This is a genomic window from Winogradskyella ludwigii (genome assembly GCF_013403985.1).
Taxonomy (GTDB): domain Bacteria; phylum Bacteroidota; class Bacteroidia; order Flavobacteriales; family Flavobacteriaceae; genus Winogradskyella; species Winogradskyella ludwigii.
Map to the genome: position 1 here is coordinate 346,029 of NZ_JABFDF010000003.1, position 171,297 is coordinate 517,325.

Below are 171,297 nucleotides of genomic sequence, written 5' to 3' on the forward strand. Positions count from 1 at the left end.
CTTATTGTTGTATTAAGTTCTGTGGGTTTAAATCCGGCTTGGATTGCTATCATTTTTCCCGTAGATCGTATTTTAGATATGTTTAGAACCGTTGTTAATGTTACAGGAGATGCTACAGTGTGTTCTATTATTGCAGATGGTGAAAAAATGTTAGATTATAAAGAGCATGAGAATCCAAGTGAAACTTTTGATTTAGATTCGTAAATGATTTGATTTTTAAATATGATATTTTTTTTTAACTTTAGGCAATTCAAATAAAAACATAGACCAATGAAACGTAATTTAGTATGTAATGTTCAATTCAATAGATTCAATACCTAATCAATTGAAAACAATTCATATAAATTCGAACTTAGTATCTGTAGATTGGCTCAATAATCAGAGTTCAGGTACAAATTTAGTTGTATTAGACGCAACAATTAATAAAGTGATTGATACGGCTTCAATCCGAATACCAAATGCTCGTTTTTTTGATATAAAGAAAAAATTTAGTGACGTTTCTGCACCTTTCCCAAGTACATTACCTTCAAAAGAACAATTTCAAAATGAAGCAAGACTATTAGGTATTAATACCGATTCTGTTATTGTGGTTTATGATGATAAGGGTATTTATTCTAGCGCTAGAGTGTGGTGGTTGTTTAAAGTTTTTGGCTTTAAAAATGTTGCTGTTTTAGATGGAGGTTTACCTCAGTGGCAACAGCAAGGTTTTAAAGTTGAAAACTATAGTGATCAAAATTATGCTGAAGGTAATTTTGAAGCTGAATTTCATTCTGATTTAATGACTGATTTTAAAGGGGTAAATCAGTTTAATAAAGATTCTAGCTACTTAGTGATTGATGCGCGTTCTGAAGATCGGTTTCAATGTAAAGTTGATGAGCCTAAAGTAGGATTGAGACGCGGAACTATTCCAAATTCAAAAAACCTACCTTACACCATATTATTAAAAGGTTATAAATTGAAGCCTATAGACCAACTTCAAGTAATCTTTGATACTTTAGTAGACCAAAACACCAAAATTGTTATTAGTTGCGGTTCTGGTATTACAGCTTGTGTAGTAGCATTAGCGGCAACGCTGTGTAATTATAAAGAATTAATTGTCTATGATGGCTCATGGACAGAATATGGAAGTTTAACAAATTAAATACAATGAATACAATCGACTGGACACGAGATGAACTCGTAGCCTACATTTTACTTTTAGCAGCTAATTCTGATTTTAAAGAAAGTGTTGAGGAAAAAAACATGATTATCTCTAAGGTAGATAAGCAAACATTTCAAGACATTCATGCCGAATTTAATCGGGATAATGATTATCAAGGTATTAAGAAAATTATGACTAGCTTAGAACAGCATAATTATGCAAAAGATGATATTGATATCTTACTTGAAGATATTAAAGTGTTGTTTCTTTCTGATGATGAATTTGATATTACAGAACAAAACATGTACCGTTTTTTAGAACGTTTGCTAAAGAATAAATAAACCTCAAAGCGCATAGTTTTGATTACCATTTTTAATGACACTACTTAGAAGTTAGACATGCTTTTTAGTAGAATTCAACTCGTTCCTAACTAACAGAAGTTAGGGTTAAATTATCTCTATATAGCTTTGAGGTTATATAGTATTATAGGTTAACTCGTTTTTCTTTTGGATATTTTACGGTGTAGGAATTTTTAACATTTTTTGTGCCTCCAGACTTTAAATTAAGAGTCCATGTTGCGATGCCTTTTTCTTTATCATAAATAGAATTTCTTGTATCTACGTCATCTATTTTGATGGCTTTATTCTGACTTTTAGGAATGCGGTCTAAAACAGTAAGTTGAATATCAACTTGTTTGTTGTTTTTAATTTCAATTTCAAATCCTTTTTGAATAACCTTGTTGTTACCAATAAATGTACTTTTCTTAAAATCGTTGCGTTGTGTTCGTTTTACAACAATATTTGGATCTACACCAAGAGAAACCGTTAAGCTATCTGTTGTTGCACTAGGATTAATATTGGTTTTACCTGAATAGCTTCCTTCAAAATAGACATTAGCTTCTGCAGGTAATAAATTATATTGTTCCCAATTTCCGATTTTAGCGGTTAAGAACACATTTTCATTTATAATTGGTGCTGTAAAATAATTGTAGGTTGCAGGAATACTAAATTGATCTATTTCTATTACTGAAATATCACCATCTGAAGGGATACTATAGGTTTTATCAATTTTGAAACTTGTATTTGTGATTCCTGTTTCAATAATGTTTCCATTTGCAGTATAATTTTCTGTTTCATTAATTAAATCTGCATCAATTTTTTGTTGTGATCTTTTAAACAAAGATTTATTTTCACTGGTGCCATAACCAACGATAACAACTTCATCTAAAGAAGAAACATCACTATCTAGTATGACATTCATAGTACTAGAATGTATTGGTAATTCTTCCGTGTTCATGCCAACATAAGAATAGGTGAGTGTATTTCCTCTAGTTGTTTTTAATGTATAACGACCATCAAAATCAGTTTGAGTACCATTAGAAGTTCCTTTTTCTATAACATTTACTCCTGGTAAAGCTAAACCGTCATCAGAACTAGATACAACTCCAGAAACTGTCTTAATTAAAGGATTGTATTTATAATTATAACTTCTTGTAGCGCGTTGAGATTGATAATTATTATTGGCACTTATAAAGTTTAAATATTTAGGATTTACAATAGGTTTCTCATTATTAGTGTTTGGATCGTTTGTAGAAAGCACTAAATTAACGTCTGTCCAATCGCAACCAGAATTTTGAAACACATGCGCCTTGTATTCTAAACGTATTGGACTATTAATTTTCTCAGCTTTTAAATCGTAAATAGGAAACCAACCTGCATTATTAATATTGTATTTAAGTTTTAAGTGTAACGAAGTAACAATGTCGCTATTCAGTTTTAATTTAATCTCACCGGTTTGTACTTTTTTGTCAACGTTTAATTCAGCTAACTGTTGTGTGATGTTAGCTCGCATTTCTTGGTGTGTTCTTATATCAGAATTAGATTGGTTTATTGCTGTTTTTAACTCTGTAATTCGTGTTCTATAATAAGTTGCAAAACTCTTAAGCTTTTCTAAACTTACCACTTGAGTTTCATTACCTAATTGTTTATTACTTTGAATAAGACTTAATTCTTCGTTATAACCAGCTATGAGGTCGTATTGAAATTGAATTTTACCATCAAGAGATTTTAATTCATTTTGTAACGTAGAAATAGAATCACTTTGCTTTTTTTGAGATAAATAATTAATTCCAAAATTGATAGATAAAATAGATACATCCTTTAGCCCTGAAACTTGAATACTGCTTTCATCTATATAAGGTGATAAACCATTGAATGTAATTTCCGATTTCCCTGAATTTAATTTTAATGTTGCGGTTCTATTAATTTCAGCGCCATCAAGATAAACCGTTACTGTTTTAATTTTACTAGGTTGCTGAAAAGCTTGAGTTAGTTGTACTCCAAATAGAACGAGTAGGAGAATGAGTATTCTAGAGTATTTTGCTTGTGCTGTCATAATGTTTGAAGAATTATTGTTCATTCAAACTTATGTTAATCGTTCTGTTTTAATAACCAGAAATGAGTGAAGTATAGTGATTAGTAAGTTAAACCCAATAGTCAGTTAGTTTTCTTATTAACGTGCTTTTAAAAGATGGAATTTACACATTATATAATTTAATCACTTTTATGAGTTCTTACAACGGTTATATTTTATTAAAAAGCAATGTAAGCGTACATTTAAAATGACAAAAGCATATGCTGTAGGTCAATTTATTATTTACCCTCAAATAAAGGAATTGAAATTAAAGTTTTTTTGTTTTAAACATATTTAACGAAAGTAAGTTGTTAATTGAAAAAAGTCCTTATCATTGGTTATGTAAGGGCTTTTTTATTACACTTATTTTTAAGTCTACTAATCCATAAACTTGGCTTTTAATTCTGGAGTTGGTATCATGCAAGATTCTTTTTTTCCGTACCATTTATAGCGATTCTTCGCGATATAATTATAAACCAAATTTCTAATAAAGCTGGGTACAATTAAGAAAATAGCTAATAGATGAGTTGGGAATCCTAAATGCTTTGCAACGAGTAAAGCTGCTGTAGATTTATAAGTTAGGCTATCTTTTTTAGGATTATATAACAATATAGAATCTGTTTCTTCTGTGTCTATATTAAATTTTTTAATTATCGTTTTCCCAATACCACTTTCTAATGGAGCAAATAAAAATTTATCATTCTTATCGCGTTTTATGACATGTAAGACACTAGAGTTGCAGAGATTGCAAACTCCATCAAATAGAATTAATTGTTTGTCTTTAGGAACTTTATTCATTACTAAGTAAAGATAAGAGAAAACTCAATGGATTATATAATTTAAGGAAATTAAGGTTTATTTTTTCATAGCCTCAACCAATTCTAATAAATCTAAATTTACGTTTGTTGTAAACATACCATAATCTACTGTAGCTTTACCTTTTTCAATAGCATCTAGAATGCCAACAGCTCTACCATCATGCATTCTTACACGATCGCCAACTCTTATGATTGGTTTTGGTTTTTCTACAGGTTTTGCCTTTTCTTTAGCTGCTTTTTTCTTTTTACGAATGACTTCGACCTTTTTTTCAGCTTCTTGTTTAATTTGAGTTTCTTTATGTTTTACTGCACGTTTCTGTTTTGCTGAAACTTTTTTACGTTTAGAATTTTCAATTTGTACGAGCCTGAATAACTCAGCCATTAACTCTTTTTTCTTTTTGTCTTCAAAGAATTTTTCAGAAATATCGTTTACTTTTTGTCCTAAGTAAATTAAGCGTTGGTTAGAATCATAAAGTTCTTGGAAGCTTTCCAATTTCTTTTGGACCTTAGCATTCACTTCTTCTAGTTTGTCAGCTTCAGATAGTTTCTTTTTTTCGTTTTCCTTTAACGAGCGTTCTGTACGTTCTAGTTTACTTCGTTCTTTTTGAAGCTTTGCAATTGTAGCATCAAAACGTACTTTGCCACGTTCAATCTTCTTTTTAGACTTGTTGATTAAACTATATGGAATGCCATTTTTTTGTGCCACTTCAAAAGTAAACGAGCTTCCGGCTTGTCCAATAACCAATTTGTACATTGGTTCTAACGTTTTTTCGTTAAAAAGCATATTAGCATTTACAATGTGAGGTAACTCGTTTGCTAATAACTTCAAGTTAGAATAGTGCGTTGTTATAATACCAAATGCTTCACGCTCATAAAATACTTCTAAAAATGTTTCGGCTAAAGCTCCTCCCAGTTCTGGATCACTTCCTGTTCCAAATTCATCTATTAAAAACAGGGTTTTATTATTACACTTTTTAAGGAAATAATTCATCTGTTTTAAACGATAGCTATAAGTACTTAAGTGGTTTTCTATAGATTGATTATCTCCAATATCACTTAAAATTCTATCAAACAAACATACATAACTACGCTCGTGTACAGGAATTAGCATACCACTTTGTATCATGACTTGTAGCAAGCCAACCGTTTTTAGTGTAATACTTTTTCCACCAGCATTTGGTCCTGAAATTACTATGATACGACTGTCTTTCTCTAAACCTATAGTTTGAGGAAACGTGTGCTCTCCTTTTTCTTTATTGTTTAAATAGAGTAGAGGATGGTAGGCATCGCGTAAATTCATACTGCGATCCTTTGAAAATTCTGGCAGAATAGCATTCATGCTTTGCGCATATTTTGCTTTGGCAGAAATAATATCTATTTGCGTTAAAAAATCTTGGTATTTCTTAAGAAGTGGTAAAAATAAACGCACATAATCTGTGAGTTCTTTAAGAATTTTTATAACCTCTTCTTTTTCTTCGTATTCTAAATTATTGAGTTCTCTTGAATATTGTAAAGTGGTTTCAGGTTCAATATAAACGATACTTCCTGTTTTGCTTCCTCCCATAATCGCGCCTTTTACTTTTCTACGATACATGGCTTTTACAGCAAGAACACGTTTGTTTTCTACAACAGATTCTCTAATATCATCAAGATAATCAAGATTATGATAGGTGTTTAATGCCGAAGAAAAACTACTATTAATTTTACCTTTAAGTATATTTATAGTCTTGCGTAAATTAGAAAGTAGTGGAGACGCATTATCTTTAATATCTCCAAAGCGATCTACAACAGCATCTACTTGTTCTATAATTGAGGTGTTAACTTCAATATGCTGACTAAATTGTTGCAATTGAGGATAATACTCTTTAAACTTTTCTAAAAACTTTAGAATAGAATTTACTGTTAATGAAATACTGACTAACTTTTGTAAGCTAGATACTTCGAGATAAGTATTCTCAATCTTTAACAATTTTAATTCCTTAGAAATAGTATCAAAACCATGATTAGGAATTCTGTTGTCATTCTCATAGGAGGATAAATACTCATTTACGTAAACAAGTTCTCGCATTAGCTGCTCTTCATCTTCAAACGGAAGAATAGTTAATACTGCTTCTTTTCCTAAAGCAGTTATTGCATGTTCGCGAATTTGATCTAAAACCGTAGAAAACTCAAGGTCATTTAAAGTTTTTTCATGAATATTTATCATGTAATATTTTTCTTTTTTAGCTTCACAAATTTAGTGTAAATGTTGTTATATGCCTAATAGTGTGAATTGCATTTATGGGTTGAGTGTATATATTTTATTGTTTTAATAAATTCCTTAGTTTACAATTCAAATTATTGCAATGGATATTAAAACGAGGTTAAAGATGTTTCGCTATTTTTGAATTATAATATGTTTAAAAATGAATATTGATTTACACCAAAGTTGGAAGAACCCACTCAAAGCTGAGTTAGAAAAACCTTATTTTAAAGCGTTGATGACTTTTGTAAAACAGGAATATGAGACGCATACTTGTTTTCCAAAGGCATCAAATATTTTTAATGCTTTTAATCACTGTACGTTTAATGATGTTAAGGTTGTAATTATTGGGCAAGATCCATACCATGATATTGGTCAGGCAAATGGTTTGTCTTTTTCAGTGAATGATACAGTAAAACAACCTCCTTCTTTAGTTAATATATTTAAAGAGCTTGAGCAGGATTTAGGAATTACTCATCCTAAAAGTGGAAATTTAATGCCTTGGGCAAATCAAGGTGTATTGCTATTAAATGCAACGTTAACTGTTAGAGCACACCAAGCTGGTAGTCATCAAAAGAAAGGTTGGGAACAGTTTACGGATGAAATAATAAAAACGATTAGCGATCATAAATCTAATGTTGTATTTCTTCTTTGGGGCGGATTTGCCAAAAAGAAAAAGAAACTAATTGATACAACGAAACATTTTGTTTTAGAAAGTGGTCATCCATCTCCATTAAGTGCCAATAGAGGATATTGGTTCGGAAATAAACATTTTAGTACTACTAACTCCCTGTTGCAGCAAGTTGGCGACGAGATAATTGATTGGAAACTAGAGTAGGTGATGGTGCTTTTTTTATAGCATTAATCTGTTTCTCTTCTGTTTTCTTTGCAGACTTATTGCAACTAAAGATTAACATTAAAAAGTTAATTGCAACTAAGCAGGATAGAATTAAAGCGATGGTAAAAATCATTAATATAGTTGGTTGTTAGGAAGTTGGTTAAACCAAATGTAATAATTTTTTTTAAAACTTAAAAATTATCAACGCAAACAGTTTCATTCTAAATAAGAATAAGTGTTAATTACACCTCCTTAATCCTTAGTGAATTAAGTGACGCATTTAACAATTTAAATATTTTGTTCTTACTTTAGTTTATAAAACGACACTATAATTTATGAACCAATTTTGAATAGGCTACTTTTTCAGGAATTATATTTAGATTAAATAACTGATCTTGAACATTTTGAATCATGTCGTTGTCCATAACACTTTGTGACCATTCTGTTAAAGACAACCATTCTTTAACATCTTCTAACTCTTGTGCATAACGATTTGCAATAGTAATATCGATACTTGGAATAGATTTAAACTCAGAAGTGGTGGTATTAATAATATCTAAGATTGTTTTTAAATCGTCTTCATTATTGTCTATAAAATCCTGACGAACAGCAATTACAAAACAAGGCCATGGTGAGCGACAATTACCAACTCTTCTAAAGATCCCTTCGTCGACTAAAGGTTTGGTTGTGAATTTTTCCCACATAAAATAGTCGGCTTTACCATCTGTTAAACCTTCAACAGCACCATCAAGATTTTTTATAACTTCAAAGTTTAAGTCATTTTCTAAATCCCAATCATTGTTTTTAGCATTGATATATGCCATAAGGTGAGAACCTGAGCCATAACGACTTATTGCAGCTCTAGTTCCTTTGATGTCTTCAATGGTTTTAAATGATGAATTCGCAGCAACATGAATTCCCCAAATTAAAGGTGTTTCTACAAAAGTTTGAACAATTTTTGATGGATTACCTTCAATAATATCTTTAACAATACCTTCGGTTAAGATTACGGCCATATCAATTTCTCCAGAACGAAGAGCTTTGGTCATGGCACCTGTTCCTCCATAATAATCATGCCATCTTAAGTTGATGTCTTCAGCTTTATATTCGCCATTTTTAAGCGTTAAATACCACGCTAAATTAAAGTGTTCTGGTACTCCTCCTATGTTTACTTTTTTCATTTTATGCTGAACTTCTTTCAGTATCTAAGACCCAAAAAGTGGGTAAATCTTTTATTATACATTTCAATATTAAATTAAGCACGTTCCTAAATAGTGCTTGCTATCCTTAAACCTTAGATATATTTAAGGTAATGCTCTGCGTCAGATTTTAATTTAAATATTAACAATACGCTCTAATGCATATTTAATTAATTTGTCTACGGCTTGCTTTGGATCTTTACTAAAATCTCCATTGGCTCTATTGGCTATAATGGCATTAAGAGACAAAGCTTCGTGTCCTAATAACTTAGAAAGACCGTAAATTACAGACGTTTCCATTTCAAAATTTGTAATTCTAAAATCCTTGTAGCTAAAGTTATCTAGCTTAGCATTAAGACCTGCATCTTTTAATGGTAAACGTAACACACGTCCTTGAGGACCATAAAATCCACCTGCAGTTCCCGTCATTCCTTTATGGATGATGTCACTTTCAAAATATTTTTCTAAATACTTGCTATTCTCAATAATAATTGGTCGTGCTTTATTTTTATCCCAATCAGTATGCTTTATAAAAGCATCTTCTACTTCAGGATTGCTAATACCATCAATTTGATAAAAATGTAGCATGCCATTAATATCTAAAGCGTGTGAGCTAATTAAAAAAGAATCAACGGGAATATCATTTTGCAAAGAGCCTGAAGTACCTATTCTAATTATATTTAGGCTAGATAATTCTGATTTTGGTTGACGTGTTTTTAAATCAATATTTACTAAAGCGTCAAGTTCGTTTATAACGATATCAATATTATCTGGACCAATTCCTGTGGATATAACGGTTAAGCGCTTATCCTGATAATAGCCCGTCTGTGTTTTAAATTCACGCTTTTGAGTACTAAAGTCTATACTATCAAAATGTTGTGTTATTTTTTCAACACGATCTTGGTCTCCAACAAAAATGATAGTATCTGATATATTTTCTGGTTTTAAATTAAGATGATATATACTGCCATCTGGATTTAATATAAGTTCTGAATCTTTAATTGCCATGCGTTACTGTTTTAATAAGTTTGTTTTCTTCTTCGCTAAACTGATATGCTAAACGATTTACACCTCCATAGTCTAAGTTATTGTTTACTTCTGTTGCAAAGTTGTGTTGTTTCAATAAGGCTTCGTGCCCTTTTCTATTTAATGTTATACGCTCTTCTGTAACGGTATAAAAAATAGATAATTCTTTTAATTTTCGCTTTAACTGTAAATCTCCATAACCATAATAGCCTTGATAGTTTAAGCAGTATCCTAACAAATGGTTTTCAGATTTAATAGTATTTTCATTTATAATCTTTAAGACATTTTCTTCAATAGTGCCTAAGCCACTTTTTTGATCAGGGAAACGTTTTAAATGCGCTTTTAGGCAATTACTCATGTACTTAAAATTAGATTTAGTTACAATATAAGGTTTAAAGATATTATGGTCTTTACCACAGTAAGTTCTCCATAAGGCAATTGCTAAATCAATATCATCTTTGTTTAAAAGTACTTTGTTCTTATAGTGAGATTTAAGTTGAGAAGCACTTAATTCTGCTAAGCCTTTTAAGCTTTTTTCTCCTTTAATTCGTCCGCTACAAATTAGATAAATAGGTTTTTTTATTTCCCTCTGGTGTAGGAGGTTAATAACACCCAATAGGTTAATATGACAAAATAAATCATATTCAAACCATAAATTTATTTCCGTGTATTTATCAATATTATCTAGTTTCGATAATTCATTTTGAAGCTCTTTTTCATCGACATCAATATCGTAAGTAGAACTAAGAAAATCTGCTCTTAGTTTAAAAAACTCTTCAGAATCTATTTTAGGAATTGTAGGTCCTTCACAAAGCATTTCTTGCCATGTAAGTATATCTTCTGTAAAATCTAGTTCTCTTAAATAATCCGTAAGACTATTTCCATTGGTAATATGCAAGCATTTATTAGTCATAAAAATTATCCTCCAACACGTTTTACATTAAATCCTTTTTCTTTTAACATAGTCATTATTTTATCACGATAATCACCTTGAATAATAATTTTATCATCCTTAAAACTGCCACCAACACTTAATTTGGTTTTTAATTCTTTAGCTAATTTTTTAAAATCTTCTGTGGCTCCTGTGTAGCCTTCTAGAATGGTAATTGGTTTTCCTTTTCGTTTTTCGTATTTGCAAAGTATAGGGTCGTCTTGCAACCATAAACTTTGTTTAGAATCTTCAGTTTTGCTTGCAGGTTCTGGTGTATGTTCAGGGAACAGATTTTTTAATTGATCTTGTAAATCCATGTTTTAGTTATTGGTATTAAGAAATCTGTCTTTAGTATGCAGTGAATAACAACATACTAAAGACAGATAATTGTCTACTACTTCTTAATAAGTCCTAATTCAATTAAACGTTCGTTTAGAAATTCTCCAGCTGTAATATCTTCAAACTGTTTTGGGTTATCCTCGTCAATACAACTATCTAAAACATCTAGTTTCATTTCACTGATAGGATGCATAAAAAATGGCATAGAATAGCGTGAAGTTCCCCAAAGTTCTCTTGGCGGATTTATTACACGGTGAATTGTAGATTTTAGTTTATTGTTAGAGTGTCTAGATAACATATCTCCAACATTAATCATTAACTCGTCTGGTTCTGCAATAGCATCTATCCACTCACCATCGTTACGTTGTACTTGTAAGCCTCTTCCTTGGGCGCCCATTAATAAGGTTATAAGATTAATATCTCCGTGAGCTGCTGCTCTAACCGCATTTTTAGGTTCTTGAGTAATTGGTGGATAATGGATTGGTCTCAAAATAGAGTTTCCGTTATGAATATAATTATCAAAATACGTTTCTTCTAAATTTAAATAAAGAGCTAATGCTCTTAATACATATTTAGCTGTTTTTTCGAGCATTTGATAGGTTTCCTTTCCTACCTTATTAAATTCAGCTAATTCGTTTACAGAAACATTTTCCGGATATTCTTTTCTGCGTTTCTCATCATCTTCTACATACTGACCAAAATGCCAGAACTCTTTTAAATCTCCTTCTTTTTTTCCTTTGGCACTTTCTTTTCCAAAAGACACATAACCACGTTGGCCACCTATACCAGGAATTTCATAACTTTTTTTAACATCTACAGGTAAATCGAAAAAATTCTTGACTTGACCATATAAACTATCTACTAAACTGTCACCTAAAAAATGCCCTTTTAAAGCTACAAAGCCAATATCTTCGTATGCACTTCCTATATCATCTACAAATTGTTGTTTTCGTTTCGGATCACCAGAAATGAAATCCTTTAAATCTACACTAGGTATTCTATCCATTGGATTAGTATTTTAAATTTTTGTCAATATACAAATGAAACAAGAATAGTACTAAGATTTTAGTTCGAAATTATTTACTATTTATAGTGTTATTCGTTTTATTGCATCAATTTTATTTACATTTGATTCGTTACAGAAACTACATTTTATGCCAACAATTACAAAAAAGAACATAGATTACGATAAGAGAAACCTAAGCGACAAAACCTTATTGAAGCTTTATTATAACATGTTAAAACCACGACTAATAGAAGGGAAGATGCTTATTCTATTACGTCAAGGTAAAATTTCTAAATGGTTTTCTGGCATAGGTCAAGAAGCGATTTCAGTTGGTGTTACAATGGCATTAAACTCTAACGAATACATTTTACCAATGCACAGAAATCTTGGTGTATTTACTACTAGAGATATTCCTTTGCATCGTTTATTTTGTCAATGGCAAGGTAAAATGAGTGGTTTTACTAAAGGAAGAGATCGTTCTTTTCACTTTGGAACACAAGAATTTAAAATCGTTGGTATGATTTCTCACCTTGGACCACAATTAGGTGTTGCAGATGGCATTGCTTTAGCAAATATTTTAAAAAATAATGGGAATGTAACCGCAGTTTTTACAGGTGATGGAGGTACAAGTGAAGGTGATTTTCATGAAGCTTTAAATGTCGCTTCAGTTTGGAAACTCCCTGTAATTTTCTGTATTGAAAACAACGGTTACGGACTTTCTACACCAACCAATGAGCAGTATCAGTGCCGAAATCTAGCAGATAGAGGTAAAGGGTATGGCATGGAATCTTTTATTCTAGATGGTAATAACATTATTGAGACCTACACTAAGATTCAAAAATTAGCAGAAAGCATAAGAAAACGACCACGACCAATATTAGTTGAATTTAAAACATTTAGACGACGTGGCCATGAGGAAGCTAGTGGAACAAAATATGTTCCTAAAGAACTTATGGACGAATGGGAAGCTAAAGATCCCATAGATAATTTTAGAACTTATTTATTAAGTAAGAAAATTTTAAGTCTAGATACAGATGATATTTATATTGCTGAAATTAAACAAGAAATTGATAAAGCTTTAGAGTCTGCTTATGCAGAACCAGATATTATTCCTGATAAAAGTATAGAGTTAAATGATGTTTATAAACCATTTGATTATAAGGAATATAAGCCAAATTCAAACGCAAAAGAATTACGTTTTATTGATGCGATTTCTGAAGGTTTAAAACAATCCATGCAAAAACACAAAGACCTTGTTATAATGGGTCAAGATATTGCAGAATATGGTGGTGTATTTAAAATCACAGATGGTTTTCTTGAAGCGTTTGGTAAAGATAGAGTTAGAAATACACCTATATGTGAATCGGCAATTGTTGAAACCGCTATGGGATTATCTATCTCAGGCATAAAATCTATTGTTGAAATGCAATTTGCAGACTTTGTAACTTCGGGCTTTAATCCTGTTGTTAATTACTTAGCAAAATCTCATTACAGATGGAACCAAGAAGCAGACGTTGTTATTAGAATGCCTTGTGGTGGAGGTGTGGCTGCAGGTCCATTTCATTCGCAAACTAACGAAGCTTGGTTTACTAAAACACCTGGTTTAAAAGTTATATATCCTGCATTTCCATATGATGCCAAAGGATTATTGGCTACAGCAATTAATGATCCTAATCCTGTATTATTCTTTGAGCACAAAGCGTTATACAGAAGTATAAGACAAGAGGTTCCAACAGATTATTTTACCATTCCGTTTGGTAAAGCTGCCTTTTTAAAACAAGGAGAAGCGGTTACTATTATCACTTATGGAGCAGGAGTGCATTGGGCTTTAGATACGTTAGAAAAGAACCCTGATATTTCTGCCGATTTAATTGATTTAAGAACATTACAACCTTTAGATAAGGACGCCATTATAAGTTCAGTTAAAAAGACTGGACGTGCTATTATCCTTCAAGAAGATTCTCTTTTTGGTGGTATTGCAAGTGATCTTTCTGCCATGTTAATGGAGGACTGTTTTGAATATTTAGATGCACCAGTAAAGCGTGTAGCAAGTATGGAAACTCCGATTCCATTTGCTAATCAGCTAGAATCACAATACTTAGCTAAGGATAAGTTTGAAAATGCATTAATTAAGCTCTTATCTTATTAATTCTTATTGGTCGATTATAATTAGTATTTAGTAGATAAATAAGGTCGGTAGGTATAATAAATAGAATATAATAATAAAATTATTTTATTTTCATAGCATATATACTCTAGACCTTTTGTGTATTTTATGTATCAATAGTCAAACTATATTTTAGATTTTGATTACAAAACACAATACTTTACACAAATGTCATTTATTTAAAAATTTAATTTAATCCCTATGAAATTAAAATTACTATTTCAAACCTATCTTCATGGAGTCATACGTTTACTATTAACGTTTCTAACCCAAATGGTACAACAGACGAAAATGATTCTAATAACATGTTTGTTTTTAATTTTAATGTATCTCCAACTTACACAACATCTACTATAATATTCGATATTTTAACTGATAATTATGGATCTGAAACAACTTGGAGTTTAACAAATAGTTCAGGTGCAGAGGTTGCTAGTGGTCCAACAGCGCTTTACGGCAATGCAACAGCATATCAAGAAACTATTACAATTCCAACTTTTGATGAATGTTATACATTTACAATTTTCGATTCAGCTTCTGATGGTATTTGTTGCGGTACTTTTGGAAATGGTTCTTATACTTTAGAGGATGAAAATGGTAATAATATCAAAACTGGAGGTGTATTTAGTAGTAGTGAATCTGTTTTGTTTAATGTACAGAATCCATTAAGTGTTGGTGAATTTGATTTGGTTAACCTTATAGACATATACCCAAATCCGGTAAACGATAATCTGACCATTAATTTAACTAATATAAATGAAAATGTGGACTACCAAATTTTCAATACTTTAGGTCAAGCTATTCAAAAAGGCAATTTAAATTCTAATGGTACAAGTGTTTTAAATCTTTCATCTTATCAAAGTGGAATTTATTTTATTAAATTATCTACTGATTCTAGTACAATGACTCAAAAGCTAATTAAAAAATAAGTTTTAAAGTTTTAGTAAATGTATAAAACCGTTAGTTTCTGCTTAAAGAATCTAACGGTTTTTTGGTTATGGTATACGTGATCTCAGTCTATTGAATACTTTTGTTCAATTACAATAGTTGATGAAGATTCATTATATTTAAAACATGAAGCCACGCATCACTCTCATTTTTGTATCAATCCTTTGCCTTTATAATTGCAATACAGCTATTAACAATGAGCAGTGTAATAGTAACACGATAAAAGTTACAGCCACAGCATACAACTCATTAGCATACCAGACAAGTTCTAATCCTAGTATTACCGCTTTTGGCGATAGTTTAAAACCTGGGCAACGCTATATTGCTGTTTCTCGCGATTTGTTAGATTCCGGTTTAGTACATAATACCCAAGTCAAAATTCAAGGTTTCGATAGTTTATATACAGTTAAGGATAAGATGAACCGTCGCTGGAGAAAACGTATTGATATTTATATGGGCACAGATGTAAAAAAAGCAAAACAGTGGGGCAAAAAGAAGGTTGAAATTGAATTTTGTGTTAAAACAAAAGACTCAATACCTAATGAGAACGTTTCACCATAATTTCAGAAACAATAAAAGGATAAGCCTTCTTAACGTTTTCTAATTCGTCTTTAGACAATTGATCTGGTGTTTTATTAAATGTTTGTTTTGCATAGCGCGTTCTTAAATCATAATAAGCTTTTGTTATTTCATCTTGTACAGAAATAAACAAATTGTATTTCGTTAGAGCATCATGACTTAATGAAATTACAGCCTCTTTAGGATGGTCTGATGATGTTTCGGATTGTTCTCCTTCACAATAATCACATGTACCAACACCATTATTATCAATAAAAACTTCAACGCGGTTTTTAATATCTGTGAGTTCTACAATATCGTTATCAACCATGATTTGCTGTTTTTCATTCATTGAAATACGAATAAGGTTACGTTCCGGAATGTTCGAAGTACAATCTTCAGTTTCACAAATACGTGGTAATTGTCGCAAAATACCTTTATCTGCCGAAATGGTTGTGGTCACTAAAAAGAAAATTAATAGTAAAAAAGCAATGTCTGCCATAGATCCTGCATTGACCGTTGCAGAATGTCTTCTAAATGATTTCATAGTATTATCTGTTTGAGTGTTAATGATTTCTTAATATCAAGAACAGTACCACTATTTTAAAATCTTGTCAATTATTCATTTCATAAACCTTTACAAAGTGCTATTTTTGCAAAATTAACGAAGAACTAAATTCATTTTATGTCGTCAGAAACCGAAACCATTCCACAAAATGCATCCGAGAAAAGTCTCTATGATTACCAGATTAAAGACCTTAATCGCATTTTTGATGTTATGCGAGACGAGTCTAACGATTTTAATCTCTTATATCAGTTACCAACAGGAGGAGGGAAAACCGTTATTTTTTCTGAAATAGTAAGACGTTACGTAGAACAGCACAATAAAAAAGTCGTTATTCTTACACACAGAATAGAACTTTGTAAACAAACCTCTAATGTATTAACAGGCTTTAATGTTAAGAACAAGGTTATAAATAGTAAAGTGAAAACATTGCCAGATCAAGATGATTATCAATGTTTTGTTGCGATGGTAGAAACCTTAAATAACCGCTTGTCTGATAATGATTTTGAGTTAAAAAATGTAGGTTTAGTAATTATTGATGAAGCACATTATAATTCTTTTAGAAAACTATTTAAGTTTTTTGAAAATGACTTTATTCTTGGTGTTACAGCAACTCCGTTGAGTAGTAATATTAAACTACCAATGAAAGATAATTACAATAAGCTTATTGTTGGTGATGATATTTCTACATTAATAAAGAATGGATTTTTAGCTAAAGCAGAAGTTTCTCATTACGATGTTGGATTAACGTCCTTGAAAATTGGTATTAATGGCGATTATACGGTAAAATCTTCTGAAGCATTATACACCAATAGTGTAATGCAATCCAAGTTGTTAATGGCCTACGAAGAATTAGCAAAAGGCAAAAAAACATTAATCTTTAATAACGGAATCTATACCTCTAAGGAAGTCTATTATACGTTTAAAAAAGCGGGCTATAATGTTCAGCATTTAGATAATACAACAACTAAGCAAGATCGTAAGGACATTTTAAAATGGTTTAAAAATACGCCTGACGCTGTATTATCTTCTGTAAGTATCTTAACCACTGGTTTTGATGAACCGTCTGTAGAAACTATAATTTTGAATAGAGCCACACGATCTTTAACCTTGTATTTTCAAATGATTGGTCGTGGAAGTCGTATTTACAAGGATCGTAAATTATTTCAAGTTATAGATTTAGGTAATAATGAATCGCGATTTGGGCCTTGGGATCAGCCTGTAGATTGGCAACATATTTTTAAGCATCCAGACTATTATTTAGAAAATATTGTAGATGACGATTTATTAGAGCGAGATTTTACATACAAAATGCCAGATGCTTTAAAAGTAAAATTCAAAAAGTCTTTTACTTTAAATTTTGATGTCAAGGAGGAATATAAAAAAGTGATGAATGAAGGTAAAAAATCATTCACCGTTATTGAACGCTCAATTGCGCAACACTCCCAAATGTGTATTGATAATAGTGAGGATGTTTATGATGCGAGGGATTTAACTAAAGAACTTCAAGATGAAATTGCTTACAGAATAAAACAATACTGTTATTGTATTATGAATAGTACTCAAAATTATAAAGAGTGGCTATTTGTAGAGTATAATAGAAAGTTAAGAATTAGCTTTAATGGTAAGTTTTAACTTTTTATTGTAAATATTTCTCTTTATAAACGTTTATTTTGGTTGTAAGTAATAGAAAGGAATGATTTTTGTAACTTAACATATTAATAAATTAAAACCCATTTTTAAATTAGTGAAAGCCGTTAAACTTATCGTATTTATGTTCTGCATTTTTTGCAGCAGTATGGTTTTTGCCCAAATTAAAGATAAAGAGAATAAATCTATACGTATTCCGGCAGAACCTTCTAAGACCAAGAAAGATTCTACTTTAGTAAAAATTAAAGTCGCTCCATTACCTAAAAAGGAGAACGAGAAGTCCAATGGTAGTTCTACTGATTCTAAAGAGAAATTTGTCTTTAATGAAACAGAGAAACCATTTTCTATGACTGAAAATGATGGTTTAAAGAGTCCTGGTGAAATTTATGAGAAACGTTGGACAAAAGAAGCTGTTAAGGGCGGAATTATTAGAACCATGTCAGATCAGTTTCTAGGCGAACATCGTGTAGACACCAAATTTGTGAATATAGTTTGTAGAGACCATCAATATCCTGATGGTGATCGTGTTCAGATTTTGGTCAATGGAACTATTGTTAAACACAGTCTGTTATTAACTGGTAGTTATAGACGTGTAGAAGTAGATTTAATTGATGGAAAAAATACTGTAGATATTGTCGCACTAAATCAAGGCGAATCTGGACCGAACACCGCAGAATTTGTGGTTTACGATGATAAAGGTAATGTTATATCATCCAAAGAGTGGAACCTACTTACGGGAGTAAAAGCCACAATTATTTTTCAGAACGAAAAAGTTATTATCAAAGAAAAGAAGGCAGAAGTAGCAGAAGAATCTTCTAATAATTAATAGGGAAGACATCTGCAGGTTTCATGTCGTCTAAGTTATAATCACCAATCCTAACGCGTACTAATCTTAATGTTGGCAAACCTACTTTGGCAGTCATTTTTCGCACTTGTCTAAATTTCCCTTCAGTTATTGTAATGGACAACCACGAGGTAATCCCATGACGTTCGTCACGTACAAAACGTTTAATAATATGAGAGGTATCAGTTAAAATTTCTGCTTGACATGGCTTTGTTTTATAAAGTTTACCTTCAACTGAAATTTCAACACCAACTTTTAACTCTTCAATAATCTCTGGTGTTATTACACCATCTACCATAACGTGATATTCCTTTTCTATATTGGTACTCGTTATATAATTACTAAATTTACCATTTGTAGTTAATAATAATAAACCTTCAGATTTTTCATCTAATCGGCCAACAGCCATAAGTTCTTCTGTGAAGGTGTGCAGTTCTCCTAAAAGTTTTTTCGACTTTCGTTTACTTTGGTGATTTATAAATTGGCTTAAATAGCCATAAGGTTTGTAGAGTTTATAATAGTTGTGTTCTTTCATAATTACCAAAAGGTGATAAAACATTTTACAAGTTTGGTGTCGTTATATTTTATCCAAACCAAAGGTGAACGTTGAGATTTAATATCTTCCTCTATCATTATTTTAGCAGTGTTATAATCTTCCCAAGAAATATTATTGTGAGGCTTAACAAGCCAATCTAATTTATGGGGAATGTAAAATTTTAGTGCTTTAAATTCAGAAATGGCTTTAAATGACATATAGAAACCGCTGATGCAATTTTCATTTATCAATTCACTATTAATTTTAGTTTTGGGATAAGGCAAAAATAATTGTGCTTTAAAACAGAGTTTTTGTGAAACGTCTGTAGAATCTATATTCAATTGAGAAAGTTGAAGCTTAGTTTCGTTTTTATAAAATAAAGGAAATTGTTTAGACTTTAGTTTATCTAATTTGTAACACAGAGAATCTTTTCTATTAGGTCCAATCCAATAGGCGAGGGGATCTTGGTAGTTTTCTAAAGTATCGTACAAATAGAATTTATAAACAACTTCAAGATGAACAGGCTTATGTTTTAAATAATAAAGTGCATCTAATTCTCCTACAGTCTGTTTTCCATTTTGAATTTGTAAATTTTCTATAATCCAATGAACAGAGGATTTCTGTTTAAGTTGATAATACACAAATTCTTCTACTAACTTACCTAAACGATGATTTTTAAACTCAATATTTGAATTTAAAGGTTCAAATTCAGAACTCAGATTAATTTGTTCAATTTGAGGTAAACTACTAGTTTTAAATAGTGAAGGTGTTTCCAAGTAACCTTTATAACGTAATAAAGTGCTTTTATCCATAGCTCAATAAAAATATACATATTCTTAGACAAAGTTATCCTTATACAAACATTTATTAATTGCTTGTTTTTACAACCTAATTTGTTTTTTTATACCTGCTCCATTTGTATTAAAATAGAAAACGCAAAACCGTAACTAGGTTTTGCGCTTTCTTACAAAAATAGGGTACTGTAATTATTTAATAATTAATTTTTGAATGCGTTTGTTTTCATAAACGGTTTCTAATTCTACGATGTAAATTCCGGTATTTAGATGACTCACATTAATAATTTGTTTTATAGAATTAAAATCTAAATTTTTAGTTAGAATAACACGGCCATGAAGATCATACAGTTTGAATGCTGTTTGCTTTTCTAGTTGACCTGTTATTTCAATAGTTTGCTGTAAATGATTAGATAAAATACGTAAAGTATCTAAAGATGAATTATTTATATTAAGTATATTATCTTGAAACCTAAGATAAAAACGACCAACACCAGATAGATTGTTATCTGCAGTAAATGTATAATTATTGGTAGTCAGTAATGTGTACGTATTATTTAAAGTATCCTCCAAATAAACATCTATAGTATTATGCAAATCAGATTCTAGAATACTAATGGTTAATTCTTGACCTTGATTTGCATGAATTCCTAAAGCTAAGTTTGTATCTGTCATTGCTATTTCACTCAGTGCTTGAATCATAATTGGAACACCTAAATTATCTTCGACTAAATGTGAATACATAGAAAATTCTGGTGGATTTCCTGTGTAAAGTGCAGCATCGTAACCAGGATCTAAACCTGCTGTTGCGTTATTATTAAAATAGACATCTGTATAGAATTCTGAATCTACGGCTTGTGCTTTCAGTTTTATATGACCAGATTGCGTAGAAGATTCTCGCCCTAATATAAAATCGTCAGAAGAACCACCTGTTCTCATTTGAGGTGTGAATGTTATAGATCCTCCGCCAGATTTACTTTTTACGAAGAAACCTTGACCTGGCGCAATTAATTCTCCTGCGGTTAAGTTATTTAATACGGTCCAACCATTAGAACTGTCTCCGTCAAAACCATAAATAGCTTGGTAAACACCACCATTTAATTGCGTTTTATTAAGTGCAAAAAAAGTGTCAAAATCTATATATGAAGTATATGGATTACCGATTAAATTCCATCCATCAAAATTAGAACCTGATGTCGTAATAGTTTTTGCTACTGCATTCGTTTCCATTTCACCAAAGAATGTAAATGTTGTGCCTTGTGAAAGATCTTCTGCACTTTCTCTAGCCGTTCTAAAGCCAATACCAGATTCTATGTCTGTAGCTGCATTTAAATCTGTAGAATATATAAGATAGGCACCAGACGTTTCATCAAAAGGTCCAAATAATTTTTGAAGCGTATTATTTGGGTTTTCATAAATATTAGGATTATCTAATGCAAAAGCACCAAAAGATTGGCCTTTAACAGGAGCAGATACTAAATCGTTTCCTGTAGAACCGCTTTGTTGAGCATTGACGTGTCTCTTATAACTGATGTTTCCTGTACTCGTTCCTTCAACAATTAAACTCGAGTACTTATTAGAAACTGAATTTAAGATAACGTCTCCTAAAACCGTTAGATTTCCGGTTACAGTTAAACTACCACCTTCTAATATTTCTAAAGTTCCAATTGCTGGGACTGTATAATCTGAATTTATAATTAGAGTTTCGTCTACACCTACAAGAAGATCTGTACAATTCTCTGGAGCAGTAAATACGGTTTGAGTACTTAAATAGAGTGTTTTATATCCATCACTAAACTCGGCTTCAACTTCAACATCTAATCCGTCAGATATTAAGCCTGTTAAGTTAATTGTTTGAGGACTTGTTGTTATTGGAAAGCTCTGACCATTAACAACTAAACTACCTGTTTCAGGAGGATTAATATAGGTTACAATTAAATCTTGAGCGTAGGTGTTATCATTAGTATCACAAGCGGATTGTTGCAGTCCAGCTAATACATTCACTATTTTAGTTGGGTTGTCATTAGGAATAAATTGCACTAAAGTCGCTTTTGTAGGTTGTGTATTGGTTTCATCTGGCTTATTTCTTGTTTTTCCACCTCGAGCTCTTAAATGTATACTTTTAACATCATGAATAGCATCACTATACAACACTACTTTTACGGCTTCTGCATAAATTGGAACTTGACTAGATCCTCCCCATTCATAAATACCATCATTTATCCAACCACCAATACCGCTGTCTAAAGTAATCCAATTTCCTTCTCTAAGATAGCTAACACGCCAGTTCGTATATTGTTGTGGTTGTCCATCGTAAGAACCACCAATAGTAATATAATTAACGAATTTAGGACTTGGCCAATCTACACTCCAAAAGAAACCATTGGTTTCTGTTAATAAACCTGAGTTGTATTGGTAAGGCACACCATATTCTGCATAATTAGTATACACTTTATAATCTCCGATTAAGGGATCATAAACAATATCTAATGGAGTTCCTCTACCAGATTGCCCATTAGGTCCAACAGATCCATCAAGCTCTGCAGAAGGTAAAAGAGCCAAATTACTTAAGGGATTTGGGTTGTTTGTTATATCTGTTGTATTGGTATCTAATTGATTAATCCAATCTTCTATGAGATCTACAGCAGGTTGGTCTATAGTCAATTTAGCCAAAGGAGGCATCATGATAGTTTGATCTACACTGTTCATTTTATGATATAATATAGACTTAGAAGCATCACCTGGAAATATTATTTTTTCGTTAGGATCAATACCTAGAGGATTTAAAATACCTGCATTTAATAATTGAGTAGCTTCTAAACTATTGAATACTCGTAAATCAAAATTAGTTCTGTTGTTATTATCAAGTCTGTGACAATAAGCACAATTTAAGTCTAGATATGATCTTGCACGTTCATCTAAAGTAGCCGCAGGATCACTCATAGGTTTATTGGCGACTAAATTTGGTGTGTCAGTATCAGAAATAGATTGATTAAGAATATTTAAATGGCTTAAAGTAACTAATTGGTTTGCTACTTGACCATTTATAGCATCGTGAGTAGCGTAGTCGTAATCTGTATTTAAATACCTGGTTTTTAAACCTAAAACACCTTTGTTTGCATCATTATGACACGTTGTACATTCTGAATGAGAAGGGAAATGCCATGTTTGAGTCCGTGTTCCTCCTGAATTGTTAGTCGAAATACTAACCGATTCATTTAAGCTCGTGGTTTGCAAAACCGCATCTGTTTGTGCATCATTCCAATTATAAGTTAAGAAATACCAACCTCCATTTTGATCTGCAATAGAAAAACGTGTTTCAATTTTCTTAGTTATGGAAGGATCGTTATCATCGATTTGTAAATCGAATTGTTTTATAATTACAGTTCCAGGAGGAAATTCCCAATCTCCATATTCAGAATATTGTATTTGTTCATTTGTACCACTATGAACGCCGTCTGTATTTGGTACAGCAATCCAACGTTTTTTTAAAGCACCATCTGACCAAAACGATTCGTATAATTCGTAAGGTACAATGCCATCAATAACATCTAAAGTTGATAAATTAGAAAAAACCTGAGTATCAGATAATAATTGAGGCATATTATTAAAATCGTCATCAATACTCTCAATAATTTTGTATATATGCTGATTTGAACCATAAGATAGGAGGTAAAGTTCACCATCATTGTCTTCTCCAAATGAAATTACATTACTTAAGGTTGCAACTTGTTCATAAGCTCCAGAGTTTATATTTACAGAAAAAATTTCATCACCACCACCATAATCTGCACACAAATATTTTCCGTAAAGTTCAGGTATAGCTGAACCGCGATAAACAAATCCACCAGCAAGCGCATTAGCATCTGCACGAGCAAAAGCTGTTAAAGGTTCTTCGTGTGGCATATTATTTAATAACGAAGCACAGTTAGTTCCACGAGAATTAAATCCTTCGTATTGTGGCCAACCATAATTAGATCCTTTTTTTAAGATATTAACTTCTTCATGTGTGTTTAAACCAACGTCTCCAATATAAAAATCACCTGTTGCTTTATCTTTGGTCATTCTAAAGGGATTTCTCAATCCTATACTATAATATTCTTCGTAAGTTGCTCCCGTTGGACTTAAAAACGGATTGTCATTAGGTATCCAATATTCTACACCAGAAATCTCACCAGGGAAACCGACACCAGGATTTTGTTTTTTTCTAATTGGAGCATGACTTTTTGTTGGGTCTTTATCTACATCTAATCGAAGAGCTCCACCAGAAAGATTATCTGTAATATTTTGAGCGCGTCTCCATGACGCTTGATCTCCAATAGTTAGGTATAAAAAACCATCATTTCCAAAATCCATTCCACCTCCATAATGCGTTGTTCCATACATTCTAATTTTTAGAATATTTGTACTAGTCAATGGATCAATAGTCATGTTTATCGGATCGATTTCATAGCGTTCTAGAACTAAATAATTACCTTGATATTCGTTTCTGTCTTCACTCCATGAACAACCTTGACCTGTATGTGATCCTACAGGTGGTCTATTTAATCCCTCACCGTTTTTAGTCGTATAATAAACATACATGTAGTTTTTAGGATTTACAGCAGCATCAAAATCGGGATGTAATGTTAACCCTAGAAATCCACCATCATGAACAATTCCTACCTGGCCAGTAAGATCTAGTAATAAGTTTTTGGTTACAGTAGTTTCATCATCATCAAACCAATAAATTTCACCATCGAGCTGACCAAGAATAATTTTATCTTGTTGCGGCACCATTCTAAAAGTAATAGGTGAGAAAAATGTTAAATTAGGATAAGCAATCCTATGAGAAATGGCAAATTCAATATTGCCTTCAACTGGAAAAACAGAATTTGCATATGGACCAATTGTACCTGGTGAGGTTAAACCAGAACCCGTAAAGTAGGGTAGTGCTCCAAATAATAAGAAGGAAGCTAAAATTATAAATGTCGTTCTAAACTGAAACGATTTGGATGTAATCAATTGAGAAATATTCCCAATAGAATTCTTGTTAAATATAATTTTCATTTTCAAAGTGTATGATTAATAGCACGTTGAAAATACTAAAATATTGATGATCGCGTCAAATAGTTCGTTGTAAAGAGATTAAAACCGTTTAAGACTAAGTATTAGGTTATGAGAGTATTAGGCTTGTTAATTTAAAATTAGGATTGATAAATGTTATATTTGAAGTTACTGTTTTATAATTGGTAATAAACACTTCAATTTATAAATAATTATCTATAATAACTTTGACTCGTACCTTTAGTACATGCACAATTACTAGCGCTTTGTAGAAGATCTAATCCAATGGTTACCATATGTGTTCCTGAATTATAACCAGATAAATCATTCATCGTTATTTGGTATGAATAAGCAAAAAAGAACTTATTAAACGTAATACCAGCCATTGGTCCTAAATTTAATGGCTTCATAAATTGATCGTTAAGAAAACGGTAAGATCCACCAACAAAATAATAATCTCCTCTTCTGTTAAATTTTCGGTATTTAAAATTAACATCTGTACTAGAACGTTGGTCACTAGCAAACATTTGATAAAATACAGAAGGTTCAAACTCTACATCTTTCTTGTTTTTATTCTTAATAACAACTCCTGTATATATTTGATAGTTTAAAAGTTGACTTGGTTCAATAGCCGTATAAGAATCAATATCTTTTCCTAATATGTTATTGGCATTAAAACTTAAATAAAAGGCTTTCCATCTGTATAATAATCCTGCATCAAAATTATTGTTAGATTGAGATTTATCATCTGTAATATATGGATCAATAATTGGCGTGTCATATGTAGTATTAAAATCTTCTATGCCAATTCTAAAGCTATTAATATTGTAAGACAAACCAAAAGATAAAAATTGCTTAGACTTATAATCTAAAGTTATATGATGCGCAAAAGAGAACTTTACACCTTTTTGATACGTGTTTCCGTTTTTATCGTTGTAAGCTGTAACGCCTATACCAGAACGATTAGACATTCTAAAATCTACATATAGGGATTGGTTATCTGGTGCATCTTTTATGCCAACCCACTGTGTTAATCCGTTAGCTCTAATTTTTAAATTATCTCCAATTCCGGCGTAGGTAGGAGAAATTACAAAGTCGTTATCTGCCAAGTATTGTGTAAATACTGGAAGATTTAATTCTTGGCCGTAGCTTTGAGCGAAGACCAGAAATAGAATATATAGGGAAATTTTTTTCATAATTTTATCTTTCTAGGATTCTCTGCGTTTATCTATATAATGTAAAGTGTCCAACAAATTCTTTATCGTTCACTGGATCATTAGTTTTTACTACAAACCAATAATCTCCTGTAGGTAAATCTTTGTCATGGTATCTACCATCCCAAGTTTCACCAACGCGATAGGTAGCAATTTTACGACCATAGCGATCAAAAATATCGAAGGTTAGATTTGGGTAATTTTCTGTACATCCTGGTGCCCAAGTATCAAATTCACCATCGTCATTAGGCGTAAACCAATTAGCAATACAAAGGTCTTGAAACTCTAATTCTATTTGTATTGTTGCAAAACAACCACTACTGTCCGTTGCCGTTATAGTATATAATCCAGATTCTGTTATAATGAAAGTGTTTTCATTTCCGTTATCCTCATCATTAATCGTGTACTGATAGTTACCAGCACCACCGGATGCGTTAGCGATATATTCATTTAATCCACCTTCACCTAATGTTAATGTCACAGGGTCGTAGGCTTCTATATCAAAGAAGTCTGTTTGCTGAATACAAGAATTAGAGTGTTGCACTTCTATATAGTGGTCCGTGCCTACAGGTACATTATAGAAGATATTACTTTGCTGAAAAGCACCTCCATTTAATGAATAATCAAGTTGAGTTAAATCTTCAATTGAAGCATCTACGGTTACAGTAACCACATTGCCTTGTGTATTATTATCACAAATAGTTTCTATGATAAGTTCTGGTAGAATAGTAACTGATTCTGGGAATGTAATATTCCATTCAGTTTCACATCCTTTAGAATCAGTAACAAATACAACATGATCACCTCCTCCTAAATTTGTAAAATCAAATTCAGTTTGTGTTGCACCTCCTGTTTCATAGGTCCCATTATAATCATCTAAACTCACGCTATATGGAAGTGCACCTCCTGAAACAACGATACTAAATTCGCCATCTGTAACTCCAGAACACACTGCTGGAAATAAAGAATCTGCAACAATATTTACGAGAACAGGAATAGGCTCAATAATATCGAAATTGAACGTTAAATAACAACCCAACTCATCTTGTATAATAATATCATAAGTTCCAGGTTCTAAATTTTCAAAGATGTTAGATTCAAAGAACTGATTTAATTGTGGTGAGATAGCATATTTAATAATACCAGTACCTCCTGAGGCCGTAATTTCAACTGACCCATTATTTATTCCTGGACAGCTTATATTATTAACTATAATTGAAGCATCAAGCGGAGCATCTGGCTCAGTAATACTTACTGTAGCAGACGTTGCATTACAATCTCCACTTTCTACGAGTACAACATAATCTCCAGCAAAAAGTTCTGTAAAATAACCAGGACTATTTTCTGTAGCAGTAACAGGGTTGCCTAAATTATCTTGTAACGTGTAAGTGTAATTTCCTAATCCGCCTATAGCAGTAGCTAAAACAGATCCGTTATTATCACCAGCACAATTAATTGTTGGGTTTGTAGACTCTAAAGTAACTTCTAAAGTTACTAATGGATCTACAGTGATTTCATTAGACACATTAGTAATACAATCATTAGCATCCTTAACATAATAAGAATACGTTCCATCAGAAACACTGAATGTTGTAGAGTTTGTAAAAGTTCCTATAATTGGAGTAAATGAAGGATTATCACTATAAGAATACAACCCTGTGCCTCCAGTTGCACTTAACGTTAACGTCGACTCAGTTAAACAAGTTTGAGTTGTTGTTCTTACTAAACTCGCTACAATTGGATCTGGTTCCGTAATTACAATATTTAATGAAGTTGATTCACAATCATAACCATCTGTTATTCTAATAAAATAAGTTCCAGGTCCTAGATTTTCAAATACATTAGAAGTTTGTGGTCCAGAAACACTAGGCGTTGGTAACACTGTATTTAGTGTATATGTGTAATTTGTACCTTGACCACCTGTAACATTTGTTATTGTAATACTTGCATCCTGATCTCCAAAACAAGATAATACAGTGGCACTTGGAGTAAATGTAGCAGATATTGGTGTAGGTGTTGCTAGTGTTATGGTTTCTGAAACAATACAACCTCCAGCATCTCTAACATTTATAGTGTAAGATCCGGCAGACAATGCAGTGAAAGATCCATTTGAAGAATAAACAACAGTAGCATCTCCAGTTAATTCATATTCGTAATCTCCCCAACCACCAGTTGCAACTGCTGTAATGGTACCTTCATTATTATTACAAGTTACATTTGAAGTTTCCGAAACGTTAAGCGCCAATGCATCTAAAGGAGATACCATAGTAACACTTGCTGTTGCAGTACAAAAAGGAACATCAGTTTCCGTGATTACTACAGAAAATGTTCCAGCTGACAATCCTGTTACAGTTATAGGGTTAGTAGATGTGTTGGCATTAATAGCTCCTATTATTGAAGTTCCTAAACTATCAAACACTTCATAAGTATAAGATCCCGTATAATTGGCAATATTAATTTCGAATGATCCAGAATTATCACCGAAACATGTCATTTCAGATGGAGTCAATGTTATTAATGGTGTTACAGCTTCTTGTAAAACAATAGTTACATCTTCAGAACACAATGTTACAGTATCTGTAACAGTAACCGTATACGTTCCAGATGGAACTCCAGAAAATATATTTCCAGTTAAACTAATTGAAGCGGTATTTGGTGCAATGGTATAAGCATAAGAACCAGATCCTCCAGAAGCTGTGATTGTAATTTCACCGTCATCATCGTTACAAGTTGGTAACACTGTAACTTCTGGTGTTACTACAATTGGTGCAACGATATCTAATGAAACCGTATTTCCACAACCATTAAAATCTTGAATAGCTATAGTATGAGTTCCAGAATATAAATTTGAAAGTGTAAAAGGAAACGTTTGTGTTTGAAATGCTCCACCATTAATACTTACCGTATAAGGTGGCGTTCCAGCAGTATCTAAATTAACAACTATTTCATATGCACCTTCTGCAACCGTACATTGATTTGTTGTAATTGCTGAAATAACAGGAGTGGCATCCATAGTAACAACTTGAACAGGACTTGTTACCACACAATTATAAGCATCCGTTACATGAACGTAATAACTACCAGCATCTACATTAAACGTACTTGAAGAATCCCAAGACGAATCCGTTATAAGTGGAGCAGTAGCTGAAGTCGTAATTTGATATTCATAAGGAGGTGTTCCGTTTGAAGCAATTGCACTAATAACACCTGAGTTGGCATTACAATTCGCATTCTGATCAATTGAAACAGCCAACTCTAAAAGAAAAGCAGATTCAGTAATATTAAAAGGAATGGTTACAACACCACAGCCTGCATTTGCACCAGACGTTTCAATAATAGACACAAAATAATTACCAAAAGGTAAAGGTCCTAAATCTGTAACGTTTAATGAGCCGTTTGCTGGCACTAATCCAGATCCTATTATAGATGTTGAAGTTAAACTTAATGAATCAAAAATTTCATAGGTTACATTAACAGCACTTGAGTAAACACTATTTACAGTAAAGGAAACAGTTCCATCGTCACTTCCTGTACAAGTGATATTATTAGCACTAACAGCTGTTGCTGATAAAGTTGAATTTGTTGGAATAGGAACTGTTGAAGGTTCATAATAACTACAATTTGTAGATTGATCATAAACAATAAACGTATAAAGTACTCCTGGTGTTAAACCTGTAAATGTTGCTAATTGACCGCCTGGTACATCTTCAGGTATCCAAGTTCCTGTAGGATAAACCGTTGATGTTCCTTCATAAATACTAAAGAAAAAAGGACCAGCACTTGCTAATGAAGAGCCTATGCTAACTTCTACAGTTCCACCTGTAGAACAATCTACAGCTGCAATAACATCAATGTCTAAATCTGTAGGAGGTGAAGCAACTAATACATCTTGAATCAAAATTGAACATCCATTAGCATCTACAACATTAATTTGATACAGTCCAAAATCAACGACATCAAAACTAACAGACGTAGATCCAGCATTATTAAGTTCAGAGTTTGAATATCCATTAGTTCCTGTTACAAAATAATTATAAGGAGGTGTTCCGCCAGCAACCGAGTTTACAATAACCGATCCTTGTGAAACTCCTAAAGTACCACATGTAATATCAACAGCTGTATGATCTACAACAATAGGATCTGGTTCATCTATTGTTACTGTTTCAGTTGCTGTACAAAGCTTAGAATCTGTAATAGTTACTGTATATGTTCCTGCAGGTAAACTAGACGTTTGTGTTCCAAAATCCGTTCCTGCAGTATCATTGTTTACGTTAATTACAAAAGGAGGTGTTCCTACTGTTGTATCTATAGTAACATCAATAGATCCATTAGTATCTCCATTACATAAAATAGGTTGCGTTTGTGTTACTAAGCTCAACGCTGGTAATGATAATGGATTAACTGTAATCAGTGATGATTGTGCAGAACAACCATTTGCATCTGTAATTTCAAACTGATACGTTCCTGCACTTGACGTGTTATAAGTAAAAGGTGTTCCTGTAGATCCTAAAGCTGTGTAAGTAGCTCCGTCAATTGATACAGCATACGTGTAAGGTGCAGGCCCCGAAATAGTTCCTGTTATTATGGCATCTGGTGAAGTTGTACAATTTAAATCTTCTGTTAAAACAATATTTAAAGTTGGAGTAGGGATTGGGTCAATTGTATAAGATTCACTGTAAGTACAATCGTTTTCATCTTTTACTTGAAATGTGTATGTTCCAGGTTCTAATCCTGAAAAAGATGTTGATGTTTGATATGTTGTCGCTGCTGAAGCAGGAGCCGTAATTTGATACTCTAATATTCCTGATCCTCCTGTAGTTCCTGTGATTGAAATTGTAGAAGTATTCGTTGGACATGTTACTGGCGAATTACCAAAAGTTAAATCTGTTGGTGGATTTAACTGTTCAATTGTAATTTGATTCATTGCAGAAGAACATCCACTAGCATCTCTAACTAAAACAGTATATAATCCTGCAGATAAATTAGTGAAACTATTACTATTCTGAAAAGTAACACCATCTATACTGTACATGTATGGTGCATCTCCTCCTGAAACTCCTGTTACCGTAATTGTTCCTTCAGAGTCACATGTTAGAGGCGTTGTTAAATCTGCCGTTCCAACAATCGCTGTAGCCGAATTAATAGTTACAGTTTGCGGACTTGTTTCACAAACATCAGAACCAGACGTATATTGAAGAATAACGTTGTAATTACCAACGGTTAATCCTGTAAACACATTTGAATTAGAGAATGTAGTTCCGCCATCAATACTATAGGTAATGCTATTTCCATTAGCATTTGTTACATTTATGGTTAATGCTCCTGCATTATTAGAATCTGCACAAGCAATATCTGTAACAGCAACATTAAATTCTGGTTGAGGTATAGCACCAACAGTTATACTTGTATCTGCACTACAATTATTAGAATCAATAACAGTGATATCATAAGTTCCAGCAGTTGTTACTACATATTCTGGAATCGTTTGAAAGTCTGTTGTACTATTAATGTAATAGTAATATGGAGGTGTTCCACCTACAGGGTAAATTGTAATTTCACCATCAGAACATGTTAAAGGGCTTGTTATTGCTGCTGTAACAGTAAGAATGGGTGGTTCTGTAATTGTAATATTCTCAGTGTATGTACAACCGTTTTCAGATGTAATAGTTGCCGTATAAGTTCCTGGATTTAAATTTTGAAACGTATGTGTATTATCAACTGTTGGTCCAACACTATTAACTAAAGTAGCACCTTGAGAAAGTGAAAATGAATATTGTGGATCTGCATCATTTGCAGCCAAATAAATAGTGCCTTTGTCTCCATGACAAAAAGGTTGTGTTATAATTGAAGACCCTGTAAATTCTCTATCTCTAATTTGAATGTCTGGCACAGTAAATACACATGGATTTGAAACCACTCCATCTTGTCTTACATAAATGGTATAAAAACCTGCAGTATCGACAGAAAATATTGGACTAGATTGAAAATTAACATTATCAATACTGTATTCATAACCAGAAGGCACGCCGTTTACTGTTATACTTCCATCAGAAGTACAAATAATATCAGTAGCAGTAACAGTAGGACTCAATAAGTTTTGATAAACATTGAAATAAAATTGAACAAAACATCCACCAGGATAATTAATAGTAATACGATACTGTCCTGAGGTATTCGCTAAAAAACTAGATCCATTTTGTACTTCATTCCAAGTACAAGATCCGTTTTCATTTGCACAATCAGAATCTGTAACAGCAGAACAACTAGACTCATCTAATTGTTCCCAAATTACTGAAGTGGAATCAGATATATTTGTTTCAATTAATCTTGAATCGTTAGCACCACATAAGAATATATTAGGTAATAATTTTCCATCATTAGGACAAGTAACTACTTCATCTGCATAAGCAAGTACTGGATTTGTAGTGTTAGAACCAAAAAGTTCAACATCAAATTCTTGAATAATAGATTGACATGGTGCAACTGCTGTATTAAAAGAGTAGTAGGTACCAGTTCCTGTAACTGTTATTGTTTGTGTAGTTCCTATTACTGGACTTCCTGTTGAGCTAGTAGACCAAGCATAAGAATCATAACCGTTTGCAGCGGTAAGATCTACACTATCGCCACAAAGAACAATCTCTTCTGAGAATGTACAGTTTAAATCGGCTAAAAAGTTGGTCGCTTCTGGAGATATTAGACATCCTGTATTACTACTTAAACTTGGGTCATCTGTAATTCCGAAATTAGGATTGTAAAAACCATTATAAGATGCATAGGCTTGATTACTAATAATATTAGAACATGCATCTACTAAAAGGCTACATGATTCTACAACTTCTACTTCAATTCTAATTTCATAAACTGGGTCATTTTCTTCAACTAAAGAATCGTCTATAGCAAAAATAATTTCTCTTGTTGCTTCAGTATAACTAACCACAGTAACACCTGCAGGTAATACTAAATCCGTTGGATAGTTAAATATAATGTTAATAGGAAGTATATCTCTAACTCTAAAATTAGTAGCATTATCGTTTCCTGTATTTTGAAAACCAATCACATAATTTAAGGAAGACCCTAAACCTACCGATTGATCTCCAATATTATTTCCAGAATCATCTTCAACAATTTTAGTAAGTACAATATTAGGTTCTATAATTTCTACTGCAAATGCAAAGAAATATGGAAAATAAGTATCACCACTTGTTTGTAGACTAATGTTACCTGAAGTGGCATCGTTGGCAATAACTGAATTTCCTGGATTTGGTATGGCAATAACACCTGTGTCAAACCCTAAGGTATTTGTACTATTTGGAACTCTATCATTTACTGGAGTTGCATCTAATTGTGTTACTGAACTATTAAAGAAATTTGCTACTGGACGATCTGCAGTAGATAAACTTACTCCGTTTAATCTTAAGCGATCACCCAAAATTGGACTATCACCTTCTAAAGTAGCAAAGGCAAAGTTTGCTCTTACTGGAGCAGGAGCAGGAACCGTTCTAAATCCATCGACAGGAATATCTAATGTAGGATTGCCACCTGCAATACTAATAGCACTAAAACCATCAAAACTAGTAATTGATTTCCCTGGTAAAGTAGGATCTTCATACACAATAAACAAAGACCAACCAGCAGATTGACCTGTACCATTATAAGGACTGTAAGACGCAGTACGACCTTCAGCTGAAGAGACATTGGCAATAGTATAGGTTCCTAAATCTACACCAGAACCATAACTTGTAACAATAGACGTAACATCTGCAAAACAAGCATAAGAAAAACTATCTCCACCATCTACAGTATTTGTACCAGCCTCATAAATAACTGAACCTTGAATATCATTGTAGCCACCAATTGGGCCTTTAAATTTTACATCTGTTATTGGTTCACTTCCTGGATTTACAGCGCCCCAATATAATCCAGCATATATTATTTTATAACAATTAGGATTTTCGATATCTAGATCTGCGCTCGAAGAACTAAAGGTTGAGCCGTCACTATCAATATCAATGTAGGTCATGTCTACTTGATGATTGTAAACCGAGTTGTTGTTAAACGCATCATTATTTGGCCCAAGAATATTATTCCCAATAAGAACAATATCACCTTTTAAGTCTTCATTAAATCTTGGAACAAAAGGTTCATAGTTTTGTGCAAATCCTTTTAATCCAAAGATGATAAATAGGATAATTACGACTAGTCTAGAAAAAGTAGGTTTTTTCATGATATTTTATTTTATTTCTTTAGGTTCTTTTCGGGGCAGAAAAGCAACTAAAAATCAGCTTAATTCTTATTAATTTTCAATCTTCACAATTGACATTTTTCCATTATATGGTCTATTCCCTTTGGTCTCTAATGCCTTATTAGCACTACTAATATTATCAAATTTCTCATAGTATATATAATCTTTACTGGTGTTAACATCATGGAAGAAATCTACATTAGTTCGTCCTGATGCTACAACTTTGGTTATAAACTCATTTCGTCTTTTTACATTACTATGTACAGCAATTATAAGGTAGTATCCACTTTCAATATGTTGAATATTTTTTAATATTTTAATGTTGTTACCAAGCGCTTCACCAAAATCAAAATCTTCAGCTTTAAAAGGTGTTTCGCTTAATGGAGTAGTGGACTTTATGTTTTCTAACATCGCTCTATCTTGACTAAACCTATCATCTTCATTACTAAAATCTGCACGTTTAATACGTCTTCTTTTTTCAACTTCTGTAGCGATTTTAATAGTTTCTAATCTCTGGTTCAATTGTGCTTTTACGTCGTTAGCTTTTACTTGTTCTGATTGTAACCTTTTGATTTCTTTTTTGTAGAATAATGAAACTTCATCCATAGCGAAAACACCATTTTCGATACGCTCTTCATAAAGGTCATTTAATTCGTCAATCTTATTGTTACGTGTGTTTATTACATTATCTAAATCTGCTTTAATTGCATTAAGCTTATTGTTTTCTGCAGTAACACTTTTAAAAGGTTTTGGTTGCACAGCGATACCTTGTTCACTTAGATCATTTTCTTCTTTTAAGTCTTTTAAATCTTGATCTTTAATAGCGATAATAGCGTTGAACTCTTTTAATAATTCGTTTTGATCTTCTTTAGAACTTTCAGTCAATTCTGAAATACTTTGCATTGATTTAGCTAACTCATCTGTTGGGATAGAAACAACTTCTTCTTTAGCTATTTGTTCTGCTAATAATGCTGCATTCGCTTCAGCTTCTTCTTTCGCTTTCTGTTCTGCTAATAATGCTGCATTCGCTTCAGCTTCTTCTTTAGCTTTCTGTTCTGCTAATAGTGCTGCATTTGCTTCAGCTTCCTCTTTAGCTTTTTGTTCTGCCAATAGTGCTGCATTTGCTTCAGCCTCCTCTTTAGCTTTTTGTTCTACCAATAGTGCTGCATTTGCTTCAGCTTCTTCTTTAGCTTTCTGCTCTGCTAATAGTGCTGCCTTTGCTTCAGCTTCTTCTTTAGCTTTCTGCTCTGCTAATAGTACTGCTTTTGCTTCAGCCTCTTCCTTAGCTTTTTGCTCTGCTAATAGTGCTGCATTTGCTTCAGCTTGTTCTTTAGCTTTTTGCTCTGCTAATAGTGCTGCATTTGCTTCAGCTTCTTCTTTAGCTTTTTGTTCTGCTAATAATGTTGCTTTTGCATCAGTTTCTTCTTTAGCTTTCTGTTCTGCTAATAGTGCTGCTTTTGCTTCAGCTTGTTCTTTAGCTTTTTGTTCTGCTAATAATGCTGCATTTGCTTCAGCTTCTTCTTTAGCTTTTTGTTCTGCTAATAATGTTGCTTTTGCTTCAGCTTGTTCTTTAGCTTTTTGTTCTGCTTGAAGTCTAGCTCTTGTTTCTGCTCTTTCAGCAGCTTTCTTATCAGCTTCTAACTTGTCAATTTTAGCTTGTTCTTTTGCTAATTCTTCAGCTAATTCTTCAGCTTTTTGGTTTTCTATTAGTTTAGCTTTAGCATCAGCTTCTTCTTCAGCTTTTTGTTCCGCTAATAATGCCGCTTTTGCATCTGTTTCTTCCTCAGCATTTTGTTTCGCTAATAGTATAGCTTCTTTTCTAGCATTCTGTTTTGCTAGTAGTGCTGCTTTCTCATCTGCTTCTCTCTTAGCTTTGGCTTTGATTTTTTCTTCTCTATCTAATTTAGCTTGTGCTAAAGCATCTGCTTTTTCTTTAGCATTAGTATTAGTTTTCTTGTTAGCAACTTTTGATTTTTTAGTTTTAGTGTAGCGACGTTTTTTATTTCCACCAGAAAGAAGACCAACAACTTCGTCTTCTCTGCTATAATCGTAATAATTATTGTTTTTAAATCGGTAAGCCAAAGTGATTTCATGAGAAGGACCATAAGTGCTTAAATCACCTAAAGCCTTTTCAAAATTATATTCAATAGCAATTTGTGTTGTAATATTAATTCCTAATCCACCAGAAGCACCATAAAGCGTATTGTATCCGGCTTGCGCCCAAATGCCTTTAGGAACAGTTACCATAGCTACAGCAGAAATGATAGTTTCATCTTTCTGAAAGTCTGATCGGATTAAACTTGAAAATTTACTTTCTTCAAAAAAGCCTCTGCCATTCATATAACCTGTATACATGATGTGAGCTTGGATACTTTGTTCAGGGTTGTCTTGAATAAGTTCTGAAGAATTAAAGTTATATAATGCGAAATTATTTAAGGCCAATCCAAAATCTAAAAACTCTGTACCGTAATTAATACCAGGATTAATAGTTAGTAGAAAGTTCTCAGGTAAATTTTGTAACGACGGATCGTCAAAATTAGTAATTACGTTTGCTGTATTAACTCCACTTTTATAAGCACCAATATTAAGACCAAATGTAAGATTGTTATATCTGGTTAACTTTGCATTGTAAGCGAAGTTCAAAATTCCACCAAAGGTGGTTAATACTCCATAGTTTTGTTGAAAAAGACCTAAACCGGCTCCTATGTTTTCTCCAAAACGACCAGAATAACTTGCTAAATAGGTGAGTGGTGCATTTTCAAATTGTACCCATTCTCGTTTATTGTATATACTGATATATTTTGTTTGTTCTCTAACAAAACTAAAAGTTGGGTTTATGGTGTAACGGTTAAATGTGAGTGAATTTCGTGTTGGTATGGCAAGCGAAACTACACCGTCGTCTTCTTGAGCATAGAAGTTCTGTACAGAAAATATAGATAATATAAGAAGTAAAAAAACTGCTTTCATATTATTTCACTACGGTAATAGTTCCTTTTTTAGTTTTATTATCAGCTGTTGTGATGATGTAATAATAAACTTGGTTAATGCTGGTTAGGTCTAAATCGTCTTCTGGCCAATTATTTAAGTATTCATTGGTCTTAAATACTATTTTTCCGCGATTGGTCATTATTATAATTTCAGTATCTGTGCCACTTATGTACTCCGTTGGTATTATCCATGTATCATTTATGTTGTCTCCGTTAGGACTGATAAGATTTGGAATATCTTCAACTTCAGGAAAAAGATCTAAAGCTTCAGCAATACTAAAAAAATACTCAACTGAAACCATACAGCCTGTTGTTTCTGAAACCACAACGCTATAATCTCCAAATTCAGTAGCTTCAAATGTTGCTCCTATAGCACCAGAAATAATAGTATCGTTTAAATACCATGTAAATTCAGGGCTTTGAGCTGTTGTTGTTACATTTACAGTTAAAGATTCGTCAGCTAACATCTCATTAAACTCAGCAACATCTATAGAACTGTCAAATAATTCGCTAACCAACTCAATAGAGCCAGAAGCAGAACAGTCTCCTAAATCTACTTGAACTGAAAATGTACCAGACTCATTAGTTTGATACATCTGACTAGTAGCGCCTGAAATAATATTACCATTTTTAAACCATTGGTAACTGTTACCTGCTATAGTAGATAGCGTGTTCATACCTTGTTCTGGGCAAAATGGATTTCCAAGACTTGAAGCTATTGTTGCGTTGGCTTCTCCTGAAATAGCTTCGCTAATTGTAACACGATTAGAAAAAGAATCTGACGTACAACTGCCATAATTTGTTCTTACAAAATAAGTACCTTCCGTATTTACAGCTAATGTTGCGCCATCTGCTACAAAAATGTTAGTTGTTGGGCTAGTTACTTTATACCACTTAAATGTTAGATTTGGATAGAGTAGAGGAGAGTCATTAGATCCAGTACCAGGATTATCTATAGACAGTAAATAACTACCACCTGCACAATAAGCACCAGTAGCTACTAAGTTATTTATTGTAAATGGTGAGTCTTGAATTTTATAGTAAGCTGCAAATGGTGTTGATCTAGAACTTGTTGCTACAGGAGCGCTACTCTTAATACGAATACGGTAATTTTCTCCAGCCGTTGTTTCTGGTAATGAAAAGCCAACCGTTGCAGGTGAAACCGTTACAGATCCAGGAGCTGTAGTATGTATAACTGTAGGATTTGTAAATTCTCCATCGGCGTCAGACATTTCAATTGTAAATTGATTTGAGGCATTTAATGCCGTCTCAGGTGAAAAAATAAAAGTAGTGTAATACGTATTAAAAGATGGACTTGCACAGGCTTGACTAAATCCCAAATTAGGAGTCCCAATAACTACTTGCGCATTGGCACGTGTTGACATACAGATGACAAGTAAGCAAATTCCATAGAAAATATTTTTCAGGATGGTTGGTTTAAGCATTTTATAGGGATTGTAATGTTTTAATCAATAAGCTGTTGTGGGTTTGTCAGAATCATAATAACTATTATTATGCGTTATCTTTTGCTGTAATAATTGTTATTCGTCCTCGTCATCATCGTCATCATCATAACTGTTTGAAGCTATAATTTTATTAATTCGTAATCTAAAATCTGGATATCTACTATTGTTAGAATCAATAAAAGTTTCAGAATCTGGACCTTTTGAATATACATTATCAAAAGCTCTACTTCCATACCAACTTTCTAAATCGTCATTGTTTCTGCTATCTTCTTTGAAAATGTTTCCTTTACAGTTATTAAAATAAGAGCTCGTAAATTTTATTTTACCTAAACTTTCACCATCGATTAATATACGGCTGTCAAAAATTACAGCTGGCATAAATCCAGAAATCACACTTTTATAAATATTAAAAGAGGCATCAGGACCAATAAATATCGCTTCTTGTACTAAACCAACTTTAATATCTGATTTTAAATCTTTACTTACATTAAGTAATGTAAGATTTTCAGCATTTACAAATGTTTCCTTTTTAGAAGTGTCTGCATCTTCTTTTAGATTGTATGAACTTACAGCAATACTTCGAGATCCATCTGCACTTGATATATAAGGAGATCTTATTGCTAAAGCGTTAGAAATATTACATTGTGTTCCTGTTCTAAAATCGTAATCATTTTTATTTGCTCTATACGATATTGTCTGTGTTAGGTTTACTTCTCCGCCTAGTATAGTAAATGAATTTCCTTTACAGTAACTAACCATTACATTATCTATAGAAGTCTTAAAGCCGACGCCTGCTAATGTAATTCCGCTAAACTCACCAAAATTCTTTGTTGTTTTACCTGCATATTCAACTCTAACATATTTTAAAGAACCAGAGTTACTTTCTACATTATCACCACCATAACTAATATTTTCGGTAGATGTTGGGTTTAATCCAAAATTAAGAGAAGCTATATTTCCAAATGTATTGATAGGTGCGTTACCTAATATAAAAATTCCGCCCCAATCACCTGCGTTTTTGTCAGTTCTACTAGATGTAAAAATAATAGGGTCTGTAGGTTCACCTTCAGCAAGAATTTTAGATCCGTTACTAATAGTTAAAGATCCTTTAGTTTTATAATCACCTAAGATTACAGTTCCTGGCTCTATAGTTAACGTTGTGCTATCTGTAACAAAAACATCACCAAGTAGAAGGTAAGTGTTTCGTTTTGTTAAAGTTATATTTTCAGAAATGTTACCTGTTAGTATTTGTGTAGCTTCACCATAATTAGGTTTGTTTGGTTGAAAGTCCGTCCAAGGGTCTAACCAATTATTGTAACCTGTAATTCCTTTTTCTTGTTGAGCAAATAAATTACTAAACACTAGTAAAAGCAGAAGCGTAGTAGATGTAATTTTTTTCATAATAGGTAAATTTATTATTGATAAATTATGGGTGTTGGGACTAATTACATCAAACATATAAATTTTATCTATGAAACACAAATAATATCGATAAAATACATTATTTAACACCCTTTGTAAGTTAAATACTACGATAATTTACTTTATGACGACTAATTGTAATGATAAACGGTTTTTATCAATAAATATTTACAAATAAAAAAACCTTGACCAAAAATGGTCAAGGTTTAAAAAAAACACATAATAATTAAAAAAAACTAACTAATCTTTTTTGAAATCTTCGTACGTATGTAATGCTTTTAAAGTTGATTCATAAAAAAGAATCGCTGCAATTAAATCTGTAGTATCAGAATAAGGCAATATCTTTTTTTGGAATTCTATAGTACTATCAAAATAAGTGGTAGAAGCTTCAATATTTTCTTCTAACGCTTTTTTATTATCTTTTGTATCTGGTATTCCAAGAGTCTCCATAGTAATTCCTGGTTTAGTTGCAAATGCTATATTTGGAAGGATATTTACAATAACTTCAATTCGTTCTATATATAGAACAAGTAAGTCTCCTTTTTTCATATCTTTTAAGTCAGAACGACTATGGTATTTTGAGATATTTACTTTACCGCTAATAATGCTTTGTGACTCTTTGTTTTTTTGAGCAAAACTAAAGCTTATCAACAGAAAAAATAGAGCACTAAATAAAGTAGATTTGGTTTTCATATTCACGCTTTTTTATTAATCTTAGTTAGACAAAACTATACAATTAATTAAATAAAACAACATATTTGGGGATTTTTCGTAAAACATTTTTACTTACGAAATACCAATTTCGAGGTTAAACTACTAGTTTACTTGATAAAACGCATATTTTATCGACGAAATACTTTAGGCGATTTTCATTTTACTTTCTACTTTAGTTGACACTATTTGCATACAAACTCAATTTAAAATTTATAAAATTAAGATATCTTTTGTGATTAAAAATTGTCTTTATTTTACAAAAACAAGCGCGAAAATTATATCTTATTTTGGTTGAAATACTAACGCATAATACCTCATAATAGTTTACTATAAATGAACTTGTTTAAGGACGTTTTACATTCTGTTTTATAGCTCTTATATATTTGTGATGAGTATTTCATCGGAAAATATGGTTTCTTTTTTCAGTTTATCGTAAAAAAAAGAGCATTGATGTGATTTTTAGGAGATTACCATTTTAAAGCATGAAATTTGGTTAAACCCAAATGCTTAACTAAATGAAAAATTTAATCAGATTAATTTGTTTTATTTGTTTCTTCAGTGTTATAAATCCTATTGCAGCACAAGAATCTAATTCAATTTTAGACCTTAATAGTCCGTTATACGATCGTGCAGAAGATCAATTAAGTAATACAGATACAATCCCGGATTATAGATCTAAAACCAATAAATTAAAATTAACAGGTATTATATATCAAAGTGATGGTATAACTCCAGCAAAGGATGTTATATTATTTATTGAGCAGCCTGATGAGGATGGTGATTTCGATTTAAGAAAAACAGGTGACGACCGTTATGTTTTTCATAGAAGTTGGGTTAAAACAGATGCTGATGGAAGATATACATTATACACATTTGTGCCAGGTGGAGATAGACGTTACAAACAACTACAACAAATATTCCCATTAATAAAAGCTCCTACACAACAGATTTATGAAGTTGATACGTTTCTTTTTGATGAAGATCCGTTACTTACTAAAGCATGTAGAAAACGTATGGCTAAAAAGGGAGATGCTACTCGAATTCTGAAATTAAAATCTTTAGAAGGTATGTATGTTGCAGAACGTAATATAATCTTAAAAGAAGATTTAGAAATTGCAAGATCTTAATTAAATATAAACAACACATTTTAAACGTCCTAAATTAGTCTTTAAGACGTTTTTTATATCTAATAGTTTTCTAGAAAAAATCTAAATCAGTTTAAAACTTAAAAACAACATTAACTGAAAAGCGTAAACGATTGTTTTGCAATTTCTAATTCTTCGTTTGTAGGAATCACTAAAACTTTTACTTTAGATTTAGGTAAATTTATTTCTCGCAATTCTTTAGAACGTAATTCATTTTTTGAAATATCCAGTTCAATACCAAAGTAATCCATATCCTCACAAACGAGTTGCCTTATAGTATTAGAATTCTCTCCAATACCAGCTGTAAAAACAATGGCATCTAATCCATTCATGGCAGCAGCATAAGCTCCAATATATTTCTTAATCCTGTAAGCATTCATAGCTAATGCTAGTTTGCAATCTTCATTACCTTTTGCGGCTTCGTTTTCAATATCTCTTAAATCACTAAAACCTGTTAAGCCTAACATGCCACTTTCTTTAGTAAGCAAAACATTTACTTCATCAACAGAATAACCCAAGCTATTTACTAAATACATTACAATAGCATGATCAATATCTCCACTTCTGGTACCCATTATTAGGCCATTAGAAGGAGTAAAGCCTAAACTATGATCTATACTTTTACCATCTACAACAGCTGTCATACTACAACCGTTACCTAAATGAATAGTAATAATCTTAGAGGTTTCTAGTTTTAAATAATCAAGGACTTTCTCTGTAACATATTTATGACTTGTACCATGAAACCCATAAACCTGAATGCCTTTTTCATTATAAAGTTGATTAGGAATTGCATATTTCTTAGCCTTTTCCGGTAACGTTTGAAAGAATGCAGTATCAAAAATAGCGGCTTGTTTAGCTTTAGGAAAAAGCTGTTCTGCAACAACTATTCCTGCAAGATTATTTGGATTATGTAAAGGTGCCAATGGACTAAATTTTTCAATCTCTTGTTTTACAAAGTCTGTTATTAAAGTGATGTTTGAAAATGAATTCCCACCATGAACTACACGATGGCCAACAATATCTATAGCGTCTGTATTACTAATAACTCCTTTGTTTGGATCTAATAATAGGTCTACCACTTTCTGTAAACCTTCTGTATGATTGGTAATACTCTCTATTTGCTTTATGTCTACACTATCAGTCTTATAATTAAGAATAGCATCTTTTTGGCCAATACGTTCTACCAAACCACTACAAATTAAAGATTCGGAAGGCATTTCTATTAATTGAAACTTTATGGAAGAGCTTCCAGAATTGATAACTAAAATATTCATACGCGTATTATGTTTTTAAATGCCTTGTGCTTGTATAACCGTTACAATAACAGTGTTAAAAATATCGTCTGTCGTACAACCACGACTTAAATCGTTAACAGGCTTGTTTAAACCTTGAATAATTGGACCAATAGCTAGGGCTTTAGTTTCACGTTGTACAGCTTTATAGGTGTTATTTCCGGTGTTTAAATCAGGAAATATAAAGACATTGGCTTGTCCTGCCACCTCAGAATTAGGAAGCTTTGTTTTACCAACATTGATATCTACAGCCGCATCGTATTGAATAGGACCTTCCACTTTTAAATCTGGTCGTTTTGCTTTTACAAGTTCTGTAGCTTCACGCACACGTACAACATCTTCGCCAACACCAGATGTTCCAGAAGAGTAAGATAGCATGGCAACTTTAGGTTCAATTCCAAAAGCTAAACTTGTTGCCGCAGATGAAATAGCAATTTCTGAAAGTTGTTCTGCAGTAGGATTAGGATTAATAGCGCAATCTCCATAAACAGAAACACGATCTTCTAAGCACATAAAGAATACAGAAGATACAATTGAGGTTTCAGGTTTTGTTTTTATAAATTGAAGTGCTGGTCTAATGGTATGCTGTGTGGTATGCACAGCACCAGAAACCATACCATCGGCATCGCCTTTATGTACCATCATTGTGCCATAATAAGAAACATCTTCCATTAAATCTTCGGCCATGGCGAGATTTACATTTTTATGTTTTCTAAGTTCATAAAGTGTATTGACATAGTCTTTAAAATTTGGCGATTCAATAGGGTTAATGATATTAATACGATTTAAATCTAAAGCAATATCTAAAATAGCTATCTTATCTTCGATCTGTTTTCTATCTCCTAATAAGGTAATATTTACAGCATCTACATCAATTAAATATTTAGTAGCTCGCAGAATACGTTCGTCTAAACCTTCAGGTAATACAATATGTTTCTTATTTAATTTGGCACGCTTCAGTAAGTTATACTGAAACATTCGAGGAGTAATTCCACTTGTTTCAAATGTATTTAAACGTTCTAAAAGTTCATCGGCATTAACATGCTTATCAAATTCTTTTACAGACGTATTAATCTTTTCAGTGTTCTCTGCATAAATCTGCGACTTTATAGTTCCTATGCGATTGGCTACAGCAAATGTGCCACCTTTAGCAGAAATAATAGGTACAATATCCGAAAGTCCTTTTATCAGTTTAATAATAGAATCCTCAGGTTTTAAACCACCTGTAAGTACAATACCAGAAATAGAAGGGTAGTTATCCGAAATATTAGCTTGTAACGCTCCTAGAATAATATCTGCGCGATCTCCAGGTGTTATAACTAAACCATTGTCTTTTAAATGGCTGATGTAATTATGCAATTGCATAGCACCAACACTAAAATTACCTGCCTGATTGTTAATGTGTGCTTTTCCAAATAGAACTTCAGCGTCTAAAGTCTCAACGATTTCTTTTATGGAAGGATTGGTTAAGGTTGGATTTAAAGGAATCGCGCTAACTATAATACCAGAAGGTAAATTACTTTCTAATTCAGAAATAATTGTAAGTTGATTTTCTTCTGTAACTTTATTAGCGACTATTGCTAAGACTTTAACTCCTTTGTCTCTAAACGAATCAAAAGCCATGTGCAAATTACTCACCAAATCATTAATAGTTTTACCCTTTCCGTTGGCTATTATAATGGCAGGTGCTCCAAGGTTTTTAGCAATTAAAACATTAATGTCAAATTCTATTATAGCGCCTTCTCCAGAAAAACTACTGCCTTCTACAAGAACAAAATCATAACGTTCTTCGACGGCTTTATATTTCTCAATAATAGTACTTATAATTTCGTCCTCTTTATTTTTATTCTTCAATTTAATAACTTCACTTCGTGTAAAAGCAAAGGCATCTTCATATTTTAAATCCAGATTAAAATAACTGGTAATTGTATTAATATGATTATCAATTTCGCCTACTTTAAGATCGTCTATAATAGGCCTGAAATAGCCTACTTTTGCTGCCTTACCCAATAACAATTGCATTAATCCTAAGGAAATTATAGACTTACCACAATTGGGTTCTGTGGTGGCTATGTAGATGGCTTTGTTGGTTGCTTTTTTGTTCATATGTTGTATGGAACTATAGGTTTTATACTCCGTGTAAGTCTGTCCTCACAAATTTAACGATTTACTAACGTTTAACCTTATAATATTTTATGAATTTGGTGTCAAATCACCACTTTATTTCAATTATATATATTCTTTTTAGATTCGTTTAGAGATTCCATTAAAATTGAGCTGTTATTTTTATAATACATCTCAAAAAATGTTACTTTAGGCATCCATTTAAAGACTATACAATTATGAAACTCTTTAATAAAGAACGCTTTAAGTTTGTAGAGGGCAAACGTTTAAAAAACTATCTCATCTATGCTTTAGGTGAAATTATACTGGTTGTGGTTGGTATTTTAATTGCTGTAAGTATTAATAGTTATAGCAATACCGCTAGTCTTAATAAGGCTAATGATGCGTTACGTGTTCAAGTTATTAAGAATTTAGAAAATGATATCACTAAGGTCACTCGTTTTCAAGACAAGTTAGAAACGCTTAATCAAAACTATTTAGCCATACTAGGACGTTCTAAAAACACACCTCAAGCTACTATAGAACGTTTAACTGCTATGTTACCGTTTAAAATTGAAGTTTTATCACTACGTAAATCTACCATGAATTTAATAGATAATGCAGAGCTTAATACAAGCAAAGCAGCAGCAGGAATGCTTAATCTTAGTAACACTTACAAGGTTTATTTAGCAGATATTAGTGATATAGAAGCCGTTATTTTTGAAGCGATGTCCGCGAATTTGAAATCTGTTGAGGAAACCCAAGATTGGTATGTAGAATTTGTTACTGATTTTAACTGTAATTCAGACTGTTTTAATTACTTAGCAACAGATAAAGGTCATATCGCACGTATGGCGTCTTTACGCTTTTTATATGACGATCAGTATAGTCAGATTATTGATGGATTTAAGAATGATTTAGAGTTTTACCTTGATGTGCTTAAAACGTCTGGTGTGAACTAAATTGATGTCACGCGCTTATTCTGCATTTTTCCAAGTATTTCTTAAATACGCTAGATCTTTTTTCATGTAGTTGAAAACCTCTTTTTTATCCATTGTTAGTTTTGAATGGCCTTTTTCTGCACCACCTAAATCGTATTCTAAATGCAATGATACTGGTACATTAATTTTATAGGTTTTGAGTAACGAAAAGTAACGGTTAAAATCTACCATACCTTCACCAAGAGGTACGTTAATCGGTTGCCATGTTCCGTCTTTAATTCCCCATTTAAAATCTTTTATTACAATAGAATTAATGAACGGTTTAATACGTTGTAAACCTAGTTCCCAACTGCCACCACCTTCTGCAACAGCATGTCTAATATCGTATTGGCAACCCATAAATTGGCCGTTGGTAGCTTCTAAAATAGGAAGCAAATCCCAAACAGGAGCACCAACATGTTTGCCCCAATGATTTTGGTAACCACCAATAAGGCCTAACTCTTTGTTACGTTTTTCGAGCTGTTTTGCTTGTTTGGCATATTGTGCTTGACTCTCTTGTATGGATTGATTTTCTGGATATTTTAACCAATCGGTTCGGTAATGTGAAAAGCCCAATTGGCTTGCGGTTTCTAAAACGCTTTGGTTTACGGTTTGGCTAATATCCCAAACGTTGGTAGACATTAGTTTTGGTTGAAGTCCATGGCTTTTCATCGCTTCTACAGCAATAGGTAAGTCTTGCTCAACGTTTTCTGGTAATACGTGACCTTTTCGACGTACAGTGAGATCTAAACCGTTAAAACCCATGTTTACAGCCGCTTCTGACATGTCATTATAATTGAGAAACTGTAAGTGTTTAGAGAACAAATGCACTTCTAGATCTTCTTTTGGTGAGCTAACTACTGTTTCTAATTCATTTTGAAAAGAGAGTAGTGGTAGTGCTGCCAAACCTAATGCAGATAGTTTGGCAAAATCGCGTCTTGAAAAGGCATTGGAAGGCTTAGTCATCTTGTTGTGTGTTAGTTTCAAAACTAAAGATAGCTCTTTTTAATTAGATTTTGGAACCTTTAAAAAGGTATGGCATACCTATCTCAAGTAAACCTTTAACATAGACTTAACCTTATTTTATCGCGTATTGGCATTAAATACACTAACTTATAAGTAATTCAAAATCAATAAATTATAATACAAAACTTAAACCAACCCAAATGACAATTAAAGTAAAATCTAACATAAAAGGAAAGAAAGGCCTGTCACTATCTTGATGTCGTTATCAATTTATCAAAAGACTCTTAAAGAAAATAGAGCTTAAGATTTAATGATTAAAAAAACCTACAAGACAATGATCATCCAGTTTAATACTATTCAAATTAAAAACTTTAATACCATACATATCAATGATAAAGATCAGTCTTATTTTACGTCCTTAATTACAGACCGACTGAAAAATTATGATTCAGATATTAGAGAAATAGACGTTCAACTTTCCGATGAAAAAGAAAGAAATAATGGGGGTAATTTTACGCGATGCTTGTTAAATACTAGCATTGAAGATTCTAAATCATTAGCCATTGCAAGTCAAGTTGATAACGATAATATTGTACTTGCGGTATTAATTGCGGTTGATGACCTGATTGCTTCTTTAAAAACAGTTCTCAAAAGAAAAGAAAACGCGTTAACTATAGGTGAGAGCTTTATGTGCCGTAAAAGACGGTTAATGCAAGATGTTTTACCTTTTATATAGATTCTCGATATATTTTGATAAAAAACCCCAAGACACTCCAACTGACGTCTTTTTTATCTTTATTTAATACCATGAGCCTTTTAAAGAACGTTGTCAGTTTGAGTGCATTTTACAATTATTAGGCGTAAAATTAGTATCGAGAAGCTAATTTCCTATTTGCCTCTTAGTTTCAATACCTGACCCGACGCATACCCGAGGCACACCCGACGCATACCCGACGGAGCTCCTGTTTTGACCCGAATAAGCTATTTTCGCCTATTATTTGTTTTTATAGTAAGCGTTCTGCGATTTCTAACCAATTAGATACTCTTGTGTAGCCTGTATCATTGACGTTATGAGGCGAATTATACAGCAAGGTATCACCTTCAAATTTTTCTAAATTGTAGGTTCTGTCGTCTATTAATAAATCTCCATTTAAAATAAACTTATCTCCGCACATTATACGATGTTGCCATGTTACAAACGGCATATGCTCGTCTAACCATTGGCTTTTTTCTAATAACGAATTAGGAAACTGTGTTGCTGCCGTTGCAATGTACACTTCATGTTTTTTGTATAAGGCTTCCATAACTTGTATGGCGTCTTTAAACGGTTTTAAATCTCGAAAAAAACCGGGTTGAAATGCATGTTGTCTTATGCTTTTGTGATGTGTTTCGGGAACGTTTTGCCAAACTTCACCAGAGGTAATTTGGTTGATATTTAAGTCTTGTTGATGTTCTTTATTATATAATTCTATGTGCTTGCCGTAAGTGTCTACCAGCACATCGTCCATGTCTACAAATATTGTCATTGGGTTGTTTTTTTACGAAGTTCTTGATTATGGATTGAAATGCCAAGAGGAGGTGGTTTATTTAATATTTATTTAATGTTTTTGTCGATTTATGGAGTTTGTTGTTTTTATCGTAGCTTTAAATTCTAAAGCTAGCTATCAATGAATTTATTAAAATATGTAATTATCTTTAGTCTATTTATTTTTCAAACAGCACCTTCCCAAACCTTTGTAGATGATGTAGAAAGAGTAGCAATTGTTGTTATAGATTATTGTGTAGATGAAAATGGTAAACAATATAATATTAAAATTAACCAAGAGAAAAGTACTTATAAGCACGATGGTTGGCAACAAGGTTGTTTAGAGCATTTTAATAATGGAGTATTGCGAGACCCAATGAATATGGTGAATAAGTGTTGGCAATCGGTTTATTATTTTGTGAACTCTAAGTATAAAACTTATGAGTTACCGAAAGCTGAACGTGAAAAATGTAAAGATCTTCATCGTGGTACTTTTAAATATGAAAGTCCTGCTTATAGTGAAACAAAGATTAAAAGACGCAAAAGAAAACAAATAGAAAAAGGTGGTTATGGTGGTAAACAAATTTATAATATAGAATGGCTCGATGACCATATTTATACTTTAAAAACTGTTAAAATGTCTTTAGCCAAAGATAAAATTAAGGAAGGAGATATTATTACTGTTGAGATTATTGAATTATTGGATGAAGACACATATTTGTATAAGGCTTATTCTAAAGATGAAGAAACTGATACCAATGTGGTTTATGGATTAATAAGTAGGGTTTAAATTTTAGTATGTAGTCTTGTTTTCTGAATATTGATGCAAGAAAATGGATACTAAAACTGAGGTTTAAAAAATGTATAATATTCTATATGTTCATTTTGTCTTGACACAAACTGCGCAGCATATCATGAGATCCATAAAATAAGCATAGCCGAATAAACGAACCAAAAAGTCAAAACGATTTGTTAGGAAATTGCTAAAGCACCATTCGCCAATACATTCATAATTTGAGGTTTTTATAAGAACTATATTTTCAATACTTGATATTGTAAATTAACTTTATTCTCAGCTCATTATTTCTGAAAATCGTTGCTTCCGACACTGTCGGAATTTGGGTGTTGATATTCTGCTTTGGTTTGGGCTTCTTTTCTTTGTTCTTGGCGTATTTTGTTTGAAATATACCTGTTCTCGATACATCCCGACGAAAAAGTCGGCACACTCGAACTGACGTTGGGTTGCGTGTGTTTGCTTGAGCTTGGTTTAGTGTTCTTTTGTATGGCTTATCTTCAATGGTATTTCTGTGATTGTTTAAGATTTGTTAAAGGGTTTATGTGAAAGGTTAAACCTATCTTAATTGATGATTTTCGGTTCATAGTGGTGTTTGAAAATCGTAACTTTATACTTCAAATTAATACGAAAAAAACACTATGGATATACAACCTTTATTAACACCTTATCATAAAAATATAACATTAAAAAACCGAGTTGTTATGGCACCTATGACGCGTAGTCGTGCGGATAATATGGAAAAAGTTGCTACAGACGGTTTACAAGGTTTATATTACGAACAGCGTGCTTCGGCAGGTTTAATTATTGCCGAAGGTTCTCAGGTTTCTAAGGAAGCTGTGGGCTATATTAATACTCCTGGTATTTACTCTAAAGCGCAAGTGGAAGGTTGGAAAACGGTGACCAAACGTGTACACGCCAAAGGAGGTACTATTTTTATTCAGCTATGGCATGTAGGCCGTATTTCGCATCCCGATTTTCATGATGGTGCTTTACCTGTTTCTGCGTCTGCTATCAATCCGAAAGCGCAGTCTTTTACTCCAAACGGTTTTAAGGAGACTGTGACTCCGAAAGCGATGACACTTGGAGATATTAAACGTACCGTTAACGATTTTAAAAATGCGGCTGCTAATGCTGTGGAAGCTGGCTTTGATGGTATAGAGTTGCATTCGTCTAATGGATATTTGTTTCAGCAGTTTTTTAATGGTTGTTCTAACACCAGAACGGATGCGTATGGTGGTTCTATTGAAAATAGAGCGCGTTTCTTTTTTGAAGTTTTAGACGCTATGAAAACAGTGATTCCACAAGAAAAAATTGGAGTGCGTTTTAATCCGTCGTTACATGGGTTATTTGGCATTACGGTAGATGAAGAGACTATTCCGACGTTTGAATATATTATTAAAAAACTGAATGATTATAATTTGGCTTATGTGCATTTGTCTGAACCGTTTACTGATGTTTCAGAGGTGCCGTTTGCTGTGACTAATATTGCTAAGCATTTTCGTCCGTTGTATAATGGAACGTTAATGATTAATACTAATTTTGATCAGGAGAAAGGGAATAAAGTGCTTGCTGATGGTGATGCGGACTTAGTGGCTTATGGTAAGCCTTTTATTTCTAATCCGGATTTAGTGGAGCGTTTTGAGAAGGATTTAGCATTAGCGGATTGGGATAAGGATACGTTTTATACTCCTGGTAAAAAAGGGTATACGGATTATTCGTTTGCTTCTGAGTGATTTTGGTTGTTGTTTAATTTTATTATAATTGGCATTGTGGAGCTTTTGTTTTGCGATGCCTTTTTATTTGTTCATTTAAGCTGATTTGTGTTTTGAAGGGCTTTGTCAGTTCGAGTGAATTTTACGATTGCAATGCGTGAAATTAGTATCGAGAACCTGTATTCTTATTTGTGTTTTAGTATTGATGGTGGTTCTTGTAATAATTGGATGATAAAATTGGGATACTTGATATGTTCATTTTGTCTTGATACAAACTGCGAAGCACATCATGAGATCCATAAAATAAGCATAGGCGAATAAACGAACCAAAAGATCAAAACGATTTGTTAGGAAATTACTCATGGGTTTCTATTGTTTGTTGTTGAATTCGTGAATGCTATCGCATTTGTCTAAGCACCATTCGCTAATGCATTAGTAAGAGGTTGTTCTATTTTATAAAAAATTATAGATCCTTGATTTGGATTTCTAAAAGTGTTTCTTGCTCATTATTTCTGAAAATCGTTGCTTCCGACACTGTCGGAATTGGGGTGTTGCTTGTTTGCTTGCGGTTTTTTTTTTGTTAAGGCTTCAGTCTCAATTTTAACAAAAAAGTTGAATATGTAGATTGTCCCCTAGAGTGGACTTTAGGGGTGTTTTAAGTTCATTTTAGTTCAGTAGATTTCTATTTTATTAAATCGGTGTTCATGAATGCTATCGCATTTGTCTTGATGCAAACTGCGAAGCACATCATGAGTTTCATAAAATATGTGTAGACGAATAAACGAACCAAATAATATTGAGAATTAGTTATTGTTTAATTCCGGAATACTATAGTAACATTTTTTGGAGTTTTATATGTTCATTTTGTCTTGACACAAAACGAACCAAAAAGTCAAAACGATTTGTTAGGAAATCGCTGAAGCGCCATTCGCTAATGCATTAATATTTTAAGGTTTTTATTAGACCTATATTTTCAATACTTGATATTGTAAATTAACTTTATTCTTAGCTCATTATTTCTGAAAATCGTTGCTTCCGACGCTGTCGGAATTCGGGTGTTGAGTTTTTGCTTGTGGTTTGTTTTCTGTTTTACTGTTTTTCTTTTTGCTTTCTTTCTCTTTCTAAATTAGAATATCGCTTTAATACAAAAAAATCAAAATCCTGAATAGCTTTTATGATGTTTGCTACTGTAATGGATTTTGATTGTTTATGCTTTTATGATGTCTTAACCTGTTAAGATTTTGGTCAGGCTTTTAAACTATTTACTGTTTTCAATGTCTAGTTCGAGGTTTTCATTATGATCACTTCCTAAGCTGTAATGTTGATTTTCTTCATCTGCTTTTCTAGTATTAGCTAATGGTTTTGAGTTTTTGCTACCAGGAATATCTAAATCTTTTGCTGCGAAATCGGGTTCGGTAGTACGATTTTTTAAGAGTTCGTCGTCACCATTATCTTGTCTTAGGTTTCCGGATTTATCTCCTAGTATTTTTTCGTCTTCTTTTGTAATATCTGAATTGTATGGTACTTTTTTGTCTTCGCTTTTCATAACTTTTAATTTTTAAGATGTATTCAAATTTAGAAATTATGAATCTTAAGTGTTGACTTATAAAAACAAAATCTTGATGGTTTTGCTAGCTTTAAAGGTTCTCGATACATGTTGACGGAAACGTGGGAATAATTGAACTGACGTTACATTAATATGATATAAATTTATCTCAAACCTATTATTTAAACCTCTGTATGGCGATTATAACTTTTGTAAATAGTAAATTTGGGCATCTCATTAATTGAATTGCCTTTACATGAAAAACGAAACTCAAATAAAATGTCCTAATTGTGGCACATCTATAGATGTTCAAGATATTTTATCGCATCAGCTAGAAGAAGAAATCAAGCAAAAATATCAGTCTCAAATTGCAAACGAAAAGAAACGTTACGAACTTGAGCAGGAAAAACTGAAACAAGAGAAGCTTTCCTTTGAGCAGAAGAAAAAGAAAGAGAACGAGTTGTTTCAAGAACGTTTAGAGAATCAGCTAAAAGCCGGTAAACGGGAGATTGAAACGCGACTAAAGCTTAAGCTAAAAGAGGAACAAAGTGATCAGTTTGATGCTTTACAGAAGGAATTAAATGAAAAATCTGAACAGGTAAAAGAGTTAAATCGTTCTAAAGCAGAGATTGAAAAGTTAAAGCGAGAAAAAGGCGAATTAAAAGAGGCTGCTGAAGCTGAGGCTCAGAAAAAACTAAATGAGATCTTAACATCTGAAAAGGAAAAGATTAAAAAATCTGAAGAGGATAAAAACGAGTTGCGTTTTAAAGAAATGCAAAAGCAGTTGGAAGATCAGAAAAAGCTAACCGAAGAAATGAAACGTAAGCAGGAGCAAGGCTCTATGCAATTGCAAGGTGAGGTTCAGGAATTGGCGATAGAGGAGTGGTTGGCTACAAAATTCCCTTTAGATACTATTGAAGAGATTAAAAAAGGAGCTCGTGGTGGCGATTGTATTCAGATTGTACACACCAGAACAGAGCAAAATTGTGGTACTATTTATTATGAGAGTAAGCGTACTAAAGATTTTCAGCCTACTTGGATTGAAAAATTTAAAGCCGATATTAGAGACCGAAGTGCGACCATTGGTGTTTTAGTAACGGAAGTGATGCCTTCTGATATGGATCGTATGGGTTTACGTGATGGTATTTGGATTTGTAATTATGAAGAATTTAAAGGTTTGTGTACCGTTTTGCGTGAAGGTATATTACAAGTTAATAATGCCATTGTAACGCAAGAGAATAAAGGCGATAAAATGGATTTGCTTTATGATTATTTGACGAGCAGCACCTTTAGAATGTCTATTGAGGCTATTGTTGAAGGCTTTACACAGATGAAATCGGATTTGGATAGTGAGAAGCGTTCTATGCAGCGTATTTGGAAACAGCGTGAGAAGCAGATTGAGAAGGTGGTGATTAATACCATTGATATGTATGGTTCTGTGAAAGGGATTGCTGGTAATGCGATTCAGTCTGTGAAGGCTTTGGAATTGGGTGAAGGGGATGATTTTGATGAGGAATAAGGTTTTCTTTTAAAGAATTAAGGTCAATTACTACTAAAAAGTTGATTGTGTGGATTGTCCCCTTGAGGGGACTTTAGGGGTGTTTTTTTTCTAACGGTCTAAATTCGCTTATAGGTTATTTTCGTTTATTTTGAATTCCATTAGTATTTCTATCATATGCGACAATTGATTTAATCGTTTGATTGTAAATTGGATTCATAGACAATGAAGTTTAATTTAAAACAAAACCTTATGAAAGTACAACCATATTTAGCCTTTAAAGGCGATTGTAAAAACGCATTAGAATTCTATAAATCTGTTTTAGGTGGAAGCATTCAAAACGAACAAACCTACAACGATGTTAAAATTGATATTCCTGCTAACTATAGAGAAAAACTACAGCATGCAGAATTAAAAGGAAAAGGATTTCATATTATGGCTTATGATGCTTCACCAGATACACCATTAACTAATGGTACAAATATTAATATGAGCATTGATTTAGATTCTAAAGAAGACGCAACATCTATTTTTAATCAGTTGAGTGCACAAGGAACTATTCACACACCATTTCAAGAAATGTCTTGGGATGCTTTTTATGGAAGATGTTCTGACCAATATAACGTTAGCTGGATGGTGAACTATAAAAAATAATACAGCATTACTTTAAAAACGTGAATTGCAATCACGTTTAAATATTATAAGCACAGTTTATAAACTGTGCTTTTCTTATGGAAAAGATATTCTAAGGTTAACTTCCAATAAAATGATAATGATTTTATATTCTGAATACTTATACAAAACCAAGCCTAAAAAAAGCAACGCTTTTAAAACGTTGCTATAATTGTTGTTTATGCTTTTAATCAATCTCTAATTCGTTTGATTTTATGTTTTATCTATTGCTGCACTATCAGGATCTAAGAATTCTAATACTTTAGAAGGGTTTTTAATTTGCTCTGCTTTATCTGTTGTAAATACAATCGCTCCATCTAAGGCATCAGGATTTTCTCGTAAAATTTTAATGCAATCGTCATCACTAAAACTCTCAATTGCTCCTTCTATTTTTTCAGAATTGATTAACGCGTTTAAACTTTTGTTGAGTCGTGTAGATACTTCTGCCCACTGCGTTCCTGTTAATTTCTGACTGGATATATCAATGGGTGACAGGCTTTTTTCTGAAGCACTTAAATACCCAAACGTTTGTTTATCTCTTTTGTCATTGGTATTATAAATAATTGTAATTTCTCTTTTATCGTCGCTTATCACTCCCATTTTAATATGTTTTAACTTGTTCTTTTCGTTTTTGTAATTGTTTTTTTAGTTCATTAATACTTTCTGAAACAGCATCATGAAAGGTATCGTGAGACGCCTCGGCAAATAGGCGAGGGCCTGGTGCGCTTAATCTTATACCGCATTTCTTTCCTGTTTCGTCTGAACTTGTGTTTTCAGTTTTAAAAAACACATCTGCACGATGTACAAAATCGAAGCGTGTGAAAATAGCTTCTAATTTTTCTTTTGTGAAACTTTCTAAAGTATCGCTGGCGTTAACGTCGTGATATTCGAAAATAATTGTGTTATTATCCATAATTTTTTTGTTTTTAAGATTATACTTAAAATTAAGGTTAATGCTAGTGTTTGCTTAACTTATATGCTATTAATGTTCGCTTGTTTGGTTTGTGATTGTGTTTCTTCATTTTTGAGGGACCAAAAACGAACCAAAAAGTCCTTTGTTGTCGAAGGTATTTTTAAGAGCACTCTCGTGCTCTTAAAACCATAATAAAAATCCTAAATAGCTTACAAGGATTCAGCTATTTTTAACGGATTTTAATTATCTATACTGCCGACAACAGGTTCCGACGCTGTCGGAATTTGGGAGTTGAGTTTTTACATGTGGTTTGTTTTCTTTCAGGGATTTAGTTATATTATTACTAAAAAGTTGATTGTGTGGGTTGTCCCCTTGAGGGGACTTTAGGGGTGTTTTTTTAGTTTTTATAACTTTTTGTTTTATAAGTGTTTCAATTTTTATGGCTTGAAATTGATTAGTTGTTGGTTTGTGGTTGCGTTGCTTGTTTTTAATTTGTTCATTTTGTCTTGACACAAAACGAACCAAAAAGTCAAAACGATTTGTTAGGAAATTACTTCGTATCATTCGCTGATGCATTAATATTTTGAGGTCTATATAAAATTTATATTTTCTGTACTAGATTTTGGAAATTAACTTTGTTTTTAGCTCACTATTTCTGAAAATCGTTGATTCCGACGCTGTCGGAATTTGGGCGTTGAGTTTTTGCTATTGGTTTGTTTGCTTTTAAAAATCTAAGCTCATTTATTACTTAAAATTTAATTATGTGGATTGTCCCCTTGAGGATTAGTGAGAAGCAAAATATAGTTTGTTTTGAGATTATGGTTCCGGCGTTGTTGGAATGCTTCTTTGAGGTGTATAGGTTCTCGATACATTCCGACGGAAACGTCGGAATACTCGAACTGACATTTTTTGTGTTATTTGTTTTTGTAATGACTTTAATTTGAATATAAGATTAGAAAGACTCCAATCATAATTCCTGCTAAAGGGACTAGTTTTTTACGCTTGTTTTGTTCTTTAAATACTAAACCACCAATGACTACTGCGATTATGATTTGACTTCGTTTTATAGCCGACAATAGCATTATTAAAGCATCAGGATCTTGTAAGGCTTTAAAGTAAAAGTAATCTGCAGCTTGTAGCAAGACTCCAACGGCAATAATAGACCATCGGAATTTAAAAGCTTTTCTTTTTTCTGCATGTGGAAACCACGTGATGGTTAAGATAACTAGTAGAATTAATATGGTGTATAAGCAAAACCAGAATTGTAAGGTTTGTGGGTTAAGGCTCAGGTTTTGGATTAAGAACTTGTCGTACAAACCACTTGAGGCTCCTAAAAATGTGGCTCCGATAATGGCGAAAATCCACTTGTTTCGTTTGAAATTAATACCTTCTTTCTTCCCAATTTTAGAATAAAGCATCACTGAGAAAATGATGAGGAAGAAGCCAATCCATTGTAAGGTGTTCGGTTTTTCTTGATAAATTAAAATAGCACCGATAAAGGTAAAAAATGGTCCAGCCGAACGGATTGGAGTCACAATAGTAATGGGTAAATGTTTTAAAGCTTGATAAGCTAAAATCCAAGAAGCCGCCATTATTGCCGACTTTATAAAAATAAAACCATGGGTTTTCCATGGAATCTTTTGAAAATTATAGCCATGTTCTAAAGCATAATCGGGATAAAAGATAGACAACATATAAAAAGTAGCAACAAATAGAAACCCACTAGAAACGGTACCTAACAAGACAGGAAATACTTCGTTTCCTCGTACAGCATGTTTTTTACATAGGTTGTGTAATCCTAAAAAAAGAGCGGCTAGTAAGCCTAAATACATCCACATGGCGCGAATATAATCGGATTATTGGAATTTTGAATTGTTAGTCTATTAGATTCATATATTTATAAATTGATACTCTATAGGCTAAGGCTATTATAAAAAAATGAAAGCCTGCCAACAAGGTGTTGGTCAGGCTTTCTGCTATTAATCAAAGGGGTAATCTATTTTAATGCTTCTAATAACTTTTCTGCTACTAATTCTGAAGATGCTGGGTTCTGTCCTGTAATAAGATTTCCATCTTGAATAGCATAAGCTGCCCAAGCATCTGCGTTAGAATAAAACGCACCGTTTTCGATGAGCATATCTTCTACCAGAATTGGTACTACCTCAGTTAAACCCACTTGTGTTTCTTCTAAATTAGAAAAACCAGTGACTTTTTTACCTTTAACAAGTCTTGTGCCATCAGAATTTTTAACATCTTTTAAAGCTGCAGGAGCATGACATACAAAAGCGATTGGTTTTTTCTGGTTATTGAACTTTTCGATTAAAGCAATAGAGGTATTGTCATTTGCTAAATCCCATAATGGTCCATGACCTCCTGGATAAAATACGGCATCAAAATCATCAGCGTTGATATCCGATAATTTCTTAGTATTTGCTATTTTATCTTTTGCTTCTGTATCCTTATTAAAACGCTCAGTGGCTGCAGTCGCTGCATCTGGTCCATCACTAGCTGGATCTATTGGTGCAGCTCCTCCTTTTGGTGTTGCCAATGTAATGGTTGCTCCTTTATCTAATAAGGTGTAATATGGACTTGCGAATTCTTCAACCCAAAAGCCTGTTTTTTTTCCTGTGTCTCCTAATTTATCGTGAGATGTTAATACAAATAATACGTTCATTTTCTTTTCTTTTTTTAATTCTTTTTGTCCTTCTGAAACCGTTTCAGAAGCTGTGTTCTCTTTACAACTAGACGCTGTAATTAATGTTAGAATTACTACTATGGTTTGTAGTGTTTTCATTTTTATAAGTTCTATTACCAGTTTGAGTGTTGAAAAACTGTTCTCGATACATCCCGACGGAAAAGTCGGGACACTCGAACTGACACTTCGTTTAAAATTAGTACGCCATTTTTACAATTTTCTCTACCTTGTCTGGAGACAAAGTTTGGTGCTCGCCTAAAGTTTTCCAACCACGATCTGTAAAACGTTTCGCAATTTCTTCAGCTGTACCTTCATAATCTTCTGTATACTCCGATAATTTCGTCTTAATACCTAATTCATGGAAAAACTCAGTTGTTTTTTCAATAGCAGCGTAGGCTTTATCGTCTGTACTACCTTCGGTAATATTCCAAACACGTTCTGCGTATTGTGCTAATTTTTCTTTTTTAGATTCGAAATTAAACTTGTAATGGCTAGGTGCAATTATAGCTAACGTACGTGCATGATCGATACCGAATAACGCTGTTAACTCGTGTCCGATAGCATGAACTGCCCAATCGTTTGGCACTCCCTTTTGTATTAATCCGTTTAAGGCCATAGTACAGCTCCACATAAAGTTAGACGCTGCTTTATAATCTGTAGGATCTTTCAACACTTTTGGTGCGATTTCAATAATGGTTTGTAAGATGCTTTCTGCAAAACGATCTTGTAACAACGCACCAATTGGATAGGTCATGTATTGCTCTAACACGTGTGTAAATGAATCCATTAATCCATTTGCTAATTGACGTTGTGGAATAGATGCAATGACTTGAGGATCTAAAATTGAAAACTCAGGAAATAAACCAGGTCCACCCATTGTTCTTTTCTCTTTGGTTTCTGCTCTTGTAATTACCGCGCCAGAGTTCATTTCAGACCCTGTAGCTGGCAATGTTAAAACAGTTCCAAAAGGCATTCCTTTTTCTGTTCTTATGTTATTCTCCAAAATATCCCATGGTGTATCACCATCATAAAGCGCTGCAGCAGATAAGAATTTGGTACCATCAATCACTGATCCACCACCAACGGCTAATAAATAGGTGATGTTTTCGTCTTTAATAACTTTTAAAGCCTCCATCAATTTAGCATATTCTGGGTTTGCAGGAATGCCTCCAAACTCAACAACATCAACATTAGATAATGCTGATTTTACTTGATCGTAAATACCGTTTTTCTTAATACTTCCTCCACCGTAAAGCAATAATACTTTAGCATCTTTAGGAATTTCGTTTTCTAGTTTTTCTATAGTGTTCTTTCCAAAAATTATTTTGGTCGGATTTTTAAATTCAAAATTGTTCATCTTCTTTTCTTATTATATTATTTATAACTCAACAACCATTTTCCCTTTGTTCTTGCCTTCAAATAAATCGATAAAACCATTTGGGATATTATCGAAACCTTTAACTATAGTTTCTGAGTATTTTAGTTTGTCTTCTGCTAACCAGGTTGCTAATTGTTTCATGGCTTCTGGGAATTTTTCAGCATAATTAGAAACAATAAATCCTTGCATCAACGCACTGTTTCTGACTAAGAAAGGTTGTACGCTTAAGCTTTTTGGAGCTTCGGTGTCATTATAAACTGAAATGGCTCCACATACAATGATTCTCGCGAGTCTATTAATATTCACTAATATGGCATCTGATATTGGTCCACCAACATTGTCGAAATAGATATCTACACCATTTGGTGCTGCTTCAGCAATGGCAGCTTTCATATCCGTTGTAGTCTTATAATTAATACCAGCGTCAAAACCGAATTTGCTTTTTAAAAGCTCTATTTTTTCATCTGTTCCAGCGATACCAATCACTTTCAATCCTAGGATTTTTCCAATTTGTCCTACGACAGATCCAACTGCTCCAGCTGCTCCAGAAACCACTAAAGTTTCCCCAGCTTTAGGTTTTCCTATTTCAGTTAAGCCTGTATAAGCTGTTAAACCTGTCATCCCTAAAATACCCAAATACGCTGAAAGTGGTGCTTTAGACGGATCTACTTTTGTAAGCCCTTCACCATTAGAAATTTGTTGTGTTTGCCAATTTAATAAACCAGAAACAGCATCACCTACGGAGAACTTATCATTTTTTGATTCTATTACTTTTGCAATAACACCAGATTGAATAGGTTTATTGAGTTGAAATGGAGGTACATAAGATTTGGCGTCACTCATTCTGCCTCTTAAATAAGGATCTACAGAAACGTATTTAGTTTCTAATAGTAACTCTCCTTTGCTAATTGTGTTTTCAGATTCCTCTGTTATAAATTCGAAATCTGACATTGAAGGTTTTCCTTCTGGTCTATTTTTTAATAAAATTGTCTTTGTCATGATTCTTTGTTTTTTTAGTCTATTACAGTTACTAAATCTTCCATAGGTTTTCTCACCTTAACGAGATTTACTAACCAATCTTCATCTTCTTTTCTATAGCCAATAGGTAATAATACCGCACTACGTAATCCTTTTTCTCTAAGTCCTAAAATTTCATCTACTGCAGCAGGATCAAAACCTTCTAATGGTGTAGAATCTACGCCTTCAAAAGCCGCTGCTGTTATTGCTTCAGCAAAAGCGATGTAGGCTTGTTTGGCGGCATGGTTAAAGTTTTCTTCCGCATCTTTTTGTGGATATGAACTTAGTAGCATTTGACGGTAATTTTCCCATCCTTCATTTTTAAAACCACGAATTTCGTTGGTTAGATCAAACATATAGTTAATACGATCTGCGGTGTATGTATCCCAAGCCGCGAAAACGAGTAGGTGAGAGCAGTCTGTAATCACCGACTGGTTCCAAGCTACTGGTTTAATCTTTTCTTTAACCTCTTGATTTTTAATTACAAATATTTCAAAAGGTTGTAACCCACTTGATGTTGGTGCTAAGCGTGCAGCTTCTAAAATGCGTTCTATTTTTTCTTCTGGTACTACTTTTCCATTCATGGCTTTTGCAGCATATCTCCATTTTAATTTATCTAATAATTCCATATGTTTAATCCTTTTTTTAGTTGTTAATTGCTATTTGTTTTATATCGTTTGATGTCATAATTACGTCGGCATTACTTGTATTATTAGCTAAATTAATCATGGCTTGCGCAATACTTTCAGCATTTATAATTTGATATTTTTTTAAACTCCCTATTAGTAAGGGTTGTATTACTTTAAAAATTGTAAGGCCTATTTTTTCTAATAATCGTCTTTCGGAACGGTCTCCACCTATTAGTGATGGTCTTAAAATAACCGTGTTTTTAATGTTTTGTTTTAACACTTCGCGTTCCATTTCGCCTTTCGTTTTATTATAGAAAACATTACTATTTTTATTTGCTCCCATCGCTGAGATCACTAAAAGCGTTGGTATGCCGTTTTCTTTACACAATTTAGCTGTTGCTACAGGAATGCCATAATCGATTTGTTTATAAAGTTCTTTGTCTGGAGTTTTCTTAGCTGTTGTACCAATGCAGCAATACACTTCGTCTGCTGTAAAGTCTGCTTTAAATTGGTCGAGCTGCAAAAGATCGCCTATATACTGTGTTACTTTATTAGGTAAACCTTCAATTTTAGAACGCGAGAATAATTTGATCTGATCGTAACGTTCATCTTCAATTAATTTTTGAAGTAAACTATTTCCGGTTAATCCAGTAGCCCCTAATATGATTGCTATTTTTTTCATGTTATTGACATACTTTTATGCTACTCCAAGCCGATTGATAAGCCTCTTCTAAATGTGATTGATCTAATTTCATGGCTCCGCGTTGTTCGGACATCATTAAAAATGACAACGGATTAATAGCGTAAGCATATAACATGTAATTAGTCATTGGTTTTATAATGCCTTCTTTTTTACCACGATCCCAGAGGTCGAGTAGTGGTTGCAAATGCTTAATACCTTCTTGTCTGCTGTCTTCGTCGATAATTGGTGTGTTATCGCATTGTGCTAAAAACATAGCATTTTCACATTCCTTTAGTTTGAAATGGGCGATGCGTTTCCAAATTAATTCGAAACCAGCCTCAACTTCCATATTGGTATCATAAGTCGCAAATGCATAATTGGTGTATTCTGCTTTTACGTCTACATAAGTTTGATTTAATAAATCTTGTTTGTTTTCAAAATACAAGTAAATAGTAGCAGGAGAGACATTAGCCATTTTAGCAATTTTACTCATAGGAGTCGCATGGAACCCGTTATTATTTACAAGTTCTATAGTTGCCTTAACTAGGGCATTACGTTTGTCTATACTTTTTTGAAGCTTTGCCATTATGTTTTAAATCTGCTACAAATATATGTAAAAATGAACGTTCATTCTTTTTTTTAACAAAGGTTTGTGTTTACCTATAAAATAGAATAATAGGCTGATACAGTGCCATGAAGGTATATAAGAGTTTTTAATTAAATGAGGCAATATCTATTTTGATTGTGTCAAGGAAGTCCTCATGTATAAGATAACTTTGCTCTAGTAAGTCATAGCGATTTACATTAACTTTAAAACTCAAAAAAATTATGTCGAAACCATGGCAAGATAAAGCGAAAGGTAATTGGAATATTGCTAAAGGAAAATTGAAACAGAAATGGGGAGAACTCACTAATGATGATCTTGATTACGTAGAGGGTAAAGAAGATGAGTTATTAGGAAAAATTCAAAAACGTACTGGAGAAACTAAAGAGAGCGTTAATACGTTTCTTAACGATCTTAAGTATTAACCATTACACAATTATAAGTTACTATAAGGAATCCCGTGAAAACGGGTTTTTTTTTTCGACTTGATGTATTGCATCTGTTAGTACGTATCAAAATCATTGTATTATTCCATTCATTTTAACTTCAAAAGTATTTATAATGCGCTTTTTCTTGTTATTATTATGAGATATGTTTAAAAAAAAATTTAAGAAATCTCATTTATAGGAATACAATATTTCTGTTTTAATATTTTTTGTTATTCATAATTACCGGAATCGCAAAGTGAATTCTATTATTAGTTTCTAGTTAATATTTTTTGTAATTTGTTAGGGTACAAATACCACTAAAACGTTCTCACTATATTTTATTAACTTAACGCTACTATAAGTTACACAGCATTTATGCATGGTGTACCATTATAGAAGCTGTTTAAAAAAGCCACATACTAAAACGCTTATGCCAAAACTAGATTTATCTGCTTACGACACCAAAGGTTTTCACGACGAAATGTTTGATGAAAATAATGTTGTTAGACCCAATTACCAATTATTTTTAGAACGGCTTGAGAAAATGAGTATTAGGAAACTCAAGAATCTTCAACATGCTACAGATCGGTCTCAGCTTTCTCTAGGTATGACTTTTAATGTCTATAACGATAATCAAGGTGTAGAGCGAATTCTACATTTAGATATTATCCCTAGAATTATTAATAATAAAGAGTGGACACATTTAGAGAAAGGTTTACAGCAACGTATTAGAGCTTTAAATTTGTTTATTCAAGATATTTATAATGATCAAAAGGTATTAAAAGACAAGATTATACCGAAAGAAATGATTTTTTCAAGCGTATCGTATTTAAAAGAATTGGAAGGTTTTAAACCGCCTAAAGATGTATGGTGCCATATAACAGGATCGGATCTTATAAAAGGAGGAGATGGTCAGTATTATGTATTGGAAGATAATTTAAGATGTCCTTCTGGTGTCTCTTATATGTTAGAAAACAGAGAAATTCTAAAACGTACGTTTCCTGAGCTGTTTGAAAAACTAGATGTAAGACCTGTTAATAATTACACGCATATTTTAAGAGATACCTTAGAATCACTTTCAGAAGTGGATAACCCAACCGTTGTTGTTTTAACACCAGGAACTTACAATTCGGCTTATTTTGAACACTCTTATTTAGCACAACAAATGGGTGCCGAGTTGGTAGAAGGTCGTGATTTAATTGTTAAAAACGATATTGTTTACATGATTACCACTAATGGTTTACAACGTGTAGATGTTATTTACCGTCGTGTAGATGATGATTTTATAGATCCTGAAGTCTTTAATAAGCAGTCATTATTAGGAACACCAGGTTTATTTAGAGCCTATTTAAAAGGTAATGTTGTCTTAGTAAATGCACCAGGAACTGGAGTTGTAGATGATAAAGCTGTATATGCTTACATTCCAAGAATTATAAAATACTATTTGGGAGAAGATATGATTTTACCTAATGTAAAGACCTATATCTGTGCAGAAGAAAGTGATTGCAAATATGTCATTGAAAACATTGCTAAATTGGTGGTGAAGCAAACCGATGCTTCTGGTGGTTATGGGATGTTAATTGGTCCTAAATCCACTAAAAAAGAACAAGAAGAATTTATAGCAAAAATTAAACAAAAACCAAGAAATTACATTGCGCAACCGATGATTAATTTATCGCGTGTTCCAACGATAACGGAAGAGAACACGATAGAAGGTCGTCATGTAGATTTAAGACCATACGCGCTTTTTGGAGATGATATTAAAATTATTCCCGGAGCGTTAACACGTGTGGCACTTAAAAAAGGGTCTATTGTAGTTAATTCGTCTCAAGGAGGTGGAAGTAAAGATACTTGGGTATTAAACCGTTAAAATTAAAGCTATGTTAGGAAGAGTCGCAAACACTATATATTGGATGAACAGGTATCTTGAACGTGCAGAGAATTACGCACGTTTTATGGATGTAAATTTTAACTTATCGTTAGAATTATCTCCAAATGAAGAGCAACAATGGAAACCACTTGTGGTTATTACAGGAGATTGGCCATTGTACGATTCGTTACACGGAAAAGTAGAGAAAACTAAAGTCATACACTTTATGGCTTTTGAAGCAGAGAACCCAAATTCTATCTATAATTGCATTGTAAATGCAAGAGAAAATGCACGTGCTATTAGAACCGAAATCACCAAAGAAGTTTGGGAACAAATTAATGCATTGTATTATCTTGTAAAAGAGACTTCGAAACAGAAGCGCTTTAATAATGGAGATGTTCGGCATTTTTTTAACGATATCAAAAATGGTTGTCAGCTGTTATATGGTATGTATGATGCCACCATATCCAGAAATGAAGGTTGGGATTTTGCGAAATTAGGACAGTTTTTAGAGCGTGCAGATAAGACCTCTCGCGTTTTAGATGTGAAATACCATTTATTATTGGGTTCTGCCAAGCAAGTAGGTTCGTCGTTAGATTTAATACAATGGACAGCACTTTTAAAATCGGTAAGTGCTTATGATATGTATCGTAAAAAATATGGTAAATTAAGCTCATCTTGTATTGCAGAGTTCTTGATTTTAGATACGGATTTCCCAAGATCTATTCTGAGTTGTTTGATCAGTGCAGAAAAATCTATAGTGCGCTTATCTGGGAGTTCTTTTGGTTATAGCAATACAGCTCAAAAACAATTAGGAGCCTTAAAAGCACAATTAGAATATACAGATATTCATGATATTATTGAAAAAGGCATGCATGAGTATCTCGATGATATTCAAGGTAAATTGAATGCTATATCTTCGTCTATCTATGACGCCTTTTTTTCAATAGAACCACATATAAGTTAACTAGAATCACCTTCGTTATCAACTCTTAATCAATTAAAAAGCTAGATTAGCTTACCAATGACATTAAAAATACGACACCAAACCGATTATGTTTTTGATTCAGATGTATTTCTAGAACCGCATTATTTAAGGTTTCGTTCTAGACCAACGGCTTGTATTGCTATTGTAGATTTTTCAATAGACATTTACCCAAAACCAGAAGGTCTTGAAAGCATCCGAGATGAAGAGAATAATGGTGTAGAATTCGCGTGGTTTGAAGGTATGACCAATACTTTGAGTATTACAAGCACAAGTGTTCTTAAGATTGGTGCTTTTAATCCGTTCGATTTTTTAATCTATCCAGAACAATTTAATCAACTTCCGTTTCAATATAATGATCTTCAGAAAAAATTATTGTTTTCGGCATTAGAAGTTCAACCTATTTCTCAAGCCTTAATAGATTATGGTGCAGCACTTCAAAAAGCCTGTTCTTATAATACAACACAATATATCTCATTATTAACGAAACAATTACATGATGATTTTAATGTGATTTATAGGGAAATTGGTTCCCCTTTATTACCAGATGAAACCTTTCAATTAAAACAAGGATCTTGTCGTGACTTATCTTGGATGCAAATTCACTTATTACGACAACAAGGTATTGCTGCCCGTTTTGTTAGTGGTTACTACTATTTTGATATGGATTTTCCTCAATATGAATTGCATGCTTGGGTTCAAGTTTTTTTGCCAGGAACTGGTTGGTTAGGCTTAGATCCTAGTCATGGAGTTTTAACAGGAAACACCCATATTCCAATAGCTTCGAGTGCATTTTTTGAACAAACGATGCCAGTTTCAGGAGGTATTCGTGGTAGTGCTTCTTCAACATTAACAACGCAACTTTCGATAGAAAAAATATAAGTAAATAGTTGATCTTTGCAATACTAAATAATAGACGTTACCGATGAAAATATTTCAATGTGGAAATTGTAATTCCTCTGTGTTTTTTGAAAATTATACCTGTGATACCTGTAATCATTTAACTGGTTATAGAGCTTCAGATCGAATGATGCTTACATTTAATCATACTGCTGATTCTCTTATTTCGGATCGTGAAGGTATTGCGTATAAATATTGCAAAAACAGAGACTATGATGTTTGTAACTGGATTCTTGAAAAAGATGACCCTGAAGACTATTGTAGTGCTTGTCAATTAAACAGAACGATTCCTAATCTTTCTAACCCAGAATCTGATAATTACGATAATTGGAAAAACCTTGAAATAGCGAAACACCGTTTAATTTATCAGCTTCAAAAATTCAACTTAGCATTACCAAGTAAATTACGCCAAGATGATGGTTTGTGCTTTGATTTTGTAGCGAAACAAAACAATGCAAAATTAATGACAGGCCATGCCAATGGTGTCATTACTATTTTAATAAGAGAAGGAGATTCTGTTTTAAGAGAGCAGGCTAGAAAGCAATTACGAGAACCTTATAGAACATTGGTTGGCCATTTAAGACACGAAGTTGGTCATTATTTTTGGAATCGATTAGTACGAGATAATCCTAAGGTTTTAGATGAATTCAGAGCCGTTTTCGGGAATGAACAAGATAATTATTCGGAATCATTACAAGACTATTATAAGATAAAAGACCATAAAGATTGGCAAACTTCTCATATTAGTAAATATGCGACTTCGCATCCATGGGAAGATTGGGCAGAAACTTGGGCACATTATTTACATATTATGGATATGGTAGAAACGGCCTATTTTTTTCAGCTTCATGTTAAACCAAAATTTAAAAATAAAGTATTAAAAACAAAAGTGTCATTTGATCCTTATACCAAAGAAAACTTTGACGTTATTGTAAGAAAGTGTGTGCCGCTATCTTTAGCCGTAAATAGTATTAATAGAGCGATGGGAATACCAGATGTTTACCCTTTTGTGATTTCTCCTGATATTATTGAGAAATTACGATTTATTCATCGTCTTCTATTAGTACAACGTAAATAGCCATATAAGCGTCTTGGGTATAGGACGCTTATATGGCTATATTTATTACATGTAGTGTACTTATTTCTAATATTATTGATTCATAGCCATTGCGTGATCATATTTACAACATCCTGGTAAGTCATTATAAGCATCTTCGTTTCCTGCAACCTTTTCTGTATCATAACCTGATGCTGCGATTGCATTGTGAATTGCCATAGCATCTGTTTTACTATCATCAAAAAATACATCTATTTTCTTTTTATCTACGTCCCAAGTTGCATTAGACACACCTTTAACTGCATTAGCCGCTTTTTCAATGGTACTTTTACACATGCCACAATTTCCTCTAACTCCAAAAGAAATATCTGCCGTAGCCATTTCTTTAGAAACCTCTGTCGCTGTTGTTTCACTTTCTTGATTGGTTTCGTTTTTACAACTTGTTAAACTGATTACAGCTATTACTGCTAGACTTAAAAATACTTTGTTCATTGTTTAAAAATTTAATTGTTACTATTTGATTTATTATTTTATCGCTTGTTTTACTTCGCCACAGGTAATCATTGCATCACCAAAATAAGGATTAATTACTTTTTCTTCTTTACTCAACCAATAACCACCTTTATTTTTATCTGCCATAGGACAAAATTGATGATACACCTTTTCATTGATACCAAAGACTTCAATCATATTAGTTAAATCTGAAGATAGGCTTTTAAAATAAGCTCTCTGTTCTGCAATTTTAGACGTCTTTAAAATCGAACTTGCTGATGCTTTTAATCCTTTTTCTAAGGACATCCAATGGTTATGAGTGTCTTTATCTGTTAATAGTTTCATATTGACTAGAGATAAATGATCCAATAGGATTTTAGATGCTAACATTACCTTATTTGAATCGTCTTTAACTAAAGCATCTTTTATTTTGATGTAATCATTAAAAACGACTTTTAATTGATTTTGAAAACTTGTTGACACGTTCATTCTTTCATTTATATTAGAATGATTCACATTGCTTTTTGAAGTCGTACTTCCCATTCCAAGATGTCCTTCATGGCCTGTTATTACATTGCCACCTTCTTTATTCATCATTGATTTTTTTCCTTGTAATTGAGCGGCAGCATCTACTGTAAATGTTCCATTGGTTACAATCTCATCGCCTTTGCTTAAGCCTTCTATAACCTCATAATTCTCACCCATTTGATTGCCTAATGTAATCTTACGCATTTCAAAAACAGGTTGATTAGGGTTTGTTTTTAAATACACAACAGAACGTTCTCCTGTCCATAAAACTGCAGATGATGGTATGGTTACTACTTGTGTTTTACCTGTAGATGTTACTTTAATTGTGCCTTCAACAAACATACCTGGCTTAAAAATAGTATCCTTATTGTTAAGAACAGCTCTTAAGGTTACAGTTCGTGTTTGTGTATCTAAAACAGGATCTATAAAATCGACTTTAGCTTTAAATTCTTTATGAGCATATGAATTGGTGACGATTAAAATCTCTTGACCTTTTTTAACTAAATCGATTTGATTTTCATAAATATCAAAATTGGCCCAAACGGTAGAGAGGTTAGCCACTTTAAAAATGGGTTTTCCATCCATAATATGCGCTCCTTCACTAACAGCTATTTCAGTAACAACACCAGAAACGTGAGAATATATAGTGAAACTCGTTTTTACGTGTCCTGTTTTTAGAATGTCATCTAATTGCGAACCATGAATTTTCCAGTTTTTAAATTTGTTACGCACAGCTTTGTAAAGTTCTGGTTGCGATTCTCGTATACTATAAGTGGTTATTAATTCTTGTTGTGCAGCAATTAAATCTGCCGAATATATTTGAGCAATAGCCTGACCTTTAGTTACTTTTTCGCCTAAAGACTTAACAAATAATTTTTCTATTCTTCCGTTAAAATGAGCAGGTTGAATCGCCAAATTGTCTTCGTTTTCTACAATCTTTCCGGATAGCTTAATGGCATTATCTTCTGTTTTACCATTCCCAACAATAGAGGTTTGAATGTTTGCCAATGCCATAGCATTTTCGGTAAGCTTAAACTGGTCTGCTAATAAGCCTTCTGTACTGCTCGCTGCAGGAATTAAATCCATACCACAAATAGGGCAATCTCCAGCTTCTGGTTGCATGATTTGTGGATGCATAGAGCAGGTCCACATTGCATTCGTTTCTGCTACAGATTCGTGATGGTGTTCTGTTTTAGTCTTTGATTCACCTCCAAAAAGTAACCATCCTAACAAAATACCTGCAGCTAATACGCCTATGTAGATTATATATCTCTTCATTTGTTATATTTTAATATTTCTTAGTTTTAATGCATTCACGATTACAGAAACCGAACTAAAACTCATGGCTAATGCTGCAATCATTGGTGATAGTAAAATTCCAAAAAATGGGAATAATATACCTGCAGCAATAGGAATCCCTACGGTATTATAAATAAGTGCAAAAAATAAGTTTTGCTTAATATTTTTCATCACAGCATGACTTAAATTTTTCGCTTTAACAATACCATGTAAATCACCTTTTACCAAAGTGATTACTGCACTTTCTATAGCCACAGCGGTTCCGGTTCCCATCGCAATACCGACATCACTTTTGGCCAATGCTGGTGCATCATTAATACCATCGCCTGCCATAGCAACCACTTTTCCTTTTTCCTGTAGTTTTTCGACTTCTTTAAGTTTGTCCTCAGGTAACATACTGGCTTTAAAATCGGTAAGATTTAGTTCTGTTGCTACTGCTTGTGCTGTATCGTGATTATCGCCTGTTAACATAATGACTTCAATACCATTGTTTTGAAGCTCCTTAATAGCTTTAGCGCTAGTTTCCTTAATTTTATCACCGATGACTACATAACCAGTAACCATTTTATCAATTGATAAAAACGAAACTGTTTTCCCTTGCTTTTGATAGGTTTTAGCTACTTCCTCCATTTTCGAGGTTATCTCAGCATTGGCATAATCCATCATCTTAGGATTTCCTAAGGCCACCATTTTATTATTAATAGTAGCTTCTACACCTTTACCTGTAACTGCACTAAATGCTTCTGATTTTAAAATTTCTGCGTTTTGTTCTTTTCCATAGTTAACAGTAGCTTCGGCTAAGGGATGTTCGCTGTTTTTATTCAATGAAACAATATATTTCAGAATTTCATTCTCGCTAAACTCAGCATTAAAAGAACCGACTGTTACAACCGTTGGTTTTCCTTCAGTGATTGTTCCTGTTTTATCCACAATTAGTGTCGTAACCTTATCCATCTTTTCAAGAGCTTCTGCATTTTTAATCAATACACCATTTTGAGCACCTTTACCAACACCAACCATTACAGACATAGGTGTTGCCAATCCTAATGCACAAGGACAAGCTATTATCAAAACAGCAATAGCATTTACAAAAGCATACACATAAACAGGTTCTGGTCCCCAAATTACCCAAATTGCAAAAGTTAGTAAAGAGATAATAACCACAACAGGCACGAAATAACCGGATACTTTATCAGCTAAATTTTGAATTGGTGCACGACTACGACTTGCATTGTTAACCATGTGAATGATTTGAGAGAGTAGTGTATCGCTTCCTACTTTTTCAGCTTTCATTAAAAATGATTGATTACCATTTATTGTTCCGCTGCTTACTTTATCATTTACTGTTTTATTAACAGGAATTGGCTCTCCTGTAATCATGGACTCATCAATGGTTGTATCTCCTTCTGTTATTGAACCATCCACAGGAATTTTATCGCCTGGTTTTACTTTTAGAATATCATTTAATTCAATAGCATCAATGGTTACTTCAATAGCTTCGCCATCTACTATTTTTATAGCTTTATTGGGTGCTAATTTTAATAGTTCCTTTACTGCCGAATTGGTTTTACTATGTGCACGAGCTTCTAAAAGCTGTCCTAAAAGCACCAATGTTAGGATGACAGTTGCTGCTTCAAAATAGACGTGAACGGCTCCAGATTCTGTTTTAAACTGACTAGGAAAGACATCAGGAAAAAACATACCAAAAACACTAAATAACCAAGCGACACCTGCACCTATACCAATGAGTGTAAACATATTAAGATTCCATGTTTTTATACTTTTATAGGCACGTTCAAAAAACATCCACGTCGCATAAAAAATAACAGGAATGGATAAAGCGAACTGAATCCAATTCCAGTATTTTTGTTCCATGATGTCATACAGTGGATTGTTAGTCAGCATTTCACTCATAGCGATTAAGAAAATCGGTAATGTGAATACAACTGCAATCTTAAACTTCTTTACTAATTTTTTATAGGTTTTCTCTTCTGCTGAACTATCAGCTTCCATTGGTACTAAATCCATTCCGCATTTAGGACAAGCACCAGCTTCATCTTCAATTATTTCTGGATGCATGGGACACGTCCATTGTTCTGAAGAAGTTGTAGATAGATTTTGTTCTTCAACTAAATCCATTCCACAGACAGGACAATCGCCTGATTTATCATATGTTTTTTCGCCTTCACAATGCATAGGACAATAAAACGTACCTGTTCCTTTTCCTTTTTGTTGCGGTTCCTTTTCTACTTTGATATGATGCTGTTCTCCTAATTTATGAATGCTATAGCTTCCTCCATCATTTTTTAATGCCTCTTGAAAGGTCTCTAGTGAAATATGAGATTCCATTTCTATGTTAGCTTCTGCTTTTTCTAAATCTACCGAAGCTTTAGAAACACCTTTTACTTTTGAAAGTGTGTCTTCAACATGACTGCGACAACCGTTGCAGGTCATTCCGTGTATGTGATATGTATGTTTCATTAGTGCTGTGTTAAATAATTAATAATTGTAGTTTGTGTATAATAGCTTTTAACAGATTCAATTTGATTCATCTGAAATTTTAATTGTAATTCCTGAATATCCAAGACATCATTAAAATCTATAGTTCCTGTTTCATAACTTTTAATGAGTATGTCTTCTGCATCCTTAGCTTGCTTAAGGTTTTTGGTCTGCGTATTATAACTTATACGTGCTGAAATCCTTTCATTTACAGCCTCATCTAAGTGTGTTTCCAGAGTATTTAAGCGTTCTTGTTTTTGTACAACAATTTCCTGTTGTTCTAATTCGTTTTGCTTCGTTTTCGATTTATATTTCTTATTAAAAATAGGAATAGATAACGATAAGGTGGGCATGAAAATATCTTTTCCTTTTTCACTAAACGTGATGTCTGAGCCTGCTTGAATATTAATATAATCGAATCCAAAACCAAATGAAGGATGACTTTCTTTTTGATTCATTAATTCGGATTGCGCTACCGATTGAAACAGTTTATCGTATTTTAATAATTCAGGATGTAATGCTAGATTTTTAGTCGCAATTTCAAAATCTTTGGATGGCAAGATCAGGGCTTCAACAACATCAATTTCAAGATTCTTGTCTCTATTCAAAAGCTTGTTAAAAGTGGTTTGTTCTGCTAAATATTGCTGTTCTAAAACGTGTCTTAGTTGCTCCAATTCATTCTGACGTATTTGTAATTTTAAAACATCTACAGCTGAAGCTTTTCCAACTTCAATAGATGTTAAAGCCAACGTTTCATAGGTTTTAAGCAGTTTGCTGTTTTCTAATAAAATAGTTTGTTTGGCTTTATTTACATATAGTTTATAGTAAGATTGCGATACGGAAACCATTAATTTTCGTTGTGCTATTACAATGTCTTCATATTTGGCATCTGCCAAAGCACTTGCATAATTTTCGCGCGATGTAAGGGTTCCAAACCAAGGCATCATTTGCTTTGCCGATACTTTAAAACGCTGTGTTCCTGTTCGTGTTTCTGGTTCTAAGACAAAATAACCAGCACTAAATTCTGCATTTGGCAGTGAGTTAACTTCAGTCACTTTTTCTGTTGCAATACGATGTTGCAATTCAAATTTTTGAATTTCTGGACTATTTGCTAAAGCATCTTCAATGTACGTTTCTAACTGTTGCGCATTAACAAAAAGGCTCAACAAGCAATAACCAAGAGCTAAAACTAATTTTATATTAAACTTTTTATGTTTCATTTTACGGTTCTTTTAAGTTGAAATTCTTGTTTCCAGCTGTATAATACTGGAACCACAAATAAGGTAATTAAAGCGATGAGCATGCCACCAAAACTTGGAATAGCCATAGGAATCATAATGTCGCTTCCACGTCCTGTTGATGTTAATACAGGTAATAACGCCAATATGGTAGTTGCGGTAGTCATTAAGCAAGGACGAATACGTTTTTCTCCTGCTTCTACAATTGATGCTCTAATCTCTTTCTTGTTTTCTGGTGTATTTCTATCGAAGGTTTGCGTTAAATAGGTAGCCATAACAACACCATCGTCTGTGGCAATACCAAATAAAGCAATAAACCCAACCCAAACAGCAACACTCAAATTAATGGGATGCATTTGGAATAAGTCGCGCATATTTTCTCCAGCGACATTAAAGTTTAAAAACCAATTTTGACCATAAAGCCATATCATAATAAAACCACCTGCAAACGCGACTGCAATTCCTGTAAACACCATAAGAGAAGTCGCTACTGAACGGAATTGAAAATATAGAATCAGAAAAATAATGGCTAAAGCCAAAGGCACAACAACTGATAATGTGTCTTCTGCTCGTAATTGATTTTCATAGGTTCCAGTGAACTTATAGTTGATCCCTTTTGGTACGATCAATTCTCCTGAATCAATTTTTTGTTGAATTAGGGCTTGTGCATTTTCAACCACACTCACTTCTGCAAAACCATCTAACTTGTCAAATAATACATAACCCACTAAAAAGGTGTCTTCACTTTTTATAACTTGTGGACCTTGCTCGTAACGAATGGTAGCCAATTCACTTAATGGAACAGAACTGCCTTTAGCAACTGGAATATAAATTTGCTCTAAATCGGTTGGATTGGCTCGTAATTCTCTTGGATAACGTACACGTACACCATAGCGTTCTCGACCTTCGACGGTTTGCGTTAACACCATGCCGCCAACAGCAACTTTTAAGACATCTTGTACAACTTGTATAGAAATGCCATAACGAGCAATTTTCGCTCTATCAATATCAATTAGTAAATAGGGTTTACCAACAATACGATCTGCAAATACAGCCTCTTGTTTAACACCTTCAGCTTGTTTTAATATGTTTTCTAATTGAACTCCAAAGGCTTCAATTTGTTTTAAATCTTGACCTTTCACCTTTATTCCCATAGGCGCTCGCATACCTGTTTGAAGCATTACAAGTCTAGTTTCAATGGGCTGTAATTTGGGTGCTGACGTCACTCCTGGTAATTGGGTTACTCTTATGATTTCTTTCCAAATATCATCTGGTGATTTAATCTCTGGTCTCCAATTACGATAGAACTTACCATCATTGTCTTCAATTAATTGTTCTCGTTTTACTCTTAATGCATCAATGCTATTTACAATTTCATTCGGATTAGCATCATCACCTACAGGAGCATTAGGATTAATAATTAATTTATTATCCTTTTGAACAAAATAACCACCTGAATTAACCTTATAGCGTTGACGTTCTCTATCTGCATTCAGCATATATTCAGGTTTATACTGAATCATATTCTCATACATTGATAATGGTGCAGGATCTAAAGCAGATTCTGTTCTGCCAGCTTTACCAACAACGGTTTTAATTTCTGGAATACTGGCTACAGCCATATCCAATTGTTGTAAAACACGTTTGTTCTCTTCAACACCAGAATGTGGCATTGAGGTTGGCATTAACAAAAAGGAACCTTCATTTAATGATGGCATAAACTCTTTACCTGTATTTTTCATGATGAAAAAACCGGCAATAACAATGGCTGTTGGTACCGATAAGAATAGCAACTTGTGATCTAAACACCATCTTAAAATACGTGTGTAATATCTTCTGAATAACGTAAAAACACCTAACAATCCAAAACATATAACACTCACAAAAATGAGATTCCAAAAGATGCTTTTATCGACTCCTAAAGGTCTCCAGTATTCAGCCAATAAGATAATTATTGCAGATACAGAGATAATGATATTTAAAAGATTAGCGCGTTTGTCGTTAACTATTTCTTTAAGCTTTAAAACACCTGTGATTCCAAATCCTATTAAAAGTAATGAGAACCAATAACCATAAACAACACCTATAATTCCAACAACAATTAAGACGCTATTTAGAAGATAACTAAAATGCTTTTTAATACTTTTTCTCTTAAATAGAAACGCTGCAAATGGGGGAATTAAAAATAAAGCCACAATAATTGAAGCGGTTAACGCAAAGGTTTTTGTAAAAGCCAATGGTCTAAATAATTTCCCTTCTGCACCAATCATAGTAAAGACTGGAATGAAACTAATTATCGTGGTCATTACGGCTGTAACTATAGCACCAGAGACTTCTGCTGTGGCATTATAAACAACTGTATTTATGGATAATTTACCATCATCTTCGTCCAGATGCCTGATGATGTTTTCGGAAAGTATAACGCCAACATCAACCATAGTACCAATAGCTATTGCAATACCTGAAAGCGCTACAATATTAGCGTCTACACCAAATACCTTCATGGCTACAAATACCATGAGCACTGCAACAGGTAATAAGCCTGATATTAATATAGAAGCCCTAAGATTAAATACCATGATAATAATAACTAAAATAGTAATCAAAATCTCTAAGGTTAAAGCTTCACTAAGTGTGTCTAAAGTTTCTACAATAAGCTCTGTACGATCGTAAAAAGGAATAACCGTTAATTGTGAGGTGCGTCCATCAGCTAATACTTTAGAAGGCAAACCTCCTTTTAATTCTTCTATTTTGGCTTTTACATGGGTAATCACTTCCATAGGATTGGCACCATATCTAGCCACTACAACACCACCAACAACTTCTGCACCTTCCTTATCTAATAATCCTCTACGAGTAGCAGGACCTAATGATACTTTACCAATGTCTTTAATTTTAATGGATGTAAAATCTTCTGAAGTAACAACAGCATTTTCTATATCTTCAATAGATTTTACATAACCTAAACCACGCACTAAATATTCTACTTGATTAATTTCTAAAGTCTGCGCACCAATATCCTTATTACTTTCCCTAACTGCTTTTACAACTTGGCTTAAATCAATGTTGTATTGACGCATCAATTCTGGATTAACATCCACCTGATACTCTTGAATATAACCACCAATAGAGGCCACTTCAGAGACACCACTTGCAGACGATAAAGCATATTTTACATAGTAATCTTGAATGCTACGTAACTCTTGTAAATCCCAACCACCAGTAACGTTTCCGTTTTCATCACGACCTTCTAAAGTGTACCAATAAATCTGACCTAAACCTGTAGCATCAGGTCCCAAAGCAGGATTCACTCCTTCTGGTAATAAGCCGCTTGGTAAGGAATTTAATTTTTCGAGGATGCGACTACGACTCCAATAAAACTCAATATCTTCTTCAAAAATGATATAAATACTAGAGAAGCCGAACATAGAAGAACTACGTACGGTTTTCACTCCAGGAATACCGAGTAGGGAAGAGGTTAGAGGATACGTAATTTGATCTTCTATATCTTGTGGAGAACGGCCATCCCATTTGGTAAACACAATTTGTTGGTTTTCACCAATATCCGGAATGGCATCTACAACTACTGGATCATTTGGTAAAAATCCCGTATCCCAATTAAAAGGTGCGTTTACAGTTCCCCATCCTACAAAAAGAAAAAGTAGAAGTACGGCAACGAGTTTGTTTTCTATTAGAAATTTGATGCTTTTATTTAGCATTAGTTTTGATTATTAAACAGTTAGACATCGGTGTTACGACAACACCGAATACAAGAAATCATCCTAATGAAATAAATCACAGGATCATACAGTCTAAAATTTAAAAATCAAATTAAATAGGTCTCGTCAAGCTTGAAGATTTGCTTTCGGACGAGTGGAGGTTTATAATCTTCGAAAGTTGAGATATTAGTATCAAAATCTTCAAAAAGATTAATGTAAGTATAAACAAATGAAGCTATAAAAAGCTGCTGTTCTAAAGTGATGTTTTCTAAAGACAGTTGTAGTTCATCTTGGCCATCAACTACAGACTGCTCGTTTTTACAGCAATCTTTTTTTGTAATAGTACAACCTTCAGATAAAGGTTTTTCCATAGCCATGCCACAGCCTTCCGCTTTATGGAATAAGGCCGTTTCCACTAAAGTATCTCCACAATAATGCATGTTAAGCGTAAACGACATTGTAGAAAATAAGACTACAAATGCCATTACTAAAGACATTATTCTATGAGATATTTGTTTCATAATTAAGCACAAAGTTACTAAAACAAATTACAGCTTGTAATGGATAAGCCATTTAATTAGATGTTTTGTGATTCTTTTAACGGATGGTGGTTTTGTAACTAACGTGTTTTAAAGAGTATTTCAATTGCTATTTTTACTGTTGCGATTGACTCTGCATTTGGTTTAAATGAGATGCAGCAGGTCTTAAATCTACAGACACTTCCATTGTATTTTTACCCATACTATAAATAACTCCTTTTAAAGGAGGTACATCATAATAATCTCTTCCGTGTGCGACAACAATATGTTGGTTTTTGGGAATTTGATTATTTGTAGGATCAAAATCGACCCAACCATATGTTGGTATAAAAACAGAAAACCAAGCATGAGATGCATCTGTTCCAATTAATTTTTCTTTTCCTTCAGGTGGTAACGTTTCAATATAGCCACTAACATATTTTGCAGGTAATCCCATAGAACGCACACACGCAATTGCTATTTGCGCAAAATCTTGACAAACCCCTTTTTTAGCAGACATCACATCTTTTAAAGGGGTTGCAATATTTGTAAAACCAGGTACGAAATCAAAATCGGTGTAAATGCGTTGCATTAACTCATAGGTAGCGTCGTAAAATGAACGTTCTGGTTTAAAAGATAGTGCTGCATATGCCTCAATTTCTTCACTTGTATTTGAAATTAAAGGTGATGGCATTATAAATTGTCGTGCATCAATACGTTCTGAATCGGTTCCTTTTAAATATTCTAAAGTCTCTTTAATTGTTATTTTTTTTCCTTTTGAAAAATCACTTTCATTACACTGTTCATTGTAATCTCTAGACACTTTACTTTTTGCAATAACAATTAATTCTTTATGATTTTGTTGAATTGAAAACCGTGTGACGGAATTCCCAAAAAAATCTAAGCGTTCAGAAATATCAGTTGGAGTAGGCGTAATCTCTAAACTATATTCTAAAAGTCTTTGTCCTGCAAAGCTTTTAGGTTTTAACGTGGTTAAATTATGACAAAACGACGCGCCGTTTTCGTAAGTATATTTCGTTTTATGCCAAAGATCAAAAATCATATTAATTGGTAATGTTTCTGTTAACCAACTGTTTTTGTGGTTGAGAATGATTAAAGTAAGTATCTGAAATAGACAACGATGTGGTGTGTAATAAATCGCTTAAATCAGACAACATACTGTCCATATTTTCGCGCATGTTAGATTTTTCATCTATAATTAATAATTCTGAGACATCTAAACTTTCAATTTTAGAAATAACAAGATTCATATGGTCTTGGCAAGCTGTTAATTCGTTATTTTCTATTGTTGTAGGTAATTTATCAATATCTTTTTTTAATCGATGCATTTGATAGGTTAAAGATCTCGAATATTCTTTGTCTAGAATTATTAAATTCACAACGTTTTCGATACTTAAATATGAGTTGTAACTGTATCTATAAATGTTTAAACTTTCATGACTATTTAATAACGATTCTAAAATTTCGTATTCTAATTCTTCGTCATAATTTACAATTAATAAGGCTCTGAATTTTTCAATATTCATAGCACTTATTTCTAGCTGTAAACCAATAAAATAGAGTAAGAGGCCTTGTCTAACAAGAATACTCTCTTCAGTAAGCGCCATAAAAGCGATGAGTCTGGTAATAATTTTATCAAAGAAATTAGTCAGAGTAAACACTGAGTAACTGTCTTCTTTCTGTAATTTATCTATATGCTTTTGAATGCCATCAAAAACGCGCCACATATCTCTAGACCATAAATTACGAAGCGAATAATAAGACGTATTGAAACTTTGCATGGACTGTGCAAAACTTCCAATTTTATTGGTGTCTAAAATAATAGCTTTAATTTCTTTAAGCGGTTGTAATAAAACATCTTGATCTTCTGACATAAATCCAGGAAACGTCGATGTAATTTTTGTTATCGATTGAAATAATATTTTTAAGCTTTCAGATTCTGATTTTCTATCATTGTATTCTGCATGTGTCATTTGGCTTAAAACCATTCTTAAATAGCGTGCAGTAACTAAGGTTCTACCAATATATCTCCCTGACCAGAATAAATTTTCTGCGGTATTACTTGGAACGTCATTGATGTCTCTAGATGGACTAGAATTTGTTTTGTTCCAAGAATAATTTTGTAAAATAGGTTGTGGAGCATCATTTACCACCCAAAAATCTTTACTGGTACCACCACGTTGGTTAGACACAAATAATTCTTTACTGTCTGGTGCCACTCTAACCAAACCGCCAGGCATGACACTGTAGCCATCTTCCTTAGCAATAGCAAAGGTGCGACATGAAATTTTACGAGGTTCTAATTTGTTTTCTGTAAAATTTGGAGCTGTAGAAAATGATATTTTTTCTTGAGCTACAAATTTATATGGATATTCTAAAATCTCTCTTTTCAGATTTTTAAGGGCCTTTTTATCTAAAAATTCACAGAAATAAATGTGTTCTCTGTTAGATCTGTCTATGCGTTTAACCACAAAAGAAGATAAATCTTTTAAGACATGCTTTCTTTCTTTTTCCTGTCCACACCACCATGAAGCGATTTGTGGTAGAATTAAATCTTCTTTTAAAAAATATTGGCAGATATTTTCCATAAAAGGAATTAGTGCCGGATTTTCTAAAACACCACTACCAATAGGATTTACAATGGTAACATTTTGTAATCGTACAGCTTCTAATAAACCAGCAACACCTAAATAAGAATCTTCTCTTAATTCTAAAGGATCCATAAACGTGTCGTCTATACGTCTTAAAATAACATCGACTTGTTTAAGTCCTTTTAAAGACTTTAACCATACTTTTCCGTGTCTTACCACGAGATCGTTTCCTTTTACTAAAGGGTAACCCAAAAAGGACGACAAATACGCATGTTCAAAATAAGTTTCGTTATGCGGTCCTGGTGTTAATATCACCACCATTGGACTTTCTACATTAGTGGATGCTGAATTTAGCAATAACTGATTAAAGTCGTTAAAGAAACTAGAAGGCTGTGTGACATTGATATTTGTAAACAATTCTGGACTAATTTTACTTGTAGAAAATCTATTTTCTAAAGCATAACCCATACCAGAAGGAGCTTGTGTTCTATCGTTTACAACCCACATTCTGCCATCTGGACCTCTTGCAAGATCTGCTGCATATATTAAAAGTTGTTTTGAATTTTTATATTGTATTTGATCACAAGCACGTAAAAAACCACTGTGAGCGTATATAACTTCTGGAGGAATAATTCCATTTTTAAGCAGTTCTCGCTTTCCATATAAATCTTCTAAAACAAGATTTAGAATTTCTGCACGTTGTTGAATACCTTTTTCTACACGATCCCATTCTTTTTTATGAATAATAAAAGGAACCACATTTAAATCCCATGGCCTATTTAATCCTTTTGGGTCGTTATAAACATTATAAGTAACTCCATTTTCTGCTAAAAGCCAATCGATCTCGGTCTGTTTTAAAGCGAGATGTTTAGGTCCAATCTTTAATAAATTTTTGGACAATACTTTCCAATTGTCTTTTATGTTCATTTTAGAGGTGAGCAACTCATCGTAACTCGGTGATACTGAAAAATAATTCTCAAATAATGTCTTTGTTAGGGTCTTCATATTATGAACATCAATAGCGTTCTATTTTCTACGTAAATCTAAAGTATAAGGAAATTCAAAATTAACTGGTAATTCCTTATAAGAAAAACGTTTTGAGCTACTTTTTTTATGAACAGTTCTTGTTGATGGTTCTGTATCTTGATTTATGTTTTCTACAGGGTTAATTTCCCCTTGTGTATGTCCAAATTCCCAGAAACGATTTATTCTTCTAGATTCAGCTTCAAAACTATTTATAGGATACGCTTCATAAGATCGTCCGCCTGGATGCGCTACAAAATATGTACAACCACCAATAGAACGTTTGTTCCAAGTATCTACAATATCAAAAACCAAAGGAGTATCTGCAGGAATTGTTGGGTGTAATGCAGAATATGGATTCCATGCTTTGTAACGAATTCCGGCTACATACTCACCTTTAACACCTGTATTTTTTAATTGCACTTTTACACCATTACAGGTTAGTACAAAACGTTCATCAATAAAATTAGCCACTTTTACTTGCAATCTTTCTAATGAAGAATCTACATATCGTGCTGTTCCGCCACCTGTCATTTCTTCACCTAAAACATTCCAAGGTTCAATACCTGCTCGTAATTCTAAATGAATATTATTGATTTCTACCATGCCATGTAACGGAAATCTAAATTCGAAAAATGGATTAAACCAATCTTCTTCGAACTGATATCCCGCTTTATTTAACTGCGACACAATATCTTTGATATCTTCTCTTACATAATGTTCTATTAAAAATTTGTCATGTAACTCTGTTCCCCAACGCACTAAATTATGTTCGTATGGTTTTTTCCAGAACCAAGAGACTAATGTTCTTACCAATAACATTTGTACTAAACTCATCTTAGGATGTGGAGGCATATCAAAGCCACGTAATTCTAAAATACCCAAACGTCCTGTAGACGAATCTGGTGAGTATAATTTATCTATACAAAATTCTGCTCGGTGTGTATTTCCTGTTAAATCTGTTAATAGATGTCTAAATAAACGATCTGTTAACCAAAATGGAACTTCTCCTCCTTTTGGAATTTGACTGAATGCAATTTCTAATTCATACAAACTATCTTGTCGCGCTTCATCGACTCTTGGCGCCTGACTTGTAGGCCCAACAAAAGACCCTGAGAATAAATAGCTTAATCCAGGATGATGTTGCCAAAATGTTAATAAACTTCGTAATAAACTAGGTTGGCGAAGTAAAGGACTATCCGAAGGACTTGTTCCTCCTAAAGTCACGTGATTACCACCACCAGTTCCTGTATGTTTACCATCTAACATAAACTTTTCTGTCACAAGTCTAGACCGTTTTGCCTGCTCATAAAACGTGAATGTATTGTGACATAAATCTTTCCAATTGGTTACAGGATGTACATTGACTTCAATAACACCAGGATCTGGAGTAATTTTAAGCGATTCTAGCCTGTTGTCTTTTGGAGGATCATAACCTTCCATAATTACAGGCACTTTTAATGCTTTAGCTGTAAATTCGATTGAAGCAATTAAATCTAAAAAGTTCTCTGCCGAATCTAAAGGAGGTAAAAACAAATATAATTTGTCATCTCTAATTTCTGAACAAATCGCAGTTCTCACAAAGTATTTAGGGCGATTAGTATCTAATCCATTCTCTACAAAGTCTTTATGTCTCCGTTTTACATGATCTCTAAAACTAGGTAAACGTTTCTTTTTAGAGAATAAATCGGGTTCATACGACGGAAAAACTTCGTCTTCTGATTTTTCTATTAAGGAAGTTAATGGTAACCTTAATCCCATTGGAGAATTCCCTGGAGTTAAGAATAAGTGTTGTCTTCTAAACTCCCATTCGCTGGTAAACCATTTCCCTTCTGTACTATTTAAAGGTAATAAATGACCAACAGGAGTCGAGGTGCCTTGCTCTAAAATTTCTTTTAATTTATTTTTTACTAAAGTATTGTCTCTATCTTTAGTAGGGTCGACGTCTATTGGTAAATTTCCATGTTCCCATAAAAAGTAGAATGCATCTTCAAAACCAGGAATAATGTGTTCTGACGACACGCCTAAATAGCTTGTTAATGTTTCTAAGAATAACTTATCTGTTCCAGGTGCTACTGTAAATTCATCGGCATAAGTGGTTAGATATTTTTTATTATACCAAATTGGTCTGCCATCTTTTCTCCAACAAATTTCTATTTGCCATCGTGGTAACGGCTCACCAGGATACCATTTTCCTTGTGCATGATGTAAAACACCACCTTTACCAAATTCATGATGCAACCTTTTGGATAAATCTTTTGCGAGTTTACGTTTATGCGGACCATCTGCTTCTGTGTTCCATTCTGGAGATTCTAAATCATCAATAGAGATAAACGTAGGCTCGCCACCCATAGTTAAGCGCACATCATTTTTCTGTAATTGGCGTTCTACTTTTTGGCCTAATTTATCAATGTCTTTCCATTGCTCTTCAGTGTATGGTTTTGTAACTCTTGGAGATTCAAAAATTCGTTTTACAGAGTTTTCAAAAAAGAATTCTGTTTCACATTTATCAGTCATACCAGAAACCGGAGATGCACTTTCAAAAGATGGAGTACAAGCTAAAGGAATGTGACCTTCACCAGCTAATAACCCAGAGGTAGCATCAAAACCTATCCAACCAGCACCTGGCAAATAGACTTCTGCCCAGGCATGCAAATCTGTAAAATCTTCTTCAGGACCAGAAGGACCATCTAATGATTTCTCATCGGACTTTAATTGTACTAAATAGCCCGAAACAAAACGTGCACCAAAGCCTAATTGACGCAAAGTCTGTACAAATAACCATGCATAATCTCTACAAGATCCTTTTTTGGTTTCTAGAGTTTCTTCGCAGGTTTGTACACCAGGATCCATTCTAATATTATAGCCTAGATATTCATTTATTTTTTGATTAACATGAATTAAAAAGTAGATGGTTTTTCTAGGTGTAAAATCTAATGTTTCAATAAATTCGTGTAATAATTCGCCATCATCTGTAATTTCTAAATAAGGCTGTAATTCTTTAATTACTGTTTCTGTGTATTTAAAAGGAAATTCTTCGGCGTATTCTTCAATAAAGAAATCAAAAGGATTAATGGTTTTTAAATCTGCAATAATCTCAACATCTACAGACAATTCATCCGTTTTATCGGGAAATACCAAACGTGCCACGTAATTACCAAACGGATCTTGTTGCCAATTAAAAAACTGGTTTTCTGGAGTTATCTTTATAGAATAAGATTCTATTGGAGTTCTAGAATGTGGAGCTGGTCTTAATCTAAAAACATGTGGTGATAATGATACTTTACGATCATATTTGTATGTGGTCTTGTGAGATATTACAATTTTTAATGCCATATTTTAGTATAAGATTTCAGTAATTAAAATAGTTTGAAAACACGCTAGCTTCAATGCAAAATAAGGTTTTTTACCCAAAAAACGTATCGAACGGTAGCGATAGCGGCTTTTTTTGAATTTATCTAAATAAAAGTTGAAATGGTTTTTGAAATCGTAATTTAAGCACTTAAAATATACTCATTTCTGAATGTGTCGTTACATCTTCGAGTAATTTCATTCCTTTAAAAGAGTTTCCATTTTTATTTAATTTAGGACTCCAAACTGCAATAGTATAGTTATTTGGATATAATGCGACGATGCCACCACCAACACCACTCTTACCAGGTAATCCAACTTTAAAGGCAAATTCACCAGACTCATCATAAAATCCGCAAGTGAGCATAAGTGCATTAATTCGTTTTGATTGGCTACTGGATATAATTTTAGTACCATCGAATTTACGTCCACCATTAGCCAAAAAAGAAAAGGTATGTGCTAACTGTTGGCAGTTCATTTCTAAAGAACACATATCAAAATAAAAATCTAAAACATCTGCAGGTTCGTTTTTAATATTCCCAAATGATTTAATAAAATTACATAAGGCTACGTTTCTGTAACCTGTTGCTTTTTCGGAATCAGCAATTTTATCAGAATACTGAAGATCTGGGATATCACTTAATTCTCTAACAAATTCAAGAAACTCTTTTCGTGCATCTTCTAAATGAGACATTAAAATATCGCAAATTACAATAGCACCAGAGTTTACAAATGGATTACGAGGAATGCCCTTGTAGGTTTCTAGCAACAGAAGCGAGTCGAACTTCGTGCCAGAAGGCTCAACATCTATGCGTGTCCAAATACGCTCTCCAAGAAATTTAACTGCTAATGCTAACGAAAGGACTTTTGCAATACTTTGAATTGAGAATTTTTCTAAATGGTCTCCAAACCCAAAATTAGTACCATCTATTTTAGTCATGTGCACCCCAAATTTTGATGGATTTATATTTGCCAATTCGGGTATATAAGTGGCCAATTCTCCTTGATCTTTAAGAGGTTTGGTGATATTGTATGCGTTTTCTATGGTTTTTTTATACGTATTATTCATTTCTATTATAAGTTGAAGGAGGTTTGATTTAAGGTAAGATTTGATTTTAGTTTGTCTGCTGACTTTGGATTTTTCACAAGGTCTTTTTTTAATACATGCTGCCTCAATATTTTCTGAATATCCATATTGTCTTTCTGAGGTATGATATAGGTATTTAAATCATCGCTATGAGTAATTTGGGCATCATTATCAATAAAACCATAACCAATATAGATGCCATTTTTAATCTGAATAAAGGCTTTTTCATTAACATGTCTACCTTTTTCTTTAATTACAATATTATCTTTTTGTTCCGAAATACTATGAATCGCTTCTAGCACTCTATTATTGTAATCTTCGACGGATTCTTCATCTTTACAAATCCCTTTACAGTTCTTTATACTATAGTGAGAGCATTCTGAAACCGATTCTTGTAAATGACAGTATTTAGGACAGAGATTATGTTGAACACATATATTTTCAAGATAGGTGCGTACATCTCTAACATTAAAGAACGTAATTATAGGATTAGGAACCAATTTCCCTTTATTAGTTGCCAAGTGTAACACACCTTTTCTATCTTCATAAGAGAAAATAGCAAAAGATTGAATGGTTCGCTTGGCCACTTTATTATACATTGGAAAATGATGTTTTATTGCCGCATCTTCCATTAGTAATGCTATAAGTTCACTTCCGGAAACCTCAAAGTCAATATCACCTGTTTCTCTAACCATATCTAAAGATTTTTTTGTTTTACTATAGAAATGACTTAGTACACGTTTTTTTATATCAATTGCTTTACCAACATAAATAATAGTTCCTTTTTTATTTTTAAAATAATAGATACCAGGCTTATTTGGTAAAGCTTCAAAGACTTCTTTAGGTAGGTTAGGAGGTAAGGTGCCTTCTCTAGAGTTTTTGTTTAAAAATTCTTTAAAAACGACTTCGGTGTCTGGTTGACGTAAAAGTATTTCGAATAAAATAACTGTTGCTTCTGCATCACCTCGAGCGCGATGACGGTTTACTAAGTTTATATTAAGAGAATTACATAGTTTTCCTAAACTGTAAGAACGATGCCCAGGCAATAAACGTCTAGATAATCTCACAGTACATAATTTCTTTCTATTAAAATCGACACCAATTCGTTTAAACTCCCCACTAATAATATTGTAATCAAAATTAACATTATGAGCCACAAAAGTAGTGCCTTCTGTAATATTTAAGATATCGTCTGCAACGTCTTTAAATACTGGTGCATCTGCAACCAAATCATTGTCAATACCTGTGAGTGCTACTATATGTGAAGGAATAAAAGATTCTGGATTAATGAGACTTGTAAACTCATCTATAACGGTTTCACCATCATATTTAAAAATCGAAATTTCAGTCATTCGATTTCCTTTACCTGTGGTTTCAACATCAATAACGGTATATATCATTTTTAGTTTTGAAGCGTTCTTGTTTATTTTTTAAACCTACAAGTTAATTAATTTTAATGGGATTTATACGTTTTTATCGCTTTGGAAGTATATATCTCAAACTGAATCATAAACAATTGATTGTAACTAAACCACAAAGCGCATTGGCTTGTAATTAAAATGCTCAACGGAAAATATTGGACTGTTTGTAGTTCGTTTTTTACATCCTGATTATGGCGTCTATAAAAAATTATGAAAGATTTCAATTAAAATGTTGATAGTTAAAAAAAATGGCACCATCTTTGTAATTCAATAAGTATTATAAATTAAATTACATTATGAGTAAAGGAACAGTAAAATTTTTCAACGATGCCAAAGGATTTGGTTTTATCACTGAAGAAGGAGTAGACAAAGATCACTTCGTACACATTTCTGGATTAGTAGACGAAATTCGTGAAGGCGATGAAGTTGAATTCGATCTTGAAGAAGGTAAAAAAGGATTAAACGCAGTAAACGTAAAAGTTATTTAATACATATACGTCAAGTTTAAAGTAAAAGCCCATCAGTAATGATGGGCTTTTTTTAGCTATAAACTGAACAGGAATTAAGAGTTCTTTATTTTTTAATTCTAATTGGCTTTAACTGAATAATACCAAAAACATCTATATTTTTATAATCGCATAAGTGACATCGATCTCTTACCTTTTATAACCAATATTAGTTCTACTAGTATATTTATGATGATTAGTAGAAGAAATTTGTGAAGGTGCTGAAGTTGAATTTGATTTTAAGAAAGTAAAAAAGAATAAAACGCAGTAAACGTAAAAGTTATTTAATACATATAATTCAAGTTTAAAGTAAAAGCCCATCATTACTGACGGGCTTTTTTTAGCAATAAACTTAACGGTTTAATTAAGACTTATTTATTTTTTAACTCTAATAGGTTTTAACTGAATAACACCAAAAGCATCTAATATTTTTATAATCACATAAGTAACATCGATCTCGTACCACTTGTAACCAAAATTAGCTCTACTTGCATATTTATGGTGATTATTATGATAACCTTCACCCATCATAAGAAAATCGAAACGAAAAAGGTTTTTACTCGTATTCTTCATTTTAAAATTTACATAACCGTAAATATGACCAAACCAATTAATAATAACTCCGTGTATTGGTGCCATTAAAAATGTGATTGGTAATAAGAGCCATTGCCACCATGATGTTACAAATAAGGCAAAGAATAAGATGTAGAGTGAAATCCATAACAATCTGGAAAAACGAGAACTCGCAAAACTATCAAAAGCTTTCCATTGTGGTACGTTTTTAGTAAAACGATCATCGACCGCTATACGTTGTTGGTTAATATCTTGATAAATGGTTTTGGTTTTCCACATCATAGCAAACACATTATCATCAAAAGATGGTGAGTGCGGATCTTTTTCTGTATCAGTATATGCGTGATGCATACGATGCATAATACCGTAACCATAAGCACTTAAATAACTGGAACCTTGAAAAATCCATGTAAGCACAAAAGTAATACGCTCCATGGTTTTAGACATTGTAAAGACTTGGTGAGCTGCATAACGATGCAAAAAGAAAGACTGAAAAAACAGACCTCCATACCACAGTACTGCTACAAAAAGGATTATAATCATAACTTTTTTTACAAAGATAAGTGCACAATACGTGCCAAACAATGAACCTAAATCAATAAATAGAGCTGTATAGCTAAGTTTAACTTAACCTTAATAAAATAAAAAGTTAATTATTAACCCCGTTTAGGACGCATCTTACTATTGGGCTTATATAAAATAGACTTGTCACTTTTTTAATACTGAATATGACATGATTCGAATAGCTTTAGCGCAAAACATCACCTAAACACGCTTTCTAATTCTGCTCAAAGCTTGTGCTGTTATACCAATATAAGAACTAATATATTTTAGAGGAATTATTTTTAAAAGTTCAGGACGTTCTTTAAATAACTTCAAATACCGTTCTTCTGCAGTAAGATTCAATAAGTTTTGTTCTCTGTTAGATTTTAATAAGAATAAGCGCTCTGCAGTTAATCGTCCTATTAAATTTCCAATTTGTGTGGTTTTATAAACATCTTGTAAATCAGAGTAAGTGATACTTAAAAGTGTCGTTTCAGAAAGGGCTTGTAATTGATATGCTGAAGGTGTTTGTGTTAGAAAAGAATCATAGGCGCTAACAAACTGATCTTTAAAGCTAAAACCAAAAGTTATTTCTTTTTCGGACGCTTCTTTAGGAATATATAAACGTACCACACCAGATTCTATAAAAGAAATATGGTTCTCAATAACGTTTGTTTTTAAAAAAACAGCTTTCTTTTTAATCACACGACGTTGCAGTTTAGATGTAAAAAACTCCCAATCTGATTGAGATATGGTGGCTAATTGATCTAAATAAGCTTTTATCTGTTGCACGCGTTTTAATACTATTAATTAAGATTGTAAAGATACATATTCAATCAATCATTAAATCGAAAAAACATAAGAAACAACGATATCTTCACATGTTTCTTACATACTCTATTATTTATACTATTTTTGTCGTGTTAATTAACGAAAGCAATATCAAAATAGAAATAAGTTGCTTTTACAATAGTATAATAAAATTTAAAACAAAAAGATGATTAGAGATTTCTTAAATAAATTGTTTAATTCTAACAAAGAAAAGGAAACGAAAGAAGGTACCGTGAAATTTTTTAATGCAAAGAAAGGATTTGGGTTTATAACTGTTAAAGATTCTAACGAAGAGATTTTTGTTCATACAACTAACCTTGTAGATAAGATTAGAGAGAAAAACAAAGTAACATTTAACGTTGAAAAAGGCGAAAAAGGGCTAATTGCAACGAATGTAAAGGTGGTGAAAAAATAATTTTCACCAGTTTCCTCATCAATATTTTTAATTATTAGAGTTCTTCTCGGACCTAATAACGAAAGGCTCAGGCTTGTTTCGTGTTTAGATTTAGATAAAATGGTTTGTTTAAATACACTTTAGGCAGCATCTATTTTGGGCTTCATATCTAAAAAGTCTTCCGTTCTGAATAATACAAGGTCATTTCCGCTTTACCAAGATCGGTATTCTTACCTTTGCAAAAATTATTTTTATGTCAAAGCGTTTTTCCGATTTAGGACTTAATGAAAAGTTACAACAAGGTTTAGTTGAACTAGAGATTACAGTTCCAACAGATATTCAAGTCAAGACCATTCCTGTGGTATTACATCAAAAGAGCGATGTCGTGGCTTTAGCCAAAACAGGAACAGGAAAAACTGCAGCATTTGGATTGCCTTTATTGCAATTAATTAATGTAGAAAACACAGAAATACAAGCTGTGATTTTGGCACCAACACGAGAGTTAGGTCAGCAAATTAGTGCCAATCTAGAATCTTTTGCAAAACATATTCCAGATATTTCTATTGCTACTGTTTGTGGTGGAGTACCAATTAAACCTCAGATAGAACGTTTACAAAACCCAACACATATTGTTGTAGCTACACCTGGACGTTTAGCAGATTTAGTAAAACGACAAGCCGTAAACATTTCAAACATCTCTTATTTTATATTAGATGAAGCCGATGAAATGGTAAGCGCCTTAAAAGAAGGCTTAGACGCTATTATCAAAGAAATCCCTAAATCTAGGAGAACATTATTGTTTACAGCAACAATGCCTGGAACCATAAAACAACTGGTTCAGAATTATATGTCCAAACATGTTATTCATATTGAAGCAGATATGGCAACCGTTGGTCATCAAGGTATAGATCATCAGTTTGTTGTTGTAGAACCTATAGAAAAACTAGATGTTTTACTTCATTTTTTAAATTCTAAATTAGGACAACGCGGTATTATTTTTTGTAAAACGAAGGCTGCAGTAAATAAACTAGCTAAGAAATTAGCGATTAATAAGTTTTCTTCTGGTGCTATTCATGGTAGTTTAAGTCAAGGTATTCGAGATCGCATCATGGGACAATTTAGAGAAGGCCATATTGATATTTTAGTCGCTACAGATTTAGCTGCACGTGGATTGGATATAAAAGATGTTGCTTACGTTATTAATTACCATTTACCAGACACATACGACGCGTATGTTCATAGATCAGGAAGAACCGCAAGAGCAGGAGCAAAGGGCTTAGCATTAACCATTCTTCAACAAGAAGAAGTTAATGACATCGCTGATTTTGAAGATGAGTTAGGCATTCATTTTTCTGAATTAAAAAAAGCAGATGCTCAAAGTATAGAAGAAAACAATACGCTTTTGTGGGCAAAGAAAATATTTAAAACAAAACCAAACCGTTCAATTTCTGAAACGTTACGAAAAGACGTAAGAACGATTTTTCATCATTTAACGAAAGAAGAATTGATTGAAAAGGTAATGGCACATCAATTAGCACAAACTTCGTTAGCGCCAACAAAAGCAGACGATTCTAAAACAAAAAGTAAAAAGAACTAGTCATGGCAAATAATATAAAAGCGCAACAAGAGATTCTCGAAAAACTAAGCATTTACGAGCTCAACCCAATGCAGGAAGCGGCCTTGGAAGCGATTGATAAAAATGATAAGACGATTCTTTTATCTCCAACAGGAACTGGTAAAACCTTGGCCTTTTTACTACCATTACTAGAACGTTTAGATCCGGAATGCGAAGAAGTACAAGCCTTAATTATTGTACCATCTAGAGAGTTAGCGATTCAGATAGAAACTGTAATTAGAGATATGGGTTCTGGTTATAAAGCCAATGCTATTTATGGTGGACGTGCTATTTCTAAAGATAAAATAGAATTAAAACATACTCCAGCCATTTTAATTGGTACTCCAGGACGTTTAGCAGATCATTTTGAACAAGCACGTTTTACCACCAAGTTTATAAAAACACTGGTGATTGATGAGTTTGATATCTCTATTGAAGTTGGAGCAAGCGGTGAAATGAAATTTATCATGGGCTACTTAGCCAATGTTAATAAGCGTATTTTAACTTCTGCTACAGAAGGAGCTTCGATTCCTGCATATTTAAAAATGGATGGTGCTAAAACCTTAAATTATCTAAAAGAAAAATCGAGTCCAAAATTAACCATCAAAACCGTATTATCTCCATCAGCAAATAAGCATAATACGTTAGTAGATTTATTATATCATCTAGGAAACGAACCTGGTATTGTATTTTGTAATAAAAAAGAACGCCTCGAAGATTTAAGTCGTTTTTTAGACAAACGAAATATAGCACACACTTGTTTTCATGGCGGTATGGAGCAACGCGATCGTGAGCGTGCTTTAATTAAATTAAGAAATGGAAGTGTATCGTTTTTAGTCGCTAGTGATCTGGCCGCTAGAGGAATTGATATTCCTGAAATGAGTTACATTATTCATTACGAAATTCCAGAAGCTATACAAGAATACACACATAGAAATGGTAGAACTGCTAGAGTTAACGCTAAAGGCACAGCCTATCTTATAAAAGGTGATAAAGAAATATTCCCTGATTTTGTTGAGAAATCTAAAGTGCAAATGCTCTCTAAATCTGGAGAAATTAAACCTCCGTTTTGGACAACCTTATTTATTTCTGGTGGACGAAAGGATAAAATTTCTAAAGGAGATATAGCAGGTTTATTTTTTAAACAAGGTCATATTTCTAAAGATCAATTAGGAGTTATTGAGTTGAAACAAGATTGTGCTTTTGTTGCCGTTCCTGCTACTATTGCAGATGATTTGGTAGAACAATTGAATAATGTACGTTTGAAGAAAAAGAAAGTTCGCGTTTATACAGTTTAGTAAATTCTCGAACTAAAGCAAAGGCTTTAAAACTTCCCAAACTGTATTTGCTAATATTTTATGACCTTCAACTGTTGGATGAATACCATCTGCTTGATTAAGCTCTGCAATACCACCAACATCTTTTAATATAAAAGGGATAAATTCTAGATGGTTTTGATTTGCCAGATCTATAAAAATCTGTTTAAATTCTGAAGTATAGTCTTGTCCCATATTTGGAGGTAACTGCATTCCTGCTAAGATAATTTTAGTTTCAGGACTTTTCTTATTTACCGCATCTATTATGGCTTGTAAGTTATCTCGAGTTTCAGAAAGCGGTACACCACGTAAACCGTCATTGGCTCCTAATTCTAATATAAACAGATCAATTTTCTGATTCAAAATCCAACTGATTCTACTTTTTCCACCAGCTGTAGTTTCGCCACTTAATCCAGAATTAATTACGGTATAATTTAAATTTATAGCATCTATTTTTTGTTGCAATACGGCAGGAAAGGCATCATTACTGTCTTCTAGTCCATAACCAGCAGTTATACTATCTCCAAAACATAAGATCGTTTTTGTATTAGTTTCAATCAGAGTCAGAGAGTCTTCTGTTTGCGTTTGTGTTTCGCTTTCAGATAAAGTTTTATCTGCTGAATTATTACCACAAGCCATCATTAAAAAGCCCATAATAAAATAACAAAACTTTAAGAGTTTAGAGACAGGTAGAGTTGGTAAAATTGAAACCAATTGATTATTTTGAGCCTTCGACATAAGTGGTCTTAAAAATTAAAATTAACATGCCAAAGATATTAAAGATAACTGGTCTAGAAAAGACATATTCTAGCGGTAACAAACAATTAACGGTCTTACACGATATTTCATTCGATGTAGAAAAAGGACAAACCTTTTCTATTGTTGGTCCATCTGGAAGTGGCAAAACAACCTTATTAGGTTTGTGTGCGGGCTTGGATGAGCCTAATTCTGGTAGTGTTGAGCTTTGTGGTGAAGATTTAAATGACTTAAATCAAGATCAACGTGCACAATTAAGAAACAAGAGCGTTGGTTTTATTTTTCAGAATTTTCAATTGTTACCAACATTAACCGCTTTAGAAAATGTAAGTGTTCCTTTGGAATTACAAGGCCATAAAGATGCTGTAAAAAAGAGTATGACACTATTAGAAAAAGTAGGTTTAGCAGATCGTTTTGACCATTATCCATCTCAACTCTCTGGTGGAGAACAACAACGTGTTGCTTTAGCTAGAGCTTTTGCTAATGCACCTTCTATTTTATTTGCTGATGAACCTACAGGTAATTTGGACGAAGAAACAGGAGAGAAAGTCATTCAATTATTGTTTGATCTTAATAAAGAAGCTGGAACTACGTTGGTCATTATTACACATGACCTGGATTTAGCTAACCGAACACAACAAATCTTACGGCTTAAAGGCGGACAAATTTTAACAAACGAACGTACTGAAGTTCTGTGAACCCATTCACATCCTTATTATGAATAAAAATACAAAATGGCTTTTTAAAATGGCATGGCGAGATGCCAAGGCAAGCCGTGTGCGTTTATTATTGTTTATGGCTTCCATTATCTTAGGCATAGCTGCTGTGGTTTCTATTCAGCTGTTTAGCACCAATCTTAAAGATAATATTAAGCTACAATCTAAGGCTTTAATGGGTGCTGATTATATTATTGACACCAAACAAGTTCCAACAGAGCGTGCACAAGCAATTATAGACTCTTTACAACCCGATGCTTCTGAAATAAACTTTGTTTCTATGATTGCTTTTCCTAAAAATGGAGGCACCAAATTAGTAAAGGTAAGAGGGCTTAAAGGTGATTTCCCTTTTTATGGAACTATAGAAACACAACCTACCTCTGCATCAAATGATTACCAAGACTTAGGTGGAGCATTAGTTGACGCAACTTTAATGCTTCAATTTAATGTAAAACCTGGCGATTCTATAAAAGTCGGTGAGTTAACATTACCAATTTTAGGGACTTTAAAAGCCATTCCTGGAAGTACAGCAATTTCTACCTCTGTAGCTCCACCTATTGTAATTCCGTATCGATTTTTAGACGATACAGGACTTTTACAATTTGGAAGTCGAAAGGAATATCAATTCTTTTACAAAACATCTCCATCTTTAGATTTAGATCTATTTAAAAAAAATATTCAGCCTTTACTTGACGATGAAAACGCCGATTTAGATACACATACTAGCACAAGTAGACGCTTAGGTAGGCGTTACGATAATGTTGGTCGGTTTTTAAATTTAGCCGCTTTTATAGCCTTATTGTTGGGGTGTATTGGTATTGCGAGTTCTGTACACATCTATATTAAAGAAAAACTCAGTGCTATTGCTGTTTTAAAATGTTTAGGAGCGTCAAGACGGTCTAGCTTTTTAATTTTTGCTATTCAAATTGCAGGTATTGGTATCCTTGGAGGTTTAATTGGATCGCTTGTTGGTATTGGGTTACAAGAACTATTCCCATATATTTTAAAAGACTTTTTACCTTTTTCTGTTGAAATTTCAATAGGTATTCAACCCATACTTATTGGTGTTTTTCTAGGTCTATTCATGTCGGTTTTATTTGCACTATTGCCATTACTTAGAACTTGGTACGTCTCACCCTTAGAAGTATTACGTGTGGATGAACAAGGTTCAAAAGAGCCTTTAAAAGTAAGATTATTAGTGTTTACAGCAATTATTACGTTTCTATTCCTGTTTTCATTTTGGTTACTAAAAGATGCCTTATTGGCTCTAGGATTTATTGTGACCACTCTAATTGCCTTTACAACTTTAGCAGGTGTTGCTTTATTATGTATTAAAGGTATTAGACGTTATTTTCCGAAAAGTTGGGGATTTACAGCAAGGCAAAGTTTACTAAATCTGTTTAGACCAAATAATCAAACGGTTGTTTTAATTGTAGCTATTGGTTTAGGGACAAGTTTAATTAGCACTTTATACTTTACAAAAGACATTCTACTGGCTAAAACGGATGTTGGCCAAAACTCAGAAAATGCCAATATTATTATATTAGATGTGCAATCTGAGCAAAGTGATGCTGTTGAACTAAGCATTACTTCTAAAAATTTGCCGATTATAGATAACATTCCGATTGTTACAATGCGAATGCATAAAATAAAAGGGAAATTGGTCAATGATTTACGACAAGATTCGACCAAACTATCACATAGTTGGGTGATTAATCATGAATTTAGAAGTACGTATCGTAATACACTTATTGATTCTGAAAATGTGATAGAAGGTGAGTGGACACCACAATTAGCGCTTGGTGAACCTATCGTTATTTCTATTGCTAATAATGTAGCAGAGCAAGCTGAATTAACGATTGGTGATGTTATTGTTTTTAATGTTCAGGGCGTGCTTATGGAAACTACGATTGGCAGTATACGAGAAGTTGATTGGAGACAATTACAACCCAATTTCAACATTGTATTTCCTAAAGGAGTATTAGAGCAAGCTCCACAATTTAATGTGATTCTAACGTCGGTTAAAGATGAAACTAGTTCTGCAGATTTACAACGTGATTTGGTAGCAAAATATCCTAACCTCTCAATTATTGATTTGCGACAAGTTTACGACACAGTAGAAAACATTTTAGATAAAGTTTCTTGGGTTATTAATTTTATGGCGTTCTTCAGTATTATTACAGGTATTATTGTATTGATTGGCTCCGTGAGAACTAGTAAGTATCAACGTATTAAAGAAAGTGTATTATTACGAACGCTTGGAGCTAAAAACAAACAAATTTTACAAATCTCTGCATTTGAATACCTGTTTTTAGGTTTAATTGGTAGTTTGGTTGGGATTTTATTAGCCTTACTAAGTAGTCTCTGTTTAGCATTAATACTTTTTAATGAACCTTTTACACCATCTATAATTCCGTTTGTAGTCTTTTTGCCAGGAATTACATTATTAGTTTTAGGTATTGGACTTAGTAATATTAGATCTGTATTAAGCAGCACTCCTCTTGAAGTATTACGTAGAGAGAGTTAATGTTATAAAACCAGACCTAATAAGGCGTTGTAACTAATTTTAGTAAAATGATAACATACCAAGTAGAATATAATTTGTCCCCAACTGAGTTTAAAGACGTACTCGTTAAATCTACACTTGGAGAAAGACGTCCTGTGGATGATTTGGATAGAATTAACGCCATGGTAGAGAATGCCAATTTAATCATTACAGCAAGAGACAACACTAAATTAATAGGAGTTTCGAGATCTATAACGGATTTTGTGTATTGTACTTATCTTTCAGATTTAGCCATAGATGAAGACTATCAAAAACGCGGCATAGGAAAAGAGCTCATTAGGTTAACCAAACAAGAAACACCAAAAGCTACACTCATTTTATTGGCTGCACCAGCCGCCGAAAATTACTATCCACATATTGGAATGACTAAAACTGAGGTTTGCTTTTTATTGAAGGATTTAAATCATTTGAAATAAAGAAATAGGATTAACAATCAAATCCTAATAAACATTTTTCATACTATTTATAAATCGTTTTTCTATCAAATCACAAGAAGCCTCTTAATCAAAAGTATGACGTTTCTCAGCTGTAGAAGATGCGCTTAGTAATTCATTGAATCTTTTTATCACATTAAAATTTTCTGTAATTGCTGTAGATACTGCAATACCAGAAATTCCTGCGGCTAATATATCAGCCACATCATCTATGGTAATGCCACCAACACCAATAATGGGTATAGGCGTTTTTAAAACATCTGTAATAGCTGAAAAACCAGACAAACCTAAAATTGGAGGTAAATTGTCTTTGGTTGTTGTTTCTCTAAAGGGACCTAAACTAATATAATCAATTTCTGTATCCAATAATGCTTCACATTCTTGAAGCGTATTTGCTGTAGCACCAATCATTTGCCAAGCATACAAATATTTTCTTGCCACAGAAATACTGCAATCTTTAGGGCCTAAATGAACACCATCTGCTTTAACTTCTTTTGCAATTTTATAATGATCATTAATAAGCAATCGTGTTTGAAAATGAGACGTAATCGCTCTCGCTTCCGTCGCTATCTTTAATACTCTTTTTTCTGAAACATTTTTCAATCGCAATTGTACCAATTCTGCACCAGATGAACAGGCTTTCTGAATGTTATCTAAATGCTCTTTTGGTGAGTTCCCTTGAGAAATATAATGGAGTTTAGGTATAGTCATACTTTTTGTGTCAGATGGAATTAAAAATTAAATACATCAGTTCGCTAAGATTCATTTTGTAGCAAAGATGTATTTAATTCTAATGATTAAAGCGAAGGTAATTAATATTATCCTGATGAAACTTATCATCACTTTTTTAAAAATAAAACAGACAAACAACGATTGTGTTATTCGTAAAATAACAACCCTGATTTTAACGAATTCATAAATATTTAATAGTGTCGCAATTATTTAGATAAAAATAAAATACCATAAAAGTCTTCAATTCATTGTTATTACTGCTATTTAAGCCCAATTACAAATCAGACGATAGATTTAGAAATTTAATGTTTTTTAGAACATGATTTCTATCATATAATAAAAAGTAGTGCTAAGCTAAATTTGTAGAGAGATAAAATAGAATATTATGAATATATCACACATTGAGCATTTAGGTATCGCAGTAGAGAATTTAGATGAAGCCATAAAATATTATGAACAGGTCTTAGGAATGAAGTGCTATTCTATAGAAGAGGTTGTCGACCAGAAGGTAAAGACAGCCTTTTTTTTGGTAGGTAATACAAAAATTGAATTACTAGAAAGCACCTCTCCAGATGGCCCTATTGGAAAGTTTATTGCTAAAAAAGGACCAGGTATTCATCACATTGCATTTGCTGTAGATAACACAACAGAAGCTCTAAAATTAGCAGAAGAACGAGGAGTAAGATTAATAGACAAAGCATCTAGAAAAGGAGCAGAAGGCTTAAACATAGGTTTTTTACATCCAAAATCTACAATGGGTGTGCTTACAGAACTTTGTTCTAAAAACGGATAGTTACAAATTATATAAAAGATTAGCAAAGATAACATTATGGCAAATCAAGATAAAATTAATGAGCTCATAGAAAAAAGAGCCAAAGCCAAGTTGGGAGGAGGAGAAAAACGTATAGATTCTCAGCATGCTAAAGGAAAATTAACCGCTCGCGAACGTATAGACATTCTTTTAGACGACGATAGTTTCGAAGAGTTTGACATGTTTGTAACACACAGAACAAAATCTTTTGGGTTAGACAAGCAAATATATTTGTCTGATGGTGTTGTTACAGGTCACGGAACAATTGATGGAAGAATAGTCTATCTTTTTGCTCAAGATTTTACGGTTTTCGGAGGTTCATTATCTGAAACCTACGCTTTAAAAATTTGTAAAGTCATGGATATGGCTATGAAAATCGGAGTCCCTTTAATAGGATTAAATGATTCTGGTGGTGCACGTATTCAAGAAGGTGTGAGATCTTTAGCAGGTTATGCAGAGATATTTCAACGAAACATAATGGCTTCTGGTGTTATTCCTCAAATTTCTTCCATTTTAGGGCCTTGTGCTGGTGGAGCTGTTTATTCACCGGCGTTAACCGATTTTACAATTATGACGGAAGAAACCAGTTACATGTTTGTTACAGGTCCTAAAGTTGTAAAATCTGTAACAGGTGAAGTGGTTACAGCAGAGCAACTTGGTGGAGCAAAAATACACTCAACCCGTTCTGGAGTATCTCATTTCTTAGCTGCTAATGACGAAGAAAACTTAATGCTTATTCGTAAAATATTGAGTTATATGCCTTCTAATAATTTAGAAGAAGCACCAATATTAACCTGTAATGATCCTATTGATAGATTAGAGGATGCTTTAAATGAAATTATTCCCGAAAACCCTAATCAACCTTATGATATTGTTGATGTCATTTCAATTCTTACAGATAACGGAGAGTTTACTGAAGTGCATAGAAATTACGCTAGAAATATATGTGTAGGTTTTGCTAGATTTAATGGACATCCTGTTGGTATCGTTGCCAATCAGCCAAAATTTTATGCAGGTGTTTTAGATATTGATGCCTCTCGTAAAGCAGCACGTTTTGTTCGTTTTTGTGATGCCTTCAATATTCCTATTGTAACGTTGGTAGATGTGCCTGGTTTCCTACCAGGAACAGGACAAGAGTATGGCGGAATTATTTTACACGGAGCCAAATTACTATTTGCATATGGAGAAGCTACTGTACCAAAAGTAACTATTACGCTACGTAAATCTTATGGTGGAGCTCATGATGTTATGAGTTGTAAACAATTGCGTGGTGATATAAATTACGCTTGGCCAACTGCAGAAATTGCTGTAATGGGAGCTAAAGGCGCTGTAGAAGTTTTAGAAGGTTCTAACATTAGAAAAATAGAAAGTGATTCTGAAAAAGAAGATTACATACAGCAAAAAGAAGATGAGTACACTGAACGCTTTGCTAACCCTTATCAAGCGGCTAAATATGGATTTATAGATGATGTTATTGAACCTAGAAATACACGTTTCAGAATTGTTAGAGCTTTAGAGTTACTTCAGAACAAGAAAGATGTAAATCCACCTAAGAAACACTCAAATATTCCATTATAATGATACAGCTACTCATAAACACAGATCCCATAAGTGAAGGGTATGTAATTTTAATTACAGGATTATTAATTGTTTTTAGTGCCTTAGTGATACTAGCACTTTTCTTTAACTACGGCTTACCTGTAATGCTATACATATACAAGATAATTACCAAAGGAAAAGATAAAAAAATCAGTGAAATTAAAGTTAAAGGAGACAGTGGTTTTACGGGAGAGATTTCGGCAGTTATCGGAGCTTCAGTCCACATGTATTTAAGCGAACAACATGATATTGAAAGTGGAATTTTAACAATCAAACAAGTTAAAAAAACCTATTCGCCATGGAGTTCAAAAATATATGGCATTCAAAATAGATTATAAAATATGAAATGAGCGTGTTCTAAATATCATCACTCAAAGATATGATTCATTGTGAACAGCATGTGAGTATAAAACCACAATAAAAACAAACACATGAAAAGTTATAAATTCAAAGTCAACGAAAACGGCTACACAGTAAATATAAAATCACACGAAGGTAATGTGATCAATTTAGAGGTCAACGGAACATCTTATGATGTGGTGATGAAAGAAGATATCAAAAAATCTAAAACACCAACCTTAGTTCGTTCTGCTTCAAAACAACCAGCAGTGCCTTTAAAAGTAAACCCAAAATCTACAACAACTAAAATTGTAGCACCAATTCCAGGAGTTATCCTATCACTTAACGTAAAAATTGGAGATACCATAAAAGAGAACGATTTATTATTAGTCCTAGAAGCTATGAAAATGGAAAACAATATCGTAGCTGAAAAATCTGGTGTGGTAACAGCTATTAAAGTTGAAGTAGGACAACAAGTATTACAAGATGCATTAATGATAGAATTGGAATAGACCTTTTTTAACTTAATGTTATTCACTTAAGCATACTAACCATTAGTTACAACAAAATGAAAAAATTAATTATAATATTTAGTGCATTGTCATTACTGCTTTTTATAAGACCAGTACTTGGATTAGGCGCTAATATAAACTCAGAAACAGCCACCTCTGTAACAACAGCACAAGTTGATCTTACAGAAGACGAAAGTGTTTTAGATGGAGCATTCGATGGTATAAAAAAGTTTTACAGTTATACAGGATTTGCAAATTCTACTTCTGGAAACGTCATAATGATTATTATAGGAATCATTTTTATTTATTTAGGTATTAAATTCGATTACGAGCCTTTATTACTTATCCCAATTGGAGCTGGTGTTATACTAGGAAATATTCCTTTTGTCGCCGGAAACCAAACCGGTATTTATGAAACAGGATCGGTTTTAAATTACCTCTATTTTGGTGTTGTAAAAGGAATTTACCCTCCGCTTATTTTCTTAGGTATTGGTGCCATGACTGATTTCTCTTCGCTAATCGCTAATCCAAAATTAATGCTTTTAGGAGGTGCAGCACAAATAGGAGTATTCGCTACATTTCTAGGGGCTTTATACTTAGGATTTAATCTTCCTGAAGCTGGTGCCATAGGAATCATAGGTGGCGCAGATGGACCTACAGCTATATTCTTATCATCTAAATTAGCAAACGGAATAAATATAATGCCAGATGGCACAACAGTTAAAAATCTAATTGGGCCCATTGCAATTGCCGCTTATTCTTACATGGCTTTAGTTCCTGTAATTCAGCCACCTTTAATGCGTATGCTAATTTCTAAAAAAGACAGAAAAATTAAAATGAAACCACCTAGAGCGGTAACTCAAAAGGAAAAAATGATTTTCCCTGTTGTAGCTTTAATTTTAACCACATTTATTTCACCTAGTGCTTTACCATTATTAGGAATGTTATTCTTTGGAAACTTACTAAAAGAATCAGGTAGAACAGAACGTTTAGCAGATACTGCAAGAACTAAATTAATAGATATTGTTACCATTTTATTAGGTGTAACCGTTGGTGCTTCTACTCAAGCAGATATTTTTATCACTAAAGATTCGATGTTAATCTTTGGACTTGGAGCCATATCATTTGTCATTGCTACTTGTGGTGGCTTGTTATTTGCCAAATTCATGAATCTATTCTTAAAAGAAGGCAATAAAATAAATCCACTAATTGGAGCAGCAGGTGTTTCAGCTGTTCCTGATAGCGCAAGAGTTGTTCATACAGAAGGCTTAAAATCAGATCCAAGTAACTATTTATTAATGCATGCTATGGCACCAAATGTTTCGGGTGTTATTGGTTCTGCTATTGCAGCCGGTATCATTTTAAGTTTCTTAGGATAAGATGATTACGCTTAATAAATCCAACATAAAAGACACTAATTATTAAATTATAACAACATGAAAATACCAAATGTAATGACGGCTAGTGATGCTGTTAAACTTATAAAGTCAAACGATCGTGTTTTAATTCAAGGAGGTTCTGCAACACCACAAAGTTTAGTAAGAGCTATGGTAGATCGTGCACCAGAATTGAGTAATGTAGAAATTGTTCATTTACATACTGAAGGAGAAAGTGGTTACACAAACCCTGAGTTACGTGAAAGTTTTCATACCAAAGCCTTTTTTATTGGTGGTAATGTTAGAAAAATGGTTGGTAACACCGTTGATTATATTCCTATTTTCTTAAGTGATATTCCTAGTCTTTTTCGTGAAGGTTATATGCACTTAGATGTTGTTTTAGTAAATGTTTCACCACCAGACAAACATGGCTTTTGTTCTTTAGGTGTTTCTGTAGATATTGTAATTTCTGGTATTGAAAAAGGAAAGACAATAATAGCGCAAATTAACCCTAAAATGCCACGTACGTTTGGAGATGCTTTGGTACATTTAAATAAGTTTGACGCTTGTGTTTTAGTCGATGAAGAGATTCATGAAATGAAATTTGTAGCACCTTCAGCAGAAGAACAAGCTATTGGTAAAAATATTGCAGGAATTATTGATGATGGAGCTACGCTTCAAATGGGAATTGGCGGAATTCCAAATGCTGTTTTAACATTTTTACACAATCATAAAAATTTAGGAATTCATACTGAAATGTTTTCTGAAGGTATTGTAGATTTAGTAGAAAAAGGCATTGTTAATGGATCTCAGAAAAAAGTTAATCCTTATAAAATAATATCTGGTTTTGCCATGGGAACACGTCGTTTATACGACTTTATGGATGATAATCCAGAAATTGAAATGAATGATATTGCCTATGTTAATGACACGTCTATAATTAGGCAAAACCCTAAAGTTACAGCCATAAATTCTGCTATTGAAATTGACTTTACAGGTCAAGTTTGTGCAGATTCTATTGGTACTAGAATGTTTTCTGGTGTTGGTGGTCAAATGGATTTTATGCGTGGTGCAGCCTTATCAAAAGGAGGGAAGCCAATTATTGCCATAACATCTACAACTTTGAAAGGTGTTTCTAAAATTGTACCTTCACTCAAACCAGGAGCAGGTGTTGTAACCACAAGAGCACATGCAAGATATGTAGCTACCGAATATGGTATTGCAGAATTATTTGGACGAAGTTTAAAAGAACGTGCACAATCATTAAGAGACATTGCACATCCTGATAGTAGAGAAGAATTAGATAAAGCTATTTTCGAAAGATTTGGAAGTAGTTTAATGATAAAATAATTTGAATAATAGTCATTATTATGAATAACAAAAACAAACCGCTCTTTTCAGAATTCCCACCTGTGTCAACAGAACAGTGGATGGAAAGAGTGACAGCCGATTTAAAAGGTGCTGATTTTGATAAAAAACTAGTTTGGAAAAATCTAAACGGTATCAATATTCAACCTTGCTATAACAGTGAAGATAAAATCACACAACTTAAAAATACAGGAGAGAATTCTCAAGCATTAGTCAATTATCGAGCAGTGACAGTTTGCTGTTCTGAAACAGGAAATACTTCAGCTAAAAAAGCCATTGAAGAAGGTATTAATGGTATCATTTTTCAAATTATAGGTGAAGTAAAAGTGGAAGAACTTTTAAAAGATATCGATTTAAATAACGTTACGGTTTCTTTTGAATTGTATACCAATGCCATAGCATTCACTAAAGAATTAGTGGCATTCGCAAAAGGTAAAGACTTAAAGGGATACATTGACACTAGAATCATATCTAACTATGTTACCATAGGTTCTTTTGAAAGTAATCAAATTGAAATCGCTGCAGAATTAATAAAACTCACCGCAGACTTTCCTAACTTTAAAGCACTTACCATTTCAGGGACTGAATTTTTAGATTCAGGTGCTAATCAAGTTCAAGAGATTGCATATACCTTAAATGCCTTAGTATTCTTAACAGAACAACTAAAAGTAAAAGGTGTTGCTGTTCAAGACGTTTTTAGTAACCTAAATATTTTACTAGCTATAGGTTTAGAGTATTTTGTTGAAATAGGAAAGTTTAGAGCCTTCAACAATTTATTAGCAGAAGTTGCAGCTAAATATGGCATTGCAGATTTCTCAAATACTATTACAGCGAAAACATCTATTTGGAGTAAATCTATAACAGATGCAGAAACAAATTTATTACGTTGTACCACTGAAGCCATGGCTGCAATCTTAGGAAATGTAGATGGTGTTTTAATTGATGCTTACGATAAAGAATTTAAAAGCGTTTCTGATTTTTCTAGTCGAATTGCAGGGAATATTATTACCATATTAAGAGAAGAATCTTATTTTGGTAAAGTCTCAAATCCTGTTGATGGTTCTTATTATATTGAAGAAGTCAGCACTAAAATTGCAGAAAAAGCCTTAGAATTATTTAAAGCAATTGAAGCAGAAGGTGGATTTCATAAAGCTTTCGAAGACGAAACAATTCAACAACATATTGCTGAAATACGACTTCAAAAACTAAAACTAATTAGTCAACGAAGAACTGCCATGGTTGGTATTAACAAATATCCTAACCTTATGGAAACTGTAGATTCAGAACTTCTTTCTAAAGTAAACGTAGATAATCCTAAAGTGTTAACACCAAGACGAGCGTCTTTAGAGATTGAAGCCATGCGACGGGTTACAGAAGAATTAGTCGCGGCAACTAACATAAGACCAATTGTACAATTAGTTAGTTACGGAAATTTAACCATGCGAAAAGCAAGAGCAGCATTTGCTTACGACTTTATTGGTGTCAGTGGATTTGATGTACACCAAGAAGAAAGTTTTAAAAATGCAGAAGTTGCAGCAACCGAAAGTGCTAAATCCGATTCGCACGTGGTGGTTATTTGTAGTTCTGATCAAGATTACGATGAAACAGCCCTTGACTTCATAAAAGCATTTAGAGCAATTAATACAGATAAAGTATTATTGTTAGCAGGTGCACCAAAAAATATAAACGAATTAACTGAAGCAGGTTTAGATGGTGTGGTTAATATGAGAACAGATGTTCTTGTAACACTTTCTAGCATTCAGAATAAAGTTCAAAAAACCTTAAAATCTTAAGACTATGCAACCAGATTTTTCAGATATAACATTAAATTCTGCTGTTAAACAAACCGTTGAAGCTTCAGAAAGCAAGGAGATTTGGAATACACCTGAAGGTATTCCTGTAAAGAAACATTTTACAAAAGCCGATATTTCAGCTGCAGAGCATTTAAGTTTTTCGGCAGGTGTTCCACCATTTTTAAGAGGACCTTACAGCGCTATGTATGCTATGCGTCCTTGGACCATTAGGCAATATGCAGGTTTTTCTACAGCAGAAGAATCTAACGCATTTTACAGAAGAAACTTAGCTGCTGGACAAAAAGGATTGTCAGTAGCCTTTGATTTAGCCACGCATAGAGGTTACGATTCCGATCATCCACGTGTTACAGGAGATGTTGGTAAAGCTGGTGTGGCGATAGATTCTATTTTAGATATGGAGATTTTGTTCGATCAAATTCCATTAGATAAAATGTCGGTTTCTATGACTATGAATGGAGCTGTATTACCAATTATGGCTTTTTACATTGCAGCAGCCAAAAAACAAGGAGTGTCATTAGATCAACTTTCAGGAACCATTCAGAATGATATTCTAAAGGAATTTATGGTGCGTAATACGTACATCTATCCACCATTACCTTCAATGAAGATTATTGGAGATATTTTCGATTATACGACTAAAAACATGCCTAAATTCAATTCCATTTCTATTAGTGGTTACCACATGCAAGAAGCTGGTGCAACGGCAGATATTGAATTAGCATATACGTTAGCCGATGGTATGGAATACATTAGAACGGGATTAAAATCGGGTTTAAAAATTGATGAATTCGCACCACGTTTATCTTTCTTTTGGGCTGTAGGAATGAATCATTTTATGGAAATTGCTAAAATGCGTGCTGCACGTATGCTTTGGGCAAAAATTATAAAATCGTTTAATCCAACCAATCCAAAATCGATGGCATTGCGTACGCATAGTCAAACATCGGGTTGGAGTTTAAGTGAGCAAGATCCTTTTAATAATGTCGCAAGAACTTGCATTGAAGCAATGGCTGCCACATTAGGAGGAACACAATCGTTACACACAAACGCTTTGGATGAAGCCATTGCATTACCAACAGATTTCTCGGCAAGAATTGCTCGTAACACACAGATTTTTATTCAAGATGAAACGCAAACCACTAAAGCGGTTGATCCTTGGGCTGGTTCTTATTATGTAGAATATTTAACACAAGAAATTGCTAAGAAAGCTTGGAAACTGATTGAAGAAGTTGAAGAACTAGGCGGCATGGCAAAAGCGATAGAAACTGGAGTGCCTAAATTACGTATTGAAGAAGCTTCTGCTCGTAAACAAGCCCGTTTAGATTCTGCTCAAGATATTTTGGTTGGAGTTAATAAGTTTAAAACCACTGAAAAAACAAATATTGAAATCTTAGATGTTGATAATACTGTTGTAAGAGATTCTCAGATTGCACGCTTAAATAAAATGAAAGCCGAACGTAATTCTGAAACTGTTGCTGCTAATCTAAAAGCATTAGAAAATTGTGCTGGTGGAGCAGGAGGTAATTTATTAGAATTAGCCGTTGAAGCTGCAGAAAATTTTGCTACTTTAGGTGAAATATCTGATGCTTTAGAAGTTCATTTTGGAAGACACAAAGCAGATACTAAATTAATAAGTGGTGTGTACGGAAAAGAAGTAAATAACGATAATACCTTTGCAAAAGCTCAAAAAATGACTGATAAATTTGCAGAAATTGAAGGTCGACGACCAAGAGTAATGATTGCAAAAATGGGTCAGGATGGACACGATAGAGGTGCAAAAGTAGTCGCTTCTAGTTTTGCAGATTTAGGTTTTGATGTAGATATGGGAGGTTTATTTCAAACACCAGAAGAGGTTGCAAAACAAGCCATTGAAAATGATGTACACTTTGTAGGAGCATCAAGTTTGGCTGCTGGTCACAAAACGTTAATTCCGCAATTAATAGGTGAATTAGAAAAATTAGGACGACCAGATATTATGGTTTTTGCAGGAGGAGTAATTCCGGCACAAGATTATGATTATTTATTAGAACGAAAAGTAGCGGCTATTTTTGGTCCTGGAACCGTAATTTCAGAATCTGCTATAACTATTATGGAAAAATATTTAGAACAGGAATAAACTTTAAATAATTAATATTTAAAAGCCCAAACATTAATTTGTTTGGGCTTTTTATGTTATTCACAACATCTAAATATAGTTCTAGTAAAAATATGTATTAGTAACGTTTCCAAATGGTTCTAGCAATAGCACAAACTTTATCACTGCTTTCAATTTTTATAGTATGTTCAAAAGCGTTTTTTTCTATAAGTTCCTTTGTTAACGACAAAACAGTATCACCATACTGTGCTTCCGCAATAAAACGACCATCTATGGAATGTAGATAATAGTTATTGGTAATATCTTCAGGTATAGATTCAATAACCCATTGTAAATATCTAATATTGTTGACATGTTTGTTCATGTCTGTGTCATATCTATTGACTCTAAATTGCTTTACATAATCTGTAAAACTGATAGCCTCTATTTTTTTCTTGATATTTCTACTGATAGATTCTTCTGAGAAAAAAGACCATTTTTCTTTAATCTCTTCAAAAATTGGAACTGGTCTTCTTTTTTCAATATCAAAGAACACCCATAAACCTTTAGCTCGTCCAATAATATTTTGATGTTCATCATAAATAATATTTTCTCTGTAGCCTTTAATAGAGGAGTAGCTAGAAAGCCAAGTTCTAATGGTAATTTTTTCTTTATAACTAGGATAACGATCTATTTGTAAAACACCTGAAACTAAAACCCAACCTACATTCTTTTTTACAAGATCAAATAAACTATGATCTATTGAATAACAATGATCTGCTGCAGTTTCCTCTAACAAGCCTAACATAATTGTTGGCGTTGCTAAGCCTAGCTCATTCATTTCAAAATATCTTAACTCAAATTGTTTGTCAAAGAATTTATCAAACGTCATTTTATGGCTATATAAGGTTTGAAAATCTATTTAAACGATTTTTTAAAGGTGTCAATAATTTGCTGAGCAGCTTTAACAGGTGAAATTTCTGAAGAGACTATATCTTTTTCTAAAACAGAAAGTTTAGTCTTAATATCCTTAGAGTTATAAAACATATGTTTTAATTCTTCATTAATATTATTATACATCCATTTTATTTGTTGATGATCTCTATTTTTTAAGAAATAACCATTCTCATCCACTAGTTTTTTGTATTTCAGAATTACGTCCCAAATATGAGAAATTCCAATATTCTTTATTGCTGAAGCCGTACTTACCTCAGGACTCCAACCAGATTCTGCTAACGGAAAAATATGTAGGGCATTTTGATATTGTCTTTTGGCTAATTTACTCATGGTAATATTATCACCATCTGCCTTATTAATGACCACCATATCGGCCATTTCCATAATCCCTTTCTTAATGCCTTGTAATTCATCTCCAGCACCTGCAAGCATTAATAACAAAAAGAAATCTGTCATGCCATGAACAGCTGTTTCAGATTGTCCAACACCAACAGTTTCAATTAAAATAACATCGTAACCAGCAGCTTCGCAAAGCAACATGGTTTCTCCTGTTTTATTCGCAACACCTCCTAAAGTATCTCCAGAGGCAGAAGGTCTAATGTACGCTTCTTGTAAAATTGCTAATTCTTCCATTCTAGTTTTATCACCTAGAATACTTCCTTTAGTTCGCTGACTTGTTGGATCTATAGATAAAATAGCCACTTTATGTCCTAGTTTTACGAGATGCAAACCAAAAACTTCTATAAATGTGCTTTTTCCAACACCAGGAACTCCTGTAATACCAATACGAATTGATTTCCCTGAACTTGGTAAAATCTCTTGAACGATTTCTTTAGCTAATACTTTATCACTTTCTAAATTACTTTCTATAATAGTAATTGCTCTAGAAAGAATAACACGATCTCCTGCCAATACACCATCAATATACGATTTTGCTGATAGTCTATTTTTTGGTTTGTAGTTTTTCATTTTAAGAGGTTGAAAGCTAAGTTTGTTTAGTAAAAATCAGCTTTAACAAAGATACTCATAATGAAAAAAACGACCACAAAATAAAGGGTGTTTTTAATAGAATTTTTATAATTTAATATAAATAAAATTCATTGAAATGCGAAGTAGGTGAGTGGTCTGTAAAATTTTAACCAACACATTTTAATTGTTTTGAATTGAAGAAAAAGTGATACTAAAACTAAATATTTAATCGGCTATAAACCATAGATTTATAACTTTCTCCAATTGGTATTCTTTCATCATTAATAATGACTCTGTTTTTCTGAATTGAAGTGATCTTATTCACATTTACAATGTAAGATCTATGGACTCTGATAAATATATGTTCTGGTAATTTAGATTGAATGTCTTTAAAACTCATTAAGGTTAAAATAGGTTTAGAACCTTCAGAATAAATCTTTAAATAATCTTTTAACCCTTGAATATGAATAATACTTTTGATATCAATTTTTACATTTTCATATTCAGATTTTACAAAGATAAAATCATCTACACTAGCAACTGTAGCGGCTGTATCTCCTGTTGCAGAAGACACATTAAAGGCAGTACTAACATTTAACCGCATCATTTCTTTCACACGATTTGCGGCTTTTAAAAAACGTGGAAAGGGAATAGGTTTTACTAAATAATCTACGGCATTTAAATCGAAACCTTCTAAAGCATATTCTGGATACGCTGTTGTAAAAATAAAATAAGGCACTTTGCCTTCAAGAGATTTTATAAGTTCTATACCTGAAATATTTGGCATTTCAATATCAGAGAACACCAAATCAATACTGTTATTATTAATAAATTCTAAGGCTTCAATAGCATTGGTAAACGTACTAATAACGTCAACATTACTTAAAGCTTTACAATACGATTCTATAATATCTATTGCTAATGGCTCATCATCTATTATTATGCAATTCATTATCCTTTAAGTTTATTGTTAAATGAACCTTGTAATTTGTTTTAGTTTCTTCGATAATTAATTCGTGATTTTTGTTATACAAATGATTAAGTTGATTCTTAATATTTTTTAAACCTACACCAGAATTTTTTTCGTCGCGTCTATATAAACCAATTATATTCTCGACTTCAAAGATTAAATTATTATCTAAAACTTTAATTTTTATATCTATATGGGTATTGCCTTCATAGTCTGTTCCGTACTTAAAAGCATTTTCAATAAAGGAAATTAATAATAATGGATAGATTTTTAAATTTCTTGTTTCACCTTTTATGTTAAGTTTAACAGCTTCAGAGTTTTTAAGGCGTAATCGCTGTAATGCGATGTAGTTTTTTAAATAATTGATCTCTTTTTCTAATAAAACTTGTTTATCTCCAGCTTCGTAAAGCATATAGCGCATTAATTCTGATAAGGTTATTACAGCCTCTGGAGCATCATTAGATTTACTTCTTACTAAAGAATAAATACTATTTAATGAATTGAATAAAAAATGAGGGTTTAATTGATTTCTTAAGAATTGAAGCTTAATCTCTTTGTGTTCGTTTTCGAGTTCTTTTGATTCACTCTCTTTTTTATAAAAATCTACTACCAAACTAAAAATACCACCTAAAAGATATATTGTTAAAGAAAATACAACAGGAATTGCATGTCTTATTCCCATTAATCCTCCTGGTCTGTTTGGAGGTTGAGGCATATTATCCCTAAACCTATCTACTAGAGTGTTTACTATTAATTCTTGACTGACATAGTTAAACAGTAATAAAAAAAGGACTGAAACTATTATGTATAAAAATAATTTTCGTTTTAATAAAAGATAAGGAACAAAAAATAAATAGTTAGTGTAGAATAAAACAGGACGTATAAGCTGCCTTAAATATAATTCTGAAGGTACCTCACCCAATTCAATATAAGCAGTTAATAATGGAAATATACTTATACATAACCATACTAAGATATGAACCGTAAGTTCTTTATACGAGATGTTTTTTATCAAAATTTAATAATTATTGAACCGAATTAAATACTATTGTAATAAATATTATTCTTGTTCAGATCATCTTTGTTAATCTTAGGAAACATTTTTTTCTCGAGTTTATTAACAACGAGTTTTCCTATTTTTTCTGCATCCAATTTGGTTTTAAAAACTTGCTTCCCTTTTACAGCAGGAATATATTCTTGACTAATAAACAAAGCACCATTATTATAGACTTCGTAAATCCAAAAACTATCTTTTTCTTTAACCTTTAGTGAATATACAGTTTCATTAACATCTTTTTTATCGATAGTGCTATTTTGAAGATTATAAAACAAAATAGTTACAATTGAAATTACTACAAAAACGGTTATATAGCTATATATTCTTTTCATCATATTTATAATTTAAAAAAAGAGCCAGGACTTATCAGGTATAGGGATACAAAATTTATCCTGGCTCGGGTATTGACTATTTAATTGACATCTACAAACAACAATAGTCAACGGAATCAATCTAAACAATTCTTTATATTAGTTATCGTCGTCGTCTTGTTCTTGTGTTGGGAAAAATTCCATGTTATCATCTAAATACAATGTTCCGTTTCTTCCTAAGGCTACAAAAGCACGTTCACCATTATTAAATGAGACAGCATCTCTTCGTGCATAAAGTTCAAATTCTGTTTTTTCTTTCCATACTTCTGTTGCTGGGTTATATTCATAAACAGTATCTGTACTTCCTCCATAATCTCCACAAGCCACATAACCTTTACCGTTTATTGTAAATGCTACAGCATTAGATCTAAATACGTAATCATCATCATCTTCATCAATATCCTCAAGCTGTGACCAAACTTCTGTATCTAAGTTAAATACCCAGAAATCTGTTTCGTAAACACCATTACTAATACCTGTCCCTAAATACACGTTATTATCAATTGTAAATGTTACACCATCTTTTCTTTTATCTCCTCCAAAGCCATAAACTTCAGTCCAAGAATCTGAAGTTGGATCGTATTTCCAGAAATCTTTTTTATCACTTCCATCAAAACCAGTACCTACATAACCAGCAGTAGTAGATCCAAAACCTACAGCACCGTATCTTGCAGAACCACCAAAATCGGCAATTTGCGTCCAACTATTGGTTGAAGCGTTGTATTTATAAAAATCTGCTAATTCTTCGTTAGTATCTCCATTATAACCCGTTCCAATATAACCATCGTTATTAATTACAAAAGATACTCCTGCACTACGAACTTCACCTGGGAAATCTGATAATTGTTGCCAAGAATTAGTATCCATATTGTAACTCCAAAAATCATCATAATAATCATCACCATCATAACCTGTTCCCATATAGCCAATGTTACCAATGGTAAAGGCTGTAGAACTACTTCTAGCTTCTTCATTAAATGTAGATTTCTTTACCCAGTTTCCTACGGTATCATCACTATCGTCATCGCTACTGCAGCTGTATGACATTGTTAGTATGGCTCCTAAAAAAAGAAACCTTAAGATTGATTTGTTATTCATTTTTTTCATTTTACTTATTATTTATGTTTAAACTAATTCCTATGTTTAATGACAATGAATCATCAGAATCAAAATCATATATGGCATTATCATTTTTTGTAATAGAGAGTTCACTTGCTGTTAAATAACCAACATTAAAATATGTAGACCAATTAGAATCAAATTGAAAATTATATCCAAGCGCCACATTTAGAGCCGTAAATTCATATTTTGAATTATAGAAAACAGCATCATTTTCCATACTAAATCCTGATGCATTATTTACGTAAATAGATTCCGGTTTCCCTGTTAAACTGATAATACTCTGTTCGTTTACAGCATAATATGCTCCTGTAATAGGAAAACCTATTTCATACCTAAACTTTTCATTTACATTATTAGAATAAGAGATCAGTGGATAAAAGTTTGGTTTACCAAATAACGAACCATATCCAGCACCTATATTTAAATAAGATTCTAGTCCATTATCTTTATGCCAAGTTTTAATGAAATTTGCAGCATAACTAAAAACAAAATCTTCACTTGTAATTTTCTCGTTAAATGTTGAAGACAAATAGGGAGAAAGCGTAATGTCTAAGTCCCAATTATTAGCTAGTGCTTTTTTATACTTGGCGTAGATTTCTAAACTGTGTAACTCTTCAAATGAATTAAAATGATTGTACATATCATAATCTTCAAAATCACTACTTGTATTTGTGTAATGCACACCAAAACCAAAGGTTGGTTTTTTTAATAACGATGTAAAATCAACGGTTATAGATTTTTTTTCAAATTGAACATCATTTAAACTGGTGTAAATGTTGTAGTCTAGGGCAACCAAATCTTCTGCACCAGTTGTTATAAACATATTTTGTCCATACATGGTTATAGAAACTAAACTAAAGGCTATATAATAAATTGTTTTTGTACTCATCGAGTGCGAACATACTAACACAAACTTTTACTCTAATTATAAAATAGACCTATACAGTTTTCATGTAGACAAACTCCTCATTTTAATCTATGAATCCAATTGTTAACTTTAATAGTATAAAAACTGCTTTTTGTAGATAAATATTAGCCGTAGGTATATTTCACTTTTTATTAGATTAAAACGGTAGTTGATTTGTAGAAATTCTATAAAACAAATGTTTAAATCCTATCTAAAATTATTTTCGGTAATTGTTATTTTAATTGTTGCTATTTCTTGTTCTGCAGATGCTGAAGAAGATGGGCTTTCAGCCGGAGAAGACTTTACAAATACAGATATTAGAGTGTTATCTATAGATACCTTTTCCGTTAAGTTTTCTACCATGAAATTCGATTCAATTATAACCTCTGATAGTAATAGGTTATTAATTGGAAAGTATAATGATGATGATATGGGAATTGTAAATTCTTCAGCATATCTTCAACTTAGTAGCTCTACGTATTCTATAGATAATGAAGCTATTTTAGATAGTGTTGGTTTAATTTTAGGTTATGATACTTATTATTATAATGATACTACTCAAGTATCAACACTTAATGTTCATAGGCTAATAGATAAAATGGAAAGTGATGATTCTTATTTTTACAATACCACAATAACGGCTTACGAAACGACACCTTTAGTGAGTAAAACATTTATTCCTACTCCAAGTAACGATTCTCTATCCATTACCTTACCATATACGTTTGGAGAAGAATTATTTAATGATATTAGAGATAATAACATTACAGATGATGAGTCTTTTTACCAGAAACTAAAAGGTTTAACTATCCAACCAGGAGATAGTGATAATGGGGCAATTATTGGTTATTCCACAACAAGTGATAACACGTATTTAAGATTTTATTACACCATACCAGATGAGCTAGAAACTGATGAGTACACTTATGATATTTCTATAAATAGTTATTATAATAAAACAGAAACAGATGTTACAGGTTTACCTTTAGCACTAATTACAGACCAAGAATACAATTTACTCTCTACTGAAAGCAATGGTATTAGTTACAACCAAGGAAGTACAGGATATGTTACCAAAATTGAGTTTCCATCCATAAAGAATATCTATGATATTAGCACTGAAGGCACCATACTAGAAGCCACGCTATATATAGAGCCAAATACAGCTTCGCATTCTGATATACAACCTTTAAGCGAAGAGCTACTGTTATACACCATTGACCAAAACAACGATTTGGCCAGTCAGGTTTCCAATAGTATAGATGTGGTTACAGGAACACTTTCTAGCGAAGATTCTGAGTTTAATAATATCGTATACAGTATTCCTGTAATAGATTTTATTGATCAAAAATTAACTGAAAGTCCAGAAACGGAAGATGCACTTATTTTAATTTCAAGCGATTTCAATTCTACAATAAATAAAATAATATTTAATGATAGTGAACGCTCAGATTACAAAACCAAACTAATAATTACTTATGCTATATATGAATAAATCTAAAAACTTAATTATTTGCGCAATGGCATTTGGGTTATTTGGCTTCTCTCAGTCTAATAATCTAACAGGATCACCTTATTCACTTTTTGGGTTAGGTGTAGAAAGTAATTCTGGTACTGGTAGAAATAGTGGAATTGGTAATACGGGGATTTCCCTTGATTCAGATTACGGTCTTAACCTCTACAATTCAGCTGCATTTGCATCATTAAGTCCAGATGAATTTATTTTGGACTTTGGTGGAGTATCAGAATTTGTTAACTTATCTGGAAATGATATTAGCGAGCAAAAATCAACCTATAATTTCTCTAATATTTCCATCGGTTTTAATAGTGATGGAAAATATGGTATGGGATTAACTCTAAAACCATCTACAAGTGTAGGTTATTCTTTGGTAGGTTTACAAAGTAATATTGAAGGGGATAATGAGCAATTTACAACTAACATCGAAGGTTCTGGTGGATTAAACGAAGCCCGTTTGGATTATGGTCGAAAAATAAATGATAATTTAAATATTGGTATTAAAGCCTCTTATTTATTTGGAAAAATAGAAGAAACGGAATCTATTGTAACCACAAGCAGTTACTTAGAAGTTTCTGAAACTAACTATTATAGAGGTGCTCAGTTGGGTTTAGGATTACAATATAACCTTTTAGATAAACATGATTTTGGGTTCACAGTAGATTTCCCAACGGTATTAAATGGAACTAAAGATATTATTATTGGTAAATATTCTAATTCTGCTTATACCTTATTAGAAGAAACCGTAGATGAAACTATTGACGACTTTTATATTCCTTTAAAATTAGGATTTGGATATAGCACAAGATTTAAAAACTTGCTTTTATCTGCAGATTATAATAAAAGTTTTTGGTCTACTACTGACCAATCTGATGCTATTGGAGATTACGTAGATCAAGATATTTATAGTATAGGTGCAGCTTACACTATAGATCGTACAAGTAAAAAGTTCTGGAAACGTGTAGATTTTAGAATGGGCCTAAACTATAATTCTGGTTATCTAGAAGTAGATGATACCAAAATTGATACTTATACGGCATCTTTAGGTATGGGTATCCCAATTGGAAGAAGATCTTTATTAAATATTTCATATTCATTAGGTAAAAAAGGAACTACTGAAAGTATCCTTATTCAAGAATATGTAAACACACTTAGCATAAATCTATCTTTATCAGATTTATGGTTTCAAAAACGAAAGTTTAACTAAAATCGAAGTCTTACCATCTTATAGTAAGTCACAATTCCTGAAAAATCCCATCGATAAAAAAATAGCTTTTGTATAGACAAACGCATCAAACGTCTATTACAGTTTAATATAATAGTATATCGTTTCATCTTTGAAGTGTTAAATAAAAAACACTCAAAATGAAACGATTTTTTTTCATCTTATCCATACTTATCTCACAGATAATATTAGCGCAAGAAGCTCGTTCTGAGTCATCAGAGGTTTGGACGTTAAGTGACTGTATTGAATACGCTATAGAAAACAACATTTCTATAAAAGATGCAGCTTTAGATACAGAACAAGCAAATGTAAATTATAGTCAATCTAAATCGTCTAGATTACCAGATCTTTATGGTTCAGCTTCGCAGTCCTTTTCAAACGGAAACTCAATTGATCCTATAACTAGTGATTACGTAACAGATCAAATTTATAGTACTAACGCTAGTCTTAATAGTACTATGACTTTGTTTAAAGGAAATCAAATCAACAATCAAATAGCTCAAGACGAGTTATTCCGAAACCAAAGTGTATTTTTAGAAGAAGCTGCTAAAAACAATATTATTGTTAGCATCTTAGAGAACTACTTACAAATTTTATATGCTAAAGAAGGCATTACAATCGCTGAAAACAATCTCAATGTTTCAGAGAAAGAAGTAGAACGTGCTAAAGCGAGATTAGATGCTGGAACAATTGCCCTTAGCGATTATACAGAAGCACAAAGCCAAGCTGCGACAAATAAATATACCATTATTACAGCAAAGAATACCTACCAACAAAACATTATAACCTTAAAACAATTATTAGAATTAAATCCAACTCAAGATATTGAAATTGAAACTTTAGGAAATGATGTTGATTCTATAAATCTCGAGCTAGATAAAATGGCTATTTATAATAAAGCATTAGGCATTCTACCAGAAGTTAATGCAAGTAACATTGGAGTAGAAGCAAGCAAAAAAGATTTAGATATTGCTAAAGGTGCTTATTTACCAACCCTATCATTAGCTAGTAGTATTGGTTCTGGATATACAAGTGTAACTGATACTAATTTTTCAGATCAGTTTAATGTCAACTTTAATCAACGTATTTCATTGTCATTAAATATTCCAATTTTTAATAAAAACCAGACTAAAGCGGCTGTACAAACAGCACAAATTAATATTGAAAAGGCACAGATTAGTCAACAAACAACTGTAAAAGAAGTTTATAAAAAAGTTGAAACAGCTTATCAAAATGCTTTATCTACACAAGAACAATTAGTTGCAGCAGAAGCTTCAAAAACAGCAGCAGAACAATCGTACAATTTAGCACAAAAGAAATACGAATTAGGAGCACTAAGCACAACAGATTTAGTGATTAGCCAAAATACGTATACAAACGCTCAGCAAAATTATTTACAAGCAAAATACTTAAGTGTTTTATACCACCAATTATTACAATTTTATCAAGGAAACGAAATCAAACTTTAATCAACAGAATCATGAAAAATAAAACGAAAATTATTATAAGTATAGTTATAGTCGCAGCACTTGCTATTGCTGGCTTCAGTCTTTTAAAAAGCGATGATACCATCATTATAGAGCCTAGAACTGTTACAGCAAAACAAGCAAATGTAACTACAATGGTTACAGCAACCGGAACCATTGAGCCTATAAACCAAGTAGATGTTGGTACACAAGTTTCTGGTGTGGTAGAAAAAGTTCTTGTCGACTATAATAGCGTTGTTAAAGAAGGACAACTTATAGCAGAGTTAGATAAAACAAACCTAAAAGCATCACTTACACAAGCGCAAGCGTCTTATGATAATGCTGTAAGTCAAAAGAATTATACACAAACTATTTACGAAAGACAAAAAACATTGTTTAACAATCAAGTGATTAGCAAATCAGATTTCGATGATGCAGCTTACAGTTTCCAAACAGCAAAAGGAACGGTTACACAACGTTTATCAGATTTACAATCTGCGAGAACCAATCTTGGTTATGCAAATATATATTCGCCAATAGATGGTGTTGTATTATCTAGAGATATAGATGAAGGGCAAACTGTAGCAGCAAGTTATAGTACACCAACTTTATTTACAATTGCTCAAGATTTAAAACAAATGCAAGTGGAAGCAGATGTTGATGAAGCAGATATAGGACAAGTAAAAGATGGACAACGTGTAGAATTTACAGTAGATGCTTACATCGGTGAAACCTTTGAAGGTGAAGTAACACAAGTCAGATTAGATCCAACAGTAACCTCTAATGTAGTTACATACACTGTGGTAATTAAAGCAGATAATGAAGATTTAAAACTAAAACCAGGTTTAACAGCAACCATTTCAATTTTTACTTTAGAATTAAATGATGTGTTAACAGCAGAAGCTAAAGCTATCAATTTTACACCAGAACCTGAAACATTAGCGACTTATAATGCGCATCATAATTTAGCTGAAACCACAAACATGCCTTCTAAAAATGAGTCGATACTTTGGATATTAGGCAATAACGGTTCTATAGTTCCAAAAACAGTAACGCTTGGAGCAAGTGATGGTGTTAATGTTCAAGTTTTAAGCGGAATCGTAGAGGGAGATAAATTAGTTTATAGTTTAAAAGGTGTATCTAAATCGGAAGCATCTGGTACACCAGCAGGAGCAAACGAAAGTCCATTTATGCCACAACGTCCAGGAGGTAACAAGAAAAAATAAAAAACCATGAGTAAAGAAATCATAAAAATAGAAGATTTAAAACGTGAGTTTACCATGGGAACCGAAACGGTTCATGCGTTACGAGGAATTTCATTCTCAATAAAAGAAGGCGAGTTTGTTACCATCATGGGATCTAGTGGATCTGGTAAAAGTACCATGCTTAATATTTTAGGTTGTTTAGACCAACCAACTTCAGGAGTATATGAAATCGATGGCGTTAGTGTAAAAGATTTAAGTCGTAATCAGCTAGCAACCATAAGAAACGAAAAAATTGGATTCATTTTTCAATCTTATAATTTACTAGCAAGAACATCTGCGCTAGAAAATGTAGAATTACCACTATTATATAATAGTAAAGTTTCAACAGAAGAACGCAGAGAAAGAGCCATAAAAGCATTAAAAATGGTGGGTTTAGAAGAAAGAATGGGACACACACCTTCACAACTTTCAGGCGGACAACAACAAAGAGTTGCTATTGCAAGATCATTAGTTAATAACCCTGTAATGATACTCGCAGATGAAGCCACTGGAAACTTAGATACGCGAACATCTTACGAAATCATGTCGTTGTTTCAAGAGTTAAACAAAAAGGGAATTACCATTACGTTTGTAACTCACGAGCCAGATATAGCAACGTTTAGTAACAGAACTATTGTATTAAAAGACGGAGAGATTATGCAAGATTATAAAAATCATAATGTACAATCTGCAACCGATGAATTAGCCAAATTACCTAAACAAGACGATTAATTATGAGACTATTAAATTTATTTAAAATCGCAACAAAAGCTATCATTCTTAATAAGACAAGAACTCTGTTAACCATGTTAGGAATCATTATTGGTGTAGCCTCGGTAATTGCCATGCTAGCTATTGGAGAAGGTTCTAAAGAAAGTATTCGTGAAAGTATTTCTAGTATGGGTTCTAATATGATTACCATTAGACCAGGTGCAGATACAAGAGGTCCAGCAAGAGGTAGTGGAGGAGATGTACAGACTTTAACGCTTCAAAACTATGAAGTGATAAAAGAAAAAGCCACGACGTTAAGTTATATAACACCAGTGGTAAATGGTGGTGGACAAGTAATTAGTGGTTCTAATAACTGGCCAAGTACTATTTATGGTGTCAACCCAGATTACTTAAAAATTAAAGTAGTCGATCTACAAAGCGGAAGTATGTTTACAGATGCTGAAGTAAAATCGGCTTCTAAAGTGGCTCTTATTGGTCAAACCGTTGTAGACAATGTGTTTCCTGATGGTCAAGAACCTGTAGGACAAATGATTCGTTTTAATAATATCCCATTTAAAGTGATTGGTGTTTTAGAAGAAAAAGGAGAAAATACCTTTGGACAAGATCAAGATGATGTGGTTATTGCACCTTACACAACGGTTCAAAAACGAATTCTAGCCATCGATTATTTAAACCAAGTAATGGCTTCTGCTATTAGTGAAGATGATGCGCCAGAAGCTGTAACTCAAGTAACAGAAATTCTACGTACAGAACACAAATTGATGGATAGTGAAGAGGACGATTTTAGTGTACGTTCTATGGAAGAATTGATTTCTACGTTTAGTTCAACTAGCGAGATGTTAACCATTCTATTAGTGGCAGTTGCAAGTATATCTTTATTGATTGGTGGTATAGGAATTATGAACATAATGTATGTATCTGTAAAAGAAAGAACTAAAGAAATCGGACTGCGTATGGCCGTTGGTGCTAAAGGTGCAGATATTTTAATGCAGTTCTTAATTGAAGCCATTTTAATCAGTATTACAGGAGGTGTTTTAGGTGTAATTCTAGGCCTTGGAGCAACGGTCTTTATTGAGCAATTTTTGAATTGGCCTACAAGCGTTGCGTTGTATTCTATAATAATTTCTTTTGCTGTTTGTGCTGTGACGGGTATCTTTTTTGGATGGTATCCTGCTCGTAAAGCTTCAGCTTTAGATCCTATAACTGCCTTACGTTACGAGTAATAAACGCAGGTCCTGAATAAGAAGTACGAATAAATAATTATGAACGATTAGTTAGAAGCGTTAACTAATTGCATCGAATAATTCATAAAATATAATGAAAACAATAATTTTTAATTTCAAAGCACTCACAATTATAGCTATAACGATGTTTGTGACGTCTTGTAAAAGTGATAAATCATCCACAATACAAGCCAAATACACACAGCTATCTGACATAAGTAAGCCAAGCTACGTTCAGGTAGCAACAGGACAAGTATCTCTTTATGATGAAGATGGAAATATAATCACCGATTTAAAGTCAACTGATTCATTATTTGGTCAAGATGCTAATTACCTAAAAGGTAAGGAAATGAAATATCTTAATAACGGAGATGGCACAATTAAAGATCTTAATACTGGATTATTATGGCAAGAAGTCCCTACAACAGAGGGTTTCGATTGGCAAGATGCCAAAGATTATGCAGAAAATTTAGAATTAGGAGGTTATGACGATTGGAGAATGCCAACATTAAAAGAACTATATTCTATCAGTGATTTCAGTGAAGGCTGGCCATATTTAGATACAACATACTTCTCACTAGTAAATAATGAGCATGTCGATAAAAGTGAACAATATTGGGCAGATAATCCATACGTTGGTCATACTGAAGAAGGTGGTTATACAGCTGCTTTTGGAGTCAATCATGCCACAGGGCATATTAAAGCGTATCCTGGAGAGGAGCCTGAAGATAGAGGAGACCGCAAAGGTCCACCTCCAGGAAATCAAAAACCTAAGAATCAAGAAGGAGCAAAGCGCGATGAAAATAGACCACCACCTCTAGGAAATGGAGAACGCCCAACAGGAAATCCAATGTTAAAACATGTACGAGCTGTTCGTGGTGTTGTTTATGGAACCAATGATTTTGTAGATAATGGAAATGAAACCATCACAGACAAGGCTACAGGCTTAATGTGGTCTAAAAATGATAGTCAAAAAGGTTTCGATTGGAAAGAAGCCTTAACCTATGCCGAAGGTTCCGAATTGGCAGGCTATTCAGATTGGCGTTTACCGAATATCAAAGAATTACAGGGTATTGTGGATTATGATTTTGCACCTGGAGCAAAAGACACATCAAAAGAAGGGCCTGCTATTGATCCAATATTTAAAACTTCAGAAATCACCAACGAGAATAATGATATGGATTATCCATATTTCTGGTCAAGTACTTCAGCCCGATTTCAAAAAGGAAAACCCTATTATTATGCGTGGTATGTGGCATTCGGACGTGCCGTAAACAATGAAGGTTTAGATTTTCATGGGGCAGGAGCAGTACGTTTTGATACCAAACACGAAAATGGACCTGCAAGTGAAGGAGGAGAACGCTATTATAATTATGTGCGCTTAGTCAGGAATATAGAGTGAGAAATGCTAATTGAATTTAGAATGAAAGCAATAATTTTATTTGAAATTTTTCAATAAACCTTACTTTTGAAACTATTGCTGCCAAAAAATAACGATCACAGATTAAATCAACTTTGTAATAGCTTTTGCTACGATTAAATAAGACCTAATGTATAAAAACAATAAAATCACGGTATTTTCACACTTACTAGTATGGCTAGTATTGTTCAGTATGCCTTACGTATTATCTTATGGCCAATCGCAAGAAATAAATAGGATTATAGCACATTTCTGGATTCCTTTAGTGCTTTATGCTGTCATTTTCTACACCAATTACTTTGTACTAATAGATCGGTTTTTATTTACTAAAAAAATGTGGCAATTTGTAGGTGTCAATTTCGTAATGATTGCTATGTTTATTACCTTAAAAGAACAAATAGAAAATAATTTCTTTGCAAGCTTATTAAAGAAACCTGCCAACGATGATGGTAATGGCCCTCCTTTTAAGATGTTTCTATATATCCAAATGCTGTCGTATATGGCGCCTTTATTATTTTCTATAGCTATAAAAACGACCAAACGTTGGATACAAACAGAAAGCGAACGCAAGGAAGCGGCTCATATTAAATTGAAGTCCGAGTTGCAGCATTTACATTACCAGTTACAACCACATTTCTTTTTTAATTCATTAAATAATATATATGCTATGGTTGATATTTCACCAGACAGAGCAAAAACATCCATTCATAGTCTAAGCAAATTAATGCGTTATATGTTGTATGAAACGAATGTAGAATCTATTCTTTTATCTAAAGAGATCGATTTTATGAAAAAATACATCGACCTCATGAAACTTCGTGTTTCAGATAAAACAGTAGTTAACTATAGTTTTCCTGTAAAAGAAACAGGTATCAAAATCGCACCTTTACTTTTCATTTCATTAATTGAAAACGCATTTAAACATGGAGTTTCTGCAAGTAAAGAAAGTTTGATTTCTATTGATATGTCATATTCTAATAATAAAGTGATCTTTGTTATAGAAAACAATAATTTCCCAAAACAGACGGATGATAAAAGTGGCTCCGGTATTGGTTTACAGAATTTAATAAAACGTCTAGAATTATTATATCTTAATAAATATGAGTTTAAAACAACCTTAAAAGACGAGTGTTTTTCTGTACTTTTAGAAATTGAAACTACTTAAAGGATATTATGAGTAATATTAAGATTACATGTGTTATTGTAGATGATGAGCCCATGGCTCTTAATTTAGTTGAAAGCTACGTTGAAAAAACACCTTTTTTAGATTTTAAAAAGAAGTGTAGTAGTGCTATTGAGGCTATGGAATATATTAAATCCAATCCTGTAGACTTACTGTTTTTAGATATTCAAATGCCAGACTTAACTGGGATCGAATTTTCTAAAATGCTACCCAAAGAAACACGTGTTATTTTCACAACCGCTTTTGATCATTATGCTTTAGAGGGTTTTAAAGTTGAAGCCATAGACTATTTGTTGAAGCCTTTTGATTATGCTGAGTTTTTAGCCGCCGCCAATAAAGCCAATACGTGGTTTGAATTGGTAAGAGGGCAACGAAAAAGCATCTTGTCTGAAGAAAAAGAGTTTTTGTTTGTGAAATCTGAATACAAGCAATTACGTATTAAGCTAGCCGATGTGTTATATTTTGAAGGCCTAAAAGATTATATTAAAATATGGATAAAAGGCAACACAAAACCCATACTAACGTTAATGAGTTTAAAGTCTCTTGAAGAAGAATTACCTTCTACACAGTTTATGCGTGTGCACAGATCTTTTATTGTCTCGTTAAATAATATAGATGTTATAGAGCGCAGTCAGATTATTATTAATGAACAACGCATCACGGTTTCAGAGCATTACAAACCTACATTCTTAGAGTTTATCAATAATAATTCATTAAAATAATTTAGATAATCTTAATTCGTCTAGAAATCCACCTTTTTAAGAGGTGAATACACCTTGTTTGTCTATTTCGTTTTATCAGCCTTATAAACATGGTTACATTTGCGCTATCATAATATATAATAAAATCATACTCATGAAAAAAACAGTACTATCATTTGCCGTAGTTATCACTATGTTTAGTTGTAACAGCGTAAAAAACGTTAATACATCATCGCTTACAGATGCTGCAACATTATTAAGTTCTTTAAGTTCTAATTCTACAGTACAACAAATTACAAGTCTTTTTAGCTTATTAGATACTAATAATGATGAAGCTATAAGTTCTACAGAAGCTATTGGAACTGTATCAGATAATTTTAATGTTTTAGACACAGATAGTAACTCTAGTCTTAACTTAAGTGAGTTAACAGGTTTACTCGGTTTATTAAAATAAAATTTGTTTAGTCTAATAAGAAGGTACACTTTAAACAGTGTACCTTTTTTATTTTATTCAAATTTCAACTGTTTTCCTTTTGGTTTTAAAAAGCCAATCTATTAAATACCTAGATTCATAGATAAAATTTAAGCACTCGTCTATTTCTTTTTTTTAACCCTCAAATGACAATTACCTTTATAGTATAATTAAGATTATACAACGTCTAAAAGATTATAGAAGAGGAGAATTTTAATCATTTAAAACTTAAAATTATGAAAGCATTTATTAAAACATGTATACTACCATCATTATTTTTGATAGCTGTAAGCACACAAGTTTCGGCACAAACAAAAAGATCTACGGCAACAAAAAAAGTTGAAAAAACTACTAAAACTGTTAGCACGACAAATAATAGTAGAACCACAAAAAGAATACCGAGTACCAAAGTAACTTACAAAAAAACAACGCGTAAAGTTCCTTCTGTAAGATCGGTACCTGCCACTAGAACGGTTGTAAAACACAACGGACAAAGTTATTACTATGCTAATAACAAATATTACACGCAGTCTAGAGGACGTTATATTGTAATTGCACCAAAAGTAGGTTTCAGAATAAAAAAATTACCTACAAATTATAGAAGAATACAGCATAACAACTACAATTATTACAATGTAGATGGTACATTTTATATAGCGTATAACAATGAATACGAAGTTGTAGATCCTGAAATAGGTACTATAGTATATGAACTTCCAGACGATTACGAAAAAGTAACCATAGACGGACAATCGTATTACGAATATGCTAATATTTTATACGAAAAAGTACAAGTAGATGGCACAAGAGCTTACGAAGTTGTTGGTATTATAGATATGCAATAGTTATTAAAAAATATAAGATTAAGATTGATTGGTTGTTTTGAAGAAAAGGGGGAGTAGTTGTTATAACTATTCTCCTTTTTAATTTTAAGATAAAACCTAAATTACAACCTTGGCACTTACGGTTGTTATACTTCTGAAAAATTTACGGTATTATAAGACAACCACTTTAGAAATGTTATTTATTTTTTAATGTTCAAAGGTGTTTTAAAAACTAAGATTAAACTTAACATAAAATTCATCAAAAATACTTTGAGTTCTTAGTATTAAACTTATATTAAAACTAATAATTGTTTTGGTAATGTTGAAGTATTTCATGTTATTGCGCGATTAAAAATTTTAAATAATTAATGGACAACTTAATTACATTCAGTATTACAGTGTTTACAGGCTTTTTTGCTATAACGAATCCGATATCAAACATGACTGTGTTCTTGTCGTTAACACAAGGAGCTAACGAAAAAACAAAACGAGATATTAATAAAAGAGCAAATGTTATTGCTTTTATTATTGTAACCGTTTTTGTACTCTTAGGTAAATTTATTTTTGAACTGTTTAATATTAGTATTCCTGCATTTAAAATTACGGGTGGTATCCTTATCTTTTTTATTGGTTTTGATATGCTACAATCCAAACAGTCCAATGTAAAAAGTCTAGAACATGTTCACATTGACGAAAATATTGCAGTATCACCATTAGCAATTCCAATTCTAGCAGGTCCTGGAACGATTGTTACAGCAATGAATTTTGTTTCCAATGTAGAAATTATACATATCGTTTTGGTCATTGCCATATTTGGGTCCATGAGTTTATTAACGTATTTCACCTTTAGAATAAGCGACCTAATTGTTAAAATTGTTGGTCATAACGTGATTTCAGTAATTGGTAAAATAATGGGGTTAATTATAGCCATCATTGGCACAGGTATGATTATCCAAGGGATTAAAATTTCCTTCAATTTAATAGCAAGCTAAATCAAAAGAGAGTAAAATAGTTAGTAGCTCAGAAATATGAACTAGTTTTTACTTTAAACGAAGTAAAAACTAAGATTTTGTTCATATTATCTCAAACATTTGTAAATATTAGATGATAAAACCGACTACATTTTTATAAATTTACCTTTTATTATCTAACGTTGTAACTGAATATATTTATGAACCCTAACCATATAGCGTATTCCATTTTAGACCTAGCTTTAGTTTCTGAAGACCACACGCTTAAGCAAACATTTGATAATGCCTTAAAATTGGCACAACATGCTGAAGATTATGGTTATAAGCGTTATTGGTTAGCAGAACATCACAACGCAGAAAATATTGGAAGTGCAGCAACGTCTATTTTAATTGGCTATGTGGCTCAAGGCACTAAAACCATCAACGTAGGTGCTGGTGGTATTATGTTACCCAACCATTCTCCTTTAATTATAGCAGAACAATTTGGGACGCTAGGAACATTATATCCTAACCGAATTGATTTAGGTCTAGGACGAGCTCCAGGAACGGATAAAGAAACAGCAGAAGCCATTCGTACCGACTTCATGGAAGCTGCACAATCATTTCCTACTGAAGTAGAAAAAATACAAACTTACTTTTCTGTAGATAATGAAGAAGCAAACGTACGTGCTACTGTAGCAGAAGGAGTAAAAGTGCCTCTTTTTATTTTAGGTTCTAGTACAGAAAGTGCGCATTTAGCAGCAAAAAAAGGCTTACCATATGCCTTTGCAAGTCATTTTGCAACCACACACTTTTGGGATGCAATGGCCATTTATCGTGATGAATTTAAACCCACTAGAGCATTAAGGAAACCATACATTATGGCTGGTGTAAATATTATCATAGCAGATACAAACGAGGAAGCAGAGCGTTTATCAACCTCTTTAATCCGAATGATCGTTGGTATATTTACAGGCAGACGTGCCAAGGTACAACCACCTACAGATATGACAGATGAATTGAGGGATATTATGAGAAATCCACAAGTACATCAAATGCTCAAATATTCTTTTATAGGAAGTAAAGCTAAGGTTAAAGCATTAGTTAAACAATTCCTAGCCCAATCTAAAGTAAATGAGCTTGTTGCGGTTACACACGTATATGATATCAACGACAGAATTAAATCTCATAAAATGTTCGCTGAAATTATAGACGAACTAAATGTGAGCACCTCAATAATGCAACCTCATTAGTATTTTAACCTATAGTCTTAATAGGAAAAGTTAAATACTGATTAAATAATTTTTTTGGAACACTTTATCATAAACCTCTTTACTAAACATATACAGTTGCGCTGGCTTTTTGGACACACCAACTTGCTTTTCGTCTAATGCAATGATGTATTTCTTATTTATCAATTTGCGTCTAAAATTCCGATTATCAATATCTATTCCTAATATCGATTGATATAAATCTTGCACCTCATTTATGGTAAATTTATCAGGAAGCAATTTAAATATAATAGGCTCAGATAAACATTTTACCTTTAAATCCTCATAAGCTTCTAATATAATCTGTTCGTGATCAAAACCCAATTCAGGTAACGTATCTACAGGAAACCATTTAGCGTGATAGTTATTGTTTTTTAAATTGACATCTTCAGTTTTTAATAAAAAATAATAGGCTACAGTGGTGGTTCTTTCATGAAACTCAGCATTTTTTATCCAAATCAAATCTTTCGGATTTAGCAATCGATCCGGATCACCAAAAGCTTTAAATTGTTTTTTATACTGATCGGTTAAACCAGTCAACTCTTTTAAGACACGCGTCGCAGTTTCATCTAAAGTCTCATTTTTATAAACATGATAGCCTGTTAATACATAATCATCAACCAAAACCATTTTTTCAGACTCTAGGTAACGCTTTATTAATAAAACATTTAGGGACTTTGTATGTATATCATATCCAAAAACGACACAATCTACAGATATATTTAATATTATTTCAGATTTCATAAAATTAAAAATAAGGGTTTCTTTATTTAAGGCTAATATACCAAAATATAATTAAACGTCAATTATACATTATTAAAATCAGCTTTGTCACCGTTTAACTTACAGGTGTTAATTATCAATATAGCATACATTGATGATAAGCTAACATATATTTTTTGATAATAATTTGATTTTTAATAAATATTTGTTTTACATTTGAAAAATAAACGTAAATATGACGTTTATAAGTTTTGGATGTATTAAAAGCTCACAGAATGAACAGACAAGAACATAATTTGGTAAAAAACAACGTAAACAAGACCTCTCAAAATTGGAGTAATCTTCATTTACCAATGTTATGTTGTTTACTGTTTTTTGGATTTAATGTAACCTCTGCACAAGAAGAAAAAGAGACGCAAGACGATTACAAACCATTTAACATGAGTGCTCATATAAAAAACATGCACACTTGGCACGGATTTGTGGTTCACCCAGGAGCAATTTTTGCAACAAGTTTAGAGTATAATTCACGTGATTCTAAATTAACCTTAGGTTTATGGGGAGGTGCTGGCTTAACCACTATTGATGTGGTTAATAATAACACAGGAGACTATGTTAGTGCTAATTATCAAGAGCTGTCTATTTATGCAAAGTATCGTTTTTCAGATAATTTCTTTATAGAAGCCGTTTCGCATAATAATTTTACAGGCGTTGAAGAAAGAGGTGATAAATTAAGCTACTGGAGTTACGATAAGGATCAAGGATACAACTTTGTAGATTTAAATTTTGGCGTCAATGTTTCTAAAAACACAGCATTATATTTTGCAACAATACTTGGTGGAGGATCTGGAGATTATGAAGTTCAAGATAATGGTGATTTAGAAAACTCTTGGACCCATTATTTTGAAATAAAAAGTAAAGTTTGGGAGAAAGACGATTATAAACTATCTCTTTTTATCGGTGGTGCATGGTCGTTTATTACAGACAAAACGTTTTATACAGAAGGCCAAGGCAATATTATTAATGTAGGAGCAAGTTTAAATAAAAACATTAATTTAGGTAAGGTAAAAATCCCTGCAGAAGTTACTGCGATGTGGAATCCCGAAAAGCAAAAAGCGGTATTACAACTAGATATCACAATTTTTTAAACCAAATAATGACGGCTATTTATAGTGCTTCTTTTATCAAAAAATAAAATAACGGCTAATTTCAATAAATTATATTATGGACACATCCAATGATTTCCAACAGTTCCAAAACCTAGAAGCAGAACAATTACCAATTGCCAAAAACAAATTGCACAATTGGACGCATTTTGCAGGTATTTATGCCGCTGAACATGTCGCTGCTACTGAGTTTGTTATTGGTGCTACTTTTGTGGCTTTAGGAGCAACAACCAAAGACATCTTATTAGGTTTGTTAATTGGTAATATATTAGCCGTTTTAAGTTGGACGCTCATTACATCTCCTATTGCTGTAGATACACGATTAAGTTTATACACCTACCTCAATAAAATTGCTGGAGATTCTATGACCAAGCTTTATAATTGGGCTAATGTCATTATTTTTACTGTGATTTCTGCAGCTATGATTACAGTATCGGCTACAGCAGTACGATTTGCTTTTGATATTCCGGCACAACTCAATTGGTATCCCACAAATTTATGGTTTATAGTAATCGTTTTAATTGTAGGTTCTGTTGTGGTATCTATTGCCATATATGGGTTTAAGGCAGTCTCTGAGTTTTCTGGAATCTGTGCTCCTTGGTTATTCGTTATGTTTACTTGTGGTGCTTTTGTTCTTTTACCGGCTTTATCATTAGAGGTATTAGGAAAAACCATTCCTACAGGATGGAGCGATTTCGTAAGCTTAGGAGACCAATCCATTTGGACAGGCATAAATAGCGATGGAGAGCCTGGTATCGGGTTAACGGAAGTCATTGGTTTTGCTTGGGCAGCAAATACCATTACACACTTCGGACTTATAGACATGGCGTTGTTTCGTTTTGCTAAAAAGAAATCTTACGGATTAACAACCAGTACAGGAATGATGTTTGGGCACTATGTGGCTTGGATTTCAGCCGGAATTATGGGAGCTGGTGCAGCCGTCATTCTCGGGAAATCAATTGTAGAACTAGATCCAGGTGATGTAGCATACTACGCTTTAGGTTGGTCTGGTTTTGTAATCGTTATTGTAGCAGGTTGGACCACAGCAGTTGCTAACCTTTATAGAGCCGGTTTGGCAGCGCAAGCCATCTTTAAAAATCATTCGCGTAAAAAAACCACCATAGCTGTTGGTTTAGTTACCATGGTTGTCGCTTGTTTTCCTTTTGTGTTTTCTCAAATATTACCCTTACTTACTTATGCGGGTTTATTAGTAGTCCCAGTCGGAGCGATTGTATTTGCTGAACATCAAATATTCCCTCGTATTGGTTATACACGCTATTGGTTACATTACCGCCAATTAACCGTGAGCAAACCTGCCATCGCTTCATGGGCACTTGGTCTTATCTTCGGATTTGGACTAAACGCATTAGATGTCATGTCTTTCTTTTACCTATTTATACCCACTTGGATATTTACCATAATCGTTTACACGCTTTTAGCAGGAAAATATGGTGCTAAAGACAAATATCCAGAAGCTGAAGAAAAAGAACTCGCACGTAACCTAAACATTGCAAAATTTCAAGAACAACAAGCAGAAACAGAGCAGGTGATTATTAAAGATATCTCAATATTTACTAAAATATTAAGAGGCATCTCGTTGTTGGTTTTAATTATAACAGTAATCTTAGCTTGTAATGTATTATTTGGAAGTGCAGACGAAGAGATCTACACACAAAACAGAGAGCTATTCTATAAATACGCATTCATCTGTACAGTAATATATTTTGTTACGGCCTATTGGGCACTTAAACGTGGAAAAATCAAAAACACCTAAACATCATGGAAAACATAATTAAACTTAATCAAAAGAATTTAGCAGAAATTGCAAAACAAATACCTTGTCCTACTTACGATAGAAGTCAACTAAAAACAGGTATTGTACATGTGGGTATTGGCGGATTTCATAGAGCACATGAAGCCTTTTACACCGATGAATTATTACATGATGAATCTATTAAAGATTGGGGAATCTGTGGTGTGGCTTTATTAGATTTTGACACTAAAATATATAACACCTTAAAAGAACAAGACGGCTTATACACGTTAATTATAAAAGAACTCGATGGCACGCTTACCAAACGCGTTATTGGAGCAATAACAGAATGCTTATTTGCTCCTGAAGATCCTATTAAAGTGATTGAAAAAATGGCGAGTCCAGAGGTTAAAATCATCACCTTAACCATCACAGAAGGCGGTTATAACTATAATGAAGCAACCAAAGAATTCGATTTTAGCAATCCATTAATTCAGCACGATTTAGAACACCCGAAAGCACCTAAAACTATTTTCGGTTATTTAACCCAAGCTTTAAAACTGAGAAAAGAACGCAGTTTAAAAGGTTGCACCATTCAATCTTGCGATAACATTCAAGGTAATGGACACATGACCAAAAGAATGTTACTTAGCTATGTAAAAACGGCTGAACCTGAATTATTAGCTTGGATAGAAACGAACGTCTCATTTCCAAATGCTATGGTGGATAGAATTACACCTGCAACATCTCCATTAGACATCGAAAAATTAAAAGAAACTTCTGGGATTGATGATGCCTGGCCAGTCGTTTGCGAACCGTTTAAACAATGGGTTATTGAAGACGATTTTATAGCAGGACGTCCAGCTTGGGAAACCGTTGGTGCACAATTTGTAGATGATGTTGTGCCTTACGAAAAAATGAAATTAAGCTTACTAAACGCAGGACATTCTGTATTGGGAATTCTTGGGGCATTATATGGCTATTCAACCATAGATGAAGCTGTAGGGAATGCAGATATCAGTTCGTTTTTAAGAATATATATGGGCAACGAAGTCACACCAACACTAGGTGATTTAGAAGGCGTAAACTTAAAAAATTATAAATTCTCATTAATACAACGGTTTGGAAATACCTATATAAAAGATCAAATTGATCGTATTTGCTCACAGAGTTCTGCTAAAATTCCCATATTTATTTTACCAACCATCAACACACAATTAGAGACAAAGGGATCTATTGATCATGCCGCTTTTATAATCGCTGCGTTTGCCATTTATAGTGTTGGCGAAAATGAATTTGGAACACAACTCATCATTAAAGATGCTATGGAAAGTGTTTTAAATGAAAAAGCCATCGCAGCCAGAACCAATCCTGAAGCCTTTTTAGAAATAGAAGCCATATTTGGATCTCTTAAAGACAACAAAACGTTTGTAAAATCGTATTTCAACGCCTATCAAAACATTGTTCAAAACGGTATTGAAAAATCAGTGAAGGATATTAACAGTAATGTTTTAAACGAAATTTAGATGAAAAATATAGTTTGTTTTGGTGAGGTGCTATGGGACGTATTCCCAACGCATAAAAAAATAGGAGGAGCACCGCTAAATGTTGCTTTACGATTGCAATCCTTAGGCAACAACGTTTCTATGATTACGAGCATAGGTGCAGACAAAAAAGGTGAAAAAATTAAGACATTCATACAAGAACATGGTGTAAATATAAATAACCTACAAATTGACGAGATCCTAAAAACAGGTAAAGTAAAAGTCATGTTGAATGAAAAAGGATCGGCTTCTTATAATATTATGTATCCAAGAGCATGGGATAATATTCAGCTCACAGCAGATGCTAAGATAGCAACAGAAATGGCAGATGCCTTTGTGTTTGGAAGTTTAATAGCAAGAGACGATGTATCAAGACATACATTACATGAACTCTTAAAATTAGCGAAATATAAGATTTTCGATGTCAACCTAAGAGCACCATATTATACCATCGACGTTTTAAATCATTTAATGAATGAAGCCGATTTTATTAAATTCAACGACGACGAAATCTTTGAAATCGGAGAAAAGCTAAACTCTAAAACACATTCTTTAGAGCAAAATATGCAATTCATCGCAAAACAGACCAATACCAAAACCATTTGTGTGACCAAAGGACGTCATGGCGCTATTTTATACTACAACGATATGTTTTATTACAATAGTGGTTACCATATTGATGTGGTAGATACGGTTGGTGCTGGTGATTCTTTTTTAGCATCTTTAATTAATAAATTGATTAATAATGGAAATCCTCAAGAGGCTTTAAATTTTGCCTGTGCTATTGGAGCACTTGTCGCAGGAAGTGAAGGAGCCAATCCTGAAATAAAAACAGAAGACATTTATCAGTTTATAGCACCGATTTAATAAGTTATTCTATATAAGGATGACGCGTTCTCAATTAGAGTAAACAAAATTGAGAACAATAAAAAAAAGCCAGATAAATAATAATTCATCTGGCTTTTTAAATTCAATAAATATAAAGATACGGTTACTTAGATATCACGCGTTTTACAATAGTACCTTCACTAGTGATAAAGCGTATAAATAAGATCTTATTATTTTGAGATACAGTAGATAAATCAAGACTAATAACAGAATCATCATCATCTTTACTAATCGTATGCGTTAAACGTTTTAATAAACGTCCACTAATGTCAACGATTTCAATAGTCGCATTCGCATCTAGAGTAGTGCTGTATTTTAAATGTAACGTCCCATTAAATGGAACAGGATAAGCTTCGAGATTAAAACTATGTCTATAAAAAGGACCTGATGAAGCAGAGCCATCGCAAGCATCTCCTAAACCATTACCATCAGAATCCGTCTGATCGGGATTATAGGCATATATACAGTTATCTACGCAATCTGCAACACCATCTTGATCCGTATCGGCAAAGCCTTCATCTATAACACCATCTCCATTGTTATCAATACCATCACAAATTTCTTCTATTTCTGGTTCATCACAAACATCACCAATTCCGTTACCATCTAAATCGGCTTGATCTGCATTAGCAACTTCTGGACAGTTATCAATACAATCTGCAACACCATCTCCATCAGTATCTGCAAAGCCTTCATCGATAACACCGTCTCCGTTATTATCAATACCATCGCAAATTTCTTCTATTTCAGGTTCATCACAAACATCACCAATGCCGTTACCATCTAAATCAGCTTGATCGGCATTAGCTACTTCTGGACAGTTATCTATACAATCTGCAACACCATCTCCATCAGTATCGGCAAAGCCTTCATCGATAACACCGTCTCCGTTATTATCAATACCATCACAAATTTCTTCTATTTCTGGTTCGTCGCAAACATCACCAATGCCATTACCATCTAAATCGGCTTGATCTGCATTAGCAACTTCTGGACAGTTATCAATACAATCTGCAACACCATCTCCATCACTATCGGCAAAGCCTTCATCGATAATACCGTCTCCATTGTTATCAATACCATCGCAAATTTCTTCAGAAGTTGTTGGAGGAAAACCTACAGTTGTATCAAATAAATAAGGATGAACTTCTCCTGAATTCTGCTCAAAGGCTTCAACTATAATTTGCCCATCAATATTAAAATTACTTCGATTATTAAAACGAGCATTGGGCGCGTAAATAGTGCCATAAATTTGTGCTCCTCCAGTATAATTAAGAGTCGAACTTACATCTGCAAAATTGTATAAAATATAAGGTGCATAACTTAAAGGACCTCCTACAATATTAGGCCAACTGTGTAATGTCACCACATCGGGATCTGCGCTAACAGTAGTAATATTAACAATAAATGGAGTCATTTCTGATGGCACTAAACCATTAAACTTAATCTCACTAAAGCTATTAAATTCTGCAACGGTTAAATTAATAACGTTGGTAGCATTCGGAATTAAATCAACCCATAATTTACCTTGACTAAATTCATTTAAGTTCCAAGAGACATTGGTATTTTGTGTATTTAAATAATCTGAAACAGCTATAAACTCATTAAACGCAGCTGTAAAATCTATTTGAGGATCTGCAGCAATAGAGGTATAGGCCTGTGGCGTAGAAAGTGCGATACTTGGTGTACTATCAAAAGAACCTCCTAATGCTGTAATTCGGGTATTAGCAATCACATTGTTTTGGTCCACTTCAAAAATAGTACTCGTAGACAAATCACCGATCTTAATATAGTTGTTTTCTAAAACTTGTAGCCGACCAGAGACATAATTAACTTTACCGTTCACCACCAACGCAGTGGGTTGTGCATCTCCGTTATAATACGTGTTTCCGCCAAAGATATTCAGCGTGCCATCGAGAGTTAAATCACCTCCAATAGCCCAAGAACCTTCAGATTCTGTTTTGATGGCTATAGCATTACCAGAAGTAAAAACATTAAAATTTGTAGCGGCGGCTGTAGGATTTACAGCATCAGATTGTGCGTTTAGATGACTGCTAACATTGAAAAATGAATAGCAAACAACGAAACTAAATAGTAGTTTTTTAATTTCCATAAAATGTATTTGTAGGTTAAGTATAACAAAAATAACATTTTAAGCGTTAATTATGTGTCGTTCATCGAATAGTGGAGGATAATTTTAAAAAATAGAACAAATAAATGGCTTGATTTAAGTATAATGTCTGATTATATCTCGAATTTGAAAAATCTAGAAAGATCGCTTGTACACAAACATCTATAAGACATTAAGGTTTAGTCTTTTCTGATTTTTTAAACTTATAAATCACCCCAAAGTTAAGTCCGAAGGAAGAATAAGGGACTTTAACGGCTAATTCTTTGGAAGGATCTGTATTATCACTCGACAACTCATCAACATAAGTCGTCGTTTTATAAGTTCCGGCAGGTAAATTATCTAACGTATAGAGCCCTTGTACGGCAACCGTACCATCAGGTAAAACAACATTGGTATTAAACGCTGTAATTTCAGAATCTTTTCGCTTCAAACTAATACCATAATACTCGGCTTCGGCAAACACACTAAAGTGATCGTTTAAAGGATACTCGTAACCAATAGCAGCGACAAAACCTAAAGGAAATTGGCCGTGATAATCTTCAACATAGTTCGTCTCAGAATACGAGCCAAGTGGCACACCTATGGCATCAGCTTCTGCTTGAGAAAACGTAGATTTCTGATGCACAACAGCTTCAGTCTTACCTCCCAATTTAACAAGCGCACCAATACGACCATAAACATTAGGATTAAAGCGATAAACTAAAGACGCTGCAGCTCCAAAAGCACGTGCTCTAGCAACAGCATCCACATCATATCCTGTAAGATGAACTTTAGAAACCGTCTGATCAGAACCGTGCAGATATCCCAAACTCAAATCAACTCCAAAATGCGCATTAAAAAAATACGTTCCGCGTAATTGAGCATTTAAACCTTCGCCATAACTACCATAGGCATTTTCTGCACCACCAGAGTTCTGAATTTCTCCAGTCTTCATTCCTGCACTACCAATGGCATAACCACCGCTTGCCGAAACTTGAAATTGTGCATAAGCTATGCTGCTTAGCAATAATGCTATACATACAATAAGAATCTGTTTCATAAGATAAAAATTAAGAAGTCAAAAATTAACCATCCTAAAGATACGATTTCTTAAGGGGGTTTAACGTTAAGTTTTTCATAATTATGAAACGAAATTTAGATAAAAGCGATGCCAACAAAACCTAAAAAAATAACGTGTTTACAACATCTTATTTTTGTAATACCAATGAAAATAGTATATTCGAAAAAGGAAAGAGACTCCTCCTTAAATACCAATAAGTCAGATGAAAACCGAAAACCAAACGAATACAGAAAATAGTCTGAAACAACTAGAAAAAGACAGAATCATTGAAAGACAACTTCGCTTTCAAGACTTATTAATTAATATTTCTACAACCTATATCAATTCAGATTTATCAGACATCGATAAATTAATTAATACATCCTTAAAACAAATTGGGGAGTTTGTAGAAGCAGACCGTAGTTATGTTTTCTCTTACGATTTCGAAAAAAATGAAACCTCAAACACCTACGAATGGTGCTCTAAAGGTATTGATCCCGAAATAGAGAATTTACAAAATATTCCTATAGAATATATCACACAATGGACAGATGCACACAAAAAAGGAGAAGCCTTTTATGTTGAAGACGTCAGCCTCTTGCCTAAGGATGGTGAATTAGGACTACGTGCCGTTCTAGAACCGCAAGGCATTAAAAGTTTGATTACCATACCTAAAATTAAAAACAATGAATTAATTGGATTTATTGGTTTTGATTCGGTAAAAAAAATCAATAAATATAACGACAATGAAAAAGATATTCTTTTCGTTTATGCAAACATGCTAGTCAATGTTATACAGAGAAAAGAAAACGAAGTACAAATAAAAGCACAAGAAAAAAAGAAAGAAGAATTATTAAAAAACTTATCACTTCAAAACAAAGAATTAAACGAATATGCCCATGTAGTGTCTCATGATTTAAAAGCACCACTTATAAATATACATACACTAATAGGTTGGTTCATAGACGATAACAAAGAAGCACTAGGAAAAGAGCTTTTAGCTCCATTAAACAATGCATTGCTTAATGTCGAAAAAATGGATAATCTTATTAAAGGGATTTTAGATTATTCAACAATCGATAAATTAGAAGCGCAAGACTCACTTATCAATTTCAATTCTATTATTGAAGAACTACTTAAAACACTATTAATTCCAAGCAACATAACCATCAGCATTCAAGATAATTTGCCTAACATCTATGGTAACGCATGGAAATTCAAACAGGTTTTTCAAAACTTAATTCAAAATGCCATTAAGTATTCGGATAAAGAAAATGGCAAAATAGAAATCGGATTCACGGAAAGCAAAGATCATTTCCAGTTCTTTGTCAAAGACAATGGCATCGGCATTAACAAAAATTACTTCGATAAAATATTTAAAGTCTTTACCAGATTAGAAAGCACAGGCACGTCTTCAGGTATTGGACTCTCCATTGTAAAAAAAATAATCACGTATTATAAGGGTGAGATTTGGCTAGAAAGCGAAGAGGGGAGTGGTACTACATTTTATTTTACACTTTCAAAATCCTAAACAATTCCTTCACAATTAAACGCAATTGGAAGTACGCTTTAAAGTGGCTAGAAAACGAGACTGTTAATTGCAACTAAGTGATATATACCATTATGATGATTCGCACATTTTGACAAACGCAAAAGCAAATCATAACACTCCATCAGTTTAAAGTTTAGTTACCGCAACCTATAAAGGTTCTATAGAATTTAACCTTACTACCAGACCTAATAAAAAAGGGGCTTAATGAATACCTAAAGCTTCTGAAATTTATAACAACAACGAAATAAACAACAGTAACAATGAGAAAAATAGACGCATTATTAGCTGAATATGCCGTAAGCCACCAAACAAAATTAAATATTGCCATACATTATGTTTGTGTACCGCTCATCTTTTTTAGTCTAATTGGCTTATTGGCTAGCATTCCTTTACCTGAATCTATCATTGGTGTTTTTCCAAAGGCACTAGCTCCTTATATTCATTTGGGAACACTTGTTATTTTATTGGGTTTAAGCTATTACTTACGCTTATCAATAGTGTTGTTTTTAGGTATAATCGTATTTTCTGTTCTGGTTCTTTTTACCATTCACCAAATTGAATTATTACAAATAGCACCACTTTGGATGCTAATGCTCGGAGTGTTTGTAGTCTCTTGGATTGGTCAATTTATTGGACATAACCATGAGGGAAAAAAACCGTCGTTTCTAAAAGATTTACAATTCTTAATGATTGGTCCTGCCTGGACAATGAGTCATGTGTTTGATGCTTTTAAAATTAAATTTTAACAAGAAATAAGAGGGATGAAGTGCTATACCTTAAGCTTATTTTTTTCATAATAAAATGTTATTTATAAAACAAGATTGATTTTAAGGCGTTATTATTACAACATCAAAACCTTATCAATCAATCAGCTATGCCTTCAAAACCGCTATTCCTGTTGCTGTGCCTTATCATGTCGTTTGCAAAAGCACAGAACAATCAAACAAACACAACTTCCGCACCAGAAACCATCACCGAAACTATCAGAGGAACCATCGTAGATAAAACCGATGGCACTCCGTTACCATACGCATATCTAAAAATAGATAAAACAGCGTTGGGAACTGTTACGGAAGGCGACGGTAAATTTCAAATCACCATTCCTAAAAAGTACGATTCTTACACCATCACCATAAGCTACTTAGGCTTTGAGGATCTTATACTAAACATTGCCGAATTTAAAGCACTGAACGGCACCACCATAAACATGACGTCCGAATCTGTGTCATTAGATGAAGTCCTTGTGGAAGAAACAAAAGAGAAATTGCCTAGCGCAAAGTCTCTACTAAGAAAAGTCATTAAAAACATACCGTCAAATTACTCTACGTCTCCAAGCTTAATTACAGGCTACTACCGCGAAACCATGACCGAAAATGGCGAATACATTAAATACACCGATGCGGCTTGCGAATATTACGAAGCTCCATATCGTAAAAAGAAGTACAAATGGAGAGACTACCAAAGCCCATACGATTTCTCTATGAGCAGTGGCACATTTAATTTCGATGCCAATTCACTACACCGCATACATTTTCACCACCAAACTTTAAAAGAAGAACAGGTAAACGTTATCAATTCCAGATCCAGCAGCAGTTTAAGTAAACGTGAATTTCATGGCAATATTGAAGGTGGTCCTTTAAGTCTATTCTCCAGAAATAGAGTAAAATACCAACAGAGTTTCCTAGGTAAAAAAGCCACGCGTGATTTCGATTATACCATTTCAGAAGAATTAGACGACTCAGGTAATTGGGTCTATGTCTTAGAGTTTCAGACTAAAACCACCAAAGCAGATCTCGATGCGGTGGCCTCTCCAGATCGCAGAAATAGAAAACAATGGAACAAGGCGAACAAGCGTAAATTACTAAAGGGCAAAATCTATATTAACCCAGACAACTACGCTGTAATGCGTTATGAGAGTAGCATTCCTAACCAACTCAAAGAATATTTCTGCGGTTACAAATACAACCAAGTCAAGCATTTCGATTACAAATTGGACGTACGCTTCAAGAAAAACGGTGAACACTATGTTATAGATAACATGCGACACGAGGACGAATTCATCTTTAAAGATAGCATCACCCAAACTACGACCTATTATTCGGCAATTTCCGAATTTAAAACCTCCAAAATCAACACCAATATCGTTAAGAAATTCCCTAGAGAGGACAATTTTGCCAATACCATGTCCAATCACTTATACGAGTTCCCACTAGACTACGATAATAAATTCTGGCAAAACTACACCCTAAATAATCCCATAGCCACCATCGATACTATCATTAGAAAGGATATGGAATTCGAGAAAACCTTAGAACAACAATTTAGAGACAAACACATCCGTAACGATTCCATGCCGCAACCCAAAGCGCCAATCATAACCTCTAGTTTTAAAATTCATGGCGAAACCTATACGGATAATTATGCTTGGCTAAAAGATACCAAAGCTCCAATAAACAATAAACCCGTCATGGAGTACTTGCGTCAAGAAAATAAATACACCGATAATTACAACATTCCACTAAAAAAAGCACAACGGAACATTTTTAAACAATTAGTAAAAACAGTCGAAAAAAACACCAGCTCATTACCTGTCAAAAAAAATGGCTATAGCTATTACAGCAGCTACACGGAAGATGATGAATACCCTATCTATTACAGAAAAGGCATCACCAAAGATACCCTTACAGAGGTGTTACTAGACGTTAACGAATTAGCTAAAGAAAAAGACTACTACACTGCAAGTCCTGGTGCCGTTAGTCCTAATAACCAATTCATCATGGTATACGAAAACACCACAGGAACAGATGAATACACCCTGAAAATAAAAGACCTTTCCAACCATACTTTTTTAACCGATTCTATTAATAGCGTAGGAGGAACGGTTTGGCTAGATAACAATACCTTTCTATACGTTAATGTCGAAAAAGGTACCTACAGACAGTCTAAAGTAATGCGCCATAGCATTGGCACAGACTCCAATACCGATACCATCATCTACGAAGAAAAAGACCCTAGTTTTGGCGTTTCCATTCAAAAATCAAAATCTAAAGATTATATTTTCTTTAACACCTCTAGCAGTACCTCCTCTGAAAATTGGTATTTAAAGACGGACAACCCAACGGGAGACTTTAAAATCATAAAACCACGTGAAAAAGGACACTTATATGGTGTGGAGCATCATAAAGACCTGTTTTATATCATCACCAATAAAAACGCCCTCAACTATAAAATAGCGACAGTACCTGTGAATGCTATTGAAACCAGAACATGGACTGATATCATTCCACATCAAAAAGGCGTATTAATTCAAAATTTGCAGGTATTCGATAACTATCTCGTGATTAATGAAAAAGAAAACGCACAGCCTCGTCTTAAAATCATCGACCAAACCACTAAAGAAAGTCATTTTATTAAACTGAAAGAGGACTTTTACAATATCGGTATCGGTTACAATCCAGAGTTTGCTACAGACAGTTTACAGTTCAGTTACAGTTCTTTCGAGACACCATCTACCACGTACAAGTACAACATGGCAACTAAAAAGAAACGGCTAGTAAAACAACACAGTAAACCCATTACGCATCCGTTCTATAAATATGTGGTAGAACGCAAATGGGTGACTGCAAAAGACGGACAACTAATTCCGCTAACCCTCATTAGTCACAAATGGCGTTCTAAAAGAAAAAGCGATAACCACAAAGTCTACCTAACGTCCTACGGATCTTACGGTTCTGGCCAAGGCATACCTGGCGGCGTAACAGCACACATGCTGGTAAATTCAGGCTACGTCTATGCTATTGCACATATTAGAGGTGGGGACGATATGGGGAAAGAATGGTACGAGGATGGTAAACTATTTAACAAGAAAAATACCTTTACAGATTTTATAGCTTGTGCAGACTATCTCATTGCAGAAAACTATGCTAAAAAGGGTAGTATTGTTGCCCAAGGTGGCAGCGCTGGTGGTCTATTAATGGGTGCCGTAATTAATGAACGACCAGAATTATTCAATACCGTAATTTTAGATGTGCCGTTTGTAGACGTTATAAATACCATGTTAGACGAAAACTTACCACTAACCGTTGGCGAGTTTGAAGAATGGGGAAATCCTAAAAACAAAAAAGCATACCAATACATCAAGTCCTACAGTCCTTATGATAACGTGAAAGCACAAAATTACCCCAATCTACTGTTCTTCACTGGACTGAACGATACTAGAGTAGGGTATTGGGAGCCCGCTAAAATGGTAGCCAAACTAAGAGCTACTAAAACCGATGATAACGTACTGCTATTAAAAACAGACTTTTCTAACGGACACTCTGGTGGTTCTGGCAGATTTGCTGGCTTTAGAGATAGCGCGTATAAATTAGCTTTGATTTTTGAGTTGGAGCGATTATCAAAAATAACACCTAAAGCGCAGGTTTTAAATAATTAAACTATTACGGCATGGATGGAAATAGCGGAATGGCATAATTAAAACATAACCTTAATTCGTATAGCATTATTATATTAATCCTCCAAACAGAGCGTGGCAAGCAATAAAAGCAATTACTGATAAAATAATACCAATTAAAAAGATGTTAAATGATTTACGAAGCAATTTAAATTTACGATCAATTGTTTTCCCTAAATGGTAAGTGTCTTTTGCAATGGTTTTATAAAGCTCATCACCTTCATTCATTAAGTTAGTAACACTATTTACGTACTCTTCTTCTTCCATTTCTTGAAAATTACCATAAAACATTAAATTGTTAGCCTCGCTTTTTCCGTGAACTAGTTCTGGACGCGTCGCGAATATAGCAAAGGCTATTGATGTTAGATTGGTAAACAAAATCATTATAACTGGATAAATAAGATGAGGGTCTTCACTTAATTGATTCATTACAGTACCAAGTATTAATGATAAAATCAAAGCATTTATAGATATTAAAATGTTTGATTTTGTATCTATCATCGTATTTAAGGTATACTGATTTTTAGATAACAACCTAAATAATGTTTCTACACCGCGTTCAGACCTTGGTGCTACTTTTGCTAGTTTCTTTTTTAGCTGTTTTAAGGCCTCTTTATCTATATTTAATTCTTCCATTAAATACTTATCTTCTGCTTTTCCTTTTGATTTATCACTCATAATAAAGTTTTATATATTATATGTTGAGAACACTCTCCTAATGCATCTTTTTCAACGTAATTGTTGTTTTGATTAGCATCTATTAATCTAGATTTTATAGTATCGTTTAATTGTATGTCTAATAATTCTTTTAATTTTAAATGAATATCAGGATCTAGAATAGGTGTTATGACTTCTATTCTATGATCTAAATTACGTGTCATCCAATCTGCAGAACCAAGGTACATTTTTTCTTTTCCACTATTTCCAAAAACATAAATTCTTCCGTGTTCTAAAAATCGATCGACAATACTAGTTATAACTATGTTTTCACTTTGCCCTTCAATTCCTGGAATTAGGCAACAAATACCACGAATAAGCAATCTTATTTTTACACCTGCGTTACTAGCCTTATAAAGTAACTTAATCATTTTGGTATCTTGAAGACTATTTAATTTTAAAATTATATAGGCTTCTTTACCCGCTGTTGCATTTTCAATTTCTAAATCTATTAACTCTGTAAATTTACTTCGTGTAGTAAATGGCGATACTAAAAGCTGGTTAGATTTTGGTATAATAATTTGTCGTTCTAACACTTGAAATACTTGGCAGAGTTCTCCTGTAATTTTAGGATTTGCTGTCAATAATCCAAAATCGGTATAAATTTCTGATGTTTTTTCATTAAAATTACCTGTACTTATGTAGCCATATATATGCGATGTATTTTCTTCAATACGCTCTATATATAAAATTTTAGAATGTACTTTTATTCCTGGATAACTATAAACTACATTAGCTCCATTCTCTTCTAATATTTTTCCCCATTTAATATTATTTTCTTCATCAAAACGCGCTTTTGTTTCTATAAACACAAACACTTCTTTTCCGTTTTTAACCGCATTTAATAAAGCCTTTGCTACAAGCGAATCTTTTGATATTCTATATAAAGTAATTTTAATTCTTTGAACATTAACATCATTAGAAGCCTCTTCTAGCAATTGTATAACGGGTTGGTAGGATTGATATGGAAAACACAAAAGCCGATCCTTATCTTTAATAGCCTTAAACATGTTTGAATAACCGTTAAACTCTTTATTTGATAATGGTGGAAGATCTAAAAAAGATAAATTTTTAGAGGTTGGATTTGGGAAACCGAATAAGTCTTTAAAATTATGATAAGTACCGCCTTTTATAATATCTGTCTCATTAATATCTAAAACTTCATTTAACTTTAATTGTAGTTTTTTTGGGGTTAACTCATCAATTAATGCTCTTGTAACTTGACCACTAACTCTATTAGGTAATGCACTTTTAATCTTATCTAACAAATTACCGGAATATTCATTGTCTATATACAACTCAGCATCTCTTGAAATTTTTATACTATAAAATTCCTGTTCATAAATTGTTTTTAGATGGTGTTTTAAGATATCGTCTACAAATGTTATGTAATGTTTATTATCTACCGAAGGAAGTACTACAAAACGAGGTGAGTCCTCATTGATTTTTACCCAAAGAAGCATATCGTCTTCCATTTGGGAAACTAAATACAAGGCTTCATTTTCAAGAAAAGGTTTGTTTTTACTAAAATTTAAAGATTGTGAAAGTTGAATGTTTTCTTCATAGTACTTTTTACTAAAAGCCTGTTGCTCTTTGTTAAACTCTTTATGAGATAATAGATTAATACCTTCGTTTTGTAATGCCGGAATAATTTCGGTAAAAAAAACACGTCCAAATTCTTTTTGTTGAATATCAACTTGCTTCTTAATTTCTCTTAATAATTTATTTGGCTTAGTTATTAAGCGTTTTCTAAGTGGCTTATCTAACTGCTTTATTTTTCTAATATCTGAAACTCTAACTTTAAAAAACTCATCCAAATTAGAAGAAAATATAGCCAAAAATTTAATACGCTCATACAATGGGTTTCCTTTATCTGTGGCTTCTTGAAGTACGCGATGATTAAATCTTAACCATGATAAATCTCTGTTATAATATTGGTCTGTGTTTAACATATTTTTTAAATCTTAAGTCTAATTCCAGTTCTTAAATAAAGAGTATTAGAACTATCTAACGCTTCAATATTGTCCTTGTTTTCATCTCTTAAATTGACTGAACTGCTAAAAATATAAGAAGACCTTGCGTAAAATTGAATGTTTTTAGTGAAATGATATTCATATTGCAATCCACCCAAGATTAAAGACATATTAATACTTTCGGCATCTAAAGTGCTATCTATTAGAATACCGTGTTGTAGATTGGCTGTAAAACCATCGAGCTCTGCATACAATTTAAATCGGTGTTTACTAGAAGCATGGTACTGCAAATTAGTTTTAGGTATACCAAGGTTGTATGACCATTTGGGATGAAATTTCCTGTAATAACTAATAAATGGCAATGGATAAGGAAACCCACGATTTCCGGAATATGAAATACCTAAAATAAGACTCCATGGTTTTTTTGCATTTGGATCCTTTTTTTTATCTTTAATAAAAACAACATCTCCAGAGATTATAACATCTTCAAGACTTAAATCATTAGCCGTTAAATTAGAACTAAAACCAGGTGTTAATCTCACGCCTAAACGCCAATCATTTTTTAAAAGTTTTGTGTAAGCAATATTAAGGTCTAGTAATTGAAAATCACTAATCGTTTCTTTATCAAAAGAAGGATTATCATCCATTACAAGCTTAATATTAGAATAATCAAGACCTAATAATAAATAAGATCCTTCTTTTTTTAATTCAATAGGGTAGTTAAATAATCCGCGTATACGACTATATTCTATATCCGAGTTTCCTCTAGGAAGTATGGTGTAATCTATTTTAGCCAAATCGCTTAATTGGGCGAAACTAAAATTTGCAATAAATACAACACATATTAAAAACGAGTATTTTAAGTTTTTCATTTATATAATTTCTTTACAACTTTACCAATACTCAAACCTTGAACAATAATTGAAAATAATACGATAATATAGGTGATATGAAGTATTAAATCTCCCGAAAGCCCTTTACTTAGGCTTAAAGCTAAAGCAATGGAAATACCTCCACGTAATCCTCCCCAAGTTAAAACAGCAATCGTTTTAATTGGTTTTTTTTCTTCGTGTTTTAATAATGAATAGGGCAAAAACACAGAAATAAACCGTGCCAATAGCACAATTAGAATGGCTAGAAGACCTAATAAAATATAATTTGTATTAAAATCTAACAGGTGAATAGCAAGTCCAATCAGAACAAATAAAATACCATTAAAAACATCATCTAAAATTTCCCAAAAAGAATTGATCGCTTTTTGCACTGGGTTTTTATCTTCACTGATATGTATTCTGTTTCCTATAAACAGACCAGCAACGACCATGGCTAGTGGTGCGGATATATGTAAGATAAAAGCACCTGATGTTCCGCCCATAACTACAGCAAGTGTAATCATTACAGCTAACTGTGGGTTTTCTTTTAAAGATTGTATACATTTTAATCCTAGAAAACCAATGAGTAATCCGTAAAGTAATCCACCAACGGCTTCTTCTAGAAACAATGTTCCTATTTCTCCTCCAATTTCTGTAGAACTGTGTTCTCCCGTTGCAGTAGCAATTAATAATATTCCAGAAAAAACAACAACACCAATACCGTCATTAAATAACGATTCTCCTTCTATTTTTATACCCAAACTTTTAGAGATATTGGCCTCTTTTAAAATGGCCATAACAGCAATTGGATCCGTTGGAGAAATTAAAGCACCAAATAAGAGTGCATGTAAAAAGGGGAGTTCTAAACTAAATAATTGTGCACCAAAAAACACTAAGCCACCAACTATAAATGTAGAGATGAGAACTCCTAAAGTAGCAAAGAGAAAAATTGATTTTTTTTCTTTGTTAAGGGCTCCTAAATTAACGTGCAATGCACCTGCAAATAGTAAAAAACTTAAAATACCATCGAGTAACAATGTTTTAAAATCTGCGTTGACAATAATGTCACAAAAGAATCTATAAAATTCAGGAAAAACAGTTTTGCTTAACGTTATTGGAATGATTAAAAGTAGACTCAAAATCATTAATCCAATAGTGGTTGGCAGTTTTAACCACTTATAATTAACGTAGTTAAAAAGTGCTGCTATGGTAAATATGATACTGAACGATTCGAACATTTTATTTTGATTTTGTATTTATATATTTCCCAACAAAAACAGCTATAACAATAGCAAGGTAAAACTGTCCGATGATATTCATAACAAGTGTAAGTGATTGTGCAGGTGCTGTAAGTGGCGTAATATCCCCATAACCAACCGTAGTAATGCTTATAAAACTGAAATAGTAAAAGCTAAAGCCAGAAAATCCTTTGATGAGTTGAAATGAATTTGAATCGAAGAAATTAATAGTCTCAAAAAGAATACCTCCAAGTATTCCTAAGTAAAGAAATCCTAATAAGGGGCCTAAAATAAACTGTAAGCTAATTTCCTTTGTTTTTAATAATTGCCTTATTAAAATGACACAGAAACAAGTAAATAACAAAAACGAAAAGACCAATCTACATATTAAAATAAGTTTAGAATTTTCATTAGAAAGTTCTAGCCAAATAGTTGTTAACGTAAGAAACCCTATAACGTAGGTTGTTAGTTTTGCTAATTTCCTAGACGCCAGTAATACGCTACTTAAAATAACCAAAGTATAATTTATAACAACGACATAAGCAGGACTAAAGCTACTCAACGCCATATGTATAGGAGTCAATAAAAAATTAAAAGTTGCCAAGAGCGCAATTAAATACTTATATCGCGCAACGTTCTTCCAGTTAATTATTGATTGTAACTCCATTTATATTAAAAATTAGCTTCAAGAGTTATCACTTTTCCTTTTCTCAATACTTCAATAAGTACTTGGCCGCCAACCTTGAGATTTTCAATTTGCTTTTTAATAGTACCTAAGTCGTGAGGTGAATTACAACTTAAGCCTTGAATACTTAAAATAATATCTCCGCCTAACCACATATTTTGACCTAATATTTCTGCTTGAAAAACACCTGGCTTTAACCCAATTTTATCTGCAAAAGAATTAGGGGTTACACGTTGAATTAAGACTCCTGATTTTTGTGGTGTATTAAAAACTCCTGCTAATCCTTCGCTTAATAAAACACCATCAAATCCTGTCCAAAAACTATTAACATCAAATAAAACATTCTTTGCAGTATCAATATCCACAGCAAATCCAAGACCTTCAAATCCGCCACTATTAGATAATATAAAACTAACAATACCAATAACTTCACCTTTTAGGTTAAACATTGGACCACCTGAGTTTCCTTGATTTATAGAAGCATCTGTCTGTATAAAACCAGCCATCTCTCCATTAGAAATCATATTTTTATCCATCTTACGACTGATGTGCCCAACAGATAAAGAATGCTCAAGGCCACGAGGTGCACCGATAATAAGAATCTGCTCTCCAATTTTTGAATTACTAGAATTCCCTACGGTTGCTGGTTTTAGGTTTGGTGGAACTATTCTTAATTTGAGAAGTGCTACATCTGCTGCTGTTGAATTTGATATGACATCGGCAGGAAATGTAGTACCATCTTGTAGTTTAACAGAGATTTCATTTGCAGATTCAACAACATGTGAAGCCGTAATAATAAAGCCTTCCTTATCAATGATAACACCAGATCCTAAACCACCTGAACGTGTTAATTGCTTGTCTTTTACTTTATATTCTACAACTTCTATAGTTACAACTGACGGATCAAGTTGTTCAAATAATAGAGATAAATCTTGAGCATTTACGCTTGCAGTAAAACCAATTAATAATAAGATTAAATAGCTAATGCCTTTTATTTTATTCTTCATAATTCTTATAGGCTTCCTTTACAGCTTCTGCAACTTTTGAAGCAATTTGTTTATTTAAACTTTTGGGTATAATGTGTTCTCTATCTGGCGTTATCACGCAATTTGCAATAGCATAAGCAGCTGCAATTTTCATTTTTGGTGTAATACGTTTTGCTCTACAATCTAGCGCACCTCTAAAAATTCCAGGAAATGCTAATACATTATTTACTTGATTAGGATAATCACTTCGGCCTGTTGCTATTATCGCAGCACCACCTTTTAGAGCTTCTTCTGGCATAATTTCAGGATTAGGATTTGCGAGTGCAAAAATAACCGGATCCTTAGCCATCGTTTTAACATCTTCTGCGGTTAAAATATTAGCAACACTTACACCAATAAAAACGTCTGCACCTTGAATCGCGTGTTTAAGCGTACCTTCAACATTTTCTGGATTAGAATAGTTAAGTAACTCAATTTTAACAGGATTTAAATCTGTTCTGTTTTTATGAATGATCCCTTTACTATCACATACCAAAATTTGCTTTACCGGAATACACACATCAGGATCTATACTTATACAGCGAAGTAAACGAGAAATAGCAATTCCAGCTGCACCAGCTCCATTAATTACAATCTTTAAATCTGAAATATCTTTACCTAATACCTTACAACTATTTAAAATCCCAGCTAAAGCAACAATAGCTGTTCCGTGTTGATCATCATGAAATACAGGAATTCCAATGTCTTGTAAAGCATTTTCAATTTCAAAACTACGAGGAGCAGAAATATCCTCAAGATTTACACCTCCAAACACTGGTGCTATTCGTTTTACGGTTTCAATAATTTCTGAAGCAACCGTCGTATTTAAGCAAATAGGAAATGCATCAACATTTGCAAACTTCTTAAATAACATGGCTTTTCCTTCCATAACAGGAATAGCAGCTTCTGGTCCAATATTTCCTAGACCTAAAACAGCTGTTCCGTCTGTAACCACAGCAATGGTATTGCCTTTAATAGTTAAATTATAAGCTTCTTCTACATTCTCTGCAATAGCCAAACAAGGTGCTGCGACTCCTGGTGAATATACTCGAGAAAGATCGTCTGTAGTATTTACTTCTATCTTAGATACTACTTCAATCTTTCCCTTGTATTTTCTATGAAGTTCTAGAGATTCTTTATTAAAATCGTGTTTTGTCATTAGGCATTCATTTTAGCCCAAGCCGTATCTGCTAAAGCTCTTAATTCTTCTGGCTTTTTAACCCATTGTCTTTTAGCATCTATAATTCCGAAAAACATTCTTGTGAAAAAATATAACTTTCCATCTCTAACTTCCCAACTTTTAGGATTAGGATCTAGCTGTTTATCTTCGGACATTGCAATAGCACAAAATCCACCGTATTCTGGAGTATATGATTCTGGTGATTTTTCAAATTTTTCTTTATTCTCTAATGAAGCAAAAAGGTATTTTGCATCATTGTAATTTGAAGCATAAGCTTCATTTCCTTTTTTTGGACTTCCATTAAAGAATGATACGACATCGTATCCTTGTGCTGCAATTCCGTCTTTTAAATTTTGTTTCATTTTTTAAATTCGTTTTTGTGATTTATAATTTTAAGTAAGATTAAATTCTGATTTAATTTCTAGATTATTTTTTAATAAGTATTTTTAATTTATATAAAGACAATACAGAAAGCGCAATAGCAATAACAACTAGCATCATTGCAGGTTCTGGTCTTGCGAAAAATTCCATAATTAATCCACCAACCATTGTAGATAGTAGGAAGAAATAGGCTATTTTTCCTAAACTCGCTTTGTTTTTTATGGTATAAATGATGAGTAGTATCGCTATTAAAAGTTCTACTGAACCCGTAAATATTCTAAACACATCTGCATCTAATGGCACTAATGATTTAAATTGATCAAACCCAACTCGGCTTTTTTCAGCTCCTATGAGTTTAGGAATTGCAAAGAAGAGCATTAGTCCAGCTGCAACTAGATTCAAAATTTTATTAATTTTTGTTGATTTTTCCATGACTATAAATTGATGTTTTTTCTATATTAAAGTAGCATCTGTAATTATTTCTAATAATGCTGGACCATTATGATCTCTTAGCTTTTCTAAAGCTGGTAACAATTCTTCTTTTTTTGTAACTCTTATTCCTAATGCACCACAGTTTTCGGCATATTTTGAAAAGTTTGCATTGTGTAAAGATGTTTTCCAAACGTCTAATTCTGCTGCTTTTTGTTCTTTAGATATCTTTCCTATTTCAGAGTTATTTAACAATACGTGTTTGATATTCATATTGTATTTAACCAAGGTCATCATTTCACCTAAATACTGTCCGAAACCACCATCACCAGAAACCGACCAAATTGGTCTGTCTTTTCCTTGTGCAGCCCAAGCTCCCATTGCTGCTGGTAATGAAAAACCTATAGATCCTAAATAACCAGACATTAAAATAGATTGATTTTTGGGCTCAAAATAGCGTCCGAAAGAGTAGGTGTTATTCCCAACATCTACAGCAATAACTGCATTGTCTGGTACGACTATATTCATAGCTTCGAAAACGGCAATAGAACTCAATCCAACTTTGCTTTCATCTTTTAAACGACTTGCCTTTTCTTCTTGCCAAATGGCCCAACGTTCAGCAATCTCTGGACGTCTGTCGACTGTATTCAGTTTTCCTTGCGTTTGTTCTTCTATTAATGCTAAAGTTTCAGAAATTTCTCCCCAAAGTGCTGCATCTACTTTATGAAACTTACTTAAAGCTGCTGGATCATAATCCACCTGAATAATTGGTTTTTTGGGTGTAATACCTGTATGATTAGAGAACGAAGCTCCAAAGACTAGTAACAAATCACTTTCGTTCATAAACCAAGAGGCTATTGGTGTACCACTTCTTCCTAGTACACCACAGCCTAATGAATGATTATCTGCTATTAATCCTTTTCCTTTAAATGTCGTAATTACTGGGCAGTTTAATTTTTCTGCGAAAGCGGTAATAGCTTCCATATGAAAACGTGTACCATGCCCAACAATAATAGCAGGCATTTTAGCATTTTCTAACATACCTACGGCTTTTGCAACCATTTGCCTTGGCGGCGAAATGTTCATAGGTGTTATTCTATTTTCTGGTGTTTGCGCTTCTTCTCCTTCTGGTTTTGGCATAAAAGCAACCTCATCTGGAAATGTTATATGAGACACATCTCTGTTTAATAAAGCACTTTTTATGGCCAAACTCATTAACTCGCTATGCTTTGAGTTTTGTTGTACGCTATGGTTAAAGTTAGCTACGGTTTGAAATGCACCAACTAAATCTACTTCTTGAAAAGCACCTGTTCCTAGGACTTGTGTATTTACTTGACCAGATAACACTAACATTGGTGAGCGGTCTACTTTTGCATCCCACATGCCTGTAAACATATTGGTAGAGCCTGGTCCGGCAATACCAAAACAAACGGCAGGTTTCCCAGTTAATTTCCCATAAGCTGAAGCTGCAAAAGCGGCTGCACCTTCATGACGAATACCAAAAAATTGAAATTTATCTTGTTGCTCTAATCGCATCATAGCATCGGCAACCGCTAGGTTAGAATGACCAACCATACCAAAACCAGTATCGACTCCCCAATTTACCATGGTTTGCATCATCACATCCGAAATGGTATCTTGATGTGCTTCTTCTTCCAAAACACCAACAAAAATTTCGTCACCTTCTTCTTTTACTTCAAAAGTTTTAACGCCATCATCAAAGCCTCCTGGTGGTAAACCTGAACATGGATCAAAATCCCAACCGTGCCAAGGACAACGTAACATACCATTTTCAATAGAACCTTCTCCTAATGGTCCACCTTGATGCGGACATTTATTATCTAATGCAGAAAACTTACCATCATAATGTGTTAAACAAATACCTTGATGACCTGCAGTTACCGTCTGTACACGCCCTTCAGGTAAAGTTTTCTTATCTTTTAATACACTATACCATTTTGTTGTTTTCTTCATAATAATTAAGGTTTAATCTCGTTTATTTTTAAATTGATTTTGACGAATTGTTACAGCTCTAAAAGAATAAATAATCAAAGAAATAAGACCAATGAGCGCAAAAATAATTGCCAAAATGCTGATGTATAAGGATACTTTATCTATAGCATACAAACCATTACATACTGCAGAAACTAATAATAGTGCTACCGCAACATAGAAAAACACCATAGCCATATTTAGCAATTTCAATTGCTTTAATTTTCTAACAATGATTGCTTCTTGTTTAGAATTCTCAATCAATGCGTTTATTTCATTACTTAAGGTTACCATTAAGTTTGAAGTCGAAAGAATGAGTAACCCTAAGCCAGGAACAATTGTAATGGGTAAATGCCAGTTTTCCATGTTTCTATTTTAAATGATTACGCACACCATAACTTGCCAATACACCTTCGCCAGTCGCTGCAGCAACTTGTGCAATGGCACCTTCCCGACAATCACCAGCAGCAAAAACACCAGGTACATTCGTTTCTCCTAAAGCCGTTGTGGTAATAAATCCGCTTTTGTTTAAGTCAATAACACCTTTTACACTCGTTGTGTTTGGAATTAATCCTATAAAGATGAAAGCGCCATCTGCGGTTAATTCTTTGGTTTCTCCTGTTGTTTTATCTTTTATTTGTAAACCTTTAAAGTTGCCCTTCTCATCTTTAGTAAATGCTAATGACTCTTTATTAAGGTGTGTTTCTATATTTTTTATAGATGGTAGTTTTTCAATATAAGTTTCAGAAGCTGAAAATTCTGAACCACGATTGACAATGGTTACTTTTTTACAAAAACCTGCTAAAAATATACCTTCTTCCAAAGCACTATTTCCTCCACCAATTACAAGCACTTCTTTATCTCTATAAAAAGCACCATCACAAGTAGCGCAAAAGTGAATACCTGCACCTACTAAATCTTCTTCATTGGTAATTCCTAATTTACGGTAAGTAGACCCTAAAGCTAGTACCACAGATTTACTCTGATAGGCTCCCATATTAGAATCGATATCAAATAGGTTTCCATTTTTAGAAATGCTTTTTACCTCGACACCAGTTTCAATACTTGCACCATAGACTTGGGCTTGCTCTGCCATGCGCTCCATTAATTTTGGGCCGGAAATCTCTGTAAAACCAGGATAGTTTTCAATTTTTTGCGTTAAAAAGGCATTACCTCCAATGTTCTTTTTTTCAAGAATTAAAGAACTAAAACGATCGCGTTGAATGTAAATAGAAGCCGTTAATCCTGCTGCTCCAGCACCAACAATAATGCTATCATAAACCTTTTTCTCTGATTCTTTACCAATATTTAATACGTCTTTTAAAATCGAATTATCTGGATTGGTATAGCTTTTATCTCCAATAAATAGGGTAGGGATAATACGTTTTCCATTATTAATTTCTTCTACTTTTTGAGCTGCCCAATCGTATTTATCGACTTCTATATATTGAAAATTAATATGATTGTCTTGTAAATATCCTTTTGCTCTCTGGCAATCCGGACACCAATCTGCACCATACAAAATAACGCGTCCTTGGTCATTAATACCTAATACGTTTGCTAAAACACTATTATCTGGATTGGTATATGGTTTTTCGTTGATTAAAATGGTTGGTATAATGCGTTTTCCATTATTAATGCCTTCTACACGAGCGGTTGCATTTTTGTCTAAATCGACATCAATAAAGTTGAAATCAACATTGTTCTCCTTTAAATATGCTTTTGCCCTTTGGCAGTCTGGGCACCAATCAGCACCATATAAATCTATTGTATTCATTATTAATTGTTCTTTAGTTGGTTAATGGCTTCTTTAAAAAATGCGACACCATCGGATTCTAGGAGATTATCGGCATTGAGAATCGCACCAGTAAATCCATTAGATTTCCACTCTCCAGATGCTAATTTTGGTAATTTAGAAGTGGCTATGGTGTTTCCATTTTTGTATCCTGAGATATACAGATAATGTTTGTTAGAAATTTGATCTGGTATGGCCAATCCTAATCCTATAGTAATATCGGAATCGGGTAGTGGACTATAAATACCAGTATCAAAATGATGTGGCCAGATTCTAATTGCGGTATTTAGATTGTATTGTTTATCTATGTTTTCAAGGACTAATTGCGCTAATGCACGCAGGTCTTTTAGCTCCATTAATCTATAAGTCTCTAATAATTCAAACGTAAATGAATGCGCTATACTGTAAGGTAAATCGTAATGAAACTCATAATGGTAAGTTTTATTTAAACGGGCTTTAGAGGTGTCCTCTAGCCAATTTAAAACTTCAGCGTGCATCGCACCATCTAACTCAAAAGTTGTGGTTCCTTTATTCGATGTCCATTCTAATGCAAACTTTTCATAATCTAAACAGAGCACATCTCCATTGTCTGAAAGTGGATGCGTATAAAGACATCCGCTTTCTGTATTAAAACCTAAGTTGGTATGACTGTCGTCTGATTCTTTTTCTAGAAAACTAATTCCCGCTGCAGCTAAATATTGTGCTGCTAAATGCATTTGCTTTTCCATAGTATATTACCTTAAACCTGCGTAATTAATTCCTGTTAAATAGTGTATATCTCTATCATAAGTTGACAAATCGTCCTGATTAAACTTAGTGATATCATCGTAACCACAAGCACGTGCTACAACCCTTATTAAATCGTTGGTGGCTTCAAAGTAATTTTGTAATTGTTTAGCAGAAGAGTCTATAATTATTCGACTACGTAACGATTCTTTTTGAGTTGCGATACCAACCGGACAGTTATTAGATCCGCAAGCACGCATCCCTAAACAACCAATAGCTTGTAATGCAGAGTTAGATACTGCAATAGCATCTGCGCCCAACATCATGGCTTTTGCAAAATCTTCCGCAACACGTAAACCTCCTGTAATGACTAAAGTGACACCTGTAGCTCCAATTTTATCCATATACGCTCGTGCTCTTGCTAATGCTGGAATGGTTGGAACATTAATATGATCTCTTAAAATAGTAGGAGCAGAGCCTGTTCCGCCACCACGACCATCGAGAATAATATAATCGACACCAACATCTAACGCAAATTGGATATCTTTTTCAATATGACTTGCAGCAATTTTAAAACCTATTGGAATGCCTCCTGTACGATCTCTTACTTTATCTGCAAAGACTTTAAAATCTTCAACGGTATGAAAATTTGGATTTGCAGCTGGTGAAATAGCGGTTTCACCTTCTTTTAAGCCTCTAACTTCAGCAATTTCTTTACTGACTTTATTGCCTGGTAAGTGTCCACCAGTTCCTGTTTTTGCACCTTGACCACCTTTAAAATGAAACGCTTGCACGTGATCTAATTTATCCCAAGAGAAACCAAACTGCGCTGAAGCCAATTCGTAAAAGTATTTTGAATTGCTAGCTTGTTCTTCTGGTAGCATACCACCTTCACCAGAACAAATTCCTGTTCCGGCTAATTGTGCTCCTTTTGATAAGGCTATTTTAGCTTCACGAGATAACGCTCCAAAACTCATATCACTGACAAAAAGTGGCATGTCTAATTCTAATGGCTTTTTTGCATTTGGACCAATAACCACTTTAGTAGCCACATCTTCATGATCTAATAAAGGTCTTGAGGCTAATTGTGCTGGTAAAAACTGAATATCGTTCCATTTAGGGAGCGTATCTCTATCGACTCCCATAGATGCAGAAAATCCATGATGCCCAATATTTTTTAATCCGTTTGTAGCCAGTTCCTTTATATAACCAGTGTATGGTTCTGTTTCTTCCGGATGCGTATCTGCATAAGCTCCTAAATAAGCATCACGATTAAAGGGTTGCGGACTATTGACTAAATAGGCATCAATTTCAAACGCATCTACAAACAAATCGTCTCCTTCAATTTTAGTAGAAAACTTATGAAGGACTTCTTTATTATTATATTCTGAAACTCCAGAATCTACACGATAATCCCATCCGTGAACACCACAAATTAAATTTTCTCCATCTACGTGACCGTCGGACATTAGTGCTCCTCTATGCAAACATCTTCCGTAGAGTACAGAAATAGCATCATCAAACTTTACGATAACTAAATCCAAGCCGTTTACAAGTGCATGTTCTGGTTGTTTATTTTCTAATTGACTTACTTGAGCAATTACTATTGGTTTTTTCATGTGATTAAAGTATATGTTAATGTTTTATTTAAAAAGCGAAGCCTAATACAAAAGCGATTCTTCCACCATCGCTACTACCATAGTAACCTACATTGGCCGTAAATGTTTCCAAACCACTAACCCAAAAAGAACCTCCAACACTGTTGTGCCATTTGTCTGATGTGTCATCTTCTATCCAAACACGACCATAATCAAATCCTCCTGTTATGCCGTATTTTAGTGGGATAACACTGGTTTTAAATTTCCCTAATAGTAATCTTAAATCGGTATTGTGATATACGGCGTATTTACCCGTAAAGCGTTCTTTTCTAAAGCCTCGTAAGTTATCTCCACCACCTAATTGTGCAGCGTGATATAATTCAAAATCATCACCAAAAATAGCTTCACCACCTAATTTTGTAGCCAATACTAAACTGGCGCTTTTGTTTAACCTATGGTTCATGGCTAAATGAGGTTTAAGATATCCAAATTTGTTATCTGTATCTCCACCATCTACATTGGCTTTATAACCTGCTGTAAGACCAACATCTAATCCCATAGTTGGATAAGAGGCGTCATCTTTGTTTTTGAAACTATAATCAACTTCAGCTCCTGCATAGGTTTGTCGATCAAATAGGGTAGCAGTTGCTGGTAAACTATTAATGAATCTATCCGATACATTTTCAACTTCAAAAGATTCTATTAAAGGCTTAAAGTAAAAAGAACCACCATCTCTACCACGCCATATTAATGAAATGGCAGCACTCCATTCTTTTATGCTTACACGATTAAAATCGATATCAACATCATCTTTATCGTAAGTGGTTTCATTGCCGAAACCAAAAAAGTTTTGTGCAAAATTTGGACTGGTGTGTTTGGCTTCTACAGCAAAATTCCAATTATGAAAAATGTTTGAAAACTCTCCTTTATAAGAGATATCATAACCTGAATTCCCAGTGTAATAAGAAGCGCTTAATGAGTGTCTTGTGGTAAATGGGTTACGTTGTAAACCATAGGTTGTAAAGTTATCTACAAAACCAATACGGAAACCATCATCTGGGTTTGAACCTAGAATCGGTAAAAATTGATTCATGCTATATTTACGTTTTTTATAATCGTAATTATTTATACCATAATCATCTACCAGCCATTTCCTAGAGTGTTTGTTGACTATAGTATTGTCTTTACCTTTATAATCGTAAAGCTTCACTTTTTTTGTATTCTCAAAATTATAGGTGTCATTTTTCTTTCCACCCATAATCTTAATCGTGATTAAATCATTGCCTTCACCTGTAACATTAAAAGTATCTTTTCCGTCCAAACCATAAATCCAAATTTCTTTAGTTTCGTCTTTGGTAAATGTTCTTTCAAAAATACCAAGGTCTTTTCTTTGAACCGCTATAGTGGTTCTACCATCTGGATGTCTTGTAATGTCAAACGTATCCGATTTTTGAGTTCCTGTAATCACTTCGTGTTTATTTATATAGTCATAATAGGTGCGTGCTATAGCAACAATATTACCACGTCTGCCTTTTAGCTTTCTCTTAATTTCTTCAATGGTTTGACCTTTAACTTCAGCAGGAACATTCTCGAAGGCTTTTTCTATAACCTCATCTGTGATGCCTGTTTGTAAGGTTTGTGCTTCTCTTTCCCAATCGGCCCAATTAGATTGATTGATAAAAGTCATATCTAAAGGATAAGGCTCAAAACTAAACCACTTAGGATTTGGTAATTCATCGTCAAACGATTGCATCATACGTAAACTTGGTACAGCACAACGTAGAAAACCTAATAGGCTGCCATCAAAAACAGAAAAGGCTTGATCTCTATCTCGTGGAATAGGTTTGCATATTTCAGAACCATCTTCGTTTTCAAAAAGGGCCCAACGCCATTGATCTTCATGTCGGTCCCAATCTCCAATAAGCATATCAAAAAGTCGTGCTCTAATGTATGACGGTTCATCTACTATAGATTTTCCTGATTTATTGATTTCTTGTAGCACATCGCTAGTGCTCAAAATCTTTTTAGGTTTTCCAAAGCTTTCTAAATCGCTATGTCCAGATTCTACACGCTCTTCTATGATATAAAGTTCATCACCATACTCGTCATTAAAGGCTCCTAAACTTTCATGTTTTGGAATGTAATACAGCTCTGGGTTGGTATGAAAAATATCAACAGCATCGGCAAGCGTTCCAACCGCTGTTGGTGTATAGGGATGGGCTGTGGTATAAAAATCTAATAGAAAACTATCGGCAAAACTACCTTCTAAATCCTCTTCAACGTACTTATCTTGAAAGGCGGTAGATTGCAAAAACTTAATAGCACTTTTACGTAAAGCTCGCATAACGTACTGTTTACCGTCTTTATCCTCTAAGCGTAAGGATTTAGATTGGTGACCTCCACCACGTCTAATAGGGGTTAAGCCTCCTTTTAAAGTATCTATAAAAGCCACTGGTGCATTTACGGCTTTACTGTAAAATTCTCTATAATGCTTTCCCCAAAGTCCTTTGTACGCCTTGCTCTTTTCTGTTTCATCTGATGAATATACCGAAGCGCTATAGGTAGAACCAAAACTAGCTCTGTCTTTAAAATCAAAACGTATAGCATCTTTAACGGGGACAATAACATTGGTGGTATAAGGGGTTGTTATGCCTTGAAAAGTGACACTAACGGCGCCACCTTTATAAATATCAATTCGTGCATAGCCATTTTCGTTAGAGTTAAAATCGCTTTCGTTTTTTGAATACGCCTTTTTTGTTTTTCCTGCTGCACCACTTATAATTTGAGGCACACCATAGTTGTTAATGTATTGTAAGTTTTTATCGTGTCCGGAAACAAAGAATATATTTTCAGTTTGTCGCGCTAACGTAATCAGTCTATTTCTAAACTTTGTGTTTTGCTTGTTCTGAAAATCGTGTAAGGCAGTACCTCCTGTTCTGGCTAATAAGCCATCTGCAGTATTAGAAAAGATAGCGTGGTGCATAGCTACCATGATCGTTTTCCCTTGCGATTTTTTAAGCATACTCTCAAACTCTAAGAAAAACTGCGTTCTGTTTTTAATATCGCAATCCTCATTAAGATAAATATGGTCGTTCCAATCTTCGAGATACCATTGCGAATCAACAGTAATTAAAACAACATCATCGGTAAGATCCGTCTTTTTGATAGGACAACCTTCATCAGGATAGAATTTGGCCTTACTATTTTTCTGAATATATTTTTCTATGGCTCTTACATCTTTGTGACCATTAATAGCCCATTCATGATGTCCTGGTGTAAAAATCACTTTACCATCAAATGATTTTAAGACCTCTAACTGAGAACTTATTTGAGTTTTTGCCTCTTTTGAATAGCCTGCTTTGGATACCACATTACCTAATATGAGCAATTTTGAATCCTCTAATGTTTTAGCTTCATCAGTAATTTGAGTAAGCACAGCATTGTTATCTGTTGTACCTGTATTTGCGGTGACAAAAACAGATGTTTCCAGTTCTTGACCTAATGCAAAATAACTGACTAACAATAGTACACTAAGCATACTAATTTTGGTTGGTTTGAACGTTTTCATATTATTTTAGATTGTTGTTTTTTAAATGATAAATTTTTAGAAGTATTAAACTGCTAAAAAGCACTAACGAATAGTAACACATAGGTGTGCCAGACGCTGTTTTGGGACATTCTGCATGTCCTATAAATTGCATAATCGAAGCCACCAAAGCAATGCTACCTGCTAATCCTGTAAATAAAAAGTACAAGACATTCCATTTTTTTAAGAGATGAGCTATGAGCGGAATAACAAAACAGATGAAGACCACCAAGCACATAGGGACGTGCATTAGTTTAGGGCAGCCTTCACCAGTTTTAAATTCCTCAAGAACTAAGCCTCCAGCTCCAAATAAGCCTATAATTAGGATCACAATAATGCTGTAATAGGTGATTTGTTTTGTCATTAGTTTTATATTAATAGGATACCTTTATTCAATAAAAAACAACGGGTTTTCTGAAAAGTCAAAAAAAAACTTAAAATCAGATAGTTCTTTAGACGATATTGGAGACTAATTTCCGTAAACGGCCTTTACGGTAACTTCTAGTTCCTTTGCTATATTTTCGGATGGCTTCCCATCTGAAAAAACAACACCATAATCACTTAATGTTAAATTCATTTTTGTATCTAAAGACACCTTACCACCTGTAACTGTAATAATGGCCTTTTCATTGATTGGGTTGGTTTGATCCTTTATAGTAAGCTTTCCAGTTACGGTGGCGTTATAACTACCATCTTTTGTGAAATCAATGCTTTCAAGATTCGTTATTGTTCCAATAAATTTTGCTTTAGGATACGTTTTGGTATCTAAAAATTTCTTACTGTTATAATGTTTTTGCATCAAAGATTTTTCAAACTCAAAACTTTGCATTGGCACTGAATAGACAATATTGCCTGTAGTAGTTTCTAAAGTACTAACCACTTTATAATTGTTGGCTACTATATCTTCTACCGAAGTATGCGAATAGAAACTAATGTGTGTGCTCTTACTTACTAATTTATCCTGAGTAACAGTGAAAGAGGTTAACAAGAATAAGGATAGGACGATTGCTGTAAACGATACTTTTTTCATTTTATTTATTTTTATTATTAATTAAATCACATTTTTCGATAATCACATCTTCATACATTTCAAGATCTTCATCATAACCTGCTCCAGACCTTATAACACCTTTAACAGTGATGATATCACCAATTTTTAAACCGTCTACACTTGCGTTAGTAGATTGAGTAAAAGTGCAACTCACACCTGCTTTACTAGTACTACTTTTTAACCGTATGACTTTTTGATTATTTAAATCCGTATTGATCGAGAATATTTCGCCAGTTATAGCCATAACTTTAGAATCTCCATCCTCTTGTAAATATGTATTGTTTGCGAGCGTAGCATCTGTTAAATACGCTTCCACAATTTGATCTGCAGAAAGAGTGAAATCAGTTTCAGTAGATTGAACATCTCTTTGAGGCATATTAAATAGGTAATAAACGATACTTACCGCTATTACAATCCCTATTAAGAAAACATAAAGAATTCTTTTTTTTGTTTTTTTATTCATTTTTATAAATGGTTTTATTTTAGGTTTAATTTTGAAATATTTTTTATGTTTTCAGCATATTTTAGTTGAAACTTAGCAAAGTAATTCACCCTTAACACAATATGGATACCATGTTAATTCATCACAATCAGGTTATGAGACAAGTTACTGCCTTATGTTAATTGGGGAAAGCTTTATTTTTTCAATAGTTACTTTGCGCGACAATGTTGGTTTAATTTCTACTCTTCAATGTCTTCAGCGATCTCTAAAAGTGCTTTTTGTTTTTCAAGCTCAGCTTTCAAACTAATGATACTATTGATTTTTGGGTTATCAATACTAATTGCCTCATCGTTTGTTAACCATATTTTTAGGTTAGAAACAGTCGTTTCTTCTCCTAATCCAAATTGAAGCAATGCGGTTTGATCACTCGCTAAACCTTCGCCAGAAACGAGCCAATCGGTTAGAGTTTTTGTTGGTGTGGTTACGGTAACTTTTGCACCTTGTACATTTACAGATTCTCCTAAGTCTACTTGTATATAGTTGTTGGTTCCACCTTTGTTTATATAGGCTAATGAAGGCGTATCAATATTTACCCAAATCATATCCAAATAACCATCTTGATTAAAATCGCTCACTAAAGACGTTATCGCATAATGTGGATTAACAACACCACTTTTTTCTTCGGTTGGTGCAAAGGTGCCATCGTCTTTCTGAATCAATAAACGACTAGGTAGTTTAAAGAGTTTATTAGGTGCAAAATCTACATAGTTTTCGGCAACCATTAAATCTTGTAAACCATCGTTATTCATATCAGCAAAAGTACAACCCCAAGAAAATTCATAATCTGCTATTTTAGTTTCTTCAGCGGTATCTGTAAACTTAAAGTCACCTTCATTTTTAAATAGAATCCATTTTTCATTAAATAAAGACGCATCTTTAATATCTCCTTTTGCTAACATTCTAGGTAAAGTGCTTCCGGTATTAGAAAACATAAAATCTACTAAACCATCGTTATTATAATCACCAACAGCTAATCCCATTGGGTATGCAAATTTTTTGGTTAATGGATTTGGTTTCATTGTATAGGTTAAATCGCCATTATTTCTATACGTTCTCGCTTCACCAGTATCGTGTACAACAACTAAATCTAACCAAGAATCATTATCGATATCTACTAATACACCTTGAAATGTGTTATGTACATAGTCTAATCCTGCTTCTTTCGTAATACTTACAAAATTTTCATTTCCTGTATTTAGAAGCAATTCACTTGTAGACCCATAATCGTAATCTTCAAAAATGGTTTGGCCTTCCATTAACTCCTTTTTTAAATAAGTAGCCATGAAAATATCTAAATCACCATCCTTATCAATATCACCAACAGTTAATCCTGCAGGTGTTGATTTTTCGTTTATTGGTGTATCAATTTTTTTAGCGGTGAATTTTCCATCTGTGTTATAATAGATGGTTAAGCCATCTTCTCTTCCTAAAAGAAGATCTGTAAATCCGTTGTTATCAAAATCGGCAGAGACAACACCAACAGTGGTTAATTCGTTTCCTTTTTTAGGTAAATTAACTTCCGAAGAAATATCAACAAAGGCATTGTTTCGGTAAGCGAAAATAGCATCTTCTTGAAACATACCTCCTCCAAAAAAGACTTCATCTACGTTATCATTATTAATATCAATTAATGCAGATGGTGCAATTGGTAATGATTTGTCTCCGTTATATTGGTGTTTAAAATCTAGAGTAATTTCCTCAAATAAAGGAATTTTAGCATCATCTATAGTAACGTTATATTTATCTGAAACGGAATCTCTCCAGAAAAAACCAAGAACTAGTACAACTAGTAAAAGGATTAATATTCCTACGATTTTTAAAATTTTTTTAAGCATTTTGATTGTTTTTAGTGTATTTATTAAGTTGGTATAGTGATACTGTAAAAAGTATAAAGTGTGTGACATTCATGGCAATTGGTGCGAGATGTTTTGCTAAATCTCTTGCCCAAAACATGGTTGAAAAAACTAAGAGTAAAATTACAATGGGATTAAAAATAGCCATCCATTTTTTGTAGTTGGTACCACCTTTTAAAATGGCAATTACAAACACTATTGAAAGTGCGGCAATAATGATACGAAGCGCTTGTACCAAAATTTCCATATGATCAGTATAATGGTCTAATAGGTTTTGGTACGTTGAGGCATCCATGGCATCTTTTAAATGCACAATATTACCTATGGAAGCACGCGAGCCTATCCAAATACCACCAACGGCAAAAGCAATAAAACCAATAGCTAAAACTAGTCTTGCTAATGTTTCGTTACCAGGTCTTAACATTCTGTAGATGTGTATGTATCCTGCAAAATAAAAAGGCAAACCAATAACAGCTAAAAAATGTCCAGTGGTAAGATGCTCGAGAGGTACATATTTAAAAAAATCGTAATGCGCTGCATGACCTAAAATCTCTGGTGAATAATGCAAAAAGTATTCGCCTAATCCTACAAGGATGGAAGCGACAAGACCTAAATAGCCTAAAAATTTGGTGAGTTTCATTTAGTAGTTAATGGGTTGGTTTTGAGTTGGTCGAGATATGTTAAAATTCCTTTCAAAATAAAATAAAGCACTATGCCTAAAGGGATTGCAGTGAGTATCCAACCTACAGAGCCACATAGTAACTCATAAGACAGTTGCCTTGCTGTACTCCAAAAACTGGTATTATAACTTGTTTTAATAGCGTCAAAAGAGAGTAGGGTATGTTCTGTTCCAAATACAGAAGCTCCTATGTTTATAAAAGGAATTAGCACTAACAGTTTTAAGGGTTCTATAATATAACTAAAGGCAATCATTATGGGTAAGTTGAGTCTAAACGGAAGCGCTATACAAGTTAACGCTATGGTGCTTATACCATATATGGGAAAAACAGAAACCAAAGCTGAGACCACTAAACTTAAAGCTAACTGCTTAGGTGTTAAACCTTGCTTCAGTAGTGCTTTAAATTTATTCCATATTTTAATAAGCTTAGATTTCATTTATTCTAATTAAAATTTAATCGTTTAGTTGTTCTTAATAATTACATCCATTCTAACTGTACGGTTAGAATGTGGACAAAAAAATTAGAGCCCCTTAAATATGTTCTCTATATAGTTTTCTAATTGGCTGTTAATACACACCTTAGAAGCCGATGATAAACCAATCATAGAAATCATTAAATAGTCGGCTTGTGCTTCTGCAACCTTCTTTTCTTTACCACTTTTAAGCATCAGTTGATTAAAAAACACATCTCTTAAATCATTTCTAAAATGTTCTACTTGTTCTACAATCTTTAGATCTCCTTGGGCATCTATTTCATTTAATGTATTAGTAATAAAACAACCTTTACCAAAGCCATTGCCTGCAGACAGTTGTAAAAACTTATAGAAATAGGCTTTTATAGCTAAAACAGCATCATTAGAGCGTTCTATGTCTTTAATTAATGTGCCTACTTTGTGTCTATAGAGTTTTAAGCTTTCTACATAGAGGCCGTTCTTACTTCCAAAGCTCGAATAAATAGAAAATTTATTAATACCCATTTGTTTTTCAAGCATTTGCAATGAGGTATGTTCATAGCCTTTTACCCAAAACAAATGCATGGCTTTTTCTACCACATCTTCTTCTATATATTCTTTTTTTCTTGACATTTTTGGTTATAAAATGATTCTAACTACGCAGTTAGTTATTTCAAAATTAGGGCGTAAAATAATTAAATAATTTAACAATCATCTATTTTGTATCCGAAATAAACTGAACATTATAATCTATAACGCCTTCTTTTCTCATGGTACTTAACACATTACTAACCGTTTGTCTAGAAGTATTAGTAAGGTTGGCTATTTCTTTATGCGACAGCAAATTTTTAGCTGTAGACGTTCCTTTTTCGTTTATTTCACCAAATTCTTCTAAATAATCAGTAATAAATTCCTTAATTCTGGTGGTACTATCTTTATATAATAAATCATGAAGTCTACGTTCTAATTTTTGAATACGTAAGCCATAAATTTTAAGTACACCATTCTTTAAAGACTTATGTTGTTCCATCAAGTCTTCCATCTGTTCAGATGCTATGTAACAGATAATACAATCTTCTAAGGCATAGGCAACTTCTTCGGTTGCCGCTTCTTTGTTGTAAAGTGCAAGCTCTCCAAAGATATTACCGCGTTTTACAACATACTTTACCGTGCCATTGGTAGTGTTTACAATTTTTACGCTACCCTTTTTAAGAAAGAAAACACTGTTTTTATGGGTATCATTAAGTTCAATAGCTTGTCCTTTTTCAATATTATCCATCTCTAGAATCTCACAGATCTTCATCATATTGAGCATTCCAAGTTTTTTAAAAAGGTTAAAGCCTTCTAAAAACCAATATTTTGTTATTGCTTTCAAGTATAGTATCGTAATAATTAGAGGTCAAAGGTATGGCATTTAACAATTCAATAATACTGCTAAATTTTCAATAGTTACTTTGGGCGACAAGTCTACATAATTAACTTGCTTAAAAATTTGGTGAGTTTCATTGAGTAGTTAATAGATTGATTTTAAGTTCGTCGAGAACTATTAAAGTTCCTTTCAAAATAAAATATAAGACGATATGTAAAGGCAATCCAGCGGGTATCCTATCTATAATCGCAAAGATGAAATGAACGTTATGCGTACTAAGGAGATGCTAAATAATGCGCAAAGGGTTGCCAGACAGTGGGCAATCTATCATAAAAAAGTATTACCTTTCACAAAGGCACCATCGATTTATAAAAACAACAACCATCAGTGCAAGAATTCAAAACTTTCACGTCGGGAGCTATCGAGATACCATATTAAAAAAGCATAAACTAAAAACCAACATACCACAGCCATGAACATCATTACCCTCACCATAAATCCAGCATTAGACAAAAGCGCCACCATAAACCATTTAGTCCCTGAGCAAAAACTAAAATGCCACGCTATCGAATTTCAAGCGGGTGGAGGCGGAGTGAATATTTCAAGAGTACTGCATACTTTAGGGGTTAAAAACAACTGTATGTTTACCTGCGGTGGCGATACAGGCCAAACCTTAAAACGCTTATTAGAAGAAGAACAACTTAACATCACACCAATACCTGTAGAAGCGTGGACACGTGAAAACCTAGCCGTTGTAGATGCAAAAACCGAATTACAATACCGTTTCGGAATGCCAGGACAAGGCTTAAGTACTACTGAAGCAGAAACCCTTAAAAGCACTATAAATAAGTTAGTTACAGAAGACACTATACTTATTATGAGTGGTAGCGTTCCAGATACCATGGCACCAAACTTTTACATCCAACTCATAGATAGCCTCACCGCCAAAAACGTTAAAATCATCGTAGATACCTCTGGCGAAGCTTTAAAAGCAAGCCTCCAAAAACCGGTATTTCTAATGAAACCCAACCAAGGGGAACTCGCCCAATTAGCAGGCAAAGACTTTTTAACAAAAACCGAACAAGAGGCATTTGCCATGCAACTCATCCATAACAAACAGGCACAATATGTAGTGGTATCCTTAGGTGCTCGTGGTGCTTTTTTAGCCTCAGCAAACGGTATCGTATACCAAAATACACCTTCCGTAAAAGTAAAGAGTACCATTGGTGCTGGTGACAGTATGGTAGCGGGCTTAATTTATGCCATAACACAAAACTTATCTCCTGCCAACATTCTAAAATGGGGTGTTATCTGCGGTGTTGCAACCACCATGACAGGCGGCACCAATTTAGCATCCAAAGAAAATATACAAAAGATGGTAGACTTGCTAGAAGAGTAATGTCATATAAGATATAGATCTCATCTATAAACTTCAAAACCACTGATGTCAGTTCGAGTGTCCCAATCATTTTTCGTAAGAATGTATCGAGTACCAGATAAATAGCATTTTTGAATTGCAATGTTAAAGGTGTTAATGAAAATAGTATTACGAATGAAAATCTGTCATTCCTGCGAAGGCAGGAATCCACTAAATCAAATTAAAACCAATAACAAACACTTCAAAACCGTTGACGTCAGTTCAAGTGTCCCGACCATTTCGTCGGGATGTATCGAGAACCAAATAAATAGCATTTTTAAATTGCAATGTTAGAAGTGTTAATGAAAATAGTATTACCAATGAAAATCTGTCATTCCTGCGAAGGCAGGAATCCACTAAATCAAATAGAAACCAATAATAAACACATCAAAACCACTGATGTCAGTTCGAGTGTCCCGATCATTTTTCGTCAGGACGTATCGAGAACCAAATAAATAGCATTTTTGAATTGCAAGGTTGGAAGTATTAATGAAAATAGTATTACGAATGAAAATCTGTCATTCCTGCGAAGGCAGGAATCCACTAAATCAAATTGAAACCACTGATGTCAGTTCGAGTGTCCCGACCCTTTTGTCGGGATGTATCGAGAACCTCACAAAACAATAGGCAATCTAACAAACACCTCAAAACCGCTGACGTCAGTTCGAGTGTCCCGACCATTTTCAATCGGGATGTATCGAGAACGAAATAAATAGCATTTTTAAATTGCAATGTTAGAAGTATTAATGAAAATAGTATTACCAATGAAAATCTGTCATTCCTGCG

General features: G+C 33.2%; 137 protein-coding genes (1 of these 137 cut by a window edge). 57 read left to right on the forward strand and 80 right to left on the reverse strand.

The genetic code is table 11. From position 1 onward, the window contains the following. The 3 genes from HM981_RS09815 to HM981_RS09825 form a co-directional block, all read left to right on the forward strand. Positions 1-204, forward strand: the 3' end of a protein-coding gene (locus tag HM981_RS09815; RefSeq protein ID WP_179338605.1) for a dicarboxylate/amino acid:cation symporter. Its footprint begins 1,242 nt before the window's first position; only the last 204 of its 1,446 coding nucleotides appear in the window; its start codon lies beyond the left edge, outside the window; its stop codon occupies positions 202-204. Between the two features lie 88 nt (positions 205-292). Beyond that, positions 293-1,141 (forward strand): sulfurtransferase, encoded by an 849-nt coding sequence (locus tag HM981_RS09820; protein ID WP_179338606.1) that lies wholly within the window; start codon positions 293-295, stop codon positions 1,139-1,141. A 5-nt stretch (positions 1,142-1,146) separates the two neighbouring features. Then, positions 1,147-1,482, forward strand: coding sequence for a hypothetical protein (locus HM981_RS09825; protein WP_179338607.1), 336 nt, complete (start codon positions 1,147-1,149; stop codon positions 1,480-1,482). Positions 1,483-1,624: 142 nt separating this feature from the next. Here HM981_RS09825 and HM981_RS09830 read toward each other — a convergent pair whose 3' ends face one another. The 3 genes from HM981_RS09830 to HM981_RS09840 form a co-directional block, all read right to left on the reverse strand. Next, positions 1,625-3,559 carry a DUF4139 domain-containing protein gene (locus tag HM981_RS09830; protein ID WP_179338608.1) on the reverse strand — a complete coding sequence of 645 codons (1,935 nt, stop codon included), beginning with the start codon at positions 3,557-3,559 and terminating at the stop codon, positions 1,625-1,627. Positions 3,560-3,931: 372 nt separating this feature from the next. Then, on the reverse strand, positions 3,932-4,351 hold the full coding sequence (locus tag HM981_RS09835) for a thiol-disulfide oxidoreductase DCC family protein (protein WP_179338609.1): 420 nt from the start codon (positions 4,349-4,351) through the stop codon (positions 3,932-3,934). Positions 4,352-4,408: 57 nt separating this feature from the next. Further along, positions 4,409-6,577, reverse strand: coding sequence for an endonuclease MutS2 (locus HM981_RS09840; RefSeq protein ID WP_179338610.1), 2,169 nt, complete (start codon positions 6,575-6,577; stop codon positions 4,409-4,411). A gap of 199 nt (positions 6,578-6,776) precedes the next feature. Here HM981_RS09840 and HM981_RS09845 point away from each other — a divergent pair, with 199 nt between their 5' ends. Further along, positions 6,777-7,451, forward strand: coding sequence for a uracil-DNA glycosylase (locus HM981_RS09845; RefSeq protein ID WP_179338611.1), 675 nt, complete (start codon positions 6,777-6,779; stop codon positions 7,449-7,451). 326 nt (positions 7,452-7,777) lie between these two features. Here HM981_RS09845 and HM981_RS09850 read toward each other — a convergent pair whose 3' ends face one another. The 5 genes from HM981_RS09850 to HM981_RS09870 all read right to left on the reverse strand — a co-directional run bounded on the left by HM981_RS09850 (position 7,778) and on the right by HM981_RS09870 (position 11,952). Continuing rightward, a complete protein-coding gene (locus HM981_RS09850; protein ID WP_179338612.1) occupies positions 7,778-8,632 on the reverse strand; it encodes a substrate-binding domain-containing protein in 855 nt (284 codons plus the stop codon). A gap of 153 nt (positions 8,633-8,785) precedes the next feature. Then, positions 8,786-9,658, reverse strand: a complete 873-nt coding sequence (locus HM981_RS09855) for a nucleoside phosphorylase (RefSeq protein ID WP_179338613.1) — start codon at positions 9,656-9,658, stop codon at positions 8,786-8,788. Continuing rightward, positions 9,648-10,589 carry a DUF1835 domain-containing protein gene (locus HM981_RS09860; RefSeq protein ID WP_179338614.1) on the reverse strand — a complete coding sequence of 314 codons (942 nt, stop codon included), beginning with the start codon at positions 10,587-10,589 and terminating at the stop codon, positions 9,648-9,650. Before HM981_RS09860 ends, HM981_RS09855 begins: the two co-directional genes overlap by 11 nt. 5 nt (positions 10,590-10,594) lie before the next feature. Then, positions 10,595-10,924, reverse strand: coding sequence for a translation initiation factor (locus HM981_RS09865; protein ID WP_179338615.1), 330 nt, complete (start codon positions 10,922-10,924; stop codon positions 10,595-10,597). A gap of 77 nt (positions 10,925-11,001) precedes the next feature. Further along, positions 11,002-11,952 carry an isopenicillin N synthase family dioxygenase gene (locus HM981_RS09870; RefSeq protein ID WP_179338616.1) on the reverse strand — a complete coding sequence of 317 codons (951 nt, stop codon included), beginning with the start codon at positions 11,950-11,952 and terminating at the stop codon, positions 11,002-11,004. A gap of 148 nt (positions 11,953-12,100) precedes the next feature. Here HM981_RS09870 and HM981_RS09875 point away from each other — a divergent pair, with 148 nt between their 5' ends. The 3 genes from HM981_RS09875 (at position 12,101) to HM981_RS09885 (ending at position 15,628) form a co-directional block, all read left to right on the forward strand. Beyond that, the gene (locus HM981_RS09875; protein WP_179338617.1) at positions 12,101-14,101 is read left to right on the forward strand and encodes an alpha-ketoacid dehydrogenase subunit alpha/beta; all 2,001 of its coding nucleotides are present in this window, start codon (positions 12,101-12,103) and stop codon (positions 14,099-14,101) included. A gap of 323 nt (positions 14,102-14,424) precedes the next feature. After that, positions 14,425-15,048, forward strand: coding sequence for a T9SS type A sorting domain-containing protein (locus HM981_RS09880; RefSeq protein WP_179338618.1), 624 nt, complete (start codon positions 14,425-14,427; stop codon positions 15,046-15,048). Positions 15,049-15,193: 145 nt separating this feature from the next. Continuing rightward, positions 15,194-15,628, forward strand: a complete 435-nt coding sequence (locus HM981_RS09885; protein ID WP_179338619.1) for a 3D domain-containing protein — start codon at positions 15,194-15,196, stop codon at positions 15,626-15,628. Here the strand turns inward: HM981_RS09885 and HM981_RS09890 are convergent. After that, entirely contained in the window at positions 15,606-16,172 is a 567-nt protein-coding gene (locus HM981_RS09890; protein WP_179338620.1) for an ExbD/TolR family protein, read from the reverse strand. The two genes, HM981_RS09885 and HM981_RS09890, sit on opposite strands and share 23 nt — an antisense overlap. Positions 16,173-16,310: 138 nt before the next feature. Here HM981_RS09890 and HM981_RS09895 point away from each other — a divergent pair, with 138 nt between their 5' ends. Together HM981_RS09895 and HM981_RS09900 are read left to right on the forward strand one after the other, a co-directional pair. Next, positions 16,311-17,825 (forward strand): DEAD/DEAH box helicase, encoded by a 1,515-nt coding sequence (locus tag HM981_RS09895; protein ID WP_179338621.1) that lies wholly within the window; start codon positions 16,311-16,313, stop codon positions 17,823-17,825. A gap of 139 nt (positions 17,826-17,964) precedes the next feature. Beyond that, a complete protein-coding gene (locus HM981_RS09900) occupies positions 17,965-18,666 on the forward strand; it encodes a hypothetical protein (RefSeq protein WP_179338622.1) in 702 nt (233 codons plus the stop codon). Here HM981_RS09900 and HM981_RS09905 read toward each other — a convergent pair. From HM981_RS09905 to HM981_RS09945, 9 genes are all read right to left on the reverse strand, one after another. Then, positions 18,656-19,219 (reverse strand): pseudouridine synthase, encoded by a 564-nt coding sequence (locus tag HM981_RS09905; RefSeq protein ID WP_179338623.1) that lies wholly within the window; start codon positions 19,217-19,219, stop codon positions 18,656-18,658. The genes HM981_RS09900 and HM981_RS09905 overlap by 11 nt on opposite strands. Positions 19,220-19,221: 2 nt before the next feature. Continuing rightward, on the reverse strand, positions 19,222-20,031 hold the full coding sequence (locus tag HM981_RS09910; RefSeq protein ID WP_179338624.1) for a DUF1853 family protein: 810 nt from the start codon (positions 20,029-20,031) through the stop codon (positions 19,222-19,224). Between the two features lie 174 nt (positions 20,032-20,205). Beyond that, positions 20,206-25,062 carry a PQQ-dependent sugar dehydrogenase gene (locus HM981_RS09915; RefSeq protein ID WP_179338625.1) on the reverse strand — a complete coding sequence of 1,619 codons (4,857 nt, stop codon included), beginning with the start codon at positions 25,060-25,062 and terminating at the stop codon, positions 20,206-20,208. 209 nt (positions 25,063-25,271) lie between these two features. Continuing rightward, complete coding sequence (locus tag HM981_RS09920; protein WP_179338626.1) at positions 25,272-26,255, reverse strand: PorP/SprF family type IX secretion system membrane protein; 984 nt, start codon at positions 26,253-26,255, stop codon at positions 25,272-25,274. A gap of 28 nt (positions 26,256-26,283) precedes the next feature. After that, positions 26,284-34,497, reverse strand: a complete 8,214-nt coding sequence (locus HM981_RS09925; protein WP_179338627.1) for a T9SS type B sorting domain-containing protein — start codon at positions 34,495-34,497, stop codon at positions 26,284-26,286. Positions 34,498-34,566: 69 nt separating this feature from the next. Next, a complete protein-coding gene (locus HM981_RS09930) occupies positions 34,567-37,482 on the reverse strand; it encodes a PorP/SprF family type IX secretion system membrane protein (protein WP_179338628.1) in 2,916 nt (971 codons plus the stop codon). 1 nt (position 37,483) lies between these two features. Continuing rightward, positions 37,484-38,887, reverse strand: coding sequence for a T9SS type B sorting domain-containing protein (locus HM981_RS09935; protein WP_246286206.1), 1,404 nt, complete (start codon positions 38,885-38,887; stop codon positions 37,484-37,486). Between the two features lie 156 nt (positions 38,888-39,043). Further along, positions 39,044-40,369, reverse strand: coding sequence for a hypothetical protein (locus tag HM981_RS09940; RefSeq protein WP_179338630.1), 1,326 nt, complete (start codon positions 40,367-40,369; stop codon positions 39,044-39,046). Positions 40,370-40,630: 261 nt separating this feature from the next. Further along, on the reverse strand, positions 40,631-41,083 hold the full coding sequence (locus tag HM981_RS09945; protein WP_179338631.1) for a hypothetical protein: 453 nt from the start codon (positions 41,081-41,083) through the stop codon (positions 40,631-40,633). 536 nt (positions 41,084-41,619) lie between these two features. Between HM981_RS09945 and HM981_RS09950 the strand changes: the two genes are divergently transcribed. Next, positions 41,620-42,231, forward strand: coding sequence for a peptidase associated/transthyretin-like domain-containing protein (locus HM981_RS09950; RefSeq protein WP_179338632.1), 612 nt, complete (start codon positions 41,620-41,622; stop codon positions 42,229-42,231). A 110-nt stretch (positions 42,232-42,341) separates the two neighbouring features. Here the strand turns inward: HM981_RS09950 and HM981_RS09955 are convergent, their stop codons facing one another. Then, positions 42,342-43,526 carry an acetate/propionate family kinase gene (locus tag HM981_RS09955; protein WP_179338633.1) on the reverse strand — a complete coding sequence of 395 codons (1,185 nt, stop codon included), beginning with the start codon at positions 43,524-43,526 and terminating at the stop codon, positions 42,342-42,344. A gap of 15 nt (positions 43,527-43,541) precedes the next feature. Then, positions 43,542-45,650 (reverse strand): phosphate acetyltransferase, encoded by a 2,109-nt coding sequence (gene pta, locus HM981_RS09960; protein WP_179338634.1) that lies wholly within the window; start codon positions 45,648-45,650, stop codon positions 43,542-43,544. Positions 45,651-45,886: 236 nt separating this feature from the next. Here pta and HM981_RS09965 point away from each other — a divergent pair, with 236 nt between their 5' ends. Further along, the gene (locus HM981_RS09965; protein WP_179338635.1) at positions 45,887-46,609 is read left to right on the forward strand and encodes a hypothetical protein; all 723 of its coding nucleotides are present in this window, start codon (positions 45,887-45,889) and stop codon (positions 46,607-46,609) included. 15 nt (positions 46,610-46,624) lie between these two features. Here the strand turns inward: HM981_RS09965 and HM981_RS09970 are convergent, their stop codons facing one another. Then, on the reverse strand, positions 46,625-47,593 hold the full coding sequence (locus HM981_RS09970; protein ID WP_179338636.1) for a sugar phosphate isomerase/epimerase family protein: 969 nt from the start codon (positions 47,591-47,593) through the stop codon (positions 46,625-46,627). Positions 47,594-47,927: 334 nt separating this feature from the next. On the opposite strand from HM981_RS09970, the gene HM981_RS09975 reads away from it, so the two are divergent. Next, positions 47,928-48,329, forward strand: coding sequence for a hypothetical protein (locus HM981_RS09975; protein WP_179338637.1), 402 nt, complete (start codon positions 47,928-47,930; stop codon positions 48,327-48,329). A 268-nt stretch (positions 48,330-48,597) separates the two neighbouring features. Here HM981_RS09975 and HM981_RS09980 read toward each other — a convergent pair whose 3' ends face one another. Further along, on the reverse strand, positions 48,598-49,119 hold the full coding sequence (locus tag HM981_RS09980; protein WP_179338638.1) for a 5' nucleotidase, NT5C type: 522 nt from the start codon (positions 49,117-49,119) through the stop codon (positions 48,598-48,600). A 141-nt stretch (positions 49,120-49,260) separates the two neighbouring features. Here HM981_RS09980 and HM981_RS09985 point away from each other — a divergent pair, with 141 nt between their 5' ends. Continuing rightward, on the forward strand, positions 49,261-49,908 hold the full coding sequence (locus HM981_RS09985) for a hypothetical protein (RefSeq protein WP_179338639.1): 648 nt from the start codon (positions 49,261-49,263) through the stop codon (positions 49,906-49,908). 644 nt (positions 49,909-50,552) lie between these two features. Beyond that, positions 50,553-51,647: an alkene reductase gene (locus HM981_RS09990; RefSeq protein ID WP_179338640.1), complete on the forward strand. Its 1,095-nt coding sequence runs from the start codon at positions 50,553-50,555 to the stop codon at positions 51,645-51,647. A gap of 1,237 nt (positions 51,648-52,884) precedes the next feature. On the opposite strand, the gene HM981_RS09995 is transcribed toward HM981_RS09990, so the two are convergent. Beyond that, a complete protein-coding gene (locus tag HM981_RS09995) occupies positions 52,885-53,172 on the reverse strand; it encodes a hypothetical protein (protein ID WP_179338641.1) in 288 nt (95 codons plus the stop codon). A gap of 256 nt (positions 53,173-53,428) precedes the next feature. Between HM981_RS09995 and HM981_RS10000 the strand changes: the two genes are divergently transcribed. After that, a complete protein-coding gene (locus HM981_RS10000; protein ID WP_179338642.1) occupies positions 53,429-54,691 on the forward strand; it encodes a DUF2130 domain-containing protein in 1,263 nt (420 codons plus the stop codon). A gap of 231 nt (positions 54,692-54,922) precedes the next feature. After that, positions 54,923-55,324: a VOC family protein gene (locus tag HM981_RS10005; RefSeq protein ID WP_179338643.1), complete on the forward strand. Its 402-nt coding sequence runs from the start codon at positions 54,923-54,925 to the stop codon at positions 55,322-55,324. Positions 55,325-55,555: 231 nt separating this feature from the next. On the opposite strand, the gene HM981_RS10010 is transcribed toward HM981_RS10005, so the two are convergent. The 9 genes from HM981_RS10010 to HM981_RS10050 all read right to left on the reverse strand — a co-directional run bounded on the left by HM981_RS10010 (position 55,556) and on the right by HM981_RS10050 (position 63,242). After that, entirely contained in the window at positions 55,556-55,942 is a 387-nt protein-coding gene (locus HM981_RS10010) for an arsenate reductase family protein (protein WP_179338644.1), read from the reverse strand. 1 nt (position 55,943) lies between these two features. Beyond that, on the reverse strand, positions 55,944-56,255 hold the full coding sequence (gene hpf, locus HM981_RS10015) for a ribosome hibernation-promoting factor, HPF/YfiA family (RefSeq protein ID WP_179338645.1): 312 nt from the start codon (positions 56,253-56,255) through the stop codon (positions 55,944-55,946). Between the two features lie 935 nt (positions 56,256-57,190). After that, positions 57,191-58,093: an EamA family transporter gene (locus HM981_RS10020; RefSeq protein WP_179338646.1), complete on the reverse strand. Its 903-nt coding sequence runs from the start codon at positions 58,091-58,093 to the stop codon at positions 57,191-57,193. A 158-nt stretch (positions 58,094-58,251) separates the two neighbouring features. Continuing rightward, on the reverse strand, positions 58,252-59,049 hold the full coding sequence (locus HM981_RS10025) for a type 1 glutamine amidotransferase domain-containing protein (RefSeq protein WP_179338647.1): 798 nt from the start codon (positions 59,047-59,049) through the stop codon (positions 58,252-58,254). 97 nt (positions 59,050-59,146) lie between these two features. Then, positions 59,147-60,307 carry an iron-containing alcohol dehydrogenase gene (locus HM981_RS10030; RefSeq protein WP_179338648.1) on the reverse strand — a complete coding sequence of 387 codons (1,161 nt, stop codon included), beginning with the start codon at positions 60,305-60,307 and terminating at the stop codon, positions 59,147-59,149. Between the two features lie 21 nt (positions 60,308-60,328). After that, the gene (locus HM981_RS10035; protein WP_179338649.1) at positions 60,329-61,327 is read right to left on the reverse strand and encodes an NADP-dependent oxidoreductase; all 999 of its coding nucleotides are present in this window, start codon (positions 61,325-61,327) and stop codon (positions 60,329-60,331) included. Between the two features lie 14 nt (positions 61,328-61,341). Then, positions 61,342-61,974: a nitroreductase family protein gene (locus HM981_RS10040; protein WP_179338650.1), complete on the reverse strand. Its 633-nt coding sequence runs from the start codon at positions 61,972-61,974 to the stop codon at positions 61,342-61,344. Positions 61,975-61,990: 16 nt separating this feature from the next. Beyond that, complete coding sequence (locus HM981_RS10045) at positions 61,991-62,656, reverse strand: NAD(P)H-binding protein (RefSeq protein ID WP_179338651.1); 666 nt, start codon at positions 62,654-62,656, stop codon at positions 61,991-61,993. A gap of 1 nt (position 62,657) precedes the next feature. Then, complete coding sequence (locus HM981_RS10050) at positions 62,658-63,242, reverse strand: TetR/AcrR family transcriptional regulator (RefSeq protein ID WP_179338652.1); 585 nt, start codon at positions 63,240-63,242, stop codon at positions 62,658-62,660. Between the two features lie 242 nt (positions 63,243-63,484). Here HM981_RS10050 and HM981_RS10055 point away from each other — a divergent pair, with 242 nt between their 5' ends. From HM981_RS10055 to HM981_RS10075, 5 genes are all read left to right on the forward strand, one after another. Beyond that, a complete protein-coding gene (locus tag HM981_RS10055) occupies positions 63,485-63,685 on the forward strand; it encodes a CsbD family protein (RefSeq protein WP_179338653.1) in 201 nt (66 codons plus the stop codon). A gap of 433 nt (positions 63,686-64,118) precedes the next feature. Beyond that, positions 64,119-65,558 (forward strand): circularly permuted type 2 ATP-grasp protein, encoded by a 1,440-nt coding sequence (locus HM981_RS10060; RefSeq protein WP_179338654.1) that lies wholly within the window; start codon positions 64,119-64,121, stop codon positions 65,556-65,558. A 10-nt stretch (positions 65,559-65,568) separates the two neighbouring features. Further along, positions 65,569-66,525 carry an alpha-E domain-containing protein gene (locus HM981_RS10065; protein ID WP_179338655.1) on the forward strand — a complete coding sequence of 319 codons (957 nt, stop codon included), beginning with the start codon at positions 65,569-65,571 and terminating at the stop codon, positions 66,523-66,525. A 57-nt stretch (positions 66,526-66,582) separates the two neighbouring features. Then, positions 66,583-67,425 (forward strand): transglutaminase family protein, encoded by an 843-nt coding sequence (locus HM981_RS10070; RefSeq protein WP_179338656.1) that lies wholly within the window; start codon positions 66,583-66,585, stop codon positions 67,423-67,425. A 43-nt stretch (positions 67,426-67,468) separates the two neighbouring features. Further along, complete coding sequence (locus tag HM981_RS10075) at positions 67,469-68,521, forward strand: zinc-binding metallopeptidase family protein (protein WP_179338657.1); 1,053 nt, start codon at positions 67,469-67,471, stop codon at positions 68,519-68,521. A gap of 72 nt (positions 68,522-68,593) precedes the next feature. On the opposite strand, the gene HM981_RS10080 is transcribed toward HM981_RS10075, so the two are convergent. The 11 genes from HM981_RS10080 to HM981_RS10130 form a co-directional block, all read right to left on the reverse strand. After that, on the reverse strand, positions 68,594-68,992 hold the full coding sequence (locus HM981_RS10080; protein ID WP_179338658.1) for a heavy-metal-associated domain-containing protein: 399 nt from the start codon (positions 68,990-68,992) through the stop codon (positions 68,594-68,596). 33 nt (positions 68,993-69,025) lie between these two features. After that, a complete protein-coding gene (locus tag HM981_RS10085; protein ID WP_179338659.1) occupies positions 69,026-70,798 on the reverse strand; it encodes an efflux RND transporter periplasmic adaptor subunit in 1,773 nt (590 codons plus the stop codon). Positions 70,799-70,801: 3 nt separating this feature from the next. After that, entirely contained in the window at positions 70,802-73,300 is a 2,499-nt protein-coding gene (locus HM981_RS10090) for a heavy metal translocating P-type ATPase (protein ID WP_179338660.1), read from the reverse strand. Next, positions 73,300-74,538, reverse strand: a complete 1,239-nt coding sequence (locus HM981_RS10095) for a TolC family protein (protein ID WP_179338661.1) — start codon at positions 74,536-74,538, stop codon at positions 73,300-73,302. Before HM981_RS10095 ends, HM981_RS10090 begins: the two co-directional genes overlap by 1 nt. Continuing rightward, positions 74,535-78,275, reverse strand: a complete 3,741-nt coding sequence (locus HM981_RS10100) for an efflux RND transporter permease subunit (RefSeq protein WP_179338662.1) — start codon at positions 78,273-78,275, stop codon at positions 74,535-74,537. The genes HM981_RS10095 and HM981_RS10100 overlap by 4 nt, the downstream gene beginning before the upstream one ends. A gap of 107 nt (positions 78,276-78,382) precedes the next feature. Further along, positions 78,383-78,796: an HYC_CC_PP family protein gene (locus HM981_RS10105; RefSeq protein WP_179338663.1), complete on the reverse strand. Its 414-nt coding sequence runs from the start codon at positions 78,794-78,796 to the stop codon at positions 78,383-78,385. 133 nt (positions 78,797-78,929) lie between these two features. Next, entirely contained in the window at positions 78,930-79,856 is a 927-nt protein-coding gene (locus HM981_RS10110) for a transglutaminase family protein (RefSeq protein WP_179338664.1), read from the reverse strand. Between the two features lies 1 nt (position 79,857). After that, on the reverse strand, positions 79,858-82,410 hold the full coding sequence (locus HM981_RS10115) for a circularly permuted type 2 ATP-grasp protein (RefSeq protein ID WP_179338665.1): 2,553 nt from the start codon (positions 82,408-82,410) through the stop codon (positions 79,858-79,860). Positions 82,411-82,431: 21 nt separating this feature from the next. Then, on the reverse strand, positions 82,432-85,764 hold the full coding sequence (locus HM981_RS10120; protein ID WP_179338666.1) for a transglutaminase family protein: 3,333 nt from the start codon (positions 85,762-85,764) through the stop codon (positions 82,432-82,434). Between the two features lie 166 nt (positions 85,765-85,930). After that, on the reverse strand, positions 85,931-86,848 hold the full coding sequence (locus tag HM981_RS10125; protein ID WP_179338667.1) for a glutaminase: 918 nt from the start codon (positions 86,846-86,848) through the stop codon (positions 85,931-85,933). 5 nt (positions 86,849-86,853) lie between these two features. Beyond that, positions 86,854-88,266, reverse strand: coding sequence for an exonuclease domain-containing protein (locus HM981_RS10130; RefSeq protein ID WP_179338668.1), 1,413 nt, complete (start codon positions 88,264-88,266; stop codon positions 86,854-86,856). Positions 88,267-88,583: 317 nt separating this feature from the next. Here HM981_RS10130 and HM981_RS10135 point away from each other — a divergent pair, with 317 nt between their 5' ends. Next, the gene (locus HM981_RS10135) at positions 88,584-88,775 is read left to right on the forward strand and encodes a cold-shock protein (RefSeq protein WP_092467858.1); all 192 of its coding nucleotides are present in this window, start codon (positions 88,584-88,586) and stop codon (positions 88,773-88,775) included. Positions 88,776-89,168: 393 nt separating this feature from the next. Here HM981_RS10135 and HM981_RS10140 read toward each other — a convergent pair whose 3' ends face one another. Further along, positions 89,169-89,909 carry an acyl-CoA desaturase gene (locus HM981_RS10140; protein ID WP_179338669.1) on the reverse strand — a complete coding sequence of 247 codons (741 nt, stop codon included), beginning with the start codon at positions 89,907-89,909 and terminating at the stop codon, positions 89,169-89,171. Positions 89,910-90,131: 222 nt separating this feature from the next. After that, positions 90,132-90,701 carry a Crp/Fnr family transcriptional regulator gene (locus HM981_RS10145; RefSeq protein ID WP_179338670.1) on the reverse strand — a complete coding sequence of 190 codons (570 nt, stop codon included), beginning with the start codon at positions 90,699-90,701 and terminating at the stop codon, positions 90,132-90,134. Between the two features lie 205 nt (positions 90,702-90,906). Between HM981_RS10145 and HM981_RS10150 the strand changes: the two genes are divergently transcribed. The 3 genes from HM981_RS10150 (at position 90,907) to HM981_RS10160 (ending at position 94,047) form a co-directional block, all read left to right on the forward strand. Next, positions 90,907-91,155 (forward strand): cold-shock protein, encoded by a 249-nt coding sequence (locus HM981_RS10150; RefSeq protein WP_179338671.1) that lies wholly within the window; start codon positions 90,907-90,909, stop codon positions 91,153-91,155. Between the two features lie 232 nt (positions 91,156-91,387). Further along, positions 91,388-92,731 (forward strand): DEAD/DEAH box helicase, encoded by a 1,344-nt coding sequence (locus tag HM981_RS10155; RefSeq protein ID WP_179338672.1) that lies wholly within the window; start codon positions 91,388-91,390, stop codon positions 92,729-92,731. Between the two features lie 2 nt (positions 92,732-92,733). Continuing rightward, positions 92,734-94,047 carry a DEAD/DEAH box helicase gene (locus HM981_RS10160; RefSeq protein WP_179338673.1) on the forward strand — a complete coding sequence of 438 codons (1,314 nt, stop codon included), beginning with the start codon at positions 92,734-92,736 and terminating at the stop codon, positions 94,045-94,047. A gap of 12 nt (positions 94,048-94,059) precedes the next feature. Here HM981_RS10160 and HM981_RS10165 read toward each other — a convergent pair whose 3' ends face one another. Further along, a complete protein-coding gene (locus tag HM981_RS10165) occupies positions 94,060-94,803 on the reverse strand; it encodes an arylesterase (protein WP_179338674.1) in 744 nt (247 codons plus the stop codon). Positions 94,804-94,829: 26 nt separating this feature from the next. Between HM981_RS10165 and HM981_RS10170 the strand changes: the two genes are divergently transcribed. From HM981_RS10170 to HM981_RS10180, 3 genes are read left to right on the forward strand one after another with little or no spacing between them, the layout of a single operon-like run. After that, positions 94,830-95,519 carry an ABC transporter ATP-binding protein gene (locus HM981_RS10170; protein ID WP_179338675.1) on the forward strand — a complete coding sequence of 230 codons (690 nt, stop codon included), beginning with the start codon at positions 94,830-94,832 and terminating at the stop codon, positions 95,517-95,519. A 49-nt stretch (positions 95,520-95,568) separates the two neighbouring features. Beyond that, positions 95,569-98,064 carry an ABC transporter permease gene (locus HM981_RS10175; protein ID WP_179338756.1) on the forward strand — a complete coding sequence of 832 codons (2,496 nt, stop codon included), beginning with the start codon at positions 95,569-95,571 and terminating at the stop codon, positions 98,062-98,064. Between the two features lie 47 nt (positions 98,065-98,111). Then, complete coding sequence (locus HM981_RS10180; RefSeq protein WP_179338676.1) at positions 98,112-98,519, forward strand: GNAT family N-acetyltransferase; 408 nt, start codon at positions 98,112-98,114, stop codon at positions 98,517-98,519. An 84-nt stretch (positions 98,520-98,603) separates the two neighbouring features. On the opposite strand, the gene thiE is transcribed toward HM981_RS10180, so the two are convergent. After that, positions 98,604-99,248: a thiamine phosphate synthase gene (gene thiE, locus HM981_RS10185; RefSeq protein ID WP_179338677.1), complete on the reverse strand. Its 645-nt coding sequence runs from the start codon at positions 99,246-99,248 to the stop codon at positions 98,604-98,606. A gap of 406 nt (positions 99,249-99,654) precedes the next feature. Between thiE and mce the strand changes: the two genes are divergently transcribed. The 8 genes from mce to scpA all read left to right on the forward strand — a co-directional run bounded on the left by mce (position 99,655) and on the right by scpA (position 109,204). Continuing rightward, positions 99,655-100,062, forward strand: coding sequence for a methylmalonyl-CoA epimerase (mce, locus tag HM981_RS10190; protein WP_179338678.1), 408 nt, complete (start codon positions 99,655-99,657; stop codon positions 100,060-100,062). Positions 100,063-100,098: 36 nt separating this feature from the next. Further along, positions 100,099-101,658: an acyl-CoA carboxylase subunit beta gene (locus tag HM981_RS10195; RefSeq protein WP_179338679.1), complete on the forward strand. Its 1,560-nt coding sequence runs from the start codon at positions 100,099-100,101 to the stop codon at positions 101,656-101,658. Next, positions 101,658-102,017, forward strand: a complete 360-nt coding sequence (locus tag HM981_RS10200) for an OadG family protein (RefSeq protein ID WP_179338680.1) — start codon at positions 101,658-101,660, stop codon at positions 102,015-102,017. The genes HM981_RS10195 and HM981_RS10200 overlap by 1 nt, the downstream gene beginning before the upstream one ends. Before the next feature lie 93 nt (positions 102,018-102,110). After that, positions 102,111-102,530, forward strand: a complete 420-nt coding sequence (locus tag HM981_RS10205) for a biotin/lipoyl-containing protein (protein WP_179338681.1) — start codon at positions 102,111-102,113, stop codon at positions 102,528-102,530. 56 nt (positions 102,531-102,586) lie between these two features. Then, the gene (locus HM981_RS10210) at positions 102,587-103,909 is read left to right on the forward strand and encodes a sodium ion-translocating decarboxylase subunit beta (RefSeq protein ID WP_218846386.1); all 1,323 of its coding nucleotides are present in this window, start codon (positions 102,587-102,589) and stop codon (positions 103,907-103,909) included. A 57-nt stretch (positions 103,910-103,966) separates the two neighbouring features. Next, positions 103,967-105,256: an acetyl-CoA hydrolase/transferase family protein gene (locus tag HM981_RS10215; protein ID WP_179338682.1), complete on the forward strand. Its 1,290-nt coding sequence runs from the start codon at positions 103,967-103,969 to the stop codon at positions 105,254-105,256. Between the two features lie 20 nt (positions 105,257-105,276). After that, a complete protein-coding gene (locus tag HM981_RS10220) occupies positions 105,277-107,067 on the forward strand; it encodes a methylmalonyl-CoA mutase family protein (protein WP_179338683.1) in 1,791 nt (596 codons plus the stop codon). 4 nt (positions 107,068-107,071) lie between these two features. Next, positions 107,072-109,204 (forward strand): methylmalonyl-CoA mutase, encoded by a 2,133-nt coding sequence (gene scpA, locus HM981_RS10225; protein ID WP_179338684.1) that lies wholly within the window; start codon positions 107,072-107,074, stop codon positions 109,202-109,204. A gap of 97 nt (positions 109,205-109,301) precedes the next feature. Here scpA and HM981_RS10230 read toward each other — a convergent pair whose 3' ends face one another. From HM981_RS10230 to HM981_RS10260, 7 genes are all read right to left on the reverse strand, one after another. Then, positions 109,302-110,054 carry an acyl-[acyl-carrier-protein] thioesterase gene (locus tag HM981_RS10230; protein ID WP_179338685.1) on the reverse strand — a complete coding sequence of 251 codons (753 nt, stop codon included), beginning with the start codon at positions 110,052-110,054 and terminating at the stop codon, positions 109,302-109,304. Between the two features lie 26 nt (positions 110,055-110,080). Further along, a complete protein-coding gene (gene meaB, locus HM981_RS10235; protein ID WP_179338686.1) occupies positions 110,081-111,088 on the reverse strand; it encodes a methylmalonyl Co-A mutase-associated GTPase MeaB in 1,008 nt (335 codons plus the stop codon). Positions 111,089-111,305: 217 nt separating this feature from the next. Next, positions 111,306-112,040 carry a LytR/AlgR family response regulator transcription factor gene (locus tag HM981_RS10240; RefSeq protein WP_179338687.1) on the reverse strand — a complete coding sequence of 245 codons (735 nt, stop codon included), beginning with the start codon at positions 112,038-112,040 and terminating at the stop codon, positions 111,306-111,308. Further along, a complete protein-coding gene (locus HM981_RS10245) occupies positions 112,018-113,073 on the reverse strand; it encodes a sensor histidine kinase (protein ID WP_179338688.1) in 1,056 nt (351 codons plus the stop codon). The genes HM981_RS10240 and HM981_RS10245 overlap by 23 nt, the downstream gene beginning before the upstream one ends. 23 nt (positions 113,074-113,096) lie before the next feature. Next, positions 113,097-113,450 carry a DUF4907 domain-containing protein gene (locus HM981_RS10250; protein ID WP_179338689.1) on the reverse strand — a complete coding sequence of 118 codons (354 nt, stop codon included), beginning with the start codon at positions 113,448-113,450 and terminating at the stop codon, positions 113,097-113,099. A 135-nt stretch (positions 113,451-113,585) separates the two neighbouring features. Continuing rightward, positions 113,586-114,584, reverse strand: a complete 999-nt coding sequence (locus HM981_RS10255) for a Kelch repeat-containing protein (protein ID WP_246286209.1) — start codon at positions 114,582-114,584, stop codon at positions 113,586-113,588. Positions 114,585-114,594: 10 nt separating this feature from the next. After that, positions 114,595-115,497, reverse strand: coding sequence for a hypothetical protein (locus HM981_RS10260; protein ID WP_179338691.1), 903 nt, complete (start codon positions 115,495-115,497; stop codon positions 114,595-114,597). Positions 115,498-115,711: 214 nt separating this feature from the next. Here HM981_RS10260 and HM981_RS10265 point away from each other — a divergent pair, with 214 nt between their 5' ends. The 13 genes from HM981_RS10265 (at position 115,712) to HM981_RS10325 (ending at position 129,724) form a co-directional block, all read left to right on the forward strand. Further along, positions 115,712-117,010 carry a DUF4270 family protein gene (locus HM981_RS10265; protein WP_179338692.1) on the forward strand — a complete coding sequence of 433 codons (1,299 nt, stop codon included), beginning with the start codon at positions 115,712-115,714 and terminating at the stop codon, positions 117,008-117,010. Continuing rightward, positions 117,003-118,238 (forward strand): hypothetical protein, encoded by a 1,236-nt coding sequence (locus HM981_RS10270; protein WP_179338693.1) that lies wholly within the window; start codon positions 117,003-117,005, stop codon positions 118,236-118,238. Before HM981_RS10265 ends, HM981_RS10270 begins: the two co-directional genes overlap by 8 nt. A gap of 158 nt (positions 118,239-118,396) precedes the next feature. Continuing rightward, positions 118,397-119,725, forward strand: coding sequence for a TolC family protein (locus HM981_RS10275; RefSeq protein WP_179338694.1), 1,329 nt, complete (start codon positions 118,397-118,399; stop codon positions 119,723-119,725). 11 nt (positions 119,726-119,736) lie between these two features. Next, entirely contained in the window at positions 119,737-120,948 is a 1,212-nt protein-coding gene (locus HM981_RS10280; protein WP_179338695.1) for an efflux RND transporter periplasmic adaptor subunit, read from the forward strand. 6 nt (positions 120,949-120,954) lie between these two features. Further along, positions 120,955-121,698, forward strand: coding sequence for an ABC transporter ATP-binding protein (locus HM981_RS10285; protein WP_179338696.1), 744 nt, complete (start codon positions 120,955-120,957; stop codon positions 121,696-121,698). A 2-nt stretch (positions 121,699-121,700) separates the two neighbouring features. Then, positions 121,701-122,921, forward strand: coding sequence for an ABC transporter permease (locus tag HM981_RS10290; RefSeq protein ID WP_179338697.1), 1,221 nt, complete (start codon positions 121,701-121,703; stop codon positions 122,919-122,921). Between the two features lie 94 nt (positions 122,922-123,015). Beyond that, entirely contained in the window at positions 123,016-124,323 is a 1,308-nt protein-coding gene (locus HM981_RS10295; protein WP_179338698.1) for an Lcl C-terminal domain-containing protein, read from the forward strand. 211 nt (positions 124,324-124,534) lie between these two features. After that, on the forward strand, positions 124,535-125,506 hold the full coding sequence (locus tag HM981_RS10300) for a sensor histidine kinase (RefSeq protein ID WP_246286211.1): 972 nt from the start codon (positions 124,535-124,537) through the stop codon (positions 125,504-125,506). Between the two features lie 8 nt (positions 125,507-125,514). Next, positions 125,515-126,246: a LytR/AlgR family response regulator transcription factor gene (locus HM981_RS10305; protein WP_218846389.1), complete on the forward strand. Its 732-nt coding sequence runs from the start codon at positions 125,515-125,517 to the stop codon at positions 126,244-126,246. 133 nt (positions 126,247-126,379) lie between these two features. After that, positions 126,380-126,679, forward strand: coding sequence for a hypothetical protein (locus HM981_RS10310; protein WP_179338700.1), 300 nt, complete (start codon positions 126,380-126,382; stop codon positions 126,677-126,679). Positions 126,680-126,933: 254 nt separating this feature from the next. After that, positions 126,934-127,542 carry a DUF6515 family protein gene (locus HM981_RS10315; protein WP_179338701.1) on the forward strand — a complete coding sequence of 203 codons (609 nt, stop codon included), beginning with the start codon at positions 126,934-126,936 and terminating at the stop codon, positions 127,540-127,542. Positions 127,543-127,889: 347 nt separating this feature from the next. Then, complete coding sequence (locus tag HM981_RS10320) at positions 127,890-128,513, forward strand: MarC family protein (protein ID WP_179338702.1); 624 nt, start codon at positions 127,890-127,892, stop codon at positions 128,511-128,513. Positions 128,514-128,692: 179 nt separating this feature from the next. Further along, positions 128,693-129,724, forward strand: a complete 1,032-nt coding sequence (locus HM981_RS10325; protein WP_179338703.1) for an LLM class flavin-dependent oxidoreductase — start codon at positions 128,693-128,695, stop codon at positions 129,722-129,724. Between the two features lie 30 nt (positions 129,725-129,754). Here HM981_RS10325 and HM981_RS10330 read toward each other — a convergent pair whose 3' ends face one another. Continuing rightward, the gene (locus HM981_RS10330) at positions 129,755-130,486 is read right to left on the reverse strand and encodes an NUDIX hydrolase (RefSeq protein ID WP_179338704.1); all 732 of its coding nucleotides are present in this window, start codon (positions 130,484-130,486) and stop codon (positions 129,755-129,757) included. Positions 130,487-130,740: 254 nt separating this feature from the next. On the opposite strand from HM981_RS10330, the gene HM981_RS10335 reads away from it, so the two are divergent. The 4 genes from HM981_RS10335 (at position 130,741) to HM981_RS10350 (ending at position 135,795) form a co-directional block, all read left to right on the forward strand. Next, positions 130,741-131,613: a hypothetical protein gene (locus tag HM981_RS10335; protein WP_179338705.1), complete on the forward strand. Its 873-nt coding sequence runs from the start codon at positions 130,741-130,743 to the stop codon at positions 131,611-131,613. A gap of 76 nt (positions 131,614-131,689) precedes the next feature. Beyond that, the gene (locus HM981_RS10340) at positions 131,690-133,405 is read left to right on the forward strand and encodes a purine-cytosine permease family protein (RefSeq protein ID WP_179338706.1); all 1,716 of its coding nucleotides are present in this window, start codon (positions 131,690-131,692) and stop codon (positions 133,403-133,405) included. 5 nt (positions 133,406-133,410) lie between these two features. Further along, positions 133,411-134,910, forward strand: coding sequence for a mannitol dehydrogenase family protein (locus tag HM981_RS10345; RefSeq protein WP_179338707.1), 1,500 nt, complete (start codon positions 133,411-133,413; stop codon positions 134,908-134,910). Next, on the forward strand, positions 134,911-135,795 hold the full coding sequence (locus tag HM981_RS10350) for a carbohydrate kinase family protein (protein ID WP_179338708.1): 885 nt from the start codon (positions 134,911-134,913) through the stop codon (positions 135,793-135,795). A gap of 124 nt (positions 135,796-135,919) precedes the next feature. Here the strand turns inward: HM981_RS10350 and HM981_RS10355 are convergent, their stop codons facing one another. Beyond that, positions 135,920-137,929 (reverse strand): collagen-binding domain-containing protein, encoded by a 2,010-nt coding sequence (locus tag HM981_RS10355; RefSeq protein ID WP_179338709.1) that lies wholly within the window; start codon positions 137,927-137,929, stop codon positions 135,920-135,922. Positions 137,930-138,119: 190 nt separating this feature from the next. Continuing rightward, complete coding sequence (locus HM981_RS10360; RefSeq protein ID WP_179338710.1) at positions 138,120-138,986, reverse strand: outer membrane beta-barrel protein; 867 nt, start codon at positions 138,984-138,986, stop codon at positions 138,120-138,122. Between the two features lie 223 nt (positions 138,987-139,209). Here HM981_RS10360 and HM981_RS10365 point away from each other — a divergent pair, with 223 nt between their 5' ends. The 3 genes from HM981_RS10365 to HM981_RS10375 all read left to right on the forward strand — a co-directional run bounded on the left by HM981_RS10365 (position 139,210) and on the right by HM981_RS10375 (position 144,973). Beyond that, a complete protein-coding gene (locus tag HM981_RS10365; RefSeq protein ID WP_179338711.1) occupies positions 139,210-140,517 on the forward strand; it encodes a sensor histidine kinase in 1,308 nt (435 codons plus the stop codon). A gap of 281 nt (positions 140,518-140,798) precedes the next feature. Then, positions 140,799-141,284, forward strand: coding sequence for an Mpo1 family 2-hydroxy fatty acid dioxygenase (locus HM981_RS10370; protein WP_179338712.1), 486 nt, complete (start codon positions 140,799-140,801; stop codon positions 141,282-141,284). Positions 141,285-141,451: 167 nt separating this feature from the next. After that, positions 141,452-144,973, forward strand: a complete 3,522-nt coding sequence (locus HM981_RS10375; RefSeq protein WP_179338713.1) for a prolyl oligopeptidase family serine peptidase — start codon at positions 141,452-141,454, stop codon at positions 144,971-144,973. Between the two features lie 69 nt (positions 144,974-145,042). Here the strand turns inward: HM981_RS10375 and HM981_RS10380 are convergent, their stop codons facing one another. The 23 genes from HM981_RS10380 to HM981_RS10490 all read right to left on the reverse strand — a co-directional run bounded on the left by HM981_RS10380 (position 145,043) and on the right by HM981_RS10490 (position 169,100). Next, positions 145,043-145,669, reverse strand: coding sequence for a Pycsar system effector family protein (locus HM981_RS10380; RefSeq protein ID WP_179338714.1), 627 nt, complete (start codon positions 145,667-145,669; stop codon positions 145,043-145,045). Next, entirely contained in the window at positions 145,666-147,660 is a 1,995-nt protein-coding gene (gene ppk1, locus HM981_RS10385) for a polyphosphate kinase 1 (RefSeq protein WP_179338715.1), read from the reverse strand. Before ppk1 ends, HM981_RS10380 begins: the two co-directional genes overlap by 4 nt. 5 nt (positions 147,661-147,665) lie before the next feature. Then, on the reverse strand, positions 147,666-148,553 hold the full coding sequence (locus HM981_RS10390; protein WP_179338716.1) for a DUF6268 family outer membrane beta-barrel protein: 888 nt from the start codon (positions 148,551-148,553) through the stop codon (positions 147,666-147,668). After that, entirely contained in the window at positions 148,550-149,791 is a 1,242-nt protein-coding gene (locus HM981_RS10395; protein WP_179338717.1) for a cation:proton antiporter, read from the reverse strand. The genes HM981_RS10390 and HM981_RS10395 overlap by 4 nt, the downstream gene beginning before the upstream one ends. A 1-nt stretch (position 149,792) precedes the next feature. Beyond that, positions 149,793-150,458, reverse strand: a complete 666-nt coding sequence (locus HM981_RS10400) for a potassium channel family protein (RefSeq protein ID WP_179338718.1) — start codon at positions 150,456-150,458, stop codon at positions 149,793-149,795. A gap of 5 nt (positions 150,459-150,463) precedes the next feature. Continuing rightward, positions 150,464-151,483: a S1C family serine protease gene (locus HM981_RS10405; protein ID WP_179338719.1), complete on the reverse strand. Its 1,020-nt coding sequence runs from the start codon at positions 151,481-151,483 to the stop codon at positions 150,464-150,466. Continuing rightward, entirely contained in the window at positions 151,473-152,660 is a 1,188-nt protein-coding gene (locus HM981_RS10410; RefSeq protein WP_179338720.1) for an NAD(P)-dependent malic enzyme, read from the reverse strand. Before HM981_RS10410 ends, HM981_RS10405 begins: the two co-directional genes overlap by 11 nt. Beyond that, complete coding sequence (locus HM981_RS10415) at positions 152,660-153,043, reverse strand: YHS domain-containing (seleno)protein (protein WP_179338721.1); 384 nt, start codon at positions 153,041-153,043, stop codon at positions 152,660-152,662. The genes HM981_RS10410 and HM981_RS10415 overlap by 1 nt, the downstream gene beginning before the upstream one ends. A 64-nt stretch (positions 153,044-153,107) precedes the next feature. Next, the gene (locus HM981_RS10420) at positions 153,108-153,494 is read right to left on the reverse strand and encodes a DoxX family protein (protein ID WP_179338722.1); all 387 of its coding nucleotides are present in this window, start codon (positions 153,492-153,494) and stop codon (positions 153,108-153,110) included. 21 nt (positions 153,495-153,515) lie between these two features. Further along, the gene (locus tag HM981_RS10425) at positions 153,516-155,465 is read right to left on the reverse strand and encodes a thiamine pyrophosphate-dependent enzyme (RefSeq protein WP_179338723.1); all 1,950 of its coding nucleotides are present in this window, start codon (positions 155,463-155,465) and stop codon (positions 153,516-153,518) included. A 12-nt stretch (positions 155,466-155,477) separates the two neighbouring features. After that, a complete protein-coding gene (locus HM981_RS10430; RefSeq protein WP_179338724.1) occupies positions 155,478-155,849 on the reverse strand; it encodes a hypothetical protein in 372 nt (123 codons plus the stop codon). A 4-nt stretch (positions 155,850-155,853) separates the two neighbouring features. Then, positions 155,854-157,260, reverse strand: a complete 1,407-nt coding sequence (locus tag HM981_RS10435) for an FAD-dependent oxidoreductase (protein WP_179338725.1) — start codon at positions 157,258-157,260, stop codon at positions 155,854-155,856. 2 nt (positions 157,261-157,262) lie between these two features. After that, entirely contained in the window at positions 157,263-158,006 is a 744-nt protein-coding gene (locus tag HM981_RS10440; protein WP_179338726.1) for a hypothetical protein, read from the reverse strand. 6 nt (positions 158,007-158,012) lie between these two features. After that, positions 158,013-159,623, reverse strand: coding sequence for a glutamate synthase-related protein (locus HM981_RS10445; RefSeq protein WP_179338727.1), 1,611 nt, complete (start codon positions 159,621-159,623; stop codon positions 158,013-158,015). A gap of 28 nt (positions 159,624-159,651) precedes the next feature. Next, positions 159,652-163,170 (reverse strand): metallophosphatase, encoded by a 3,519-nt coding sequence (locus tag HM981_RS10450; RefSeq protein WP_179338728.1) that lies wholly within the window; start codon positions 163,168-163,170, stop codon positions 159,652-159,654. A gap of 1 nt (position 163,171) precedes the next feature. Next, a complete protein-coding gene (locus HM981_RS10455) occupies positions 163,172-163,552 on the reverse strand; it encodes a hypothetical protein (protein WP_179338729.1) in 381 nt (126 codons plus the stop codon). A gap of 105 nt (positions 163,553-163,657) precedes the next feature. Next, positions 163,658-164,218, reverse strand: a complete 561-nt coding sequence (locus HM981_RS10460; protein WP_179338730.1) for a YceI family protein — start codon at positions 164,216-164,218, stop codon at positions 163,658-163,660. Between the two features lies 1 nt (position 164,219). Continuing rightward, positions 164,220-164,702, reverse strand: a complete 483-nt coding sequence (locus tag HM981_RS10465; RefSeq protein WP_394351706.1) for an OB-fold protein — start codon at positions 164,700-164,702, stop codon at positions 164,220-164,222. A 218-nt stretch (positions 164,703-164,920) separates the two neighbouring features. Then, complete coding sequence (locus HM981_RS10470) at positions 164,921-166,576, reverse strand: FG-GAP repeat domain-containing protein (protein WP_179338732.1); 1,656 nt, start codon at positions 166,574-166,576, stop codon at positions 164,921-164,923. Beyond that, a complete protein-coding gene (locus HM981_RS10475; protein WP_179338733.1) occupies positions 166,569-167,234 on the reverse strand; it encodes a DUF6796 family protein in 666 nt (221 codons plus the stop codon). The genes HM981_RS10470 and HM981_RS10475 overlap by 8 nt, the downstream gene beginning before the upstream one ends. Next, entirely contained in the window at positions 167,231-167,710 is a 480-nt protein-coding gene (locus tag HM981_RS10480; protein WP_179338734.1) for a DUF2062 domain-containing protein, read from the reverse strand. Before HM981_RS10480 ends, HM981_RS10475 begins: the two co-directional genes overlap by 4 nt. A gap of 84 nt (positions 167,711-167,794) precedes the next feature. Beyond that, the gene (locus HM981_RS10485; RefSeq protein WP_179338735.1) at positions 167,795-168,358 is read right to left on the reverse strand and encodes a TetR/AcrR family transcriptional regulator; all 564 of its coding nucleotides are present in this window, start codon (positions 168,356-168,358) and stop codon (positions 167,795-167,797) included. A gap of 82 nt (positions 168,359-168,440) precedes the next feature. Continuing rightward, complete coding sequence (locus tag HM981_RS10490; RefSeq protein ID WP_179338736.1) at positions 168,441-169,100, reverse strand: Crp/Fnr family transcriptional regulator; 660 nt, start codon at positions 169,098-169,100, stop codon at positions 168,441-168,443. Positions 169,101-169,566: 466 nt separating this feature from the next. On the opposite strand from HM981_RS10490, the gene HM981_RS10495 reads away from it, so the two are divergent. Beyond that, on the forward strand, positions 169,567-170,493 hold the full coding sequence (locus HM981_RS10495; RefSeq protein ID WP_179338737.1) for a 1-phosphofructokinase family hexose kinase: 927 nt from the start codon (positions 169,567-169,569) through the stop codon (positions 170,491-170,493). The last annotated feature ends 804 nt before the right edge of the window (positions 170,494-171,297 follow it).

What these genes read in the sequence shown, in the direction of transcription:
- HM981_RS09820 (WP_179338606.1), top strand. Translation starts at nt 293, where the DNA reads ATGTTCAATTCAATAGATTCAATACCTAATCAATTGAAAACAATTCAT.
- HM981_RS09825 (WP_179338607.1), top strand. Translation starts at nt 1,147, where the DNA reads ATGAATACAATCGACTGGACACGAGATGAACTCGTAGCCTACATTTTA.
- HM981_RS09830 (WP_179338608.1), bottom strand. Translation starts at nt 3,559, where the DNA reads ATGAACAATAATTCTTCAAACATTATGACAGCACAAGCAAAATACTCT.
- HM981_RS09835 (WP_179338609.1), bottom strand. Translation starts at nt 4,351, where the DNA reads ATGAATAAAGTTCCTAAAGACAAACAATTAATTCTATTTGATGGAGTT.
- HM981_RS09840 (WP_179338610.1), bottom strand. Translation starts at nt 6,577, where the DNA reads ATGATAAATATTCATGAAAAAACTTTAAATGACCTTGAGTTTTCTACG.
- HM981_RS09845 (WP_179338611.1), top strand. Translation starts at nt 6,777, where the DNA reads ATGAATATTGATTTACACCAAAGTTGGAAGAACCCACTCAAAGCTGAG.
- HM981_RS09850 (WP_179338612.1), bottom strand. Translation starts at nt 8,632, where the DNA reads ATGAAAAAAGTAAACATAGGAGGAGTACCAGAACACTTTAATTTAGCG.
- HM981_RS09855 (WP_179338613.1), bottom strand. Translation starts at nt 9,658, where the DNA reads ATGGCAATTAAAGATTCAGAACTTATATTAAATCCAGATGGCAGTATA.
- HM981_RS09860 (WP_179338614.1), bottom strand. Translation starts at nt 10,589, where the DNA reads ATGACTAATAAATGCTTGCATATTACCAATGGAAATAGTCTTACGGAT.
- HM981_RS09865 (WP_179338615.1), bottom strand. Translation starts at nt 10,924, where the DNA reads ATGGATTTACAAGATCAATTAAAAAATCTGTTCCCTGAACATACACCA.
- HM981_RS09870 (WP_179338616.1), bottom strand. Translation starts at nt 11,952, where the DNA reads ATGGATAGAATACCTAGTGTAGATTTAAAGGATTTCATTTCTGGTGAT.
- HM981_RS09875 (WP_179338617.1), top strand. Translation starts at nt 12,101, where the DNA reads ATGCCAACAATTACAAAAAAGAACATAGATTACGATAAGAGAAACCTA.
- HM981_RS09880 (WP_179338618.1), top strand. Translation starts at nt 14,425, where the DNA reads ATGTTTGTTTTTAATTTTAATGTATCTCCAACTTACACAACATCTACT.
- HM981_RS09885 (WP_179338619.1), top strand. Translation starts at nt 15,194, where the DNA reads ATGAAGCCACGCATCACTCTCATTTTTGTATCAATCCTTTGCCTTTAT.
- HM981_RS09890 (WP_179338620.1), bottom strand. Translation starts at nt 16,172, where the DNA reads ATGAAATCATTTAGAAGACATTCTGCAACGGTCAATGCAGGATCTATG.
- HM981_RS09895 (WP_179338621.1), top strand. Translation starts at nt 16,311, where the DNA reads ATGTCGTCAGAAACCGAAACCATTCCACAAAATGCATCCGAGAAAAGT.
- HM981_RS09900 (WP_179338622.1), top strand. Translation starts at nt 17,965, where the DNA reads ATGTTCTGCATTTTTTGCAGCAGTATGGTTTTTGCCCAAATTAAAGAT.
- HM981_RS09905 (WP_179338623.1), bottom strand. Translation starts at nt 19,219, where the DNA reads ATGAAAGAACACAACTATTATAAACTCTACAAACCTTATGGCTATTTA.
- HM981_RS09910 (WP_179338624.1), bottom strand. Translation starts at nt 20,031, where the DNA reads ATGGATAAAAGCACTTTATTACGTTATAAAGGTTACTTGGAAACACCT.
- HM981_RS09915 (WP_179338625.1), bottom strand. Translation starts at nt 25,062, where the DNA reads ATGAAAATTATATTTAACAAGAATTCTATTGGGAATATTTCTCAATTG.
- HM981_RS09920 (WP_179338626.1), bottom strand. Translation starts at nt 26,255, where the DNA reads ATGAAAAAAATTTCCCTATATATTCTATTTCTGGTCTTCGCTCAAAGC.
- HM981_RS09925 (WP_179338627.1), bottom strand. Translation starts at nt 34,497, where the DNA reads ATGAAAAAACCTACTTTTTCTAGACTAGTCGTAATTATCCTATTTATC.
- HM981_RS09930 (WP_179338628.1), bottom strand. Translation starts at nt 37,482, where the DNA reads ATGAAAGCAGTTTTTTTACTTCTTATATTATCTATATTTTCTGTACAG.
- HM981_RS09935 (WP_246286206.1), bottom strand. Translation starts at nt 38,887, where the DNA reads ATGTCAACACGTGCCAATGCGCAAGTAGTTATTGGGACTCCTAATTTG.
- HM981_RS09940 (WP_179338630.1), bottom strand. Translation starts at nt 40,369, where the DNA reads ATGAAAAAAATTACATCTACTACGCTTCTGCTTTTACTAGTGTTTAGT.
- HM981_RS09945 (WP_179338631.1), bottom strand. Translation starts at nt 41,083, where the DNA reads ATGAAAACCAAATCTACTTTATTTAGTGCTCTATTTTTTCTGTTGATA.
- HM981_RS09950 (WP_179338632.1), top strand. Translation starts at nt 41,620, where the DNA reads ATGAAAAATTTAATCAGATTAATTTGTTTTATTTGTTTCTTCAGTGTT.
- HM981_RS09955 (WP_179338633.1), bottom strand. Translation starts at nt 43,526, where the DNA reads ATGAATATTTTAGTTATCAATTCTGGAAGCTCTTCCATAAAGTTTCAA.
- pta (WP_179338634.1), bottom strand. Translation starts at nt 45,650, where the DNA reads ATGAACAAAAAAGCAACCAACAAAGCCATCTACATAGCCACCACAGAA.
- HM981_RS09965 (WP_179338635.1), top strand. Translation starts at nt 45,887, where the DNA reads ATGAAACTCTTTAATAAAGAACGCTTTAAGTTTGTAGAGGGCAAACGT.
- HM981_RS09970 (WP_179338636.1), bottom strand. Translation starts at nt 47,593, where the DNA reads ATGACTAAGCCTTCCAATGCCTTTTCAAGACGCGATTTTGCCAAACTA.
- HM981_RS09975 (WP_179338637.1), top strand. Translation starts at nt 47,928, where the DNA reads ATGATCATCCAGTTTAATACTATTCAAATTAAAAACTTTAATACCATA.
- HM981_RS09980 (WP_179338638.1), bottom strand. Translation starts at nt 49,119, where the DNA reads ATGACAATATTTGTAGACATGGACGATGTGCTGGTAGACACTTACGGC.
- HM981_RS09985 (WP_179338639.1), top strand. Translation starts at nt 49,261, where the DNA reads ATGAATTTATTAAAATATGTAATTATCTTTAGTCTATTTATTTTTCAA.
- HM981_RS09990 (WP_179338640.1), top strand. Translation starts at nt 50,553, where the DNA reads ATGGATATACAACCTTTATTAACACCTTATCATAAAAATATAACATTA.
- HM981_RS09995 (WP_179338641.1), bottom strand. Translation starts at nt 53,172, where the DNA reads ATGAAAAGCGAAGACAAAAAAGTACCATACAATTCAGATATTACAAAA.
- HM981_RS10000 (WP_179338642.1), top strand. Translation starts at nt 53,429, where the DNA reads ATGAAAAACGAAACTCAAATAAAATGTCCTAATTGTGGCACATCTATA.
- HM981_RS10005 (WP_179338643.1), top strand. Translation starts at nt 54,923, where the DNA reads ATGAAAGTACAACCATATTTAGCCTTTAAAGGCGATTGTAAAAACGCA.
- HM981_RS10010 (WP_179338644.1), bottom strand. Translation starts at nt 55,942, where the DNA reads ATGGGAGTGATAAGCGACGATAAAAGAGAAATTACAATTATTTATAAT.
- hpf (WP_179338645.1), bottom strand. Translation starts at nt 56,255, where the DNA reads ATGGATAATAACACAATTATTTTCGAATATCACGACGTTAACGCCAGC.
- HM981_RS10020 (WP_179338646.1), bottom strand. Translation starts at nt 58,093, where the DNA reads ATGTGGATGTATTTAGGCTTACTAGCCGCTCTTTTTTTAGGATTACAC.
- HM981_RS10025 (WP_179338647.1), bottom strand. Translation starts at nt 59,049, where the DNA reads ATGAAAACACTACAAACCATAGTAGTAATTCTAACATTAATTACAGCG.
- HM981_RS10030 (WP_179338648.1), bottom strand. Translation starts at nt 60,307, where the DNA reads ATGAACAATTTTGAATTTAAAAATCCGACCAAAATAATTTTTGGAAAG.
- HM981_RS10035 (WP_179338649.1), bottom strand. Translation starts at nt 61,327, where the DNA reads ATGACAAAGACAATTTTATTAAAAAATAGACCAGAAGGAAAACCTTCA.
- HM981_RS10040 (WP_179338650.1), bottom strand. Translation starts at nt 61,974, where the DNA reads ATGGAATTATTAGATAAATTAAAATGGAGATATGCTGCAAAAGCCATG.
- HM981_RS10045 (WP_179338651.1), bottom strand. Translation starts at nt 62,656, where the DNA reads ATGAAAAAAATAGCAATCATATTAGGGGCTACTGGATTAACCGGAAAT.
- HM981_RS10050 (WP_179338652.1), bottom strand. Translation starts at nt 63,242, where the DNA reads ATGGCAAAGCTTCAAAAAAGTATAGACAAACGTAATGCCCTAGTTAAG.
- HM981_RS10055 (WP_179338653.1), top strand. Translation starts at nt 63,485, where the DNA reads ATGTCGAAACCATGGCAAGATAAAGCGAAAGGTAATTGGAATATTGCT.
- HM981_RS10060 (WP_179338654.1), top strand. Translation starts at nt 64,119, where the DNA reads ATGCCAAAACTAGATTTATCTGCTTACGACACCAAAGGTTTTCACGAC.
- HM981_RS10065 (WP_179338655.1), top strand. Translation starts at nt 65,569, where the DNA reads ATGTTAGGAAGAGTCGCAAACACTATATATTGGATGAACAGGTATCTT.
- HM981_RS10070 (WP_179338656.1), top strand. Translation starts at nt 66,583, where the DNA reads ATGACATTAAAAATACGACACCAAACCGATTATGTTTTTGATTCAGAT.
- HM981_RS10075 (WP_179338657.1), top strand. Translation starts at nt 67,469, where the DNA reads ATGAAAATATTTCAATGTGGAAATTGTAATTCCTCTGTGTTTTTTGAA.
- HM981_RS10080 (WP_179338658.1), bottom strand. Translation starts at nt 68,992, where the DNA reads ATGAACAAAGTATTTTTAAGTCTAGCAGTAATAGCTGTAATCAGTTTA.
- HM981_RS10085 (WP_179338659.1), bottom strand. Translation starts at nt 70,798, where the DNA reads ATGAAGAGATATATAATCTACATAGGCGTATTAGCTGCAGGTATTTTG.
- HM981_RS10090 (WP_179338660.1), bottom strand. Translation starts at nt 73,300, where the DNA reads ATGAAACATACATATCACATACACGGAATGACCTGCAACGGTTGTCGC.
- HM981_RS10095 (WP_179338661.1), bottom strand. Translation starts at nt 74,538, where the DNA reads ATGAAACATAAAAAGTTTAATATAAAATTAGTTTTAGCTCTTGGTTAT.
- HM981_RS10100 (WP_179338662.1), bottom strand. Translation starts at nt 78,275, where the DNA reads ATGCTAAATAAAAGCATCAAATTTCTAATAGAAAACAAACTCGTTGCC.
- HM981_RS10105 (WP_179338663.1), bottom strand. Translation starts at nt 78,796, where the DNA reads ATGAAACAAATATCTCATAGAATAATGTCTTTAGTAATGGCATTTGTA.
- HM981_RS10110 (WP_179338664.1), bottom strand. Translation starts at nt 79,856, where the DNA reads ATGATTTTTGATCTTTGGCATAAAACGAAATATACTTACGAAAACGGC.
- HM981_RS10115 (WP_179338665.1), bottom strand. Translation starts at nt 82,410, where the DNA reads ATGAAGACCCTAACAAAGACATTATTTGAGAATTATTTTTCAGTATCA.
- HM981_RS10120 (WP_179338666.1), bottom strand. Translation starts at nt 85,764, where the DNA reads ATGGCATTAAAAATTGTAATATCTCACAAGACCACATACAAATATGAT.
- HM981_RS10125 (WP_179338667.1), bottom strand. Translation starts at nt 86,848, where the DNA reads ATGAATAATACGTATAAAAAAACCATAGAAAACGCATACAATATCACC.
- HM981_RS10130 (WP_179338668.1), bottom strand. Translation starts at nt 88,266, where the DNA reads ATGATATATACCGTTATTGATGTTGAAACCACAGGTAAAGGAAATCGA.
- HM981_RS10135 (WP_092467858.1), top strand. Translation starts at nt 88,584, where the DNA reads ATGAGTAAAGGAACAGTAAAATTTTTCAACGATGCCAAAGGATTTGGT.
- HM981_RS10140 (WP_179338669.1), bottom strand. Translation starts at nt 89,909, where the DNA reads ATGATTATAATCCTTTTTGTAGCAGTACTGTGGTATGGAGGTCTGTTT.
- HM981_RS10150 (WP_179338671.1), top strand. Translation starts at nt 90,907, where the DNA reads ATGATTAGAGATTTCTTAAATAAATTGTTTAATTCTAACAAAGAAAAG.
- HM981_RS10155 (WP_179338672.1), top strand. Translation starts at nt 91,388, where the DNA reads ATGTCAAAGCGTTTTTCCGATTTAGGACTTAATGAAAAGTTACAACAA.
- HM981_RS10160 (WP_179338673.1), top strand. Translation starts at nt 92,734, where the DNA reads ATGGCAAATAATATAAAAGCGCAACAAGAGATTCTCGAAAAACTAAGC.
- HM981_RS10165 (WP_179338674.1), bottom strand. Translation starts at nt 94,803, where the DNA reads ATGTCGAAGGCTCAAAATAATCAATTGGTTTCAATTTTACCAACTCTA.
- HM981_RS10170 (WP_179338675.1), top strand. Translation starts at nt 94,830, where the DNA reads ATGCCAAAGATATTAAAGATAACTGGTCTAGAAAAGACATATTCTAGC.
- HM981_RS10175 (WP_179338756.1), top strand. Translation starts at nt 95,569, where the DNA reads ATGGCATGGCGAGATGCCAAGGCAAGCCGTGTGCGTTTATTATTGTTT.
- HM981_RS10180 (WP_179338676.1), top strand. Translation starts at nt 98,112, where the DNA reads ATGATAACATACCAAGTAGAATATAATTTGTCCCCAACTGAGTTTAAA.
- thiE (WP_179338677.1), bottom strand. Translation starts at nt 99,248, where the DNA reads ATGACTATACCTAAACTCCATTATATTTCTCAAGGGAACTCACCAAAA.
- mce (WP_179338678.1), top strand. Translation starts at nt 99,655, where the DNA reads ATGAATATATCACACATTGAGCATTTAGGTATCGCAGTAGAGAATTTA.
- HM981_RS10195 (WP_179338679.1), top strand. Translation starts at nt 100,099, where the DNA reads ATGGCAAATCAAGATAAAATTAATGAGCTCATAGAAAAAAGAGCCAAA.
- HM981_RS10200 (WP_179338680.1), top strand. Translation starts at nt 101,658, where the DNA reads ATGATACAGCTACTCATAAACACAGATCCCATAAGTGAAGGGTATGTA.
- HM981_RS10205 (WP_179338681.1), top strand. Translation starts at nt 102,111, where the DNA reads ATGAAAAGTTATAAATTCAAAGTCAACGAAAACGGCTACACAGTAAAT.
- HM981_RS10210 (WP_218846386.1), top strand. Translation starts at nt 102,587, where the DNA reads ATGAAAAAATTAATTATAATATTTAGTGCATTGTCATTACTGCTTTTT.
- HM981_RS10215 (WP_179338682.1), top strand. Translation starts at nt 103,967, where the DNA reads ATGAAAATACCAAATGTAATGACGGCTAGTGATGCTGTTAAACTTATA.
- HM981_RS10220 (WP_179338683.1), top strand. Translation starts at nt 105,277, where the DNA reads ATGAATAACAAAAACAAACCGCTCTTTTCAGAATTCCCACCTGTGTCA.
- scpA (WP_179338684.1), top strand. Translation starts at nt 107,072, where the DNA reads ATGCAACCAGATTTTTCAGATATAACATTAAATTCTGCTGTTAAACAA.
- HM981_RS10230 (WP_179338685.1), bottom strand. Translation starts at nt 110,054, where the DNA reads ATGACGTTTGATAAATTCTTTGACAAACAATTTGAGTTAAGATATTTT.
- meaB (WP_179338686.1), bottom strand. Translation starts at nt 111,088, where the DNA reads ATGAAAAACTACAAACCAAAAAATAGACTATCAGCAAAATCGTATATT.
- HM981_RS10240 (WP_179338687.1), bottom strand. Translation starts at nt 112,040, where the DNA reads ATGAATTGCATAATAATAGATGATGAGCCATTAGCAATAGATATTATA.
- HM981_RS10250 (WP_179338689.1), bottom strand. Translation starts at nt 113,450, where the DNA reads ATGATGAAAAGAATATATAGCTATATAACCGTTTTTGTAGTAATTTCA.
- HM981_RS10255 (WP_246286209.1), bottom strand. Translation starts at nt 114,584, where the DNA reads ATGAATAACAAATCAATCTTAAGGTTTCTTTTTTTAGGAGCCATACTA.
- HM981_RS10260 (WP_179338691.1), bottom strand. Translation starts at nt 115,497, where the DNA reads ATGAGTACAAAAACAATTTATTATATAGCCTTTAGTTTAGTTTCTATA.
- HM981_RS10265 (WP_179338692.1), top strand. Translation starts at nt 115,712, where the DNA reads ATGTTTAAATCCTATCTAAAATTATTTTCGGTAATTGTTATTTTAATT.
- HM981_RS10270 (WP_179338693.1), top strand. Translation starts at nt 117,003, where the DNA reads ATGAATAAATCTAAAAACTTAATTATTTGCGCAATGGCATTTGGGTTA.
- HM981_RS10275 (WP_179338694.1), top strand. Translation starts at nt 118,397, where the DNA reads ATGAAACGATTTTTTTTCATCTTATCCATACTTATCTCACAGATAATA.
- HM981_RS10280 (WP_179338695.1), top strand. Translation starts at nt 119,737, where the DNA reads ATGAAAAATAAAACGAAAATTATTATAAGTATAGTTATAGTCGCAGCA.
- HM981_RS10285 (WP_179338696.1), top strand. Translation starts at nt 120,955, where the DNA reads ATGAGTAAAGAAATCATAAAAATAGAAGATTTAAAACGTGAGTTTACC.
- HM981_RS10290 (WP_179338697.1), top strand. Translation starts at nt 121,701, where the DNA reads ATGAGACTATTAAATTTATTTAAAATCGCAACAAAAGCTATCATTCTT.
- HM981_RS10295 (WP_179338698.1), top strand. Translation starts at nt 123,016, where the DNA reads ATGAAAACAATAATTTTTAATTTCAAAGCACTCACAATTATAGCTATA.
- HM981_RS10300 (WP_246286211.1), top strand. Translation starts at nt 124,535, where the DNA reads ATGCCTTACGTATTATCTTATGGCCAATCGCAAGAAATAAATAGGATT.
- HM981_RS10305 (WP_218846389.1), top strand. Translation starts at nt 125,515, where the DNA reads ATGAGTAATATTAAGATTACATGTGTTATTGTAGATGATGAGCCCATG.
- HM981_RS10310 (WP_179338700.1), top strand. Translation starts at nt 126,380, where the DNA reads ATGAAAAAAACAGTACTATCATTTGCCGTAGTTATCACTATGTTTAGT.
- HM981_RS10315 (WP_179338701.1), top strand. Translation starts at nt 126,934, where the DNA reads ATGAAAGCATTTATTAAAACATGTATACTACCATCATTATTTTTGATA.
- HM981_RS10320 (WP_179338702.1), top strand. Translation starts at nt 127,890, where the DNA reads ATGGACAACTTAATTACATTCAGTATTACAGTGTTTACAGGCTTTTTT.
- HM981_RS10325 (WP_179338703.1), top strand. Translation starts at nt 128,693, where the DNA reads ATGAACCCTAACCATATAGCGTATTCCATTTTAGACCTAGCTTTAGTT.
- HM981_RS10330 (WP_179338704.1), bottom strand. Translation starts at nt 130,486, where the DNA reads ATGAAATCTGAAATAATATTAAATATATCTGTAGATTGTGTCGTTTTT.
- HM981_RS10335 (WP_179338705.1), top strand. Translation starts at nt 130,741, where the DNA reads ATGAACAGACAAGAACATAATTTGGTAAAAAACAACGTAAACAAGACC.
- HM981_RS10340 (WP_179338706.1), top strand. Translation starts at nt 131,690, where the DNA reads ATGGACACATCCAATGATTTCCAACAGTTCCAAAACCTAGAAGCAGAA.
- HM981_RS10345 (WP_179338707.1), top strand. Translation starts at nt 133,411, where the DNA reads ATGGAAAACATAATTAAACTTAATCAAAAGAATTTAGCAGAAATTGCA.
- HM981_RS10350 (WP_179338708.1), top strand. Translation starts at nt 134,911, where the DNA reads ATGAAAAATATAGTTTGTTTTGGTGAGGTGCTATGGGACGTATTCCCA.
- HM981_RS10355 (WP_179338709.1), bottom strand. Translation starts at nt 137,929, where the DNA reads ATGGAAATTAAAAAACTACTATTTAGTTTCGTTGTTTGCTATTCATTT.
- HM981_RS10360 (WP_179338710.1), bottom strand. Translation starts at nt 138,986, where the DNA reads ATGAAACAGATTCTTATTGTATGTATAGCATTATTGCTAAGCAGCATA.
- HM981_RS10365 (WP_179338711.1), top strand. Translation starts at nt 139,210, where the DNA reads ATGAAAACCGAAAACCAAACGAATACAGAAAATAGTCTGAAACAACTA.
- HM981_RS10370 (WP_179338712.1), top strand. Translation starts at nt 140,799, where the DNA reads ATGAGAAAAATAGACGCATTATTAGCTGAATATGCCGTAAGCCACCAA.
- HM981_RS10375 (WP_179338713.1), top strand. Translation starts at nt 141,452, where the DNA reads ATGTCGTTTGCAAAAGCACAGAACAATCAAACAAACACAACTTCCGCA.
- HM981_RS10380 (WP_179338714.1), bottom strand. Translation starts at nt 145,669, where the DNA reads ATGAGTGATAAATCAAAAGGAAAAGCAGAAGATAAGTATTTAATGGAA.
- ppk1 (WP_179338715.1), bottom strand. Translation starts at nt 147,660, where the DNA reads ATGTTAAACACAGACCAATATTATAACAGAGATTTATCATGGTTAAGA.
- HM981_RS10390 (WP_179338716.1), bottom strand. Translation starts at nt 148,553, where the DNA reads ATGAAAAACTTAAAATACTCGTTTTTAATATGTGTTGTATTTATTGCA.
- HM981_RS10395 (WP_179338717.1), bottom strand. Translation starts at nt 149,791, where the DNA reads ATGTTCGAATCGTTCAGTATCATATTTACCATAGCAGCACTTTTTAAC.
- HM981_RS10400 (WP_179338718.1), bottom strand. Translation starts at nt 150,458, where the DNA reads ATGGAGTTACAATCAATAATTAACTGGAAGAACGTTGCGCGATATAAG.
- HM981_RS10405 (WP_179338719.1), bottom strand. Translation starts at nt 151,483, where the DNA reads ATGAAGAATAAAATAAAAGGCATTAGCTATTTAATCTTATTATTAATT.
- HM981_RS10410 (WP_179338720.1), bottom strand. Translation starts at nt 152,660, where the DNA reads ATGACAAAACACGATTTTAATAAAGAATCTCTAGAACTTCATAGAAAA.
- HM981_RS10415 (WP_179338721.1), bottom strand. Translation starts at nt 153,043, where the DNA reads ATGAAACAAAATTTAAAAGACGGAATTGCAGCACAAGGATACGATGTC.
- HM981_RS10420 (WP_179338722.1), bottom strand. Translation starts at nt 153,494, where the DNA reads ATGGAAAAATCAACAAAAATTAATAAAATTTTGAATCTAGTTGCAGCT.
- HM981_RS10425 (WP_179338723.1), bottom strand. Translation starts at nt 155,465, where the DNA reads ATGAAGAAAACAACAAAATGGTATAGTGTATTAAAAGATAAGAAAACT.
- HM981_RS10430 (WP_179338724.1), bottom strand. Translation starts at nt 155,849, where the DNA reads ATGGAAAACTGGCATTTACCCATTACAATTGTTCCTGGCTTAGGGTTA.
- HM981_RS10435 (WP_179338725.1), bottom strand. Translation starts at nt 157,260, where the DNA reads ATGAATACAATAGATTTATATGGTGCTGATTGGTGCCCAGACTGCCAA.
- HM981_RS10440 (WP_179338726.1), bottom strand. Translation starts at nt 158,006, where the DNA reads ATGGAAAAGCAAATGCATTTAGCAGCACAATATTTAGCTGCAGCGGGA.
- HM981_RS10445 (WP_179338727.1), bottom strand. Translation starts at nt 159,623, where the DNA reads ATGAAAAAACCAATAGTAATTGCTCAAGTAAGTCAATTAGAAAATAAA.
- HM981_RS10450 (WP_179338728.1), bottom strand. Translation starts at nt 163,170, where the DNA reads ATGAAAACGTTCAAACCAACCAAAATTAGTATGCTTAGTGTACTATTG.
- HM981_RS10455 (WP_179338729.1), bottom strand. Translation starts at nt 163,552, where the DNA reads ATGACAAAACAAATCACCTATTACAGCATTATTGTGATCCTAATTATA.
- HM981_RS10460 (WP_179338730.1), bottom strand. Translation starts at nt 164,218, where the DNA reads ATGAAAAAAGTATCGTTTACAGCAATCGTCCTATCCTTATTCTTGTTA.
- HM981_RS10465 (WP_394351706.1), bottom strand. Translation starts at nt 164,702, where the DNA reads ATGAATAAAAAAACAAAAAAAAGAATTCTTTATGTTTTCTTAATAGGG.
- HM981_RS10470 (WP_179338732.1), bottom strand. Translation starts at nt 166,576, where the DNA reads ATGCTTAAAAAAATTTTAAAAATCGTAGGAATATTAATCCTTTTACTA.
- HM981_RS10475 (WP_179338733.1), bottom strand. Translation starts at nt 167,234, where the DNA reads ATGAAACTCACCAAATTTTTAGGCTATTTAGGTCTTGTCGCTTCCATC.
- HM981_RS10480 (WP_179338734.1), bottom strand. Translation starts at nt 167,710, where the DNA reads ATGAAATCTAAGCTTATTAAAATATGGAATAAATTTAAAGCACTACTG.
- HM981_RS10485 (WP_179338735.1), bottom strand. Translation starts at nt 168,358, where the DNA reads ATGTCAAGAAAAAAAGAATATATAGAAGAAGATGTGGTAGAAAAAGCC.
- HM981_RS10495 (WP_179338737.1), top strand. Translation starts at nt 169,567, where the DNA reads ATGAACATCATTACCCTCACCATAAATCCAGCATTAGACAAAAGCGCC.